General features: G+C 64.3%; 206 protein-coding genes, 5 tRNA genes and 1 other RNA gene (2 of these 212 cut by a window edge). 84 read left to right on the top strand and 128 right to left on the bottom strand.

Annotated features, from left to right (window positions below):
• Positions 1-173, top strand: partial view of a Grx4 family monothiol glutaredoxin gene (gene grxD, locus E5222_RS02960; RefSeq protein ID WP_136692219.1) — the 3' portion only. It extends 157 nt beyond the left edge of the window; 173 of the gene's 330 nt are visible here — the last part of the coding sequence; its start codon lies off the left edge, out of view; the stop codon is at positions 171-173.
• 600 nt (positions 174-773) lie between these two features.
• On the opposite strand, the gene E5222_RS02955 is transcribed toward grxD, so the two are convergent.
• A complete protein-coding gene (locus tag E5222_RS02955; RefSeq protein ID WP_136692218.1) occupies positions 774-1,319 on the bottom strand; it encodes a gamma carbonic anhydrase family protein in 546 nt (181 codons plus the stop codon).
• 204 nt (positions 1,320-1,523) lie between these two features.
• Here E5222_RS02955 and E5222_RS02950 point away from each other — a divergent pair, with 204 nt between their 5' ends.
• The 7 genes from E5222_RS02950 to kce all read left to right on the top strand — a co-directional run bounded on the left by E5222_RS02950 (position 1,524) and on the right by kce (position 8,734).
• Complete coding sequence (locus E5222_RS02950; RefSeq protein WP_136692217.1) at positions 1,524-2,678, top strand: iron-containing alcohol dehydrogenase; 1,155 nt, start codon at positions 1,524-1,526, stop codon at positions 2,676-2,678.
• 2 nt (positions 2,679-2,680) lie between these two features.
• Complete coding sequence (locus tag E5222_RS02945) at positions 2,681-3,982, top strand: MFS transporter (protein WP_246021521.1); 1,302 nt, start codon at positions 2,681-2,683, stop codon at positions 3,980-3,982.
• Entirely contained in the window at positions 3,979-4,716 is a 738-nt protein-coding gene (locus E5222_RS02940) for an SDR family NAD(P)-dependent oxidoreductase (RefSeq protein WP_246021520.1), read from the top strand. Before E5222_RS02945 ends, E5222_RS02940 begins: the two co-directional genes overlap by 4 nt.
• Positions 4,717-4,812: 96 nt before the next feature.
• Positions 4,813-5,763: a helix-turn-helix domain-containing protein gene (locus tag E5222_RS02935; RefSeq protein ID WP_136692216.1), complete on the top strand. Its 951-nt coding sequence runs from the start codon at positions 4,813-4,815 to the stop codon at positions 5,761-5,763.
• A gap of 104 nt (positions 5,764-5,867) precedes the next feature.
• Positions 5,868-6,332, top strand: a complete 465-nt coding sequence (locus E5222_RS02930; RefSeq protein ID WP_136692215.1) for a Cif family virulence factor — start codon at positions 5,868-5,870, stop codon at positions 6,330-6,332.
• Entirely contained in the window at positions 6,325-7,788 is a 1,464-nt protein-coding gene (locus E5222_RS02925) for an NAD-dependent succinate-semialdehyde dehydrogenase (RefSeq protein ID WP_281276733.1), read from the top strand. The genes E5222_RS02930 and E5222_RS02925 overlap by 8 nt, the downstream gene beginning before the upstream one ends.
• Positions 7,789-7,798: 10 nt before the next feature.
• Positions 7,799-8,734: a 3,5-dioxohexanoate:acetyl-CoA acetone transferase gene (kce, locus tag E5222_RS02920; protein WP_136692214.1), complete on the top strand. Its 936-nt coding sequence runs from the start codon at positions 7,799-7,801 to the stop codon at positions 8,732-8,734.
• 94 nt (positions 8,735-8,828) lie between these two features.
• On the opposite strand, the gene E5222_RS02915 is transcribed toward kce, so the two are convergent.
• The 6 genes from E5222_RS02915 to E5222_RS02890 form a co-directional block, all read right to left on the bottom strand.
• Entirely contained in the window at positions 8,829-11,843 is a 3,015-nt protein-coding gene (locus tag E5222_RS02915; protein ID WP_246021519.1) for a TonB-dependent receptor plug domain-containing protein, read from the bottom strand.
• Positions 11,844-11,990: 147 nt separating this feature from the next.
• Entirely contained in the window at positions 11,991-12,851 is an 861-nt protein-coding gene (locus tag E5222_RS02910) for an amidohydrolase family protein (RefSeq protein ID WP_136692213.1), read from the bottom strand.
• 21 nt (positions 12,852-12,872) lie between these two features.
• Positions 12,873-13,775, bottom strand: coding sequence for a cupin domain-containing protein (locus E5222_RS02905; RefSeq protein ID WP_136692212.1), 903 nt, complete (start codon positions 13,773-13,775; stop codon positions 12,873-12,875).
• A 4-nt stretch (positions 13,776-13,779) separates the two neighbouring features.
• Entirely contained in the window at positions 13,780-15,690 is a 1,911-nt protein-coding gene (locus E5222_RS02900; protein ID WP_136692211.1) for a nuclear transport factor 2 family protein, read from the bottom strand.
• A complete protein-coding gene (locus E5222_RS02895) occupies positions 15,687-16,694 on the bottom strand; it encodes an ABC transporter substrate-binding protein (RefSeq protein ID WP_136692210.1) in 1,008 nt (335 codons plus the stop codon). Before E5222_RS02895 ends, E5222_RS02900 begins: the two co-directional genes overlap by 4 nt.
• A gap of 225 nt (positions 16,695-16,919) precedes the next feature.
• Positions 16,920-16,996 (bottom strand) — tRNA-Arg (locus tag E5222_RS02890).
• Positions 16,997-17,054: 58 nt separating this feature from the next.
• Between E5222_RS02890 and E5222_RS02885 the strand changes: the two genes are divergently transcribed.
• Positions 17,055-17,801, top strand: a complete 747-nt coding sequence (locus tag E5222_RS02885) for a queuosine precursor transporter (RefSeq protein WP_136692209.1) — start codon at positions 17,055-17,057, stop codon at positions 17,799-17,801.
• Between the two features lie 33 nt (positions 17,802-17,834).
• Here E5222_RS02885 and E5222_RS02880 read toward each other — a convergent pair whose 3' ends face one another.
• On the bottom strand, positions 17,835-18,047 hold the full coding sequence (locus tag E5222_RS02880; RefSeq protein WP_136692208.1) for a PspC domain-containing protein: 213 nt from the start codon (positions 18,045-18,047) through the stop codon (positions 17,835-17,837).
• Positions 18,044-18,169, bottom strand: coding sequence for a hypothetical protein (locus E5222_RS16805; RefSeq protein WP_281276732.1), 126 nt, complete (start codon positions 18,167-18,169; stop codon positions 18,044-18,046). The genes E5222_RS02880 and E5222_RS16805 overlap by 4 nt, the downstream gene beginning before the upstream one ends.
• 228 nt (positions 18,170-18,397) lie before the next feature.
• Between E5222_RS16805 and recF the strand changes: the two genes are divergently transcribed.
• Positions 18,398-19,483 (top strand): DNA replication/repair protein RecF, encoded by a 1,086-nt coding sequence (gene recF, locus E5222_RS02875; protein WP_136692207.1) that lies wholly within the window; start codon positions 18,398-18,400, stop codon positions 19,481-19,483.
• A 134-nt stretch (positions 19,484-19,617) separates the two neighbouring features.
• Here the strand turns inward: recF and E5222_RS02870 are convergent, their stop codons facing one another.
• Positions 19,618-20,295 (bottom strand): arylesterase, encoded by a 678-nt coding sequence (locus tag E5222_RS02870; RefSeq protein ID WP_246021518.1) that lies wholly within the window; start codon positions 20,293-20,295, stop codon positions 19,618-19,620.
• Between the two features lie 80 nt (positions 20,296-20,375).
• Between E5222_RS02870 and E5222_RS02865 the strand changes: the two genes are divergently transcribed.
• Positions 20,376-21,077, top strand: a complete 702-nt coding sequence (locus tag E5222_RS02865) for an ABC transporter ATP-binding protein (protein WP_136692205.1) — start codon at positions 20,376-20,378, stop codon at positions 21,075-21,077.
• Complete coding sequence (locus E5222_RS02860) at positions 21,074-23,593, top strand: ABC transporter permease (protein WP_136692204.1); 2,520 nt, start codon at positions 21,074-21,076, stop codon at positions 23,591-23,593. The genes E5222_RS02865 and E5222_RS02860 overlap by 4 nt, the downstream gene beginning before the upstream one ends.
• Position 23,594: 1 nt before the next feature.
• Here the strand turns inward: E5222_RS02860 and E5222_RS02855 are convergent, their stop codons facing one another.
• From E5222_RS02855 to E5222_RS02845, 3 genes are all read right to left on the bottom strand, one after another.
• Positions 23,595-24,437 (bottom strand): hypothetical protein, encoded by an 843-nt coding sequence (locus E5222_RS02855; protein ID WP_136692203.1) that lies wholly within the window; start codon positions 24,435-24,437, stop codon positions 23,595-23,597.
• Between the two features lie 72 nt (positions 24,438-24,509).
• A complete protein-coding gene (locus tag E5222_RS02850) occupies positions 24,510-24,908 on the bottom strand; it encodes a DUF805 domain-containing protein (protein ID WP_136692202.1) in 399 nt (132 codons plus the stop codon).
• Between the two features lie 115 nt (positions 24,909-25,023).
• On the bottom strand, positions 25,024-27,738 hold the full coding sequence (locus E5222_RS02845; protein ID WP_136692201.1) for a TonB-dependent receptor: 2,715 nt from the start codon (positions 27,736-27,738) through the stop codon (positions 25,024-25,026).
• 315 nt (positions 27,739-28,053) lie between these two features.
• Between E5222_RS02845 and typA the strand changes: the two genes are divergently transcribed.
• Positions 28,054-29,877 (top strand): translational GTPase TypA, encoded by a 1,824-nt coding sequence (gene typA / locus E5222_RS02840; protein WP_136692200.1) that lies wholly within the window; start codon positions 28,054-28,056, stop codon positions 29,875-29,877.
• Between the two features lie 225 nt (positions 29,878-30,102).
• Here typA and E5222_RS02835 read toward each other — a convergent pair whose 3' ends face one another.
• A complete protein-coding gene (locus E5222_RS02835; RefSeq protein ID WP_136692199.1) occupies positions 30,103-30,762 on the bottom strand; it encodes an SdpI family protein in 660 nt (219 codons plus the stop codon).
• Complete coding sequence (locus E5222_RS02830) at positions 30,759-31,061, bottom strand: metalloregulator ArsR/SmtB family transcription factor (protein WP_136692198.1); 303 nt, start codon at positions 31,059-31,061, stop codon at positions 30,759-30,761. The genes E5222_RS02835 and E5222_RS02830 overlap by 4 nt, the downstream gene beginning before the upstream one ends.
• A 76-nt stretch (positions 31,062-31,137) precedes the next feature.
• Here E5222_RS02830 and E5222_RS02825 point away from each other — a divergent pair, with 76 nt between their 5' ends.
• A complete protein-coding gene (locus tag E5222_RS02825; protein WP_136692197.1) occupies positions 31,138-32,298 on the top strand; it encodes a glycosyltransferase family 4 protein in 1,161 nt (386 codons plus the stop codon).
• Here E5222_RS02825 and E5222_RS02820 read toward each other — a convergent pair.
• Positions 32,290-32,739 (bottom strand): hypothetical protein, encoded by a 450-nt coding sequence (locus tag E5222_RS02820; protein WP_136692196.1) that lies wholly within the window; start codon positions 32,737-32,739, stop codon positions 32,290-32,292. The two genes, E5222_RS02825 and E5222_RS02820, sit on opposite strands and share 9 nt — an antisense overlap.
• Before the next feature lie 102 nt (positions 32,740-32,841).
• On the opposite strand from E5222_RS02820, the gene E5222_RS02815 reads away from it, so the two are divergent.
• From E5222_RS02815 to E5222_RS02795, 5 genes are all read left to right on the top strand, one after another.
• Positions 32,842-34,161 (top strand): replication-associated recombination protein A, encoded by a 1,320-nt coding sequence (locus tag E5222_RS02815; RefSeq protein WP_136692195.1) that lies wholly within the window; start codon positions 32,842-32,844, stop codon positions 34,159-34,161.
• Positions 34,154-35,023, top strand: coding sequence for a hypothetical protein (locus tag E5222_RS02810; protein ID WP_136692900.1), 870 nt, complete (start codon positions 34,154-34,156; stop codon positions 35,021-35,023). Before E5222_RS02815 ends, E5222_RS02810 begins: the two co-directional genes overlap by 8 nt.
• A 57-nt stretch (positions 35,024-35,080) precedes the next feature.
• Positions 35,081-35,156 (top strand) — tRNA-Thr (locus E5222_RS02805).
• Positions 35,157-35,316: 160 nt separating this feature from the next.
• Positions 35,317-36,711 (top strand): M20/M25/M40 family metallo-hydrolase, encoded by a 1,395-nt coding sequence (locus E5222_RS02800; RefSeq protein ID WP_136692899.1) that lies wholly within the window; start codon positions 35,317-35,319, stop codon positions 36,709-36,711.
• The gene (locus E5222_RS02795; RefSeq protein ID WP_136692194.1) at positions 36,708-37,979 is read left to right on the top strand and encodes a metal-dependent hydrolase family protein; all 1,272 of its coding nucleotides are present in this window, start codon (positions 36,708-36,710) and stop codon (positions 37,977-37,979) included. The genes E5222_RS02800 and E5222_RS02795 overlap by 4 nt, the downstream gene beginning before the upstream one ends.
• 76 nt (positions 37,980-38,055) lie before the next feature.
• On the opposite strand, the gene E5222_RS02790 is transcribed toward E5222_RS02795, so the two are convergent.
• The 3 genes from E5222_RS02790 to E5222_RS02780 all read right to left on the bottom strand — a co-directional run bounded on the left by E5222_RS02790 (position 38,056) and on the right by E5222_RS02780 (position 41,409).
• Positions 38,056-38,517 (bottom strand): GNAT family N-acetyltransferase, encoded by a 462-nt coding sequence (locus E5222_RS02790; RefSeq protein ID WP_136692193.1) that lies wholly within the window; start codon positions 38,515-38,517, stop codon positions 38,056-38,058.
• A 109-nt stretch (positions 38,518-38,626) separates the two neighbouring features.
• Positions 38,627-40,234, bottom strand: a complete 1,608-nt coding sequence (locus tag E5222_RS02785) for a phytoene desaturase family protein (protein WP_136692192.1) — start codon at positions 40,232-40,234, stop codon at positions 38,627-38,629.
• A complete protein-coding gene (locus tag E5222_RS02780; protein ID WP_136692191.1) occupies positions 40,231-41,409 on the bottom strand; it encodes an aromatic ring-hydroxylating oxygenase subunit alpha in 1,179 nt (392 codons plus the stop codon). The genes E5222_RS02785 and E5222_RS02780 overlap by 4 nt, the downstream gene beginning before the upstream one ends.
• 36 nt (positions 41,410-41,445) lie before the next feature.
• On the opposite strand from E5222_RS02780, the gene E5222_RS02775 reads away from it, so the two are divergent.
• Entirely contained in the window at positions 41,446-42,045 is a 600-nt protein-coding gene (locus E5222_RS02775; RefSeq protein WP_136692190.1) for a TetR family transcriptional regulator C-terminal domain-containing protein, read from the top strand.
• On the opposite strand, the gene E5222_RS02770 is transcribed toward E5222_RS02775, so the two are convergent.
• From E5222_RS02770 to E5222_RS02750, 5 genes are all read right to left on the bottom strand, one after another.
• Positions 42,025-43,332 (bottom strand): amino acid permease, encoded by a 1,308-nt coding sequence (locus tag E5222_RS02770; protein WP_281276731.1) that lies wholly within the window; start codon positions 43,330-43,332, stop codon positions 42,025-42,027. The genes E5222_RS02775 and E5222_RS02770 overlap by 21 nt on opposite strands.
• 3 nt (positions 43,333-43,335) lie before the next feature.
• Entirely contained in the window at positions 43,336-45,729 is a 2,394-nt protein-coding gene (locus E5222_RS02765; RefSeq protein WP_136692189.1) for a TonB-dependent receptor, read from the bottom strand.
• A gap of 138 nt (positions 45,730-45,867) precedes the next feature.
• Complete coding sequence (locus tag E5222_RS02760; protein ID WP_136692188.1) at positions 45,868-47,667, bottom strand: tetratricopeptide repeat-containing sulfotransferase family protein; 1,800 nt, start codon at positions 47,665-47,667, stop codon at positions 45,868-45,870.
• 151 nt (positions 47,668-47,818) lie between these two features.
• A complete protein-coding gene (locus E5222_RS02755; protein ID WP_246021517.1) occupies positions 47,819-49,366 on the bottom strand; it encodes an alkaline phosphatase D family protein in 1,548 nt (515 codons plus the stop codon).
• Between the two features lie 89 nt (positions 49,367-49,455).
• Positions 49,456-50,118 carry a queuosine precursor transporter gene (locus E5222_RS02750; RefSeq protein ID WP_136692186.1) on the bottom strand — a complete coding sequence of 221 codons (663 nt, stop codon included), beginning with the start codon at positions 50,116-50,118 and terminating at the stop codon, positions 49,456-49,458.
• 119 nt (positions 50,119-50,237) lie between these two features.
• On the opposite strand from E5222_RS02750, the gene E5222_RS02745 reads away from it, so the two are divergent.
• Positions 50,238-51,566, top strand: coding sequence for a NupC/NupG family nucleoside CNT transporter (locus E5222_RS02745; protein ID WP_136692185.1), 1,329 nt, complete (start codon positions 50,238-50,240; stop codon positions 51,564-51,566).
• 3 nt (positions 51,567-51,569) lie between these two features.
• Here E5222_RS02745 and E5222_RS02740 read toward each other — a convergent pair whose 3' ends face one another.
• Both E5222_RS02740 and queF read right to left on the bottom strand, forming a co-directional pair.
• The gene (locus E5222_RS02740) at positions 51,570-52,871 is read right to left on the bottom strand and encodes a UDP-glucose dehydrogenase family protein (RefSeq protein ID WP_136692184.1); all 1,302 of its coding nucleotides are present in this window, start codon (positions 52,869-52,871) and stop codon (positions 51,570-51,572) included.
• 133 nt (positions 52,872-53,004) lie between these two features.
• Positions 53,005-53,466, bottom strand: coding sequence for a preQ(1) synthase (gene queF / locus E5222_RS02735; protein WP_136692183.1), 462 nt, complete (start codon positions 53,464-53,466; stop codon positions 53,005-53,007).
• Between the two features lie 79 nt (positions 53,467-53,545).
• Here queF and E5222_RS02730 point away from each other — a divergent pair, with 79 nt between their 5' ends.
• The 8 genes from E5222_RS02730 to E5222_RS02695 all read left to right on the top strand — a co-directional run bounded on the left by E5222_RS02730 (position 53,546) and on the right by E5222_RS02695 (position 60,713).
• Positions 53,546-54,406, top strand: a complete 861-nt coding sequence (locus tag E5222_RS02730; protein ID WP_136692182.1) for a sulfurtransferase — start codon at positions 53,546-53,548, stop codon at positions 54,404-54,406.
• The gene (gene metC / locus E5222_RS02725) at positions 54,343-55,611 is read left to right on the top strand and encodes a cystathionine beta-lyase (RefSeq protein WP_136692181.1); all 1,269 of its coding nucleotides are present in this window, start codon (positions 54,343-54,345) and stop codon (positions 55,609-55,611) included. The genes E5222_RS02730 and metC overlap by 64 nt, the downstream gene beginning before the upstream one ends.
• Positions 55,611-56,702, top strand: a complete 1,092-nt coding sequence (locus tag E5222_RS02720) for a mechanosensitive ion channel family protein (protein ID WP_136692180.1) — start codon at positions 55,611-55,613, stop codon at positions 56,700-56,702. Before metC ends, E5222_RS02720 begins: the two co-directional genes overlap by 1 nt.
• 79 nt (positions 56,703-56,781) lie before the next feature.
• Positions 56,782-57,540, top strand: a complete 759-nt coding sequence (gene cobA, locus E5222_RS02715) for a uroporphyrinogen-III C-methyltransferase (RefSeq protein ID WP_136692179.1) — start codon at positions 56,782-56,784, stop codon at positions 57,538-57,540.
• Positions 57,537-57,836, top strand: coding sequence for a DUF2849 domain-containing protein (locus tag E5222_RS02710; RefSeq protein WP_136692178.1), 300 nt, complete (start codon positions 57,537-57,539; stop codon positions 57,834-57,836). Before cobA ends, E5222_RS02710 begins: the two co-directional genes overlap by 4 nt.
• Position 57,837: 1 nt before the next feature.
• Positions 57,838-59,472, top strand: a complete 1,635-nt coding sequence (locus E5222_RS02705) for a nitrite/sulfite reductase (RefSeq protein ID WP_136692177.1) — start codon at positions 57,838-57,840, stop codon at positions 59,470-59,472.
• Positions 59,465-59,932 carry a DUF934 domain-containing protein gene (locus E5222_RS02700; RefSeq protein WP_136692176.1) on the top strand — a complete coding sequence of 156 codons (468 nt, stop codon included), beginning with the start codon at positions 59,465-59,467 and terminating at the stop codon, positions 59,930-59,932. Before E5222_RS02705 ends, E5222_RS02700 begins: the two co-directional genes overlap by 8 nt.
• On the top strand, positions 59,925-60,713 hold the full coding sequence (locus tag E5222_RS02695) for a phosphoadenylyl-sulfate reductase (RefSeq protein WP_136692175.1): 789 nt from the start codon (positions 59,925-59,927) through the stop codon (positions 60,711-60,713). The genes E5222_RS02700 and E5222_RS02695 overlap by 8 nt, the downstream gene beginning before the upstream one ends.
• Before the next feature lie 309 nt (positions 60,714-61,022).
• Here the strand turns inward: E5222_RS02695 and E5222_RS02690 are convergent, their stop codons facing one another.
• The 31 genes from E5222_RS02690 to E5222_RS02540 all read right to left on the bottom strand — a co-directional run bounded on the left by E5222_RS02690 (position 61,023) and on the right by E5222_RS02540 (position 93,436).
• Positions 61,023-62,207 (bottom strand): cupin domain-containing protein, encoded by a 1,185-nt coding sequence (locus E5222_RS02690; protein ID WP_136692174.1) that lies wholly within the window; start codon positions 62,205-62,207, stop codon positions 61,023-61,025.
• 45 nt (positions 62,208-62,252) lie between these two features.
• A complete protein-coding gene (locus E5222_RS02685; protein ID WP_211196075.1) occupies positions 62,253-62,738 on the bottom strand; it encodes a hypothetical protein in 486 nt (161 codons plus the stop codon).
• Positions 62,739-62,953: 215 nt separating this feature from the next.
• Positions 62,954-63,865 (bottom strand): NAD-dependent epimerase/dehydratase family protein, encoded by a 912-nt coding sequence (locus tag E5222_RS02680; protein WP_136692172.1) that lies wholly within the window; start codon positions 63,863-63,865, stop codon positions 62,954-62,956.
• Positions 63,862-64,995 (bottom strand): glutamate 5-kinase, encoded by a 1,134-nt coding sequence (proB, locus tag E5222_RS02675; protein ID WP_136692171.1) that lies wholly within the window; start codon positions 64,993-64,995, stop codon positions 63,862-63,864. Before proB ends, E5222_RS02680 begins: the two co-directional genes overlap by 4 nt.
• 49 nt (positions 64,996-65,044) lie before the next feature.
• Positions 65,045-66,112: a GTPase ObgE gene (gene obgE / locus E5222_RS02670; RefSeq protein WP_136692170.1), complete on the bottom strand. Its 1,068-nt coding sequence runs from the start codon at positions 66,110-66,112 to the stop codon at positions 65,045-65,047.
• A gap of 289 nt (positions 66,113-66,401) precedes the next feature.
• Positions 66,402-66,477, bottom strand: a tRNA-Ala gene (locus E5222_RS02665).
• Between the two features lie 85 nt (positions 66,478-66,562).
• Positions 66,563-67,339, bottom strand: coding sequence for a hypothetical protein (locus E5222_RS02660; RefSeq protein ID WP_136692169.1), 777 nt, complete (start codon positions 67,337-67,339; stop codon positions 66,563-66,565).
• A 283-nt stretch (positions 67,340-67,622) separates the two neighbouring features.
• Positions 67,623-68,405, bottom strand: coding sequence for a Bax inhibitor-1/YccA family protein (locus E5222_RS02655; RefSeq protein ID WP_136692168.1), 783 nt, complete (start codon positions 68,403-68,405; stop codon positions 67,623-67,625).
• A gap of 130 nt (positions 68,406-68,535) precedes the next feature.
• Positions 68,536-69,381, bottom strand: a complete 846-nt coding sequence (locus E5222_RS02650; RefSeq protein ID WP_246021565.1) for a pyrroline-5-carboxylate reductase family protein — start codon at positions 69,379-69,381, stop codon at positions 68,536-68,538.
• Positions 69,347-69,853 carry a type III secretion system chaperone family protein gene (locus tag E5222_RS02645; RefSeq protein ID WP_136692167.1) on the bottom strand — a complete coding sequence of 169 codons (507 nt, stop codon included), beginning with the start codon at positions 69,851-69,853 and terminating at the stop codon, positions 69,347-69,349. Before E5222_RS02645 ends, E5222_RS02650 begins: the two co-directional genes overlap by 35 nt.
• Before the next feature lie 215 nt (positions 69,854-70,068).
• On the bottom strand, positions 70,069-71,529 hold the full coding sequence (locus E5222_RS02640; RefSeq protein WP_136692166.1) for a tetratricopeptide repeat protein: 1,461 nt from the start codon (positions 71,527-71,529) through the stop codon (positions 70,069-70,071).
• A gap of 57 nt (positions 71,530-71,586) precedes the next feature.
• Complete coding sequence (gene ftsZ, locus E5222_RS02635) at positions 71,587-73,323, bottom strand: cell division protein FtsZ (RefSeq protein ID WP_136692165.1); 1,737 nt, start codon at positions 73,321-73,323, stop codon at positions 71,587-71,589.
• A 121-nt stretch (positions 73,324-73,444) separates the two neighbouring features.
• Positions 73,445-74,734: a cell division protein FtsA gene (gene ftsA, locus E5222_RS02630; protein ID WP_136692164.1), complete on the bottom strand. Its 1,290-nt coding sequence runs from the start codon at positions 74,732-74,734 to the stop codon at positions 73,445-73,447.
• Positions 74,734-75,675: a cell division protein FtsQ/DivIB gene (locus E5222_RS02625; protein ID WP_136692163.1), complete on the bottom strand. Its 942-nt coding sequence runs from the start codon at positions 75,673-75,675 to the stop codon at positions 74,734-74,736. Before E5222_RS02625 ends, ftsA begins: the two co-directional genes overlap by 1 nt.
• Entirely contained in the window at positions 75,675-76,682 is a 1,008-nt protein-coding gene (locus E5222_RS02620) for a D-alanine--D-alanine ligase (RefSeq protein WP_136692162.1), read from the bottom strand. Before E5222_RS02620 ends, E5222_RS02625 begins: the two co-directional genes overlap by 1 nt.
• Entirely contained in the window at positions 76,652-77,617 is a 966-nt protein-coding gene (murB, locus tag E5222_RS02615) for a UDP-N-acetylmuramate dehydrogenase (RefSeq protein ID WP_246021516.1), read from the bottom strand. Before murB ends, E5222_RS02620 begins: the two co-directional genes overlap by 31 nt.
• Positions 77,614-79,029: a UDP-N-acetylmuramate--L-alanine ligase gene (gene murC / locus E5222_RS02610; protein WP_136692161.1), complete on the bottom strand. Its 1,416-nt coding sequence runs from the start codon at positions 79,027-79,029 to the stop codon at positions 77,614-77,616. Before murC ends, murB begins: the two co-directional genes overlap by 4 nt.
• On the bottom strand, positions 79,026-80,210 hold the full coding sequence (gene murG / locus E5222_RS02605; protein ID WP_136692160.1) for an undecaprenyldiphospho-muramoylpentapeptide beta-N-acetylglucosaminyltransferase: 1,185 nt from the start codon (positions 80,208-80,210) through the stop codon (positions 79,026-79,028). The genes murC and murG overlap by 4 nt, the downstream gene beginning before the upstream one ends.
• Positions 80,207-81,454, bottom strand: a complete 1,248-nt coding sequence (locus E5222_RS02600) for an FtsW/RodA/SpoVE family cell cycle protein (protein ID WP_136692159.1) — start codon at positions 81,452-81,454, stop codon at positions 80,207-80,209. The genes murG and E5222_RS02600 overlap by 4 nt, the downstream gene beginning before the upstream one ends.
• Positions 81,451-82,809 carry a UDP-N-acetylmuramoyl-L-alanine--D-glutamate ligase gene (gene murD / locus E5222_RS02595; RefSeq protein WP_136692158.1) on the bottom strand — a complete coding sequence of 453 codons (1,359 nt, stop codon included), beginning with the start codon at positions 82,807-82,809 and terminating at the stop codon, positions 81,451-81,453. Before murD ends, E5222_RS02600 begins: the two co-directional genes overlap by 4 nt.
• Complete coding sequence (gene mraY / locus E5222_RS02590) at positions 82,806-83,876, bottom strand: phospho-N-acetylmuramoyl-pentapeptide-transferase (protein WP_136692157.1); 1,071 nt, start codon at positions 83,874-83,876, stop codon at positions 82,806-82,808. Before mraY ends, murD begins: the two co-directional genes overlap by 4 nt.
• Positions 83,877-83,888: 12 nt before the next feature.
• Positions 83,889-85,346 carry a UDP-N-acetylmuramoyl-tripeptide--D-alanyl-D-alanine ligase gene (locus tag E5222_RS02585; RefSeq protein WP_136692156.1) on the bottom strand — a complete coding sequence of 486 codons (1,458 nt, stop codon included), beginning with the start codon at positions 85,344-85,346 and terminating at the stop codon, positions 83,889-83,891.
• 3 nt (positions 85,347-85,349) lie between these two features.
• Entirely contained in the window at positions 85,350-86,816 is a 1,467-nt protein-coding gene (locus E5222_RS02580; RefSeq protein ID WP_136692155.1) for a UDP-N-acetylmuramoyl-L-alanyl-D-glutamate--2,6-diaminopimelate ligase, read from the bottom strand.
• Positions 86,816-88,573, bottom strand: coding sequence for a peptidoglycan D,D-transpeptidase FtsI family protein (locus tag E5222_RS02575; RefSeq protein ID WP_425456228.1), 1,758 nt, complete (start codon positions 88,571-88,573; stop codon positions 86,816-86,818). Before E5222_RS02575 ends, E5222_RS02580 begins: the two co-directional genes overlap by 1 nt.
• On the bottom strand, positions 88,570-89,130 hold the full coding sequence (locus E5222_RS02570) for a hypothetical protein (RefSeq protein WP_136692154.1): 561 nt from the start codon (positions 89,128-89,130) through the stop codon (positions 88,570-88,572). The genes E5222_RS02575 and E5222_RS02570 overlap by 4 nt, the downstream gene beginning before the upstream one ends.
• Positions 89,127-90,086 carry a 16S rRNA (cytosine(1402)-N(4))-methyltransferase RsmH gene (gene rsmH / locus E5222_RS02565; protein ID WP_136692153.1) on the bottom strand — a complete coding sequence of 320 codons (960 nt, stop codon included), beginning with the start codon at positions 90,084-90,086 and terminating at the stop codon, positions 89,127-89,129. The genes E5222_RS02570 and rsmH overlap by 4 nt, the downstream gene beginning before the upstream one ends.
• Positions 90,083-90,583 (bottom strand): division/cell wall cluster transcriptional repressor MraZ, encoded by a 501-nt coding sequence (locus tag E5222_RS02560; RefSeq protein WP_136692152.1) that lies wholly within the window; start codon positions 90,581-90,583, stop codon positions 90,083-90,085. The genes rsmH and E5222_RS02560 overlap by 4 nt, the downstream gene beginning before the upstream one ends.
• Positions 90,584-90,799: 216 nt before the next feature.
• Positions 90,800-91,660 carry a motility-associated ABC transporter substrate-binding family protein gene (locus tag E5222_RS02555; RefSeq protein ID WP_136692151.1) on the bottom strand — a complete coding sequence of 287 codons (861 nt, stop codon included), beginning with the start codon at positions 91,658-91,660 and terminating at the stop codon, positions 90,800-90,802.
• Positions 91,653-92,024 (bottom strand): hypothetical protein, encoded by a 372-nt coding sequence (locus E5222_RS02550; protein WP_136692150.1) that lies wholly within the window; start codon positions 92,022-92,024, stop codon positions 91,653-91,655. Before E5222_RS02550 ends, E5222_RS02555 begins: the two co-directional genes overlap by 8 nt.
• A 24-nt stretch (positions 92,025-92,048) precedes the next feature.
• Entirely contained in the window at positions 92,049-93,056 is a 1,008-nt protein-coding gene (locus E5222_RS02545) for a cysteine synthase A (protein WP_136692149.1), read from the bottom strand.
• A 62-nt stretch (positions 93,057-93,118) separates the two neighbouring features.
• A complete protein-coding gene (locus E5222_RS02540) occupies positions 93,119-93,436 on the bottom strand; it encodes a 2Fe-2S iron-sulfur cluster-binding protein (protein WP_136692148.1) in 318 nt (105 codons plus the stop codon).
• Positions 93,437-93,522: 86 nt separating this feature from the next.
• Between E5222_RS02540 and E5222_RS02535 the strand changes: the two genes are divergently transcribed.
• Positions 93,523-94,140, top strand: a complete 618-nt coding sequence (locus E5222_RS02535; RefSeq protein ID WP_136692147.1) for a DNA-3-methyladenine glycosylase family protein — start codon at positions 93,523-93,525, stop codon at positions 94,138-94,140.
• A gap of 165 nt (positions 94,141-94,305) precedes the next feature.
• Positions 94,306-96,270, top strand: a complete 1,965-nt coding sequence (locus tag E5222_RS02530; RefSeq protein WP_136692146.1) for a S9 family peptidase — start codon at positions 94,306-94,308, stop codon at positions 96,268-96,270.
• On the opposite strand, the gene E5222_RS02525 is transcribed toward E5222_RS02530, so the two are convergent.
• Positions 96,267-96,557 (bottom strand): 4a-hydroxytetrahydrobiopterin dehydratase, encoded by a 291-nt coding sequence (locus tag E5222_RS02525; protein WP_136692145.1) that lies wholly within the window; start codon positions 96,555-96,557, stop codon positions 96,267-96,269. The two genes, E5222_RS02530 and E5222_RS02525, sit on opposite strands and share 4 nt — an antisense overlap.
• Before the next feature lie 51 nt (positions 96,558-96,608).
• Between E5222_RS02525 and ccmA the strand changes: the two genes are divergently transcribed.
• From ccmA to E5222_RS02510, 3 genes are read left to right on the top strand one after another with little or no spacing between them, the layout of a single operon-like run.
• Positions 96,609-97,184, top strand: coding sequence for a heme ABC exporter ATP-binding protein CcmA (gene ccmA / locus E5222_RS02520; RefSeq protein WP_136692144.1), 576 nt, complete (start codon positions 96,609-96,611; stop codon positions 97,182-97,184).
• On the top strand, positions 97,181-97,843 hold the full coding sequence (locus E5222_RS02515) for a heme exporter protein CcmB (protein ID WP_136692143.1): 663 nt from the start codon (positions 97,181-97,183) through the stop codon (positions 97,841-97,843). Before ccmA ends, E5222_RS02515 begins: the two co-directional genes overlap by 4 nt.
• Positions 97,840-98,232: a GIY-YIG nuclease family protein gene (locus E5222_RS02510; protein WP_136692142.1), complete on the top strand. Its 393-nt coding sequence runs from the start codon at positions 97,840-97,842 to the stop codon at positions 98,230-98,232. Before E5222_RS02515 ends, E5222_RS02510 begins: the two co-directional genes overlap by 4 nt.
• Here E5222_RS02510 and E5222_RS02505 read toward each other — a convergent pair.
• The 4 genes from E5222_RS02505 to E5222_RS02490 all read right to left on the bottom strand — a co-directional run bounded on the left by E5222_RS02505 (position 98,225) and on the right by E5222_RS02490 (position 100,756).
• On the bottom strand, positions 98,225-98,596 hold the full coding sequence (locus E5222_RS02505; protein WP_136692141.1) for a c-type cytochrome: 372 nt from the start codon (positions 98,594-98,596) through the stop codon (positions 98,225-98,227). The genes E5222_RS02510 and E5222_RS02505 overlap by 8 nt on opposite strands.
• Entirely contained in the window at positions 98,590-99,033 is a 444-nt protein-coding gene (locus E5222_RS02500; protein ID WP_169053455.1) for a YybH family protein, read from the bottom strand. The genes E5222_RS02505 and E5222_RS02500 overlap by 7 nt, the downstream gene beginning before the upstream one ends.
• 69 nt (positions 99,034-99,102) lie before the next feature.
• Complete coding sequence (gene map / locus E5222_RS02495) at positions 99,103-99,927, bottom strand: type I methionyl aminopeptidase (protein ID WP_136692139.1); 825 nt, start codon at positions 99,925-99,927, stop codon at positions 99,103-99,105.
• A 25-nt stretch (positions 99,928-99,952) separates the two neighbouring features.
• Positions 99,953-100,756 (bottom strand): DUF4163 domain-containing protein, encoded by an 804-nt coding sequence (locus E5222_RS02490; RefSeq protein WP_169053454.1) that lies wholly within the window; start codon positions 100,754-100,756, stop codon positions 99,953-99,955.
• Positions 100,757-100,805: 49 nt separating this feature from the next.
• On the opposite strand from E5222_RS02490, the gene E5222_RS02485 reads away from it, so the two are divergent.
• From E5222_RS02485 to glnA, 5 genes are all read left to right on the top strand, one after another.
• Positions 100,806-102,188 carry a leucyl aminopeptidase family protein gene (locus tag E5222_RS02485; RefSeq protein WP_136692137.1) on the top strand — a complete coding sequence of 461 codons (1,383 nt, stop codon included), beginning with the start codon at positions 100,806-100,808 and terminating at the stop codon, positions 102,186-102,188.
• Positions 102,189-102,256: 68 nt separating this feature from the next.
• On the top strand, positions 102,257-102,634 hold the full coding sequence (locus E5222_RS02480) for an SH3 domain-containing protein (RefSeq protein WP_246021515.1): 378 nt from the start codon (positions 102,257-102,259) through the stop codon (positions 102,632-102,634).
• Complete coding sequence (gene argC, locus E5222_RS02475; RefSeq protein WP_136692136.1) at positions 102,634-103,560, top strand: N-acetyl-gamma-glutamyl-phosphate reductase; 927 nt, start codon at positions 102,634-102,636, stop codon at positions 103,558-103,560. The genes E5222_RS02480 and argC overlap by 1 nt, the downstream gene beginning before the upstream one ends.
• Before the next feature lie 276 nt (positions 103,561-103,836).
• Positions 103,837-104,175 (top strand): P-II family nitrogen regulator, encoded by a 339-nt coding sequence (locus E5222_RS02470; protein WP_136692135.1) that lies wholly within the window; start codon positions 103,837-103,839, stop codon positions 104,173-104,175.
• 83 nt (positions 104,176-104,258) lie between these two features.
• Positions 104,259-105,668, top strand: a complete 1,410-nt coding sequence (gene glnA / locus E5222_RS02465) for a type I glutamate--ammonia ligase (protein WP_136692134.1) — start codon at positions 104,259-104,261, stop codon at positions 105,666-105,668.
• Between the two features lie 80 nt (positions 105,669-105,748).
• Here the strand turns inward: glnA and E5222_RS02460 are convergent, their stop codons facing one another.
• Positions 105,749-107,221 (bottom strand): class I adenylate-forming enzyme family protein, encoded by a 1,473-nt coding sequence (locus tag E5222_RS02460; RefSeq protein ID WP_169053453.1) that lies wholly within the window; start codon positions 107,219-107,221, stop codon positions 105,749-105,751.
• Positions 107,222-107,352: 131 nt separating this feature from the next.
• On the opposite strand from E5222_RS02460, the gene E5222_RS02455 reads away from it, so the two are divergent.
• The gene (locus tag E5222_RS02455; RefSeq protein ID WP_136692132.1) at positions 107,353-107,955 is read left to right on the top strand and encodes a lysozyme; all 603 of its coding nucleotides are present in this window, start codon (positions 107,353-107,355) and stop codon (positions 107,953-107,955) included.
• 9 nt (positions 107,956-107,964) lie between these two features.
• Here E5222_RS02455 and E5222_RS02450 read toward each other — a convergent pair whose 3' ends face one another.
• From E5222_RS02450 to E5222_RS02435, 4 genes are all read right to left on the bottom strand, one after another.
• Positions 107,965-112,161 carry a translocation/assembly module TamB domain-containing protein gene (locus E5222_RS02450; RefSeq protein ID WP_136692131.1) on the bottom strand — a complete coding sequence of 1,399 codons (4,197 nt, stop codon included), beginning with the start codon at positions 112,159-112,161 and terminating at the stop codon, positions 107,965-107,967.
• Positions 112,161-114,290: an autotransporter assembly complex protein TamA gene (locus E5222_RS02445; RefSeq protein WP_136692130.1), complete on the bottom strand. Its 2,130-nt coding sequence runs from the start codon at positions 114,288-114,290 to the stop codon at positions 112,161-112,163. The genes E5222_RS02450 and E5222_RS02445 overlap by 1 nt, the downstream gene beginning before the upstream one ends.
• Positions 114,291-114,315: 25 nt before the next feature.
• A complete protein-coding gene (locus tag E5222_RS02440) occupies positions 114,316-115,158 on the bottom strand; it encodes an arginyltransferase (protein ID WP_136692129.1) in 843 nt (280 codons plus the stop codon).
• A gap of 176 nt (positions 115,159-115,334) precedes the next feature.
• Positions 115,335-116,582: a threonine ammonia-lyase gene (locus E5222_RS02435; protein WP_136692128.1), complete on the bottom strand. Its 1,248-nt coding sequence runs from the start codon at positions 116,580-116,582 to the stop codon at positions 115,335-115,337.
• Positions 116,583-116,683: 101 nt separating this feature from the next.
• On the opposite strand from E5222_RS02435, the gene E5222_RS02430 reads away from it, so the two are divergent.
• Complete coding sequence (locus tag E5222_RS02430) at positions 116,684-117,583, top strand: NAD(P)-dependent oxidoreductase (RefSeq protein ID WP_136692127.1); 900 nt, start codon at positions 116,684-116,686, stop codon at positions 117,581-117,583.
• Between the two features lie 101 nt (positions 117,584-117,684).
• Positions 117,685-119,328 (top strand): amidohydrolase, encoded by a 1,644-nt coding sequence (locus tag E5222_RS02425; protein WP_136692126.1) that lies wholly within the window; start codon positions 117,685-117,687, stop codon positions 119,326-119,328.
• Between the two features lie 3 nt (positions 119,329-119,331).
• Here E5222_RS02425 and tatC read toward each other — a convergent pair whose 3' ends face one another.
• From tatC to E5222_RS02380, 9 genes are all read right to left on the bottom strand, one after another.
• On the bottom strand, positions 119,332-120,165 hold the full coding sequence (gene tatC / locus E5222_RS02420; protein ID WP_136692125.1) for a twin-arginine translocase subunit TatC: 834 nt from the start codon (positions 120,163-120,165) through the stop codon (positions 119,332-119,334).
• A gap of 133 nt (positions 120,166-120,298) precedes the next feature.
• Positions 120,299-120,712: a Sec-independent protein translocase protein TatB gene (gene tatB, locus E5222_RS02415; protein ID WP_136692124.1), complete on the bottom strand. Its 414-nt coding sequence runs from the start codon at positions 120,710-120,712 to the stop codon at positions 120,299-120,301.
• Positions 120,713-120,735: 23 nt separating this feature from the next.
• Positions 120,736-120,969 (bottom strand): twin-arginine translocase TatA/TatE family subunit, encoded by a 234-nt coding sequence (gene tatA / locus E5222_RS02410; protein WP_136692123.1) that lies wholly within the window; start codon positions 120,967-120,969, stop codon positions 120,736-120,738.
• Positions 120,970-121,011: 42 nt separating this feature from the next.
• Positions 121,012-121,674 carry an SMC-Scp complex subunit ScpB gene (scpB, locus tag E5222_RS02405; RefSeq protein WP_136692122.1) on the bottom strand — a complete coding sequence of 221 codons (663 nt, stop codon included), beginning with the start codon at positions 121,672-121,674 and terminating at the stop codon, positions 121,012-121,014.
• Complete coding sequence (locus E5222_RS02400) at positions 121,671-122,483, bottom strand: segregation and condensation protein A (RefSeq protein ID WP_136692121.1); 813 nt, start codon at positions 122,481-122,483, stop codon at positions 121,671-121,673. The genes scpB and E5222_RS02400 overlap by 4 nt, the downstream gene beginning before the upstream one ends.
• Positions 122,480-123,490 (bottom strand): beta-N-acetylhexosaminidase, encoded by a 1,011-nt coding sequence (gene nagZ / locus E5222_RS02395; protein ID WP_136692120.1) that lies wholly within the window; start codon positions 123,488-123,490, stop codon positions 122,480-122,482. Before nagZ ends, E5222_RS02400 begins: the two co-directional genes overlap by 4 nt.
• Positions 123,491-123,605: 115 nt before the next feature.
• Positions 123,606-124,349: an SPOR domain-containing protein gene (locus E5222_RS02390; RefSeq protein WP_136692119.1), complete on the bottom strand. Its 744-nt coding sequence runs from the start codon at positions 124,347-124,349 to the stop codon at positions 123,606-123,608.
• A gap of 3 nt (positions 124,350-124,352) precedes the next feature.
• The gene (argS, locus tag E5222_RS02385; RefSeq protein ID WP_136692118.1) at positions 124,353-126,098 is read right to left on the bottom strand and encodes an arginine--tRNA ligase; all 1,746 of its coding nucleotides are present in this window, start codon (positions 126,096-126,098) and stop codon (positions 124,353-124,355) included.
• Positions 126,099-126,154: 56 nt separating this feature from the next.
• Complete coding sequence (locus E5222_RS02380) at positions 126,155-126,805, bottom strand: hypothetical protein (protein WP_136692117.1); 651 nt, start codon at positions 126,803-126,805, stop codon at positions 126,155-126,157.
• Positions 126,806-126,882: 77 nt separating this feature from the next.
• On the opposite strand from E5222_RS02380, the gene ispH reads away from it, so the two are divergent.
• The 3 genes from ispH to rnhA are packed head-to-tail and all read left to right on the top strand — an operon-like array spanning position 126,883 to position 129,300.
• Positions 126,883-127,857 carry a 4-hydroxy-3-methylbut-2-enyl diphosphate reductase gene (gene ispH, locus E5222_RS02375; protein WP_136692116.1) on the top strand — a complete coding sequence of 325 codons (975 nt, stop codon included), beginning with the start codon at positions 126,883-126,885 and terminating at the stop codon, positions 127,855-127,857.
• A gap of 7 nt (positions 127,858-127,864) precedes the next feature.
• Complete coding sequence (locus E5222_RS02370; protein WP_136692115.1) at positions 127,865-128,863, top strand: homoserine kinase; 999 nt, start codon at positions 127,865-127,867, stop codon at positions 128,861-128,863.
• Positions 128,860-129,300: a ribonuclease HI gene (gene rnhA, locus E5222_RS02365; protein ID WP_136692114.1), complete on the top strand. Its 441-nt coding sequence runs from the start codon at positions 128,860-128,862 to the stop codon at positions 129,298-129,300. Before E5222_RS02370 ends, rnhA begins: the two co-directional genes overlap by 4 nt.
• A gap of 39 nt (positions 129,301-129,339) precedes the next feature.
• Here the strand turns inward: rnhA and E5222_RS02360 are convergent, their stop codons facing one another.
• Genes E5222_RS02360 through E5222_RS02350 form a run of 3 tightly spaced genes read right to left on the bottom strand, consistent with a single transcriptional unit; the run spans position 129,340 to position 131,643 of the window.
• Complete coding sequence (locus E5222_RS02360; protein ID WP_136692113.1) at positions 129,340-129,522, bottom strand: YegP family protein; 183 nt, start codon at positions 129,520-129,522, stop codon at positions 129,340-129,342.
• 58 nt (positions 129,523-129,580) lie between these two features.
• Entirely contained in the window at positions 129,581-130,678 is a 1,098-nt protein-coding gene (locus E5222_RS02355) for an NAD(P)/FAD-dependent oxidoreductase (protein ID WP_136692112.1), read from the bottom strand.
• Positions 130,675-131,643, bottom strand: a complete 969-nt coding sequence (locus E5222_RS02350; RefSeq protein WP_136692111.1) for an alpha/beta fold hydrolase — start codon at positions 131,641-131,643, stop codon at positions 130,675-130,677. Before E5222_RS02350 ends, E5222_RS02355 begins: the two co-directional genes overlap by 4 nt.
• A 101-nt stretch (positions 131,644-131,744) precedes the next feature.
• Between E5222_RS02350 and E5222_RS02345 the strand changes: the two genes are divergently transcribed.
• The 7 genes from E5222_RS02345 (at position 131,745) to E5222_RS02315 (ending at position 139,079) form a co-directional block, all read left to right on the top strand.
• Positions 131,745-132,236, top strand: a complete 492-nt coding sequence (locus E5222_RS02345; protein WP_136692110.1) for an A24 family peptidase — start codon at positions 131,745-131,747, stop codon at positions 132,234-132,236.
• Positions 132,237-132,315: 79 nt separating this feature from the next.
• Positions 132,316-133,398: a Flp pilus assembly protein CpaB gene (gene cpaB, locus E5222_RS02340; protein ID WP_136692109.1), complete on the top strand. Its 1,083-nt coding sequence runs from the start codon at positions 132,316-132,318 to the stop codon at positions 133,396-133,398.
• A 74-nt stretch (positions 133,399-133,472) separates the two neighbouring features.
• Entirely contained in the window at positions 133,473-135,038 is a 1,566-nt protein-coding gene (locus tag E5222_RS02335; RefSeq protein ID WP_136692108.1) for a type II and III secretion system protein family protein, read from the top strand.
• A gap of 14 nt (positions 135,039-135,052) precedes the next feature.
• Complete coding sequence (locus tag E5222_RS02330; RefSeq protein WP_136692107.1) at positions 135,053-135,700, top strand: CpaD family pilus assembly protein; 648 nt, start codon at positions 135,053-135,055, stop codon at positions 135,698-135,700.
• Between the two features lie 15 nt (positions 135,701-135,715).
• On the top strand, positions 135,716-137,005 hold the full coding sequence (locus E5222_RS02325) for a pilus assembly protein CpaE (RefSeq protein ID WP_136692106.1): 1,290 nt from the start codon (positions 135,716-135,718) through the stop codon (positions 137,003-137,005).
• 77 nt (positions 137,006-137,082) lie between these two features.
• Positions 137,083-138,054 carry a type II secretion system F family protein gene (locus tag E5222_RS02320; RefSeq protein ID WP_136692105.1) on the top strand — a complete coding sequence of 324 codons (972 nt, stop codon included), beginning with the start codon at positions 137,083-137,085 and terminating at the stop codon, positions 138,052-138,054.
• Between the two features lie 20 nt (positions 138,055-138,074).
• Complete coding sequence (locus E5222_RS02315; protein ID WP_136692104.1) at positions 138,075-139,079, top strand: type II secretion system F family protein; 1,005 nt, start codon at positions 138,075-138,077, stop codon at positions 139,077-139,079.
• Between the two features lie 147 nt (positions 139,080-139,226).
• Here E5222_RS02315 and E5222_RS02310 read toward each other — a convergent pair whose 3' ends face one another.
• From E5222_RS02310 to E5222_RS02300, 3 genes are all read right to left on the bottom strand, one after another.
• Positions 139,227-139,706 carry a MarR family winged helix-turn-helix transcriptional regulator gene (locus E5222_RS02310; RefSeq protein WP_136692103.1) on the bottom strand — a complete coding sequence of 160 codons (480 nt, stop codon included), beginning with the start codon at positions 139,704-139,706 and terminating at the stop codon, positions 139,227-139,229.
• A gap of 46 nt (positions 139,707-139,752) precedes the next feature.
• Complete coding sequence (gene mtnP, locus E5222_RS02305) at positions 139,753-140,640, bottom strand: S-methyl-5'-thioadenosine phosphorylase (RefSeq protein WP_136692102.1); 888 nt, start codon at positions 140,638-140,640, stop codon at positions 139,753-139,755.
• 72 nt (positions 140,641-140,712) lie between these two features.
• Positions 140,713-141,495 (bottom strand): SDR family NAD(P)-dependent oxidoreductase, encoded by a 783-nt coding sequence (locus tag E5222_RS02300; protein WP_136692101.1) that lies wholly within the window; start codon positions 141,493-141,495, stop codon positions 140,713-140,715.
• A gap of 354 nt (positions 141,496-141,849) precedes the next feature.
• Here E5222_RS02300 and E5222_RS02295 point away from each other — a divergent pair, with 354 nt between their 5' ends.
• Both E5222_RS02295 and E5222_RS02290 read left to right on the top strand, forming a co-directional pair.
• The gene (locus E5222_RS02295) at positions 141,850-145,062 is read left to right on the top strand and encodes a TonB-dependent receptor domain-containing protein (RefSeq protein ID WP_211196074.1); all 3,213 of its coding nucleotides are present in this window, start codon (positions 141,850-141,852) and stop codon (positions 145,060-145,062) included.
• A 101-nt stretch (positions 145,063-145,163) separates the two neighbouring features.
• Positions 145,164-145,964: a hypothetical protein gene (locus E5222_RS02290; protein ID WP_136692099.1), complete on the top strand. Its 801-nt coding sequence runs from the start codon at positions 145,164-145,166 to the stop codon at positions 145,962-145,964.
• Between the two features lie 48 nt (positions 145,965-146,012).
• On the opposite strand, the gene clpB is transcribed toward E5222_RS02290, so the two are convergent.
• Positions 146,013-148,592 (bottom strand): ATP-dependent chaperone ClpB, encoded by a 2,580-nt coding sequence (clpB, locus tag E5222_RS02285; protein ID WP_136692098.1) that lies wholly within the window; start codon positions 148,590-148,592, stop codon positions 146,013-146,015.
• Between the two features lie 296 nt (positions 148,593-148,888).
• On the opposite strand from clpB, the gene E5222_RS02280 reads away from it, so the two are divergent.
• On the top strand, positions 148,889-151,756 hold the full coding sequence (locus E5222_RS02280) for a M16 family metallopeptidase (protein WP_136692097.1): 2,868 nt from the start codon (positions 148,889-148,891) through the stop codon (positions 151,754-151,756).
• 4 nt (positions 151,757-151,760) lie between these two features.
• Complete coding sequence (locus tag E5222_RS02275) at positions 151,761-152,309, top strand: pseudouridine synthase (protein WP_136692096.1); 549 nt, start codon at positions 151,761-151,763, stop codon at positions 152,307-152,309.
• Here E5222_RS02275 and E5222_RS02270 read toward each other — a convergent pair.
• Complete coding sequence (locus tag E5222_RS02270; RefSeq protein WP_136692095.1) at positions 152,299-152,769, bottom strand: tRNA (cytidine(34)-2'-O)-methyltransferase; 471 nt, start codon at positions 152,767-152,769, stop codon at positions 152,299-152,301. The two genes, E5222_RS02275 and E5222_RS02270, sit on opposite strands and share 11 nt — an antisense overlap.
• Positions 152,770-152,974: 205 nt before the next feature.
• On the opposite strand from E5222_RS02270, the gene E5222_RS02265 reads away from it, so the two are divergent.
• Together E5222_RS02265 and E5222_RS02260 are read left to right on the top strand one after the other, a co-directional pair.
• Complete coding sequence (locus E5222_RS02265) at positions 152,975-153,640, top strand: hypothetical protein (RefSeq protein ID WP_136692093.1); 666 nt, start codon at positions 152,975-152,977, stop codon at positions 153,638-153,640.
• A 62-nt stretch (positions 153,641-153,702) separates the two neighbouring features.
• Positions 153,703-154,737, top strand: a complete 1,035-nt coding sequence (locus tag E5222_RS02260) for a hypothetical protein (protein WP_136692091.1) — start codon at positions 153,703-153,705, stop codon at positions 154,735-154,737.
• A gap of 38 nt (positions 154,738-154,775) precedes the next feature.
• Here the strand turns inward: E5222_RS02260 and gatB are convergent, their stop codons facing one another.
• From gatB to rpsU, 7 genes are all read right to left on the bottom strand, one after another.
• Entirely contained in the window at positions 154,776-156,275 is a 1,500-nt protein-coding gene (gatB, locus tag E5222_RS02255; RefSeq protein WP_136692089.1) for an Asp-tRNA(Asn)/Glu-tRNA(Gln) amidotransferase subunit GatB, read from the bottom strand.
• A complete protein-coding gene (locus E5222_RS02250; RefSeq protein WP_136692087.1) occupies positions 156,272-156,718 on the bottom strand; it encodes a hypothetical protein in 447 nt (148 codons plus the stop codon). Before E5222_RS02250 ends, gatB begins: the two co-directional genes overlap by 4 nt.
• A gap of 14 nt (positions 156,719-156,732) precedes the next feature.
• On the bottom strand, positions 156,733-158,217 hold the full coding sequence (gene gatA, locus E5222_RS02245) for an Asp-tRNA(Asn)/Glu-tRNA(Gln) amidotransferase subunit GatA (protein WP_136692085.1): 1,485 nt from the start codon (positions 158,215-158,217) through the stop codon (positions 156,733-156,735).
• A gap of 118 nt (positions 158,218-158,335) precedes the next feature.
• Entirely contained in the window at positions 158,336-158,638 is a 303-nt protein-coding gene (gene gatC, locus E5222_RS02240) for an Asp-tRNA(Asn)/Glu-tRNA(Gln) amidotransferase subunit GatC (protein ID WP_136692083.1), read from the bottom strand.
• A 37-nt stretch (positions 158,639-158,675) separates the two neighbouring features.
• The gene (locus tag E5222_RS02235) at positions 158,676-160,400 is read right to left on the bottom strand and encodes a DUF4153 domain-containing protein (RefSeq protein WP_136692082.1); all 1,725 of its coding nucleotides are present in this window, start codon (positions 160,398-160,400) and stop codon (positions 158,676-158,678) included.
• A gap of 19 nt (positions 160,401-160,419) precedes the next feature.
• Positions 160,420-160,983, bottom strand: a complete 564-nt coding sequence (locus tag E5222_RS02230; protein ID WP_136692080.1) for an FKBP-type peptidyl-prolyl cis-trans isomerase — start codon at positions 160,981-160,983, stop codon at positions 160,420-160,422.
• A gap of 114 nt (positions 160,984-161,097) precedes the next feature.
• Positions 161,098-161,304: a 30S ribosomal protein S21 gene (gene rpsU / locus E5222_RS02225; protein WP_136692078.1), complete on the bottom strand. Its 207-nt coding sequence runs from the start codon at positions 161,302-161,304 to the stop codon at positions 161,098-161,100.
• 238 nt (positions 161,305-161,542) lie between these two features.
• On the opposite strand from rpsU, the gene crcB reads away from it, so the two are divergent.
• The 5 genes from crcB to E5222_RS02200 are packed head-to-tail and all read left to right on the top strand — an operon-like array spanning position 161,543 to position 164,720.
• Positions 161,543-161,950 (top strand): fluoride efflux transporter CrcB, encoded by a 408-nt coding sequence (gene crcB, locus E5222_RS02220; protein ID WP_136692076.1) that lies wholly within the window; start codon positions 161,543-161,545, stop codon positions 161,948-161,950.
• Positions 161,947-163,131 carry an RluA family pseudouridine synthase gene (locus E5222_RS02215; RefSeq protein ID WP_136692074.1) on the top strand — a complete coding sequence of 395 codons (1,185 nt, stop codon included), beginning with the start codon at positions 161,947-161,949 and terminating at the stop codon, positions 163,129-163,131. Before crcB ends, E5222_RS02215 begins: the two co-directional genes overlap by 4 nt.
• Positions 163,128-163,787 (top strand): HAD-IA family hydrolase, encoded by a 660-nt coding sequence (locus E5222_RS02210; protein WP_136692072.1) that lies wholly within the window; start codon positions 163,128-163,130, stop codon positions 163,785-163,787. Before E5222_RS02215 ends, E5222_RS02210 begins: the two co-directional genes overlap by 4 nt.
• Positions 163,777-164,028, top strand: coding sequence for a hypothetical protein (locus E5222_RS02205; protein ID WP_136692070.1), 252 nt, complete (start codon positions 163,777-163,779; stop codon positions 164,026-164,028). Before E5222_RS02210 ends, E5222_RS02205 begins: the two co-directional genes overlap by 11 nt.
• The gene (locus tag E5222_RS02200; RefSeq protein WP_136692068.1) at positions 164,025-164,720 is read left to right on the top strand and encodes an ATP12 family chaperone protein; all 696 of its coding nucleotides are present in this window, start codon (positions 164,025-164,027) and stop codon (positions 164,718-164,720) included. Before E5222_RS02205 ends, E5222_RS02200 begins: the two co-directional genes overlap by 4 nt.
• Before the next feature lie 118 nt (positions 164,721-164,838).
• Here E5222_RS02200 and E5222_RS02195 read toward each other — a convergent pair whose 3' ends face one another.
• Genes E5222_RS02195 through E5222_RS02180 form a run of 4 tightly spaced genes read right to left on the bottom strand, consistent with a single transcriptional unit; the run spans position 164,839 to position 168,371 of the window.
• Positions 164,839-165,462, bottom strand: coding sequence for an ABC-type transport auxiliary lipoprotein family protein (locus E5222_RS02195; protein ID WP_246021514.1), 624 nt, complete (start codon positions 165,460-165,462; stop codon positions 164,839-164,841).
• Positions 165,459-166,406, bottom strand: coding sequence for an MlaD family protein (locus E5222_RS02190; RefSeq protein ID WP_136692066.1), 948 nt, complete (start codon positions 166,404-166,406; stop codon positions 165,459-165,461). The genes E5222_RS02195 and E5222_RS02190 overlap by 4 nt, the downstream gene beginning before the upstream one ends.
• A 13-nt stretch (positions 166,407-166,419) precedes the next feature.
• Positions 166,420-167,265 carry an ABC transporter ATP-binding protein gene (locus E5222_RS02185; RefSeq protein WP_136692064.1) on the bottom strand — a complete coding sequence of 282 codons (846 nt, stop codon included), beginning with the start codon at positions 167,263-167,265 and terminating at the stop codon, positions 166,420-166,422.
• A complete protein-coding gene (locus tag E5222_RS02180) occupies positions 167,262-168,371 on the bottom strand; it encodes an MlaE family ABC transporter permease (RefSeq protein ID WP_136692062.1) in 1,110 nt (369 codons plus the stop codon). Before E5222_RS02180 ends, E5222_RS02185 begins: the two co-directional genes overlap by 4 nt.
• Positions 168,372-168,461: 90 nt before the next feature.
• Between E5222_RS02180 and E5222_RS02175 the strand changes: the two genes are divergently transcribed.
• Both E5222_RS02175 and E5222_RS02170 read left to right on the top strand, forming a co-directional pair.
• On the top strand, positions 168,462-171,266 hold the full coding sequence (locus E5222_RS02175) for a valine--tRNA ligase (RefSeq protein ID WP_136692060.1): 2,805 nt from the start codon (positions 168,462-168,464) through the stop codon (positions 171,264-171,266).
• Between the two features lie 195 nt (positions 171,267-171,461).
• The gene (locus E5222_RS02170) at positions 171,462-172,196 is read left to right on the top strand and encodes a 7-carboxy-7-deazaguanine synthase QueE (protein WP_136692058.1); all 735 of its coding nucleotides are present in this window, start codon (positions 171,462-171,464) and stop codon (positions 172,194-172,196) included.
• A gap of 138 nt (positions 172,197-172,334) precedes the next feature.
• Here the strand turns inward: E5222_RS02170 and E5222_RS02165 are convergent, their stop codons facing one another.
• The 5 genes from E5222_RS02165 to E5222_RS02145 all read right to left on the bottom strand — a co-directional run bounded on the left by E5222_RS02165 (position 172,335) and on the right by E5222_RS02145 (position 178,666).
• A complete protein-coding gene (locus E5222_RS02165; RefSeq protein ID WP_425456227.1) occupies positions 172,335-174,173 on the bottom strand; it encodes an ATP-binding protein in 1,839 nt (612 codons plus the stop codon).
• Between the two features lie 103 nt (positions 174,174-174,276).
• A complete protein-coding gene (locus E5222_RS02160) occupies positions 174,277-175,020 on the bottom strand; it encodes a TIGR02186 family protein (protein WP_246021513.1) in 744 nt (247 codons plus the stop codon).
• A 29-nt stretch (positions 175,021-175,049) separates the two neighbouring features.
• Positions 175,050-175,961 (bottom strand): sulfite exporter TauE/SafE family protein, encoded by a 912-nt coding sequence (locus E5222_RS02155; RefSeq protein WP_136692057.1) that lies wholly within the window; start codon positions 175,959-175,961, stop codon positions 175,050-175,052.
• Between the two features lie 54 nt (positions 175,962-176,015).
• Complete coding sequence (locus tag E5222_RS02150) at positions 176,016-177,245, bottom strand: hypothetical protein (protein ID WP_136692055.1); 1,230 nt, start codon at positions 177,243-177,245, stop codon at positions 176,016-176,018.
• The gene (locus E5222_RS02145) at positions 177,242-178,666 is read right to left on the bottom strand and encodes a glycosyl transferase family protein (protein ID WP_136692053.1); all 1,425 of its coding nucleotides are present in this window, start codon (positions 178,664-178,666) and stop codon (positions 177,242-177,244) included. The genes E5222_RS02150 and E5222_RS02145 overlap by 4 nt, the downstream gene beginning before the upstream one ends.
• Before the next feature lie 125 nt (positions 178,667-178,791).
• Between E5222_RS02145 and nhaA the strand changes: the two genes are divergently transcribed.
• Positions 178,792-180,006 carry a Na+/H+ antiporter NhaA gene (gene nhaA, locus E5222_RS02140; protein ID WP_136692051.1) on the top strand — a complete coding sequence of 405 codons (1,215 nt, stop codon included), beginning with the start codon at positions 178,792-178,794 and terminating at the stop codon, positions 180,004-180,006.
• A gap of 6 nt (positions 180,007-180,012) precedes the next feature.
• Here nhaA and E5222_RS02135 read toward each other — a convergent pair whose 3' ends face one another.
• The 3 genes from E5222_RS02135 to E5222_RS02125 all read right to left on the bottom strand — a co-directional run bounded on the left by E5222_RS02135 (position 180,013) and on the right by E5222_RS02125 (position 181,186).
• Positions 180,013-180,477 carry an SRPBCC domain-containing protein gene (locus tag E5222_RS02135; RefSeq protein ID WP_136692049.1) on the bottom strand — a complete coding sequence of 155 codons (465 nt, stop codon included), beginning with the start codon at positions 180,475-180,477 and terminating at the stop codon, positions 180,013-180,015.
• Positions 180,474-180,815, bottom strand: a complete 342-nt coding sequence (locus tag E5222_RS02130) for an ArsR/SmtB family transcription factor (RefSeq protein WP_136692047.1) — start codon at positions 180,813-180,815, stop codon at positions 180,474-180,476. Before E5222_RS02130 ends, E5222_RS02135 begins: the two co-directional genes overlap by 4 nt.
• Positions 180,816-180,904: 89 nt before the next feature.
• The gene (locus tag E5222_RS02125) at positions 180,905-181,186 is read right to left on the bottom strand and encodes a DUF3297 family protein (RefSeq protein WP_136692045.1); all 282 of its coding nucleotides are present in this window, start codon (positions 181,184-181,186) and stop codon (positions 180,905-180,907) included.
• 164 nt (positions 181,187-181,350) lie between these two features.
• Here E5222_RS02125 and E5222_RS02120 point away from each other — a divergent pair.
• Together E5222_RS02120 and tig are read left to right on the top strand one after the other, a co-directional pair.
• A tRNA-Leu gene (locus tag E5222_RS02120) sits at positions 181,351-181,435 on the top strand.
• Positions 181,436-181,485: 50 nt separating this feature from the next.
• Complete coding sequence (gene tig / locus E5222_RS02115) at positions 181,486-183,054, top strand: trigger factor (protein WP_136692043.1); 1,569 nt, start codon at positions 181,486-181,488, stop codon at positions 183,052-183,054.
• Between the two features lie 89 nt (positions 183,055-183,143).
• On the opposite strand, the gene E5222_RS02110 is transcribed toward tig, so the two are convergent.
• Both E5222_RS02110 and E5222_RS02105 read right to left on the bottom strand, forming a co-directional pair.
• Positions 183,144-185,252 (bottom strand): TonB-dependent receptor plug domain-containing protein, encoded by a 2,109-nt coding sequence (locus tag E5222_RS02110; protein ID WP_136692041.1) that lies wholly within the window; start codon positions 185,250-185,252, stop codon positions 183,144-183,146.
• 129 nt (positions 185,253-185,381) lie between these two features.
• Complete coding sequence (locus E5222_RS02105) at positions 185,382-186,902, bottom strand: amidase (protein WP_136692039.1); 1,521 nt, start codon at positions 186,900-186,902, stop codon at positions 185,382-185,384.
• A gap of 173 nt (positions 186,903-187,075) precedes the next feature.
• Between E5222_RS02105 and E5222_RS02100 the strand changes: the two genes are divergently transcribed.
• Positions 187,076-187,759 (top strand): ATP-dependent Clp protease proteolytic subunit, encoded by a 684-nt coding sequence (locus tag E5222_RS02100; protein WP_136692037.1) that lies wholly within the window; start codon positions 187,076-187,078, stop codon positions 187,757-187,759.
• 206 nt (positions 187,760-187,965) lie between these two features.
• Entirely contained in the window at positions 187,966-189,234 is a 1,269-nt protein-coding gene (gene clpX / locus E5222_RS02095; protein ID WP_136692035.1) for an ATP-dependent Clp protease ATP-binding subunit ClpX, read from the top strand.
• On the opposite strand, the gene E5222_RS02090 is transcribed toward clpX, so the two are convergent.
• Positions 189,231-189,728 (bottom strand): GFA family protein, encoded by a 498-nt coding sequence (locus E5222_RS02090; protein ID WP_136692033.1) that lies wholly within the window; start codon positions 189,726-189,728, stop codon positions 189,231-189,233. The genes clpX and E5222_RS02090 overlap by 4 nt on opposite strands.
• Before the next feature lie 125 nt (positions 189,729-189,853).
• Here E5222_RS02090 and E5222_RS02085 point away from each other — a divergent pair, with 125 nt between their 5' ends.
• A complete protein-coding gene (locus E5222_RS02085; RefSeq protein WP_136692031.1) occupies positions 189,854-190,669 on the top strand; it encodes an alpha/beta fold hydrolase in 816 nt (271 codons plus the stop codon).
• An 8-nt stretch (positions 190,670-190,677) separates the two neighbouring features.
• Here E5222_RS02085 and E5222_RS02080 read toward each other — a convergent pair whose 3' ends face one another.
• The 4 genes from E5222_RS02080 to E5222_RS02065 all read right to left on the bottom strand — a co-directional run bounded on the left by E5222_RS02080 (position 190,678) and on the right by E5222_RS02065 (position 194,397).
• Positions 190,678-191,598 (bottom strand): cation diffusion facilitator family transporter, encoded by a 921-nt coding sequence (locus E5222_RS02080; protein WP_136692029.1) that lies wholly within the window; start codon positions 191,596-191,598, stop codon positions 190,678-190,680.
• A gap of 6 nt (positions 191,599-191,604) precedes the next feature.
• On the bottom strand, positions 191,605-192,276 hold the full coding sequence (gene mtgA, locus E5222_RS02075) for a monofunctional biosynthetic peptidoglycan transglycosylase (RefSeq protein WP_136692027.1): 672 nt from the start codon (positions 192,274-192,276) through the stop codon (positions 191,605-191,607).
• Positions 192,277-192,418: 142 nt separating this feature from the next.
• Positions 192,419-193,321 carry an RNA polymerase sigma factor RpoH gene (rpoH, locus tag E5222_RS02070; RefSeq protein ID WP_136692025.1) on the bottom strand — a complete coding sequence of 301 codons (903 nt, stop codon included), beginning with the start codon at positions 193,319-193,321 and terminating at the stop codon, positions 192,419-192,421.
• 122 nt (positions 193,322-193,443) lie between these two features.
• The gene (locus tag E5222_RS02065) at positions 193,444-194,397 is read right to left on the bottom strand and encodes an RluA family pseudouridine synthase (protein WP_136692024.1); all 954 of its coding nucleotides are present in this window, start codon (positions 194,395-194,397) and stop codon (positions 193,444-193,446) included.
• 58 nt (positions 194,398-194,455) lie between these two features.
• Here E5222_RS02065 and E5222_RS02060 point away from each other — a divergent pair, with 58 nt between their 5' ends.
• The 4 genes from E5222_RS02060 to rnpB all read left to right on the top strand — a co-directional run bounded on the left by E5222_RS02060 (position 194,456) and on the right by rnpB (position 197,128).
• Complete coding sequence (locus E5222_RS02060; protein ID WP_136692022.1) at positions 194,456-195,157, top strand: Mov34/MPN/PAD-1 family protein; 702 nt, start codon at positions 194,456-194,458, stop codon at positions 195,155-195,157.
• Positions 195,158-195,303: 146 nt separating this feature from the next.
• Positions 195,304-195,960 (top strand): histidine phosphotransferase family protein, encoded by a 657-nt coding sequence (locus E5222_RS02055; protein WP_136692890.1) that lies wholly within the window; start codon positions 195,304-195,306, stop codon positions 195,958-195,960.
• 15 nt (positions 195,961-195,975) lie between these two features.
• Complete coding sequence (locus E5222_RS02050; RefSeq protein WP_136692020.1) at positions 195,976-196,683, top strand: N-acetylmuramoyl-L-alanine amidase; 708 nt, start codon at positions 195,976-195,978, stop codon at positions 196,681-196,683.
• Positions 196,684-196,690: 7 nt separating this feature from the next.
• An RNA gene (gene rnpB / locus E5222_RS02045) (RNase P RNA component class A) lies at positions 196,691-197,128 on the top strand.
• Positions 197,129-197,163: 35 nt separating this feature from the next.
• On the opposite strand, the gene E5222_RS02040 is transcribed toward rnpB, so the two are convergent.
• Positions 197,164-197,970 carry a metallophosphoesterase family protein gene (locus tag E5222_RS02040; protein ID WP_136692018.1) on the bottom strand — a complete coding sequence of 269 codons (807 nt, stop codon included), beginning with the start codon at positions 197,968-197,970 and terminating at the stop codon, positions 197,164-197,166.
• Between the two features lie 304 nt (positions 197,971-198,274).
• On the opposite strand from E5222_RS02040, the gene E5222_RS02035 reads away from it, so the two are divergent.
• The 4 genes from E5222_RS02035 (at position 198,275) to E5222_RS02020 (ending at position 201,684) form a co-directional block, all read left to right on the top strand.
• Positions 198,275-199,009 (top strand): TorF family putative porin, encoded by a 735-nt coding sequence (locus E5222_RS02035; RefSeq protein WP_136692016.1) that lies wholly within the window; start codon positions 198,275-198,277, stop codon positions 199,007-199,009.
• Between the two features lie 148 nt (positions 199,010-199,157).
• Complete coding sequence (locus E5222_RS02030) at positions 199,158-199,595, top strand: VOC family protein (RefSeq protein ID WP_136692014.1); 438 nt, start codon at positions 199,158-199,160, stop codon at positions 199,593-199,595.
• A 331-nt stretch (positions 199,596-199,926) separates the two neighbouring features.
• The gene (gene der, locus E5222_RS02025; RefSeq protein WP_136692012.1) at positions 199,927-201,384 is read left to right on the top strand and encodes a ribosome biogenesis GTPase Der; all 1,458 of its coding nucleotides are present in this window, start codon (positions 199,927-199,929) and stop codon (positions 201,382-201,384) included.
• 90 nt (positions 201,385-201,474) lie between these two features.
• Positions 201,475-201,684 carry a hypothetical protein gene (locus tag E5222_RS02020; RefSeq protein WP_136692010.1) on the top strand — a complete coding sequence of 70 codons (210 nt, stop codon included), beginning with the start codon at positions 201,475-201,477 and terminating at the stop codon, positions 201,682-201,684.
• A 15-nt stretch (positions 201,685-201,699) separates the two neighbouring features.
• On the opposite strand, the gene bfr is transcribed toward E5222_RS02020, so the two are convergent.
• The 4 genes from bfr to E5222_RS02000 all read right to left on the bottom strand — a co-directional run bounded on the left by bfr (position 201,700) and on the right by E5222_RS02000 (position 205,054).
• The gene (gene bfr / locus E5222_RS02015) at positions 201,700-202,185 is read right to left on the bottom strand and encodes a bacterioferritin (RefSeq protein WP_136692008.1); all 486 of its coding nucleotides are present in this window, start codon (positions 202,183-202,185) and stop codon (positions 201,700-201,702) included.
• Between the two features lie 134 nt (positions 202,186-202,319).
• Positions 202,320-202,511, bottom strand: coding sequence for a (2Fe-2S)-binding protein (locus E5222_RS02010; RefSeq protein WP_136692006.1), 192 nt, complete (start codon positions 202,509-202,511; stop codon positions 202,320-202,322).
• A 77-nt stretch (positions 202,512-202,588) separates the two neighbouring features.
• Positions 202,589-203,875 (bottom strand): DUF418 domain-containing protein, encoded by a 1,287-nt coding sequence (locus tag E5222_RS02005; protein ID WP_136692004.1) that lies wholly within the window; start codon positions 203,873-203,875, stop codon positions 202,589-202,591.
• Between the two features lie 36 nt (positions 203,876-203,911).
• The gene (locus tag E5222_RS02000; RefSeq protein ID WP_246021512.1) at positions 203,912-205,054 is read right to left on the bottom strand and encodes an SPOR domain-containing protein; all 1,143 of its coding nucleotides are present in this window, start codon (positions 205,052-205,054) and stop codon (positions 203,912-203,914) included.
• Between the two features lie 245 nt (positions 205,055-205,299).
• Between E5222_RS02000 and E5222_RS01995 the strand changes: the two genes are divergently transcribed.
• From E5222_RS01995 to E5222_RS01985, 3 genes are read left to right on the top strand one after another with little or no spacing between them, the layout of a single operon-like run.
• A complete protein-coding gene (locus tag E5222_RS01995; RefSeq protein ID WP_136692002.1) occupies positions 205,300-206,019 on the top strand; it encodes a ParA family protein in 720 nt (239 codons plus the stop codon).
• Between the two features lie 16 nt (positions 206,020-206,035).
• Positions 206,036-206,596, top strand: coding sequence for a hypothetical protein (locus E5222_RS01990; protein ID WP_136692000.1), 561 nt, complete (start codon positions 206,036-206,038; stop codon positions 206,594-206,596).
• Positions 206,597-206,612: 16 nt separating this feature from the next.
• Positions 206,613-208,049, top strand: a complete 1,437-nt coding sequence (locus E5222_RS01985; protein WP_136691998.1) for an SPOR domain-containing protein — start codon at positions 206,613-206,615, stop codon at positions 208,047-208,049.
• A 73-nt stretch (positions 208,050-208,122) separates the two neighbouring features.
• On the opposite strand, the gene E5222_RS01980 is transcribed toward E5222_RS01985, so the two are convergent.
• Both E5222_RS01980 and E5222_RS01975 read right to left on the bottom strand, forming a co-directional pair.
• Complete coding sequence (locus tag E5222_RS01980) at positions 208,123-209,352, bottom strand: dihydroorotase (RefSeq protein ID WP_136691996.1); 1,230 nt, start codon at positions 209,350-209,352, stop codon at positions 208,123-208,125.
• The gene (locus E5222_RS01975; protein WP_136691994.1) at positions 209,349-210,386 is read right to left on the bottom strand and encodes an aspartate carbamoyltransferase catalytic subunit; all 1,038 of its coding nucleotides are present in this window, start codon (positions 210,384-210,386) and stop codon (positions 209,349-209,351) included. Before E5222_RS01975 ends, E5222_RS01980 begins: the two co-directional genes overlap by 4 nt.
• A 110-nt stretch (positions 210,387-210,496) precedes the next feature.
• On the opposite strand from E5222_RS01975, the gene sppA reads away from it, so the two are divergent.
• Complete coding sequence (gene sppA, locus E5222_RS01970) at positions 210,497-212,416, top strand: signal peptide peptidase SppA (RefSeq protein ID WP_136691992.1); 1,920 nt, start codon at positions 210,497-210,499, stop codon at positions 212,414-212,416.
• A 61-nt stretch (positions 212,417-212,477) separates the two neighbouring features.
• Positions 212,478-212,552 (top strand) — tRNA-Val (locus tag E5222_RS01965).
• A 109-nt stretch (positions 212,553-212,661) separates the two neighbouring features.
• Here the strand turns inward: E5222_RS01965 and E5222_RS01960 are convergent.
• From E5222_RS01960 to E5222_RS16865, 11 genes are all read right to left on the bottom strand, one after another.
• Positions 212,662-213,831: a hypothetical protein gene (locus E5222_RS01960; protein ID WP_136691990.1), complete on the bottom strand. Its 1,170-nt coding sequence runs from the start codon at positions 213,829-213,831 to the stop codon at positions 212,662-212,664.
• The gene (locus tag E5222_RS01955) at positions 213,828-218,795 is read right to left on the bottom strand and encodes a hypothetical protein (protein WP_246021511.1); all 4,968 of its coding nucleotides are present in this window, start codon (positions 218,793-218,795) and stop codon (positions 213,828-213,830) included. The genes E5222_RS01960 and E5222_RS01955 overlap by 4 nt, the downstream gene beginning before the upstream one ends.
• A gap of 112 nt (positions 218,796-218,907) precedes the next feature.
• On the bottom strand, positions 218,908-219,972 hold the full coding sequence (locus E5222_RS01950; RefSeq protein ID WP_136691988.1) for a DUF11 domain-containing protein: 1,065 nt from the start codon (positions 219,970-219,972) through the stop codon (positions 218,908-218,910).
• A gap of 62 nt (positions 219,973-220,034) precedes the next feature.
• A complete protein-coding gene (locus E5222_RS01945) occupies positions 220,035-220,508 on the bottom strand; it encodes a hypothetical protein (protein WP_169053452.1) in 474 nt (157 codons plus the stop codon).
• Positions 220,509-220,518: 10 nt separating this feature from the next.
• The gene (locus E5222_RS01940; RefSeq protein WP_136691984.1) at positions 220,519-221,496 is read right to left on the bottom strand and encodes a DUF11 domain-containing protein; all 978 of its coding nucleotides are present in this window, start codon (positions 221,494-221,496) and stop codon (positions 220,519-220,521) included.
• A gap of 303 nt (positions 221,497-221,799) precedes the next feature.
• The gene (locus E5222_RS01935; protein ID WP_169053451.1) at positions 221,800-223,032 is read right to left on the bottom strand and encodes an outer membrane beta-barrel protein; all 1,233 of its coding nucleotides are present in this window, start codon (positions 223,030-223,032) and stop codon (positions 221,800-221,802) included.
• 64 nt (positions 223,033-223,096) lie between these two features.
• Positions 223,097-225,265 (bottom strand): GumC family protein, encoded by a 2,169-nt coding sequence (locus E5222_RS01930; RefSeq protein WP_136691981.1) that lies wholly within the window; start codon positions 225,263-225,265, stop codon positions 223,097-223,099.
• Positions 225,266-225,588: 323 nt separating this feature from the next.
• Positions 225,589-226,860 (bottom strand): glycosyltransferase family 4 protein, encoded by a 1,272-nt coding sequence (locus E5222_RS01925; RefSeq protein WP_136691979.1) that lies wholly within the window; start codon positions 226,858-226,860, stop codon positions 225,589-225,591.
• A gap of 53 nt (positions 226,861-226,913) precedes the next feature.
• Positions 226,914-228,212 carry a polysaccharide pyruvyl transferase family protein gene (locus tag E5222_RS01920; protein WP_136691977.1) on the bottom strand — a complete coding sequence of 433 codons (1,299 nt, stop codon included), beginning with the start codon at positions 228,210-228,212 and terminating at the stop codon, positions 226,914-226,916.
• A 30-nt stretch (positions 228,213-228,242) separates the two neighbouring features.
• Positions 228,243-229,241, bottom strand: a complete 999-nt coding sequence (locus E5222_RS01915) for a glycosyltransferase family 2 protein (RefSeq protein WP_136691975.1) — start codon at positions 229,239-229,241, stop codon at positions 228,243-228,245.
• 238 nt (positions 229,242-229,479) lie between these two features.
• Positions 229,480-229,908, bottom strand: the 3' portion of a protein-coding gene (locus tag E5222_RS16865) for a cell wall hydrolase (protein ID WP_342773159.1). The gene runs 561 nt beyond the window's last position; the window shows 429 of its 990 coding nt (coding positions 562-990); its start codon lies beyond the right edge, outside the window; it ends in the stop codon at positions 229,480-229,482.

The raw sequence follows: 229,908 nt of genomic DNA, 5'->3' as shown, positions 1-229,908 counted from the left end.
TGCAGGACATGGAAGTGCGCCAGGGGATCAAAAGCTTCTCCGACTGGCCGACCATCCCCCAGCTTTACGTCAAGGGCGAGTTCCTGGGCGGCAGCGACATCATGATGGAAATGTACGAGGCCGGCGAGCTGCAGCAGCTGCTCGAGGAAAAGCAGGTCGCCAAGGCGTCTTGATTGTTTCGAAGGCGCATCCGCGCCTTCGTCCTCGCTAGACGGGCAGCAAAGCTGCCCCGCTGCGGGCGGCCGTTTGGCCTATGGCTTCGCATTCTGTCGGTTACGCCAGCCCATCCGGGCTGGCATCCCCGGCGCTATTCCCTTCGCTTCGCTGCGGGGCGCCGAAGTTTATCCTGAGCGGCTGCTGCAAGCAGCCAGCAGAAGGGGGCGGCCGGTCGGCCTTTGGCTGCCGCGACCGAGAACCGGCCCTCAATTCTCCGCCAAGCCCTGTGACGGGCTGCAGGTTCGCTAGCGCGAACGCGCGTCCGCAGCGAACCGCCCTGGAGCGGCCGCCGCTGATCATCGTCGCGATTTTCGGGGAAAGGTTCTTCGGGGAGGCGGAGCCTGGAGACTTCGGGGATCTAGACTTCAATCTAGGGGTAGGCCCCGCCTCGTTCGAAGAACTTCTTACGCCAATTACATTGCATGCCCCGTGCCAGTTTTGCGCAATCGCGGATTTGTGCGGGAGACGATGGTTGGCGAAACGTTAACTGCTCCCGCTAGTGTAAAATCTCCCGACATTTCGCCCCTCCCGCCTGCGACTTCCGGCGGATCAAGTGCCTATGAGTGCGATTCCGCCAATTCGAGGTAATGCGCGACCTGCTCGCGCATGCCGGCCAGCTCGCCATCGCGTAGCATGCGGGCAAGTTTCGCCGGCCGTCCCGTCCACAGCTCCTTTTCCGAAATGGTCCTGTGCGGCGGGAGCAATGCACCGGCGGCGAGCATGGCCTCACGGCCGACCTGCGCCCCATCCATCACGATGGAGCCCATACCCACAAAGCCGCGATCGGCCACCGTGCAGCCATGCAGCAAGGCCATGTGCCCGACCAGCGCATCCTCCCCGATAATGGTCGGCAGGCGGGTTCCCGATTGCCCCTCGCGCGGCCCCTCGACATGGATCACCGTACCGTCCTGGATATTGCTGCGCGCGCCGATGACGATCGGGGCGAGATCGGCGCGCAACACGCAATTGTACCAGATGCTGGCATGCGCACCGATGGTCACGTCCCCGATAAGGCAGGCGCCCGGCGCGATGAAGGCGGTCGGATGGATGTTCGGCGCCTTGCCGCGATGCTCGCGCATGACACTGCCGGGGAAATCTCGCATCGCTGCAATCTGACCGAAATGGCCGGGTTGTGAAGGCCGCGAGCAGGCCAATGCCTTTCCAGCAGCGAGTTGGTGCCGCCTCGGTCAAGTGGGGCCCACCGGTACGTCTGGTATGTTGCCGCACCAAGATGGATAAGGGTTGCTGCGCCGCTGCCTTGTTGCAGCGGTGACAAGACCGAAAAGGCTCTGGGGGAGGGTTGGACATTGACGGATCGCGAGCGGGTCGACCTGTACCAGGTCGGCTGTGTCAGGATCGGTGCAGGAACCCTCGCCAATTGCGCGGATGATTGCGCGCAGCATGGTGCCGCGAGCGCCATGATCGCAACCTCGGCCCCCATTCTCCCTTTTGCCGAGGAACTGGCGGGTCACTTGCGCCGCCACGGTATCGAGCCGCATATCTGGACCGGCCCGGACGGTGAACCCACGCGCGCCGACCTGCGTAAAGCGATCGATGCGGCCAATGCTTCCGGTGTCGACTTCGTGGTCGGCCTCGGCGGTGGCAGTGCGATGGACGTGGCCAAGCTGGTGGCGGCCTTGCTGGGAGCCGATCAGTCTTTCGACGAGGTCGTCGGCACAGACCTGCTCAACGGCCGCAACCTGCCGCTCGCCTGCATCCCGACCACTGCCGGGACTGGCAGCGAAGTGACGCCGATCGCCATCCTCGAAGATGAACAAGCGCAGTTGAAGAAGGGCGTTGTCAGCCGTCACCTCGTTCCCGACTATGCTTATCTCGATGCGCGGCTGACGGTGACCATGCCGCGGCACGTCACTGCCGCCACCGGGCTGGACGCGCTGACGCATTGTATCGAGGCCTATGCCAACAAGGCGGCCTATCCAGTCGTCGATGCCTGGGCCCTCGAAGGCATTCGCCTGATCGTGCGCAATCTCGAACGAGCATGCGACGAGCCTGACGACCTTGCGGCGCGCGAGGCGATGCTGATCGCCAGCCATCTGGGCGGTATGTGCCTGGGCCCGGTCAACACCGCCGCTGTCCATGCCCTCGCCTATCCGCTCGGCGGCGAATTCCACGTGCCGCACGGCGTCGCCAATTCGCTGCTGCTGCCGCATGTCATCCGCTTCAACGCAGGCGAGGAACCGCGCCGATATGCGGAGATTGCGCGCGCCATGGGACTTGAGCCGGCGGGGAGCGATGCAGGTGATGCCGAGGCTTGCATCGCCGAGATCGAACGCCTGTCTTCGGCAGTCGGCATCGACCGGCGCCTGTCCGACCTCGGCATAAGCTCGAATGCGATACCCAAGATGGCGGCGGCCGCGATGACGGTCCAGCGCCTGCTGAAAAACAACCCGCGCGAAGTGACCGAGACGGACGCGCTGCGCATTTACGAGGCGGCGCTGTAGGTATGGCAAGCGAGGCAAAAGACCGCAGCCTGTTCGGCTGGTATCGCGAGGCGGACCGCAAGACCCGCCGCGTCTTCTGGACCTGCGGCGCAGGCTGGGTGATGGATGCGGCGGACGCGCAGGTCTACCAATACCTCATCCCGCTGCTGATCACCTCGCTCGGCATCACGCTGACCGAAGCGGGCTCGATTGCCAGCGCCAGCTATTTCGCGGCGGCAATCGGAGGCTGGCTGGGTGGCTGGCTGTGCGACCGCTTCGGCCGGGCGCGCATCCTCCAGCTGACCATCCTGTGGTTCTCGGTCTTCTCTTTCCTGTCCGGCTTTGCGGAAACCTATGAGCAGATGCTCGTGATCCGCATACTCCACGGCATTGGTTTTGGCGCGGAATGGGCGGTCGGTGCCGTTCTGCTGGGTGAGATGATCAACCCGAAGCATCGCGGCAAGGCGCTGGGTGCCGTTCAGGCGGGCGCGCCGATCGGATCGGGCATTGCAGCCCTGCTGGCGGGGCCCGTCGCCGCATCCTTCGATCCCGACATTGGCTGGCGCGTGGCCTTCTGGGTCGGCCTTGCCCCGGCGCTGCTGATCTTCTTCATTCGCCGCGGTTCGGACGATTCGCCAATCTATAAAGAGGCGCGGGACCGGCAGAAGGCGGAGAACACCTCCACCGGGTTGATGGCGATTTTCACTCCCAAAATGCTCGGGATCACACTGCTGGCCTCGCTACTGTCGCTGGGAGTTCAGGGCGCGGCCTATTCGGTGGCCAACTACCTCACCACCTTCATGACGGCGGAACGCGGGCTGGCGCAGTCGGTTGCCGGATACCTGGTGCTGATCAATTCCATCGGGGGCTTCTTCGGCTGCATCGTCAATTCCTACATTTCCGACATTCTCGGCCGGCGGACCGTCTTTCGCCTGTTCGGGCTGGGCTTCCTGATCATGGCGTCGGTCTACCTGTTCGGGCCATGGGGCGCGAACCTGTGGTTCCTCGTGCCCATCGGGATGATCTACGGTTTCTTCCAGTTCGGCATGTATGCGAGCTTCGGGCCCTATTTCACCGAGCTGTTTCCCACAGAGATGCGTGGGTCGGGGCAGGCCTTCGCCTATAATTCGGGGCGCGCGGGCGCAGCGCTGTTCATCCTTGGCGTGCCGCTGGTGGCAACGGTCATGCCGCTTAGCGCGGCCATGGCAACGCTCGGGATCGTTGGTATCGCCTGCGCCCTTTTGCCGACATTGCTATTGCCCGAAACCGCCGGGCGCGCTCTACAATCCGCAAGCGAGCTGGATCGGGGGAGCGCTTCGACTTGAGCGACAAGGGAGTCATGATCGTTGTCGGCGCCAGCCGCGGTATCGGCGCGGCGACGGCCCGCATGGCCGCCCAGCGCGGCTATCACACGGTCATCACCTATGTCAGCGGCAGTGAAAGCGCAGAGACACTGGCACGAGAGATCGAGGCTGCCGGAGGACAGGCCACCGCCTTGCCATGCGATGTGACAAGCGAAGAGCAGGTCGTGGACCTTTTCGAGCGCGCCTCCCGCCTCGGCACGCTGGCTGCCGTCGTTTATTCCAGCGGCATCACCGGAGACGCATCGAAGCTGGCCGATGCCGATATCGCCACGATCCGCTCCGTGATGGAGGTCAACCTGATCGGTGCTATGACCTGCGCGCGCGAAGCGGTTCGCCGCATGTCGACCGAGCGCGGCGGCAAGGGCGGGTCGATCACCTTCGTCTCGTCGCGCGCGTCAGATCGCGGATCGGCCGGTGAGTATCTGTGGTACGCGGCGTCCAAGGGCGGAGTGAACAGCCTGGCGACGGGATTGTCGCGCGAGGTCGCCAGCGAAGGCATCCGCGTCAATTGCGTCTCGCCCGGCCCGGTCGCCACCGAAATGCTCAGCCCCGAACGCCAGCGCAAGGGCGCTGCGGCGGTCGCCATGGGGCGTGTCGGCCAGCCGGACGAAGTGGCCTCCGCCATCCTTTACCTCTCCTCGGAAGAGGCATCCTACATCACCGGGGCCAACCTGGCCGTTGCCGGCGGCGCCTAGGACCAAGGAATTTGCCATCACGCGGGAAGTCGTGGAATATCGGACAATAACGGCGACATAGCTCGATCAAGAAGCAGCGCCGGGGAGAGAACGCAGATGCAGTCCTACAGCACCGAAATGCTGCCGGCGGAAACCAGGACTTCGGCCTGGAACGCCTTGTATTCAAAGCAGATGAACGATGTGGAGTTCACGCCGGCGAGCAGCAGCGATTTCGCTGCAAGGCTGAGCCTGGGGCGGCTCGGGCCGATCCAGTTTGCCCGCATGTCCAGCAACCGGACCAACATCCTGCGTACGCGCCGCCACATCCTGCCAAGCGCGCCGAGGCTCTATTCCTTCCTGCTCCAGGCACGCGGCAGCAGCACCTTGTCGCATTGCGGGCACGAGGCACAGCTGACCGCCGGCGACTTCGCCCTGTGCGACAGTTCCGCACCGCACAGTTTCACCGTCGAGGACAACAGCATGGTCATCATGCTGCGCACCGATGCGGCAACCCTGAAGAAGCATTTGCCCACACCGGAAAAGTTCTGCGGCCTGCACCTGAGGAACGATGTCGGGCTGACCGGGACGATGTCGACCACGGTCGAACGGCTCAACGGGCAGCTGGAGACAGGCTTTACCTCGATTTACGACGAGCGCTTCGCCCGCAACCTGCTGGAGATGCTGTCCATGGCCTATGCGCTGGGCTTCGAGACCGATCCCGAGGTTTCGGCCGTTTTGGGCGGGCGCCATGCCGAGGTGGTGCGCTATATCGAGGATCACTTGCGCGATCCGCAGCTCTCGCCGGCGTTGATCGCAAAAGGGCTGCGCATATCGCCGCGCTATCTGCGCACGATCTTTGCCAGCACTGGCGAGAAAGTGTCCGCCTATATCATCCGCCGTCGGCTGGAAGAGTGCGCCGGGCAGATCCGCGACCCGCGATGGGCGGGACACACGCTGACCGAAATCGCCTTTGCGTGGGGCTTCAACAGCGCGGCGCATTTCACCCGCACCTTCCACGAACAATACGGCATGCCGCCGCGCGAATACCGCCGCCAAATGCTCTCTTGACCGCCTCCCGCGAGCGGCTCTGCCGCCTCGGGCAAGCAGCATCGCCCTGCGAGGCAAGCACGATGGACCCGATCTTGCCAGCAGCAATGCGGCAGGAGAATTGAATGACCCAAGCGGATGTGTTGCAGCTCAACAGCGAGTTGGCCCTACGGCTCGCCGATTACTGGCACGAAATCGATTTCAACGGAGGGGCTGGCGCGTCCGCCTATTACACCGAGGACGCCGAATTCCACGGCCAGTTCGCCTCTTACATTGGCCGCGACAAGATCCAGCAATTCTATGACTGGCGCCGCGAACGCGGGGAGCGGTTGTCGGTCCATGCCTTCACCAATTTCCGCGCCTGGTTCACCGGGCCGGACAGTGCAGAGGCGACCAATTTCCTGTTCCTCTACGCCAGAGACGGCGTCCGCCCGCAACCGAGCCATGTGCCGGTGACGATATCGCTGGCGACCGACCGCTTTGTCCGGGGCGGCAATGGCGAGTGGCTGTGCACCTATCGCCGTTTCGAGCACCTCTTCGAAAGCGATACGCCCATCACCAACCCCAATCTCGATAACGCCAATGGCTAAGGTCATGCATCGCGGCAGGCTCGATGAAGCGGACCTGCTGGAAACGCGCAACCTCATTAACGGGGATTGGGTCGGAGGCACAGCTGCGCCCATCGCCGTCGACGATCCCTTCACGCTGGAGGTGATCGCAGAGATCGCCTCGGTCGGCGAGCGCGAGGCGCAGGCGGCGGTCGATGCGGCAGAGGCTGCCTTTCCCGCCTGGGCCGCGCGCACAGCGAAGGAACGCGGCAGCATCCTGCGCCGCTGGTTCGAGCTGCTGGTGCAACACCGGGAAGATATCGCCCGCCTGATCACGCGTGAAAACGGCAAGCATATCCGCGAAGCGCGGGGCGAGGTCGATTACGGCAATCAATTCATGGAATTCTATGCCGATGAGGCCACGCGCGTCTTCGGCGAGATCATACCTGCGCCGCTACACGGGCGGCGGCTGTCGGCGGAGCCCGAGCCGCTGGGCGTAGCCGCCGCGATCACGCCATGGAACTTCCCGCTCGCCATGCTGACCCGCAAGGTCGCGCCTGCCCTCGCCGCAGGCTGCACCATGGTGGCGAAACCGGCTGCGTTGACGCCATTGACGGCTTTGGCCTTCGCCAAGCTGGGGCAGGAAGCGGGCGTTCCGGCGGGCGTGTTCAATATCGTCACCGGCCCTTCCGGCGCGATCGGCAAGGTGCTGACGGGCAGTTCCGCCGTGCGCAAGTTCAGCTTCACCGGATCGACCGAGATCGGCGTGATGCTGGCGCAGCAATGCGCCGCCACGATGAAGCGCGTGAGCATGGAGCTGGGTGGCAATGCGCCGCTGCTGATCTTCGACGATGCCGATCTCGAAACGGCAGTCGAAACGGCGATGGTCGCGAAGTTCCGCAATGGCGGGCAGAGCTGCATCGCCGCCAACCGCATCTATGTGCAGACCGGAATCCGCGACCGCTTCCTCTCCGCATTCGCCGCGAAGGTGAAGGCCATGAAAGCAGGCGACGGTTTCGACGATGACAAGGACATCGGCCCGATGATCGACGAGGCTGCCGTGGCGAAGGTGGACGAGCACCGCGAAGACGCCTTGTCGCGCGGCGGCGAATTGCTGGCCGGCGGTGCCTCGCCCGGCGGCCGGCTTGCGCTACCGACGCTGGTATCAGGCGTTCCCGCCGATGCACGCCTGGCGCAGGAAGAGACCTTCGGGCCGCTGGCCGGAACCATCACATTCGACACGGTCGAGGGCGGCATCGACATGGCAAACAACACGCCTTTCGGTCTCGCCGCCTATCTCTGCTCTTCCGATCCGGCGACGATCGCCCATGTCTCCCGCCAGCTGCAGTCAGGCATGGTCGGCATCAATACCGGGCTGATCTCGACTGCGCATGCCCCGTTCGGCGGCGTGAAGATGTCGGGCATAGGCAAGGAAGGCTCGCATGCGGGCATCGAGGAATATCTCACCCGCAAATATGTCTGCCACGCCGGACTGTAAGGAACCGACCATGCGCAAGACCAAGAAAGTCATCATCACCTGCGCGCCCACCGGCTCCATCCACACGCCCAGCATGAGCCCTCACCTGCCGCTAACGGGTGACGAGATCGCCACTGCCGCGATCGAAGCTGCAGAGGCAGGGGCCTCGATCCTCCATCTGCACGCACGCAATGAGGCAGACGGTTCCCCCTCCCCCCGCGCGGAAGACTTCATGCGCTTCCTGCCGCGCATCAAGCAGGGCACCGACGCGGTGATCAACATCTCAACCGGCGGCAGCGCCACCATGTCGCTGGACGACCGGCTGGAAGGCGCGAAAGCGGCCCAGCCCGAAGTCTGCTCGCTCAATATGGGACCGCTGATCTTCGACTTCTCGGCGGCGGCAAACCGGGTGGAGAGCTGGCAGCATGGCTGGGAACGCGACTATGTCGAAACCAGCCGCGGCCGGATCATGTATAATGATAACGTCTATATCGAGCGGATCATGCTCGAGGTTGGGCGCGAGTTCGGCACCAAGTTCGAATTCGAATGCTACGACATCGGCCATCTCTACACGCTGGCGCATTTCGCCGATCGCGGGCTGATCGACCCGCCCTTCATGATCCAGGGCATCTTCGGCATCCTCGGCGGCGTCGGCGCGGATGTGCGCAACATGGCGCATATGGTCAGCATGGCGGACAGCCTGTTCGGAGACGACTACATCTTCTCCGCTTTCGCCGCCGGACGGCACCAGATGGACTTCTGCACGCAATCGGTGCTGCTTGGCGGCCACGCGCGTGTCGGGCTGGAGGACAGCCTGTTCATCGGCCGCGGCGAGCTGGCACAAAGCAATGCGCAGCAGGTCCGCAAGCTTCGCGGCATCGTCGAGGCGCTGGGCCGGGAGGTCGCCACGCCGGCAGAAGCTCGCGCAATGCTCGGCCTCAAGGGCGGCGACCAGGTCGCTTTCTAGAAGACAACATCCGATCCTGATGAAGAAATGGCCGGCTCCCCTTTCGGGGAACCGGCCAGTGATCGCTTAGGGGGAGGACCCTTTCGCGGTGTTGTTAGAACCGAACCCTGGCGCCGGCGCGGAAGCGCGATCCGAAGGTGTCGAAATGGACCGGATTGGTCGGATAGTTCGAGCCGCCCAGCCCGCCACCGCCCGGCGCTACCGGAGGCTTCGTGTCGAACAGGTTCTCGATCGATCCGAACAGCTCCACATACTGGTCGCCGCCGGAACCCAGCGCGATTTCGTAGGACATCGCCAGGTTCACGTAGGTGGCACTGTCGACCCTGTTGTCGTTGATGCTGTCGGGCAGCGACGGATCATATCCGGCATCTTGCGGGCCGATCTTCTCCACATCGTAAACCCCGCTGGTCACGTGCCGCGCACTGACCGTGACATTGAAGGGGCCATTGTCGTAGGCGAGGAAACCGACGAACAGCCAGTCCGGTGAGGGATTGAAGTCCCCGCCCAGCCGCACCGGTCCGGTCTGCCCGGCATAGTCGATCACCGGCGTGGTGGGGTCCGCCTGCACCTTGAAATCATACTGGTTGTTGGCCAGCAGCCGCAGGCTCACATCGCCGCCCCAACCCTGCTTCAACTCGTATAGGGGCAGGTTGTAGGCCAGCTCGAAGTCGAAACCGCGAACCTTGAGGCTGCCGAGATTGACCTGTCTCGCGTCGACGAAGGTGATATCCGTGGGCGAGGCGAAGGTGATCCGGTCACAGAACAGGTCGAACTCGCCACAGAAATCGACAATCCGCTGCCCCGGAAGCGTGGTCACCGTGTCGCTGACCTCGATCTGGTACCAGTCGGCGGACAAGCGCAGGCCGGGCGCGAAAGCCGGGCTGAAGACCACGCCCAGTGTCGTGGTGTCCGCACTTTCGGGAGCCAGCGCGAAGCTGCCGCCATTGAGGATCGGCGTCGGATCATCGCCCAGGCCGGGCGATCCCGGGATGTTGAAGTTGTCGACGATGCCCTGCGAGCTGCCCTCCTCGGTCGGGACCTGCTGGTTGAACAGCTCCCGGAAACCCGCGGCACGGATATCGCGCGAGCGGGAGCCGCGCACGCGAACGCCGTCCACCGGCTCCCAGATGCCGGAGAACTTGTAGCTGACCTTGTCGGTCGTCTTCTCCTCACCGGTACTGGCGTTGCGCGCCTTGTTCTGCGTCCAGCGTACTGCGCCGTTTACTTCGAGCAATTCGGCAATCGGCGAATCTGCCAGCAGCGGCACATTGAGCTCGCCGAAGGCTTCGATGACGTCGATCGTGCCACCGTAATCGGTGCCAAAGGTGAAGGCGTAGTCATTGTAATTGGGAATGTTCCCGTGGGTCACTTCGCCTTCTTCGGCGCGGTACTCAGCACCCACGGCGGCGCCAACCGGACCCGCACCGATGCCGTCGAACAGATTGCCACTGATCGATACGGCGATCACCTGCTGCGTATAGTCGAAATCCTGCACGACCGGGCGATAGGCGTAGTCGATGGCCGCCTGGGTCAGGTTGTCGAGGCCGAACAGGTTGAGCGGCGCGCACCCTTGCGAGCGCGGATCGGGATCGGCCATCAGCGTTTCGCGGCAGACGATGTTGCCATTGGGCGCACCGCCGAGGAATTCACCTTCGTCCACCGCATCCAGCGCGTACTGGAACTCGGTGTTAACACGGGAATAGCGGCCGTCGCGGTGCTTCTTATTGCTGCCGTACTGGTAATAAACGTCCCAGTCCCAATTGTCGCCCAGTCCGCCTTGCAGGCCCACGACCGCCCGCCACACATCGGCTTCGGCCGAGTTCAGCGCGGGAATTTGGTTGTCGACATCCTTGCCCAGGCTGAACTGCGTCCCGTCGAGAAGGGCCACCAAATCGTCAGGCAGGAAGGCGTTGTCGGGATTGACGAAGAAGGTCGAGCGCGGACCGGCGGTCACCCCGCTATTGGAATTTTCGGTATGCGCATAGGTCACTTCGGTGAAGGCGATCAGCGCATCGGTCAGCTCGTACTCGCCGTAGAGATAGCCGACATAGCGTTCGCTGGGCGTCTGCAGGTCGGAATCCGCATAGGTCGATTCCCCGTCGCCACCGCTGCGCGGTCCGAAGGTGTTGGAGTTCACATAAATACCCGGATCGAAATCGAGCACTGCCGTGCCGTCATCGTTGAAACGCATATTGCGCGCATCCGGATTGGCGGGGTTGCGATTGCGGACCACGCCATGGGAATCGTTGAAGGCCTGCTTGGAATCGGGCGCGATTACGTAGTTCGGCTGGCCGAAGGTGGGCGAGCTGGGGATGTTGTATCCGGTCAGGCTCCCGTCGGGCAGGATATCGTTGTCGTTGGTGAAGACGTCCCAGCCCTCGGCGCACCATAGGCGCACGCCGGAGCAATCGCCGATACCGTCCTTCTTCTGGTATTCGCCGCCCACGACCACATGGCCGCGACCACCACCGAAGGCAGTGCCGTAGACGAGCGAGGCGTGGAAATCCTCGCCGTCACCACGGAAGGTCTGGCCGTAATCGACCTGCGCGCGAAAGCCTTCGAGGTCGGTGTCGAGGATGATGTTGACCACGCCCGCGATCGCATCCGACCCGTAGGCGGCGGAAGCACCTCCGGTAACGGTCTCGACACGCTCGATCATGGCGGTGGGGATCAGGTTGAGATCAACTGCGCCGCCATCCGACGTCGGGACGAAACGCCTCGTATTGACGAGCGTCAGCGTGCGCGTTCCGGCGCTGGGATTGAGGCCGCGAAGATTGGCGAAGCTGGCGCCCACATCGGCACCGGCCGTGATCCCCGCCGTCGCGTCCGACTGGAAGGAGCTGTTTTGCGGTATCAGCTCGACGATGTCCCCGGCGTTCACGATGCCCAGGTCCTGCGTGACTTGCGCATCGAATACGGTCGCAGGCGTCGGCTCGTTAAAGCCGTCGCGCTTGATGCGCGTGCCGGTGACAAGGATGGTGTCGCGGGCCTCCTCTGCCTGCTGGTCATCCTGCGCCGCTACCGGCGCGCTGGACAACACCGCGGCAGAAAGTGCGAACATGGCCGAACTAGCCAGGAAACGGTTCTTCGTCCGGTTGCAGAACAGCATCAATTCCTCCCATTTTATGTTTTCGGGCGCGAGGCCTGGAGAGCCTCCGCCGTGAGGGTGGAATTGGCACGAAGGGGGGCAAGGTTCTTCTCCCGAAAGGTATAGCTTCATGCCCCATGCGGCACTGTTTGCCTGTCGGGCCGATGCTCAGGAGAAGTAGAAACGCATGCCCGTGGCGCAGATTTCCGCGCGCATGGCCGGGTCGGGCACCCACTTGCGATAATCGGCCACGACCTTGTCATAGCTCACGCGATCCTCATAGCCGACGAAGGGCGCATCGCTGCCCCACAACAACCGCTCGGTTCCGACCTTTTCGAGCAAGGTTGAGGCCACTTGCGAGGCTATGCCATCAAGGTCGCCATCGGGATCGTCGCGCCATGCGGTGGTGCCTGCCAGCCGGAAGCCCCCGGACAGCTTGACCCAGCACCGGCCCGTATCGACCGCTGCCAGCATCGCCTGGAACCCGGCGCATCCGAGCGGATCGGCCGGATCGGGATGCCCGAAATGGTCGATCACGATATCCACCTCTGCCGCCTGCAGTGCGGGAAGCACCTCGGGTAGCGAAGTTCCCTCGATCGCAAGCTGCACATGCCAGCCGAGATCACGTACGCGCCGCCATAGGACGCGGTAATCGAAGCTGTCGAGATCCGGCAGGCTTTCGCATCGCGCCAGTTGCAGCCGGATGCCGACAATCCCGTCCTCGCGCATCCGTTCCAGCGTATAGAGATCGGCCGGAGGATCGACGATCGCTGTTCCGCGCAATCGCCGGTCCTGCCGCAAGGCGCGGATCATGTAGTCGTTGTAGCCGCCTGATATCGACAGGCCGGAGAGCACTGCATGCTCGATCCCGTGCCGGTCCATATGGCGGGACAGGTCCTCGGGCGTGAAGGCATATTCCGGTACCGTCCACGCATCGGGACTGGCCGGCATGCGCGTATCGAAGACGTGGGCGTGGCAATCGACCCTGGGGCCCGCCGCCGCTGTCTCCCCTTCCGCTGTGCTTGGCATTTACAGTCCCCTGCCGCCGCCTCACTTGCGCGGATAATCGTCCGCGTTGAGCACCCAGCCTTGCATGTCCGAAAAGTCCTCCCGCGGCGGGGAGAAGATATCGACCAGCACATTGGCTTGGGGGTCCGACGGTGCCGAGGTGTGGATCACGCGCGGCGGGATCACGCAGACGGATGGCGCGGCACACTTCTCGTGCTCGTCTTCCTGCCAGTCATGCAGGTTCGCCGTCCACGGCCAGCGCAAATGGTGCATGTACCAGCCGCGCAAGGCCAGCGAGCATTGCTCGAAATCGTCGTGATGATGCGGCGACAGCTTGGACAGGTCGCGCGCGCCCTGTTCGGGGAAGACATTGACCATGAAGGTGGTGCAGCGGAAGATTTTGCCGAAGCGCCCTTCCTCGTCCGGCACGTCGAGGCTGTAGCTGCGGATGCGATAGCCGTCCGCTGGCATCGGCCAGGCTTCGAAAGCAGGCACATGCGGGTGGTCGCCGGGATATTTGTCCGGGTTGGAAACCTTGCCGGCGATATCCTCATTGGCGGTGGTAATCAGCCTGACCACCACGCCGCTGCCATGCATAGTCACCTTGCTGTCCCCGGGCGGGATCATGGTGATGGAATAGCCGGAAACCTCCTTGCTCTCGCCACCGGCCTCCACGGTCGCCGACAGGTTGGGATCGTGGATCAGCAGCACATATTCGTCCACCTGCCCCTTCCGCTCGAACACGGCGCCGTCCTCGACTTCCGAGTAACAGACCACGAAGTTCTGCCCGCGTGTGTACCAGCTCTTTGCCCTGTCGGCAGATTCCTGCGGTTCCTCCGCATAATAGCGGGCATAGGTGCTCTGGCCGAAGGCGCCATGGCTTGCCGGACCGGCATTGGCAGAGGCGGACGACAGGGCGGAACGGGGATCGTCGGCTTCGTACATGGCATTATTCTCCTGCCGAATGCCGGTTGCCGTCCGACCATTCGAGTTTCACGTCGGGCGCGCGCCCGCTGACGGGATTGAGGAAGTGGAAGCCCATCGGGGCAATGCGGGGAAAGGGTGCAAAGGTCTCGCCGCGCAGGGGAGCATCGGGTGCGAAGGCGCGGATCGCTGCCTCGTCGGGACCAAAGCGCGAGCTGGCTTCCGGATCGATGCCCGTCCAGCCAGAGGCGTAGTCGCCCAGCCAGACGTAATCGAGATCCATGCCGTGGATCCGCCAGATGCCGTCTTCCTTGACCACTTGGTTTTCGTAAATCCCGCCGATCCAGCTGCCACCCGGCTCGGCGGAGGAATTGAACTGCCACAACCGCGTGCGAACCTGCGCGCGCTGTCCGTCCTCAGACACGGTGACGTAGGGCTGGGTCTTCTGGTGGATCGCCTGGAAGGCATCGTTCGGCCCGCCCTCGCCATAGCGCTGGATCAGACTGCCGAGCACGCGATCCTGGCCGATGAAGGTGCCGATATAGGAAAGCTCCTTCCAGCCGTCGCGCGAGAAGACTTCCGCCGTGTTCCGCCAGCTGAACTGGTCGATGTAGTAGCCATAGGCGTTGGAGACATTCTCCGCCCCGTCAAAGGCCTCCGCCTGCTGGAGCGAGCCGTAGGGGGGAATGCGGATCGCAATGGACGCACCCATTTCCGAGTTAAAAACATCGAAGCCCAGCGGCGGAACAGCATAGCCATGTTCGCGGAAATCGACGCTTCCCAGCCGTGTTTCGCCAGTAGCCTCACCGCCGGGCCCCGCAGGTAACATTGCCGGCAGCGGGTTGGCCCATCCGTCCTCATAATCGGCGCGCATGATCGGGCTGCGGTGCATCAGGTGGATGCGCCAGCGGTTCTCCTCATCAGGGCGCAACAGGAATGTCTGCATCGAGACCTGCCATTGACCCTCGCCGCCATGCTGCCCGGTCATCCCCACTTCGACATTGCGGATCAGAGCCATCGAGCCGTCCCAGGCGACATTGGCCATGGGCATCAGCTGCAACCGATCGTTCAACTCGCCGTGGTCGAGACCAGCTTCACCGAAGCGGGTGAGGAAGGCGCGCACACCGTCATGGCCACTCCAGCTGCCGGCGCCACCCATCTCGATCACCGCATCATCGGCAAACAGGTCGACGATATCCTCGTAGAGACCCCGGTCGAGATAGTAGCCATAGGCATTGACCGTATTCTGCGCATGGCTCTGCGCCAGCAAGCCCTGCACCCGGACACCAAAACCATAGCCGTGCCGGGGGTCCTCCCAGGCAGCCTGACGGCGATCAGGCAGGATTTGCCCCGCCTCGTCCGGAGTATAGTGGTAGGGAGCACGCTCCAGCGTGGCTGGGTCATGGCTCCAGCCCCCGGCATAGCTTCCGCTGAAATGCTCGTAGGGCCGGATGCGCGCGATGCGCCAGCCCTCGTCGGTCTTGGCGTAGTCGATGATATGGGTGAGGTCCTGCCACCCGGCCTCTCCGCCAACTTCGGCGGTCATGACCACTTCGTGCCAGCGGCCGGTGGCGCTCTGACCGTCATCGGCGAGCGTCACCACGGGGCTGACGAACAGGCGGATATTCATGCGACCGGCGGGCATGCCATCCTCGCCATGGCCCTGCGTGCTCCGCAACCACTGCTCCACGCCAGCGCGCCGGGAAATCACGCCGCCGCGCGTCACCAGTTCCGCATCGGGCGTCACCATCTGCGCCATGCCGTGCCAGTCGCCGGACATGGCCATATGGCCCCAGCGCGCCTGCATATGCTTGATCTGCCGCAGCGAGGTGAGGTCGTCGATCCGCGCCTGGATGACCTCCGGCTCCTCCTGCGCGGAGGCAGGAGGCGGGGCCAGCACCACGAGGGCGAGCGAGAGGACGATGCGGCGGATCATTCGCTCGCCCCCAAAGCCACCGCCTCGTCATAGACACTCGTATCGATCAGCGTGGCGAGCTCTTCGCGACTACGCGGCTCACGCTCATCGCGGGCCGCCAGCCATTGCTCCTGCACCACCAAGACATCGAGAAGGTCATCGGGCACGGCGGCCAGCCAGCCGTGATGCTCCCAGCTATCGACCACGTCGTCCGCATCGAATTCGCCGGAGATACGCACCATTTCCTGCGCCCGCGCAGGGTCGCTGCGCACTTCCTCGCTCGCATCGAGGATCGCGCGGATGAACTGCACGATCTTGCCGCGCGTTTCCGGATCGGCGAGCTTTTCCGCCGTGGTGTTGAGGTTGAACAGCTCACGATAGACGCCCTCACCGCTGAACACGACGATGTCATCGCCCAGCACCTGCGCGGCATTCTCGCTCTCCGGCTCCCAGATCACCACCGCATCGACTTCGCCATTGGCCAGCGCCTCGGTCATGCCCGCCAGCGGCACGATCGAAACCGCCTCGATATCGTCATAGGAGAGCCCCTCGCGCTCCAGCATCAGCTTGAAGAAATAGCCGGCGCTGGTCTGCGGGATGGTGGCGACGCGCTTGCCTTTCATGTCCGCCATGCTTTCGATCCCGGCGGAGCGGCGCGCAACGACGCGATAGAGCCCTTCGGTCACCGTCATCACGATGCGCAGGTTCGGATTCTCCACCGAATAGCGCAAAGCCTGCGTTTCGGCATTGGTGGCGACATCGGCCTCGCCCTCTTCTCCGAAGCCCGGCACCGGAGGGGCACCCACGAGATTGGCGATCGAGCCCATGCGCACCGTTGCCTCGCCCGGATAATAATGCTCGGCTGCCAGCAGCACGGGCGCGATCTCGAATGTCTGGACATTGCCATAGACGGCGATCGGCCCGGGATCGGCAGGGGCTGTCGCTTCAGGCTGCGCGGCACAGGCGGCCAGCATGGCGCATGCCGCGGTGACCAGGCCAGTCAGGCTGAATCTCTTGAGTTTCATAACGCCGTTTCTCCCCCCGCTGGCATGCTGCGCCGCCTTCTGCTGGCGGCGTCCGATCGGCTTTTGGCCTACCCCTGACCTTTGGGACTGGCAAACCCTTCGGACGCAAGGTGCCGCCATGGTCATGAATCGCTTCCGACACGGGCAATTCCGGGGTTTTTGGGCCAAAGACCGATTCCGCAAGCGTGGCCTTCGCTGCGCTCGAAATCCAAGGACAAAGGGGAATGGCGCGCCCTGCAGGAGTCGAACCTGCGACCTCAGGATTAGAAGTCCCGTGCTCTATCCAGCTGAGCTAAGGGCGCGTCGCATGTGCCAATAGCGGCCTTTGCGATGATCGCAAATCAAGATAGGCATTGGCGCATGGATAGCGAGCCGGAACGTATCGGGGGACAGGCAGGCGGGCGCCGCCATTTCCGCTATTTCGACCTGGTGATGGCGGCCTTCGTCACCATCCTGCTGCTGTCCAACGTGATCGGCGCGGCCAAGGTCTCCTTCGTGGAGCTTCCTGCCATCGGCGTGTGGGAATTCGGCGCAGGGATCCTGTTCTTCCCCGTCTCCTATGTGATCGGAGACATCCTCACCGAAGTTTACGGCTATGCCCATGCGCGCCGCTGCATCTGGACCGGGTTTGCCGCGCTGATCTTCATGGCCTTCATGGCATGGGTGGTCGTCGCACTGCCCCCGGCGGCGAATTGGGGCGGGCAGGACGCCTATGAACAGGTTTTCGGGCAGGTACCGCGCATCGTCATGGCCTCGATCATCGCCTTCTGGGCGGGCGAATTCGCCAATTCCTATGTCATGGCGCGGATGAAAGTCTGGACCAGGGGCAAGGCGCTGTGGAGCCGCACGATCGGATCGACGGTGGTGGGCCAAGGCGTGGACAGCGCGCTGTTCTACCCGCTCGCCTTCTGGGGCGCAGCGGGGTGGACAAGCGATCTGGTGGTGACGGTGGCGCTCACGCAATGGGCGCTCAAGACGGGGTGGGAAGCGCTCCTCACGCCCGTCACCTACAAGGTCGTGGGCTTCCTGAAGGCCAGCGAGGGTGTCGAGGTGTTCGACACCGATACCGACTTTTCGCCCTTCGCCCGGGCGCGCGGCGCCGATTGACCGCGTGGAAGAGCGTGCTGGACGCCGGGCGGATCAGTCCGCCAGCGCCCAGATCGCCAGATAGATCAGGATGAAACTGCCGAAGCCGGCAATCGCACCCACCGCAAAGACCAGCCGAACGATCAGCGGGTCGATCCCGAAGTAGCGGGCCAGTCCCGCACAGACGCCGGCAATCTTGCCGCGCTGCCTGTCCAGCCCGAACTTCTTGGGCGAAAGGCCGTTACGACGATTGTCGATCTGGCTCATGCCAGCAGCCCTGCGGTAGCCTGCACCTGCGGAGTGGCGAAGTAGCTCACCAGGATCGCGGTGGTCACGGCGATGGAAGCAATAGCGGCCATCGCACGGTGGAAGAGAGTGTTCGTTTGCATTTCTAAATCCCCTTATCTCGTATCTATCGAGCGACCATTCGCCCGATGCCAGAGACTTTGCAGGAGGTGTGCCAGTTTTGAAAAATGGCAGAATTCTGCCATTTCCGTTCAGGAAGCAGAAAGGTTGTGCGCACAACCAAACTGATAGTTGGGAAATTTCACCAACTTTTGGAATTGCGCTTTTTCGTGGCCTCGACACCGCCGCTCGCCTAGTCCGCTTCAACCACCATGGCGCTCGACCGGATCACCCTTTCCAGCTTTCGCAATCATGCCGGAACCCGGCTTGACGGGACCGCGCGATTCAACCTGCTGGTTGGCGAGAACGGCGCGGGGAAGACCAATGTGCTGGAGGCCCTATCCCTCTTCGCGCCCGGGCGCGGCCTGCGCCGCGCCGCGCTGGCGGAGATGGCGGGACAGGGCGGCGCGGGCAATTTCGCCGTCAGCGCCGCGCTCGATGCAGGGGATGGCGGCGATCCGGTCATGCTGGGCACCGGCACCACGCCCGAAAGGCCCGGGCGGCGGCTGGTGCAGGTCAATGGCGCGGAAGCGAGCGCCATCGGGCTGGGCGAATGGCTGGCGATAAGCTGGCTGACCCCGGCGATGGACCGGCTGTTCACCGACAGCACCTCTGCCCGCCGCCGCTATCTCGACCGGCTGGCCGTGGCGCTCGACCCGGGCCACGCGCGCCATGCCTCACGTTATGAGGCCGCGCTGCGAGAGCGCAACCGGCTGCTGGGGGAGGATTTCGAACCCGATCCCGCATGGTTCGATTCAATCGAAGCACAGATGGCGCTGGCCGGCGCGGCGCTGGCGCAGGGGCGCGCCGCGCTGGTGACGAAGCTATCGGCCCGGCTGGACGAGCTGCCGCCGCAGCCCTTCGCCCGCCCCACCCTCACCTACCGCCCAGGCGGCCCTGTCGAGGAACAAGCGCTGCGTCAGGAACTCGCCCGACAACGCCGCCGCGATCGCGCTGCCGGCCGAACGCTGACCGGCCCGCATCGTGACGAGCTGGAAGTGGTGATGGCGGGCAAGGAAGTCCCTGCCGCGCAATGTTCGACCGGCGAGCAAAAGGCGATGCTGATCGCGATCACGCTCGCCCATGCCGAGCTGGCAGCGGGCGGCAGGCCCGGTCTGCTATTGCTCGACGAAGTTGCCGCCCATCTCGATCCCGTCCGCCGCGCCGCGCTGTTCGTACGGCTGCGTGAAGGCGGGTCGCAAGTTTGGCTGACGGGAACGGAGCGCGCGCCCTTCGCCGAAATCGAAGGTCAGGCCGCGATCTGGCGCGTTGACGGCGGCAGCGTGGAGCGGCTCTAGGCTGCCGGCATTGCGAGCGCAGCGGTAGCGCAGCTGGCCTTGGCCAACCAATCCAGGGCGCTGGGGTGGAACCGCTCTGGATTGCCGCGTCGCCCCGAAATAAGTTCGGGCCTCCTCGCAAAGACGAAGGAAACCTAGTCGCCCTCCGGCAGCGCCGCCACCACCTGATCGACTGTCGCCGCGACGATTTCCTCGATCCCTTCGGCGGTCGGATGGATCCGGTCGGGCAGAATCAGCTCAGGCTTGTCGAATACGGGTTCGAGGAAGAAGGGCACCAGCGCCGTATCGAACTCCTCGGCCAGTATCGGATAGAGGCCGTCGAATTCCTCCTGGTATTGCACGCCCATATTGGGCGGCGCGCGCATGCCCATCAGCAGCACCGGGATATCGCGTTCGGCGAGAGCAGTGAGGATGGCGGCGAGGTTTTCGCGTGTCTGGTCTGGCGTGATGCCGCGCAGCAAATCGTTACCGCCCAGCTCCACCATTGCGAGGTCCGGCGTTTCTTCCAGATTGTCGAGCACGAAGCTGATCCGCTGTAGCCCGGCTGCGGTGGTATTGCCGGAAACGGCAGCGTCGATCACCCTCGCATTGATGCCGCGCACGCGCAAAACGGCCTGCAGGCGCTCGGGATAGCCCTCGTCCTCCGCCAGGTCGTATCCGGCGAACAGGCTGTCCCCGAAGGCGAGGATGGTGCGCTGCTCGCCGATAACCGGCAGCTCTTCGTCGATGGGTGCGGGCTCGCTGGCTTCCGCCTCCGCTACCGGAGCTTCTGCCCCGCAGGCGGCGAGAGCCAGCGCGAGCGATACCGCCAATGATCCACGTAGAGCACTTCGATACATTTGGTTACTACCCTGACCTTTCCTTACTCCCATAGCTATGCCATCCCGAAATTGTGACAACCCCTCCTGAAAATAGACCCGCGATCGAAGCGCGCGACCTCCGGCTGACGCTGGGCGAAGGCCCCGCCGCCGTGGAGATCCTGCGCGGTATCAACCTGACCGTTCGTGCCGGCGAGACGCTAGCCCTGCTCGGCCCCTCCGGATCGGGCAAGAGCTCGCTGATGAGCGTGCTGACCGGCCTCGAACGCGCCACATCTGGCGCGCTCAGCGTGGCAGGCGCCGATTTTGCGCAGATGAACGAGGATGCACTCGCCCTCGCCCGCCGTGGCCGCATCGGCATCGTGCTGCAGGCCTTCCACCTGTTGCCGACCATGACGGCGCAGGAAAACGTCGCCACCCCGCTGGAACTGGCGGGAGAGGACAATGCCTGGGACCGCGCGGCGGCGGAGCTGGAGGCGGTCGGCCTTGGCCATCGCCTCACCCACTACCCCGCGCAGCTTTCGGGCGGCGAGCAGCAGCGCGTGGCCATTGCCCGCGCCATCGTGGCACGCCCGCCGCTGCTCTTTGCCGATGAGCCGACAGGCAATCTCGATGCTTCGACCGGCACCAGCATCGTCGACGTGCTGTTCGACCGCCGCAAGGAAACCGGCGCGACGCTGATAATCATCACCCATGACAAGTCGCTCGCCGATATGTGCGACCGGGTGGTGACCTTGGCCGACGGCCTGATCGCATCGGATACGGCCAAGCCATGAACACGCTGGGCTGGTCTCAGGCATGGGCCATCGCCCGCCGCGACCTGCACCGGCAGTTCCGGGGCCTGCGCCTGCTGCTGGTCTGCCTGTTCCTCGGCGTCGGCGCGCTGGCCGCGATCGGATCGCTGACGGGTGCCATTCGCGGCGAGCTCGACGCGCAGGGTCAGGTGCTGCTCGGCGGCGATTTCGAAGTCGAAGTCTACCAGCGCCCGCTGACCGAGGAGGAGAACGCCTTCCTCGAGCAATATGGCGAGCTGTCACAGGGCCTGCGAATGCAGGCCATGGCGACCACGGAGGAAAGCGCTGCCCCGGTCGAGCTGAAGGCCGTTCAGGACAACTGGCCGCTCTACGGCGCGTTGGCTCTCACCGATGGCCGCAGCACCGGCGCGCCGGCTGCTGGCGAGGCCTGGGTGGCGCAAGGCGTCGCCGACCGGCTCTCCCTTGCCACGGGTGACAGTTTCACGCTGGGCACGCTGCCGCTGACCGTTGGTGGGATCATTGCCGAGGAGCCCGACCGCTTGTCCGAAGGCTTCTCGCTGGGCCAGACCGTGATCGTCCCGCTCGACGTGCCCGGTGAGGCGGGCCTGACGCAGCCGGGCGCGATGTATGAGACGAAGACGCGGCTGCGCTTTGACGGGAATTACGATCCGGAGAATGTCGAAGAGGCGGTGGAGGATGCCTTCCCCGAAGCCGGCCTCGACATCCGCACACGCGACCGTGCCTCCCCCGGGGCGGAGCGTTTTGTCAGCCGCATGGGCGAATTCCTGACGCTGGTGGGCCTTGCCGCACTGGTGATCGCGGGGATCGGCATTGGCGGCGGCGTCTCCTCCTATCTCGAGGCGCGACGAGCAGGCATTGCCACGCTCAAGATCCTCGGTGCGACCTCCAGCGACATCGCCCGCATTTACGCGCTGCAGATCGGTGCGGCTGCGCTGATCGGATCGGCCGCGGGGCTGGTGGCAGGCGTGGCGGTGACACCGCTGCTTGCCTCTGCGCTTGGCTCGCTGCTGCCGGTCGACAATGCGCTGGTGATCGATCCCGGCGCCCTGCTGCGTGCCGCCGCTTTCGGCCTGCTGGTCGCGCTGGTTTTCGCCGCGCCGCCGATCATGCGTGCGCGCGAGTTTCCCGCCATGGCACTGATGCGCTCTCGCGTCTCGCCATTGGGTCAGGGCTGGAAGGGCGCAGCGCTGCCCGTCGCTCTCGGCCTTGCCGGTATTGCCGCGCTCGCGCTTGTCGGCTCGCCTACACCATCGCTCAGCGCGCTATTCCTGCTCGGCGCCCTCGCAATGCTCGGCCTGCTGGCGCTGCTGGGCAAGGCGATCCGCGAGGCTGCGCGCAAGTGGCCGCGCCCGTCCGATCCGATCGTGCGGGCGGCGCTGGCGAACCTCTACCGCCCCGGCTCCGCCACCGGGGCGCTAGTGACCGCACTCGGCTTCGGCCTTGCCGCCTTCGTGCTGCTGGCGAGTGTGCAGACCAGTCTCAACGGCAATATCGAACGCTCGGTCCCCGCCATCGCGCCCGACTATTTCGTCCTCGACCTGCCGGTGGACCGCCTCGACGAATTCAACACCATGGTCGAGGAGCGCGTGCCCGGCGCGCAGATCAATTCCACACCCACATTGCGCGGCCAGGTGATCGCCTATGGGCCGGAGGACAATCCCGCCATCGTCTCCGAGATGGAGGAGCTGCCCGAAGGCGCATGGGGCCTGCGCGGCGAGCGCGGGTTGACCTATGCCACCAATGTCCCGCAGGGCAATGTGCTGACCGAGGGCGAATGGTGGCCGGAAATCTATCGCGGCGAGCCGCTCGTCTCGGTCGACGAGGACCTGGCCACCGCCGCCGGCCTGCAGTTGGGCGACATCATCACGGTCAGCGTTCTCGGCGTCGAGAAGACCGCGCGCATCTCCAGTTTCCGCCGGCTCGACTGGGAGAGCATGGGCTTCAACTACGTCTTCGTCTTCTCGCCCAATGCGCTGGCCGATGCGCCGCACAATGTCGCCGCGACCGTAGCCTTTCCCGACGGGGCGGAGACGGGCACCTTGTTGCGCGATCTTGCGCGCACCTTCCCCTCCTCCTCTGTGATCGAGGTGGGGCCGATCCTGACCGAGGCGCGCAATATCCTCGACCAGGTGGCACTCGCCATCCTCGCCGCCGCGTCCGTGGCGGTGCTGGCGGGCATCGCCGTGCTGCTGGGGGCGATTGCCGCCGCCCGCGCCGCGCGGATCTACGACACGGTAATCCTGCGCGTCCTGGGCGCGAGCCGGGGCCAGTTGCTGGGGCTGCAATTCGCCGAGTTCGGACTGCTGGCGGCAATCCTTGCCGGCGTGGCTTTGGCGCTGGGCACAGGGCTGGCCTGGCTGATCATCACGCAGCTGTTCGAATTCGACTGGCTGCCCGACTGGCCGCGCATCCTGATGGTGCTGGCCGCGGGCCTGGTGCTGGTGCTGGTCTTCGCCTTCGCCGCATCGCTGCCGGTGCTGCGCGCCAAGCCCGCGCAGACATTGCGCAACCTCTAGCTCAGGCGAAAGTCTCGCCGAGCTTCGCGTCCGCCGTCCCGGTGATCTCACCGTGGATCGTCGCGATAAACGCGGCCTGCGCGATCGATGACAGGGCAGCAAAACCAGCAAAGCCGAAAATGAGGTAGAATATAAAGACGATGGCGGTCGTCTCGCTCGGCCCGCCTTCGAACAGCCAGACCGGCACGAACAGCATAAGGCCGAGCAGGAGTTGCAGGACAGCAAAGCCGATGGCCGCCACGAAGATGGCATTCCAGTGCGCGCGCGTCAGCCGCCACGAACGGGCCATGATCTTGAACGGGTTGCGTCCACCCTCGATCGCCGCGATCGGCACCACCAGTGATAGACGCGACCACAGGTAGATCGCCGGGACCAGCACAACGGCCAGTCCGCCCAATCCCGCCAACTCGTCACTCAACCCGCTTATTCGCGCTATAACGGCGCTGATTAGCAGGGCGAGAATACCGAGAGCGCCCAGCAGGACTGTAACCACAAACAAGGTCAGGCAGCTGCGCACCCCTGCCGAAACCGCCTCACCGAAAGCGATGTCCTGCACTGGAGAAGCCTTGGCTGTCATCGAGCCGAGTTGCGCGAGCCACAGGAGGATCCAGCCGAGATAAAACAGCACCATGCCGAGCAAGATGCTGTCGGCGAAGCCGTAGAGGCTCGCCGTATTGCCTATTTCGGAACTGCTATAGGCAGACATCCCGATGACAAGCGCGAACAGCAGGGAAGCGGCGAGATAGATCGCGAAATAGAGCAGCCACATCCCCATCAGGGCGGGGAAGCACCGCGCGACCACGCCCCATGTGCCGGACAGGATCCGGCCTGCGCTCAAAGCCATCAGCTACTCCCCGATCCGCCCAAAGGGGTCAGGTTACGCATAACTTCATGCCCGGCAAGCCGGTGCGGTCGATCAGGAGAAGACGTCACCCATTCGCCCGCCCCTGCCCTTCGGATCGGGACCATACCGGTTTTCACCAGGCGTGCCGTCGAGGCACATGAGGACGAGCAGGATAATTCCCCCGATATAGGGGATGAAGCCAACCAGAACGAGCCAGCCGGACCTGTCCTGGTCATGCAAGCGGCGCACCTGCACGGCCAGACCCGGTATGATCAAGCCGAGCCCCACAATAACCGAAAGAACTATGAACAAGGTCGATCCGCTACCGTCAAACGCACCGAACAAACCGGCGACCATAAACAGTCCGGCAAACAGCAGGATCTGGAACAGCACGAACATCCAGTATTCCATCCGACGCGACCGGCCGCTGAAGTCGGCATAGCGCTGCAGTGGCAGCAACATGTAATCCATCGCCTGATCCCCCATTATTGGCGTAGCCCCGAATCGCTACACACAAACCCCTAACAGACAAAGAAAAAGGGGCCGTGAAGCCCCTTTTTCCATTAACCTTGTTGGCAGTGTCCGGTCAGAAGCCGATCCGCACCGTTGCGCCGTAAGTACGCGGCTGGTTGGGATAGCCGGAGATCGAGCCGGGCTGCGCCGGGCTGTCGAACAGCGACAGCAGGTAGCGGTCGTTGAGCAGGTTGCGGCCCCAGATCGAAAACTCCACGCCCTCGTCCTCCAGCACATAGGTGACCGATGCGGAAAGCTCGTCCACCTGGCGGGTGAAGGGAACCGCGGCTGCCACGGCCTGTGCCTGACCGCCATCGGGCAGCGTCGGGTCGAGGAAGCCGGGCAGGCCGTCGACGACCTGCGTCTCGGATTCGTATGCATAGGTCGAACGCAGGTAGAGCGTGTCGCCATTGCCCAGCGGCTGTTCCCACTGGCCGCCGATCACCACGGTCCATTCGGGGATACCGGCGGGCGTCGCGCCCGAGATATCGCCGAAGGGCGAAAGCGGGAAGCTCTCATAGCTCGGGTCGAGCCAGGTGACCGCAAGGTTCAGCGTCAGCGGATCGATCGGGTTCGCCATGCTTTCGAATTCCACACCATAGGTGCGCTGCTTACCCGCATTGGCGAGGAAGAAGCCGGTGCCGGTGAAGACGTTCGACTGGAAGCCGTCAATATCCTGGCGGAAGCCCGTCAGGTTCATCGAGTAGTCGCCCCAATTGCCCTTCAGGCCCAGCTCGATGACTTCCGATTCCTCCGGCCCGGCAAAGCGGCTGCCGAAGGTCTGGTTGTTGAACAGCAGGCCCGCACTGGCTAGCGCCGCCGCATCGCCCGGAGCCGGACGGCTGTCACGGCTGAGCGCGAAGGAGCTCGCCTTGAAGCCCGTCGCATAGCTCGCATAGACGTTGAGGTCGGGCGAGATATCGTAGGCCAGGCGCACCGTGTAGGAGAAGTCGTTATCCGACGTCTCGCCGCTTTCCACCGAGTTCGGGATGTTCACGAAGCGCGGGAAGTTCTGCAGCGCCTGCGCGATCAGCAGCGAGTTGACCGCCGGGTTGGTGTCGTTCGCATCGGCATAAGCCTGCACCTGTGCAATCGCACCCGCCTGGATCAGCGGGAAGGCTGCTGCACCAGCGGCACCCGCCGGGCTGGTACCTGCGGCAAGGGCTGCGATTTCAGCCGGTGTGGCCACGGTCCCGGCACAAGCGACGGGCACCTGCTGGCAAACGCCGATGGCGATGGCTTGCGGCGCTCCCTGCGCCACGATGGCGGTGTTGCCCAGTGCGACAAGGTCGAGGTTCGAGAAGACGCCGGTCGACTGGTAGTTCGTCGCCCCCGTCTTGTCGTCCATCGTGTAGTTGCCGCCCAGCGTCAGCGTCAGCCCGTCGGTGATCTCGAAATCGACCTGCGCGAAGATGGACAGCGCCTCGTTGTCCAGCGAGAAGCGGCCGGTTTCGACATTGCCCGGTACGAAGAAGGTGCCGATATACTGCGTCGGATCGCCGGCGAGCGCGCCCAGCGTACCTTCGGCTTCGGTCAGAGTCTGGCCGAGCAGCGTGGTGGTCAGCACATTGGCAAAGGGACGGAAGTCCGCGCCATAGGCAACCTGCTGGTCCTCGCGCACCGATTCATCGAAGAAGAACACACCGGCCAGCGCCGTCACCCTGTCGAAGTCGGCGGTGATGCGGAGTTCCTGCGTGAAGGTCTCCAGCTTTTGCTGGTTGTAACGCTGCAGCAGGTCGGCGGAGGTGAAGTCAACGTCCTGCTCGAAATCGCCCTTCGTCTCGCGATAGGCGGTGATCGAGGTCAGAGTCAGAGCATCGTTCAGGTCATAGTCGAGCTGGCCCGAAAAGCCGTAATTCTTCACGTCGTTGGACGACGGGAAGTTGTTGTAGACGACATCGCCGAAAGCATCAGCCGGCGCGTTGACCTGGCCGCCCACTGCCTGCAGCGCCTGGGTGAAGCTGGAAGGCTGGAGGTTGACGACGCCGCAGCAATTCTCGTCGATCCGGTCGAAGTCTGCAATAAAGCGGGCGCTGAAATTGTCGCCATTGTCATAGAGCAGCTGGCCGCGCATGAACCAGCGACTACGTTCGTTGGTGCGCGTGCCCGATGCCGGGTCGTCATTGTAGCCATCGCGGCGGGCATAACCGGCAGCAAAGCTGGCAGCGACGCTGTCCGACAGCGGGCCGGTGACATAGCCCTTGGCAACGATCGCATCGTAATTGCCGTAGGACAGTTCGGCATTGCCTTCAGTGGTGAAGGAAGGTTCGCCCGTCACGATCGAGATGATGCCGGCAGAAGCGTTCTTGCCGAACAGCGTGGACTGCGGGCCGCGCAGCACTTCGATGCGGCTGACATTGGGCAAGTCGCTGATCTGCGCGGCGGAACGGCTGCGATAGACGCCGTCAACGAAGACGCCGACCGATGGTTCGATACCGGCATTGTTGGCGCCGTTGCCGAAACCGCGGATGATGAAGTTGGTGTTGGCCGAGCTCTGCAGCTGGGTGACGCGCAGCGAAGGCACGACGGTCTGCAGGTCCTTCAGGTCGCGGATTTCCTCGCGCTGGAGCGTTTCGCCGGTGGTCACACTGACCGCCACAGGGGTTTCCTGCAGCGTGGCTTCGCGCTTGGTGGCGGTAATGATGATCTGATTGCCGGAGGCATCGTCGGCCTCCTCTGCACCCGCGTCCTGGGCCTGTGCCGCGAACGGCATGGCAAGAGCGAGAGTTGCGACCCCGCAGAGAAAGCTGCGAGCAAGACCGGCTGAGCCGGAATTCCGGATTGTCATGTGTTTCTCCATTCTCCCACGCGATCCGTCGCGGCTTTTCAAATGCTTCTCGCGGATCTCACGGATATAAATAGTCGCGGCCCGATAGTTTACGCAATGGTTAAGCGCTACTCGGACCTGCACGCGGTTGCAGATGAAACTGCACCTGTAACCAAAACGCCACATTATTTGCCCTGATGTAAGTACTTGGCGCCGCCACCTGTCGATGGCGCTTCGACCTTGCGATTGGGCGACACCTCCGCTAGAGGGCGCGGGATTTTCGCAGGCGCAGCACGAACAGTGCCCCTGCCCACACTTAATCCCAAGGTTGTTCCTATGTCCTCGCCCTTGCGCAATGTGGCGATCATCGCCCACGTCGATCACGGTAAGACCACGCTTGTCGACCAGCTGTTCCGCCAGTCCGGCACCTTCCGCGAAAACCAGCGCGTGGAAGAACGCGCCATGGATAGCGGCGACCTGGAGAAAGAGCGCGGCATCACCATTCTGGCCAAGTGTACCTCGGTCGAGTGGAACGGCACGCGCATCAATATCGTCGACACGCCCGGACACGCCGACTTCGGCGCCGAGGTGGAGCGTATCCTGTCCATGGTTGACGGCGTGATCCTGCTGGTGGACAGCGCCGAGGGCGCCATGCCGCAGACCAAGTTCGTGACCGGCAAGGCGCTGTCACTGGGCCTCAAGCCCATCGTCGTCGTCAACAAGATCGACCGCCCCGATGGCCGTCCGCAGGAAGTGCTGGATGAGGTATTCGACCTGTTCGTGTCGCTCGATGCGAATGACGAGCAGCTCGACTTCCCCGTACTCTACGCCTCGGGCCGCGACGGCTATGCGAGCGATGACCAGGAAGCGCGCGAGGGCAATCTGGAACCGCTGTTCCAGAAGATCGTCGACCATGTGCCCGAACCGGGCCTCGATCCCTCGGGCAAGTTCACCTTCCTCGCCACGCTGCTCGACCGCGACAACTTCATGGGCCGCATCCTGACCGGCCGTGTCCAGTCGGGCACGCTCTCGGTCAACGATCCGATCCACGCGCTGGATGCGGACGGCAAGGTCATCGAAGCGGGCCGCGCCACCAAGGTGCTCGCCTTCCGCGGGCTGGAGCGTGTTCCGGTCGAAAGCGCGCAGGCGGGCGACATCATCGCGCTCGCCGGCCTCGAAAAGGCGACCGTGTCCAACACCATCGCCGATCCGGCCGTGAGCGAGCCGATCGCCGCACAGCCGATCGACCCGCCGACGCTCGCCATGCGCTTTTCGGTCAATGACAGCCCGCTGGCGGGCCGCGAAGGCGACAAGGTGACCAGCCGCATGATCCGCGACCGCCTGATGCGCGAGTCCGAATCGAACGTCGCCATCCGCGTCACCGAAAGCGACGAGAAGGACAGCTTCGAAGTCGCCGGCCGCGGCGAATTGCAGCTGGGCGTGCTGATCGAGACGATGCGCCGCGAAGGCTTCGAACTGGGCATTTCACGCCCGCGCGTGCTGTTCCGCGAAGAAGGCGGCCAGCGTACCGAGCCTTATGAGACCGTGGTGATCGACGTCGATGACGAATTCTCCGGCACGGTCGTGGAGAAGATGCAGCGCCGCAAGGCCGAGCTGACCGAGATGCGCCCGTCCGGCCAGGGGAAGACCCGCATCACCTTCTCCGCCCCCTCGCGCGGCCTGATCGGCTATCACGGCGAATTCCTGTCCGACACGCGCGGCACGGGCATCATGAACCGCCTGTTCGAGAAATACGGCCCGCACAAGGGCCCGATCGAAGGGCGCCAGAACGGCGTGCTGATCTCGATGGAAAATGGCGAAGCGGTTGCCTATGCGCTCAATGCGCTGGAAGAACGCGGCGAGCTGTTCATCAAGCCGCAGACCAAGCTCTATCAGGGCATGATCATCGGCGAGAACGCCAAGCCGGACGATCTGGAAGTGAACCCGCTGAAGTCCAAGCAGCTGACCAACTTCCGCGCCAGCGGCAAGGACGAAGGCATCCGCCTGACCCCGCCGCGTGTGATGACGCTGGAACAGGCCATCGCCTATATCGACGATGACGAGATGGTGGAGGTCACCCCCCAGTCCATCCGCCTGCGCAAGGCCCATCTCGACCCGCATGAGCGCAAGCGCGCCAAGCGGGCATCGCAGGCGGCGTAAGGCCCAAACGGCCTAAGCCACAACTTTCCTACAGCGTGCCGGTCGTGCCTCTTTGCGGGCATGACCAGTCACGCATCCTGTTCCAACGCGGCGTTTTCCTTTTCGCGACGTGTCAACTTCGCATTTTTATATGCAAGTGCACGGAATAATTGGTGTTTTTCCGCGAAAGCCAGGGTGACATACTGTCAACTTCGTCAATTTCGCCACACCGCGCGGAGTGACGGCTCAGGCCGCACCCTGCTTCTGTCGCCACAGCCACCAGCTATAGGCGATCGGGATACCCGCCGCGACGAATACCGCGGTAAGCATCACGATGGCGGTCGCCTCGGGAGAGATCGGCAGCAGCGCCGCCACCACGATGGCTGCGCCAGCCAACATCATGAGCTTGCCGCCCAGCCGATGCGTCGCCACCCAGATATCGGTGTCGGTGATCGTCCATGGTGTGCGGATGCCGACGAAGAAGCCGGGACGGCTCTTGGGCAGGGCATTGCCGACCAGTATCAGCAAGGCGCCACTGCCGAGCATGATGGCATTGACCGGCAGGGTGATGCCGAAGGCGGGCAGGCCGATCACCGCCTCGATCAGCACCATCAGTCCGATCAAGCCGATCCAGCTGACGCGCAGTACCGGGGCGGAGCCTTCCAGCTTCTCCTGCAGCGGCTCCATGAAGGGGATGGCGGCAAAGAGCAGCGCGATCAGCACCAGCAGGCCCGCCGGGAACAGCAGCGCCTGTAGCGCGGGGGCGAACTGGTCGGGCTGGCCCGCCGCATTCCAGTGGATGGGAAGCTGCGCGCCATCGGCCATGCGCGCCTCCGCCACGAAAGCGAATACCACCATACCCGCTGCCACCAGCAGCGAGACAACCAGCAAATCCCTGACCTTCATGCCACTTCTCCTTCGGAAACATCATCGCCCTGCGCCTCGCCGGAAATCCCCATGCGCCCCATGAAGCCCATCACCGCCTCTTCCAGTGTGGACATGTTCAATGTGTAGACGATCGTCCCGCCCCGGTTTTCGCCCAGGATCAGCCCGGCGGATTTCAGCTTGGCGAAATGGCCCGACATGGTCGGCTTGGAGACCAGGAAATTGTCCGCCAGCTCGCCCGCAGTCTTGCCGCCGCTCTTCAGCAGCTCCAGCACCTGGCGGCGGATCGGATGGGACAAGGCATCGAAAACATCATGCATAGCTATTTAGCTAATACGCTAAATAGCCAAAAGCAAGCTCTTTCACATCCGTGTCAGCTGCCCTAAGGGGTCGCTAATGGAAATGGACGAGCTTCGCGTCGCCCTGTTCAGCGGGAACTACAACTACGTTCGCGATGGTGCGAACCAGGCACTGAACAGGCTGGTTGACTATCTGCTGCGGCAAGGCGCGCGCGTGCGCGTATATTCGCCGAAGGTGGAGGAACCCGCCTTCGAATGCGCGGGCGAGCTGATCGGCCTGCCCAATTTGCCGATTCCCGGCCGCGGCGAATATCGCCTGCCGCTGGCGCTCTCTGCAGAGGTGAAGCAGGACCTGGCAAAATTCGTGCCGAATATCGTGCATGTCGCCTCCCCCGATATCGCCGGCCATCGCGCGGTGACCTGGGCGAAGGAACGCGAGGTGCCGATCCTCGCCTCCGTCCATACGCGGTTCGAGACTTATCCCCGCTACTACGGCATGGCCTTCCTCGAGCCCGTGGCGGTCGCGCTACTGCGCCGCTTCTACCAGCGCTGCGACGCGCTTGTCGCCCCGTCGGAGAGCATGGCGGCCGTGCTGCGCGAGCAGGGGATGAATGACGATATCTCCATCTGGTCGCGCGGCGTGGACCGCGAGATCTTCGATCCCTCGCGCCGCGACCTTGCATGGCGGCGCGAGCTGGGGATTGCCGATGACGAGGTGGCGGTGGGCTTCCTCGGAAGGCTGGTGATGGAAAAGGGGCTGGACGTCTTTTCGGAGACGATCGCCGAACTGCGCAAGCGCGACGTCAAACACAAGGTGCTGGTGGTGGGCGAAGGCCCCGCGCATGAGTTCTTCTCCCAGAACGTGCCCGATGCCGTTTTCGCCGGGTTCCAGCGCGGGGCGGATTTGGGCCGCGCCGTCGCTTGCATGGACATGCTGCTCAACCCCTCGGTTACCGAGACGTTCGGCAATGTTACTCTCGAAGCCATGGCCTGCGGCATCCCGGTCGTCGCCGCGCGCGCCACGGGCAGCACCAGCCTTGTGGCCGATGGCGAGACCGGACGGCTGGTCGAACCCGGCCGGATCGGCGACTTTGCCGATGTGGTGGAGGCCTATTGCCGCAACGACGCCCTGCGCAAGGAACATGGCGCGGCGGGCGAATTGCGCAGCCGCGATTACTCATGGGATGCGATCAATTCGGCGGTGGCAGAGGCCTATATCCGCCTCGTCACCGCCAATGAGGAAGCCGTTTCAGCGTAGCACGCCGCGGCGGACCATCGCGCGGGCATAGAGCGTCAGCGAGATCATGATTGCCACCACGACGGCCACTGCCACGGTGGTTGCGGTAGTGTCGGTCATCCCCGGAACCGGGTTCGACATAGCCCACGCGTTGGAGACCGCCATGCCCGCCAGCGACACGACGAAAACCGGATAGGCGAAGCGGTTGCGCAGCAGGATCAGCACCGACCCCGCGACAGCTAACCACACACCGATGGCCCAAGCGACATCGACCCAGACCGGGAAGCTGGAGAAATAGGCAACGGCAACTTCGGCAGGAATGCCATAGGGTTCCACTGCGGCTTCCATATAGGCCAGATTGCCCGTCTGCGACATGATGTAGTCATAGGCCCCGAAGGCCGTGAACAGCAGCGCCAGCACGCCGACCACCCAGATATGCCATGGTGCCTTGTCCGTCCTCATCCCCTCATTCATCGCCAAAACTCCCCTTATGACCCGCCAAGAAGAATGCGCCTTCGCTCTGCGCTTGGCAATCCACGCCCTTCCCCCCTATCTGCTGGGGCGATGAGCGACCTTTTTGCCGATGATCCCGCGCAGCCCGCTGCAAGCGATGAACCAGCCGCCGATGCACCGCTGGCCGACCGGCTGCGTCCGCGCTCGCTGGAGGAGGTGATCGGGCAGGACCATGTGACCGGACCCGAAGGCGCGATCGGGCGGATGGTGGCGGCCGGAAAGCTCTCCAGCATGGTGCTGTGGGGGCCGCCGGGAACGGGCAAGACCAGCATCGCCCGGCTGCTCGCCGCCGCCGTGGGCATGCGTTACGAGGCAGTGAGCGCGGTGTTCTCGGGCGTTGCCGACCTCAAGAAAGCGTTCGCCGCCGCCGAGACGGCGCGCAAGGCGGGCCAGCGCACCTTGCTGTTCGTGGACGAGATCCACCGCTTCAACCGCGCACAGCAGGACAGCTTCCTGCCCTTCGTCGAGAGCGGCGCGGTGACGCTGGTCGGCGCGACGACCGAGAATCCGAGTTTCGAATTGAACGCCGCCCTGCTCAGCCGCGCACAGGTGCTGATCCTGCACCGGCTCGATGCCGAAGCGCTGGGGCAATTGCTCGACCGGGCGGAGGAGCTGGAAGGTCCCCTCCCCCTCACGCCGGAGGCGAAGGATGCGCTGATCGCGTCGGCCGACGGCGACGGTCGCTTCCTCCTCAACCAGTCCGAAACGCTCTACGCAGCGAACATCCCCGAGCCGCTCGATCCCGCCGCGCTCGGCCAGTTCCTCCAGCGCCGCGTCGCCGTTTACGACAAGGATCGCGAGGGGCATTACAATCTCATTTCGGCCCTGCACAAGGCCGTACGCGGGTCGGACCCGCAGGCGGCGCTCTACTACTTCGCGCGCATGCTGGTGGCGGGAGAGGAGCCGCTCTTCCTCGCCCGGCGGCTGATCCGCATGGCAGTGGAGGATATCGGCATGGCCGATCCGCAAGCGTTGCCGCAATGCGTGGCGGCGAAGGATGCCTACCAGTTCCTCGGCAGCCCTGAGGGCGAGCTGGCGCTGGTGCAGGCCTGCATCTACCTCGCCACCGCGCCCAAATCGAACGCCGCCTACAAGGCGCAGAAGGCCGCGTGGAAGTCAGCCCGGGACACGGGCAGCCTGATGCCGCCGATGAATATCGTCAACGCGCCGACCAAGCTGATGAAGGATGTCGGCTACGGCGCGGGCTACACTTACGACCACGACGCCGAGGAAGGCTTTTCGGGCGACAATTACTGGCCCGAGGAGATGGAACCGCAGAGCTTCTACGACCCCGTCGAGCGCGGCTTCGAGCGAGAGGTGAGGAAGCGGCTTGAATATTGGGACAAGCTTCGCGGCGAACGCATTGGCTGACCATTTCGAGCATTTCGTGGCGATAGACTGGTCGGGCGCAAAAGGCGCGCGGCACAAGAGCATCGCCATCGCCGTGGCGCATCGCGAAGGCGGCGCGCCGGTGCTGGCCCGCATGCCCGGCGGCTGGTCTCGCCCCGAAGTGCTGGCGCTGCTGACGGAGGAACTGCCTGCGAACAGCCTCGTCGGCCTCGACCTCGGCATATCGCTGCCCTTTGCCGACCAGGGCGCCTTCTTTCCCGGCTGGGAGGAGAGCCCGCCCGACGCCCGCTCGCTCTGGGCCATGATCGATACTTTGTGCGAGCAGGATGAGTACCTTGGCGCTGGCAGCTTCGTCGACCATCGCATCGCCTCACGCTACTTCCGGCGGCATGGCGGGCGCGAGGGGGAGCACTTCGGGGGCGGCCGCGGGCGCTTTCGCGTCACCGAATTCGCGCAGCAGGAACAGGGCTGCAAACCCTATTCGAACTTCAACCTCGTCGGCGCGGCGCAGGTCGGCAAGTCGAGCCTGACGGGCATGCGTGTTCTGCATGGGCTGGAAGGCCGCGTCCCCGTATGGCCGATCGATCCCCTGCCCGCCGGCGGATCGGTGATCGTCGAGATATACACGGCGCTTGCTGCCATCGCCGCCGGACGCAGCGCCTCGCGCGCCAAGATTCGCAGCGGCGAGGAGCTGGACACCGCCCTCACCCATCTCGGCAGCGCGCCGACGGGCCTTTCCGGTCCGATGGACGACCATTCCGCCGATGCGCTGGTGACCGCCGCCTGGCTGCGCGCCAACGCGCACCGGCCGGAGCTGTGGACACCGCAAGGCATGACGAGCGAAATTGCCCGAACAGAGGGCTGGACCTTCGGCGTGGTTTGAGCCAAAGGGCCATTCCCTCCTGCCCGCAAGCAGCAGCGGCAGGGCAAGACATGGTACGCCGGCTTAGCTCAGTTGGTAGAGCAGTTGATTTGTAATCATCAGGTCGCGGGTTCGACTCCTGCAGCCGGCACCATTTCCCGCTTTTGAAACAGCCGGTGCCGCATGCTGCGAACCGACGGGCCGCTTGGCCCCCGCGCGTTCGCCTTTCCACAGTGGTTTCGATTGTCTCCTGCGAATGACTGGCATAGCCTGCGACGCAAACCGACAGACAAGGGGGTCAGCACTTGCGTTCAATGATTTGCCTGGCAGGGCTGCTGGCAACGGTATCCGCATCTCCCGCCATTGCCCAAGCGCGCGATTTCACTTCGCAGGAACAGCGTGTCGTAGACCTCACCAGCGCGGCGATCTCCTTGCGCTCGGTCCGCGGCGAGGGGAACGAGACCGGCAAGGTCGCCGAACTGTTCCGCGATGCGCTGCTCTATGCAGGCTGGAGCGCGGACGAGATCGAGATCGTCCCGGTCGACGACACCGCCTATTTCATCGCCACCTGGCAGGGCCGCGACGCGTCGCTCGGCCCGATCGTGCTCTCTGCGCATATGGACGTGGTGGAAGCCAAGCCCGAGGATTGGGAGCGCGATCCCTTCACGCCCGTGCTGGCGGATGGCTACCTCTTCGGGCGCGGCGCGAGCGATACCAAGTTCGATGCCGTGCAGGCCATGGTCGCCGTGATGGAGCTGCGCCAAGCGAACTTCGTGCCGGAACGCAGCATCGTGCTGGCTTTCTCGGGCGACGAGGAGACCACGATGATCACCTCCGCCATGATCGCAGAGCGGCTGCGCGATGCGCAGTTGGTGCTGAACGTCGACGGAGCATCGGGCACGCTGGATGAAGAAACGGGCGAACCCAGCTACTGGAGCTGGCAGGGTGCCGAAAAGACCTATGCCGATTTCGAGCTGGAAGTGACCAATCCCGGCGGCCACAGCTCCGCCCCGCGCGACGACAATGCCATCGTCCAGCTCTCCGCCGCACTCGCCCGCATCGGCGCCCATCGCTTCACGCCCGAGCTGAACGACATCACGCGCGACTATTTCACCAAAGCAGCGCAGTTCGAATCCGACCCGCTGCTGGCCGCCGCCATGCGCGCCTTCGCCGCCGATCCCGCCGACAAGGCGGCCGTCGCCGTGCTGCGCGGCAATCCTGCCTATATCGGCCGGATCGGGACCACCTGCGTGCCGACACAGGTCGAGGCGGGCCATGCGCTCAACGCGCTGCCGCAGCGCGCGACCGCCTATGTCAATTGCCGCATCTTCCCCGGCCACCCGAAGGAAGAGATCATGGCCGAGCTTTCCCGCGTGGCGGACGAGCCGGCGATGACCATACGCGAGATCAATCCCGAATATGTCGTCGCCGCCCCCGCCTCGCCCTATGATGCGGAATTTGTCGGCGCGGTGACGCGGGCGATCCACGCCGCCTTCGGCGAGGTGCCTGTTCTCGCCTCCCAGTCATCGGGCGCATCGGATTCGATGTGGTACCGCGCGCTGGGCGTGCCGAGCTACGGGGCGAGCGGAACATTCATGCGCGAGAGCGACGAATATGCGCACGGCCTCAACGAACGTGTGCCGCTCGCCAATATCGGCCGCAGCCTCGAATATTACCGCGTGCTCCTGACCGAGCTGGCTTCGCAGTGAGGACAGTCTTTGCCGCCACCGCCCTGCTGGCGCTGTCCGTGCCGGCGCAGGGGCAATCGCTCTATGTCGAAGCGGGACAGCTGCTCGATGTGACAAGCGGGGAGATGCTTTCCGGCCAGTGCATCCTGACAGAGGGCGAGCGCATCGCATCTGTCGGTCCGTGCGGGGATGTGCCGGAAGGCGCGCAGCAGCTGGACTGGTCGGCCTATACCGTGCTGCCCGGGCTGATCGACCTGCACACGCATTTGTCCGACACGGGCAGCAGCGCTGACTTGTCCGACCCGCTTACCACCTCGCCGGTCGATACCGTACTGATCGGCGCGCGCAATGCGCGGGTCACGCTGGAGGCGGGCTTCACCACCGTGCGCGACGTCGGCACCTATCGCGGGTTGACCGACGTGGCGCTGCGCAATGCGATCGACCGCGGGCTGGTGCCGGGACCGCGCATGTTCGTGGCCGGCGCCTATCTCACCCATCCGGGCGGCGGTGGCGAGCTGAATGGCGTGGTGCCGAATGACGAGCTTCCCGCCGACATGCGCCTGGGCGTGCTGACCAGTCCGGAAGAGGCGGCGGAGAAGGCCGGGTACCTGTTCGATCACGGCGTCGATTTCCTCAAGCTGATCGGCACCGGCGCGGTCCTTGCGATCGGCACCGAACCGGGCGAACCCGAACTGACCGAGGGTGAAATGCGCGCAGCGGTGGAAGTGGCGGAGGCGCACGGCTCCTACGCCACCGCCCATGCCCATGGGGCGCAAGGCATCAAGAACGCCATCCGTGCGGGCGTGCGCAGCATCGAACACGCCAGCCTGATCGACGAAGAAGGCCTGCTGATGGCCCGTGACAATGGCGTGTGGCTGGTGATGGACGTCTTCAACGGCGACTATATCGACGAGGTCGGCACGGCGGAGGGCTGGCCCGAGGAGTATCTGCGCAAGAACCGCGAGACCACGCAGGTCCAGCGCGACAATTTCCGCCGCGCGGTGGAACTGGGCGTGCCGCTCGCTTTCGGCAGCGATGCGGGCGTGTTTCCCCATGGCATCAATGCGCGCCAGTTCGGCTACATGATCGCGAACGGCATGACCCCGCTACAGGCGATCCGTGCGGCGACGGTGAATGCGGCTGAGGTGATCGGGCATGGCGAGGAGCTGGGCGCGATTGCACCCGGCTACTTCGCGGACATGATCGCGGTGGCGGGTGATCCGCTGGTAGACGTGACGGTGCTGGAGAGCGTCGCCGGTGTTGTGAAGAGTGGTTCGGAGATTCGCTAAGGCGCTTTAGTCCGCACAAGGGTGGTTTTGCGACAGTCCGCTTTTGGCCGCGCTGACCGGTCAACTGCCAAACGGGCTAAAGGCGGAGACCGAGAAAGGAAGCTCCAGGAACTGGATTGAAAGATACCGGCTCGGCTTCGGTAAAGTTGAAGGCACTGTAGAGTTTCCGGGCGGTGACGGATTTGGCCTGCACGTCGAGCCGCATTTCTTGGTAGCCCATGGATCGTGCCTCAGCGATCAATCGTTGGACAAGTTTACGACCTAGTTCATTGCCACGCGCATTGGGGCGAACATAGAGCCGCTTCATCTCGCAGATATCCGCCGTGACCTTTCTCAATGCAACGCAGCCATCAACGTCACCGCCTCGTTCCGCCAATAACACGCATCCATCGGGCGGCGCATACTTGACCGGCAGATTCTCGAACTCGGCATCATTGCCCTGATAGTCCAAGTTGACCGGCGAATTGGCGATAAACTCGCGCCAGATTTCCAGCACCGAAGCCGTGTCGTGCGGGAAGACTGCCTGCCTGATCGCCATCGCGGCATTCTACCCAAATCGTCAGCCTGGGTGAAGTTTCGGATGTCGGCTTTCAGGAAGTCTCCAAAGGCGAGGCTAGGTCGGCCCCCGGATCGAAAGCGGACGCCCGCTAAACCCCGATAAACCGCCCCCACTTCCCCCCATCCGCAATCACCTCGCGTGCGCAATTGTGCCCCGGTGCGCCGGTCACGCCGCCGCCGGGATGCGTACCTGCGCCGCACATATAGAGGCCCTTCACCGGCCCGCGATAGGCGCCGTTACCGAGGACGGGGCGCGCCGACCAGAGCTGGTCCAGGCTCATATGGCCATGCATGATGTCACCGCCGACGAGGCCGAATTTGTCGAACAGGCCCTTGGGGCTGAGCACCTGCCGCCCAAGGATCGAGGCGCGGAAGCCAGGGGCGTGTTTCTCCACCGTGTCGATGATCGTGTCGGCCGCCGCGTCTTCCTCATCATCCCAATTGCGGCCGTCCGGCAGTTCGGGAGCGAATTGCTGGCAGAACAGGCTGGCGACGTGCTGGCCTTGCGGAGCGAGGCTGTCATCCACCGTGCTGGGGATCAGCATCTCGACGATCGGCGCCTTGGACCAGCCATGCGCCTTCGCATCGAGGAAGGCCTTGTCCATGTAATCGAGCGTGGGGGCGATGATGATGCCGCTCTGGTGGTGTTCGCCCGGTTCGGGGAGCGCGGTGAAGCGCGGCAGTTCGGACAGCGCGACATTCATGCGGAACGTGCCGCCGCCCGCCTTGAAACCACGCATGCGGCGGCGGAAATCCTCTGGCTGGTGCGTTTCGTCGAGCATCTTGCCGTAGAGCAGCTTGGGCCCGACATTGGCGATCACGCGTTTGGCGGCAATCTCCTCGCCGCTTTCGAGTTTCACGCCGGCCACCGTGTCGCCATCGACCAGCACTTGCGAAACCGGACTTTCGAGGCTGATTTCGACGCCCGCCTCCTGGCAGACCCTGGCCATGATCTGGGTGATCGTGCCCATGCCGCCCACACTGTGGCCCCAGGCGCCCTTCTTGCCGTTCACCTCACCAAAGACGTGGTGCAGCAGGACGTAGGCGCTGCCCGGCGTATCGGGCGATGCGTAATTGCCGACCACCGCGTCAAAGCCGAATGCGGCTTTGACCGCCTCGCTTTCGAACCAGCTGCCAAGGAAGCTGGTGGCGGATTTGGTGAAGAGGTCGAGGATGTCGCGCTTGGCTTCGAGGCCGAGCCTGGCCATGCCCCAGCCCTGCGCCGCGCCAGCGATCAGCGTCCGCAACCCCTCGCCGACATTGGGCGGGGATTTGAGCGCGAGGTCGCGCAGAACTTCGGCCACGCCTTCCAGCGCATCGTAATAGGCGGGCAGCACTTCGGCATCGCGGATGGAGAACTTGCGGAATTCGACCTGCGTGCGCTCCAGCCCGCCGCCGAGCTTGAGGTAGCCCCCATCCTCCTGCGGCAGGAAGTTGGAGATCGGCCGCTCGATCACGCGGTAGCCGTGATCGTGCAGTTTCATGTCGGCGATAACCTTGGGCTGCAGCAGGCTGACAGTGTAGCTCGCCACCGAATTGCGGAAGCCGGGATGGAACTCTTCGGTCACCGCCGCCCCGCCGACCACGTCGCGCCGCTCGACGATGCGCACTTTCAGCCCGGCGCGTGCGAGATAGAAGGCGCAGGTGAGGCCGTTATGGCCCGCCCCGATGATGACGGCGTCGTATTTGCTGCTCATGCGCGGCTCCATCCGGCGGCGGGTTGGTTCTCAAGGCGGGCTGCGGGGATCAGATCCCGCATCCGCTGGCAGAAATGCTTCAGGCACACTTCCTTGTCGGACAGCGGCCCCATGGAGAAGCTGCGGCTCTCCATGCCTTGCTGCACACGGTTGATGAGGGCGGTATCCTCCGCATTGACCTGCCGGTTGATGCGCCAGTTGAGATAGCGCGCAGCGCGCATTTCCCGACGCCATTTGTAGTCAGGGGCATCGGGCAGGACATAGCTGATCTCGCGGATCAGGCATTCGGTCGGGCTGACCGGCAGCCACTGCATGAAATCGACCTGGTCGGGATAAATGTCGAAGGCGACATTGGGCCACAGCTTGAAATAGAGCCAGAAGCGCTGGCGCTCCTCGGGCAGGTGCGGCACCGGGGGAAGCAGGCGCTGGTAGAGCCGTTCGGACCAGTTGTCCGACGGCCGGTCCACCAGCGCGCCCCACATGCGATCGACATTCTCCTCCGCCTCCACGCCATAGCCCTTGCCGAACAGGCGGGTGAGGCCGGGATGGGCAACGGGGATGTGCAGCCCGTCGGAATAATTGTCGCCCACATTCTTCCAGTTGACCGCGCGCGGGCGCAGCGTGACGCGGCCCAGCGCCTTAAGGTCCTCGAAGCGATAGGGGGCGACCATCGCTTCATAAGGCGCCATCATCTCGGCGACCGTGGGGCCTTCGCCCGTCAGCCGCACGAAGACGAAGCCGCGCCAGACCTCCATCGCCACCGGGGCGAGGCCGGATTTCTCCTTGTCGAGCGTCGGGTAGCTGGCGCTGTCGGGAACGCCGGTCAGCCTCCCATCCAGCTCGTAAGTCCAGGCGTGATAGGGGCAGACCAGTTTGCGCGCGCAGCCACTCGCCCCGTCGACGATGCGCGATCCGCGGTGGCGGCAGACATTGGTGAAGGCGCGCAGCACGTCCTCGCGCCCCCGCACCACGATCACGCTTTCGCCGATATAGTCGAGCGTATGCCAGTCGCCGGCATTGGGGATATCGCTGACATGGCAGACCACCTGCCAGCTGGGAGCGAAGACGCGCTCCTTCTCCAGCGCGAAGAATTCCGCATCGCGATAGGTCCACGCGGGCAGGCTCCATCCGTCAAGCGGGTCCCGGTCGTGCAGCTGATGGGGCTGTGTTGCCATGAGTCGATCCTTGCTGTACGTTCGTATAACAAGACCATGACAGCCCGGCAAGCCAGCTTCACCCGCGCCGATCCCGACGAACGGCGCCAGAGCCTGATCGCAGCGACCGCCCGCGTGCTGGCGGAACGGGGCGCGGCGGGCGTCTCCGTGCGCACGATTTGCGCCGAGGCAGGCGTCTCGCCCGGCCTGCTGCGACACTATTTCTCCGGCGTGTCCGAAGCGATCGCGGAAACCTATCGCTGGATTGGCGCGACTATCGGCGCAGCGCTGGATGATGCGGTGGAGGCGGCGGGCGATGATCCGCGCGCGCGGCTGCTCGCCTATCTCACCGCCAGTTTCCGCCCGCCCATCGCCTCGCCGGACCTCTTGGCGAGCTATGTCGCCTTCTGGAGCCTCACGCGCAGCGACCCCGCCGTCGCCGGGGTGCGGGCCGATGTCTATGGCGATTTCCGCGCCGGGCTGGAGGAGCGCATCCGTGCGCTGCGCCCGGACATGTCGGATGTGCGCCTGCCCGCCGTCGCGCTCACCGCGCTGATCGACGGGCTGTGGCTGGAGCTCTCGCTCGGCAATGCACCTTTTACGCCGGAAGAGGCGGAAGGACTGGCGGAAAGCTGGCTAGACGCCCTGCTCGGTTGAGCGCGCCTCGCGCCGAACGAGCCACCACAACGGCAGGCCGGCTACCATCAGCGCCAGACTCCATCCGCTCGCTTCCAGGCCTGCGCCCCACAGGGTCCAGATCGCATAGGCCGCGCCCACTATGGCATAGACGCGCGCCACCTTCATCCGCCAAGCCGCCAGCGCACAGGCGAGATAGAGCCACAGCGCCGCCGAGGTGGAGAGCAGCAGCATGAACTCATAGATGCCCTGCATGCTGCGGCTGGCATTGAGCAGCAGGCACACGGTCGCCACCACGCTCGAAGCGATGAGCGCGTTGCGCGGCGTCCCGGCTTCGTCGGTGCGGCCCCACCATGCGGGCAGCATGCGGCGATCGGCCATGTTGCGCGGCATTTCGCCCTGCATCAGCACCCAGCCGTTGATCGCGCCCACGCAGCTGACGATGGCGAAGAGCGATACCAGCGCGGCCGCTCCCGCATTCCAATAGGTTTCCACGAAGGTCGCCAGCGGGGCGGGGGATGCGGCCACCAGCGCCTCGGGCAGCATCAGCGCAACGAAGCTGCACACCAGCAGGTAGATTAGGCCGGTCAGCGCCGTGCCCCACATGGTTGCGCGCGGCACATTGACCTCGGGGTTCTCGACCTTGGCGGCGGCAAGGCTGGCGCATTCGAAGCCGAGCAGGGCAAACAGCGTCAGCGCCGCCGCCCCGCGCAGGTCTACGCCGTTGATCTCGCGCATCTCGAAAGGCCGGATTTCGCCTTCGCCCGTCCCGAGCACCAGCGCCGCGATCACGATGATGGCGATCAGCGGGAGGACTTTCAGCAGCACCGTCACCACCTGGAAATTGCCCGCTGCATGCACGCCGCGCAGGTTGATGAGCGTCATCGCCCATACCAGCGCGATGGCGGAAAGCGCGGGCGCCATGGGCACTTGCCCGATGGCAGGAATGAACATGGATAGATAGCTGACCCCGGCAACGGCGATACTGGCGACGGCGGTCCACACCGACACCCAGTATATCCACGAGACGAGGAAGGCAGGCAATTCGCCAAAGGCCTCCGTCACGAAACCCGCCGGATCACCCGCCAGAGGCCTCGCCTTCGTCAGTGCGGCAAGCACCCAGGCCAGCACCAGCGTCCCGGCGGTGGTCACGAACCAGCCGAGCACGGCGTTCCAGCCGAATGGCGCGAGGCTGGCGGGCAGCAGGAACACGCCCGATCCGATCATGTTGCCCATGACCAGCGCGATGGCAGCAAAAAGGCCGAGCTTGCGGCCCGGCCCTTTCACTTGTGTTGCCACGTCAGGCACGGATCAGAAGTCGAACCCGGCCTTGATCCCGATGACGCGCGGCCGGATCACGTAATCGTAGAACACGCCGCCGGTTCCGCTCAGCCCATCCGGGTCGCCGCAGGTGGTTTCGAGGCACTGCACGCCCGAATTCACCACGCCGCGTTCGTCGAACAAGTTGGTGGCGAAGAGCTCGAACCGCATGCCCTCGTTGCGCACCCCAAGACTGAAGTCTGCCGTGGTATAGGGATCGAAGAAGCCCTTGATCGAATTCTCGTAAGTGCGCACGTCGCTGCGACGCTTGCCGATATGCGCCAGCGCGCCCTGCACATGCGCATCCCAGTCGCCGACCGGGAATTCGTAGCGAGCCACGGCGTTCCCCTTGAACTTGGCGGTGACCGGCAGCTGCGTTCCCGACGGGGCGAGCAGCGCGTTGGTGCGGCCATCGCCCGGATCGAAGGTGCAGTCGAAATCGGGATTGGCGATGCGGCAGAAATCGCGCCGGATTTCCGCATCGTTGTAGCTTCCCGAAAGCGACAGGGTCAGCCCGCCTTCACTGTAGATGAAGTCCGCCTCGATCCCGCGGATGCGGGCGATGCCGGCGTTGCGGATTTCGGTCAGGCCGTTTTCGCCGAGGAAGGACAGCTGGATCTCGTTCCAGTCTTCCTGGTAGATCGCGCCGTTGAAGCGCACCGGACCGAACTGCGTCTTCCAGCCAATCTCGTAATTGTCGAGCGTATCGGAGCCGTAAGGCGGCAAGGTGCCGCGGCGGTTGATGCCGCCCGGACGGAAGCCTTGCGACCAGGTGGCGTAGACCAGCACGTCCGGATTGATCTCATAGGTCGCGTTGAGCTTGAAGATCGCATCGGTGTCCGACGTCGTCTTGTCGAGATTGGTACACGGCGTCCCGTCGACAACGGCCGGACCGAAGCAGGCTGCCTCGCCCGTACGGCTGGAGAAGTTCGCGCTATAGCCGAAGAAGCCCACCAGCGAGTTCTTGTAGTGGTAGAGCCGCGCGCCGCCGGTCAGCGTCAGCTGGTCGGTCAGGTCGTAGCTGATCTCGCCGAAAGCGGCATAGTCGCGGTCGGTGCGATCCTGCCGGGTCAGCCAGACATTGCTGTCGGTCCCGGTGACCACGAACATGTCGGTCAGGCCGTCGATGATATAATGCTGCTCGATCTCATGCCGCTGGCGCTGGGCGAAGACGCCAGCGATCACCCGCAGCGGGTTGTCCTGCGGGCTGCTGATGCGCAGCTCGCCGAACATGCGGCGATAGCGGTCGCCGCCCTCGATATACTGGTTGGGGCTAATCAGGTCGTAATTGTTGTCGTAGAAATAGGCGCCGTAGCCAGCGAGCGCGTCATAGAAATAGGCGTAGTCCGAATAGTCGGAGGCGACCTCATCCTCGCGCCACAGCCCGCCGCCGGTGGCGACCAGGTCCCAATTGCCGATCCGCCCCTCGATGGTCAGTGCGGCCTGCAACCATTTGTCTTCGCTGTATTCAGGATTGTACTGCACCGTCTGCAGGTCGTCATTGACGGCGGTGGAGCGTTCCTGCGCGAAGCTGCCGTCGGTCTTCTGCACCTGGCCCATCACCGTGGGGCGGATGGTCCAGTTGTCATCCAGCTCGATACCCAGCGCAACGCGCGCGCCATAGGTATCGACGTCGTTGTAATCCTCTTCGACGAGGGCGGCATTGTCCTGCTCGATACCCGAAGTCGGATAGGTGCGGCTGCCGGCGATATTGTCGATATAGCCCGCATCGTGGCGATACCAGCCGACCACGCGCAACGCGGCATTCTCGGCCAGCGGCAGGTTGACGAAGCCTTCGGCGGTGCCGCCGATATCGCCATGCGCGACCGAGTTCAGCTCAAGGTCAACCGCGCCATAGGTGGAGCCGTAATCGGGCTGGTTGGTGACCAGCTTGATGGTGCCCGCCATGGAGCTTGCCCCGTAGAGCGTGCCCTGCGGCCCGGCCAGCGCCTCGACCCGGGCGAGGTCATAGGCATGGATGTCGAGCGCGCCCTGGATCGTGGTGATCGGCATTTCATCGAGATAGGTGCCGACCGTGGGCAGCGAGGCCGAGTGGTTCGCATTCTCGCCCGAGGCGACGCCGCGGAAATAGACCTGCGCGAAACCGGGCGCGAAAGACTGGATGGTGACGGAAGGCAGGAACTTCACGACGTCCTGCAGCTCGTTCACCTGCAGCTCGTCGAGCTGTTCAGTGCCGAGCGCGGTGATCGCAATCGGCACATCCTGCAGGTTCTGCGCACGCTTTTGCGCGGTCACGATGATGACCCCATCATCGGATTCCGAGCTGGCTTCCTGGGCCAGAGCCGGATTGGCGACCGAAAGGGCGGTAGTGGCGAGCAAGGCTGCGCCAAGGCGGCAAGTTGCCGGGATATGGGTATTTTTCATGCGTTCCCTCCGGGTTGAAGGTGTCCCTGAGGGATAATCGCCACATTTCAATCTAACTGACAATAGTGTGAGGCCGCCATCACGCGGCGATTGCCATCCGATATGACATTTCTGCCACTTTCCGCGGCCCTCCCCACCCTATGGGGCGCGGCGGGCGTAGGTTTCGGGCAGGTCGCCCAAGGCGGCTTTCAGCGGCCCGAGCCATTCCTCATAGGGCAGCCACTGGTCAACGCCCGAACGGTTGATCGGCTGGCGCACCTGTTCGCTGGAAGCGGTGCGCACCGCGCGGGTGTTGCGGTGGAACTGCAAGCACTCCTCCTCGAAAGGCAGGTCCAGTGCGTCGAGCAGGCGGCGCACCTCCGCTTCGGGCTCGGCCAGCAAATCCTCGTGGATCACGCGATGGATCCGGCCCGGCAGGACACGGTCGTAATGGTCCATCGCCCGCACATAGTCGGCATAATAGCGGCCGATGTCGTCCAACCCGTAAGAGAAGCCCTGCCCCTTGGCGAAGTGCTGGCGGAAATTGGAGAAGCAGCAATCCATCGGGTGGCGGCGGGCATCCACGATCCGCGCATTAGGAAGGATCAGGTGGATGAAGCCGGCATAGCTCCAATTATTGGGCAGCTTGTCGATATAGAAGGGCTTGTCCGTCTTGCGCTGTACCCGCGTGCGATCGAGATATTCTGCACCCAGCTCTGCCAGCCGATGCGGCTCCATCGCCGCTATCGCTGCGGGCCAGTCGCGAAAGTCGCTGCCTGCAGCCCGTGCCTCGCGCATGGCCATGGCGGGAATGTCGGGCAGTTCCATCGTCCCTTCGACCTGCGAATGGCTGGAGAGGATCTGTTCGAGCAGCGTCGACCCGGCGCGCGGCAGGCCGAGGATGAAAACGGGATCGGGGGAGCGATCGCCCTGCCCCTCGCGCTCGGCGAGGAAGGCCGGGGTAAGTATTTCGACCACGCGGTCCACCTGCGCGGCGATGCCGTCCGGATCGTATGCCACCTGCTCGCGGCGAATGGCATTGCCGCTGGCGTAGTGGCGGAAGCTCGGCTCCGCCTGCTTGCGGTCGCCATAGGCCTTGCCGAGCGCAAAGTGCAGGTGCAGCGCATCGTCGGGCGAGACATCGGCCGCGAGCGCGGCTTCCATCGCCGCGATGTCGGTATCGTCGAACTTCACCGTCTTGAGATTGGCCAGGCTCCACCACACTTCGCCAAGATGCGGTTCCACCGTCAGCGCGCGGCGGTAGGCGGCAACGCTCTGCTCAAGCTGCCCGACAGTCTTGAGCATATGGCCATAGCTCATCAGCAGCTTGGCGTGCTCCGGGAAGGATTCCGTCAGTTCGCCATAAAGCCGCAGCGCCTCGTCATAATCGCCGATCCGCCCCAGCGTCGCTGCCATCAGATTGCGGTTTCCGGGATTGACGGGATCGCGCGCCAGCACCTCGTCGAGCACTTCGGCCGCCTCACCATAGCGGTTCTGCTTGTAGAGCACGGTGGCCAGGTTGGCGCGGGCGGCAAGGAAGCCCGGCGCGAGTTCGAGCGCGCGGCGCAGCAAGGTTTCGGAATCCTTCAGGCGGCCGATCCGGGCTGCCAGTTCGGCCATCAGCCTGATCGCTGCAACATCCGTGGGCTGGCCGGACAGTCGACCGCGCAAGCGCTGCTCGGCGGCTGGCAGATCCCCCGCTACCATCGCTGCGGCGATCGTCACCATCTCCGGATCGCGCACCGTAGCGCGAATGGCCGCCATTTCGGCTGCCTCCGCCTCTTCATCCCGGCCCAGCTCGCGCAGCGCTCGTCCGAGCAGGCGATGGGCCCCGGCATTATGGGGATCGCGTGCCGTTGCCGCGCGCAGCTCCGTGACAGCAGCGCGGGGATCGCTCCTGACCAGATCGACGATGCGCGGCGTCCCGGCGGCTGGCGGCGTATCCTCCTTCGTCGTCATGCGGCCCGGCGTAACACGCACTATGGTTTCTGGGTAGTGGGGTGGAAAACAGGCTGGCCAGGTTGGGCACAACCCAAAGACCGCATCAGCGGCAAACCTCAGAATCCCAGTCTTTCCCGCCTACTCTTGGCTTCCTGCAGCCGAATTCCGCCTAGCCCGCCGGCAAGCGCGCGTTCCCCGGTTCCAGCTCGAAGCGGCGTGCCAGCGACGAGGTACCGCCGCGCCTGGTGACGTAATCCATCACCATGAAGTCGGTCGTCCAGCTGCGATGCGTCACATCGCACAGGGCAAAGCCGCGCTGCGCATTGTGCCAGCGCAGTTGCGGGTTTTCCGCCGCAATCGCTTCGGTATCCGACCTGCTGGGCTCGCCATCGCCGCCCGAAGTGATCGAGGTGACGACGAATTCCGCTGCGATGGGCTCATCACCAGTGCTCAGCTCACCTGCGAAGTTCTGGTGCTCGTCCCCGGTCAGCACCACGGTGCGGCCTGCCACATGGCGTTCGATGCCCTCCAGCAGGCGCCGTCGCGGCGCGCCATAGCCGGCCCAGCTGTCGAGGTTCTCGGCCCTGCCCTCACCCGGCAGGCGGTCGAGGTCCATGACCATCACCTGCTGCGCGATCGCCTGCCAGGTGGCGCCACCTTCCGCCAGGCGCGCTTCCAGCCAGTCCTCCTGTGCCGTGCCGAGCATCTGCGCGTCGGCGCGGTTCACACTGTCGCAGGGCACGCCCCACCGATCATCGCAAGACTGGTCGCTGCGATATTGCCGCGTGTCGAGCAGGTTCAGCGCCAGCAGGTCGCCATAGCGCGCCTGCCGGTACATCTGCATGGAAGGGCCCGTCGGCAGCGAGGATGCGCGCAGCGGCATGTGCTCGTAATAGGCCTGCATCGCCATTTGCCGGCGCAGGGCGAAGAATGCGGGCGGGGTACCGTCCTGATCGAACATATCCGCCCAGTTATTGTCGATCTCATGGTCGTCGAAAGTGACGAACCACGGCGCGGCGGCGTGGGCCGCCTGCAGGTCCGGGTCCATCTTGTGCTGTGCATAGCGGCGGCGATAATCGTCAAGCGAGTAGAGCTCATCACCGAAATGCTCGCGCACGCGCTCGACCGGGCCATCCCAGGTCTGGCGCAGCCGCTCGCCGCGATATTCGTAGATGTAGTCGCCATAGCAGAAGACGAAATCGGGCTCTGTCCGGGCCATTTCGCGCCATGCGGTGTAGTAGCCATCCTCGTAACGCTGGCAGCCGCCTACCGCGAAACGCGCCCGGTCAAGGGGCTGGCCGGCGACGGGCGTGGTCATCGCCCTGCCCCTGCCGCTCCGCTCGCTGCCGCAGCTGAACTGGTACCAATAGGGCCGCGCCGGTTCGAGCCCGCCGACTTCGACATGTACCGCATGGCCCAGCTCAGGACGGGCGAGGCTGCTGCCGCTCGCCACCACCTGCCGCATCCCCGGATCGGTGGCAACCTGCCAATCGACCGGCACGGCGGCGGCGGGCATGCCGTGGCCCATTTCCAGCGGATCGGGCGCCAGCCGCGTCCAGATCACGAAGCCATCGGCAGCTGGCTCACCCGAGGCAATGCCCAGCTGGAAGGGATAGCTGGTGAAGAACGGCTGCGCGATCACCGGACGCGCGAGCGAGAGGCCCATCAGCGTCACCGCGCCTGCGCCGAAGCGGCGCAGCAGCTGCCTCCGGCTCAAATCCAGGCGAGCGTTTCTCAGTCTGTCCGACATGCCTTACCTCCATTGCGGCGCACTCGACCCGCAATTTGCCGAGCGAGGTGACGCGTTCAAGACAGTGACGTAACCTCCGGCGCGGGCGCCATCCGCTTGGCCAGCATCACGAAACCCTTGATCAGCAGCGGCACCAGCAGGATCGACAGCACGATCTTGGCAAGCGACTGGCCCAGCAGCAGCTCTGCAATCGGCCGCACGCCGTAAAAGGCGACGGTGATGAAGATGATCGTATCGACCACCTGGCTGATGATCGAGGCGATCGCCCCGCGCAGCGCCACGAAAGGCAGGCCCGCACGCGCCAGGCGGGAGAAGAGGTAGACGTTGAGCGTCATCGACACGCCATAGGCGAGGATGCCCGCCGCCATCAGCCGCCAGCTTTGCGACAGGACGATCGGGAAGGCCTCCTTGGCAGGTTCATACATACCCTCGTCAGTCGGCAGCGCCAGCACGATCCAGGTGAGGCCGATCGCGGTCAGCAGCGGTACGAAACCGAAGCGCACCAGGCGATTGGCGATCGGCTTGCCATAAAGCTCCGCCACCGTGCTCGAGAGCGCGACGAGCATCAGGAAGGGGAAGATACCGGCCTCCACCGCCAGCGGACCGAGGGCCACCTGCTTGGAGCCGAGCACGCCGGCGATGCAGGTCATGCCGCCATAGAGCAGCGAATAGAGGAAGAGAGGGGCGGGGATTGCGGGGGTGGGACTATCGCTTGTCATGCAATCCACTGCTATTGCAGCACGAACGGAAAGGAAAGCGCGCCGGGCATGTTCTGCCCGGCCCCTGTCCAGACCGCGCACGCGACAGTCCGACCGAACGCTTTCACGTGGGAGTTCACTTGCCGCCTTTCCTGATCAATATCGCCGGCATTTTCGTCATCCTTGCCATCGCGTTCCTGCTCTCGACCGGCAAGCGGCGCATCAGCCTGCGCGTGGTCGGCGCGGCTTTCGCGCTTCAGGCGGTGCTGGCGCTGGTCGTCCTGCGCACGCCCTGGGGACGCTCGGGCATCCAGTTCCTGGCCGACGGGGTGAGCGCCCTGCTGTCTTATGCGGATGAGGGGACGCAATTCCTCTTCGGCGCGCCGGAGAACAACCCGCTCTCCGGCACTTTCGCGCTGGGCGCGCTGCCGGTGATCGTCTTCTTCGCCGCGCTGATCTCGGTCTTCTATCACCTCGGCATCATGCAGAAGCTGATCCGCTGGCTGGGCGGCGCGATCGGCTGGGTGACCGGGATCAGCCGGGTCGAGGCTCTGGCCGCGGCGGCGAATATCTTCGTCGGACAGTCCGAAAGCCCGCTGGTCGTGCGCCCCTATCTGGCCAGCCTGCCGCCCTCGCGCCTGTTCACGCTGATGAGCGTGGGCATGGCCGGCGTCGCGGGCACGATCCTGGCCGCCTATGCCGCGCTACTGGGGAACGAGTACCTGCCCTACCTTCTTGCCGCCGCATTCATGTCCGCACCGGGAGGCATCCTGATGGCCAAGATCATCATGCCTGACGACGCCGAGCCTGCCGCGGTGGACGACAATGGCGATCCTATCGCCCTGCCCAAGGTCCGCATTAGCGGCGAAGGTCCCGCTGCGATAACCGAAGCTGGCAGCAAGCCGCATGAAGTGGAAGTGGCAGAAGGGTTCGAAGGCGAAGGCCGCGCCGCCAATGTCATCGAGGCTGCTGCGCAGGGCGCACAGACCGGGCTCAAGCTGGCGGTCTCGGTCGGCGCGATGCTACTCGCCTTCGTGGCGCTGGTCGCGCTGGCCAACGGGCTCCTGGGCTGGGTTGGCGGATGGTTCGGCAATCCGGACCTTTCCTTCCAGCAGGTTCTGGGCCTGATCCTCGCACCGGTCATGCTGCTGCTCGGCATGCCTTGGCAGGAGGCGCAGGTGGCCGGCGGGCTGTTCGGCACCAAGGTGGTACTGAATGAATTCGTCGCTTTCCTCGACCTTCAGGGCCTGGCCGACGGCGCGCTGAGTGAGCGCAGCCGAGCGATCGCGATCTTCACCCTGTGCGGCTTTGCAAACTTCTCGTCCATCGCCATCCAGATGGCGGTGACCGGCGGGCTTGCCCCGAACCAGCGGCCGGTGATCGCGAGACTGGGCCTGCGCGCCCTCGCTGCGGGAACGCTCGCCAATCTGATGAGTGCGGCGCTGGCCGGGCTATTCCTGCCCTACTAGCAATTAACGCCCGACAGCGACGTATTCGAAGCCCTGCTTCTCCACGTCTGTGCGGCTGTAGAGATTGCGCAGATCGACCAGCAGCGGGCGGTTGAGCAGTTCCTTGGCCTTGCCCAGGTCCAGCGCGCGGAAGGCGTCCCATTCGGTAACGATCACCGCCGCATCGGCACCCGTCATCGCGTCATAGGAATCGTCGCAATAGACGAGGTTGGAGATCACGGCCTTGGAGGTTTCCATCCCTTCGGGATCATAAGCGCGCACGGTAATGCCCGCATCCTGCAGCGCCTGGGCGATCTCGATCGCCGGGGAATCGCGCATGTCGTCGGTATTCGCCTTGAAGGTCAGGCCCAGCAGCGCCACCGTCTTGCCCGCGACGTCGCCGCCCAGCGCCTCGATCACCTTGGCGCCCATGGCCGACTTGCGCTGGTCGTTCACCGCCACCACTGCCTCGACGATCTTGAGCGGCGAGCCGTAGTTCTGGCCCGTCTTCAGCAGGGCCAGCGTATCCTTCGGGAAACACGATCCGCCATAACCGGGACCCGGCTGCAGGAAGCGCGAACCGATGCGGCTGTCCGTGCCGATACCCCGTGCCACATCGCGCACATCCGCCCCTACCTCTTCGCACAGGTCGGCGATCTCGTTGATGAAGCTGATCTTCGTCGCCAGGAAAGCATTGGCTGCATATTTGGTCAGCTCGGCCGCGCGGCGGCTCATCGTCAGGATCGGCGAATCATTGCGGGTAAGCGGACGGTAGATTTCCTGCAGTACCTCTTCCGCATGCGCGTCATTTACGCCGATGACGACGCGGTCGGGACGCTTGAAGTCGTCGATCGCCGCGCCTTCGCGCAGGAATTCGGGATTGGAGGCGACGGAGAATTTCAGCTCCGGGCAGACCTTGCGGATAATCGTCTCGACCTCGTCTCCTGTGCCGACGGGAACGGTGGACTTGTCGACGACCACAGCTCCTTCACGCAGCAATGGAGCCATCTCTTCAGCCGCGGCATAAACATAGGAGAGGTCGGCATGGCCATCGCCGCGCCGGGAGGGTGTGCCGACTGCGATGAACACGGCATCGGCCTCAGGCAGGACCGAGGCGAGGTCGAGCGTGAAGTTGAGCCGCCCGGCCGCGACATTGCTTTCCACCAGTGCATCGAGACCCGGCTCGAAGATCGGAATGCGCCCGTTAAGCAACGCATCGATCTTGCTTTCATCCTTGTCCACGCATGTGACATGATGGCCGAAATCGGCAAAGCAGGCGCCTGAAACCAGGCCGACATAGCCCGTGCCGATCATCACGATTTGCATGCGTATTCCCTCCAGTGGTGTGGCAAGGCCCGGGAAACCGGGCACCCCCTGTGCATTCGCCTCCTAATCGAAGGAAACGACGATAGGCAAGCAATCACCTCGCAGGTGCAGCAATCCGGGGCAATCACGCCGGTCAGCCGCGCCCGCGATAGGGCGCCACGCCCTGGTCGGGCAGCCAGAGTCCCTCGGGCGGAGGACCGCTTTGCCAGAATACGTCGATCGGAATGCCGCCGCGCGGATACCAGTACCCGCCGATGCGCAGCCAGCGCGGCTCCATCTCGCGAAACAGCCTCTCACCGATCCCGACGGTCACATCCTCGTGAAAGCCGTTATGGTTGCGGAACGATCCGAGGAAGAGCTTGAGGCTCTTCGATTCCACGATCGTCTCGCCGGGGGCGTAATCAATCACCAGATGCGCGAAATCGGGCGCGCCGGTTACCGGGCACAGCGAGGTGAATTCGGGCGCGGCAAAGCGCACGAGGTAGAGCGATCCCGGTCGCGGATTGGGCACATAGTCGAGCACCGCCTCGTCCGGAGAGGCAGGCAGCGCGCTCTGCTGGCCAAGGTGGAGCGGCTGGGGCGTATCGTCGGTCATGCGCGCCTGATGCCGCCTTGGCGCGGGCGTGGCAAGCGGCGCATTGTCCTGCCGCTGCCCTTCGCCTATCCCTCAGGCCATGGACTCACTCGTTTCAACTGACTGGCTGGCCCGCGAGATCGGCGCTCCCGACCTCGTAGTGCTCGATGCCTCAGCCCATTTGCCCGATGCCGGGCGCGACCCCGCAGCCGAGTTCGCCGAGGCGCATATTCCCGGCGCGCGCTATCTCGACCTGCCGAGCTTTTTCGATCCCGGCAGCGATGTGCCCGGTGCCGTCCCTACCGCGCAACAATTTGCCGAGCGGATGGGGAAGCTGGGCATCGGCAATGGCACGCGCGTGGTGATCTATGACGATTCCTATGTGAAGACGGCGGCGCGCGCCTGGTTCATCCTCCGCATGCATGGGGTGAAGGACGTTGCAATCCTCGACGGAGGCCTCGGCAAATGGCGCGATGAGGGGCGGCCGCTCGAAAGCGGCGCACCAGCGATCGCGCCAGCCAGTCACGTAGCCGGCACCGGCCCCGCCCCGCTGCGCTACAAGGCCGACATGTTCGTCAATCTCGAAAGCGAGGCGGAGCAGGTGGTCGATGCGCGCGGCGCGGACCGCTTTACCGGTGAAGTGCCCGATTTCCGGTCCGAGGTCGCGGACGGCCACATTCCCGGATCGCATAATGTGGTGTTCGACCAGGTCCTCAACGCAGACGGAACCTACAAGGACAAGGAAGGCGTCGAGCAGGCCTTCCGCGCCCAGGGCGTCGATCTGGCCAGGCCGGTCGTCACGACCTGCGGCGGCGGCGTGACGGCAGCCGTACTGCTTTTCGCGCTCGAACGCGCGGGCAAGACCGACGTGGCGCTCTATGACGGCAGCTGGAGCGAATGGGGCTGCGACCCCGGCCTGCCCAAGGAAATCGGCCCCGGGAAGACTGGCGAAACCAGTTGAGCGATTCCGATCAACATACGCCGCGCAAGCCCTCCACGCGCGTGGTCGAGGCAGGCCGCCGTCCCGAATGGACCGGCGCGGCGGTCAATCCGCCCGTCTGGCGCGCCTCCACCCACCTTTATACCGATGCGAAGGACCTTGCCGGCGGACGCCCCAATGCGGACGGGCATTTCTATTACGGCCGCCGTGGCGCGCCCACGCAATGGGCACTGGCAGAGGCGCTGACCGAGCTGGAGCCGGGCGCGGCGGGCACGGTGCTCTATCCCAGCGGCGTGGCGGCGATCGCCAATGTCCTTCTGGCGGTGCTGAAGCCGGGCGACGTGCTGCTGGTGACCGACAATGCCTATGAGCCGACGCGCAACATCGCACTCGGCATGCTGAAGCAATACGATATCGAAGCGCGGCCCTTCGATCCGCTCGACCTCACCAGCTTCGAGAACGCCTTTTGCGAGCGCACCCGCGCGGTGATGCTGGAAAGCCCCGGCAGCCTGACGATGGAAGTCTGCGATATCCCGCAACTGGCCGCGATCGCCCGCGAGAAGGGGGCTGTGAGCATTCTCGACAATACCTGGGCCTCATCGCTCGGCTTCCCGGCGCTAGAGCGCGGCTGCGACATTTCGATCATGAGCCTGACCAAGCATGTCGGCGGCCATTCGGACCTGATGATGGGCAGCGCCAGCGCGGGGGAGGAGTGGTATACGAAGCTGCGCCTCGCCTCGCAATATATGGGCCAGGTCGTCTCGCCGGACGATGCCGCGCTCGCGTTGCGGGGCCTCAGGACCATGGCGCTGCGGCTGGAACATTCAACGCAGGCCGCGCTGGAGATCGCCCGCTGGCTGCAAGGCCGGCCCGAGGTCGCCCATGTGCTGTGCCCGATGCTGGACGGCGCGCCCGGTAACGCGCTGTGGCAGCGCGATTTCACCGGCGGCTGCGGGCTGTTCAGCATCGTCCTGAAGGGCCGCAGCGTCAGCCAGCGCGCGCGTTTCCTCGATGCGTTGGAATTGTTCGGCCTCGGCTACAGCTGGGGCGGGTTCGAAAGCCTCGCCATTCCCTTCGATCCCGCACGCACGCGCAGCGAGATGGCCTGGCCACCCGCAAGCTGGGACGCCGAGGACCGGCTCGGCGTGCGTTTTTCCATTGGACTTGAGGATGTTGCCGACTTGCTGTCTGATATCGGGCAAGCCTTGGACGCAATGGAAGATTGATGACCGCACCAGTACCCGAAATCCTGCAGGACCCCGCCGCAGAGGGTGAAACGCCAGACGTCGCGGGTGAAACGCCGACCGTCGAGGCCGATCCAATTCCCGTGGCGCCCGATATGCCGCAACCCGAAGACGGCATGGCCGGCGCGGACGCCTTGCGCGAGGCGGTATCCGAACAGAGCATGACGATCGCCAACATTGTCGAAAAGCTGGATTCCTTCGGCTTCTCCATCGATGAAACGCGCATCTCCGCCTGGAGCATCCTGGTCGTCATCATGGTGATCCTTGGCGTGATCGCCTTCGCCCGCGTCTTCAGCAGGCTGGCTCACAAACTGCTGGCCAAGCTGACCGCCTTCGACGCTTCGCAGCGGCTGCTGGGCGAGAAATTGCTGACCATCGCGGTCTGGGCCTTCGCCATCCTTATCGGCATCGACATGCTGGGGATCGACCTTACCGCCCTCGCCGTCTTCTCCGGCGCATTCGGCCTCGCCATCGGTTTCGGCCTGCAGAAGACCTTCGGCAACCTGCTGGCAGGCATCATCCTGTTGATGGACAAGTCGATCAAGCCGGGGGACGTCATCTCGGTCACCGATGCGGCAGGGAATGAGGGGTTTGGCCAGATCCGCAAGATCGGCATCCGCGCCATTTCCGTGGTCACGCGCGACAAGACCGAATATCTGATTCCAAACGAGAATTTGATGATCAACCAGGTGGTCAACTGGTCCTACAGCTCGCGCGAAGTACGCGTGAAGGCCCCGGTCGGCGTATCCTATGGCAGCGATATCGAGCTGGTGACGGAGCTGCTTTACCAGGCGGTGAGGGAAACGCCGCGCGTGCTGGAAAGCCCGCCGCCACGCGTCAACCTGATGGGCTTCGGCGACAGTTCGGTGGACTTCGATATCCGCTTCTGGATCCTCGATCCGGAAGAGGGGCTGTCCAATATCCGCTCCGACGTCCTCATGCGCGTATGGCACCTGTTCAAGGAACACGACGTCGAAATTCCCTTCCCGCAGCGCGACCTCAACCTGCGCGACAATGCGCAGTTCCAGCAGCTGGTGGAGGCGATCGCGCAGAGGGTCGACAAGTCGGCCTAGGCACCCCCTAAAGCTGATCTAGGCCGCGCCAAACCCATTCTCGCTGGCGCTAGGCCGCCCTCGCGCGCATCTGGGCGGCATGGAAAATGGCACGATCTATCTTGTCGGCGCGGGACCGGGCTCGGTCGACTTGCTGACCCTGCGCGCCGCGCGGCTGATCGGCCGTGCGAAGCTGATCGTGCATGACGGGCTCGTCGATCCGGAGATCTTCTCCCTCGCCCGCCCCGATGCCAAGCTCGTCAGCGTCGCCAAGCGTCGCGCGCGCCACACGCTGCCGCAGGAGGATATCAACGCCCTCCTCGTTCGCGAGGCGTTGAAGGGACATGACGTGGTGCGCCTGAAGGGCGGCGATCCTTTCATCTTCGGCCGTGGTGGCGAGGAGATGGAGGAGGCGCGCGCCGCAGGCGTCCGCGTCGAGGTCGTCCCCGGCATCACCGCCGCCAATGGCGCGGCGGCAGCAGCACAAATCCCGCTGACGCATCGCGACCATGCCAGCATCGTCAGCTTCGTCGCCGGTCAGTGCAAGGGGCTGACCGAACAGGATTGGGCCGGGCTTGCCGGCAAGGGCCGCACGCTGGTGATCTATATGGGCGTGAAGACCGCGCCACAGATCGCCGAAAAGCTGATGGCGGACGGGCTCGCCCCCGACATGCCGCTGGCCGTCATCGAAAACGGCGCGCGCCCGGAAATGCGCGTGCTACGCGGCCCGCTGGCCGCCCTTCCCGAACTGGTCGAAGCCGAAAGGGTGAAGAGCCCGGCGCTGATCGTGATCGGGGAAGTCACCGCAGATATCGTCGCGCAAGGCGCGAAACTCGCAATCGGAGTGGAGGAACAGTGAAGATCCTGACCGGAAATGACCTGAAGACAGGTGCGGTCGTATGGTGGACCGGCCAGGACTGGTCGCCGCACGTGGACGACGCCGTGGACGTCGGTGAGCAGGCGGAAGAGATCATGGGCCGCGAGGAATCCGCGCGCCGGGTCAACGTTCCCTACGCCATCGATGCCGAGAAGGACGGGAACGGCGGTGTCCGCCCCGCCCATATCAAGGACCGCGTCCGCGCGCTGGGCCCCACCGTGCGCCCGGACCTGACGCTCAAGCCGACCGAACCCGAAGCCCTCAACTGGGTGATCTGACATGTACAAGTACGACCAATACGACCAGGCCATGGTCGATGCCCGCGTGGAGGAATTCCGCGACCAGACGCGCCGCCGCCTCGAAGGCTCGCTGCCGGAGGAACAGTTCCGCCCGCTGCGTCTGATGAACGGCCTCTACCTCCAGCTGCACGCCTATATGCTGCGCGTGGCGGTACCCTATGGCACGCTCAATTCCGCGCAGATGCATGTGCTGGCGGACATCGCCGACAAGTATGACCGCGGCTATGGCCATTTCACCACGCGGCAGAACATCCAGTACAACTGGATCAAGCTGGAAGACGCGCCGGACCTGCTGGCCGATCTCGCCAAGGTGGAAATGCACGCGATCCAGACCAGCGGCAATTGCATCCGCAACATCAGCTCCGACCATTTCGCCGGTGCTGCTGCGGACGAGCTGGTCGATCCGCGTCCCTATGCCGAAATCCTGCGCCAGTGGTCGAGCTTCCACCCGGAATTCAGCTACTTGCCGCGCAAGTTCAAGATCGCGGTGATCGCTTCGGATACCGACCGCGCGGCCATGCGCCTGCACGATATCGGCATCCAGATCGTCAAGAATGACGCTGGTGAGCTGGGCGCGGCCTTCTATGTCGGTGGCGGCATGGGCCGTACGCCGATGATCGCGCCGTGCATCCGCGACTTCGTGCCGCTGGACCAGCTGGTCACTTATTCGGAGGCCTGCCTGCGCGTCTACAACCGCTATGGCCGCCGCGACAACAAGTACAAGGCGCGCATCAAGATCCTCGTCCACGAGCTGGGCAAGGACGAATATACGCGCCAGGTCGAGGAAGAATTCGCCCATATGCTGGATCAGGGCGTTGAGCCCCCGCTGGCAGAGCTGGAGCGGATCAAGACCTATTTCGCCGATCCGGAATTCAAGACCGGCGGCGCGACCGAGGCCGACCGTTCGGACCCCGAATTCGCGCTGTGGATGGATCGCAACACCCATCCGCACAAGGAGGCGGGCTATGTCAGCGCCGTCATCAGCCTGAAGCCCGTCGGTGGCATTCCAGGCGATGCGTCGACCGAACAGATGCACCTGATGGCGGATCTGGCGAAGGAATACAGCTTCGACGAATGCCGCGTGATGCACACGCAGAACATCGTCCTGCCGCATGTCGAGATCGCTCGCCTGCATGAGCTGTGGACCAAGCTGGAAGCAGCGGGGCTCGGCACGCCGAATCTCGACCAGATCGACGATATCATCGCCTGCCCCGGCCTCGATTATTGCAGCCTCGCCAATGCGCGTTCGATCCCGGTCGCGCAGAAGATTTCGCAGCGCTTTGCCGAAACCGGCAAGGGTGACGAGCTGGGCCAGCTGAAGCTGAAGATTTCCGGCTGCATCAATGCCTGCGGGCATCACCACGCCGGCCATATCGGCATCCTGGGCGTCGATCGCAAAGGTATCGAAAACTACCAGCTGCTGCTCGGCGGCAGCGAGGCGGAGGACACGTCGCTCGGCAAGATCACCGGCCCAGGTTTCGACGAGGACGGGATCGTGGACGCGGTGGAAAAGGCCACCGACGTCTATCTCGCCAACCGCAATGCGGGAGAGCGCTTCCTCGATACCTATCGCCGCATCGGCATGGATCCGTTCAAGGAGGCGCTTTATGGCTGAAGATCTCGGCACCAGCCCCGACCAGGTGCAATTCCGCTTCCGTGATGACGAGATGGTCGATCACGGCATGGTCACCGTCGATGCCTTCCTGGAGCAGACCAATGCCAGCGCCGTCCGCATCGAACCGGGCGACGATGCGCGCGACCTGCTGCCGCATCTCGAACGCCTGGCGCTGGTGGAAGTGAACTTCCCCGTCTTCGGCGATGGCCGCGGCTATTCGGCCGCCCGCATCCTGCGCGAGGCGGGCTTTACCGGCGAATTGCGCGCGGTGGGCGAAGTGCTGGTGGACCAGATCGCCTATATGCGCCGTTGCGGCTTCGATGCCTTCGCGCCCGAAAAGAAGCTGAACGAGGCGGATGTGAAAGCCGCCCTCACCCGCTTCCCGGAAGTCTACCAGAAGACCGTGGACGCTCGCCAGCCGATCTGGGCCCTTCGTCATGGTGATGGGCGGCATGGCTGAACCCGCCCGCCAGCGTGACGTGATCGAGACCGCACCCGCCTTCACCCAGGCGGATGCGGATCGGCTGAACGCGCGCTTCGAAGGCGTGGATGCGGGGCCCATGCTGGCAGAGCTGTTTGCCGAAGGATCGCTGGGCCGCGTCGCCGTGGTTTCCAGCTTCGGCACCGAAAGCGCGGTGCTGCTGCACCTTGTGGCCAAGGCCGATCCTTCCGTCCCGGTCGTCTTCGTCGATACGATGAAGATGTTCGACGAGACGCTGGAATATCGCGACACGCTGATCGATGCGTTGGGCCTCGAAAACCCCTCCGTCGTGCAGCCCGATCCCGATGTTCTGGCCGCAAAGGACGACAACGGTCTGCGCTGGAGCTGGGACCCCGATGGCTGCTGCGAGATCCGCAAGGTGGAACCGCTCGCGCGCGCCAAGCAGGGCCTCGATGCATGGATTTCGGGCCGCAAGGCCTTCCAGTCGGTCACCCGCCAGAACCTGCCGCGCTTCGAGATCGAGGATGGCCGGCTGAAAATCAATCCGCTGGGCGATTGGGACAAGCAGCGCCTCGAAACCTATTTCGAGGAGCACGACCTGCCCCGCCATCCGCTGGAGGAGCAAGGCTACCTCTCCGTCGGCTGCGCGCCCTGCACCAGCAAGGTCAAGCCGGGCGAGGACCCGCGCGCCGGTCGCTGGCGCGGCTGGGACAAGACCGAGTGCGGCATCCATTCGCCCAACAACCCGCAAAATGGCGATGAAGGCGATTTGCCGCCCGGCTACGAGCCTGCTTTCTGAGCGCAAAACCGCGTAATTGCGTGGCTTTTTGGGTTTAGTTGCATAGAATGCAATAGCTGGTGCAGTAATCGCGTTTGAGTGAATCGGGAGCCATCCGCATAAGGAACGGGCCTTTCAGGCATCCTCTCCCAAAACTTTCCAGCCCGGTCGGCTTGTCCGACCGGGCTTTTTCTTTGGGTGGTTTGGGTTACGCCCGCCCATCCGGGCGGGCATCCTCGGTGCTATTCCCTTCCCCCGGATCAAGTCCGGGGTGCGGGGCACCTGCGGGCGGGCAGTCGCCCTATGACTGCCGTGACCAAGAGAAAGGTGTCAGGCCCGTTCTAGCAGGCCGTAAGCAACCAGCGTTTCCACCGTGTCGCGCAGGTCCTGCCGGTCGGTCACCGTGAAATCGGACATGGACAGATCGCCCGCCGCCAGCCGCTCGCGCAATTGCGGCGCGAGATCGGCGGCAAGGTCGATCATCGAACCGGCAATCGCCAGTTGCGGCCCGCCCTCGCCCTCCTCGATCGTGTAGAGGATGCTGTCGCGCACGCGCAGCCGGTCATCCTCGCCAATCCCTTCCACAAGGGCATTCAGCGCACCACGAATGCGCGGGCCCTGTCCCTGCACGAAATTGCTGCCAAAGGCCGCCAGCGTGGCATCGAAGCTGGCCTCCCTGCCCAACTGCGCCATCAGATCGGCGAACATCGCCGCATGCTCACTACGCTTGCCCTCGTCGAAATAGAGCGAGCGCGGCAGCGACTGGCGCATTTGGGGGATGCGTAAACTCGCCTCCGCCACCGCTTCCAGCATGAATTCGGCCCATGTCTGGACGAGGATGCCCACGGTAATGTGCAGACTCGCCTCGTCCCCCTCGGTCAGCGCGCGATGCGCAAGGCCGCGCGGGACATAGAGGCACTGGCCGGGCTCGAGCACGAATGTCTCGCGCAATTCGCCCGGATCGTCGCGGTGTTTGCTGAACTTCTCGCCGCGGAAGGGCAGCCCGTCACGCTGGCCGTAGATCTCCCACTTCTTGCGGCCGGAGACCTGCAGCACGAAGACGTCATGCCCGTCATAATGGACGCCGAAACCATGCGCATTGCTGGGGGTGAGGTAGATATTGGTCTGGATGCGCGCGCCGAATTCCCGCTCCAGCGCCAGGCAGAAGGCATAGAGCTTGCCATCGGCATAATGCAGCTGCGGCAGCACGATGGTCGCGCCGTCACGGAAATTGTCGAGTACCGCGCCGCGATCGATCACGCCATTGGCATGGGTATATTCCGAAAGCGGCAGGCTGGCACCGGACTTCGCCATGGTGAGCGAGGTCGGCGGGAGCTCGGAATCGGACAGTATCTCGTCGATCCGGTCGATGCTGAGCAGATCGCCCACCTCCGCCACGGGTTGGGGCGTACAGAACCAGTCCTTCTCGTAATAGCGCGCGAAGAACTCCTCAGCCGATAGCGGTGCGATCAGGCTGGCGAGCGGGCTGGGCTTGGCATTGGCGGCAGCAGTCATGAGAGAATGACCTATCCGCCTGCCAGCTCGAGGAAAACCCCTGCCTTAGCTGCCGCGGCCGCGACCTACCGCGTCCGCATTGGCACCGGTGTCGGAATCCGTCATCCCGGTACCGCCACCGCGACCATTTCCGAAGGAGTCGTCCGGATCGGAATCGGTCACGCCGGAACGAGTGCCGCGGCCATTGTTATAGGCATCGCTGGAATCGGAGTCCGTGACGCCGGAGCCGCGACCGCGTCCGGACGGGTCGGCATTGGCACCGCTGTCGCTGTCGGAAATGCCCGAACCGCTCCCGCGGCCATTCCCGACAGCATCGTCCGGATCGGAATCGGTCTCACCCGAGCTGCCTCCACTGCCACGGCCGTAATCAGCGCGGTCGCTGGCGTCGGAGTCGGTCATATTGCTGCGGCCATGACCCGCACTGTCATTGGGATCGGAATCGGTAAAGCCGGTGCGCCCATACCCCACGCTGTCATCCGGGTCGGAGTCACTCCGCCCGGTGCGCTGCGCCTTGGCGGGCGATGCGATCATCGTGGTTGCTGCTGCGCCCGTCACCAGCGCAACGAAAGAGCGCCGCGATACCCGGCTCGTTTTCCTAGACATGGTTGCCCCCATATTTCCACTTCGCGCAACTCGGTCCGAATGGCGCTTGCGATCCGATTTCGCGGGCTAGCACACTAGCCCCCCGTCGCGAAATTTGTATGAAATTTCCGGAGAGATTCGCCCTTGGGCGCGCAGCTGTTGCCCTAAAGCCAGCCTTGCTCTGCATACCAGCGCGCCGTTTCGCGCAGGCCCTCGCGCGTGTCGATGCGCGCGGACCACAGCGCTTCAGGCACGGCCTTTTCCGGATCGCTGACCCAGTCGGGATGAACCATGTAGCTGGCCCGGTCGGGCGTCAGCTTGGCCTTTTCTCCGCGCAGCATGCGGTCCAGCTGCGCCGCCGCCTTCAGCAGCCCGGCGGGGACGGCCGGGGCAAACACGTTGCGCCCCATCGCCTCACCGATGGCGCGGGCAAGCTCGGAATGCGCCCAGCCGCCTTTGCGCGCATCATCCACCTCGAAGATGCGCTGCGACCAGTCGCGGCCCGTGCCCAGCGCGCTGTCGAGCAGCAGGCGGGCCAGATCATCGACATGGATCAGAGAGGCGCGGCCTTCGGGCGGCATCGGCACCACACCCCATTTGGCGGCGCGGAAGAGTTCGAGGATTTCGGTATCGCGCGGGCCATAGATCGCCGGGGGGCGGATGATCGTCCAGTCGAGCCCGCTCACCTCCACCTTCTCCTCGGCCATGCGTTTGGATAGGCCGTAATCGGACAGTCCCGGCTCGCGTGCGGAGAGCGAGGAGACGCAGACAAAACGCTCGGTCTCGGCCGTGCGCGCGGCGGAGACGACATTGGCGGTGCCGGTCACATTGCCGTGCTCGAAACCCGCTCTGTCCGGCGCATTGACCACGCCGGCGATGTGCAGCAGCGCCTTGGAACCGGAAGCGAGCGTGGAGAGCGCGGTGCTATCATGCAGGTCGCCGGAGACCCACTCCACCCCCTCGCGCGCCTTCTGTTCGCGACGGGTCAGGGCCTTGACTTCAAGCCCCCTGCGCCCCGCCTCGTCCAGCACCGCCTGGCCGACGAAGCCCGTGGCTCCGGTAATGGCGATTGTCACAGCAGCACCAGCTGGTCCCGATGGACCACGGCGGAGCGCGGTGCATAGCCGAGCAGCGGCTCCAGCTCCTCGCTGCGGTGGCCCTGGATGCGGGTGACTTCGGCGGAGTCATATTCGACCAGCCCCTGCGCCAGCGGGCGCCCGGAAGCATCGCGTATGCCCACCGGATCGCCCCGGCGGAACTCGCCCTCGATAGCGGTGATGCCCGTCGCCAGCAGGCTGCCGCCCTTTGCCAAGGCTTTGGCGCAACCGGCATCGACCACGATCACGCCCGCCATGCGCTGCCGTCCGCCCAGCCAGGACTTCAGCGCCCCGTCATTGCGGCGCGGCAGGAACAGCGTTCCCGTGTCATGCTCCAGCGCGCGGGCGATGGGCCGCTCATGTGTGCCATTGATGATGGCAAGCGTGATCCCCGCACGTTCGGCAATCTCCGCCGCCTGCAATTTCGAGGTCATGCCGCCAGAGCCAAGGCCCGAGGAGGAGGAACCGCTGGCCATTTCGTGGATTTCCGCCGTCACGCCTTCCACCCTGGGCAGCATGCGCGCCTCGGGATCGGCGGGATCGCGATCGTAGAGACCATCGACATCGGAGAGCAGCGCGATGGCATCGGCGCGCGCGGCCTGCGCGGCGCGGGCGGCCAGCCGGTCATTATCGCCAAAGCGGATTTCCTCCGTGGCGACTGAGTCGTTCTCATTAATCACCGGCACCGCGCCCGATTTCAGCAAGCGGCCGATCGTGGCGGAGGCGTTGAGATAGCGGCGGCGGTCGTCGAGGTCTTCCAGCGTCACCAGCAATTGCGCGGCGGTAAGGCCCTGCTGTTCCAGCAGCTCGGACCACAATCCGGCCAGCGCGATCTGGCCCACAGCGGCAGCGGCCTGCGCATCGGCCAGGCTCCCGCGCCCGCCTTTCGCAAGCCCCAGCTTCGCCGCGCCCAGTGCGATAGCGCCCGAACTCACAACCACGACCTGCTGCCCGCGCTTGCGCGCTTCGGCAATCTCGCCGCACAGGGAGGTGAGCCATTCGCGCCGCGGCTTGCCATCCTTCCCCACGAGCAGGGCGGAGCCCACCTTCACCACAAGGCGAGGCGTTGTCAGGGGATCGGCCAGATCGGCAAGTCGCGCGATAGTCATGCCAGACCGCTTAGCGAAAGCCGCGCGCCGCGCAAATAATAGCTTGTTCTCAGGCGAGCGGATCCCAGCTCTGGTCGGCCTCTTCCTCGCCATCCTCATCGGGCACGCGGCCCGGCGATTCCGTGCTGGTCTGCGTGGGAAGATAGCCGATCACGGCATCGAGCAGTTCCTCGATCCCTGCACCGGTGGCCCCGGAAATTGGGAAGACCTGGTCCGCGCCTGCTTCCTTCAGTTCGGCTGCAAAACCTTCCACCAGTTCGGCATCCGCAAGGTCCACCTTGTTGAGCGCTACCAGCCGCGGCTTGTGCTCCAGTGCAGCCTCGTAGGCTTCCAGCTCGCCTTCGACGATGCGCATGGCTTCGACCGGATCCGCGCCCGAAATATCGATCAGGTGGATCAGCACGCGGCAGCGCTCGATATGGCCAAGGAAGCGGTCGCCGATCCCGGCACCCTCGGCCGCACCTTCGATCAGGCCGGGAATGTCGGCGATCACGAATTCGCGGCCCTTGTGCGTCACCACGCCGAGCTTGGGGACCAGCGTGGTGAAAGCATAGGCGCCCACTTTGGCGCGGGCATTGGAAACGGCGTTGATGAAGGTCGATTTGCCCGCATTGGGCAAGCCGACAAGGCCCGCATCGGCGAGCAGCTTCAGCCGCAGCCAGACCGACATTTCCTGCGCCGGCTCGCCCGGCTGGTGCTGGCGCGGGGCGCGGTTGGTGCTGGTCTTGTAACTGGCATTGCCGCGCCCGCCCATGCCGCCTTCCAGCAGCACGAAGCGCTGGCCCTGCTCGGTCATGTCGGCGAGCACTTCTTCCCTGTCTTCCGACAGGATTTGCGTACCGACGGGCACTTCGATCACCAGGTCCTCCGCACCCTTGCCGGTGCGATCCCTGCCCATGCCGTGTCCACCACGCTTGGCCTTGAAGTGCTGGGTATAGCGGAAGTCGATCAGCGTATTGAGGCCGGGCACGGCCAGGAACACCACGTCCCCGCCCTTGCCGCCATTGCCGCCATCGGGGCCGCCGAACTCGATGTATTTCTCACGCCGGAAGCTGACCGCACCGGGACCGCCCGCGCCGGACTTCACGTGAATCTTGGCCTGATCGAGAAAGTGCATTTTTGTTTAGTCCCTCAGACGCCGGGCGCGGCCCATCCGGGCCGCTTGGCTTCCGGCCTGACCGGCCGACGCGCATTCGCGCTTGCAGGCTGTTAGCACAGCCCGTCTCCGGCGCCCATTTTCAGCTCAGCTCGATAGATCGGACCCGCAGGGTCCGCAAGGGCGACCGCCCGCCCGCAGCGGCCCCGCAGTGCCGGCGAAGCCGGAACGGAGGGAATAGCCGCGAGGACGCTCGCCCGGATGGGCGAGCGGAACGAAGGGGAAACCAGATTTCACCGAAGGTGAAAACTGGTGGAGCCGAGCGGGATCGAACCGCTGACCTCGTCATTGCGAACGACGCGCTCTCCCAACTGAGCTACGGCCCCGTTCCAGTTATTTTGCAGGCAGGCCAAGGCCCGCCGCGAAGAGCGCGCCTATTAGCGAACAGCACCCGGCCATGCAAAGCAGAAATTACTGGGCGACGGATGTGCCCTGGACTGGCTCGTTGGACAGCGGCTGGACGACCGGTGTCGACACCGTGTTGCCGTCATCCACGGGAATCACGGGGATGGCCGCGCCGGTATCGACGTCGATCACGGCACCAGCAGGCTCTTGCTGGCTCGCCAGCGTCGATCCAACCGTAGTGAGGCCATTGCCATAGATGGCCACGTAACCCGGCTGGGACTGGCCATAGCGGGTGCCATACTGGCTGTCCCAATCGGCTGAGAGCCGCTCATATTCCTCATATTCTTCGAAAAAGCGCAGGAACGCATTTTCGAGCAATGGGAGGTTGGCCGCGGCGAATTCCTTCACATTGTCGCCTTCGTAGTTGGCGAACTGGCCCGCGACGACGCGCGCGGCAGCGCAGAAGTCCGCCCGGGCGCCGGGCATGGCGAAGTAATTATAGACTTGCGTCGCATGTTCCTCGCGCGCGAGCAGCGCTTCGCGGCTGGAGGAGTAGTCTTCGCGGAACTTGCGATCTATCGCCTGATTGGCCGAGCGCAAGCCGTTGGGGAAGCCGCGCAGGAATTCGCCATAGGCGCTGGTGATGATCTCGTCTCCCGGGGCCAGGCAGTTGAGCGCGGCGACATTCCAGCCGGAGCGGAAGTGCCAGACGGTTTCGGATTCGTCGATCGCGGTGTTGACCGTCAGCCGCTGGCCGAAAGCGTCAACCGGCGGGACTTCCATCTGGTAGGCAGCACCGCGCGGCGGGATCGGACGGTAGGGAATGGGCTCCGGCGCAGCCACGGGAGGGGGCGGAGGCGGAGGCGGAGGTGGGGGAGGAGGAGGCGGCGGCGTACAAGCCGCCAGGGCGGCGACACCCGCAGCCACGGCCAGCGTTTTCAAACAAATATCGGGCATTCCCATCAAAGTCCTCTCACCGCGCATTTGCGTATTATTTTACACAATGCGTCTGAACACGATCTTGCTGACTGATTAGCGCCATGATTCACCAAAAGAAATGCCCGGGATGCAGCTTATGCACCCCGGGCACGATGAAGCGAATCGCAGCTGCGACCGGCTGATTCCGCTATTCGCGGCTGCCGAACATCTGCAGCAGGAAAATGAACATGTTGATGAAGTCGAGATAGAGGTTCAGCGCGCCGTAGATAACCGCCTTGGCTGCCCATTCGGTGCCGCGAACCACGAAATACTCGTTCTTCAGCCGCTGCGTGTCATAGGCGGTGAGGCCGGCGAAGATCAGCACACCGATCGCCGAGATCGCCAGCTGGAACATGCCCGACTGGAAGATGAACATGTTCAGCACCATCGCCACCAGCAGGCCGACCACACCCATGATCAGGAAGCTGCCCCAGCCGGACAGGTCCTTCTGCGTGGTATAGCCGAACAGGCTCAAGCCGGCGAAAGCCGCCGCCGTGCTGAAGAAGGCCATCGCCACCGACTGTCCGGTATAGATGACGAAGATGGTCGACAGCGACAGGCCGAAGCTGACGCAGAAGCCCCAGAACATCGCTTGCAACATCGTCTTGTTGGCGTTCTTGGCTCCAAACCACCAGAACAGCATGAAGGCGAGCGGCGAAAGCTTGATGATCCAGCCAAGGCCGGTCGCCTGCAGCGACATGCCATAAGGCGTCTGGATCACGTTGAAGGCCGCCGAAAACAGCGGCGAATTCACGAACAGCAGCGAGACGATGCCGGTCAGCAGCACGCCCGATGCCATATAGTTGTAGATCGACAGCATGTGCTTGCGCAGGCCGGCGTCGAAAGTCGTGCGGCCAGCGATATCACCCGCCTGGCTCGGCGACACCCCGAAACCCTGACGGGTCTGCTGGTCGTCGTTCCAATTTGCCATGAGATCCAATTCTCCTCTGCCCGGCCTCACAAAATGGGCCGGATTGACCTGAATATCGGGATTCCGTCCCCGAAATTCAAGCAAAACCGGTAGGTGCAGGGTTAACGCGCGTTGAAGGCAGCCCTGCCCCCTATTTGCGCGCTTCGCGGGCCATCTCCGCGCTGCGATCACGCGCCGCGCGCAGCGTTTCGGTGACAAGGCGGCCGAGTGCCTCTCCATCGTCCAGCACGTCGAGCCCGGCGCGGGTCACCCCGCCCTTGCTGGCGACCATGTCCGCCAGCTTCCCCGGATCATGTTCCGACTGCGCAGCCAGCGCCGAGGCGCCTTCCACCATCGCCAGCGCCAGCCGCCGCGCCTGCTCTTCGGGCAAGCCCAGCCGGATCGATGCGGCGCCCAATGCATCGATGAAGCGATAGACGAAAGCGGGGCCGCTACCGGCGAGCGCGGTGACGAGGTCGAAGCGATCCTCCCCGATCCATTCGGGCGTGCCGAGCGGCGCCAGCAGGTCGGTGACCGCACCACGGGCCGCGTCATCCAGCCCCTGCGCTGCGAGCGCGATGGGCGCCTTGCCCAGCGACACGGCAAGATTGGGCATCACCCGCACATGACCTGCGGCGGCGGGGAAATGCTCCTTGAGAACCTCCAGTTCCACACCGGCGAGCAGGGAAAGCACCAGCGCCCCCTCTCCCGCCAAGGGCGCAACCTGCGGTCCAACCTCGGCAAGGTTCTGCGGCTTAACGCCCAGCAGGATCGCATCGAAGCGGCCAGCCTGCGGAAGCTCGCGAAGCACCGGAATGCCGCCGGGCGCATCCTCGCGCACCGGATCGACAACGGCGAAACGGGACGCTGGAACACCGGCAGCCAGCCAGCCGTCCAGCATGGCACCGGCCATATTGCCGCAACCGACAAGGAGCATGGATTCGATCATCGCAAAGCCGATATCAGGCTTCGCCCACAGCATCCACCAAAGCTGCATCCAGCGCATCGCGCGGGTTCTTGTCGCCCCACAGCACGAACTGGAATGCAGGATAGAAACGGTCGCATTCGGCCACCGCGCTTTCGACCGCCATTTGCGCGGCGGACAGGCTCAGCATCCCATCATCGCCGACCATCAGCCCGTGACGGTAGAGCAGCACGCCGCCCTGCGACCAGATATCGAAATGGCCCAGCCACAGCTGCTCGTTGATCAGCGCCAGCAGTTCATAGGCCGCGCGCTTCTTCCCATCGGGAACGCGCACTTCGGGCAGGCAGAGCAGTTGCAGCACGCGGTCCTCGCGCCGCCAGATTCCGCGCAACTGGTAGGTGGTCCAGCTGCCGGGGACTTCGCCGCAAACCTCGTCATCATTGACGAATTCGCAGGGCCAGCCATGGGCTTCGAACAGCGCCGCCAGCATTTCCACCGGTGCCGCCCCCTCAGCATCCTCAATCGGCTCGCGCCCGATGTCCATCACTCGTTCGACCCCAATTGCGCTCTCCGCCTTACCCGATACGGGCGCCTTCGTGCTGCGTCATCAATGCGCTGGCGATGGGTTAATACGCAATCCACCATGCCGCGATGGCCGGGGAGAAGTGCCACAAGCCTGTTGGCAATATGTGCACAAATAGCTGGGGAATTATGCGCAGAAACTGGGGAAAACCGGGGGATAGCGCCCCTCCGCCCCCGTCAGTCGAGCGCGGTGACTTCCTCGCCCTCATCGCTGGTGAAGCGGAAGGCATTGATGCCGGTGGCCGCCAGCTCGGTGACAAGTTCCTGCGCTTCCTGCGCCGTTTCGAAGGGACCGGTCAGCAGACGGCTGGTCTGATTCCAGCGTGCGCGATAGGGCTCCGCATCGTCGAGCAGCCCATCGGCATTGCGCACGATCCGGCGCCAGTCGAAACGGAAGGCGGACGTATCCTGCCCGGTCGCGACCTGCACCCAATGCCGGCTGGGATGAGCGGGCGGCGGGGGCGGTTCGGGTTCGCGTTCCTCACGCGGGATATCGATGCTGGTGATGTCCACCGCGCCGGACATGGATGCTGGGGCGGAATCCTCGAGCGAGAAGTCCGCGAAGGCGTCGGTCAGGCTGAGGCCCGGTTCTTCGACTGGTTCTGGCGAAAGATCCACCGTGGGCTGGGGTTCGGAGAGCGAGAAGGACGGACCGGGCGCTTCTTCCTGCGGCACGACCCCGGAAGCCGGAGGCGCCGTTTCCACCTCGACTTCGGCGAGGGCGGGCAATTCGGTGCTCCCGCTTACTGGACCAAGCGGCTCACCGCCCGGAATCAGGCGCTCGTCCGCACCGCCTGTGGGCGCCGGATTGGCGGGCAATTGCATGCGCCGAGCCAGCTGCGGGTCGTCGCGCCCGATTTCCGCACGCTCCGGGAAACGGCCAAGATTGGCTGCCGCAGCCTGCTGTGCAGGAGTGAGTTCGGGCATGAACCGAAGATATGGCCCGATGCGCCGCGCCAGCCGCGCGGGCAGCATAGCCTCGGCAATCGAGACCGCCTCCTCCTCGCGTCCGAGGATGGCAAGCGCAAAAGCGCGCGTGCGGTAGGCGGCAAGGTCACGGCGCTGGAGAAGCGGCAGCAGGGTCGCCTCCGATGCCGCCTGGTCCCCGCTAATCGCCTGGCTCAGCGCGAGGCGGCGGAGCACCTCGTCATTCCGGCTGCGCGACAGGGCTTGCGAATAGAGCTGCTGCGCACGTGCATTGTCACCCACAAGGTCGAATGCGAGGCCGTGATCGGCGGCATATCCGGCGAGATCCTCGCCCGCTGCGCCCGCCCGCTCGAACAATTGCAGCGCGGATACCGGGTCGTACTGGCGCAGCGCCACCAGTGCCTTACCTGCCAGCACCGCCCCGTTTCCGCCATCGACAGCCTGCGCGCGGGCGAAAAAGCCCTCGGCCGCGTCCATATCGTTCAGTTCCAGCGAGGCGCGCCCGGCAGTGATCAGCGCGGGCAGCGATTCCGGGTTGCGTGACAGGCGGCGCAACGCATCGGCCAGCCGCTCCGCTGCCGGGTTGGCGGTGGGCTGCACCACCTCTTGCGCCTGCAGGGCAAGAGGCAGCGTCGCAAGGCTTGTGGCAGCGATTGCACCCGCAGCAAGCGAGGCGCCAAAACGCCGTGCAATTCCGGAACTTGATGTCATTCCGGCCTACTTAGGCCAGCCCATGTGAACCGCAAGACAACACCGCCGGCAATGCGACTACTGGTTGTTCTGACGCCCCAGGAAGCGCGGAATGCGCATCGCGGGCGCATCGTCGCCATCCTCGCCTTCGCCTTCAGCCTCGCCTTCCTCGCCATGACGGGAGAGATTGGCCATGCGTTCGAACAGCGTACTGCCGCCTGCAGCTGAGGCAGGCTGTGGCGCTTCCGCCGGGACTTCCTCGGCGTCGTCCGATCCGCCACCGAAGAACCGGCGCTTGCGGGGCGCGCTTTCGGCAGCTTCCGGTTCACCGTCTCCGGCAAGGCGGCTAGCATCGAGCAGCAGCTCTTCCTCCTCCTCGGCATCCGCAGTATCAGACCCTTCCGCGACTTCCTCGGTCAGCTCGAACATTTCGCCCGAAGTATGCCCATCATCCTGAGGTTTGGCGGCCGCACGTCCCATGCTGGACAGCGAGGCAAAGCCCTCTTCCTTGCCGGGGCCGAATTCATCATCCTCTGCCGGCGCGGGAGTCGGCGCATCGCTCGACGGGCGCGAGAAATCGACTTCAGGTGCTTCGGCCGCGATCTCGGGATGCCCCAGATCCAGCGGCTCTTCTTCCTCTTCCACAGCCTTGGGGGCAGAAAACGGGCGCGAGAATTCGGTATTTACCCGATTTGCATTCACGTCCGGGCCACCAAGCGTAGTCGCTTCGTCCAGCGCGTCCTCCGCCGCATCATCCTCTTCCAGCGACTGCATCGGCAGTACCGGCTTCTTCGGGCCGCGCGAGGCACCCAGGTTGAGCGGCTGGCTGGCGGAATGCGCCTGCTCGGCACTCTGTTCGATGCCGGTGGCGACCACGGAAACGCGAATGCGCCCGTCGAGATCGGGATTGAAGGCCGAACCCCAGATAATGTTCGCTTCGGGATCGACCAGTTCGCGAATATGGTTCGCAGCCTCGTCCACCTCGAGCAGCTTCATGTCCTCGCCGCCAATGATGGAGATGATTACGCCCTTGGCGCCCTGCATCGACACGCCGTCGAGCAGCGGGTTGGCGATGGCGCGTTCGGCCGCTTCCAGCGCGCGATTTTCGCCCTCGCCTTCGCCTGTGCCCATCATCGCCTTGCCCATCTCGTTCATCACCGAACGGATATCGGCGAAGTCGAGATTGATGAGGCCCGGCATCACCATCAGGTCGGTGATCGAGCGGACGCCCTGCTGCAGCACTTCGTCAGCAAGCTGGAAAGCTTCCTTGAAGGTGGTTTCGGCCTTGGCCACCAGGAACAGGTTCTGGTTGGGAATGACGATCAGCGTATCGACATGCTTCTGCAACTCATCGATGCCCGCTTCGGCGGCGCGCATGCGGCGCGTGCCTTCGAACAGGAAGGGCTTGGTCACCACACCCACGGTGAGGATGCCCTTCTTGCGCGCAGTCTCGGCAATCACCGGCGCGGCACCCGTACCCGTGCCACCACCCATACCGGCAGCGATGAAGACCATGTTCACGCCTTCAAGCGCGCGTTCAATATCCTCCACCGTCTCCTCGGCAGCGGCGCGGCCCACTTCGGGGCGCGAACCGGCACCCAGGCCCTGCGTGATATCGGGGCCCAGCTGGATGCGATGCTCGGCCACGGCGTTGTTCAGCGCCTGCGCGTCGGTGTTGGCCACGATGAAATCGACGCCTTCGATCTCGCTTTGGATCATGTTGGCGATGGCGTTGCCGCCAGCACCGCCCACGCCGATCACGGTGATGCGGGGACGCAGTTCTTCAACGGAAGGCGGGCCGATATTGATGCTCATGTCAGTGCTCTCCTGCGGAGCGGTCTAGTAAACGGGTTGGTAACGCTTGTGCCACAAAGCGATTCCGCCGCGTAAGTGGTATTTTCATGTATCCACAGTCCTGCGCGTCGCTTTTCGCAGGTCAGAAATACTCTTTCATCGCGCTCCAGACGTGGCGGATCATGGCGAGGCCGCCGATCCGCGTCGTCTCGGTAAAGCGCGAGCCCACACTGCGTATATCGACCGGATCCTCTGCCGCATAGAGGATCAGTCCGGCCAGCGTGGCAAAACCGGGCACGCTGTGCGCTTCGGGCAGGCCGCGCAAAGCAGGCGGACGGCCGATGCGCACGGGCATGCCCAGCACGCTTTGGGCATAATCCGCAAGACCCGCCAGCTCGGCCCCGCCGCCGGTCAGCACGACTTGCCGCGCACTCGCCTGGCTTCCCGAGAAACCCATTTTTTCCAAAGCCCTGCCGACATCACGCATCAACCCGTCGAGCTCTCCGGTGATGACCGAGATAAGCTCCGCACGCGGGATATGGCCGCGATCATCCGCCCCGTTGGCGACGGTGGCGGAGCTCTCGTCATCGGGCCCGGCGACCGCGATCATCTCGCGATGGTCATGCGGGCTGGCGATGGCGGAACCGTTCACGCATTTGAGCCGCTCGGCCATGAAGCGCTTGATCCCGAAGGCGGAGGCGACCGCATCGGTGATATCGGCAGAGCCGCGCGGGATGGTGGCGAGGCCCACCAGCATGCCGCCGGCATATACCGCAACATTGGTCACCTGCCCGCCAAATTCGACTAGGGCGACACCCAAGTCGCGCTCCTCGGGCGTCAGGCAGGCATAACCGCAGGCGAGCGGCGAGGCGACGATACCCTCGACTTCCAGATGCGCGTTCTGCACCGCTTCGGTGACATTGCGCATGGGCGCGCCATCGGCAAGCATCACATGCACGTCCACGCCCAGCCGCTCTGCATGCAGGCCCTTGGGATTGGCGACGCCATCCGCGCCATCGAGGAAATAGCAGGCGGGCTGCGCATGCAGCACCATCCGGCCATCGGGCTCGATCCCTTCGCGCGCGGAAACGAGCAGGTGCTCGATATCCTCTTCCTCGATCCGGCGCCCGCCAATATCGATCTCGACCGGGTTGATCGTGCTGGCGAGGCCCGCGCCCGAACAGCCGATCCACACGCTGGTCACCTGCGTCCCGGCGAGCTTTTCGGCCTTCTCGATCGCATCGCGCACGGCATAGGTCGCGGCGGCCATATCGGTGACATAGCCGCGCTTGATGCCATTTGCGGCGCGGTGGCCGCTGCCCAGCACATGCATCTCGCCATTCTCGGTCACGCCCGCGATCATCGCGGAAATGCGGAAGGAGCCGATATTGACGGCAGCGATGACATTGGTGATGCGCGGCTGGCTAGCCATCAATTGTCCTCTTCTTCCTGTGCCGCAGCCTGCTCCGCGGCTTGTTCCATGGCGAGCTCGCGGTCAGCCCTTCCGGGCACCTGCATATACATGCGCGGCGGGTTGCGCATGTCGAAGCGCACGACTTCGCCGCCAATCAGGCGGTGCACACCATCGGCGCGGGCGAAGCTGATCAGCGCAGCGGCAGCGCGCTCCGCGCCTTCGGGCAGCGACAGGCTCTGGTCGGTAGCGAAAGTGAGGTCCCAGCGGCGATTGCCGATCCATTCGGCAGCTTTGACCTGCGGCTGCAGCGCAGGCGCGGCGTCGAGCAGGTCGGTCAGCGCCTCCACCTGCGACTGCGCGCCTTCGCCGGAAATGACGAGATATTCCGAAGCGGCGGAGCGCGAAATCGGCTCCAGCTCCGCGCCCGTCGGATCAATAAGCAGCAAGCGCTCGCCCCGGCGCAGAACGGCATGCGGCTCACGCTCGACAATATCGATCACCAGCGTATCTGGTAGCAGGCGGGAGACACGCGCATCAGCCACCCAGTTGAGCGCCAGCAGCTCGGTGCGCAGCTCTTCGAGGTCCACCAGCGGCATCGACAGGTCTTCGCGCCCAAGAGCGCGCTCATAAACGCGCGCCTCGTTCAGCCGGTCCGTCCCGCGCACCTGCACATTGCCGACCTTGTACCCGGCATTGGCGGCGGCCTTGGCGAATTCGGTTTCTGCAACGGTGGTGAGGCCGGAAACGCGCGCCACCACTATCGCAATGGCGAGCAGCACGGCGAGGATCAGCACGGTGAAGAAGGCGTGCCACTGGTCCTCGGTAAAGGGCAGCGCATCCATCATCCTGTCGAACAGCGAATTGGTCTTTGCGCGCGCCTTGCGCACCTGCCCCGCGCGGCCCTGGCTCTTGGCCTGGCGGCGGACCCCGGTGGCCTTGCGGCGGATCGTCTGCGCCATCAGTCGGTCCCGGCCTCACCGGCTGGCAGCTTGCCGAAATGCCGCAGCGCGTCAGCCACGATCATTTCACACAATTGCGGATATTCGATGCCGCAATAGCGGGCCTGCTCCGGCACCAGGCTGAGCGGGGTCATGCCCGGCTGGGTGTTGGTCTCCAGTACGAACAGACCATCTTCCCCGCGCTCATCGTCCCAGCGGAAATCGGTGCGGCTGGTTCCGCGGCAGCCGAGGACCTTATGCGCCCGCGCGGCATAGCGCAGGCACAGGGCGGCGATATTGTCCGGGATATCGGCGGGGAAGACGTGGGTCGTCTTTCCGTCCGTATATTTGTTCTCGAAATCGTAGAAGCCGCTTGCAACGATCAGCTCGGTAACGCCGAGGGCCTTCGCGCCCTCGCCCGTGTCGATGACCGCCGTCGTCAGCTCGCGGCCGCGAATATAGGGCTCCGCCAGCAAGGTTTCGAACTGCTGCCACGGACCCTTGGCGTCACGCGCGATCGGGTTGCCGCAATTGCTCTCATCCGTGATGATGGCGACGCCGACGGACGATCCCTCATTCACCGGCTTCAGCACATAGGGCCGCGCGATCGGATCGCCATCGAACAGCTCGGTGCTGGGCACAACCCGCCCGCCGGGCATGGGGATACCGTGCGGGACCAGCGCCTGCTTGGTCAGTTCCTTGTCGATGGCGACAACCGAGGTGGCCAGGCCCGAATGCGTATAGGGTACGCCCATCAGGTCCAGCATGCCCTGCACCGTGCCGTCTTCCCCCGGCGCGCCGTGCAGCGCGTTGAAAACGATATCGGGTTTCACTTCGGCAATGCGGGCCGCAACGTCGCGGTCCATGTCGATCCGCGTCACGCGGTGGCCCAGGCTTTCCAGCGCATCCGCCACGCCTTTGCCAGACATGAGCGATACTTCGCGCTCATTGGCCCAGCCGCCCATCAGGACGGCGATATGGAGTTTCGGCAGTCGGCTCACGGTCGTCCCACTCGCTTGATTTCCCATTCCAGCGCCACGCCGGTCTTTTCCGACACGCGGCGGCGTACTTCTTCCCCAAGCCCCTCGATATCGCTGCTGGTCGCATCGCCGGTGTTGATGAGGAAGTTGGCGTGCTTCTCGCTCACCTGCGCGCCGCCCATCTTGAGGCCGCGGCAGCCCGCTTCATCGACCAGCTGCCACGCCTTCTTCCCGTCCGGGTTCTTGAAGGTGGAGCCGCCCGTCTTGGTCCGCAAAGGCTGCGATGCCTCGCGCTCGGCGGCGATGCGGTCCATTTCTCTGCCAATCTCCTCGGGATCGCCGGGATCGCCCTGGAAGCGCGCGGCGACCACGATGGCACCTTCGGGCAGGCGCGAATGGCGATAGGTATAATCGAGGTCTTCCGCCGGGATGTTCACGCAATCGCCATTGGGGAAGACCACGTCGCAATCGACGAGGATATCGGCCACTTCACGACCATAGGCCCCGCCATTCATGCGCACGAAACCGCCCACTGTGCCGGGAATGCCGCGCAGGAATTCCATCCCCGCAATCCCCGCATCGCGCGCGGTGGAGGAGACGAGGATACCCGGCGCGCCGCCGCCGCATTCGAGGATATTGTCGCGCCGCACCTCGACCGAGGCAAAGGGCTTGCCGAGGCGCACGACCACGCCGGGTACGCCGCCATCGCGGATGATGAGGTTTGACCCGAGGCCGATCGCCATCACTGGCGTGCCTTCCTCCAGCCCCTGCAGGAAGCTGGTGAGGTCTTCGAGGTCGGCCGGTTCGAACAGCCAGTCCGCCGGACCGCCGCTCTTGAACCAGACCAGCTTGTCGAGCGGGGCGTCCTTGGTCAGCTTGCCGCGCACGGGAGAGGGTGTCACGTCGGCTGCCCCCTTCTCCTCGCCCGCACCGGGGGCGTTCTGGCCCTTGGGCTCCTCGCCATATTGCATGTGCCGTGTCATGCCGCTTCCGCCCTCGCCCGTTCGATCGAGGACGCGAGACCCGCAGCCCATTTGGTGATGTCGCCCGCGCCGAGGCAGACGACCATGTCGCCCGGCTCGACCAATCCGGCCAGCTCCTGCGCCAGCGCATCCGGCCCGGCGATTTCCGCCGCCTGCCGGTGCCCGCGCGCCTTGATCCCGGCGACCAGCGCCGCGCTGTCGATGCCCGCAATCGGCTGCTCGCCCGCCGGATAGACCGGCGCGGCATAGACGATGTCCGCATCGGCGAAGCAGGACTGGAATTCCTCCATCAGGTCGCGCAACCGCGTGTAGCGATGCGGCTGCGCCACCGCGATGACACGGCCTTTCGCGGCCTCGCGCGCTGCGGAGAGCACCGCGCGGATTTCCACCGGGTGATGCGCATAATCGTCGATCACCCGCACACCATCGACCTCGCCCGCCAGCGTAAAGCGACGGCGTACCCCGCCGAAGCGGGCGAAACCGGCGCGGATCGTGTCGGCGGTGCAGCCCATTTCCAGCGCCACGGCCGTTGCGGCGAGCGCATTCTGGACATTGTGGCGACCGGGCATGGGCAGGACGATGTTCTCTATGCGGCTTTCCCGCCCGTCGCGGTCGCGGCTGACGGCATCGAAGCGGGTTGATCCGCCTTCGCTGGAGATATTCTCCGCCCGCACGTCGGCATGGGGCGAGAAGCCATAGGTGATCACGCGCCGGTCGCGCACACGGGCGATCACGTTCTGCACTTCGTCATGATCGATGCACAGCACTGCAGCGCCATAGAAGGGCACGTTCTCGATGAATTGCAGGAAGGCATCCTTCACCGCATCGAAACTGCCGTAATGGTCGAGATGTTCGGGATCGATATTAGTCACGACCGCGATCGTGCCATCGAGCCGCAGGAAGCTGCCGTCGCTCTCATCCGCCTCGACCACCATCCACTCGCTGTCACCCAGCCGCGCGTTGGAGCCGTAACTTTCGATGATCCCGCCATTGATCACGGTCGGATCCACCCCGCCCGCATCGAGCAGCGTGGCGACCATGCTGGTCGTCGTCGTCTTGCCGTGCGTGCCGGCGACGGCGACGGTGCTTTTCAGCCGCATCAGCTCTGCCAGCATTTCCGCGCGGCGAACCACAGGGATGCGGTTCTCGATAGCTGCAGCGACTTCGGGATTGTCGCGCTTTACCGCGGTGGAGGTGACGACAACGGACGCATCGCCGAGGTTTGCCGCGTCATGCCCGATGGAAACGGGAATGCCGCGCGCACGCAGCCGCTCCACGCTCGCGCTCTCGGCAATGTCGGAGCCCTGCACGCTATAGCCGAGATTCTTCATCACCTCGGCAATGCCGGACATGCCGATACCGCCAATGCCGACGAAATGGATCGTGCCGATATCCGTGGGGACGCCCTTCATACGCTGTCCCTCGTCGCGGCAGCCGGTGCGCCCTCGGCGTTCCTGCGCTCGCTTGCGCCCACGCGGATCACATCCTGGATCGGTGCGCCGCCGAAGCTTTCGACAAGGTCGGCCAGGTCGCGCGCAGCCTTGGGGCGTCCGCAATTCCAGCTGGCATGGGCCGCATTGGCGAGCGTTTCGGGATGCTGGGCCATGGCCTGGATCTGCTTGGCGAGCTCGCTGGCGGTAAACTTGTGCTGGCGGATCGAGCGTGCGCCGCCCGCCTTCACCACTTCGCGCACATTGGCAGCCTGGTGGTCATCGGTGGCGATGGGCAGCGGGACGAGGATCGCGGGGCGGCCCACGGCGGTCAACTCGGCAATGGTGGAGGCGCCGGCACGTCCAATAAAGAGATGCGCATCGGCCAGCCGCGCCTGCATGTCTTCGAAATAGGTGCCGAGTTCGGCGGGAATCTCGTGGCTGGCATAACGCGCCCGCACCGCGTCGAGATCCTCCGGGCGGCATTGCTGCGTCACCTGCAACCGGCTGCGCAAGGCGGGCGGGAGCATGGCAAGGCCATCGGGCACGACTTCAGACAGGACACGCGCGCCCTGGCTGCCGCCGGTCACCAGCACGCGGAACAGTCCGTCGGCGGTAAAGGCGGGGAATTCCTCGTCGCGCAGGCTGAGCACTTCGGGCCGCACGGGATTGCCGACGAGGTGCGTCTTCGCCCGGTGATCCGCCTTAAGCCGCTCGACATCGGGATAGGCGGTGGCGATGGCATCGACCCTTCCCGCCAGCAGGCGATTGACGCGGCCCAGCACGGCGTTCTGTTCGTGGATCACGGTGGCGATATCATCCGCCTGCGCGCCGAGCAGGGCGGGCAGCGCGGGATAGCCGCCAAAGCCGATAACGGCGCTGGGCTGGAAGGTCTCGTAAACGCGGCGCGCCATGGCGCGGCCCTGCATGACGGCACGGATACCGCCCAGCCAGCGCATCGGGTTCTTCCCGAAACGGCCGGCGGGCAGGACATGGGCAGTCAGGAAATCAGGCTTGCCGGGGATCGCCGCGCCGCGATCATCGGTGATCAGGGCGACATGATGGCCGCGCCGCTCCAGCTCGGAAGCAAGCGCAAAGGCGGGCGTCAGATGCCCGCCGGTTCCGCCTGCCGCCAGCACGTAATGTCGTGCAACAGAAGTCATCGCCGCTTGCCTTTCTGCGCCCCTGCTTTCCGCGCCTTTGCGGCCCCGCCGCCGAAATCGAAAGCCTCACGGCTCAGAAACGGATTGCGCCGGGTAATCGCCAGCAGCAACCCGATGGAGAAGCACTGCGCAATGGTAGACGATCCGCCGTAACTCACCAAAGGCAGCGTCATGCCTTTGGAGGGGAAAAGCTGCAGGTTCATGAGAATGTTGATGAAAGCCTGTCCACCGAACAGCGCTATAAGACCGCTGGCTGCAAGGATGATGAACAGCCGGTCCTCATCCACCAGCCGCACCAGCACGCGCAGGATGATGGCGAGGTAGAGCACCACGATCACTCCGCAGGCGAGCAGGCCGAATTCCTCCCCGATCACCGAGAAGATGTAGTCGGTATGCGCTTCGGGCAGGCGCATCTTGTTGTTGCCGAGATTGAGGCCGGTGCCCGTCCACCCGCCGCCCAGCAGCGTGCGGCTGGCAAGGTCCACCTGGTCATAGGCGGTACCGCCGCCAAGGAAGGCGTCGATGCGGTTGCGGGCATTGTCATAGAATACATAGGCAAGGACCAGCCCGCCCAGTCCGACGCCGCACAGTGTCAGTATCCGCTTTATCGGCAAGCCCGCCAGCATCACCACCACGAACCAGCAACCGACGAACAGGATAGCCTCGCCGAAATTGGGTTGCGCCATCAGCATAATGACGATGAAGCCCAGCAATCCGCCCGATACGCCGATCACAGGCAGGCCGGGATCACGCACTTTCCAGGAAAGAATCCAGGCCAGGATCACCGCGAAGGCCGGCTTGAGGAATTCGGACGGCTGGAATTGCAGGCCGAGGTTGAGCCAGCGGGTGGCGCCATTGCGCTCGACACCGATCAGCGGGACCAGCACCAATGCAACCAGCATGGCCGCACCCAGCAGGATCGCCCCGCGCCGCGCGAGTTCATGCGGGACCAGCGAGGTCGCGATCAGCACGCAGAGGCCGAGAAACTGCCAGCGGATGTGCAGCCAGAAGAAATGCAGGTCGGATAGCGTCACATCCGATGTCGACAGGCGATTGGCGCTGGCAGGCGATGCGGCCATGACCGCGATCGTCCCCAGTGACATCAGCAGCAGGATCAGGCCCAGCAGCACACGGTCGATTTCGCGCCACCAGACCAGCAATTGGCGCCTGCGGTCCTGCGGAAAGGCGGCCGTCGGCGCGCTGCGGCGGCCCGGCTGGGGGATATAGGGACGCGCGGCGCTCATGCGGCAGACCTTCCGGTGGAGCCGCTGGTGGGCTGATCGCTGCTCGTCAGCCCGCCCACGATTTCGCGGAATGTGTCGCCGCGTATCTCGTAATCGCGAAACTGGTCGAAGCTGGCGCAAGCGGGGCTGAGAAGCACCACATCGCCGGGCTGGGCTGCCTTGAGCGCGCGCGAAGTCGCCTCGCACAGCATCTCGCAATCCTCGACCGGCATGTGTCCCGTCAGCAGCTTGGCAAACATCGGACCGGCCTCGCCTATCGTGTAGGCGGATGCGACATGGCCGAACCACGGAGCGCAGTCGTCGAGGTTATCGGCTTTGGCGAGACCGCCGCAGATCCAGTGAACACGCGGCCTGCCATCATGCGGGGGCCAGGCGGCGAGCGCCGGGGCGGTGGAGGCGGGATTAGTCGCCTTGGAATCGTTGATCACCAGCACGCCATCGAACGTGCCGAGCACTTCCATCCTGTGCGGCAGGCCGCGGAACGTGGCGAGGCCGGTAAGCACCTGTTCGCGGGAGAGGCCCAGCTCCTCGACCAGAGCGGCGGCGATGGCCGCGTTCTGGAGGTTGTGCGGACCCTGCAGGCTGGGCCATTCACCCTGCCTGCCCGCCAATTCGTCCACCAGCACGCAGGTCGCTCGACCGGGAGCGCGGCGCGCTGCCTCATGCGCCTGCACCTGGCTGGTTTCCGCATCCTCGCAACCGAAGGCCGCGAAATGCCCAGCCTCCTGCATCGCCAGCAGCCGCGCCTTGGAGGCTGCATAGGCGGCAAAGCCGTCATAGCGGTCCAGGTGATCGGGCGTGATATTGATCAGCGCCGCCACCTCGCAATCGAGCGAGAAGGTGAGGTCGATCTGGTAGCTTGAGAGTTCGAGCACATAGACACCGCCTTCGGGCAAAGGCTCCTGCCCCAGGATCGGCAGGCCGATATTGCCGCCCATGCGGGTCGGTACGCCCGCCTGCTCCAGCAGATGGTGGACCAGCGCGGTGGTGGTCGACTTGCCATTGGTGCCGGTAATGCCGACCACCTTGTGCGGGGGCAGATCGGCGCGGGCTTGCGCGAAAAGCTCGATATCGCCGATCACCGGCACGCCCGCTTCGCGCGCCTTGGCCGCCAGCGGATGGGTGTTGAGCGGCACGCCGGGGGAGACGACGATGCCGTCGAACCCGGAAAGATCGATCTCCATCGGATCGGCAATGGTGCAGCGACCCTCCAGCTTGCGGCGCGGCGTTTCCTGCCGGTCCCAGGCCGTTACTTCCGCGCCGCTCGCCAGCAGGCATTCGACCACCGCCATGCCCGATCGGGCGAGGCCGAGGACGGCGTACTTCCTGCCTGCGAAGACGCGTGCCGTGATCACCTGACCTTCAACGTAGCCAAGCCGATGACCGCAAGGACGATGGCGATGATCCAGAAGCGGATCACCACGGTCGACTCCTTCCAGCCCAGCTGTTCGAAATGATGGTGGATCGGCGCCATGCGGAAGACCCGCCTGCCCGTGCGCTTGAACCAGAATACCTGGATGATGACCGATGCGGTCTCCATCACGAACAGGCCGCCGATGATCAGCAGCACGACTTCGTGATGGCTCGCCACGGCCACAGCGCCCAGCGCCCCGCCCAAGGCAAGGCTGCCCGTGTCACCCATGAAGACGGCGGCTGGCGGCGCGTTGAACCACAGGAAGGCGAGGCCCGACCCCATGATTGCCGCGCAGAACAGCGCCAGCTCACCCGCCAGCGGCACGTGCGGGATGCCGAGATATTCCGAATAGTCGACGCGGCCGACAAGGTAGCAGATGATCATGAAGGCGCCCGCCGCGATCACCACCGGCATGGTGGCAAGTCCGTCCAGCCCGTCAGTCAAATTCACCGCATTGCCCATGCCGACGATCACCGTTGCAGCGAAGAGGTAGTAGAACGGACCCAGCGGGATCGACCGGTCGCTGAGGAAGGGGACGTAGAGATTGGTGTTGATCTCACCGACAATCAGCCACGAAGCGATGCCCGCCACGATGAATTCGGCCAGCAGGCGCACCTTGCCCGACACGCCCTTGTGACTGGCCTTGGAAACCTTGTCGTAATCGTCGAGGAAGCCGATCACGCCGAAGCCGAGGCATACGGCAAGGCAGGCCCAGACAAACGGGCTGGACAGGTCCATCCATAGCAGCATGGAAATCACCAGCGAGGTGAGGATCATCAGCCCGCCCATGGTCGGCGTGCCGACCTTGGCCTGGTGCGTCTGCGGCCCGTCCTCGCGGATCGGCTGGCCCTTGCCCTGCCGCACGCGCAACATGGCGATGAAGCGGGGGCCGATGATCAGGCCGATCACCAGCGCCGTCATCATGGCCGCGCCGGACCGGAAGGTCTGGTAACGGACTAGGTTCAGGATACCTTCGAATTCAAGCAGTTGGGCAATAAAATAGAACATCGTTCAACGTCGTCAGCCTTCCCTGGCGCCAAAATGCGCCACCAGGCGCGACAGCCCGACGGAGTTGGACCCCTTGACCAGCACCGCATCCCCTCCGGCGAGGCCAAATTCCTCCAGCGCGGCGATCGCTTCACCCGCATTCTCGCAATGGGCAAAGTGCAAGGGCTTGCCAAGCGTATTGGCAAGGCCTTTCCCCAATTCACGCGCGAGCGGGGTCATCTCGTCGCCCACCAGCACCGCATAATCGACATTGGCATCGAACAGCGGCTCTGACAGCTGCGCGTGGAAAGACGGCGCGAAATCGCCCAGTTCCTTCATCGCGCCCAGCACGGCGATGCGGCGGGTGGCAGGCGTCTGCCCCAGCTGCGCCAGCGTGGCGCGCATGGAAGCGGGATTGGCGTTGTAGCTCTCGTCGACCATCAACGCGTGGCCGCCCGGCACAGTGAGGCGCAGCCGCGCGCCGCGACCCTTGAGGCCGCCCATGCCGGCGAGAGCGAGCCCTGCGGCACCAAGATCTCCGCCCGCGGCATGGACAGCGGCCATGACGCAAAGCGAATTGCTCACCCAGTGATCACCCGGCTCGGCGACGGTGTAGCACAGGCGGTGGCCGCCCATGGCAGCCGTCACCAGCGAACCGCCATGCGCATCGGGCAGCGCATCGAGCAGGCGCATATCGGCATGGTCGGCGCGGCCGAAGGAAATGACCTTTGCGCCCACGGCCTGCGCCGCGTCGCGCAATTGTTCGAAATGCTCGCTATCCGCCGGGATCACCGCCGTGCCGCCTTTTTCCAGGCCGGCGAAGATTTCCGCCTTGGCCGCCGCGATCGCCTCCATGCTGCCCAGGTTCTCGATATGGGCGGGCGCGATGGTTGTGATGACGGCAACATGCGGACGCACCTGCGCGGTCAGCCCGGCAATCTCTCCGGCATGGTTCATGCCCATCTCGAACACGCCATACTGGCTGCGCGGAGCCATGCGCGAGAGGCTGAGCGGAACGCCGACATGGTTGTTGTAGGAGCGGATGGAGCGGTGCGACGTTCCCCGGCTGGTGCGCTCAAGGCTTGCGAAGATCGCTTCCTTGACGCCCGTCTTCCCGACCGAACCGGTCACGCCGATGATGCGTGCCGAGGCCCGGTTCCGTGCCGTCCTGGCAAGAAGTTCAAGCGCCCTTGAGGTGTCTTCCACCAGCACATGCGGCCCGTCCACCGGACGATCGACCAACGCCGCGACGGCGCCATTGGCAAAGGCCTTGTCGACGAACTTGTGCCCGTCCATCGCCTCGCCCTTCAGCGCAACGAACAGGTCCCCCGAACGCACGTCGCGGGAGTCCATTTCGACGCCGCTAACCTGAAATTCACCATAAGCAGTCCCGCCTGTCGCAAGTGCGATCTCGGCAGAAGTCCACAGCGCCAGGCGCAGGCGGTCGGCCTCTTCGACGGGCCAACGAAGGACTTGGGCAACAGCATTCATCGCTCAACCTGCTCCTGAAATCTCGGCGGCGCATTCGCGCGCTACCGTCACGTCATCAAATGGCAGCACGCGCTTGGCGTCACCGCTGCCGACAATCTGTCCCTGTTCGTGCCCCTTGCCGGCGACGAGGACGATGTCGTCCCTGCCCGCTTCGGCAATGGCGGCGCGGATCGCTTCGCGCCGGTCGCCCACTTCGCGCGCGCCCTTGGCGCCCTGCATCACGGCAGCGCGAATGGCGGCGGGGTCTTCCCCGCGCGGATTATCATCGGTCACGAAGACCACATCCGATCCTTCGACAGCGACCCGGCCCATAGGCTCTCTTTTGCCCGTATCACGATCGCCGCCTGCACCGAAGACGGAAATCAGGCGGCCCGTGACATGCGGGCGCAATGCAGCAATTGCCGCGGCCAATGCATCAGGCGTATGCGCGTAATCCACATATACCGGCGCGCCGCTCTTCGCGATCACCGCACGCTCCAGCCGCCCGCGCACGGGTTGCAGGCGGGCGAGCGCATCGAAGACGGCGGCGGGCGCATCGCCGCTCGCCAGTGCCAGCCCGGCGGATACCAGCGCATTGGCGACCTGATATGCACCGATCAGCGGCAGGCGGATGGCATAGGCCTTGCCCTCGCACACGAACTTCAATTCCTGGCCCAAGGCACCGGGTTTGCGGGAAATGAGCTGGATGCCCTTGCCCTTCTCACCCACGGTCAGCAGCTTGAGGCCGCGCGCCTTGGCCACTTCGGCGGCGCGTGCGGACCATTCGTCATCGGCCCAGATCACCGCCGTCCCGCCATCATCCACCACTTCGGTGAACAGGCGCATCTTGGCGGCGAAATAGTCCTCCATGTCAGCATGGTAATCGAGGTGGTCACGCGAAAGATTGGTGAAGGCCCCCGCCATCACCGGCAGTCCCTCGTTGCGGAATTGCGAGAGGCCGTGACTGGAGGCTTCATAGGCGACATGCGTCACGCCCTCGCGCGCAAGGCCGGTCATGTTGGAAAGGAAAGTGACGATATCGGGCGTGGTGAGGCCGGTGGAGACGCTCTCATCCGGCGTGGTGACACCCAGCGTGCCGATGGAAGCAGCCGAATGACCGCACATGCGCCAGATCTGCCGCGTCATCTCGACCGTGGAAGTCTTGCCGTTGGTGCCGGTCACCGCGACCACGTGATCGGGCACGGGGGTGAAGAACTTCGCGGCGATCTCGGCAAAGGCACGGCGTGGTTCGGCAGAGGCGAGATGCAGCGCGCCTTCGACCTTGGCTTCGGGACGCGCCACCACGGCGACAGCACCCGATGCGATGGCGGCGGGAATGAAGTCCTCCCCATTCACCACCGCGCCCTGGAACGCGCCGAAGATATTACCGGGCGCGACCTTGCGATGATCGATGGCAAAGCCGGTGACATGCTCTTCCGCAGCAGCGCCCGCATCCTGCCCGATTGCCTGTGCCAGCGCCCCCAGTTTCATCAATGCACTCCGCTGCCGACGAGGTACTGGAGCTCGGTCAGGTCGATATCGCGTCCCTCGTCGGGCAGCACACCCAGCTGCGGGCCGATGCGCGGGATCAGCCGGCCAACGACCGGCGCCGCGTTCCACGCGGCGGTGCGCTGGTAGGAGCTGGCAACGGTGCCCTGCGGCTCATCCAGCATGGCGATCACGACATAGCGCGGCCGATCCATGGGGAAGGCCGCGGCAAAGGTGGAGACCAGCGTGGTGCGCGAATAGGAGCCGTTCTTGGGCTTTTCGGCCGAGCCCGTCTTGCCGCCCACGCGGAAGCCCGGCGCATTGGCGTTACGGCCGGTGCCATAGACAGCGATCATGCGCAGCAGCTGGTTCATGCGCGCGCTGGTGCTGGCCTTGAACACGCGGCGGCCGCGCGGGGCATTGCCCGGCTCGATCCGCCGCATCGTGGCCGGACGCCACATGCCGCCATTGACCATCGCGGCATAGGCGCTGGCAAGGTGGAGCGGGGTTACCGAAATGCCGTGGCCGAAGCCCACCGTCATGCCCTTCAGCCGCGACCACTCACCGCCGAAGCTGAGCGGTGCGCCGCGACCCGGAAGCTCGATATAGGGCGCCTCGCCCATGCCGAGATCGGTCATGTATTTCTTCAGCACGTCGGAGCCAAGTTCGTCGGCGATCTGGCCGGTGACGATGTTTGAGGAATGGATCAGCGATTGCGGCGCGTTCAGCGTGTCGCCGATCACGTGGCTGTCATTGATCGTCTGCTTGCCGATGCGCAGCGGGCGGTTGGCCTGGTAGCGGCGCGCAAGGTTGGTGATCGACCCGGCATCGATCGCGGCCGCCACGGTCAGCGGCTTGAAGATCGAGCCGAGCTCGTAAACCTGGTTGGTCACGCGGTTGAAGGCTGGCGGCATGATCCCGCGATCGACCATTTCCTGCGTGCGGATCAGGTCTTCGGTGGTGACATTGTTGGGGTCGAATTCGGGGAAGGAGGCCATGGCCAGCACCTCGCCAGTATCGACGTCGAGCACGATGCCTGCCGCACCGATCGCATTGACCGACAGCATGCCGCGCTTCAGCTCATCCTCCAGCGCGCCCTGCACGCGGATATCGATGGAAAGCGCCGCCGGCTCGCCACGGAAAGCCGGATCGACAAGGCGATCCTGCAGCACCTGCTCCATGCCGATATGGCCCTGCCCGTCCTGGACATAGCCCAGCACATGTGCGGCCAGCGATCCTTGCGGATAGTGGCGATCGGCCTCGCGCGGCATTTCCAGCGCCAGCTCACCGATTTCCATCACGCGGTTGGCATCTTCCGGCAGCACGCGGCGGCGCAAATAGGCGCCGCGACCGGCGCGCAGTTTCTCCGCCGTGTCCACCACGTCGAGATCAGGGAAAATCGCGTGGAGTTCACGCGCCACTTCTTCAGGCGAACTTACCAGCGGGGGTCCGCCATCGTCCATCGCGTGCGGATTGAACCACAGCGCATAGGCGGGAAAGGCGCGTGCGAGAGGCACGCCATTGCGGTCAGTGATCTCCCCGCGCGGCGGCAGCAGGGCATCGGCCATGGTGGTCTGCGCGGCGGCGGGCTGGATCACTCCCAGCCAGGCAATGCGTGAGACGGCGGTGAGCGCGAGGAAGAGGAAGGCCAGCGCGATGATCAGCACGCGAAAGCGCGCCATCAACAGCGAGCGGCGGCGGTAATCGACGAGGCGGATGCGCCCGGTGGCCAGCGGCCGCGGGGCGACGAGCGAATTCACTTCCCGCCGCCTCCCAAAGCGATGCGCACGGCGGCGCCGGTTGTCGGGGCCGATGCGGCAGCGCTGAGCGGCACGCGCGCGCTGCGTTCGGCAATTGCGGCGATCAGCGTCGTTCCCTCGCCATCGTCATCGCGCCGGGGGCGCACCAATTCCGGATCGAGGCGCTCGCCGGTGATCGGCGAGACCAGCTCGGCAAAGCTCATATTGTCTTCTTCCAGCGCCTGGCTGGCAAGCAGCACCGGCTCCACCGCATCGGCCGGACGCGCGCTCGCGAAGCGGGAGAGCTGGCGTTCATTCTCGATGAACTGGTCTGCCGCAGGGGCGCTGTAGCCGAAATCGACGCGGTTCCACGCCGCCAGCTGCATCTGGCTGGAACGGGTCAGAAATTCGGTCTCCAGCAGCAGGTTCTGTTCTTCCAGCGCCACGATCCGGCGCTCGGCGCGGGTGACTTCGCTCTGCACCGACCAGACCTGGAAATGCAGCACGCCATAAAGCGCGGTGCAGATTGCCAGCAGGGCCAGCCAGCCGATGCGACGGATGCGAGCCTGGGGGGTCATGCGGCGTGCTCCTTCTGCGATTGGGCGGGGGCGGCTGTGCGAGTGGCCGCGCGCAGGGTGGAGGACCGGGCACGCGGATTGCGGGCGATTTCCGCCGCCGAGGGGCGGATCGCCTTGGACAATTCCCCGAAGCGCGGTGGAGAGACAGGGTGCGCTTCGGGGAGGTGACGTGAGCCGCGCGGGTTAGCGTTGGCGGCATCACGCAGGAACTGTTTGACTATGCGATCTTCCAGGCTGTGGAAGCTGACCACGGCAAGGCGGCCGCCTTCCCTCAGCAGCTGCTCGGCACCGGAGAGGCCCTGCTCCAGCTCGTCCAGCTCCGCATTCACATGGATGCGGATGGCCTGGAAGCTGCGCGTGGCAGGATCCTTGGGCGCACCGGCATGATAGCCGAGCGCCTTGCGCACCACGGCAGCGAGCTCCCCGGTGGTGGTCAGCGGGCGTGCAGCAACGATGGCGCGGGCGACGCGGCGCGACTGGCGCTCCTCGCCATATTTGTAGAGCACGTCGGCAATCGTCTTCTCATCCGCCTCATTGACGAAATCGGCGGCATTGGGACGCTGGCGATCCATGCGCATGTCGAGCGGGCCGTCGGCGGAGAACGCAAAGCCGCGCTCGGCCTGGTCGAGCTGCATGGAGGAGACGCCGATATCCATGGCGATCCCGTCCACCTGCGCGACGCCAGCCTCGGTCATTGCCTCGACCATCTCGGAAAAGCGGCGCGGATGGAGGACGAGGCGCGGCGGGTCCTCCTGCGTTTCGGGCCACTGGCGGCCAGCAGCGATCGCATCGGGATCGCGGTCGAAGGCGTGGACGGTCGCGCCCGCCTCAAGAAAGGCACGCGTATAGCCGCCGGCGCCGAAAGTGGCGTCGATCACCACGTCGCCGGGCTGGATGCGCAGCTCGCGCACCACTTCGTCCAGCAGGACGGGAATATGCGGGGAAGCGGCGGTCACTTGCCCTTCCCCTTGGCATTGGCCGCAGCCATTTCCTGCCGGCAATAGGCCTGCATCTGCGCGAATTCGGGGCCCTGCGCCAGCAGCACTTCGGGATTCCAGATGGTGATAATCTGGCCGATGCCGTGGAAATAGAGCGCATCGCCGATGTCCCCCAGCTCGAACAGCGTGGAACTGAGGTTGAAGCGCCCGCTGGCGTCGAAATTGGTCGGGGTGAAGGTGTAGAGCGCGGCAGACTTCAGCTCGCGATCGAAAGCCATGTCGCCGCGCGCGATGGCCTTGTCCTCCAGCTCGTCCAGCAAATCCTCGAACGTGTCGACGCGGTCCTTGCCGAAGCCGGTCAGGCAGGGCCAGCGATCATGCTTGGAAACGCAGAGCGTGCGTTCGCCGCTTGCTTCGGCCAGAGGATTGCGGAGTTTGGCAGGCAGGACGAAGCGATCCTTTTCGCCGCGAAGCGAAAAGCCCTGACCGCTATATACCGTCGCCTTCTGCGCCACTTCCCCCAGTCCCTGATCGATGGGTCCACACCAAATCGGGCAAAGCGCCAGCGTCCGCGCCGCGCAGCTGCGCGGCCCGTCCATCCATCACAGAATCAGGATGCAACGCGGGCGGCCTTCCGATTAACCCTGTGTAACGCGGGTCAATGCGGGAGGAAAGGGGAAATCACGGGAATTATGGGGAAATGCTGATAATTTCCTGTTTTTACGCCAGTTTTAAGGCGGACTCCGCACTCCCCTGTGTTCGTGCCTATGCGCAGAATCGCGCGAATTCCCGCCTTGTTGCAGCGTATGGGTGGCTTCGTGGGCACCGTGTCCCGCATTTTCCCGCAAAGGGCCGAAGATGTGGGAATAGAGGTGCGCCAGCCCCGCTTCCGCCCCGGGCCAGGGGCCTGCGACGTCAAGCATGGCGGCATCGGCCACCAGCATCACCTCGCCCGTTTCGATGGCGCAATGGGCAATCAACCCGCCTGCCGAAACGACGCATTCGAAGCGGTCCTCATGCGGCACGAAGCGTCCGGGCAGGTTCACCGGCAGCTGCGCCTCGCCATGGGCGATTGTGGTGAGGCCGAGGGACTGGCCCTCCGCGAAAGTCAGTTCCAGCCCCCAGCGCGCGAGGATGGGGGAAAGCAGCGCGACATCCTGCGCCCTTCGGCGATCACCGATGGAGAAGCGCGATTCCCCGGTCATCATCGGATCCGCGAAGAGCAGCAGCTTGCCGCCATCGCGCACCCATCGATCGACCGCGACATTCTCCTCCGCCGCCAGCGCGCGCGGCTGCGCCATCAGCAGGTATTTGTGCGACGAGAGCGCTTCCGCGGTCAGGAAATCGAGCGGGGCGAGCTGGAAATCCTGCTCAAGGAAGGCACGCGCCCAATGCTTCGGCGCATCGCCATTGATGACTTCGGAAAGCCCGTCCGCCTCGCCCCAATAGATCGGCACCGTCCCCATCAGCGCCAGCACCGGCCGCTGCGCAGGCGCGGCCAGCACGGCGCGCTCTGGCGCTTCCTCTGCGGACAGGGGCGTCGGACCCGCCAGCACGGCAATAGCGGCCAGTCCGGCGAAAGGCCTAATCATCGCTGGCAGGCGGAGGCGGTACGTCGCCCGTATCCGGCGGTGCGAGAACCGGACTTGCGGTTGCCTCCGGCTCGGCAGGCAAATTAGGCACCACGCCCGCATCGGCCAGCGGATCGCGCGAGGGCGGCGGGGGCACATCCTGTGTCGTCACCGGCGGCAGGTCTTCGGGGACTGCCACCTGGTTCTGCTGCGCGCTTGAAATGATGATATCGGCCAGTCCGACCATCAAGACCATGACGGTCAGCCCGGCAATGCCCACCTGCAGGCGCTGGATACGCTGTGCGCGCGTACCCGACAGCGGTGCAGGCGCAGTGTCTATGCCCTCTCGCGAGCCTCTGAGGATTTCTCTGGGGTCGAGTGCCATGCGCCCTACCCTAACGATCCAACATTAACGCAGCCAGTCGAAAACCGGCAGCTTCTTCGATTGCAGCCACTCGGCATTGTAGAGGCTGGAAAGATAACGGAAGCCCGTATCGCACAGGATCGTGACGACGCGCTTGCCCCCACCACCGTTCTGGCCGAGCTCTTTACCCAGCGCCACCGCGCCCGCGACATTGATGCCGCTGGACAGGCCCAGGCACAGCCCTTCCTCGCGCAGCAGGCGGGCGACCCATTCCATGCCTTCCTCGTCCGAGATGCGGAACTGCGTATCGATCGGCGCGCCTTCCAGGTTGGCGGTAATGCGGCCCTGCCCGATCCCCTCTGCGACCGAGGAGCCCTCGGCCTTCAACTCGCCATTAGCATAGTAATTATAGAGCGCCGCGCCATGCGGATCGGTCAGCGCGATCTGGATCTTCTCGTCGAAAGCCTTGAGGCCCATGCCGGTGCCCGCCAGCGTGCCGCCAGTGCCTACAGCGCAGGTGAAGCCGTCCACGCGGCCTTCCAGCTGCTCCCAGATTTCAGGCGCCGTGCCTTCGATATGCGCGCGGCGGTTGGCGACATTGTCGAACTGGTTGGCCCAGACGGCGCCCTCGGTCTCCTCCGCCAGCCGGCGCGAGGTGTGCACGAAATGGTTGGGATCCGCGAACTTGGTCGGCGGGACGAGGACCAGCTCCGCGCCCAGAGCGCGCAGCGTGTCCATCTTCTCCTTCGACTGGTTGTCGGGCATGACGATGATCGTCTTGTAGCCCTTGGCATTGGCGACCAGCGCGATGCCGATGCCGGTGTTACCGGCCGTGCCTTCGACAACGGTGCCGCCCGGCCCCAGCTCGCCACGTGCCTCCGCATCATTGACGATCCACAGCGCCGCGCGATCCTTCACGCTGGCGCCCGGATTGGCGAATTCGCACTTGCCCCAGATCTCGCAGCCAGCCGCCTCGCTCGGTCCCTTGAGCAGGACGAGGGGCGTATTGCCGATCAGATCGAGTGTCTTTTCGCGGGGCGGAAGCTGGTTCATGGCTGGGAGGTAAGACGTGGAGCCGCGTGACGCAACCGGACTTGCGCTTGGCCCCCGTGAAGTCAGTCTTCCTCGGCGATGCGCACCTTCAGCCCGTCGAGATCGTCGGTGAAGGGAATCTGGCAGGACAGGCGCGAATTCTCGTCCCGGTCGTCGCTGGAATCGAGCAGGTCGTTCTCGTCCTCGCTCATCGCGGGCAGCTTGTCCTTGAAGGCCGGGTCGACATGGACATGGCAGGTCGCGCAGGAGCAGCAGCCGCCGCACAGCGCCAGCAATTCGTCGAAGCCGTTGTCGCGAATGGCTTCCATCACGGTCAGGCCGCTGGCGGCATCGACGGTGGATTCCTCACCCGCACGGTTCACGACGATCAGCTTTGGCATGGCGATAATTGTCCCTATCTCTTGTCTGCGCGGCTGCTAGGCAATCGCGGCAATATTGGCAAGCAAGCGGTTTTGGCGGAGCGGATATGGGATTGCAGGCGGACCAGATCAAACAGGGGCTGGAGCATGTGGCGTCGGTAGAACCTGCCGTGGCGCGCGCGCTGGATCTGGCCGGCCTTCCCGAACCGCGCATCCGCGAGCGCGGCTATCGCACGCTCCTGCGCACCATTGTCGGCCAGCAGGTCTCGGTCGCGGCGGCAAGCAGTGTGTGGCGCAAGCTGGAAGCCGAGCTGGGCGAGGCGATGGACCCGCACGAGCTTCTCGGGCGCGATTTCGACACATTGCGCGCTTGCGGGTTGTCGCGACAGAAGCAGGGCTATGCCCGCAGTCTGTGCGAGCTGGTCGGCGCGGGCGAACTCGACCTCGAGAACCTGCCTACGGATGACGAGGAGGCGATTGCCGACCTCACCCGCATCAAGGGCATCGGCCGCTGGTCGGCGGAAATCTACCTGCTGTTTGCGGAAGGGCGCCCCGATATCTGGCCCGCCGGGGACCTCGCGGTGATGGCCGGTATCGGCAAGATCCTCGGCCTGGAAGAGCGCCCCGACGAAAAGGCCACGCGCGCCATGTCCGAACCCTGGCGCCCACATCGCGGCGCGCTCGCGATCTTCACCTGGCATTGCTACGACAATCCGGCGCTCTAACGCACTCCACAATCGTCATTGCGAGGAGCCGCAAGGCGACGCGGCAATCCAGGGTTTCCTGGTGCCGCCCTGGATCGCCGCGAGGCTCCGCCCCTCGCGATGACGAATTGTAATTCTGGCGCATGGCCCTAACTGGGGCCGGGACGTCCAATACCGGGAGAGAGCATGACCACCCCCACGACCGCCGCAGACCGTGTCGCCGATATCGACCTCATTTCGCGCGATGCGCTGTTCGGCAATCCCGTCCGTTCGGGCGGCAAGCTCAGCCCCGATGGCAAGTTCCTCAGCTGGATGGCCCCGCACGAAGGGGTGATGAATGTCTGGTGCGCGCCTTTTGACGATCCCGACAATGCAAGGCTGATGACACATGCGAAGGATCGCCCGATCCCGCAATATTTCTGGTCCCCGGACAGCTCCGCCCTGCTCTATGTGCAGGACAAGGAGGGGGACGAGAATTACCTGCTCTACAAGGTCGATGTGGCCAGCGGCGAGGAAAGCTGCCTGACCCCGTTCGAGAATACCCGCATCCAGATCGTCGGCGCGTCGGAGACGATCAAGGACCGCATCCTGGTCGGCCTCAACAATCGCGACCCGCGCTTCCATGACGTCCACATACTCAACCTCACCACCGGCGCGCTGGAGCTGGTGTTCGAGAACAATGAGTGGGCCGGTTTCACCGCCGATGACAGCCTGACCCTGCGCTGGGCGGAGCGGCAGAATGCCGCAGGCGGGCTGGACCTGCACATGATTACCGACGGGGACATCTCGGCCGAGCCGGACGAGGTGATCCCGATGGACGATTCCCTCACCTCGGGCATGGGCGGCTACACCACCGACGGCAAGACGCTCTACTGGCGTGACAGCCGCGGGCGGAATACCGGCGCGCTCTTCGCGCAGGATACCGAGACGGGCGAGCGCACACTGATTGCAGAGGATGATCGCGCCGATATCGGCGGTAGCCTGAGCCATCCGGTGACGGGCGAGTTGCAGGCCTATGCGGTCACTTACCTGCGCACCGAGTGGCATTGCATCGACAAGGGCATCAAGTCCTCGCTCGACTGGCTGCGTGAGCAGCTGGACGGCGATTTCGGCGTGCAGAGCCGTACCGATGACGACACGAAGTGGCTCGTCTGGAACGACCCGCTGACCGCTCCCATCCGCAGCTACATCTATGACCGCGCGGCAGACAGGCTGACGCCTTTCTATGTCACCAAGCCGGAACTGGAAGGCACGCCGCTGCAGCCGATGCATCCGCGCGAGATCCCCGCGCGCGACGGGCTGACCCTGCCCTCCTACCTCACCCTGCCGGCCGCGAGCGACGACAATGGCGACGGCGTGCCCGACGCCCCGTTGCCCATGGTGCTGCTGGTGCATGGCGGCCCGTGGGCGCGCGACGGTTACGGCTTCAACCGCACGCATCAATGGCTCGCCAATCGCGGCTATGCGGTGCTGTCGGTCAATTTCCGCGGCTCGACCGGTTTCGGCAAGGACTTCATCAATGCGGCCAATCTGCAATGGTCGAAGACCATGCATGACGATTTGGTCGACGCGGTAAACTGGGCGGTCCATGCCGGGATTGCCGACAAGGACAAGGTCGCCATCATGGGCGGCTCCTATGGCGGCTACGCCACGCTGGTCGGCCTCACCTACACGCCCGAGGTCTTTGCCTGCGGCGTCGATATCGTCGGACCGTCCAACCTGGAGACATTGCTGGAGACCATCCCGCCCTATTGGGAACCGATGGTGAAGCAGTTCCATGAACGGATGGGCAATCCGACCACCGAGGAAGGCAAGCAGCTGCTGAAGGATTGCAGCCCGCTTTACCGCGCAAAGGATATCGTGAAGCCGCTGTTGATCGGCCAGGGCGCCAACGATCCGCGCGTGAAGATTTCCGAAAGCGACCAGATCGTGGGCGCGATGGAAGGGCACGGCATTCCCGTCACCTATGTCGTCTTCCCGGACGAGGGCCACGGTTTCCACCGCCCGGAAAACAACATCGCCTTCAATGCGATCGTCGAGGGATTCCTTGCCACCTGCCTTGGCGGGCGCGCGGAGAAGATCGGCGATGTGCTGGGCAAGTCCACCGCCGATATCCGCACCGGCGAGGAATTGGTGAAGGGGCTGGGCTAGGCCAGAGCGTCGATCGCCTTGGCCATGGCCACATCCCTTAGCGAAAGCCCGCCGGCCTCATGCGTGGTGAGCGTGATCTCCACCCGGTTGTAGACATTCGACCATTCGGGGTGGTGGTCATGCGTCTCCGCCAGCAGCGCGACGCGGCTCATGAAGCCCCAAGCGGCGTTGAAATCGCGGAACTTGAAGGCACGGATGATCGCAAGTCCATCCTCGCGCAAGGTCCACTCCGGCAGCGCGGCCAGCGCCTTTTCGCGTTCGTCTGCGGTTAGCTGTTCAACTGCCATGTGGTCCACCTTGCTTGTCGCCGCCGGGACTCTGCCCTAACGCTGCCCCGCATGGAAGCGTGCCGCCTTACAGCGACGGATATTGCCTGCCGCCGGGGCGACCGCATTCTGTTTGCGGGACTCTCGCTCGCGCTCGAAAGCGGCCAGGCGCTGCAGGTGGCGGGCGCCAATGGCATGGGCAAGTCCAGCCTGATCCGCATCCTTGCCGGACTGCTGCGGCCCTTTTCGGGAGAGGTGGAGCGGCAAGGCAGTATCGGCCTGCTGGACGAGAAGCCCGCGCTCGACGAACACCAGCCGCTGGGCGAGGCGCTGGCCTTCTGGTCGGCGCTAGACACCGGCAGCGCGCCGCTCGACCGCCTCGGCCTCGCGCCGCTGCTCGACGTGCCGGTGCGTTATCTCTCCACCGGCCAGCGCAAACGCGCGGCGATCGCACGGCTGATGGGGCAGGAGGCACAGGTCTGGCTGCTTGATGAGCCGCTCAATGGTCTCGACACCGACGCTGTGGCGCTGACCGAGAAGCTGGTCGAAGATCACTGCGCGGCGGGCGGCATTGCGCTGATCGCCAGCCACCAGCGTTTCGAGCTCAAGGGAATGGCGCGGCTGGAACTGGCGGAGTTCGCGACGTGAGTGCGCTCGCCACCCTGCTGAAGCGCGACCTCGCCCGCTTCCTGCCCGGCACGGCGAGCGGGGGCACATTACTGCCGCTGCTTTTCTTCATGGCCGTCGCCATGCTCTATCCCTTTGCCATCGGCCCCAATCCCACGCTGCTGGCGCAGACCGGCGGCGGGGTGATCTGGGTTGCCGCCCTGCTCGCCGCGATCCTGCCGCTCGACCGCCTGCTGGCGAGCGATGTGGAGGCAGGCTTCTTCGACCAATGGGCCCTGCGCGGCATTGCCGAGGAAATGGTGGTGGCGATCCGCCTGCTCGCCCATTGGCTCAGCTTCGGCCCCTTTCTGATGCTCGCGGCGATCCCTGCTTCCGCGCTCGTGGGCATTGATGGCGAGACCTTGCGGATCGTCGAGATCGGCCTGCTGGCGGGCACGCCCGGCCTTGCCGCAATCGGCGTCATCATCGCGTCGGTGACCGTGGGTCTCAGGAGCGGCGGCGCGGCATTGTCCGGCCTGCTGGTGATCCCGCTCGCCGTGCCGCTGCTGATCTTCGGCGCGGGTTCGCTCTCGACCGGAGGAGAAGGCGGACTGGCGCTGACGGCGGCGATCAGCCTGGCGTTGGTCGCCATTGCCCCGTTCGCTGGCGGCGCTGCCATCAGGGCTGCGCGCGAAGGATGATCGCCTCGCTGCTTTCCGACGCGGCACCGGTTTCGTCCGCCAAGGGCGCCTATGTCCTCCTGCTATATCTTGAAGGCGAGACCAGCGGCCGTTTCGGCAGGAGAGACTTCACCCTGCCCGCTGGCCGCTATGCCTATTGCGGCAGCGCCAATGGGCCGGGCGGGATCGCCGCCCGCGTGGGCCGGCATATGCGGCACGACAAGTCGGCGCATTGGCATGTCGACCAGCTGACCGTGGCGGCGAGCGACATCACCGCCCTCGCCTTTCCCGGCGGCAGCGAATGCGCGCTGGTCGAACGCCTGCTGGCAGCGGGCGCCCATCTCCCGCTGCCAGGCTTCGGCAGTTCGGATTGCAGGCGGTGCGAAGCGCACCTGCTCCACCTCAGATAGGCGGCTGGTAGTCCTCGTCTTCCAGCGTGAGGATGTAATTCGCCAGCGCGGCCACCTCATCGTCATCGAGGTAGAAGTCCATTTCCTCGGGATAATTATGCGCATCGCGCAGCCAGTTGGTGAGCGTGGCAATGGTCAGGCCCGGCCGGTTGGCGATGGTGGGAAATTCGGGCGCCTCCGGATTGGCGGAGAGGCCGAACCGCTCGATCGAATGGCACCCGCCGCAGGCCGCCTGCGCCAGAGCATGGGTATCACCGCCGACAGGTTTGGCCGGGGTCGCCTGCACAGCGTCCTCCCCGCCATAAGTCTGGCAGGCCGCCAGCAGGAGCGCAGCCGCCCCTGCCGCAGCCGCCATCCTTACCATTGCAGGTCCACCCACACGTCCCGATCCAGTTCCCATCCGTCTTCCTCCAGCACCCAGATATGCGCGAAGCGACCGCCGCCCAGAGGGACGCCGGTATTGCGATCGAGCACCTGATAGTTGCCGTGTACCAGCATCATCTCGTTGTCGACAACGCTATCGGTGACGTTGAGAACGGTAATGGGATTGGCGCGGTCCATGTCCGCAGCCCAGTAATCGCCGATCGACGCCCGGCCGATAAAGCGCCCCTCGCGATGGATGTAGAGTTCCGCATCGTCGGAATAGAGATCCGACAGGGCGGGAACGTCCACGCTGTTATAGGCGGCGGTCCAGCGGTTGGCGAGTTCCTGCACCTCGGCAGGCGATTGCTGCGCGGCGGCGGGTAATGCCATTGCGGCAGTGGCAAGGGCGATGGCGGCGGTGACGAAGCGACGTGTCATGCTGATCCTCCTTTTTGATCCTGACAAACGCAGGATTGAAGGATCGGCGATTTGCCGCATTGATGCCGATCAATAAGGCGGCTGGTGCTGTCCCTTGGGGCTTGCAGTGAAGATCTCGCAGCCATCCTCGGTAATGCCGATCGAGTGCTCGAACTGGGCGGACAGGCTGCGGTCACGGGTCACCGCGGTCCAGCCGTCGCTCAGCATCTTGGCATGCGGGCGGCCCGAATTGATCATCGGTTCGATAGTCATGAACATGCCCGGCTTCAGCTCCGGCCCCGTCCCTGCGCGCGCGGCGTGGACCACTTCGGGCGCATCGTGGAACAGGCGGCCAAGGCCGTGGCCGCAGAATTCGCGCACCACGCCATAGCGATGCTGTTCGGCATGGCTCTGGATCGCCGCGCCGATATCGCCCAGCCGCGCGCCGGGCTTCGCCTTCTCGATCCCGATCATCAGGCACTCATAGGTGATATCGACCAGGCGGCGCGCCTTGATGGAGACATCGCCGACCAGGAACATGCGGCTGGTATCGCCGTGCCAGCCGTCGAGCAGCGGGGTCACGTCGATATTGATGATATCGCCCGATTTCAGCACCTTGTCGCCCGGAATGCCGTGGCAGATCACATGGTTGATCGAGGTGCAGCAGCTATGCGTGAAGCCGCGATAGCCCAGCGTCGCGGGCACCGCGCCGCCATCCAGCATCATGCCGCGCACGAAATCGTCGAGTTCACCCGTGGTTACGCCGGGCACGACCTTATCGGCCAGCGCATCGAGAATCTCGGCCGCCAGCTTGCCGGCCTTGCGCATGCCTTCGAAGCCTTCCGGCCCGTGCAGCTTGATAGTTCCGTCGCGATAGACGGAGGTGTCTGCAGTTACGTTCTGATATTCGACCATGCGGCCCATGTAGCGATTGTGCGCGCTAATTGCGAGGGGCGAAGGCGCTGCGATAGTCTTCCTTGACCGTATCCATCACCGCGCGCGTTACCGGCAGGGTGAATTCATACGCACTCTCGGCATAAGGCCCGGCGACATAGGGGCCCATCTGCACGCCGATCCGGTTGAAGGCGCGGCCATTGGTGGAGCCTAGCAGGATGGTCGTGTCGGACAGCGGCACGCACTGGTCGAACATGTCGTCGCTGCCCGGCTCTATTGGCTCGCCACGACGCGTTGCCCGCTCCACATTCAGCATGTCGCACAGGTCTTCGCCCAGCACCTCTTCCAGAGCGGCGAGGCTGGTGAACATGGCGACCGGCTCCAGCGCTGCATCGGCCTCCCGGTCCCAGACCAGCGAATCGAAGCCGTAATTGCCATGCGCACCGCCAGAATAGGAGCTGAGCGATGCGGAAAGACTCAGGAAGCGCGGCGTATCGGCGACCACCTGCCATTCCACTCCGGTGGAGTATTTGTTGAACGGAAAGCCGTCATCGCCTGCATCCTCGCGCGCCTCTGCACTCTGGCGCGCCAGCGATGTGCGCTCGCGCTCCAGCCGCGCGTCGAGCATGGCGGCGAGCGCGGGAATGCGGCCCGCTTCGACCGGGTAGGAATATTCGAACAGGAAATCATCCGTTTCCTCCCGCACGTCGCGCGCGCCACTGACGATGGCGGGCGTTTCGGGCGGGACAGGCGTGGCGGCGGCACTTTCGCTGGGCAGGGGCTCTGGTGCCTCCTCGCGGCAGGACATGAGCAGCAGGCCCGATGCCAGCGCCCAATAAACTTTCCCCATGCGAATCCTCATGCTTCCCAAAATCGCCCGGTGCGGGCAGAGAGCGCTTATGAGCGTAAAAACCGATTTGATCCAGCCGGATCGCGGGCAGGATGCCGTCGCGATCCACCTCGTCAACAAGGACGGGTTCGACAGCTTCGCCAAGGAGCTGAGCGGCCCCCAGCGCGCGGCGCTGGCGGCGCAGAAGTTTACCGGTGGCGGAAACCAGGTCGGCATCGTGCCCGATGGCGAGGGCTGGTTCGCCGTGGGCGGCGTCGCCAATCCGGACCAGCTTTCGAGCTGGTGCCTCGCCCAGCTCGCCGAAAGGCTGCCCGCCGGAACCTATCGCCTCGCCAAGGGCGAACCGGGCGCTGCCATGTTCGGCTGGCAAAGCGGGCAATATGTCTTCGACCGTTATATGAAGGACGAGGACGCCGAAGGGCCGCGCGTATTGCTGACCGGCGAAGTCGGGAAGATCGACAGCATCGCGGCCGAAGTGCAGGCGACCGCGCTGGTGCAGGACATGGTCAATACCCCGGCCGAAGACATGGGCCCCGAAGCGATCGAGGCCGAGGCCAAGGCGATCGCCGATGCCCATGGCGCGCGTTTCAACGTCGTTCGCGGCGATGCCCTGGCGACAGGTTTCCCCATGGTCCATGCGGTAGGCCGCGCCGCCGCGCGCGAGCATGCGCCGCGACTGATCGAACTTAACTGGGGCGATGATGCCCATCCGCGTATCGCCATCGTCGGCAAGGGCGTGGCCTTCGATTCGGGCGGGCTCGACATCAAGTCGGCCGCCGGAATGCTGCTGATGAAGAAGGATATGGGCGGTGCGGCGCATGCGCTGGCGTTGGCCAAACTGGTCATGCAGGCCGGCCTGAAGGTCCGGTTGCACTGCCTGGTCCCGGCGGTGGAGAATGCCATTGCGGGCAATTCCTTCCGCCCTGGTGACGTGCTCTCCAGCCGCAAGGGCCTCACTGTGGAGATCGGCAATACCGATGCCGAGGGACGGCTGATCCTGGGCGATGCGCTGACCTATGCCAGCGAGAGCGATCCGGAGCTTGTGATCGATTTCGCCACCCTGACGGGTGCAGCGCGCGTGGCGGTGGGGCCGGACCTCCCCGCCCTGTTTACCCGCCGCGACGAGACCGCAGACGAATTGCTCGCGGCAGGCCGCGCGCATGATGATGCGCCCTGGCGGCTGCCGCTGCACGACGCTTACGCCGAGTGGCTGAAATCCGACATTGCCGACACCAACAACACGCACAAGAACGGCTTTGCGGGTGCGAGCGTTGCAGCCAGCTTCCTCGACAAGTTCGTCGGCGAAGGGATCGAATGGGCGCATTTCGACACATTCGCCTGGCGGCCCGTCGCCAAGCCCGGCAGGCCCAAGGGCGGTGCAGCATTGGGCCTGCGCGCGGCCTTTCATGTGTTGAAGCAGCGCTACGGCTGAGAACATCATTAACAGCCCCGGGGCCAGCGAACTTGCCGCGACGCGCGCGCGCGTCTAATCGCCGCCGGATGAATTTGGACGTAGATACGGTGACACAGGGCGCAGACAGCCAGAAACCGACGCATGCGCAGGGCCCTTTCGTGCTCAACGGGCCGGTTGTGCGGCCCGATCCCTCACGCCTGCCGCTGCGCGGGGACCTTGCGCATATCGGCCTCGCCGGAAAATATTTCGTGCCACATTACGCCGTGCCCCAGCCGCGCACCGTGATGCCCGGCGGCGCGCCGCTGCTGGGCGCCCCGCAGGAAGATGCGAAGGAACTTTGTACGCTGATGGAAGGCGACAGTTTCGAACTGCTCGATATTACCGGCCAATGGGCCTGGGGCTGCCTCTCGCTTGAAGGGCCGGTGGGTTATGTCCATGTCGACCGGCTGGAACCGGTCAGCTGATGGCCTTCAACGTCTTCATAGACGGCGGTGCGGGCACCACCGGGCTGGAGATCGCCGACCGGCTGGCAGGGCGGCCCGAATTCGACCTCGTCAAGCTGAGCAACGATGAGCGCAAGGATGCCGAATGCCGGCGTCAGGCGCTGAACTTCGCCGATTTCGCCATCCTTTGCCTGCCCGACGATGCCGCGCGCGAAGCGGTGGCGATGATCGATGAGGGCAGCAAGACCCGGGTAATCGACGCCAGCACCGCGCATCGTACCGCCTCGGGCTGGATCTACGGCTTTCCCGAGATCGTCGGCCGCCCGGTGGTCGCAGGTGCCGACCGGGTGAGCAATCCGGGTTGCTATTCCACTGGCTTCATCGCCCTGATGACCCCGCTGATCCGCGAACGGTTGCTGCCGCGCGAATGGGCCTATTCGGTCCATGCGGTCTCCGGCTATTCAGGCGGCGGAAAGTCGCTGATCGAACGGTTTGAGGAGGATCGCGACATCGCCTTTCGCAGCTATGCGCTGACGCTGGGCCACAAGCATATTCCGGAAATGCAGCAGCGGGTGGGCCTCGCCCATCCGCCGGTCTTCTCGCCCGCCGTGATCCCTGCCCATCGCGGCATGGTGGTGGAAGTGCCGGTGGCGCTCGAAGCCATGCGCGCGGCCGCCAAGCCCTCGCAGCTGCATGAAACGCTGAAGGCATATTATGCCGACAGCCCGGTGGTCGAAGTGGCGGAGGAGAACCCGTCCGAACTGCTGCTGCGGCAATCCGCCGAACCCAGCGACAAGCTGACGCTCTATGTCTTTTCCGACGAGGCGGGCGACCAGGCACGGCTGGTGGCCGTACTCGACAATCTCGGCAAGGGTGCGAGTGGCGCGGCAGTGCAATCGCTCAACTTGATGGCGGGCTGCGAGGAAACTGCAGGATTGCGGCTCTAAAGTTGGTTGTTGCCTAAATATTGGGCAGGTCTCTGCCAAAATTTTGGGCAACTTTCAGCTAGTCGTGCCGTAGTTTTGTTTCGGCACATTTGCAAAAATGATTCCATTCTTGCGAATCCGCCCTTTCGGAACGCTGCGCGATTGTCTACCCCCTTGCGCCGGACCTTGGCATGATTCTTGAAACCCTCTTTTCATGAATTGGCCCGGGTAGACATTGATCGGGCCGGTGGCCGGACATGGCCAGGGGCATATTCGGGACCGAAAGACGGGACAGACGTGAAAAAGATCGAAGCGATTATCAAGCCGTTCAAACTGGATGAGGTGAAGGACGCGCTGCACGAAGTGGGCGTATCCGGCATCACTGTTACCGAAGCGAAGGGCTTCGGCCGCCAGAAGGGCCATACCGAACTCTATCGCGGCGCCGAATATGTCGTCGACTTCCTGCCCAAGGTGAAGCTCGAAGTCGTGGTGCCGGACGCCATGGCCGAAAACGTGGTGGAAGCCATCGCCGGCGCCGCCAAGACCGGCCGCATCGGCGACGGCAAGATCTTCGTCTCCGACATCGCCACCGCCCTGCGCATCCGTACCGGCGAGCAGGACGACGCTGCGATCTAGACCGCAACATTACCAGATCGAGCCGGGACCAGCCGGCCGCAATACCAACCGACACAGATCAAGTGATCAAGGAAGGAAAAGTCATGTCGAGTGCATCCAAGATCGTTAAGCGGATCAAGGACGAGGAGATCGAATGGGTCGATGTCCGCTTCACCGATCCCAAGGGCAAGTGGCAGCACCTGTCGATGTGCGCCAGCGTGGTGGACGAGGACATGCTGGAAGAAGGCATGATGTTCGACGGCTCCTCGATCGAGGGCTGGAAAGCCATCAACGAGTCCGACATGATCCTGAAGCCGGACCTCGATGCCGTGTGGATCGACCCCTTCAGCGCCACGCCGATGATGGTCATCAACTGCGACATCGTGGAACCGTCCAACGGCGAATTCTACGCGCGTGACCCGCGTTCGACCGCCAAGCGCGCCGAAGCTTACCTGAAGTCCACCGGCATCGGCGACACCGTCTATGTCGGCCCGGAACCCGAATTCTTCATGTTCGACGATGTCCGCTTCGAGGACGGCTATGCCGGCTCGGGCTTCGCCATCGACGATATCGAGCTGCCGACCAATACCGGCAAGGAATACGAAGCCGGCAACCTGGCTCACCGCCCGCGCGCCAAGGGTGGCTATTTCCCCGTCGCTCCGGTCGACAGCTGCATGGATATCCGCGCGGAAATGGTCTCCACGATGGCCGAAATGGGCCTGCCCATGGACAAGCATCACCACGAAGTGGCCGCCGCGCAGCATGAGCTGGGCATCACTTTCGGCACGCTGGTGCAGACTGCCGACCACGTGCAGATCTACAAGTATGTCGTGCAGCAGGTCGCGCAGGCCTATGGCAAGACGGCGACTTTCATGCCCAAGCCGATCCGCATGGACAACGGCTCCGGCATGCACACCCACATGTCGATCTGGAAGGACGGCAAGCCCACCTTCGCAGGCAATGGCTATGCTGGCCTGTCAGAAACCTGCCTCCATTACATCGGCGGCGTGGTGAAGCACGCCAAGGCGATCAACGCCTTCACCAACCCGACCACCAATAGCTACAAGCGCCTGGTGCCGGGCTTCGAGGCTCCCGTGCTGCTGGCCTATTCGGCCCGCAACCGCTCCGCTTCCTGCCGTATTCCCTACGGTTCGGGTGAGAAGGCCAAGCGCGTCGAATTCCGCTTCCCCGATCCGCTGGCGAACCCCTACCTCGCCTTCTCGGCCCTGCTGATGGCCGGCATCGACGGGATCGAGAACAAGATCCACCCGGGCGAGGCGATGGACAAGAACCTCTACGACCTGCCGCCGGAAGAGCTGGCCGAAGTGCCGACCGTCTGCGGCTCGCTGCGCGAGGCCCTGGAATCGCTGGAAGCCGACAACGAGTTCCTGCTGAAGGGCGACGTGTTCACCAAGGACCAGATCGAAGCCTATATCGAACTGAAGTGGGAAGACGTCTATCGCTTCGAGCAGACGCCGAGCCCGGTCGAATACGACATGTATTACAGCAGCTGATCCCAGCGGTCAGTTCGCCAACGAAAAGGGGCGTCCGGGAAACCGGGCGCCCCTTTTTCGTGTGCAACACAGAGTTGCGCTCAGGCGGTCTGCCCAGCCTTCCGAAAAGCCTCCAGCTCCCGCTTCAGCATATCGCGCAGTGCCCCGCGCGTAACCTTGCCCATGGAGCTGCGCGGTATCTGCGGCAGCTGCACGAACCACACGCGCTGTTCGGCGGGAAAGAAGCGGGCGAGCGATGCGCGCAGCTCGGTCTCGTCCAGCGAGGCCTTGGCCTCCACGCCCACCACCAATATGTCCTCGGCAGCGGAATTGATCGTCACCGCGCCTACGCCCGCAACTCCCGGCACGCTGGCGACAGCCTCCTCGATCTGCGGCAGGTGGATGGTGAGGCCGCCAAGATTGGCCGTTTCCGCACTGCGGCCCGTAACCGCGACCATGCCATCTTCGAACAGGATCGCGCGATCGCCGGGATAGAACCAGCCGTCACGCCAGCCGGGGCCCTCGGCAGCATCCGCGCTGCGCAACTCCGTCTCGATCATGCCGGGCGAGCGGACACGGACATCGCCTTCCTCGCCAATGGGCAGCGGCAATCCCGCCGCGTCCACCACCTCGAATTCCACGCCGTCGACCAGGAAGCCGGTAGCCCCCGGATGCCGCGCCAGCACGGCGCTGCGACCCTGTGCGATCAGCCCGGTCTCGGTCGTGCCGTAGCCGACCAGCACCCGCCCGGCGATCTGCCCCAGCAGCCGGTTTCGCAAGTCGATCGGCGTGCGCCCGCCGACCAGCTGGATGGTCCTGCGCTCCCGCCCGGGCAAGGTGCCCGGCAGCGCCTGCGCCAGCTGGTTCATGAGGAAAGGCGAAGTCGCAATGAAACTCGCCGCCGCGATAGAGGGCCCCGGTGATGCCGCTTCGCGCGCGAGGGCCCTCAGCACAACCACACCGCCCGCCTGCCACGCTGCCAGGGGGTAGCGAAAGCCGGCCGTGACCAGCAGCCGGAAGGCCGCATGCATGCAGACATCGGCACCAAAATAACCGCTGCGCCAGACCTGCTCTACGCGGTAGTGCAGCACGTCCCGCCCCAGCCGCACCAACTTGGGCAGCCCGGTCGATCCGGAGGTCTGGAAGATCCGCTGGGCGCGCTCCTCCAGATCATCGGGAAGGACCGCATCGGGGATGTCCAGCTGTTCGTCGAGTGGCGCAGACCCTTGTGGCGCGAACACCAGCTGCTGCTCCCCGGGATCGGCATTGGCAAAGTCTCCCTCCCAGCCCAGCACCGCCTTGCGATCCTGAGCCGCGCGCGCTCCCAGCTCGATCGAGCTGGCCAGCCCAGCCCGCAGGCAGCCCAGCTGCATGATCCATTCCCAATAGGTGGTGACATGCTTGCGGTAGTGGTTGAGGCCGACATGGTCGCCCTGCTCCAGCCCGTGCAAGCGCAGCCAGCGCGCCATCGCATCGATATCGCGGGTCAGGCGACCGTAATCGAAGACATCGTCCGCAACCCGGACAGCCGGACGATCCTGTGGGTGCCGGTAGAGCGGTGAAAGCAGTTTCATCGGCGGCAGGCTTGCCACAACGGGCAAGGCATTGCCAAGCTCTGGCACCATCCTTTGCGATTCCGCTTTCCTACAGCGCGGGGCTATACCTAGCGCAGCCGGCTTATACCAATTGCCGGAGACTGAATGACATGAACCGCAAGCCCCTGTTCGATACGGTCCGCACAATGCTTGGCCGCGGCTTTCGCCAGAGCGAGGTCGATGCCATCGATCACGCGGTGGACGATTTACGCGAGGACAGTGTGCCATCTGTTCCATCGTCCTCCCCTGCCCCGCGCGTAGTCGGGCCGGACGGGATTGCGCTGATCCGCCAGTTCGAAGGCTGTGCGAAGCGCCGCCAGGACGGGATGGTGGAAGCCTATCCCGATCCCGGCACAGGCGGCGATCCCTGGACGATCGGCTGGGGCGCGACGGGCAAGGGTATTGGACCCGGCACAATGTGGACCCAGGCGCAATGCGACGCGCGGTTGGAGGCAGACCTTGCCCGCTATGCGGGCGACGTCGTGCGCGCGATCGGCGATGCGCCGACGTCGCAGGCGCAATTCGATGCCATGGTCAGCTTCCACTACAATACCGGTGCGATCGGCAAGGCGACGCTGACACGGAAACATGTGGCGGGCGACCATGCGGGCGCCGCGCGCGAGTTCGATCGTTGGGTCAATGCCGGCGGGCGGGTGATGAAGGGGCTGGTGCGCCGGCGCGTGGCCGAGGCGGCGCTCTACCGCAAAGGCTAGCCTTCGCGCCTAGTAGTCCCGGCTGATCTCGACCGCAGCCTCGCCCCGGCCCAGCGTGCTGATCGATCCGAGCAGCGAGAGCCAGCCGGTCACGCGGAACTCCAGCTCGGTGGCGTTGTAGCCCTGCCCGTCAGTGACCAGTTCGGCATAAAGGCGGCGGGTGATGTTCTTGCCAAGGGCAACCGATGTACCGCGATTGAGCGCCGGATCGGCCGGCATGATGCGCAGCCGGTCGAGCCCGATAGCGCTGCGCAGCCGGTTGATCGGATCTACCCCGCCACCGCCGCGCAGGCTGGCCAGCGCCGCGCCCAGCTGCAGTGCATCGGTGGCGGACAGGTCGGTAACCGAGCCGCCGAACAGCATGCGGGCGAGCAGCTCCTCCTCTGGCAAGGCGGGGACGGAGGAGAAGGCGATCTCCGGCTGGCTGGCGCTGCCGCGCACGGTGACATCGACGTCGATGCCGTTGACGCCCGATTCCGCCAGCAGGTCCAGCCGAGGATCGGGCGGCGCTGCCTCGTCGAAGTCGATCCGCCCACGTGTGATCTCGAAGCGCGTCCCGGCAAAGCTGTAGAAGCCCTGGCGCGGGACGATCCGCACCTCGCCACCGATGCGCGGATCGGCGGTTGTGCCGCGCAGGCGGATGTCGCCGCTCCATTCGCTGTCGAGGCCCATCCCGTCCACCTTGATCCCGCGCGTGGCGCGCGCATCGATCAGATAGTGCCAGGGCTGTCCGGCGCGGCCGGGCGGCGCGATATCGACGGGCGTGTTGATCTCGGTAATCGCAATATCGGGCAGCTCCACCGCCTCATCCGCGCTCGCCAGCCGCCACTCGGCCTCGCGCACGGTCAGGCGCCCGGCGATGGTGCCGCCCACCCCGCTGGACACGATGCGCATTGGCCCGGTCACCGTCGCGCCCATGCCGGGCAATTGCAGGATGCGGGCATTGCTGGCGGCAAGGCGAATGTCGATCTGCGGCCCACGCTCGCGCGTCATGTTGGAAAGGTCGACAAAGCCGCTGCCGCTCACGCGTCCGCCATTGGGCGCCTCGCCGGAGAAAGAGGTGAGCTGCAGCCGCGATCCGTCGAAACGGCCGCGCGCGGATACGCCGGAGATGTCGGTGCCGGTCAGCGCGCTCTGCAGATGGAGGTTGTCGCCCTGCAGCGATCCGCGCACCTGCGGATTGGCGAGCGTGCCGCGCGCATTGGCCGCGACTTCGAGAGGACCAGTCACATCAAGCAGGTCGATCGCGGCGAGCCGCCACAGCGCCTCTGCCGGCCCGTCATAGCGCAGCTGCGCGAGCAGGTCCCCGCCATAGAGCCGCGCCATCAGCCCGCCCTCGCGCGGCAGGTTCGAGATGCGGGCGTTCACGCGGCCGTCGATACCGCTGCCATTTTCCATCACCGCGCGCGCCTGCAGCAGGTCGGCGGAGAGATCGGCGACCAGCGCGAGGTCGATGGGCCGCGAGGTCAGGAGCAGGCCCGAGCGGGTGAAGTCGTTGACCACCACCCGCGCCTCGCCAATCGGCATGCCATCCTCATCGGCGGCCAGTTCGACGACGCCCGAAAGCGTACCGCCGAGGCCGAGATCGCCCGCCACCACATCGGCTAGCGCCACCGGCATGTCGAGCAGGTTGAGACGGCCTTCAGGAGGCGCTTCCCCGCCGAAGCGGCCTTCGACGACGGCATAGCCATCGCCATAGCCCAGCTGGGTGCGCTGCAGCTGCCAGCCGCCATCATCGGTCCGCAGCAGCACCGCGCGGCGCGGCATGGTGATGTCCACCCCGGCATAGGAACCGTCGGCGGCAAGGGCGATCCGCTCGCCAGTCGCCTGGCCATTCAGAAGCAGCTCGAACCGGCTGCCACGACGGCCGGCCAGCGCCGCATCGAAAGTGCCGACCCCGTTGGTGAGCTGCGCATCGACAGCCATACGGCCGAGGAAGAAATTGCCCCAGCTGATACCCTGCGCGGTCATCTCGCCTTCCAGCGTCGTCGCCTCCCCGCCGATGAAGCCGCGCATGTCCATATCCGCCCGCGCCAGCGTGAGCGGCCTGTCCGCCGTGCCGAAGCGCGCATTTCGTGCGGTCAGCTCGACATCGAAGGCCTGCCCGCCGGGACGTGCGGCAAGGCCGATCACGCCATCCACGCCGCCGCGTGTGAGCGCGAGCCGACCGGCCACCCCGCCTTCGACGAGGCGGAGGTTGCCGCTGACCCGCGTTTCCGCCACGTCGAGGCGCCGCACGCCGATCTGCGCTTCGCCCGCTTCGGGCAGGACAAGATCGATCAGCCCGTCGAAGGGGCCCAGCAGCGAATTGCCGGAGGTTTCGATCGCAAAGCCGTCCTCGCTCGGCGCCAGCGCCACGCGGACATTGCTGAGATCGGCGGCGGGCAGCGGGCTGTCGAAGACGAGGTCGGCATAGGGCCCATCGCCGGCCAGCCGCGCCTCGCCTGCGAAGGTGCCGTAATCGGCATGGGTGCCGGAGACGGTCATCAGCGTCTCGCCGCCTTCCAGCCGCCCATCGACCAGCGCGTCGAGCTTGCTGCCCTCGATCCGCATGTCGGAGAAGGTGAGCGGCCGCGTCTCGCTGACCGCCAGCGCGCCCGCGAAACGGATATTCTCGCCCGCGATCGTCTCGATCGTGCTGTTGTCAACGCGCGGCATGCGGCCCTGCACCGTCGCATCGAGCGTCCATGGCACGCCGCCGCCGATGGCGAAGTCGATCCGCGAGGCGGCATCGACCAGCCCCATGTCGAAAAAGGCAAGGTCGTCCGCCGTCACCGGGCCGGAGAAGCGGAATGACCCATTGTCGAAATTGCCCCGCATGCCCAGCCGCGCATCCATGCCGGGGAAGCTGATCGAAAGGTCATCGGAATTGAGCGTGCTGCCAGCATAGGCAAGCGTGCCGGAGATATTGCCGCCGACGAGGCGCGGATCGAACAGATCGATCCCGCTGGTGACCCGCCCCACCTGCATGTCGAGCGGCAGGATCATGCGCTCACCCTCGAAGCTGATCGTGCCTTCCTGCACGATATCGGCAAAGACGATCGTACCGGCGGTGATCGTCCCGATGCGCAGTTCATGCGGCACTTCCAGTTCGCTGAAGGCGCCATTGAGGTCCGCGCGCATTGTTGCATCGTCCAGCACGACGCCGTCGAGCAGCTCGGGATCGAGCAGGGCAGCTTCGAGCGTCATGTCCTCGAACCGATTATCCGCCAGGTCGATGCCGCCGCTGCCGTCGAGGTCGATGCCCTTGCCGCGCAGGGCAAAGCTGCCGTCCAGCGTGCTGTCCTCCAGCGTGCCCGATGCGGTGAAGGCCACTTCGCTGCCCAGCGCCCTGGCCGGAAGGCCGGAGACGTAATCGCCAGGGAAAGCCTGGCCGACGAGGCGGTACTGGCCCGTCTCATTGTAAATATCGAAATCGAGCAGGTCGTCGCCGCCCTGCACCGCCAGCAGGTCCCCCTTCCACGATGTCCAGCTGCCATCCCCCTTGATGCTGACGACAAGCTCTTCCTCCGCCCCGACCATGGTGGCGAGGAACCCGCCCACGGGTGCACGCCAGTCGAGATCGAGATCGAAGACGTCCCCATCGGGTTCCGCCTCCACCAGGAAGCCGAAGACGTCGCCACCGCCGAATTCGCCATCGGCATCGAGGAAGACACGGCCACTGCGAATGTCCGCCTCGGTGCGGAACTGGATCACCCGCTCCTCACCCAGCAAGCCCTCGGCCACGGTGAGATCCTCGATCACCAGCCGGTCCACGCGAATATCGAAATCGGGCAGGAGCGGCGCGTCGGGATCGCCGGGGATCAGTTCGGGCGCAGCGTAAAGCGTGCCGTCGCTGAGGACGAGGTGGCGGACATCGAGCCCGGTGAAGAACCACTTCCACGGCCGCCAGTTGAGATCGACGCGCGGCACTTCGAGAAACAGCGTGTCATTGGCATCGCGCAGCTTCACATCGTTGAAAGTCGCGCTCCACAAAACCGATCCCTCGATCGATTCCACCTCAACCGACAGGCCCGATGCAGGCGAAACCTTGGCGATCTGGTCGACAATCAACTGGCGCCCCGGCGGCGTGTGGAGGAAGGCGATGAGGGCCAGCAGCAGCAGGAAGATGCCGAGCGAGCCGTAGCCCAGCCAGCGCAACGGACGCGGCCAGCGGGAGGCCCGGCGCTCCACGCTTTCATCCTCGATAACCGGCTGGTCCGCCATCAGAAGGCCTGCCCCAGCGCGACATAGACCGCGACCGCCGCGTCATTGGGGCCGGGATTGAGCGGGAAGGCGACGTCGAGCCGGATCGGCCCGAAACCCGAATGATAGCGCAGGCCAATGCCCGCACCGAACTTGATGCTGCGGAAGTCGGGCAAGGCATCGTCACCCACGCTGCCCGCATCGACGAAAGGCACCACGCCCAGCGTACCGTCCAGCATGCCGGTGCGGATGCGCGCTTCCAATGAGAATTCGACTGCGGACAGGCCACCCGTCGGATCGCCCTCGCTATTGCGCGGACCGATCTCGCGATAGCCATAGCCACGCACCGATCCGCCGCCGCCGGCATAGATGCGGCGGGAAGGGGCGATATCCTCGACCGATGCGCCGGGGATGGACGAGAACCGCGCGCGCCCGGCCAGCACCAAGCTGTCGCTCATCTGCTGGTAATAGGAGAAGTCCGCCTGGTTGCGGACATAGACGGTCTCGCTGCTGTCGCTGCGCGAAATCTCCGGCGAGACCCGGCCCGAAACGCGGAAGCCCCTGGTGGGATCGAGCAGATCGTCGCTGGTGTCGATCTGCGCGTAAAGCGGCAGGGCGGCGATGAGATAGGTCTGGCGCGGGCCGAACACGCCATCGGCATCGGCTTCACGTTCTCCCGTCGCCACCAGCTCAAGGCCTACCGACCAGCTCAACGGCTTCTGGAACAGCAGCGTGCTGACGCGCTCATAAGTGCCGACAAGCGATGCGGTGCGCGCGTCGTAAGCCTCGTAATCGAGCGTGCTGGCAAAGGCATCCAGCGTCAGGATCCGGTCGCGGCCGCGGAAATTGTTCTTGCGGAAAGTCGCGCCCAGCAGCTGCTCGCGCGTGCCCGCAATGCCGCGCACGCGGAACAGGCCCTCTGGCGGGAAGAGGTTGCGATGCTCCCAGCTGCCAGCAATGCGAATGCCTTCTTCCGTACCGTAACCGATCGAGCCGGCAACGGTGCGCAGGGGCGCCTTGGTCATCTCGACTTCCATGTCCACCGTGCCCGGCTGGCCTTCGCTGGGTGCTTCGACCTCGACCGGGGTTAGCGAGACCGAGCCGACGAGGCCGGTGGCAAGGATCGCGCGGCGCAAATCCATCTCGTCACTGCGCTTATAGGTGTCGCCCGGATCGAAGCGGGCGATCCGCGCCAGGTGGCGGCCGGAGAGGAAATCATCGAGATTGCTGGTGACATTGCCGAAAACATATTTGCCGCCCGGCGTCACCGGCATGGTCACATCGCCTTCGGCCCGCGCATGGTCGACCAGCAGTTCGGGATCGTCGATGGCGGCGAAGGGATAGCCGCTTTCGCCCAGCGCCGTGTCGAGATCATAGCGTTCATCGGTTATCGCATCGAGCGAGAGGGGATCGCCGGGGAAGACCTCATAGGCGGCGCGCAAATCGTCGTAATCCGTGCCCGTCTGCGAGAGGTTGCCGAGATCCACGGTGCCGATGGTGAAGCGGTTGCCGGGAATGATGTCGAAGCGGGCGATGGAGCTTTCATAATCGGCGTCGGGGCGATCCTCGGGAGAGACGACGCTGCGGATCACCTGGCCATCGAAATAGCCATAGGTGCGCAACATGCGCTGCAACAGCTCCTCGTCAGCACGCGCCTGCGCGGAGAGGCGGGCCTGGCTACCGTCATCATCGAGGCCCTCGATGGTGGAAAGCGCCTTGAACCGGTCGAGGAATTCGTCGCGCTCGGGGAAAAGCGAGCGTTCGGTCGGGAAGACCAGCACCAGTTCGTCCGAAATCCTCTCCCCGCTGCCTTCAGGAAGCGGCGGGATGACGTCCTCAAAAGTGGCGAATTCGACCGGCTCGTCCGCTTCGACCGGGTCGGGATCGGGCAGCTGGAGGTCTTCGGGCGCTTCGATCGTCAGGAGCGGCATGGCCTCCATCGGCGAATCCGCTTCCAGCTCAGGCACGGGGCCATCGTCGGGGGAAGGGAGGTCCGGCTGGTCGCCCTGCTGCGCCCAGCCTTCGGGGTCCTCCACCGCGGAATCGGGGATAAGCTCTTCGAGTGAGGCGGGAGCAGACATGTCCTGCGCCGCCAGCTGCTGAGAAAGCAGGCCAAGGCACAGGGCAAGCGCGGTTGCGCAGCGGGTCATGGAAATAGTGGCGGCGCTGTCTCGCTCAGGCGAGCTTGTACTGCTTCTGCTCCCCGGGAGCGCCATCTTTCGAACCGCCTTCGGGAGGCTTGCCGCCTTTTTCGCCGAGCGAGGAGATAAGGCCGGACTGCTCGTCCTGCGACATGCGGCGCCAGCCATCGGGGCCGAGTTGCTCGAGCGGCCGATAACGCACCTTGTACTGCATGCGCGGCGATCCCTCGACCCAGTATCCGAGATAGACATAGGGCAGCCCCGCCTCTGCCGCGCGGCGGATGTGGTCAAGGATGACAAAATTTCCAAGCCCGCTGCGTCCCTCGATATCCGGATCGTAAAAGCTGTAGATCATTGACAGCCCGTCCCCCTGCCGGTCGGTCAGGCAGGCCGCGATCAGTCGACCGGGCCGGCCATCGGCAGAAGGCTCCCTGTATTCAATGATAAAGCTGGAAACCGAAGTGTGTTCCACCATGTCGGCATAATCCACCTCGTCCATGGCGGCCATGCCGCCGCCGGGATGGCGGCTGCCGAGGTACTTCTGCAGCAGCTGGTATTGCTCGGACGTCGCCCAGGGGCGGCACTCGGTGACGACCAGGTCTTCGTTACGGCGCAGCGTCTTGCGCTGGCTGGCCGAGGGCTGGAATTCTTCCGCCACCACGCGGACCGAAACACAGGCGCGGCAATCGACGCAGGAGGGCCGATAGGCGACCGTCTGGCTGCGGCGGAAGCCGATGCGGCTCAGCGCATCATGCAGCTGTTCGGCATGACCGCCCTTCAGCTCGGTAAATACCTTCCGCTCCGTCTTGCCCGGCAGATATGGGCACGGCGCAGGGCTCGTCACGAAGAAGCGGGGAAATCGAACTGGAGCCGTCACGGGTCTTGGCGGTCCTTGCTGCCTGCGGTCTGATCCAAACGAGCGAAGTGGTGCTATGTTGTACACCGGATTCGCTGGTTGAAATCACATTAACCATAAAAAGCAGCAAATGCAGGGTTAATTTCAACAGGCAGCCACGCGAACAGCACGATGCGCCCCGAATCGGGTCAATTTTGTCAGTTCAGTTCAACGTGGCTGACCGAGTATCCTTGTCCGCGAAGGTCGGAAATCAGCGCTTCCAGCTGCTCGCGGTCGCGCGCCTCGCACTCGATATCGGTGACAAGGCCCTTGGCCGGCAGGTTGGTGAAAATGCGCTGGTGGTAGATTTCCAGGATGTTCACATTGTGCACGTCGAACAGGCGCATCACCTTGAACAGCGCGCCGGGCCGGTCCTGCAAGGTGATCTGCAAGCGCGCGAGGCGGCCCGAACGGGCAAGGTCGCGCAGCAGCACATTGGCGAGCAGGCGCGTATCGATATTGCCTCCACACAGGACGAGCCCGACCTTCTTGCCGGCAAACCGCTCCTTATGTGCCAGCACCGCGGCAAGCCCCGCCGCGCCCGCGCCTTCGACCACGGTCTTTTCGATCTGCAGCAGCAGCGAGACCGCCTCTTCCAGATGCGGCTCTTCCACCAGCACGATATCGTCGACGACATTGCGGATGATCTGGCGCGTATAAGTGCCCGGCTCCTTCACCGCGATACCCTCGGCCAGAGTGTCGCCGCCACAGGGCAGGTCCTCGCCCTTTATGTGGCCATACATGGAGGGGTATAGGCGCGCCTGAACGCCGATCACCTCGATCGGATGGCCCAGCTCTTCGGCCATGGCCTTCGCCACCGTGCCCATGCCGGAGATGAGGCCGCCGCCGCCGATGGGCACCACCAGCGTCTCGATCTCGGGCGCGTCTTCCAGCAATTCGAGCGCGACCGTGCCCTGCCCCGCCGCGACATCGGGATCGTCGAAGGGATGGACGAAGGTCAGCCCCAGCTCGCCTTCCAGCTTGCGCGCATGGGCATATGCCTCGTCGAAATTCTCGCCTTCCAGCACCACCTTGCCGCCGACGGCCTGCGTCTGCATCACCTTAACCGTGGGCGTGGTGCGCGGCATGACGATGGTGACCGGAACGCCCAGACGCCTGCCGTGATAGGAAAGGCCTTGCGAGTGGTTGCCGGCCGAGGCGGCGATCACGCCCTTCTTGCGCTGCTCCTCGGTCAGCAGCAGCAAGGCATTCAGAGCACCGCGTTCCTTATAGGCCGCGGTGAACTGCAAATTCTCGAACTTCAGCCAGATTTCGGCGCCGGTAATTTTCGACAGCGTCCTGCTGTACAGCGTCGGCGTACGCACGACGGCATCGCCGATCCGATCCGCAGCGGCGCGGATATCGGCAATATCGAGCCTGGCTTCCAGTGTCGTACTCGTGTCCATGGCAGCGGCCTATCGCAGATTTTCGCGCAAGGGAAACCCTGCTGGTGTCTTTCCGTCAGCAAAGATTGCCTTGCTGGCGTCAAGCAGGCAGAGCGTCACCCATGAACGCACGAACAAATGTCGCATTTCTGGGGCTTGGCGTGATGGGCGGCCCCATGGCGCGCCACCTCGCCGCCGCCGGGCTCAAGGTCACCGGATGGAACCGCACTGCAAGCCGGGGCGAGGCTTGGCTGGCGGGCTGCAAGGCGCAGGGTTTGGAAGTGACGCTGGCCGCTTCCGCAAGCGAGGCCGTGCGAGATGCGGATATGGTGCTCGCCTGCCTCGGCAATGACGACGATCTCGCCTCGGTCATGCTGGGAGACAGCGGCGCGCTGGCGGCAATGAAACCGGGCGCTTTGTTCGTCGATCACACGACCGTCAGCCCCGCCATCGCGCGGCGCATCGCGGCAGAGGCGGAGCGGCTGGGCCTGATGACGGTCGATGCGCCCGTTTCCGGCGGACAGGCGGGTGCGGAGAACGGCAAGCTTTCCATCATGTGCGGCGGATCGGACGCTGCCATGGCCAAGGCGCAGCCGGTCATGCAGGCCTATGCCGCGCGCATCGTCCATATCGGCGCAGCGGGCGCGGGACAGGGTGCGAAGGCGGTGAACCAGGTCTGCATCGCCGGACTGCTGGCGGGCCTTTCCGAAGGCGTGCGGCTGGCACAGGCGAGCGGGCTCGACATGGGCAAGGTGTTCGAAGCGATCAGCGGCGGCGCGGCGCAGAGCTGGCAGATGGACAATCGCTGGGACACGATGGCGAAGGGCGAATTCGACTTCGGCTTTGCGGTCGACTGGATGCGCAAGGACCTCGCCATCGTCTTGGCAGAGGCGAAGGATACTGGCCTCTCGCTCCCCGTCACCGCCTTGGTCGACCAGTTCTATGCGCAGGTGCAGGCCATGGGCGGCAGTCGTCAGGATACCTCCGCCCTGATCCGTCACCTTCCGGAGGCCGCGGCATGATTGGCTTCAGGACCGTCATTGCGAGGGGCCAACGGCCCCGCGGCAATCCAGAGCGGCAGCGCGCAACGGCCCTGGATTGCCGCGTCGCTTCGCTCCTCGCAATGACGGCGATTGCTTTGTTCGCCCTTCCCACCCCCGCGCTCGCCGACACGCATTTCGACAATGTCGAGGGCATCTCCATCCACCGCGACGGCAGCGTGGATCGTTTCGCCGGCATGGTGGTCGATGAAGAGGGGCGGATCGTCCAGCTGCTCGATTTCGGCGACCGGCCCGAAGGCGAGGTCGACTATTACGAGGACATGCAGGGCCGCGTGGTCATTCCCGGCCTGATCGACAGCCACGCGCATGTGATGTCGCTGGGCCTGTCCAAGCTGACGCTCGATTTGAGCCAGACAAAGAGCCTGGAAGAGGCGCAGGCGCTGGTGGCCGAATATTCCGCCCGTTTCCCCAACCGGCCCTGGCTGGTCGGGCGCGGCTGGAACCAGGAGATCTGGGGCTTGGGGCGCTTTCCCACCGCCGCCGAGCTCGACGCGGTGACGGACCGGCCCATCGTGCTCGAACGGGTGGACGGCCATGCGGTATGGGCCAACTCCGCCGCCCTGCGCGCCGCCGGGATCACCGCGCGGACGCCAGATCCCGAAGGCGGCCGGATCGTGCGGCTGGCCGGATCGCGCGAACCCTCCGGCGTGCTGGTCGACAATGCGATGGCGCTGGTCAACGCGCAGGTGCCCCCTCCCCGCCCCGAGGATCGCGACCTCGCCTTCCACGAGGCGCAGCAGGAATTCTTTTCCCACGGCGTGACCGCGGTCGCCGATATGGGCACCGCTATCGAGGACTGGATGACCTTCCGCCGCGCGGGCGATACCGGGCGGCTGCAATTGCGCGTCATGTCCTATGCCGCCAGCGTTCCGGAGATGCTGCTGATCGGCGGCACCGGCCCGACGACGTGGCTTTATGAGGACCGGCTGCGCCTGAACGGCGTGAAGCTGTGGCTCGACGGCGCGCTGGGATCGCGCGGGGCGGTGCTCAAAGAGGATTACCACGACGATGTGGGCAATCGCGGGCTGCAGGTCATCAACGGCACGCAGCTGCGCAATTTGATGAGCCGCGCTGCGATGGACGGCTTCCAGGTGGCGATCCACGCGATCGGCGATGGTGCCAATGCGGAGGCTCTCGCCGCGATCGACCAACTCTCCGCCGATTTCACCGGCGACCGGCGCTGGCGCATCGAGCATGCGCAGATCGTCGATCCCGTGGACATCCCGCTGTTCTCGCAACACGGCATCATCGCCAGCATGCAACCCGTCCATCAGACCTCCGACCGGCTGATGGCGGAGGCGCGGCTGGGGCCGGACCGGCTGGCGGGCGCCTATGCATGGCGCTCAATCGCAGCGACGGGCGCGCCGCTCGCTTTCGGATCGGATGCGCCGGTCGAGGCAGCCGATGCGCTGGAGGGACTGGCGGTCGCGATCAGCCGCACCGATGCGAATGGCGAGCCGCTGGGCGGCTGGCGTCCGGAAGAGGCGGTAAGCCGCGAGACGGCGCTCGCCGCCTATACGGCAGGCGGGGCCTATGCGGGTTTTGCCGAGGGGCGTTTCGGATCGCTGGCCGTGGGCGAAAGGGCCGATTTCCTGGTGCTCGATGACGATCCGCTGATCCTCAATGCGGACATGCTGCGTGATGTGAACATCCTGCAGACCTGGATCGCCGGGCGCCGTGTGTGGCAGGCGGAGGAAGCGGAGTAGGCCTTAGCCTTCCTTCGGTGCCTCGATCGCCTCGGCTTCGTTCTCGCTCTCGTCGTCGGCGTCCTCGTCCCCGGCCATCTCCGCGTCCTTCTTCTCGCTGAAATACATCACCAGCAGCGAGCCTTCGAACAGCAGGTAGAGCGGCGCGGCCAGGATCAGCAGGCTGACCGCATCGGGCGGGGTGATGATGGCGGAGATGATCAGGATCGCCACCAGCACATAGCGGCGCGCGCCCGCCAGCTGCGCGCGGCTGACAATGCCCGCGCGGTTCAACAGCAGCAGCAGCACCGGCAGCAGGAAGCTTGCCCCGAAGGCGAGGATGAAGCGCATCACCAGGTCGAGATATTCGCCCATGGTCGGCAGCGCTTCGCTCTCCAGCCCGCCGGCCTCGCCCTGGAAGCCGAGGAACCAGGTGAAGGCGGTGGGCATGACCACGAAATAGGCAAGGCTCGCGCCCATGGCGAACAGCACCGGCGTGGCCAGCAGGAAAGGCAGGAAAGCCTTCTTCTCGCGCGCATAGAGACCAGGCGCGATAAAGGCCCAGAGCTGGTTGGCGATGATCGGGAAACTGAGGAAGAAAGCGGCGAACAGCGCCACCTTGATCTCGACGAAAAAGGCTTCGTAGAGGCGGGTGAAGATCAGCCGCCCCTCGCCCGCGGGAAAGGCCTGGACCAGCGGGCGCACGAGGATGCCGAAGATGTCGTCGGCGAAATAGAGGCAGACGGCAAAGGCAACGGCGAGTGCCATCACGGCGCGCACCAGCCGCTTCCTCAGCTCGATCAGATGGTCGAGCAGCGGGGCCTGCGTTTCGTCGAGATCCTTGAGCTTCATGGCCATGGATTAGCCTCAGCTGCTTCGTCATTGCGAGGAGCCGCAAGGCGACGTGGCAATCCAGTTACAGACGTCGCGAGAAAGAATATCGCTTGGGACTGGATTGCTTCGCTTCGCTCGCAATGACGGACCGGGATGCTCATGCCTTGGGCGATCCTTCATCGACATCAGGCGCAGGTTCGACTTGTGCCGCGCTTTCCGCGCTGGCGCCTGCCGCTGGGTCGGGCTCTGCGTCCGGCTTGGGCGCCTCAGGCTGGGCGTCGCCCTTCTTAGGGGGCGGATAGGCCCCCGTCTGCTCCATCTCGGCCGGGCCGCCATTGGGGTGCTGGCGCATGATCTTCTCGTTCTGCGCCTTCCACTTCTTTTCCATCTCCTCCATCTCCGCCTCGCGAATCATGGAATCGAGGCCGGTGCGGAAATGCGCCGACATGCGCCGCATCTTGCCGATCCAGCGGCCCGCGACGCGCAATGCAGCAGGCATATCCTTCGGGCCGATGACGAGAATCGCCACGACCACGATCAGCAGGATTTCCTGTGCGCCGATATCAAACATGTCAGGCGGCGCCCGTCAGAAGCTTAGTTCGAGGTCTTGTCCGCCGGAGCGCTCTCGACCGTTTCGGAAGCGGGCTTCGCGTCGTGCACGATCTTGGCCGCTTCAGCCTTGCCCGCTTCATCCTCCTCCGAGAGGCCCTTGCGGAAGCTTTTCACGCCCTTGCCGAAATCGCCCATCATCTCCGAAATCCGGCCGCGGCCGAACAGGATGAGGATCACCAGCGCGATGATCAGGATCTGGACTGGTCCGATATTCACTAGAAACTCTCCGAAATCGTCAGAAGCCAGAGTCTAGGCGCTTTATTCGGGGTTTTCCAGCGTCTCTGTATCGTCGACGAAATCGGGCGTTTCGTCGCTCTGGCCGCTGTCATCATCCGCTTCGGGCGCTTCGGTTTCCGCGGCTTGCTGCTCCATCATGTCATCAAAGGCGTCGTCGACCGGGTCGAGCAGGCCGGCAGCCTTCAGCTCATCGATTCCCGGCAGGTCACGGCGCGTCTTGAGCCCGAAATGTGACAGAAATTCAGGGGTCGTCGCATAAATTACCGGCCGTCCGGGTACTTCGCGCCGTCCTGCCGCGCGCACCCAGCCTGCCTCCATCAGCACATCGAGCGTGCCGGAGGAGGTCTGCACGCCGCGAATCGCCTCGATCTCCGCGCGGCTGACCGGTTCGTGATAGGCGACGATGGCAAGCACTTCGGTGGCCGCGCGCGAAAGGCGGCGGAGCTGTTCCTTCTCGCGCCGCAGCAGGTGGGCGAGGTCGGACGCGGTCTGGAATTGCCAGCGCCGCCCACGCTCGACCAGCGCAATGCCGCGGCCCTCGTAATGTTCGGCCAGTTCGCGCAGGACCTCGCGCACGTCGGCACCTTCGAGATGGGCGGAAATCTGGTCCGCCGACATCGGCTCTTCCGCCGCGAACAAGGTCGCTTCCACCGCGCGGGCGAGATCGGAGGGTGTATCGCTCATGCCTTCACGCGCCTCAGATGCAGCGGTCCGAAAATCTCCTCCTGGCGAAGTTCCGCCTTGCCCATCTTCGCCAGCTCCAGCGCGGCGACGAAGCTGGAAGCAAGCGCGGATTTCTTCAGCCGAGGCTCTGCATCACCGGGCAGGAAGCTGCGCAATTCCATCCAGTCCAGCGTTACGCCGAGCATGGCGGAGACGCGGTCGATCGCCGAATCGAGCGTCATCACCGGGCGGTTGGCGACCATGTGCACCACCGGCTCCGTCCGCAGCTTGACCTGCCCATAGGCACGCACGAGCTGATACCAATCGCACTGCCACTGGTTCTTCCTCAGGACCTTCAGCCCCTCCGGCGCACCGCGAACGAAGACGTCACGGCCCACGCGGTCGCGCGCCATCAGCCGGGCGGCGGCATCGCGCATCGCGCCGAGGCGTTCCAGCCGCAATTGCAGGCGCAGGGCCAGTTCTTCGGGAGAGGGATCCTCCTGCTCCTCCTTCGGGAGCAGCATCGAGCTCTTGAGGTAAGCGAGCCAGGCCGCCATCACCAGGTAATCGGCGGCAATCTCCAGCTTCAGCGCCTCGGCCCGCTCGATATAGACGATATACTGATCCACCAGCGCGAGGATAGAAATCGACTTCAGGTCGACCTTCTGCCGCCGTGCGAGGTCGAGCAGCAGGTCCAGCGGCCCTTCCCAGCCATCGAGTTCGAGATAGAGCGCAGCGGTGTTTTCCGTGGGCGCGGCGGGGCCGCCCCACTCATCGGCGCCCTCGGCCTCCGCCTCTTCGGCGCCGAACATCAGGCCGTCCTCGTTCATGCCGCGCTCGCAATCTTGAGCAGGCCGTCGCGGGTGGCGAGCAGTTCCGCACGGTCGGCCGGTTGCGGCTTCGGGTAAGCAAGCGCCGCTTCGAGGCGCTTAGCAACCTCGACGCCCATCGCGGGCAGGCGCTCGGCAATGCCGACCTGGTCGTCCATCTTGGCCCAGCAATTGAGCACCACGTCGCAGCCCGCCGCAATCGCCGCCTCGGCGCGTTCGGGGATGGTCCCGTCGAGCGCTTCCATGTCGATATCGTCGGTCAGCAGCAGGCCGGAAAAGCCGATTTCGCCGCGGATGATATCCTTGACGATGCGCTTGGACAGCGTGGCCGGATTGTCCTTGTCCCAGGCCTTGAAGAGGATATGCGCACTCATCGCGATGGGTGCATCGTTCAGCGTGCGGAAGGGGGCGATATCGCGCTCCAGCTCCTCCGCGCTGGCGCTGACGACGGGCAGCTCCTTGTGGCTATCGGCCGAGGCGCGGCCATGGCCCGGCATGTGCTTGATGCAGCCGGTGACGCCTGCGCGGGAAAGACCATCCAACACGGCGCGGCCCAGCGCCGCCACCTGCTTCGGCTCGTCACCCAGGGCGCGGTCGCCGATCACGTCATGCGCGCCTGCCTCGCGCACATCGAGCAGGGGGGTGTAATCGACCGAGATGCCCACTTCGGCAAGGTCCATGCCGAGCAATTGCGAATTAGCCCGCACCGCCTCGATCGCGCTGGCGGGGGCTTGCTGCCACAATTCGGCAAAGGCCCAGCCGGGCGGATAGGCATCCCAGACAGGCGGCTTCATCCGCGCCACGCGGCCGCCTTCCTGGTCGATCGAGATAAGCAGGCGCTCGCGCCCGTGGATGCTGCGCAATTCATCGGTCAGCGCGCGCAGCTGCTCGCGGTTTTCGACGTTCCGGCCGAACAATATGTAGCCCGCCGGGTCCGCCTCCTTGAAGAAGGCGCGTTCCTCCTCGCTCAGCGAGAGACCGGCGATACCGAAAATGGCAGGCGTCATGCAGGTGAAATTCGCAGGAAAGACGCACCCCCGCAAGCGCTTAACCACCAGATGATGTGGACAGGGGGCGCAAGATCGCCCCCGACACCACAATATTGTGGATTGCAGCCCCGTGTCAGCGCTTGACCTGGCAATCGCCACCCGCATTGCGGATCGAACGGCACAAGGCATCCGCCGCATCGGCATTGGCCGTGACGGCCTGCAGGCGATAGATCACACCGCTATCGGCCCGCCCTTCGATGATGCGGTGATTGTGGCCCTGCAGTACGGAATAGCGGTTGCTCAGCTGGCTCCAGCCGCTTTCGGCGGACTGGCGGGTGGAAAAGGCGCCCACCTGCACGCCCACACCGCTCAGCGCAGCCTGCGTCGGGGACGGGCTCGGCGCGGGAGCGGGAGCAGGCGTTTCATCGCCGCTGCGCTGCTGGTCCACATCGATAGACGGGCTCGGCACTTCGCCCGCGGCCAGTTGGCCCACGGTTTCCTGGCCCTCACCAACCTGGAAGCTGACGTCGCCGGTGCCCGCCACCTCGGTGCCACCGGGATCTTCCGGGCGCATCTTGTAGGGTTCGTCCGGCGCCTCGATCGTGCTGCCATCGGCGACGATCTCGCCCTGCGTCGCACTACTGCCAAGGAACTGGCTCACACCGAACAGGATGCCGGCCAGCATCAGCACAGCGACCGCGCCGAAGATCAGGATGCGGTAATCGCCGCCCTCTTCCTCGTAATCCTCATCCGATTCGAGCCATGGAAGAGCATCGTCGTCATCGCTGAGCGCAAGCTGCTCATCAGCCTCATAGGTGCTATCCGCCCCGAGATCGGCGGCATCGTCCTTGCCCTCATCCCCGTTCGGCCAGCTCATCCACTACAGCTCCTCGACAGCGTCCACGCCCAAAAGGGCGAGCCCATTGCGCAATACTTGCCCGATCTGGACGGAGAGGAAAAGCCTTGCCGCAGAAAGCGCCGGGTCCTGTGCCAGGATGATCCGCTTCTGCGCATCGTCATTGCCCAGATTGTAGTAGCTGTGAAAAGCGGAGGCCAAATCATAGAGATAGAAGGCGATGCGGTGCGGTTCGCGCGCCTTGGCGGCGGCCTCAACCTCACGCGGGAATTGCGCAGCCTGCGCGATCAGGGCCATCTCGTCCGCACCAAGGCCCGACAGGTCCGCATCGGAGGGTTCCAGCCCCTCCGCCGCACCCTTGCGCAGGGTCGAACAGATCCGCGCATGGGCATACTGGACATAGAAAACAGGATTGTCCTTCGACGTCTCCACCACCTTGGCGAAGTCGAAATCCATCTGCGCGTCGGGCTTGCGGGTCAGCATGGTGAAACGCACCACGTCCTTGCCCACTTCCTCCACCATGTCGGCAATGGTGACGAAATTGCCGGAGCGCTTGGACATCTTGGCCGGCTCGCCATTCCTCAGCAGCTGGACCATCTGCACCAGCTTCACGTCGAAGGGGATGGGCTTGCCCTGTCCCTCGGACAGAGCGGCGACGGCGGCCTTGATCCGCTTCACCGTGCCCGCATGGTCGGCGCCCCAGATATCGATCAGCTCGTCCGCACCCTCAGCCTTCTGCATGTGATAGGCGAGGTCGGCGCCGAAATAGGTCCATTTGCCGTCCGACTTCCTGATCGGCCGGTCCTGGTCATCCCCGAACCTGGTCGAGCGGAACAGCGGCAGCTCCACTGGCTCCCAATCGTCCAGCACCTTGCCCTTGGGCTGCTCCAGAACGCCATCATAGACAAGGTCGTGTTCGCGCAGCCATTTCTCCGCCTGCTCCGGCTTGCCCGCCATTTGCAGCGCGGCTTCGGAGGAGAAGACGTTATGCTTGATGCCCAGCAGGGCGAGGTCGGCGCGGATCTGCTCCATCATCGCCGTCACCGCCTGCGCGCGGAAGATGGGCAGCCATTCGTCTTCGGGCTCGTCCACGAAGCGGTCGCCCAGCTCCTTGGCCAGCGCCTCGCCAACAGGCTTGAGGTAATCGCCGGGATAGAGGCCCTCCGGGATTGCCCCGATATCGTGGCCCAGCGCTTCCTTGTACCGCAGGAAGGCGGAGCGGGCGAGCACGTCCACCTGCCCGCCGGCATCGTTGACGTAATATTCGCGGATCACATCGTGCCCGGCATATTCGAGCAGGCTCGCCAGCGCATCGCCCACCACCGCGCCGCGGCAATGGCCCATATGCATGGGTCCGGTCGGGTTGGCGGAGACATACTCCACGTTCACCCGCTTGCCCGCGCCGATGGTGGAGCGGCCATATTCCGCGCCCAGCTTGGCGATGGCGGCGAGTTCCTCCAGCCAGGCCGTGTCGGCAAGGCGCAGGTTGATGAAGCCCGGCCCGGCGATCTCCGCGCTTTCGATCAGCGGGTCACGCGTCAGGTGCTCGACGATCTTTTCGGCCAGCGCGCGCGGATTGGTCTTGGCCTGCTTGGCCAGCACCATCGCAGCGTTGGTCGCGAGGTCGCCATGCGAGGGATCGCGCGGCGGTTCCACGCTGACATTCTGGCGCGGGCAATCAGGCGGCAGCACGGCCTCCGCCTCAAGCGCGGAAAGCACGGCGTCGATCTTGGCCGCAAAGGCGGCGTAAAGGGTCTTGGTATCGGACATAGGCGCCGCCGTTAGCCTGTTTGGCAGGCTGGCGAAAGCGCCTTGGCTCCCCCGACTTAGCGCGTGGCGTTATAGGCCAGCTGGTCCTCGCTCAGCTGGAAACCCACCAGCAGCTCGAAACTCGCACGGGCAAGCGCGGCGCGTACCTCCGGACGGGTCAGCGGATCGATCGCCGCATCCGTATCGCCGGCACGGCGCGTGCGGGTGATGATCTCGCGGATATCGGCGGGCAGCGTTGCCTCCGTCCGGTCGATCACCGCGCCGGCCGTGCCCATGGCGCTGGCCCGCGCCTCGCCATCGGCAAAACTGAGCGTCACGGTCCCGAGGCGCTTGGCAACCACCGAACTGCCGCCGCGCATCACGGTGCTGAAATAGGGAATTTCGACTGTGCGCGTACCGCTCACATCGCGGCGCTGCGCCTGCACATCGAAGGTCGCGGTGGAATAGACCTCGGCACCCGATTCATCGCAATTGGCGCGGACATTGGTGATCACCGCCGTCACGTCGATCGCATCGGCGGTGGTTGCGCTGGCGGGAGAGAACAGGGTGATGTCGCCGGTATGGTCGGGAATGCCCACGGCGGGGCAGACGGACCGCAGCGCGGTGATGCCCACCCCTTGCTGCACGACGATATCGCCTTCGCTCTTGCATCCGGCGAGCGCCATGGCGGCACCAGCGGCGACAATCACTGCACTTCGAAGCTTCATTCCCGGTCCTTAGTCCTTATCTTGGGCGAAGGCCCTACCCCTTTCACTCGCGGGCGACAACAGCTAGGAGCGCGGATATGAACGCCCCCTTTCCCGAAACCGTCAGCGAGACCGAAAAGCTGCCGCTGACCGTGCTGATCGCTGCCCCGCGCGGCTTTTGCGCTGGCGTGGACCGCGCAATCGAAATCGTCGAGCGCGCGCTCGAACGCTATGGCGCACCGGTCTATGTCCGGCATGAAATCGTCCACAACCGCTATGTGGTGGACGGGCTGCGCGCCAAGGGCGCGGTCTTCGTCGAGGAGCTGAGCGAAGTGCCCGAAGGCGTGCCGGTGGTCTTTTCCGCCCACGGCGTTCCCAAAAGCGTTCCGGCAGAGGCCGAACGGCGCGAGATGATCTATGTCGATGCCACCTGCCCGCTGGTGTCCAAGGTCCACCGCCAGGCCGAACGCCAGATCGAGGCGGGGCGGCATATCCTGTTCATCGGCCACAAGGGGCACCCGGAAGTCATCGGTACGTTCGGTCAGGTCGCCGAGGGTGACATGACGCTGGTGGAAACGGTGGAAGATGTCGCGGAGCTGCAAGTGCCCGCAGGCAAGCAGCTGTCCTTCCTCACGCAGACCACGCTTTCGGTGGACGACACGGCGGAAATCATCGCTGCGCTTACCGAACGCTATCCCGATATCGTCGCGCCCAAGGCGGAGGATATCTGCTACGCCACCTCCAATCGTCAGGCGGCGGTGAAGGAAATCGCGCCCAAGGCGGACCTGGTGCTGGTGATCGGCGCGCCCAATTCCTCCAACTCGCTGCGCCTTGTCGAAGTGTCCGAACGCTGCGGCACGCCGGCCAAGCTGATCCAGCGCGGATCGGAGATCGAGGCGGGCTGGCTGAAAGGCGTGGAAACGCTCGGCCTCACCGCCGGGGCTTCCGCACCCGAAGCGCTGGTGCGCGAGGTTATCGACCGACTGGCCGAATTGCGGCAGGTGGAGGAGCGGCCAGTCGTTACCGCCGAAGAGAAGATGGTCTTCAAGCTGCCGCGCCAGCTGACGGAGTAGCACCCAGGTGGCAGTCTATACGCAGCTTTCGGCGGAGGATCTTGCCGAGCTCATTTCCCATTACGACGTCGGCGAACTCGTCAGCGCCAAGGGCATTGCCGAGGGCGTGTCCAATTCCAACTGGCTGCTGGAGACGACCGGCAAGGATGGTGGCGGCGCGCGCTACATCCTGACCATGTATGAATTCCGTATCGAGCTCACCGACCTGCCCTTCTTCCTCGGCCTGCTCGACCTGCTGGCGGAAAAGGGCTGCCCGGTGCCCGCGACGATCCATGACAGGTCGGGGGCGACGCATCGCATGATCCCCGATCCCGCCGATCCCGACGGCCCGCAAAAGGCGGTGGCACTGATCGAGTTCCTGCCCGGCGTATCGATTGACCGGCCCGAGCCTGCGCAAGCCCATGCCGTAGGCGCGGCGCTGGCGGGCATCCATCTTGCGGCGCAGGATTATAGTGAGCGCTCCAACGCGATGGGCCTCGCCGCGTGGCAGGAGCTGATCGACGAGTGCGGGCAGGAAGGCCTCGCCACGATCGATCCGGCGCTGCCCGATATCGTCTACGATGCGCTTTCCGGCTTTGCCGGGGACTGGCCCGGCGGCTTGCCGCAGGGCGTGTGCCATGCGGATCTGTTTCCCGACAATGTGCTGATGCTGGGCGAAAAGGTATCCGGCCTGATCGACTTCTACTTCGCCTGCACCGATTTCTTCGCCTACGACCTCGCCGTGACCCATGCAGCCTGGTGCTTTGCCGATCACGGGCGCAAATTCCGCCCGGAAATCTCGCAGGCATTGCTGGCCGGGTACGAAAGCGTGCGCAAACTGACCCCTGCCGAGCACGCGGCGCTGCCCGTGCTGGCGCGCGGCGCGGCCATGCGCTTTGTCGCCACCCGCGCCTATGACTGGCTCAACACTCCGGCGGACGCGCTAGTCACCAAAAAGGATCCGATGGATTTTGTCCGCCGGATGCAGTTCTATGAAGCTGAGGGAAAGGCTATCTTCGCATCATGAAGAAGGTCGATGTGTTCACCGATGGCGCCTGCAAGGGCAATCCCGGCCCAGGCGGCTGGGGTGTGCTGCTGCGCATGGGGCGGCATGAGAAGGAACTGTCCGGCGCAGAGCCCGATACGACCAATAACCGCATGGAAATGACCGCGGTGATCAAGGCGCTCAATGCGCTGATCGAACCGTGTGAAGTCACCATCCATTCCGACAGCAAATATGTCATCGACGGGATGACCAAGTGGGTTTCCGGCTGGAAGAAGCGCGGCTGGGTCAATGCCAGCAAGAAGCCGGTCAAGAATGCCGATCTGTGGCACGACCTGATCGAGGCGGTGGGCCGTCATCAGGTCGAATGGGTCTGGGTCAAGGGCCACAACGGCCACATCGAAAATGAAAGGGTCGACCGCCTGGCCAGCGATGCTGCTGACGAGGTTGGCCGACCCTGATCCTTCTTGTCCCCTTCCGGGGTGAGAAGCTGGCAGCGCCTATTCGGCGGACTTGTCCACCACTTCGGCTTTCGGGCCATTCTTCAGGATGGATTCGATGGCGTTCTTCGCGCTGGCCTTGGAGCTGTAGCCCTCGGTCCAGAAGATCGTTTCGCTGTTGTAGCAGAAATAGGAAACGAACTCGCCCTTCTTGTTCTTACGGATCTCGAAACGGTGCGCCATGAAACCTCCCATGGGTTGTTGTTGGGGGCAGGACGGTGATGGCCTGCTAACCCCTTGGCTAGCCAAAGCGTGCGGGCGAGTAAACACCAGTGTCGATAGTGGCCGTCATGTGATCGCGTGACAGGCCGAGCAGAAGCTGGCTGGCCAGGCGCGCGGCGGCAGGTGCGGTCTGGATCCCGAAGCCGCCTTGCCCGGCAAACCAGAACAGGCCCTCGCTGGCCGGATCGTGGCCGTAGACGGGCATTCGGTCGGGCGCGAAGCTGCGCAGGCCGGCCCATTTGCGTTCCACCGCTTCGATCTTCCAGTCGACCACTTTCTCGAACCGGTCGATGGCGATGGCGACGTCCAGCTCTTCAGCGGCAACGTCTGCGGCGGGGCTTGGCGTTTCGTCATGCGGGCTCAGCCACACGCGCGCGCCATCGGGCTTGAAGTAGAAGGAGCCATCGATGCCGAGCACCAGCGGCAGGTCCGGATCGGGCGCTGGTGCGGTGCGCAATTGCACCACCGTCCGGCGATAGGGCGTGATGCCGAGCGGCTGGGCGCCCGCCATCCGCGCGACCTCGTCCACCCAGGCGCCCGCGGCATTGGCCAGCACGCCGCAGCTAACCTGCTCGCCATTCTCGAAGGTGAGCAACCAGCCGCCGCCCTGCCATTCTGCACTTTGGAGGCGAAAGCCGGTGCGCAGTTCCACCCCCGCCCGCTTGCCGCTGGCGAGGTAATGCTGGTGAACGCCTCCGACATCGATATCGGCGCATTCGGTTTCCTCGATCGCTTCCACCCAGCCGTCGCGCAGGCCCGGAATGCGATGGTCAATGCCGGCCCGGTCGAGCCGGTTCATGGACACGCCGGTGCCGGAAAACTCCTGCTCGAAACTGTCGAGCTGCCCAAGCTGGTCGGCGGTAGCGAGATGCACCGCGCCGCGCGGACTGAGGAAGCCATGCTCTTTCAGCCAGGGTCCGGAAGCCAGGGTCAGCGGCACCACTCCCGGCCCGCCATAGCATTCGTCCCAGAAGGCGGCAGAGCGGCCGGTGGAGTGATAGCCGGGCATGCGCTCCGCCTCTGCCAGCAGCACGCTGGCATGCGGCGCGAGCTCGGCCGCAAGGCTCGCCCCGGCGATCCCCGCGCCGATCACCACGATATCGAAAGTGTCGTTCAACGTGCGGCGATCCCGTCCAGGAAATTGTCAATGGCGCCCAGCGCCCGGTCGCGCACCGGATCTGCCTCGCGCAGGATTTCATGCGCGGACTCCTCGCCGAACTCCAGGAAGGTGACATCTCCGATCCGCCGTGCCGCGGCACGGCTGGCATTGTGGGAGACGAGCTTGTCCGCCGATGTCGAGGTGATGAAGACGGGCATCGCCAGCCTTTCCAGCACGCCGGGTTCGCGCAACCGCCGCATCGACCGCGTCGCCGCCGCGACCCAGCCCCAGCTGCCTGGCCCCATGGCCAGTTCGGGCCGCGCCTCCCGCCAGTACTCCTCGTCGGAGTAGCGCGCTGCATCATGTGTGAGCAGCTTGACACGCGAAGCCGGAAACTCGCCAGGCTTCTCGCTCCATTTCCACGCCGGGCGCTGCGGCTCCCCGATCGTGTTCATCGCGCCAGCGACAAGCTGTTGTACGCTCAGGGGTAGCCATTCGGGATGCACGCCCAGCATAGGGGCGGACAGCACCAGCGCATTGGGTGCGGGGCTAAGCACGCCATCCGCCGCCGCGCGCAGGACCAGGTGCCCGCCCATGGAATGACCGGCCAGCACCAGCGGCCCTTGCCGCCCTTCTGCCCATTGCTTCCAGAAGGCGGCGATGTCGGCGATCCACATGGCGAAGTCATCGATATGACCGGTCACGCTGTCGCTGCCCAGCCGCCCCGACCCGGCCTGGCCGCGCCAGTCCGCCGCGGTGACCTGCCAGCCCTGGCGGCGCCAGTGCTCGAATGTCTCGAGATACTTCTCATAGGCATCGCCGCGTCCCGGCATGAACAGGATCGATCCGCGTAGTCCTGCCTCGCCCCCTTCGGGCGCCGGCCACTCGATATGGCGGATGGCATGCCCGTCGCCCGCCAGCCAGGTGTCCTCGACCGCATTTGCGGGAATGGCCCGGCGATCGAACGCCTGCGCCCCGGTCACTGGCGTCTGATGCTGAATCTGTTCCCTCCTGCCGTGGTTACTATTTAGTAAGTGATGATCGCTAGCACTCACTCCCCAAGGGATTTCCTCGGGGACTTTTGATGCTGGACGATCCAATCAAGTACGGTCTGCTTGCCGCATTGGCAATTGCGTTGCTTACCGCCGCATTTACCGATTTGAAGAGCCGCCGGATCGCCAACTGGCTGAACGGGGCGATCGCCTTGGCCGCACCTGTCTTCTGGTGGGCCAGCGACATGGCACTGTGGCCGGACATTGCCATCCAGCTGGGCCTTGCCGTGGCCACTTTCTTCGGCCTGTCGATCCTCTTCGCGCTGAAGATGATGGGCGGCGGCGACATCAAGCTGCTGACGGCGCTCGCTCTTTGGATCGCACCCGAACACTTCCTTAAATTGCTGGTCATGATGGCGCTGCTCGGCGGCGTCCTGACTCTCGTCTTCGGAGGCTGGCACATCATGCGCCGCCAGCGCGACAGAATCGCGATTCCCTATGGAGTTGCAATCGCCGCGGCGGGCCTGTGGGTCATCGCTTCCTTCTACATCCCCGCGAGCGCGATTACCGGGACCGCAGGGTAAGAAAACCTCATTTTAACCAATTCCAGCCTATCCGGTGAAAATCATTCCGCGAAGGATCTTTAAGGGGGCTTGACGCACCATGGACAAGAAGAAGCTCATTTTGCTTGTAGCGGCACTGATCGTTGCGATCGGTACGGCACTTGCTGCCCGGAGCATGTTTGCGGGCGCCAGCGCGCCGGAGGCAGAAGCCGCCGCCGTCGAGCCCGAAGGACCCAAAGTCCTGGTGGCCAAGCGTGGCCTGCCCGTGGGCACGATCATCACTGCCGATGCCATTGGCTACCAGCTGTGGCCGCAGGAACTCGTGCAGGATGCCTATTTCATTGACGGTGAGGCCAATATGGACGCGCTGCTGGGCACCGTTGTGCGCTTTCCGGTGACGGCAGGCGAACCGGTTACCCAGGGCTCGCTCGTCGCGCCCGGCGATCGTGGCTTCCTGGCTGCGGCGCTTGGCCCGGGCATGCGCGCCATCACCGTGCCGGTTTCGGCCCGCACGGGTGTCGGCGGCTTCGTCTTCCCGGGTGACCGCGTCGACCTGATGCTGGCGCAGACCGTGGCTGGCGACGATGGCGGCCTGCGTGCTGCAGAGACCATCCTCACCAACCTGCGTATCCTGGCGACCGACCAGTCGACCGAAACGACCACCACCGAAGACGGCCGCACCGTGGTGCGCGCCATCCGCACGGTGACGCTGGAAGTGACGCCGCGCATCGCGGAGAAGATCACGGTTGCCCAGACGATCGGCACGCTCAGCCTCTCGCTACGCTCGATCGCCGACAACCAGGCCGAGCTGGAACGCGCGATTGCCGCAGGCGATATCGATGTTCCCTCCGATGCCACGCCGGAAGAAGAAGAGCGCATCCTGCGCCAGGCAGTTGCCCGTCCCACCGAAGGTCCCACGACTTTCGTGACCGGCGGCGACGTGTCGCGCTTCCAGCGCCGCAACCTGGCGCCGACCAATGCCGCCCCGGCTGGCAACGGACAGCCCATGCCGAGCTTCGTCGGCCCGGTCCAGCCGTCCGGCCCGACCGTCCGGGTGACCCGTGGCAAGAACACCTCGGTCGAGAATGTCGATCGCGGTGCGGGCGCCATCCTCGATCGCCAGGCTGCGGCGACCGGCCGCGCTGCCGGCACCGTGCCCGTCGGCCTTTCGACGCTGCGGTGACCGACATGGAAAGACACGCAAACACGCACTCGAAATCCGCCAATTTCAACGGATCCAATTCTAGGGGCAAGAAAATGCAAAGCCGCATTCTCAAGACCGTGCTGACCGCCGCATGTGCGATCGCACCGCTGGCCGCCGTGCCGACCGGCGTGGCCCAGGCCCAGTCCTCCATCGTCAGACCGGCGCAGGATATCGTCCTGTCGATCGGCCGCGGCGAGCTGGTCACCGTGCCGGGCAACATGGCCGACATCTTCGTCGCCAATGATAACGTTGCCGACGTCCAGGTGAAGTCGCAGCGCCAGCTGTATGTATTCGGCCTGTCCGGCGGTGAGACCACGATCTACGCCAGCAATGCTGCCGGCGACATCATCTGGTCCGCCAATATCCGCGTCGGCTCCAACATCGACAGCATCGACCAGATGCTGGCGCTGGCGATGCCCGAAGCACAGATCAGCGTTGCCACCATGGGCACCAACACCGTGCTGCTGACCGGCACCGTGGCCGCGCCCGAGGATGCCGCCGAAGCGGAACGCCTGGTCTCGGCCTTTGTCGGCGATGACACCAATGTGATCTCCCGCCTGCGCATGGCGACGCCGCTGCAGGTCAACCTGCGCGTCCGTTTTGCCGAAGTCAGCCGCTCGCTGGTCCGCTCGCTGGGTGTGAACCTGACCACGATCGATACGACGGGCGGCTTCCAGTTCGGTCTGGGCCAGGGCCGCGACCCCTTCACGACTTTCGCGCCGGGCACGATCACCTGTTCCAGTGCCAATTGTACTGCCACCCTTTCCGATGGCAGCACGACTTCCGGTTCGGGTTTCTCGGCGATTTCTCCCGGCACCACGCTGGGCGGCGTCGGAAGCCTGCTGGGCCTCGACATTGGTGCGGCGCTTGACCTTGCCGAACGCGAAGGCCTGGTGACCACTCTGTCCGAGCCCAACCTCACCGCGCTTTCGGGCGAAACCGCCGAGTTCCTTGCCGGCGGCGAATTCCCGATCCCGCTGAGCCAGGGCCTTGGCACCACCACGGTCGAATACAAGAATTACGGTGTCGGCCTGTCCTACACGCCCACCGTGCTCAGCAACGGCCGTATCTCGATGCGCGTCGCCCCGGAAGTCTCCGAACTTTCGAGCCAGGGCGCGGTGACGCTGAACGGCTTCCAGATCCCGGCGCTGACTATCCGCCGTGCGGAAACGACGATCGAGCTCGGCTCCGGCCAGAGCTTCATGATCGCCGGCCTGTTGTCAAACAACGCCAACAACACGATCGACAAGGCCCCTGGCGTGGGCGACCTGCCGATCCTGGGCAATCTGTTCCGCTCGACCGAGTTCCGTCGCGGCGAAACCGAGCTGGTGATCGTGGTGACGCCTTACCTGGTCGAACCGGTGAGCGATCGCGAAATCCGCCTGCCGACCGATGGGCTCCACGCGCCGACTGCGGCCGAGCAGTTCCTGCTCAACCGCCAGCACAACGGCGTGAGTGGCGAGGTACGTCCGATGCCGCGTGCGGCCGAGGAAGCTCCGGCCAACCCGGCGGTCAGCCTGAACGGCCAGAGCGGCGAAGCCCTTGCCGATGGCGAAACGCCGCGCGGTTCCGACAAACGCACTGCCGAGGCCGCAACGCCCGGCTTCAATCTGAACTGAGAGAGGTGACAGCCATGACTCTTCGTATCAAACGCGCAGCCGCAACGGCGCTCGCTCTCTCGCTGGCAGCAGGCCTGGGTGCCTGCACCACACCCGCCCCGGCCAATTCCTCGCTCTACAGCGTGAACCAGCCGGTGGTCGAACGCAGCAACTTCACGCTGGACCTGCGGGCCGGCGCCAGCGGCCTGACCGTGCCCGAACAGGCGCGACTGGCCGACTGGTTCGAAACGCTCGACGTCGGCTATGGCGACCGCATTTCGCTCGACGATCCGATGGCCAGTGCCGCGGTGAAGGACGATGTCGCGGCCGTTGCCAGCCGCTTCAGCCTGTTGCTGGAAGAAGCCGCCCCGGTGACCGTGGGCTATATCGATCCCGGCAATATCCGCGTGGTGGTCACGCGCTCTACGGCGCATGTCCCTGATTGCCCCAACTGGTCCGGCAACGCCAATTCCAACCTGGGCAACAACACGTCAGCCAACTTCGGTTGTGCGATCAACAGCAACCTTGCTGCCATGGTCGCCGATCCCGAACACCTTCTCGAAGGTGCCGCCGGTACCGGTGACACGGTCGTGATGAGCTCCACCAAGGCGATCGAATCCTATCGCGAAGCAGCACCCACCGGTGGCGGTGGTACCGCGGTGTCCGCCGTGGCTACAAACTAAGAGGGGATCCTGACAATGAGTTCACCGTTCAAGACCGGCTCGGTCGGCAGCCGAGATCCCTTCTCCGCCTTCATCTGCGACGATGCAGCGCTCGATGTGCTGCGCCCGGTCGCGGTCGAGATGGGCTGGCAGCCCGAAAAGTGCAACAAGGGTGGCCTGCGCAACGCCGTGCAGGCCCTGTCGATTTCCGCCAGCCCGGCCATTCTGATGGTCGACCTGTCGGAAAGCGGCGACCCGCTGAACGACATCAACGCTCTGGCGGAAGTCTGCGAGCCGGGCACGGTGGTTATCGCCATCGGCCAGGTGAACGATGTGCGCCTTTATCGCGACCTGGTGGCCAGCGGCATCCACGACTACCTGCTCAAGCCGCTTTCGGCCGGGCAGCTGCGTGATGCACTGACCAATGCGCAGGCGGTCTTCTCCGCCCCGCGCAATCAGGATGGCGATGGCGAGCGCCAGCACGTGTCGACCGCAGTGGTCGGTACGCGCGGCGGCGTTGGTGCCTCCACCATCGCCACGTCGCTGGCATGGCTGTTCGCCGGCGAGCATGCGCGGTCCACCGCCTTGCTCGACCTCGACGTCCATTTCGGCACCGGCGCGCTCTCGCTCGACCTCGAGCCGGGCCGCGGCCTGACGGACGCGATCGAGAACCCCAGCCGTATCGACGGCCTGTTCATCGAACGCGCCATGATCCGGGCCAATGACCGTCTCGCGCTGATGAGTGCGGAAGCGCCGATCAATGCGCCGCTGATGACCGATGGCACTGCCTTCGTGCAGCTGGAGGAGGAATTCCGCCAAGCCTTCGACATGACGGTGATCGACCTGCCACGCAACATGCTGATCAACTTCCCGCACCTGCTGCAGGACGTGAATGTCGTGACGCTGGTGTGCGAGCTGACGCTCGCCTCCGCGCGCGACACGATCCGCCTGCTCTCCTGGCTGAAGACGCATGCCCCCGGCGCCTCCCCGCTGGTGGTGTGCAACAAGGTGCAGGCGGGTGCCAGCGAGATCAGCAAGGCCGATTTCGAAGCCTCGATCGAGCGCGGCGTCAACTACATGATCCCGTACGACCAGAAGGCTGCCGTGAACGCTGCAAAGCTGGGCCAGACCTTCGTCGAGGCTAACAGGAGCGCCAAGTCCACCAGCGTGATCAAGGACATCGCCAATGCGATCGTCGGCGTGAGCGAGGACGAAGGCAGCCTGCAAGATGCCGGCAAGTCCGGTTCGCTGATGGGCAAGTTCGATATCAAATCGCTGCTCTCGTCCAAGAAGGACAAGGCCGGCGCACACGAACCGGCTGAATAACGACGCGTGGATGGCCGGCCCGTCAGGGGCCGGCCCCACCGGTGCAGACTGACAGACGCAAACGACAAGGGCGAGACATGAACATCATCCAGGTTCTGCTAGTAGCCGGTGGCATGATGGGTCTGATGATCCTGGGCTACATGCTGGTCACCAGCCCTTCCACGGTCAAGGATACGCAGCGCCGCCTGCAGGCCGTCCGCTACCGGCACTCCGATAGCACCAAGGACAAGGTCGAGTCGCAGCTGAAGAAGGCGATCGCCGCGCGCAAGCCGAAGCAGTTCAGCCGCGCGGGTGCGGATTCGCGCCTTAAGGCACTCGAGCTGCGTCTGGAACGGACCGGCAGGAACTGGACCGTGATGCAGTATTTCTACGCATCGGGCGGCATTGCCCTCGCCTTGGCCGCCATTCTCTATTTACAGACCGGCGCCGCCCTGCTGGCGCTGGGTGTCGGCCTGCTGTTCGGCGCGGGCCTGCCCCACATGGTGGTGGGCTTCCTGGTCAAGCGGCGCACCAACGCCTTCAACGCCAAGTTCCCCGACGGTATCGAACTGCTTGTCCGCGGCCTGCGCTCCGGCCTTCCGGTTACCGAAACCCTTGGCGTGGTCGCCGCCGAAGTGCCCGGCCCCGTGGGCGAGGAATTCCGCGCGGTGGTCGAACGCATCAAGATCGGCCGCACGATGGAAGAATCGCTGCAGGTCACGGCCGACAAGCTGGGCACTGCCGAATTCCAGTTCTTCGTCATCACGCTGGCAATCCAGCGCGAGACGGGTGGTAACCTGGCGGAAACGCTGTCGAACCTGGCCGACGTATTGCGCAAGCGCGCGCAGATGAAGCTCAAGATCAGGGCGATGAGCTCCGAATCCAAGGCCTCGGCCTATATCGTCGGCGCGCTGCCGTTCATCGTGTTCATCATGATCTACTGGGTGAACCCCAGCTACATCAGCGGCTTCTTCGAAGACGAACGCCTGATCGTCACCGGTCTTGGCGGTCTCGTCTGGATGTCCATCGGCGGCTTCATCATGGCCAAGATGGTCAGCTTCGAAATCTGATCCTGGAAGGGTAGAATATCATGATCACTCCCTCCTCCGGACCCACGCTCCTCGGCGTCGACGTTGTCCTGGTCGGTACGGTCCTGTCCGGCCTGGCCGCCTTCGCCGTGATCCTGGCGATCTATGCCGCGGTGACCGTGAAGGACCCGATGGCCAAGCGCGTGAAGTCGCTCAACGACCGGCGTGCCGAGTTGAAGACCGGCATGCTCACGGCCAATTCCAAGAAGCGGCAAAGTCTCGTTCGCAAGAACGAGAACGTCAACAAGATGAAGGAAACCATGGAGGGCATGAAGGTCCTCCAGGAGAGCCAGGTCAAGATGATCCAGCAGAAGCTGGCGCAGGCCGGTTTCCGCAACAAGGAACTGGCGATCGTCGTGCTCTTCTCGCGCATGGTGCTGCCGGTGGTGCTGGGCCTGATCGGCGTGGTCATCTTCTACTGGACCGAGATGTTCCCCGACTGGGGCAGCACGAAGCGCTTCATGGGCTTCGCCGCCCTGGTGGTCCTGGGATACAAGGGCCCCGAACTCTACCTGCAGAACGTATCGAGCAAGCGTACGCTGGCCATCCAGAAGGGCCTTCCCGACGCGCTGGACCTGCTGGTGATCTGCGCCGAGGCCGGCCTGACGGTCGATGCTGCCTTCAACCGCGTGGCCAAGGAACTGGGACGCGCCTATCCGGAACTGGGTGAGGAATTCGCCCTGACCGCGATCGAGCTATCCTTCCTGACCGAGCGTCGCCAGGCGTTCGAGAACCTCGCCTATCGCGTGGATCTCGATGCGGTGCGCGGCGTGGTGACCACGATGATCCAGACCGAACGCTACGGTACGCCGCTGGCTTCCGCCCTGCGCGTGCTGTCGGCCGAATTCCGCAACGAGCGCATGATGCGTGCGGAAGAAAAGGCCGCGCGCCTGCCCGCCATCATGACGGTGCCGCTGATCCTGTTCATCCTGCCGGTGCTGTTCATCGTCATCCTTGGCCCGGCAGCCTGTTCGATCGCCGACGCCTTCGCCAGCGACGATTTCTGATGCTGGCAGAATAAGGCCCGGTCCACCAAGCGACCGGTACCCATTGAAAAGGCCCCGCCCGGCAATTGCCCGGCGGGGCCTTTTTCAATGCGGCATCATCAAGGGTGAGACGCCGCCAGACTGGCAGGTCCAGACCGTCAGCCAGCGTCAGCCGACGCCGAAATTGCCCGAATCGATGGCGTCGCTGTCCAAATCGTCCACCTGGCCGCGCACCCGTTCCAGCAGGCCGCGGAACTGGTCCATCTCTTCAGGCGAAAGGCCGGCAAAGACGCGACGTTCCATTTCCACCGCCAGCGGCATGATATCGCCATGCATGGCGCGGCCGGCATCGGTCAGCTCAAGATGGTGCGAGCGACCGTCCTGCACATTGGGCGTGCGCTCGGCCAAACCGCGTTCTTCCAATACCTTGCAGGCGCGGTTTACCGCCACCTTGTCCATCAGCGTGCGCTGCGTCAGTTCGCGCTGGGTCAGCCCACCAGAATCGCCCAGCACGGCCATCACGCGCCATTCCGGCACGCTGAGGCCGAAACGCTGGCGATATTCCTGAGCGATGCGGCCGCTGACCGCATTGGAAGTGATGGACAGCTGGTATGGAAGGAACTTGGCGAGAGGTGTTGTCGGTTGCATGGCCAGCAACATTGTTCAGCCGAGCCCGCTTTGCAAGCTCTTCGCGTCAGCCGCCCTGTTGCGGCACAGCTTTGACGAGCCGCCCCGCTACTGCGTCGAGCCGTGTGGTGGCTTCCGCAGCCCAGTGTTCGGGAGGCGTGACGATCGCCGTTTCGAGAACCGTATCGATGGGGCTGGCCTTGCGCGTCTTTGGCAAGACCGATGCGAGCTCCTGCAAGGTGTTGCGCGCGATGTCGGCATTGGCCTGCATGACCGCCAGGATATCGGCCACATCGACGTCGGCTACCGCATCGCGCCAGCAATCATAGTCGGTCACCATGCCGAGCAAGGCATAGGGCAGCTCCGCTTCGCGCGCCAGGCGCGCTTCGGGCATGGCGGTCATGCCAATGACATGCGCACCCCAGCTCCGGTACATCAGGCTTTCGGCGCGGGTCGAGAACTGCGGCCCCTCGATCGCGACATAGGTGCCCGTTTCATGGACGGTCGCTTCCGTCTTCTTGGCCGCCTTGATGGCATAGCCGGACAGGCGCGGGCAGATGGGATCGGCCATCGGCACATGCGCCACGATCCCGTCGCCAAAGAAGGACCGCTCGCGGCCCGTCGTACGGTCGATCAGCTGGTCGACGGCGACGAATTGGCCCGGCTCCATCTCCTCCGCCAGCGAGCCGATAGCCGAGATCGCCAGAATATCGGTGACCCCGCACCGTTTGAGGGCATCGATATTGGCGCGGTAATTCACATATGAGGGAGACAGGGCGTGTCCTGGCCCGTGCCGGGCGATGAAGGTGAAGCGCACGCCAGCAATGCGGCCCGTGGTGACCGGACCGGACGGCTTTCCGAAGGCGCTGCCGACCGGGATCTCCTGTGCATCATCGAGCGCGCCGGGCTGGTAGAGACCGGATCCGCCGATTACGCCGATATGCCATTCGGCCATTGGCCTACCCTTCCCTCGCCTTGCCGAGCCTTGCCCTGCCGTTCCTAGCCAGATGCGACCGCATGACGCCCGTCAGCGCGGCGGCATGCGAATGGCGCCGTCCAGCCGCACAGTCTCGCCGTTGAAATAGCCGTTCTCGACCATGGTCAGGACGAGATTGGCATATTCCTCCGGCTTGCCCAAACGCTTGGGGAACGGCACCGATGCTGCCAGCACATCCTGCACGTTCTGCGGCAGGCCCGCCAGCAGCGGCGTGTTGAAAATGCCCGGCAGGATAGTGTTGATGCGAATGCCTTCGGACATGAAATCGCGCGCGATCGGCAGCGTCATGCCCACCACGCCGCCCTTGGAGGCGGAATAGGCGACCTGGCCGATCTGCCCGTCCACCGCCGCCACGCTGGCGGTACAGACCATCGCGCCGCGCTCACCATCTTCCAGCCCGTCCAGCGTCATCATCCCTGCTGCAGCCTTGGCCACGCACTGGAAGGTGCCGACAAGGTTCACTTTCAGCGTCTTGGCGAAGAGTTCCACCGGCATGTGACTGATCGCGCCCGTTTCCTTGTCGCGGCGCACGGTCTTGCCGATGGTGCCGATACCGGCGCAGCATACCAGCACGCGTTCCTGCCCATGCGCGGCTCGCGCGGCGGCGAAGCCGGCATCCACCGATGCTTCGTCGGACACATCCACCTGGCAGAAAGTGCCGCCGATCTCTGACGCAACCTGCTGCCCGCGCTCCACATTCAGGTCGAACAGCGCGACTTTCGCCCCTTTGGCGGCGAGCGCCCGCGCGCTTGCCTCACCCAGACCGGATGCGCCGCCGGTCACCACCGCGCTAATCGAGGAATCGACCTTCATGTCCTGCAATCTCCCTTGTCCGGCCCCCGCAGCGGGCCCTGCCGCCAACGGTCCTAGAGGGCTTGCAGGGAGGGTCAAGCGCCACCGTTTACGCGAGCGAAACCTATCTGTGGTCAAACTGCAACATGACTGAAGCAATTCCGTCAGGAAGTATAATTGGAATTGAAACCAGTTTAACCTTCAAGCACGTCAGCAAGCAGCATCTTGCTAAACCCTTGCCTGGTCGCCCGGGGTCAACTTGCGATCAGTTAGGTACCACCAAATCCTGGCCGGACGATCCGGCCGCATAATGGGGACTGACCTGTGAAAATCAGAACCGCTCTTAGGGGCGCCACCGCGCCAATTGCTCTTTCCGTGGCGCTGGCCGCAAATCCCGTCCTGGCTCAGGACGCAGAAGATGTGATGATCACATCTCAGGACGACGATGGCGAGGACGCCCCGGTTTCGGCCGACGGTTCCAGCGGTGATACCATCTTCGTCACCGGTTCGCGCATCCGGCGCGACGAGTTCTCGGCACCGGCTCCGCTCACGGTCATCGATCCCCAGATCGCTGCGCGCCAGGGTCTGAACAGCACCGCCAATATGGTGCAGGGTTCCCCGATCGCCGCGGGTTCCGACCAGATCACTTCCGCGCTGTCTTCGGCCTTCCTTACCAACGGCGGCACCGGCGCAGAAACGGTTTCGCTGCGCGGCCTGGGTGCCGAACGCACGCTGGTCCTACTGAACGGCCGCCGCGCAGGCCCGTCCGGCACGCGAGGCGGTGTGTCCTCCTTCGATCTCAACGTCCTGCCGCAGTCCATTGTGGAGCAGGTGGACATCCTGAAGGACGGTGCATCCTCGATTTACGGTTCGGACGCGGTTGCCGGCGTGGTCAACCTGATCACCAAGCGCGACACTGACGGCATCGAATTCGACTTCTTCGGCTCGGTTCCCTTCGAAAGCGGCGGCGAGCAGTGGTCGGCCACGGCGACCTGGGGCAAGACCTTCGACCGCGGCCACATCTTGATTGCGGGCAGCTATTCGCGCCGCAACGAACTGGCACGCGGCGACCGCGACTACCTCGGTTGCGGCGAGAACTACGTCTTCACCGACGAAACCTACAGCACCCGCGCCGACCTGATTGACCCGCGCACCGGCGAGTATGCCTGCGAAGGTTCGGATTCCGGCAATACCTGGGGCCACGTCTGGACCTACGACTACACCTATATGGACTTCGACGGTGACGGCCTTGCCGATTTCGGTACGCCGGGCGGTTCGAACATCCCGGGCAGCGATGGCACCGGCGCTTCCTCGCTGTTCCAGTACAGCTACGGCGACGACAATCTCGGCAACTACATTCCGGCTGCGGGTCCGCGCACCCAGGTCGGTCAGATTGCCCTTCCCGAAGGCTGGTTCCCGGTCGGCTATGATGCCGCGTCGGCTGCGGTTACCAACCGCTACCACCCGCTGATGGACAACGATACGGTCTCTCCCGAGACCAACCTGTACACCATCTATATCGATGCCGCTTACGAGCTGGCCGATGGCATCGAGTTCTACACTGAACTGATGTACAACAAGCGCGACAACTTCGTGAACGCATCGGGCCAGATCTACCAGTTCGGCCTGGGCGAGATTTACGACTACTACTACGACTACAATGGCGACGGTCTGCAGACCAGCGACCCTTCCGACGGCTTTGCTTTTGACCCGTATGCAGAGGGTTTCGTGGGTGCCGCGCTGTTCAGCCCGACCCCGTTCAACCCACATGTCGATAGCTCGGTCGATGTCGATTATTATCGCGCCGTCGCCGGTTTCCGCGGTGATATCACGTCGAACTGGTCCTATGACCTTTACGGCCAGTATTCGCGCTCGGAAGGCACCTATCGCAACCAGACCGCTCTGAAGGACGCCATTGCTACGGCGAACTTCCGCAGCGGCACCAACGGCGTGCGTAACTCCGCCTGCCCGGATGGCCGGACGCCGGTCAGCAACCGCGAGTGCATCTTCGTTGACTGGTTCAGCCCGGAATTCAACTACGGCCTGTATTCGCCTGAGGAATTCGCGTTCCTGTTCGACTGGGACGAAGGTAACACCCTGTATACCCAGAAGTATGTGGAAGGCCTGGTTTCCGGCGACCTGATCGAACTCCCGTGGAGCGGAACGGTCGGCATCGCTCTGGGTGGCGCCGTTCGCGAAGACGAGATCAATGACGTGCCCGGCCCGATCCGCCAGGCCGACAACGGTTTCAACTTCGGTGGCGCCGGCATCACCGCCGGCAAGTCGGTGACGAAGGAAGCCTTCGCCGAAATCAACATCCCGCTGCTGCAGGACCTGCCTCTCATCCAGAGCCTGGATTTCACCGGTGCAGCGCGCGTCACCAATGTGAGCGCAACGCGTGCGTCCGACGGCCTGGAGGACACCTCCAACGGCAACTGGACCTACAAGCTGGCCGGCAACTGGGAAGTGACCGACTGGCTGCGCCTGCGCGCCACCTACGGCACCTCCTATCGCGCCCCGGCACTGTTCGAACAGTTCCTGGCCGACCAGACCGGTTCTCTGGGCCAGCGTGCTGTTGACCCCTGTATCCAGTACGATCTGCCCTCGAAGATGGTCCCGCAAAACATTCAGGATGCCTGTGCGGCTGACGGCGTGGATCCAAGCCACACCGGTGCCGGCGTGTCGCTGGCGGTGATTACCGGTGGTGGTATCGGCGTTCTCGAACCCGAGACCTCCAACGCCTTTACGGCCTCCGCTATCCTGACGCCGTCGTTCGCCTTCCTGCCGAACACGGACATCAGCATCGCAGTCGACTACTTCAACATCGAGGTGAATGGCGAGATCGCACAGCTGGGTAGCGGGGGCATTCTGTCGTCGTGCTACTCATCCGACTTCTACCCGGATGACCCGCTCTGCAATCAGTTCTACCGGTTCAGCGATTTCGACAACGGCACTGCGCCCGCCGAGATTGCTGCCCAGTATGATATCCCGGGTGGTGATCGCAGCAACATCGCAGTGGTGTTCGATCAGTTCTTCAACATCAATAGCCAGAAGAACGAAGGCGTCGACGTGACCACGCGGATCGTCCACGACTTTGCGGGCGACACGACCCTCACGCTGCAGGGCCAGATGACCTGGCAGACGAAGGACGACGTCGCGCTGTTCGATGGCTTCAATGAAGACAATAACGGCGAAGCCGGTGATCCCGTCTGGGTTGGCGACTTCTTCGCGCAGCTGGACACCGGTCCGTGGTCGCTCTTCTATGGCCTGGATGTGATCGGTGGCACTGACGACACCGAGGATTTCATCCAAGCCGAAGGCTCGCTCTGCCCGAACTATGTCACGCTTGGCACTGTGTGCGTGAAGCTGACGACTGCCGCGCAGTTCTATCACAGCTTCTCGGTGACGCGTGAGATTAACGAGCATTTCCGCGTCACTGCGGGCATGTCGAACATCACGGATAACAAGCCGCCGCGTACCACCCAGATCGGTGGCGATGGTACGCGCTCGACCGGTCAGGGCCTGCTGTATTCGCAGTATGACCTGCTCGGCCGCCGCGCCTTCGTGAACATCAACGTCCGCTACTGATAACTTCAGTATCGGCCAAAATCCGGGGCGGCGGGTGACAAACCCGCCGCCCTTGGTTTATTCGCATTCCGCAATTCGAAGCCGCGCACGAAAGAGAACACATGTCTCAGAAACGCACCCCGATCAGGCTGAAGGCCGATACGCTCGACAAGGAAGTTGGCAAGTTCAGCCAGCGCCGCCTGCGACAGTCCGTGTTCCTCAACTCCATCCCCAAATCGGGATCACACCTGGTAAAGAATGTCATGCGCATGTTCGTCCCCCTGGAGGACGTATACGGCAAGCATTTCATCCAGTGGGGCAATCTGCGCGAGCATCTGCGCGCTTTCGATCCGCGCAAGCCGCAGCTGAGCTGGGGGCACCTGATGTTCTCCGATGCGTCGGCAGCGCATACGGCGCATGCACGCAAGATCATCCTTGTCCGCGACCCCTATAGCTGGGTTCTGGCACGCGCACGTTTCTATGTGTCTGACCAGTTTGGCGACAATTCCTCGGTGATCAAGCAATCGGGCATGTCCGCCGACCACCTGATCAACCTGATGATCTTCGGCATCCATCAGCAGGCCCTGCCCATGCGCGAGATGTACAACATGACCGCCATCGCCTGGCGCGGCCCCAACGCCACGTGGATACGTTATGAAGACCTCGTCCACGCGGTGAAGAACGTCGACACTCCGGCCGGCGAAGCCTTCTTCAGCAAGCTCATCGAGCTTGCCGGCATCGGGCCGCTTCCGGACGACTGGCGCGAGCGGGTGAAGATCGGCTCCGACCGCGAACAGAGTGGCACGGCGCGCGAGAACCTGCGCGACATCAAGATCGAGATACCCGACAAGCTCAGTGACGAGCACAAGGAAATGATAGACTACGCCGCGCCGGGGCTGCGCAAGATCCTCGGCTACAAATGATACAAAAAGGGCCGGGATCGAAACCCCGGCCCTTTTTGGTTTGCAGCCTTAGCTCACCGTCATCGACAAGGCGCCATCGCCTTCGTCGATCTTGAGCGTCGAGCCATCGGGCACTTCGCCCGCCAGGATCATCTCGGCCAGCGGGTCCTGCAGATAGCGTTGCACCGCCCGCTTGAGCGGCCTTGCGCCATAGACCGGATCGTATCCGACGCGGCCGAGCCAGGCGAGCGCGCCTTCGGTCAGGTCGAGCGTGATCTTGCGATCCTTCAGCAGCTTCTGCACCCGGCCCACCTGGATTTTCACGATCGGCGCCATGTGCTCTGCCGCCAGGCGGTGGAACAGGATAATCTCGTCCAGTCGGTTGAGGAATTCGGGGCGGAAATGGCCGCGCACTACATCCATCACCTGGTCCTCGACATCGGCCACCTTCTGGTCGTCGCCAAGGTTGGAGAGGAACTGGCTGCCGAGGTTCGAGGTCAGGATGATCAGCGTGTTCGAGAAGTCGACCACCCTGCCCTGCCCGTCTGTCAGGCGACCATCGTCGAGCACCTGCAGCAGCACGTTGAAGACGTCGCTGTGCGCCTTCTCCACCTCGTCGAACAGCACCACCTGGTAGGGACGGCGACGGACGGCTTCGGTCAGCACGCCGCCCTCGTCATAGCCGACATAGCCCGGAGGCGCGCCGATCAGGCGGGCGACGGAGTGCTTCTCCATGAATTCGCTCATGTCGATGCGGACCATGGCGTTGTCGTCATCGAACAGGAAGGAAGCCAGCGCCTTGGTCAGCTCGGTCTTGCCGACACCCGTGGGACCGAGGAACAGGAAGCTGCCCAACGGACGGTTCGGGTCCTGCAGGCCCGCACGCGCACGGCGCACGGCCTTGGACACGGCCTTCACCGCATCCTCCTGCCCGATCACGCGCTTGCCAAGCACCTCTTCCATCTTGAGCAGCTTTTCGCGCTCGCCTTCCATCATCTTGTCGATGGGAATGCCGGTCCAGCGGGAAACGACGGAGGCGATATCGTCCTCGGTCACTTCTTCCTTGAGGAGCGCATTTTCGGTGTGACCTTCGGCTTCGGCGAGCTGCTTTTCGAGCTGAGGGATCTTGCCATACTGCAGCTCACCCGCCTTGGCGAGGTCGCCACCGCGCTGCGCCTGTTCCAGCTCGATGCGGGCGGCATCGAGATCTTCCTTGATCCGCGCCTCGGCATGGATCTTGTCACGCTCATTCTGCCAGCGCGTGGTGAGTTCGGAGCTCTGCTGTTCGAGGTTGGCCAGCTCCTCGCGCAATGCGTCGAGGCGATCCTTCGATGCCTGGTCGTTTTCCTTGGCGAGCGCGCTCTCTTCGATCTTGAGCTGGATGATCCGGCGGTCGAGCGCCTCGATCTCCTCGGGCTTGCTTTCCACTTCCATGCGGATGCGGCTGGCAGCCTCGTCCATCAGGTCGATCGCCTTGTCGGGCAGGAAACGGTCGGAGATATAGCGTTCGGACAGCTGCGCCGCCGCCACGATGGCGCTGTCGGTGATGCGCACGCCGTGGTGCAGCTCGTACTTCTCCTTGATGCCGCGCAGGATGGAGATGGTGTCCTCCACGCTGGGCTCGTCGACGAAGACGGGCTGGAAGCGGCGCTGCAGGGCGGCGTCCTTCTCGACATATTTCTGGTATTCATCCAGCGTGGTCGCACCGATGCAATGCAACTCGCCGCGAGCCAGCGCGGGCTTCAACAGGTTGGAGGCATCCATGCTGCCTTCGGACGCGCCCGCGCCGATCAGCGTGTGCATCTCGTCGATGAACAGGATGATCTGGCCGTCGGCGCCCTTCACCTCGTCGAGCACGGACTTGAGCCGCTCCTCGAACTCGCCGCGATATTTCGCGCCGGCGATCAGCGAGCCCATGTCGAGGCTCATCAGCGTCCGGTCCTTCAGGCTGTCGGGCACGTCGCCATTGGCGATGCGCAGCGCGAGGCCTTCGGCAATCGCGGTCTTGCCGGTGCCGGGTTCGCCAATCAGGACGGGATTGTTCTTGGTCCGGCGGGCGAGGATCTGCACCGTGCGGCGGATTTCCTCGTCGCGGCCGATCACGGGATCAAGCTTGCCGTCGCGCGCGGCCTCGGTCAGGTCGCGGGCATATTTCTTCATCGCATCATAGGCGTTTTCGGCGCTGGCGGTGTCCGCCTTGCGCCCGCCACGCAGCTCTTCGATGGCGCTGTTGAGCCCCTGCGCGGTTACGCCTGCGGCTTCCAGCGCCTTGCCCGCATTGGTCGTCTTGGCGAGCACGAGCGCCAGCAGCAGGCGTTCGACGGTGACGTAGCTGTCGCCTGCCTTTTCGGCGACCTGCTCCGCCTGATCGAGCACGCGCACCGCGTCATTGTCGAGGCCCGGCGTCGCTTGCGCGCCCGAACCGGTGACAGCGGGGATCTTGTCGAGCGCGAGGTCCACCGCCTGCACGGCAGCGGCGGCATTACCCCCGGCGCGCTGGATCAGCCCGGCGGCCATGCCCTCGTCATCCTCAAGCAGAGCCTTGAGCAGGTGATCGGGCGAAATGCGCTGGTGATTGTTGCGAATGGCGACGGTCTGCGCGCTTTGCAGGAAGCCCTTGGCGCGGTCGGTAAATTTTTCGAGATTCATGCGTGGTCCCTCAAGTCCTTTCCGCTCCGAGATAGTGTTGCATTTAAGCAACACAACCCCTTCTCATCCAGCCCACTGTATTATCCCATTACATCGGCAGGCTTTTGGCGGTTGCAAGTCCCAATCTCCAACCGCCCGCCTGCCCAAGTCACTGACAGACCAATCATGGCGCTTCGTCGATGGCGCCACCATGACACGGGTCAATTTGCGAAGGTGAGCGTGGGACTGTCTGCCACATTTCCCGATCCTTCACCTGCGGTGCTTCGCAGCGCCGCCTCCTGTGCTAGTGAGCGCATATGAAACCGACCTGCCTTCTTTCCGCCTTGCTCCCCGCCGCGCTGCTGGCGGGTTGCGCCACCACCGCCGACTATGCCGCGCCCGTTGCGGTCGAAACGCAGGCGAGTACGCAAGCGAACGACCTGCAGGCGCTCGTCGCGCAGGTCGATATTCCCTACGAGACTTTCACGCTCGATAACGGGCTGACGGTGATCGTGCATACCGATCGCAAGGCGCCGCTGGTGGGCGTCACGACCTATTACCGCGTTGGATCGAAGCATGAGCCGCGCGGGCGCACCGGCTTTGCGCACCTGTTCGAACACATCATGTTCAACGGCAGCGAGAACGTCGACAATTTCGATGTGCCGCTAGAGGGCGCAGGCTCCACGCCCACCAATGGATCGACCTGGTTCGATCGCACCAATTACGTGGAGACCGTGCCCACCGGCGCGATCGACCGCGCGCTGATGATGGAGGCGGACCGGATGGGCTACCTCCTCGGCGCGGTGACGCAGGAGGATCTCGATCGCCAGCGCGGCGTGGTGCAGAACGAAAAGCGTCAGGGCGACAACCAGCCCTATGGCCTCGCCGATTACCGCGTGCCCGAAGTGCTGCTGCCCGTCGGTCATCCCTATCGCCATTCCACCATCGGCTCGATGGCGGACCTGTCCGCCGCCTCGCTGGAGGATGTGAGGAGCTGGTTCCGCGACCATTACGGGCCGAACAATGTCGTGCTTGCGCTGGCTGGCGATATAGATGCGGTCACCGCGCGCGAGAAGGTGCAGCGCTGGTTCGGCGATATCCCGCGCGGGCCGGACGTGCCGAGCGTCTCAACAGAGCCGGTGACGCTGGCCGCGCCAGTGAGCGAGGAAATGGCCGACCAGGTCAGCCAGGTGCGCGTGACCCGCAACTGGACAGGACCGGGCCTCAACCACCCCGATGCCGAACCGCTGGAAGTGGGCATGTCGATCCTCGGCGGCCTCTATTCCTCGCGCCTCGACAATGCGATGGTTTATGGCGAGGAAGTGGCGACGCGGGTCTCCGCCCAGGCACAGACTTTCGAGCAGATGGGCTTCCTCTCCGCCGAATTCGACCTCATCCCCGATGGCGACCGCGCGGCGGCCGAAGTGCTGTTCCTTGCCGAGATCGACCGGCTGGTGAGTGAAGGCCCGAGCGAGGACGAAGTGCGCCGCGCGGCAACCCAGGTCATTTCCGGCCAGATCCGCTCGCTCGAACGCGTGGGCGGTTTCGGCGGCAAGGGCATGGAGCTGGCCGAGGGGCTGCTCTTCGCTGGCGATCCTGAATATTACCGCAAGCGGCTGGAGCGTATCGCCAGCCTGACGCCCGCCGATGTGCAGGCGGCGATGCAGCGCTGGCTGACGCGTCCCGCCTATACGCTCGCCATCGTACCCGGCGAACGTACGCTGGACGGCGCGGCGATGGGCGGCTGGGGTGACGAGGCGACCAACCCTCCCCCCGCGCCCGATGCAGGCGGCGGCGTGACGGCCGACCGCACAGGGCCGGAACGCGCCATTCCCGAAGTCGGCGCGATACCGCCGCTCGACTTCCCCACGGCCGAGCGCGCCATGCTCTCCAACGGCATCCCCGTCACGCTGGTCCAGCGCGACACGGTGCCCGCAGTGATGATCGCGCTCACCCTCGATGCCGGTTCCACCGCCGACAGCCCGGACGAAGCAGGGCGGCACCAGTTGATGATGGACATGCTCTCCGAAGGCACGACAAGCCGCGGCCAGCTCGAGATCGTGATCGAGCAGGAGGAGCTGGGCGCGGATATTTCCGCCATCAGCAGCGTGGATTTTAGCAGGGTCTTCCTGTCATCACTCACCAGCAACCTGCCGCAAGCGCTGGACCTCATGGCCGACATCGCGCTCAATCCCGCTTTCGAGGGTGACGCGTTCGACCGCATGCAGGCGCAGCGGCTGGCGGAAATCGCCGACGGGCTGACCTCGCCCGGAACGCTGGCTGGCCGCGCCATGGGCCGCCTGCTGTTCGGACCCGAGAACCCCTATGCCATGGCATCGACCAACGGCGATGCGGAGGTGATCGACGCGCTCACCGCAGCGGACATGCGCGCAGAGCATGACGAATGGTTCCGTCCCGATCTCGCCAGCTTCACCGTTGTGGGCGATATCGACATGGCGAGCCTGCTGCCGCTGCTGGAGGAAGCCTATGGCAGCTGGCAGGCGCCCGCCACGCCGCCGAGCCACAAGGCGATCGACGCTCCGGTTCCCGCGCCCGCTACGCGGCTGGTGGTGGTCGACCGGCCCAATTCGCCGCAATCGGTGCTGGTGCTCGGCCGCCTGCTGCCCCTGACCGGCATGGACCAGGGCAAGGAACCGCTGGAGCTGGCGAACGAAGTGATCGGCAACGGTTTCCTCTCGCGGCTCAACAACGATTTGCGCGAGACGCGCGGCTGGACCTATGGCGTCGGCTCCTCGCTGCCCGGCCGCGTGGGACAGCAGGCGCTTGTCGTATCGACCGCGGTTCAGGCGGACCGGACGGCGGATTCGATCACCGTGATCCTCGACCAGATGGCCGCCTTCCCCTTCGATCGTCCGGTGACCGACGAGGAATTGCAGCGCGTAACGCTCGGCAATATTCGCGGGCTTCCCAACAGGTTCGAGACCAATGGCCAGCTGCTGGGCGCTTTGTTGGGCAACCAGCTGTTCGAGCGGCCCGACGATTACCAAGAGCGGCTGCCGGAGATTTACAGCTCCATCACCGCCGACGCGATCAACGATGCGGCGGCACGCTATCTCCAGCCGGATGACCTCGCCATCGTTGTCGTGGGGGACAGGGCGGTGATCGACGAGCAACTGGAAGGCCTCGGCCTCGCCATCGAATATTGGGAAGCAGAAGAGCTGTGAGGCGATGACCCGGCTGATCGGCTTCAACAAGCCCATGGGCGTGCTGTCGCAATTCACCGATGCGAAATCGCCCACCAGCCGCCCCACCCTCTCCGCCTATATCGACGTGCCGCGCGTCTATCCGGCAGGCAGGCTCGACCGCGACAGCGAGGGCCTGTTGCTGCTGACCGACGACGGGCAGCTGCAGGCACGCATCGCCGATCCGAAGTTCAAGCTGCCCAAGACCTATCTGGTGCAGGTGGAAGGCATTCCCGATGCTGCCGCGCTCGATGCACTGCGCAAGGGCGTGGTGCTGAAGGACGGTCCCACGCGCCCCGCCGAAGTCGAAGCCATCGACCCGCCGGACTTGTGGGAGCGCGACCCGCCCGTGCGCTATCGCAAGAGTGTGCCCGACAGCTGGCTCAAGCTCACGATCCGCGAAGGCCGCAACCGCCAGGTCCGCCGCATGACTGCCGCCGTGGGTTTCCCCACGCTTCGGCTGGTGCGCTGGAGTATTGGCGACTGGTCGCTGGACGGGATTGCACCGGGAGAATGGCGGGATTTCAACGCGTGAAACGGCCCCGCAAGGCCTGATACGCCACCGCCGTCACCGTGTTCGACAGGTTGAGCGAGCGCACCTTGTCCGACACCATCGGCAAGTGGAACACCCGCTCACGATGCGCCTCGACAATGGCTTGCGGGAGTCCCTTCGTCTCCGACCCGAAAACGAGATAGGCATCGTCCGGATAATCCGGCGCGTAGAAACTCGCCTCGCCGAACTCCTCGAACAGGAATAGCCGGTCGCTACGCGGAGCACGCTCGGCAAGGAAATCCTCCCAGCTGGCATATTCCGCCAGCCGCACATGCTCCCAGTAATCGAGCCCCGCGCGCTTCAGCTGCTTGTCCGACAGGGTAAAGCCATAAGGCCGGATCAGCACCAGCTCCATGTCCAGCGCCACGCAAGTGCGCCCCACCGCCCCGGTATTGTGCGGGATTTCAGGGTGGACGAGGACGATGGACGCGCAAGCAGACATTGGTCATGTGCTAGCGCCTTCCGACCCTAGCGAACAGCGGCAGATTCGCTCGGCAGGAAACGGGCATCACTGTGCAAGACGCCGAGCAATATTGTTGATTTGTTAAATTTGCGCGGCATAACAATTACCAGAGCAAAACTTGGCGCAGGGGGGAGTGCCGGGCGGTTTCCGTGTGAGTTCCCCTCGCCGCATTAGGGGGACTTTCATGGCATCGAAGGGTCGTTTTTTCGCGATGGGCATTGCCCTGTCCGTATCATATTCGGGAGCTGTGCTGGCACAGGATGACGCAGCACCGGCACCGGCCGCTGAAGCTTGCGAACTGCATGTCTTCCCGACGATTGAAGGCCAAGCGCAAAACATCGGTTTCCTCTCGGCTGCCGGCGGTGTCATCGGAGCTGCTGTAGAAGCCGCCAACAACGAGGACCGGAATATTTCCGAGGCGGAATATCTGCGCGATGCCTTGGGCCCGCGCTTCCAGGTTGAATCCTTCCAGACAATTGACTTGCCTGAAGCACTTGCCCTCGCTGAAGGCACGCAGGTAATTTACGAAACGCCGATTGCCGACCGCAACATCACCACGCGAGTGAAGACGCGCCTCACCGAATCCACGGCTCCCTGTTATGTCGAACTGATCGTCACTCAGAACCTTTACCAGAAGAAGGTGATCTACGGTCGTTCGCTGAACAACCGTTTCATCTTCAAGGACTTCCGCAATGGTGAAGAAGAAGCGCGACTGGTGAAGGGACGTGGCGGCAATGGTCTCACTCATTTCCCGCCGGAAACCGTTGAAGAGCGAGAAGCTGCCGACGCCGATTTGCGGCAAGCCTTCCTCGCCAACTTTATGGAATACGCTGCGCGCTTCGTAGACTAGGCGACGCATCGATCAGGCGGAGCACGGCCACCTGGCCACTTCACAGGGCTGTTTGGAGCACCATGAAGAAAACACTGCTTACCGCAGCGGCGCTGGCCGTTGCTCCGCTCTCTCCCGCATTTGGCGCCTCTGACACAGACGCGATTGAGGCCGATGAACGCACCATTGAGACCAGCCGCCCGGTCGCGGTAATCCTGCCGCAGGACCGGATCGAAACGCTGATCGAACTGGGCCGCATCGCCCCGCTCTTTGCTGATGGTTTCTTGACCGCGCTGGTCGTCAATTCGATGGATGATCGCCAGGAGCGGCTTACCGAAAACGCGCAGACCGAGGCTGAAGAAACTGCCGCGCCTCTGTTTGCCGCGCTCGAAGGTTTCGATGTTGCGGGGTTGGCGCTGCAAACCACCGATGTCGCCCTCGCGTCGCCCGACTGGTTCAAGGCAGCCCCCGCCAGCCTGTTCCCGATGACAGAGACCTCAACCATCGCTGACTTCGCAGCGGCCAATCCGGCAGAAGAGCTTGCGCTGGCAACCTATCAGTACCAGCTCTCGCCCGACTGTACGCAATTGCGCGTGGTGGCGGACCTGAAACTGGTCGACCGTGAAGGACTGAGCGCGCTTTACAACCAGCAGATCGTCAGCCTCGTTCGGCTTGATCGACCAAGCTATGTTTGCGACGAAAACGTCGCGCAATGGGCTGATAATGGTGGTGCGCTTGCCAAGGCAGCGCTGGGAGATGCCTTCTCGCGGCTCGAAGCGGTCATTCCCCAAGTGCTCGCGCTCGATGACGCCGCTTTCGAGGAAGCCACCGATAAGGACCGCGAGAGCGCTTTTGGCGGCGGCTTCTACGGACCGCTTCTATTTCGTGACGAGCGTGGCCCGGTGATCTGGCAGAGAAAGACCGGCTTTATCGCAATCCAGGTCGCGCAGTTGCCCGAGCCGGCGGCAGAACCGGAGCCGGTGGCAAAGCCACAGCCTTTGGCAGCCAGCGGTGATGCCGCACGCGGTGAAGAAGAGCCTCTCGAAGAAGTTCCTGACACTGCAGAAACAACCGCCGAAGAGGCCGCCGAGGAAGACGCAACGCGCGACGCGCCATAAGGGAGCGCGCCGGTATCACGTCGAAAAGGCGGCGCGTCCTACCCCAGCTTTTCCTTCAGCAGCTGGTTGACCACCGCCGGGTTGGCCTTGCCCTGCATCGCTTTCATCGTCTGGCCGACGAAGAAGCCGAACAGCTTGTCCTTGCCGCCGCGATATTCTTCGACCTTGTCGGCATTGTTGGCGATGATGGTGTCGATCGCTTCCTCGATCGCGCCGGTGTCGCTGACCTGCTTCAGGCCTTCGGTATCGGCGATTTCCGCCGGGTCGCGGCCCTCTTTCAGGACGATTTCGAAGATCTCCTTGGCCTGGCCGCCGGAAATCTCGCCCTTGGCCTGCATGTCGAGGATGCTTGCCTGCCGCTCCGCTGTGGCGTGCGCAATGTCTGCCTCGTCACCCAGCGCCTTGATCACCCCGGGCGCGACCGAGAGGGACCAGTTGGCGACCTGCGTCGCCACGTCCTTCTCCGGCTTGCCGATACCCTTGGCGGTCGCCGCCAGCAGCGTTTCGAAGCGGGCGAAGGTCTCTACCTCGGCGGTCAGTTCGCGGGCGTTGTAGTCGCTGAGGCCCAGCTCGCCGGTATAGCGCGCGCGCTTGGCGTCGGGCAGCTCGGGCAGGGACGCGCGGCAATCCTCGAGGAAAGCGTCGTCCAGCTCCAGCGGCAGCAGGTCCGGATCGGGGAAGTAGCGATAGTCATGCGCATCTTCCTTGCTGCGCATGGACCGCGTGGTGCCGGTATTCGGGTCGAACAGGCGTGTTTCCTGCACGATTGTGCCGCCATCCTCGATCACGTCGACCTGGCGCTGCGCCTCATGCTCGATCGCCTGCATAACGAAGCGCACGGAGTTCACATTCTTCGTCTCCGTCCGCGTGCCCAGTTCGGTATCGCCGACCTTGCGGACGGACACGTTGACGTCCGCACGCATGGAACCTTCCTCCATATTGCCATCGCATGAGCCCACATAGCGCAGGATCGAACGCAGCTTGCGGACATACGCGCCCGCCTCTGCCGGAGAGGTCATGTCGGGGCGGCTGACGATTTCCATCAGCGCCACGCCGGTGCGGTTCAAGTCGACATAGGACATGGTCGGATGCTGGTCATGCATCAGCTTGCCCGCATCCTGTTCCACATGGATGCGTTCGATGCGGATCACCTTGTCTTCGGGGATGCCGACCTTCTCATCCGCGTCGATGGTCAGCGCGCCCTCACCCACCAGCGGATGGTAGAGCTGGCTGATCTGGTAGCCCTGCGGCAAGTCGGCATAGAAGTAGTTCTTGCGGTCGAAGCGCGACCACTTGTTGATCTGAGCCTCGATCGCCATGCCGGTGCGCACCGCCTGGCGGATGCATTCGCGGTTCGGGACCGGGAGCATGCCGGGCATAGCCGCGTCGATCAGGCTGACCTGCGCATTCGGCTCCGCCCCGAATTCGGTGGAGGCGCTGGAGAACAGCTTTGCCTTGCTGGTGACCTGGGCATGGACTTCGAGGCCGATCACGACCTCCCATTCGCCCGTTGCACCCTGAATGCGGTAGTTACTCATTTTACCTCGACAACCCTCACATATCGAGCACTGGCAAGCCTAAACTGACGATCTTCAGTTACGTCTGAACCAACGAAGCCGGCAGGCATGTCGACCACTTGCCAACGGCCTGGCTCGAGCCAGCTATTGTATGTCCAAGACTGCTCATTGGCATCAATCAACTCGAATTGCGTCACGACGTAGTCGCTAGTGTTGGATATCTGAACTGCCATTTCCATCTGAGGCTCGGCGTCACCGCCACCAACTTCAAATGAATCGGGCCACGCCTCGCGTTGGACATATTGTATGTCGAGTGATCCGTTTCGCTCGACTTCATGCTTCCTCCGGCAGGCAGCCTCTACGAAATCAATCGCATCTTCGCTGCTTGAGGAGCCGACTGCGTCAAGAACACAATCGTCATAACCACCACCAGAGCAGCCGATGAGCAAAGGCAGGACGGCCAACGTAACGGCCTCCCTCACCACCACTTCTCCGGCTTGGCCGTGAACCCGGCGCGCTGTTCGATGGCGAGGCCCGCGTTGAGCACGGCCTGTTCGTCGAAGGCAGGGCCGACGATCTGCAGGCCCAGCGGCAAGCCGTCCTTGTTGAGGCCCGCAGGCACACTCATCGCGGGCAGGCCGGCGAGGCTGGCTGGGACCGAGAACACGTCGTTCAGATACATCGCCAGCGGATCGTCCAGCTTGTCGCCCAGCGGGAAGGCAGCGGTCGGCGTGGTCGGGGCGAGTACGAAGTCGCACTTCTCCCAAGCCGCCTCGAAGTCGCGCTGGATCAGCGTGCGGACCTTCATCGCCTGCGTGTAATAGGCGTCATAGAAACCGGCGCTCAGCACATAGGTGCCGATCAGGATGCGGCGCTTCACCTCGTCACCGAAACCGGCGGCGCGAGTGGCAGCATACATGTCCTGCAGGCCCGCCTTCTCGGGCAGGTCGCGCAGGCCGTAGCGCACGCCGTCATAGCGTGCGAGGTTGGACGAAGCTTCTGCCGGGGCGACGATGTAATAGGCGGGCAGCGCATATTTCGTGTGCGGCAGGCTGATATCGACCACCTCGGCGCCTGCGTCCTTCAGCCAGGCGATGCCATCGTCCCAGCTCTTGAGGATTTCCTCGTCCGTGCCGTCCATGCGGTATTCCCTGGGAATGCCGACGCGCTTGCCCTTGAGGTCCGCATTGAGGCTTTCCGCCCATGCGGGAACATCCAGCTCAAGGCTGGTGGAATCCTTCGGGTCGAAGCCCGCCATCGCCTCCAGCATGATCGCGCAATCTTCCACGCTGCGCGCCATCGGCCCGGCCTGGTCGAGCGAGCTTGCGAAGGCAACGATGCCCCAGCGCGAACAACGGCCATAGGTCGGCTTGATGCCCGAAATGCCGGTAAAGGCGGCGGGCTGGCGGATCGATCCGCCCGTGTCCGTGCCGGTGGCGGCAGGCGCGATGCGTGCGGCAACCGCGGCGGAGGAACCGCCCGAGGAACCGCCCGGTGCCAGCTTGGCATTGCCGCCATCATTGCGCCGCCACGGATTGGCGACATCGCCGAAATAGGAAGTCTCGTTGGAGGAACCCATCGCGAACTGGTCAAGGTTCAGCTTGCCCAGCATGCCCGCGCCCGCATCCCACAGCTTCTGGGAAACGGTGGACTCATACTCAGGCTTGAAGCCTTCGAGGATGTGGCTCGCCGCTGTCGTCTGCACGTGCTTCGTCGCGAAGAGGTCCTTCATGCCGATCGGCACGCCGGCCATCTTGCCCAGTTCCTTGCCCGCCGCACGATCCGCATCGACCTTCTTTGCCGCTTCCAGCGCATGGTCGGGCGTGGTGACGATGAAGGCGTTGAGCTGTGCTGCAGCGGCGACTGCGGCATTGAACGCCTCCGCCACTTCGACAGCCGAGAAGGCTCCATTGGCCACGCCATCGCGGATTTCGCGAACGCCAAGAGATGTAAGGTCAGTCACACAAAACTCCGCTCGTGCTGAGCTTGTCGAAGCACCGCACTTCTTTCAGCGACGGCGCAAAAAACGAAAGACGGCCCTTCGACAAGCTCAGGGCGAACGGGGAAACAAGATTCCCCATTTACTCAATCACCTTCGGGACGCCGAAAAAGCCGTGTTCGGCCACGGGCGCATTGGCCAGGATCGCATCGCGCTTGCCGCCGCCGGTCAGCGGGTCGGCATCCACGACATCGTCGCGCAGGCGCAGCTTCTGCTCGATCACCGCCGTCATCGGTTCGACCGAGGAGGTATCGACCTCTCCCAGCTGCTCGACCCAGGCGAGGATATTGTTGAATTCGGGCACCATGTGGTCGAGGTCCTTCTCGTCCACATTGATGCGCGCCAGACTGGCGATCTTCGCCACTTCTTCTCGGGTAACGGACATGGCGGGAGCACTAGCCGCGCTGGCGCAGCGCTTCAAGCTATTCGGAAGTTGTTGCGGTGATGTGGGGGATATCGGGCTCTCCCTCGTCGATCGGCTGGCCCTGCGGTTTGCCATCGATGAAGACGTAGCACTTCGTCACCTCGCGAATTTCGACTTCGGAATCGGCGTCCATATTTGGTGCGGCTTCCGCCACCTCCACGGCTGGCTCCACCTCAACCTTCAGGCCATCGCCATCGGGCACCAGCGAAAGGCGCTGCGACGCGTAAGACTGCACGACCAGCACATCGCGCGCGCCCTCGGGTTCGTCCTCCAATTCAAGCACCACGCAATAGTCGTTGCAGAACCAGGGCGTCGCGCGAAGATATTCGCGGATCGCCGGCTCCACGGCTGGATCTTCCGAATCCACGCGCAGGACAATGTCGAGGTTCCTTCCCCGACGTTCCCACGGTGATGGGCGCAAGTCCTCGTCGCGCGCTTCGGCGGCAAGCTGCGCAACCTCGCCCTCGCCACTTGCCAGCCGGTCCAGCACCGCGCGCCCGCTATCGCCGAAATCCCAGCGCAGAGCGGCGAAGTCGAAATCATCCGGCAAAATCTTCCCCGCCTCCAGCCGCGCGACCTGGTTGCGCGCGGACACCGCGCCGAAATCGTGCCAGGGCAGCGCCAGCAGCAGGGCCAGTCCGCAGGTGGCCACAGCGAGATGCAGGTTGGCGCGGCGCAATTCGGCCGCCCAGCCTTGCATGCGCCCGCGGATCAGGCCCACCCACCACGCAAGGCCATAGGCCGTTGCGATCGCAATGCAGATCAGCGCCCAGATCCGCTCCGGCGACAGGCCGCGCTGGTCCACGCGGATGCCCATGGAAATCGCCGCGAACACCGCCAGCGGGAAGATGCCGGCGGCAAGCACCATAGCGGCGATCCGCTGCACCCTGTTGCCCGACATGGCCGCATCGTCCTCACGCATCACGGCGCAGGTGAGGACGAAACTGCCCACCGCACAGGAAAGCAGGATCGGCGTTGCCGCATCGGTCGCGTCCCACAAGGCCTGTCCACCAGAAGAGAGCAATGCGACGAGGAAGACGATGAGGCCCAGCGCCAGCGGCACCGCCAGCAGGCTGAGCACCAGCAGCACGACATTCTGCAGGCTGCCAATGATCTTGAGGTTGTTCCTCAGCACCCCGAGGCCGGCCCCGAAAGCCGCCCCGCTGAACATCCAGGCGAACCACTCCTCGTCCATCAGGTCCTCGATCACGTCGATGCCGACGAGATCGAACAAGCCGTTGAGCAGGACGAGCAGCAGCCAGCTGAGCCCGGTGAAGGCCATGGCGCCTGCGGCGCTCACCACATCGGTCCAGACGTGGAAATGGGTCAGTTGGTAACTGGTCGCCAGTTTCGTGTGATGGAAGCCCGCCTGGAACAGCGGCAGAGCCAATCCCGTCGCGAAGACCCCGGCGGCAAAGGCGAAATGCCCGCCCGCCGATGTCTCCTGCACACGCAGCCAGTGCCATGAGAGGCCGCCCATGACGAGGCCGATACCGAGCGCGAAGAGCGCAGGCTCCTTCAGCCGTTGCGGGCCGATGGTGAAGGCGGCGGCAATCGATCCGAAGAAGATGAAGGCAGCCGCGCCGCCCGCCAGTGGCTCGGGCTCATGATACTCGACCAGGAAGTAGATCACGAGGCCGGCCGCCGCCAGCAGTCCCGCCAGTATGGCGGGACGCAGCGGCCAGTCCTCTATCGGTTTTGTCGCCTCGGTCGCGTCTGCCATTTCCCCTCCCGGTACTGGCTTATTCGGGGGCTTGGAGACCCTCTGCCGCCATCACTTCGGCCATGACCGCATTGATCTGGTCGGCGCGCGCCTGCAGCTGCTCCTGCGTCATGAATTCATGCAGGGTGACTTCGAAGGTCAGGTCCGCATTGGCCGGGATCGGCGATCCGGGAGGCGGGTTGGGGCCATAGGCCATCTCGGACGGAATCTCGACCCGGTAGGTGCCGCCCTTCTGCATCTGCAACAGCCCCTCGCGGAAGCCGGGGACCACGCCGTCCAGCTCCATATAGGAGCCCTGCGGGATCAGGTCGCGAATCTGCTCGGGAATCTCACCCATGGGCGGCGAGCGGTCGAATTCGGTGCCGTCTTCCAGCGTCCCGACATAATCGACGAAGACCGCATCGCCTTCCTGCGGGGTCGGGCCTTCACCGGCGGTCAGCGTGGTAACGGAGACCGTGTCCGGCCGCGTGACGAACCAGGCCACCGCCCCTGCCAGCAGCGCGCCGACAAGCACGCCGAGCCAGAATTTCATCAGGGAGCCCTTGGCGATGGGCTGCAAGGGAACGCGGGTAACTTCGGCCATGAAATGGGTGATCCTGCAATGAAGAGCAAAGAAAAGGGGCGTCGAGAGTTTCCCCTCCACGCCCCGTTTGGCTTAGCCAGGCAAAAGGTGCAAGTTCTGCACCCCTTCTATTGATTAACGAACGCCGTCGCGTTCCATGCGCTTGCGCTCCAGCTTGCGGGCGCGGCGCACGGCAGCGGCCTTTTCGCGGGCGCGCTTTTCGCTGGGCTTTTCATAGTGGCGGCGCAGCTTCATCTCGCGATACACCCCCTCACGCTGAAGCTTCTTCTTGAGCGCGCGGAGAGCCTGTTCGACGTTGTTATCGCGGACGATGATCTGCATAAACCTAAGCCACCTTTTCTAATCTCGAAATGGTCAGAGCCCGCGAGCGATCGGCGCGGGGTGCACCATATGTCAAACCAATGAAAAACGCGCCGAATCCCTTGCGGACCGGCAATACGAGGCGCGCCCTAGGCGAAATGCGGGCGAAAGGCAAGTGCTGGCGCAACATGGCAAAGCGGCCAAATTGACCTGCCCAAATGGCTTTCGCTACCGCGCGCCCTCGTCTAATGGACGGGCCATGTCCATCACATCCCCCGCACTCGCATCGCTTTATGTCGCCGTTGGCGGTGGCACCGGCGCGCTCGCCCGCTACCAGATGGGCCGCGCGATGACCGCATGGCTGGGCCCGCAGCCCATGGCCATCTTCCCCTGGGCAACGCTGGCCGTGAACACGATCGGCAGCCTTGCCATGGGTATCCTGGCCGGCTTGCTGCTGCGCATCGGCGGGGAGACCGATATGTGGCGCCTGCTGATCGGCGTCGGCCTGTTGGGAGGTTTCACCACCTTTTCCGCCTTCAGCCTGGAGATGGCCATGCTGATCCAGCGCGGGCAGATCGGCCTTGCAGGAATCTATGCACTGCTGTCACTCGGCCTTGGGGTCACCGGCCTGATCTTCGGCCTTACCGTCAGCCGGATCGGCGCGTGAGCAAGGCGTCGAAGGGCTCCGATGAAGTCCGCCAGTTCACTGTCGCGCCCGATGATGACGGCATAAGGCTGGACCGCTGGTTCAAGCGCCACATTCCGCAAGTCGGCTTCGGCACCGTGTCGCGCTGGGCGCGCACCGGGCAGGTGCGCGTGGACGGCAAGCGCGCGAAGGTGGAGGACCGGCTGGAGGCAGGGCAGGTCCTGCGCGTCCCTCCCGGCGGAGAGGATAGCGGCAAGAAGCCGCGCAAGCGCCGCGAGCTGACGGCGGAGGAAGAAGCGCAGGCCGAGGCCATGCTTATCCGACGCACCAAGACCGCGCTGGTACTCAACAAGCCGCCGGGCCTCGCCACGCAAGGCGGTACCAAGACCACCAGGCATGTCGACGGATTGCTCGATGCCTATGCCGACGAGGACGAACCGCGCCCGCGCCTCGTCCACCGGCTCGACAAGGATACGTCCGGCGTCCTGCTCGTCGCGCGCACGCCGGGCAGCGCCGCTTCCTATTCCAAGCGCTTTTCCGGGCGCAGCGCCAAGAAGATCTACTGGGCGCTGGTGGTCGGCGTGCCCGATATCAAGGAAGGCTCTATCGATGCCCCGCTCGCCAAGCAGCCGGGCTCGGGCGGCGAGAAGATGCATGTCGATATCGAGGGCGGACAGCCGTCGAAGACGCTTTACCGCGTAGTCGATCGCGCGGGCGACCGTGCCGCATGGGTCGAGCTGCAGCCGCTGACGGGCCGTACGCACCAGCTGCGCGTGCATATGGCGGCGATCGGCCATCCGATCGTCGGCGACGGGAAATATGGCGGGCCGGATGCTTTCCTCACTGGCACGATCAGCCGCAAGATGCACCTCCATGCCCGCCGCCTGATCATCGACGAACCCGGTGGCGGCAAGCTCGACGAGACCGCCGAACTGCCAGAACACTTCGCCGCCAGCATGGAAAGCCTCGGCTTCGATGAAAGCCTGAGCGCGGCCGAACCCGACAAGGGCCCGCCGGAAAAGACCCGCGCCGAAAAGAAGCAGGACGCGCGCCAGCACGCCAAGCAATACCGCAAGGCGCGGCGCGGTGAGCGCAAGGGCCGCGCACAGGGCGGCGCGCGCAGCGGCAAACCGCCCAGGGCCGATGACAAGCGTGGTCCCAAGGGGAAGAAGGGTCCGGGCAAGCCCAAGGGCCGCAAGTGAGCATCCGTCTCGCGATCTTCGATTGCGACGGCACGCTGTCCGATGGGCAGGCCGCCGTCTGCCGATCCATGGAAACGGCCTTTGCCGCGGTCGACCTGCCCGCCCCCAATCCGGGCGCGGTGCGCCGCATTGTCGGCCTCAGCCTGCCCAATGCGATCCGCCAGCTCGCCCCCGATGCGAGGGAGGCGCAGCACATGGAGGCAGTCGCCGCCTACAAGCAGGCCTTCTTCGCCATGCGGCAGGACGGGAGTTTGCGCGAACCGCTCTATCCCGGGATGGAAGAACTCGTGCGCAACCTTCATGCGCGCGGCTGGGCGCTGGGCGTCGCCACGGGCAAGAGCGACCGGGGCCTGAAAGCCACGCTGATGGCGAATGGCCTCCTCGACATCTTCACCACCCTGCAGACGGCGGACCGCCATCCGTCCAAGCCCCACCCCTCCATGCTGCTCACCGCGATGGAGGACACTTTCGCGCCGCCCGCGCAGACGGTGATGGTGGGCGATACCGTGTTCGACATGGAAGCGGCCAAGGCGGCCAATGTGGATGCGATCGGCGTCGGCTGGGGCTATCACGAGGCGGATGAGCTGCTGGCGGCAGGCGCGCGCGCAGTGGCGCAGACGGCAGCGGAACTGGAGGAACTGATCGATGGCGCATGACCCGACACGCCCGCCTGGCGAGAAAGACCCGGCCAAGGCACGCTTCATGCTCATCAGCCTGATCCGGCTGGGCGGCATTGCCATGATCCTCGCCGCCGTGGCCGTGGCGCAGGGCGTGCTGCCCCTGCCCGGCTGGACCGCGTGGCTGCTGGGCGCGCTTGGCGTCGTGGAAGCCTTCATCGTCCCGCAATTGCTCGCCCGTATCTGGAGCACCAACGACCGGATGCCGCCGAACCAATGAAGCGCTTCTACAAGGATGTTTCCGTCTCGCCCGTCGATGGCGGCTGGCATGTCACGCTGGACGGGCGCGGGATCAAGACGCCCGGTCGCGCTTCGCAAATAGTGCCGAGCGAGGCGCTGGCCGGGTTGCTGGCAGAGGAATGGCGTGCGCAAGGCGAGAAGATCGACCCCAGGAGCTTCGTCTATCGCGACATGGCCGACTATGCGATCGACGTGGTGCGCAAGGACCGCGCGGATGCGGTCGGCAACCTGCTCAACTACTCGCAGACCGATACGCTCTGCTATCGCGGCGATCCGGAGGATCCGCTGTTCCAGCGGCAGGAGGAGCTGTGGGAGCCGCTTCTCAAAACCTGCGAAGCGCGCCACGGCATCACCTTCTCGCGCGTGAGCGGCATCATGTTCGACCAGCAGCCCGAGGCAACGCAGCAACGCCTGCGCGAAGTTCTGGACGCGATGGATGATTTCACCCTCGCCGGGCTGCAGACGATGACCTCGATCGCCGCATCGCTGGTGGTGGGGTTGGAGGCGCTGGAAGACGGCGCCGATCCGGAACAACTGTTCGCCACCGCCAATGCCGAAGAGGACTGGCAGGCCGAGCTATGGGGCTGGGATTTCGAGGCGGAGGATCGCCGCAAGCTGCGGCTCGAAGCCTTTACCCTTGCGCATGAATTTGTGAAGGCGGCGCGGGGCTGAGGTCAATCGCCATTGCGAGCGGCGAAGCCGCGCGGCAGTCCAGGGTACCGCGCGGAACGGCTCTGGATTGCCGCGTCGCTACGCTCCTCGCAATGACGGAAATGTCAGGTCCGGGTGTTTACCCCACCCACTCCGCAACTTGCGCCGCGACGTCGTTCGCCGCGCGGTTCAATGCCGGGCCGACCGAAAGCGCATCGGGTGCAACGCCGCTCTGCTCGCTTTCGAAACGCTGCGTGCGCACCTCGCCATCGGGCAGGCGGAGTACCGCATCATAGCGTACGACCACGCTGCCGGTGGAGGCATCGTAGCCCATCGCCACCAGTTCGCCGCCCAGCTGCGTGCGTGCGGCATATTCGAGGTCACCGCCGCCGACGACCAGCCTCTCGCTATTCGCGCGGATGGTTTCCGCCAGCACGCGCTGGAACAGGCGCGCGGGCTTTTCGACCCAGAAGGCGTCCTGGAGGTAGGCGATCGAGCTGTCGTTCACGCGCACCGGGATGCGCACCACGTCGAGCGAATGCGGCACCGCCGGTTCGGAGACAGCAAGCGCGCTGGACATATCGCCCGTGGCCGAGGCGCCGGCCGGCGCGATGGCGGTGGGCGTCAGGGTCAGCAGCTGGTCGGGCGCTTCGCCCCCGCCGCCGATGCTCACGCAACCGGACAGTAGGGCCAGCGCGCCCGCCGCGCCCAGCAGGTTGCGCATATTCGCGGTGGTCATCGCCAGCTGTCCTTTCGCGCTCATGGTTCGTACTCCGGCAGCGGGCGGCTACCCAGCAGTGAGCCGGCACCTTCGCTTTCGATCGTTTCGGTAAGGTTGCGCAATGTCTCGCTGGTGCGGCGCAGGTCCTGCATCGTCGCTTGTGCCGCGGGCAGCGTCTGCTCGTTCAGCTGGCGGGTCATCGGCTCCACATTCTTGAGCGTGGTTTCCAGCGAATCCGCCGCCGCACGTGCCGATTGCAGCGTGTTGCGCAGGTCCTGCGAGATGGCCGCGCCATCGTTTTCAAGCAGCGCATCGGCGCTTTGCAGCGTGTCCTCGAAAGCGGCCAGCGTGGCGGTCGACTGTTCCAGCGTGCCCTGCAATTGCTGCATGGTGGCGCGAATTTCGGGAGAGGCGCTGGCGAGTTCCGCACTGATCCTGTCCGTGTTGCGCAGGATGCCGGCAATCGATTCCTGGTTGTCGTCATCCAGCACACGGGTCAGCCGGTCGGTCAGCGTGGCAAGGCGTTCCAGCAGCAGCGGGGCGCTGGACAGGATCTCGTCGATCGCGCCGCCCGCGGTCGGGATGATCGGCACGCCTTCGGGGCAATCCGTGGTCTCGCAAGTGATTTCCGGAGCGCCGCGGCGGGCACCGTCGAGATTGAGGGTGGAAACGCCGGTGAAACTGAAGCTGATCGAGGCGGTGGTGCCGATCAGGATCGGCACATCATCCTCTACCCGGATGCGCACGCGGACATATTCGGGATCGCGCGGCCACAGCTCGATTTCGGAGACCTGGCCCACAGGCACACCGGCAAAGGCGACGCTGGAGCCATTGGCCAGCCCGCCGACCGATTGCTGGAAGAAGATGTCATATTCCTTGCGGTCGGCATTGCCCAGGCGGGCGAGCCAGACGAAGAACACCGCCAGTCCTGCCAGGAGCAGCAGGGTGACGATCCCGACCCAGACGTGGTTTGCGCGTGTTTCCATAACCCTGTCCGCCCTATGCCTTGTCGCCCGCGGGCTTGTCCATGCTCTTGGCCCGCCTGTCCGCATTGCTCTTCGCGGTCAGCGCGGCGCGGGCGCGCGGGCCGTTGAAATATTCCTGGATCCACGGATGGTCGCTTTCGAGCAATTCGGGGATCGAGCCGACCGCGATGACCTTCTTGTCCGCCAGCACCGCCACCCGGTCACAAATCGCATAAAGCGTATCGAGGTCGTGGGTGATCAGGAATACGGTCAGGCCCAGCGTATCGGTCAGCTCGCGCAGCAATTCGTCGAACTTGGCGGCGCCGATCGGGTCGAGGCCGGCCGTGGGCTCGTCAAGGAACAGCAGTTCGGGATCGAGCGCGAGGGCGCGGGCGAGGCCGGCGCGCTTCCTCATGCCGCCCGAAAGCTCAGACGGGTACTTGCTCGCCGCATCGGCGGGCAGGCCGGTCATCACCACCTTGTAGCGCGAAATCTCGTCGAGCAGCTCATGCTGCAGCTCGGGATAGAACTGCTTCAGAGGCACCTGCACGTTTTCGGCCACGGTGAGGGTGGAGAACAGCGCGCCGCCCTGGAACAACACGCCCCAGCGGTTACGCACGCCGATCACCTCGTCAGGCTCGGCATCGGTGATGCGTTGGCCGAAAACCTCGATACTGCCTTCGCGCGGAATCTGCAGGCCGATGATCGCGCGCATCAGCACGCTCTTGCCGGTGCCCGATCCGCCGACCACGCCGAGGATTTCGCCCCGCCGCACCTTCAGGTCCAGCTGGTCATGCACCACGAAATCGCCAAAGGCATTGGTCAGGCCTTCGATGACGATCGGGAACTCGCCCTCGTAATGGAGATCGCCGTTGCTCATCCCCAGCCAATCTCCGTGAAGAACACCGCGAAGAACGCATCGAGCACGATGACCATGAAGATCGCCTGCACCACCGCGCGTGTGGTGCGCAGGCCCACTTCCTCCGCATTACCCCTCACCTGCATGCCCTGGTAGCAGCCCGACAGCGCGATGATCAGGCCGAAGACCGGCGCCTTGACCAACCCCACCCACAGGTCGGTCACCGGCACCACTTCCTGGATGCGGCTGAGGAAGGTGAGGAAGGGAATGCCCAACTGCACCTGCGAAATCACCGCGCCGCCAATGATCGCCGTCACAGCGGCATAGAAGCCGAGAAGCGGCATCATCAGCATCGCCGCCAGCACGCGCGGGATCACCAGCGCTTCCACCGGGGCGACGCCGATCGTGCGCATGGCGTCGATCTCCTCGGTCAGCTGCATCGTGCCGATCTGCGCCGCGAAGGCAGAGCCGGAGCGGCCAGCGACCATGATCGCGGTCATCAAAATCCCCAGCTCGCGCAAGGAGATGCGGCCGGTCAGGTTGATCGTGTAGATCTCCGCCCCGAACTCGCGCAGCTGGATCGCGCCCTGCTGGGCGATCACGATGCCGACGAGGAAGCTCATCAACCCGATGATCGGGAGCGAGGTAACGCCCACCAGCTCCATCTGCCGCACCAGCGCGCGGACGCGAAAGCGGCCGGGATGGCGGAACAGCATCAGCAGCGCGGCGATGATCGCACCCATGAAGCCGAGATTGCGCCTCATGCTGCGCCCCAGCTCGAACACCATCGCGCCCACTTCTGCGGGCACGCGCTGCCAGAACCAGCCGCGACGCGGGGCGACATCGGCCGTGCTGGCGCTTTCCTCCACCGCCTCCAGCAGCACTTCGGCCTGCTCGCTGGCGCCCAGCACCTCGGCATTGTGCTCGGCAGCGAAGCGATAGATCACCCAGGCACCGACCGTATCGATGGGAGAAGCGGCGGAAATATCGACGAACTGCACCGGGCCTTCGAGGTCGCGCAAATCGTCATCGAGATAGGCGATGGTCGATACGAGAAGCGGCCCGGTGACCACAACCGTGGTCCGACCCCCTGCCTCCTCGACACTGAAATCCGCCCATTCGTGCATAAGTTGAAGGCTATGCGGGCAAATCAAATCCGCCGCAAGGCAAAGCACCCATTGCCCTTGGGATAGAGCGCTGGCAAAGGCCGCTGCGTTATGACGCGCGAGCTAGACAAGACTTTCGATCCCGCCTCCATCGAGGCGAAGTGGTATGATCATTGGGAAAAGGGCAATCTGTTCCGTCCGGAACGCCCGGATGCCGAACCCTTCACGATCGTCAACCCGCCGCCCAACGTCACCGGCTCGCTCCATATCGGCCACGCGCTCGACAACACGCTGCAAGACATCGTGATCCGTTACGAGCGGATGCGGGGCAAGGATGCGCTGTGGGTGGTCGGCACCGACCATGCCGGCATCGCCACGCAGATGGTGGTCGAACGCCAGATGGAGGAGCGGCAGGACAAGCGCACCAACTACTCGCGCGAGGAATTCGTCGACAAGGTTTGGGAGTGGAAGGAAGAAAGCGGCGGCACGATCACCCGCCAGCTGCGCCGCCTCGGCTGTTCGATGGACTGGTCCCGCGAACAGTTCACCATGGACGAGCATTTCACCCGCGCCGTGCTCAAGGTCTTCGTCGATCTCTTTAACGAGGGCCTGATCTACCGCGACAAGCGGCTGGTGAACTGGGACCCGAAGCTGCGCACCGCGATCTCCGACCTCGAGGTGGAGACGCAGAACGTTGCGGGCGGCTTCTGGCATTTCAAATATCCGCTGGCCGATGGCGTGAAGCTCGACAACGGACAGGACTATATCGAGGTCGCCACCACGCGTCCCGAGACGATGCTGGCCGATATGGCCGTGGCCGTTCACCCTACGGATGATCGCTACAAGAGCGTGGTCGGCAAGGAAGTGGTCCTGCCGATCACCGGCCGCCGAGTGAAGATTGTTCCGGATGAGCATGCCGATCCCGAACTCGGTTCGGGCGCGGTGAAGATCACGCCGGGACATGACTTCAACGACTTCGAAGTGGGCAAGCGCGCCGGGATTGCGGCGTCCGACATGCTCAACATGCTCGATGCCGATGCGAATGTTTGCCAGACCTCGGACGGGCTGGTGCCGGAGGAATATCTCGGCCTGCACCGCTTCAAGCGTGATGGCACGGATGGCGCGCGCGAGCTGGTGGTCCAGCGCCTAAAGGAACAGGGCCTCCTCATCCCCCATATCGCCAAGACGAAGAAGGGCGAGGAAGTCGAGCACGACGCCGAACCGCGCACCATCGCGACGCCCTTTGGCGACCGCGGCGGCGTGGTGATCGAGCCGTGGCTGACCGACCAGTGGTATGTGAATGCCGAGGAACTCGCCAAGGCACCGATCGAGGCGGTGAAGAATGGCGATATCGAGATCGTCCCCAAGACCTGGGAAAAGACGTTCTTCAACTGGATGGAGAATATCCAGCCATGGTGCGTGAGCCGCCAGCTGTGGTGGGGGCATCGGATCCCGGCTTGGTATGACGCGGACGGCCAAGTCTTCGTCGCCGAGACGGAGGAAGAGGCCTACGCCCTTGCCCGTCATTCCCGCGCAGGCGGGAATCCAGAGCCGCAAAGCTCGGACCCCGCCGCACTGGATCCCCGCCTGCGCGGGGATGACGAGATCAAGCTGGAGCGCGACCCCGACGTCCTCGACACTTGGTTCTCCTCCGCCCTGTGGCCCTTCGCCACGCTCGGCTGGCCGGAAGAGACCGAGTTGCTGAAGAAACACTACCCGAACGACCTGCTCGTCTCCGGCTTCGATATCCTGTTCTTCTGGGATGCGCGCATGATGATGCAGGGCATGAAGATGACGGGGCAGGTGCCGTGGCCGCGCCTCTATCTGCACGGCCTCGTGCGCGCGGCGGATGGCTCGAAGATGTCCAAGTCAAAGGGCAATGTGGTCGATCCGCTGATCCTGATCGACCAGTATGGCGCGGACGCGCTGCGCTTCTTCATGGCGGCAATGGAAAGCCAGGGCCGCGATATCAAGATGGATGAGAAGCGCGTCGAGGGCTACCGCAACTTCGCGACAAAGCTCTGGAATGCCACGCGTTTCTGTGCCTCCAACGGTATCGGCGGGTCCAGCACCATCGCCGCGCCCGCTGCCAAGCTGGCCGTGAACCAGTGGATCATCGGCGAAGTCCAGCAGACGGTCGAGACGCTGGACAAGGCGATGGCCGACCTGCGCTTCGATGCCGCCGCCAACACGATCTACCACTTCACCTGGGACAGGTTCTGCGACTGGTACCTCGAGCTGATCAAGCCCGTGCTTCAGGGCGAGGAGGACAGCGAAGCCGCTGCCGAAACGCGCGAAGTGGCCGGCTGGGCGCTCGACCAGATCCTCGTCATGCTGCACCCCTTCATGCCCTTCGTCACCGAGGAGCTGTGGAACGCCCAAGGTGAACGCCAGTATGAGCTGATCCTCGCCAAGTGGCCGGAGCCGAAAGGCAGCGTCAGCAAGCAGGCGACCGACGCCATCGACTGGGTCATCGCCCTTACCACGGCCACGCGCGGTGCACGCAACGAGCTGGGCATTTCACCGGGTGAAAAGCTGCCCGCCTATTGCCCTGCTCCGTCCGACCTTGCGAAACGCGTGGTCGAGCGCAGCGCGGCGGCTATCGAACGCCTCGCACGCCTGACCCCGGTCGAATTCGCCGAGGCTCCCGCGGGCGCGGCCATGCAGGTCGTCGCGGGCGAGGATGTGTTCATCATCCCACTCGAAGGCGTGATCGATATCGCCGCCGAAAAGGCCCGCCTCGAAAAGGCTCTCGCCGCGTCCGAGAAGGAAGCAAAGTCGCTCGAAGGACGCCTCGGCAATCCGAACTTCGTCGAACGCGCCAAGCCCGAAGCGGTCGAGAAGGCCCGCGAGGACCATGCGCACCACACGGCAGAAATCGAGCGGTTGAAGGCGGCACTGGCGCGGCTGGGGTGATACGCGCTGCGATTTCCTACAGGTCCGGTTTGTGCCATGCTGCAAGCATGATCCGGTCCAACAGGAAATCGCATTTGCATCCGCCAGACTGTCAACTTCGCTTGCCGTCATGATTGCACTGAATTTCAGTGACTTGGGCGGTTCTCGCAGGGGCGACACACTGTCAACTTCGTCAATTTCGCCCTGGGTGACGGCGTGCCGCTGACACTCGCCACCCAAGCGCCGGGGGAGCCGGAAATCTTCGCCTCCGTACAGGGCGAAGGGCCGAGCGTCGGGCGGCCGGTCGCCTTCCTGCGCCTGTCGCGCTGCAACCTTGCCTGCGTCTGGTGCGACACCGCCTACACCTGGCACTTCGAAGGCGACAATCGCCCGCATCGCGATGGCGAGACCTACGAGCGCAAGGCCAACCAGCTGACCATGGAAGTGGAGGATGTGGCCGCGCGCATCGCCGCGCTGGGGCAGGATCGCCTCGTCATCACCGGCGGCGAGCCGCTGCTGCAGGCGGGCAAGCTGGCCGACATGCTGGCGCACCTGCCGGATGTCAGCGTCGAGATCGAGACGAACGGCACGGTGAAGCCGCCCGCCCGGCTGGACGTGCTGGTGGACCAGTACAATGTCAGCCCCAAGCTCGCGCATAGCGGCAATCCGCCCGAACTGGCGCTGATCCCCGAAATGCTTGACCATTGGGCGAGCGAGCCGCGCGCCTTCCTCAAATTCGTGATCGCCGAGCCGGGTGATGTGGACGAAGTGCTGGCACTGCGCGAGAGGCACCACATCCCCTCCTCGCGCATCTACCTGATGCCTGAGGGTACCGACAGCGAAACGCTGCGGACACGCGAGGCATGGCTCGCCCCCCTATGCATGGAGCACGGCCTGCGCCTCAGCGACCGCCTGCACATCCACCTGTTCGGGGATACCAGAGGAACGTGACGGGAGGCGCCTCGCGGCAACGGCTTGCGCCCAGCAAGCCGCAAGGCCGACCGGCCGCCCGCAGGGGCCCCGCAGCGGAGCGGAGGGAACACCCCCGAGGACGCAGGCGCGGATGCGCCTGCGCGACCACAAAAGGCCTTAGCTGCCTTGGGTACGCCAGCGCTGGACGACGCGTTCGACCTGCTCCTCTTCGCCGCCTTCCTCGCTCCACAAATCCACGAAGCTCGGGTCTTCGGAGGCCGGGCGCTTGGACTCTTCGAGGTTGTCGAAGTTGACGCGGATGGGGATCGATACACCCTCGCCGCAGATGATGCATTCGCGGTTGCGCAGGGCCGGGATGGAATCGAGGAAGCCGCGCGCACCTTCGGGCATCGCCGCTCGCACGAAGTCCTGATCGCGGTCGTTGTTGAGACGCATGGAGATGATCGTGCCGCATTGCGACAGCACGCCCTCGGCCAAGTCGGACGGGCGCTGCGTGATCAGGCCCAGCGAGATACCGTATTTACGGCCCTCCTTCGCGATACGGCTGAGGATGCGGCCGACGGAGGAGCCGTCGGCGTTCTTCTCGTTCGGCACGTAACGGTGCGCCTCTTCGCAGACCAGCAGGATCGGGCGTGTCTTCTCCTGACGCCCCCAGATGGCGAAGTCGAAGACCATGCGGCTGAGCACGGCGACCACGGTGCTGGTGATGTCGGACGGCACGCCCGACACGTCGATGATCGAGATCGGACGGCCGCCGCCGGGCATGCGGAAGACCTTGCCGATGAAGTCCGCCATCGTATCGCCCACCAGCATGCCGGAGAACATGAACTGGTAGCGCGGATCGGCCTTCAGTTCATCGATCTTGGTCTTGATGCGCATATAGGGCGCGGTGGTGGTCGCCTTGTCCAGCTTGCCCATCTCGTCCTGCAGCATGTTGGTCAGGTCGGACAGGAGATAGGGGATCGGCGAATCGACAGTGATCTTGCCCATCTTTTCCGCCAGCCGGTTCTTGCCGCGCGCATAGAGCAGGCACTTGGCGAGGATGTCCTTGTCTTCCTGCAAGTCGTTACCGGAAGAGCGCAGCAGCACCTCGCAATGCTCCTCGAAATTGAGCAGCCAATAGGGCATCTGCAGGTTGGAGACGTCGAAAATCTGGCCCGTCTGGCGGAAGGCAGCAGAGTACTCGCCGTGAGGGTCGATCATCACGATATGGCCCTGCGGTGCCGCCTGGCATATGCGGTGAAGGATCAGCGAGGCGCTGGTCGACTTACCGGTACCGGTGGAGCCCAGCAGCGCGAAGTGCTTGCCCAGCATGGCATCGATATAGATACCCGCGCGGATGTCGCTGGTGGGATAGACGGTGCCGATCTGGATCGCGCTGCGGCCATCGCTGGCGTAGATCTGGCGAAGATCGTCAGTGGTCGCGGGGAAGATCAGCGAGCCGGGAATCGGATAACGCGTCACACCGCGGCGGAAACCGTGGATCTTGCCGGTCAGCTTCTCTTCCACGCCCTCGCCCATGAAGTCGACATTGGCGATAACGGACTTGCCGTCGCCGCGGCGGTCCTGGCGCTGGTTGCGCACGCTGGCGAGCAGCCAGCCGTCACGGGTACGAATCTTGACCTGGCTGCCGACCTGTCCGGCCAACGCGATCGAGGGATCCTGATCGTCGGAGCATTCGTTGAGGCGCTGCATGTCGAGCGCGACCTGCGAGCCAGAGCCGGCGATCTCGATCACCATGCCGATCGGCTGCATGGCATTGTCCGACACCTCGCTCACCGTAGCGGCGGGACGGTCGAGTGTCTGAGCCCCTGCTGGCGGCTGTGCTGCCGGGCGAGCGGGAGCCGGTGCCGGATTCAGGGCCTGTCCCTGCGGCGCGAGGGGAGCTTGTCCCGGCGCAGCGCCCTGCGCTTGCGGCCGCTGCGGCGATGCAGGCGCACCGCCAGCTGCAAGCGGCTTGGATTCGGGGAACGGCGGCCTCGACATATCGGTCATGAATGTGCTCGCAATATTGGCAGTTATCCTGCCCTTGCGAATAGGCAAACGGGGTTAAGATCGCGTCAATCGCGTGCGCAAACCATCGATTATCCCGGCAAGGTCAGACGAGCGCGAAAAGCCGTCCTGCCGCCCAGCCCATGAATACCGAGAGGGCGACCGCGAGCAGGCCATAGGCGAAGGCATTGCGCTGGCTTTGTTCGGCCACCACGCGGTCAAACCCCTCCTTGCGGACCTGCACCTCGGAGCTGGCGGAAGCGATCACCCGGCCATCGCGAATGGCAAAGGTTTCCGCCACATAGCGGCCGACCACGACGTTGGACGGCAAATCGATCCGCGCCTGGTAGAGCACGTCCTCGGTAATGCTCACCCCGCCTTCATTCTGCTGGAACAGGCCCATGCGCTGGCGCAGGTCGACAAGGCCCAGCGTGAAGCGGTCATACTGCTCCTGGTCGATCGATCCGGTGGGCGAGAGCTGCAGGTAATCGAGCCCGAATTCGTAAATCGCTGCCGTCCGCTGGTCGACCATGCTCCGAACCGGCGCGGAACTGGCGAGCGCATAGAAGGAAGGGACCGAGCGGAAGCTGGTATTCTCAGCATTGATCCAGATGCCTGCGAAACGCTGCTTCTCGCGGATCTGGATCGCCTCTGTCGGGCCGCGCAGGATCACGACGATGTCGTAATCGCCGTCCGAACGGCGGCTCGCCGGATCGATGATCGCTCCGTAGAGCAGTAATTGCGTGCCGGTGAAGCCTTGCCGCACCAGCACCTCGTGCTGGCTGACTTCGCCCACCAGGATCGCGTCGCGCCCCTGTGCCTGCACCGGCTGCGCCAATGCTGCGATCATGGCCGCCACGGCAAGGCACAACACACGCATCATAGCGGCGCCACCGTGTACACTTCCTCCGGAACGACACCCAGCCGCCAGAGCATGACCAGCGCCACTGCCAGCACGATCGCGGACAGCATCAGGCGGAGGTATTCGGGCTTCACCGTGGTGGCGATGCGCGTGCCGATCTGCGCGCCGGAGACCGATCCGATCAGCAGCAGGCCCGCCAGCACGATGTCCACCGCCTGCGTGGTCAGCGCATGGACCATGGTGGTCATCATCGTCACGAAGAGGATGTTGAACAGCGACGTACCGACCACGACATTCGCGCTCATGCCCAAAATGTAGAGCATGGCAGGCACCATGATGAAGCCGCCGCCCACGCCCATCAGCATGGTCAGGATGCCAACGACCATGCCCAGCAGCAGCGGTGCGAGCGGGGAGATGTAGAGGCCCGAGCGATAGAAGCGCCAGCGCATCGGCAGGCTAGCCACCATCGGGTGGTGACGGCGCTTGGCCGCGCGACGCTTTTCCTGCGGCTTGCGATAGAGCGCCTGGATGCTCTCCAGCCCCATCATGCCGCCGATCACGCCCAGCAGCACGACGTAGAGGATGTTGATGAAGACATCGATCTGGCCAAGCGCTTCGAGCAGGTTGAAGATTAGCGCACCCAGGATCGCGCCCAGCAGCCCGCCGGCAACCGTAACGCCGCCCATCTGGTAATCCACGCCATTGCGCTTGCCCTGCGCGATCACCCCGGAAACGCTGGCGCCGGTGACCTGCGTGGCCGCCGAAGCGGCAGCGACCGTGGGCGGGATGCCGTAGAAGATCAGGAGCGGCGTGGTCAGAAACCCGCCGCCGACGCCGAAAATGCCCGACAAAATCCCCGTGGCACCGCCAAGCAGGACGATCACCAGACCGTTCACTGCCAGATTGGCGATGGGGAGATAGACATCCATGGTTCCCCGCTAAACCATGGAGCGCCCTGATAGAAGGTGAATGGTGGGCTGTGCCTAAAATCCGGCGGATAGTGTGAGCGCAGGGCCACTAGCCGGCTCTGCATTGCCGGCCACGCGGAAGCGGTAATCGGCCGCCACGCGCCCGCGCGTGCCGCCCAGGCGGAAGGTGACCGAGGCACTGGGCCCGACATCGAGCCGCTCGCCATCCTCCTGTGCCCCGCCCCAGACGGCGCCGCCGGCGCGCAGGTCGAAGTCATCGGTGGAGGCGAAGCTGCGATCCACACGCGCCTGCCCGTCGGCAAAGGGCGTGGCGTAATCGCCGCCGACATAGCCTGCCTGGGCATAAGCCTCTCCGCGCAGGCCCAGCGGCAGATTCACCGGCGGCAATTCGGTCACCGTGTAGGCGGCAGGGCGCACTTCGCGGCTTTCGGGACGATCGCTCAGCCGGGCTTCGGCGGCTACGCGGATCGGGATGCGCGCCAGCGGGCGGGCGGAGAGGCCGGCAGCCACTTCGCGCTCGCTCGCCCCGTTGAGCGCTGCCGAACCGCGAACATAGGCTTGCGGGCGGCGGCCATTGGACGGCGCCAGCTCGTATCGGACCACCGCGCCCAGCTGGCTACGGCCATAGGACGGGCGGCCGGAGGTGAAGGGCGTCGTCGTATCCTCGCGCCACAAGAGCCAGCCATCGGCGGACCAACGGCTGCGGCGATTGGCGGATGGCGTGGGAAGCGCGACGCCATAGGGTGCCGCATCGGGCACGCTGGCAGCGGCAAGCAGCGGATTGGCCTCGGCCTCGGCAAGCTGCTGGCGCCGCAATTCGGCCTCGCGATAGAGGGCGGCGATTTGCGGCGGTACTTCCATCTGCGACAAGCCCGCCGCCATCAGCAGCGCATGGCCTGCTGCCATGCGCGGCGATGCCGGAAGGCTGGCTTCGGAAACCTGTCGGCCTGCGAGGCTCGAATCACCTCTATCGCTGTGGCCGGGGGGCATTTGCGTCAGCGCCGGATCGCTCCAGCTCGGCGCGACGGGAGAGAAGAGGTCGAACGGCACCTCGGGCGCTTCAGTTGTAGCTACAGGCGGCGACGGCGAGCGGCGCTGGCTTTCCCGAGCAGCTTCCTCCTCGACGGCTACCAGCATTCCGGCCATGCGCCCGTAGCTGCCATCCGCGGGTAGGGGCGAGGCCCAGGTGGCCGCGCGCAGGCTTGCCCAGCCCAGCACGAGGAGCACCAGCATCAGCACCGGCTGTCCGCGTCGCGCGGCCCTGCTCTGCGGGTCCCGGCTCATGCCCGCTGCGCCGTAACGGGCTGGCTGCTTTCTGCCAGCAGGGTGACGACGCCGGCGGGATGCCGGTCATGCACGGTCTTCTCCCACTTCGGCGCAGCGCCGCGCAGGGTGCGCAGATAGGCCATCAGCGCGCGGCGGCCGGACATGATCGCGATGACATTGGCGACCGGTATGCGCAGCACAGCCAGCAGCCCTTCGGCGATGCCATATTCGCGGGCGGTGAAGCCGAAGCGCATCAATGCGCGCCAGGCGAAGCTGGCAAGGTTTGCGCCGATGATCCAGGCAAGCAGCGGATCGGCTTTCCACGGCCGGTCGATACCAAGCTCGCCCAGCAGGTAAAACGCGCCCGCCAGCAGGAAGAAGGCGTATCCGCAGGCCAGCACCAGAGCCGCCAGCGGCCCGCGACGGTCGCGCAGGCGCATCCAGCGTTCGGCGAGCCCCCCTTCCCAGCCCAGCCTTTCCCAACCCTGGAGGCCGATACCGTGGACCCAGCGCGCCTTCTGCCGCACTGCCTCGCCCAGTTCGGAAGGGAAATAGGCGCGCGTGGCGACGAGCGTCCCGTCCTCGTCACGCACGCGCAGGAAGCGGCTGCGGCCGCCGACCGCCTTGACCCGCATGCCCAGCTCGTAATCCTCGGTCAGCGACTGGATGGAGAATGGCAGGCCATCACCATGCATCTTGGCCATTTTGGCCAGCATCTCGCGATTGAGCGCGCAGCCCACACCCGCCGCTGGCAGGCAGGTATCGAGCCAGTTGCGCACGACCATGGACTTGGCATGCGCCTCGGCAAATTCCTCGCAATAATGGCTGCCGATCCAACGCGATTCGCGCTGCGGCAGGGGCAGGACGGGAATCTGCACGAATTCGGCATGCTCGATCGCCTTGTCCATCAGGCCCAGCTCCGCCGGATCGACCAGGTCCTCCGCATCGTGCAGCAGCACCATGCGATAGCGTTCGCCCATGCGCAGCTCGTCGGTTGCCATCGCCCGGTAGAGCCGGTTGAGGCAGTCCGCCTTGGTCGAAGGGCCGTTGCAGTCATGCACCACCAGCCGCACCCGGCGATCCGCGCCGGCTGCCTTCATCGCCGCTTCCAGCGTGCACATGTCGTTCCGGTAACAGCCGACATAGAGCACGAACTGGCGATGCGCCCAGGCGTCGAGCGCATGGGCGATGGTGTGGCCGATCACCTTGTCTTCCTGCCAGGCCGGGATGAAGACGGCAGCCATGCCCGACAATTCGCGCACGCGCATATCCGCGCGCCGCAAATTCTGGCGCGGTTTCCTGTCGGCCAGTTTCATCCAGCCCCACAATCCATCCATCAAGAATTCGTCGATCGCACCGATCAAAAAGAAGATGCCGGCGAAAAGAAGTAGTTCACGCTCAATCAGCGCCAACCACTCAAGGACGCTCCAACCAGCCATTTTGCCCCCATTGCAGACCCGGGTGTTAGGTATTTTGACTTAGCCCTATCGTGCTGGTGGAAAAACGCAACGTCGCTTGCGGAACACTTGCATGTTTGCCGCATTTGCGAAAAGGGATGCGCAACATGGCCAGCACACCGATCATCAAAACCGTTCGCCGCCAGTTCAAGGCCCTCTTCGTCAGCGATGCCTTTGAAGGCATCCTGCTCATCGCGGTCGCCGCCACGGCCATGTTCGTGGCCAATTCCGCGGTTTCGGAAAGCTACCATCATCTCTTCCACGGGGAACTGTTTCCCAGCGAAACCTTCAAGCTCAACACGCTGCATCTGTGGATCAACGATGCGCTGATGGTGATATTCTTCTTCGTGGTCGGGCTGGAAGTGAAGCGAGAGCTGATTGCCGGCAATTTGTCCGACCCCAAGCAGCGCACACTGCCCGTGCTCGCCGCGATCGCCGGCATGGCCGCGCCTGCGCTGGTCTATATCACCATTGCCGGGGACGCACCCAACCTGGAGCGTGGCTGGGCGATTCCCGCCGCGACCGACATCGCCTTTGCCATGGGCGTGGTGGGCCTGCTCGGCTCACGCGTACCCGCGGCGCTGCGGCTGTTCCTGCTGACCGTCGCCATCGTCGACGATATCGGCGCGGTGATGATCATCGCGATTTTTTACACCGCGAATCTCAAGCTGGCCTGGCTGGTCGGATCGCTGGTGGTGCTGGGCGTGATGATCGCGATGAACCGCATGGGCGTGAACCGGGTCTTCCCCTTCATCCTCGCCGCCATCGCGCTGTGGTTCTGCGTGCTCAATTCCGGCGTACATGCGACGATTGCCGGCGTCCTTGCCGCACTGACCATTCCCATGCGCACGCAGGACGACAACTCCATGCTGGAGAATCTCGAACACGGCCTCGTCGGCTGGAACGCCTATCTGGTCGTGCCGATCTTCGGATTCGCCAATGCCGGCGTCGATATTTCCGACCTCGGGCTGGAGGCGCTGATCGACCCGCTGCCGCTGGCCGTGGCCGCGGGTCTGGTTATCGGCAAGCAGGTGGGCATCTTCAGCTGCGTGTTCCTAGCCGACAAGCTGGGCATCGCGAAGAAACCGGCCAGCTGTTCCTGGCCCGAAGTATGGGGCGTGACGATCCTGTGCGGAATCGGCTTCACCATGTCGCTGTTTATCGGCGAGCTGGCCTTCCCCGGCTATCGCCTGCTGATCGACGAGGCGAAGATCGGCATCCTCACCGGCTCGCTGATTTCGGCAGTGCTGGGCTATGTGGTGCTGCGCCTGACGACGACGCATCCGGAAGAAAAGGACGATCCGACAAGCCCGGTGGTGTGATACTGGTCAGCGGGTAAGGACAAAAGCCTCAAGCTTGCCGAGCGTCTGCTGGCCGAGCTCTTCGGCGCCGATGTCCTTCGCTTTACGCAATTCATCGGGCGTCACGAAGATCATGCCCAGCGTGACGGTCGTTGCGCCGTCCAGTTCCTCGAAGGCAGCCCAGGCATCGGCGTGCTTCGGCCCGTTCTCGCCCCATAGGAGCGTGTATTCGATCCGCTCCTCGGGTTGAACCAGCGTATAGCGATGATGGTTCGGGAAGACCGTGCCGTCGGGCGCGATCATGTCGAACACCCATTCGCCGCCGGTCCTCAAATCGATCCGCTTCGTGCGGCAGGAAAAGCCGTCCGGACCCCACCATTGCGGCAAGGTTTCTTCATTCACCCATGCGCCCCACACGGCCGAACGCGGCGCGCTGATAACGCGGCGCAGGACCATCGTGCGGTCTGCGTCATCCGGATATTCCTGCGTCATTTCCCGCTTTCCTTCATTCTATCCATGACAAAGGCGTCCAGCCGGCCAAGACGGTCCTCCCAGATGACCCGCTGCTGGTCGAGCCACAGGCGAGCGGGATCGAGCGCTTCCGGGACGATCGCGCAGGTGCGGACCCGTCCTTCCTTGGAACTGGTGATGAGACCCGCTTCCTCGAGCACCGAGAGGTGGCGCATCACCGTCGGTAACCGCAATCCGGTGGGCCCGGCCAGGTCGGAGACAGGCGCGGGCTCCCGCGCGAGGCGGGTCAAGGTCACGCGGCGCGTATCGTCGGCGAGCGCATGGAAGAGCAATGAGAGGTTCGGATCATAGTTAGTCATATTGCTAACTATTCATGTCCGAGCGCCCTTGGCAAGGAAAAACTTTGCCATATTACTAAGTTTTCAGGTTGCGGGATGAAGCGCCGGCTTCAGGCTTTCGCTACCGGCGGGTTCTCGCCAAGATCCTCGTACCATGCCTCAACCGGCCCATTGAGCTTCAGCGTCAGCGGGCGGCCCTTGCGGTCCACCGTCTTGCCAGCCTGCACGCGCACCCAGCCTTCGGAAATGCAATATTCCTCGATATCGGTGCGCACCCGGTCCTTGAACTTGATGCCCACGCCGCGCTGCAGCTTGTCGGCATCGAAATACTCGCTGCGCGGGTTGATGGCGAGGCGATCGGGCGGAGTGTCGTTTGCGGGCTTATCAGTCATGGCCCGGCGCTTAGCCACGGCTTGGCGGCAAAATCAATCGCACAATTGCCAGCGACTGCCGATTTTACGCCCGTGGAGAGCAGGTCCCGCTTGCCCTTTTCGCCACGGCCTTTTAAGGGCGCATCCCTGTTTGTCAGGCGCATGCCTGAAGAATTCGTCGCACCGCGGGCGTGGCGGAACTGGTAGACGCGCTGGATTTAGGTTCCAGTATCGAAAGATGTGGGGGTTCGAGTCCCTTCGCCCGCACCAGTTCCTGGCGTACTGGGGCACGCAGGACTGTTTGAAAGAAGGCACGTTAAATGCAGATCGTCGAAACCACCAATGAAGGGCTCAAGCGCGCCTATTCCGTGACCATTCCGGCCAAGGACATCGAAGCGCGCATCGATTCGGAGGTGAAGAAGATCGCGCCGCAGGTGCGCATGCCCGGCTTCCGCCCTGGCAAGGTTCCCGCCAACCTGATTCGCAAGATGCATGGCGACGCGCTGCATTCCGATGCGCTGAACGCCACCTTGCGCGAATCGGTCCAGGGCCTGATCACCGACAAGAAGCTGCGCCCCGCGCTGCAGCCCAAGGTCGACATGGTCGAGGGTTATGAGCAGGGCAAGGATGCCGAACTGACGGTGGAAGTCGAAGTCCTGCCGGAAATCGACGTCCCCTCGATCGAAGGGCTGGAGCTGGAAAAGCTCAACGTTCCCGTGTCGGACAAGGCCCTCGACGAAGCGCTCTCCCGCATTGCCGAGAACCAGAAGAGCTACAAGGACGCGCCCAAGACGAAAAAGGCCGGTGACGGCGACCAGCTGATCATCGATTTCGTCGGCCGCGTGGATGGCGAGGAATTCGAAGGCGGCAAGGCAGAGGATACGCCGCTGACCCTCGGCTCAGGCCAGTTCATCCCCGGCTTCGAAGACCAGCTGACCGGCGTGAAGACCGGCGATAGCAAGACCATCAAGGTCACTTTCCCGGCCGACTATCCTGCCGAGCACCTGAAGGGCAAGGATGCCGAATTCGACGTCACCGTGAAGCAGGTGAAGGTCGAGAGCGAGACCAAGATCGACGAGGATTTCGCCAAGCAGCTGGGCCTCGAAAGCCTCGACAAGCTGAAGGAGCTGGTCAAGGGCCAGCTGGAGCAGGAAACTGCCGGCCTCACCCGCACGCAGATGAAGCGCCAGCTGCTCGACAAGCTGGCTGCCGACCATGATTTCGCCGTTCCGCCGACCATGGTGGAAGCCGAATTCGAGCAGATCTGGAACCAGCTGCAGGCCGAAGCCCAGCGTGAGGAAGATCCCGAAGCCGCGCTGAAGGAAATCGAGGCCGAGAAGGACGACTACCGCAAGATCGCCGAGCGCCGCGTGCGCCTGGGCCTGCTGCTGTCCGAAATCGGCCAGGCCAATGGCGTGGAAGTGTCCAGCCAGGAAATGTCCATGCTGATCCAGCAGGCCGCGCAGCAGTACCGCGCCGAGGATCGCCAGCGCTTCATCGACTATGTCCGCAACGAACCGATGGCGCAGGCGCAGATTCGCGCGCCTCTCTATGAGGACAAGGTGGTCGACTTCCTGTTCGACAAGGCCGAAGTGACCGAACGCGACGTGACGCGTGAGGAACTGGAAGCCGCGATCGAGGCCGAGGAGGCCCCGGCCGAGAGCAAGAAGAAGGCACCGGCCAAGAAGAAGGCCGCCGCCAAGAAGCCGGCGGCGAAGAAGGAAGCCGCCAAGGAAGCTCCTGCCAAGAAGGCCGCCGAAAAGAAGCCTGCCGAGAAGAAGCCCGCCGCCAAGAAGGCTGCGGCGAAGAAGCCGGCAGAGAAGAAGCCTGCTGCCAAGAAAGCCGCTGCCAAGAAGCCCGCTGCGAAGAAGGCAGCTGCCAAGAAGTAAGCGCAGCTCTTACGCGCAACGAAAAGGGCGGCCCGGCATATGCCCGGCCGCCCTTTTTCATGCCCGCCGACGGGTAAGCGCGCGCGCCGTCAGAAGCTGCCCTTGACCGTGAAGCTGAGCACACGCCCGACCTCGCGCCTGCGGTTTTCGCGGAACAGCAGCGGCGATGATCCGCGCGGCCCGGCGAAGATCTGGCGGTCGAGCACGATCTCCCTTTCCAGGAGATTGCCGACGCGCGCTTGTACCGACAGGCCGAACACATCCTTGTGCTCGACAAACAGGGTCACGTTACGGTCGATGGAATAATCGAAACCGAATTCGGCGACGCGGTAATAGGGATTCTGGCCCGTGTCGCGAAAGCCCCCGCCAAAGGCCCAGTTGCTGCCCGGCACGTCGTAACGGAAGTCGATCTCCAGGTCGTGCGGCCGGGCGAATTCCACCGGCACGAAGCCGCCCTCCACCGGATCCGGATAGCGCGAATCGCGCAACCGTCCCCTGACGTCGAACTTGGCGCCCGCCAGCCCCATCGGGGCGAGCTGCCAGGTGGCGTTGAGCTCGACACCCATGATCCGCGCGAAATCGACATTGCCGCGCGCCTCACCGCCGGTGGGCGTGGGGACGATGGTGACGTAGTCCTCGAAAAGGCGGAAGAAGGTACGCAAAGATGCGCTGCCCCATGCGCCGAAATCCTTGGTCGCCTCGATCTCGCCGCCCCAGCTCTGGTCAGGCCGCAGCTCGTTATTGGCGGCATTCTGGTTGTTGTCGTTGAGGTTCACGGCCGCGAGGAAATCGCTGAAGTTAAGCTGGCCCACGCGCCGGTCGACGCGCATCGAGACGCTCAACCCGTCCTCAGGCGTCCAGCCCAGGCTGAGCGAGCCCTTCGGACGCAGGAAAGTGCGCGAATTGGGATTACTGCCGGTCTGCCGGATGGAGGAATACTCCCCGCCCAGGATCAGCTGCATGTTGAGATTGCCCGCCAGCTGGTGGCTGAAGGACAGCAGCGATTCATAGCGGTCCTCGCGCACGCCACCCGTCGCCCCGGCGAATTGCACCTGCTCGAAGTCTCCGCCCGGATCGAGCAGGAACAGCTCGCCCTGCTGGTCAAGGCTGTTGAAAGCCGCCTCGAATGACCATTGCCAGTCCGAATTGAGCATTTCCCAGCTATATTCGCTGCGCCCGATACGCTCCCCCGTCTGGCGCAACTGAATGAAGCGGCTGCCGGTCGCCGGATCGCCGGTGCCGGGGTCCACCACCGACTGGGTATTGAAATTGAGCGACTGCGCGGCGTCCAGCCCGATCAGCTTGAGCCGCCCCGGTCCGAGCGCGAAATCGACATCGCCGCCAAATTCGCGGTCATGCCCGCGATTGCGCTGGTCGAAGCGTTCAACCACGGGCGGCGCGCTGGCCGGGGCGATGACGTTCTCATCCTCGAAGCTGCGGAAGCGGCGATGGAGGTACGAACTGTTCAAATTGGCGATCGTGCCGCCAGCCGTCTCGTAACGTACCGAGCCGGAGAAACGCTTGTCGTCACCATTGGCCTTGGTGAGGCTGAAACGCTCCTGCACCGTGCCATCGCCGAAGGTGAAGATGTTGGGGCCACCATTACCGTTGCGGACCGGACGCCCCTCCGCCGCCACGGTGAAACTCAACCGGCCGAAAGTGCCGCTGAGCGAAACAATGCCTTCAAGCCAGCGATTTTCCGAATATCGGGCAGCAAGCTGCGGGCGCCATTCGAATTGGCCCTGCAACCCGTCGGCAGATGAAGCAACGACATTGGCCACGCGTCCCGAAAGGCCGGGAATATTCAGCGTCGAGCCTTCGACCAGCTCGATCCGGATCACGCTGTCGGCACCGATGCGGGCCAGCTCGTCCGTGATGGAACCGGATTTCACGACGATCCGCTCGCCATTCAGCAGGACGTTGGTGTTGGCCTGCCCAAGTCCACGGTTCTGGCCGCCGCCACCACCGGTATCGATGTTGAAGCCGGGCAGTTGTTCGACCATGTCGAGCGCGGAACGCGGACTGTAGGCGGCGAAATCGGCGGGGTAGTAGACCGTGGGCGCCTCGTTCAGCGGGAAATCGCTGCCATCCTGCTGCACGGTTCCGGGCGCGGCCAGCTCCTCAGCGGGATGTTCCTGTTCGCCATCTTCCGCCCAAGCGGGAGCGGCCGTGCCCAGCAAAGCTGTGGCCAGCGCCAATCGCCCCGACCGGGTCAGGCAAGCACGCAAACAGTTTCCCCATCCTGTTGATTTTGTCCGGCCCAGCTAGACCAGATCAACTTAAGGAACAACGAAGCAAATGTAATAAACTGTGTTCGCCAACCGGAGCTATTCTTCGCCCCACCGGTTGAAATCGGCGGTCGGAATGTCGGTACTGCGGGCACGCTCATAGGCCGTGCCAGCCTGCAAGATGGCATGATCAGACCACTTCGTACCGATGAAGCTGAGGCCTACGGGCAAGTCCTCGATCCCGCCCATCGGCACGGTGAGGTGCGGATAGCCGGCAATCGCGGCGAGGCTGCCAATGCCTATACCGGAAATGAAATGATCGCCCAGCACAAGGTCGATGGGCCATGCAGGTCCTTCTGTCGGTGCGACGAGGAATTCGACCTCGTTCTCTGCCAGCAGGCGGTCGATCCCCTCGGGTCCCGCCAGGCGGTAGGAATTGGCACGCGCCTCGCGGTAGGTGCTCTCGTCGGTTGCCAGTGCCGCGGCCTCGAAGATATCCTGCCCGAACCAGCGCAGCTCTGCCTCCGCATTGACGGCGTTGAAGGCGATCACATCGGCCAGCGAACGCACGGGAATCTCGGCCGGCGAGCCTTGCAGATAGGCGTCGAGGCCGGTGCGTAATTCGTAGAGGAGGACCTTGTACTCATCCTCCCACATGCTCTCGTCGGGCGTGTAGTCGATATCGACGAGGATCGCCCCTGCGGCGCGCATATCCACCAGCGCACGCTCGAACACAGCCTCCAGCTGCGCATTTCCGCCGGCCTTGTTGCGCATCACGCCGATACGCCGCCCGAGCAGCGAAGCGGAGCCGAGCCCTCGCGTGAAATTGATCCGGTGCGCATCCGCCTCCGAAGTGGCGGAATCGAGCGGATCGGACCCGGCAATGGCGGATAGCAGCAGCGCCGCATCATAGACGCTGGCGGCCATCGGCCCGGCCGTATCCTGGCTTACGCTGATAGGAACGATATGCGTGCGGCTCACCAGTCCAACCGTGGGCTTGAAGCCGACCACGCCATTGACGCTGGCGGGACAGGTGATCGAACCGTCGGTCTCCGTCCCGATCGCCGCCCAGGCAAGGCCCGCCGCCACCGCCGCTCCGCTGCCAGAGGAGGAACCGCAGGCGTTGCGGTCGATGGCATGGGGATTGCGCGTCTGCCCGCCCACCGCGCTCCAGCCGCTGGAGCTGTCGGAAGAGCGGATATTGGCCCATTCGGACAGGTTGGTCTTGCCCAGCACCACCCCGCCCGCCGCGCCCAGCCGCGCAATCAGCGGCGCATCGCGGTCGGTCATGTTCTCCTCCAAGGCAAGCGATCCGGCGGTGGTGGGCCATTCGCGCGTTTCTATATTATCCTTCACCAGCACCGTGCGGCCGTCGAGGAGTGTGTCGGCTATCCGTCCTTCCGCAGCCTGTTCCAGCGCATCGGGATTGGTGCGGATCACCGCATTGAGCATCGGCCCTGCATCGTCGAGTGCGGCGATCCGATCGAGATATTCTGCCGCCTCCATCGCGGCCTCCTCCGCGCCGATCTCGCCATTGACCGCCGCCTCCTGCGCCAGCACGGGCTGGACAGCGAGCGACGCAAGCGCCAGCGGGGCGAGGAAGCGGAGAGCGCGTTTCATGAGCCTGTTGTGCGCTGCAACGCGGCCCTGCGCAACACTCCGGGTGGACGCATCCAAGCCACTGCGAAAACGAATTCGTGTGGATGGCGAGAGGTGCAATCGCGCTCCCCCCTTGAACATCGGCCAGCCACACGCGACATAGGCCCACGCATTTGACCAAAGAAGGAATGTCCATGTTCGACCTGTTCGGCGACAGCAAAGACCAGTTCACCACCGATCCGATGACCGGCGCACTGGTGCCCGTGGTGGTGGAATCGACCAGCCGCGGTGAACGCAGCTTCGATATTTTCAGCCGCCTGCTGCGCGAACGCATTGTCTTCGTCACCGGCCAGGTGGAAGACAATATGGCTTCGCTGATCGTCGCCCAGCTGTTGTTCCTCGAAAGCGAGAACAGCCAGGACATCTCCATGTATATCAACTCGCCTGGCGGGGTGGTGACGGCCGGCATGGCGATCCATGACACGATGGCCTACATCAAGCCCAAGGTGCGCACCGTGTGCATCGGCCAGGCCGCCTCCATGGGCAGCTTCCTGCTGGCCGCGGGTGAGCCGGGCATGCGCGTGGCGCTGCCCAATGCGCGCATCATGATCCACCAGCCTTCGGGCGGCGCGCGCGGGATGGCTTCCGATATCGAGATCCAGGCGAAGGAAATCCTGCGCATCAAGGCGCGGATGAACGACCTTTACGTGAAATATACCGGCCAGAGCCTCGAGGATATCGAGAAGGCAATGGACCGCGACACCTTCCTCGAAGCCGACGAAGCGAAGAAATTCGGCCTCGTCGACGCCGTTTTCGCCCATCGTCCGAAGGGTGAAGAGGCTGCCGGCGAAGAAGGATCGGGTGGCGCGCCTGAGTAATTCTACCCAAGGTCACGGCCTTGCTTTCCCGGTAAGTTCCGGGTGAAAAAATGTAGCATTTTGGCAACCCCGCGTCGCTAGGCTAGAACAAGCCGGTGGATTCGGGATGCATGCGATTGATTATACGGCCGTCGTCTTTACATTAGGCAGGCTGATTCCCGCGCCCGCGGAATTTCCCGCTGGATGTGGCGCGACAGGCAAGGACTATGACGAAGTTGAGCGGATCCGATAGCAAGAGCACCCTGTATTGCAGCTTCTGCGGCAAGAGCCAGCATGAGGTGCGCAAGCTGATTGCCGGCCCCACCGTCTTCATCTGCGATGAATGCGTGGAGCTGTGCAACGACATCATCCGGGAAGAGGCGAAGGCCGGCATCGCGGGCAAGAAGGATGGCGAAATCGCCACTCCGCACGAAATCTGCGAAACGCTGAACGATTACGTCATCGGGCAGGAACGCGCCAAGCGCGTGCTCTCGGTCGCGGTGCACAATCACTACAAGCGGCTGAAGCATTCCGCCAAGTCCGGCGATGTGGAACTGGCGAAGTCGAACATCCTGCTGGTCGGCCCGACCGGTTCGGGCAAGACGCTGCTGGCGCAGACGCTGGCGCGCACTTTCGACGTGCCTTTCACCATGGCCGACGCCACCACGCTGACCGAAGCCGGTTACGTGGGCGAGGATGTGGAGAACATCATCCTCAAGCTGCTGCAGTCCTCCGACTACAATGTCGAAAAGGCGCAGCACGGCATCGTCTATATCGACGAGATCGACAAGATCACCCGCAAGGCAGAAAACCCCTCCATCACGCGCGACGTGTCGGGCGAAGGCGTACAGCAGGCGCTGCTCAAGCTTATGGAAGGCACCACCGCCTCCGTTCCGCCGCAGGGCGGCCGCAAGCATCCGCAGCAGGAATTCCTGCAGGTGGACACGACGAACATCCTGTTCATCTGCGGCGGCGCATTCGCGGGCCTCGAAAAGGTCATCGGCGACCGCCTGCAGAAGCGCTCGATCGGTTTCGGTGCCAATGTCTCCGACCCGAGCAAGGCCAAGATCGGCGAAATGCTCGAAAAGTGCGAGCCCGAGGATCTGCTGAAGTTCGGCCTGATCCCCGAATTCGTCGGCCGCCTGCCGGTGATCGCCACGCTGCACGACCTCGATGAGGAAGCGCTGGTGACGATCCTGAAGGAGCCGAAGAACGCGCTGGTGAAGCAGTACGCCAAGCTGTTCGAGCTGGAGGATGTGGAACTCACCTTCACCGACGAGGCGCTGGTCGAGATCGCCAAGAAAGCCATCATTCGCAAGACCGGCGCGCGCGGCCTGCGCTCGATCGTGGAAGGCATTTTGCTCGACACGATGTTCGACCTGCCGAGCATGGAAGGCGTCACCGAAGTCGTCGTCGATGCCGATGTGGTGCAAGGCCGCAAGGAGCCTGTGCGCGTGATGGACGGCAAGAAGGGCAAGAAGGAAGAGGCGGCTTAACCTTCGCCCACTTTCCTGCGTTCTGTCAGCTTCCTGAGGCGATCCATGCTTGCTGCAGGGAGCGTTTTGGCTGGGTCGTAATATTCGCCAAAAGCCGGGATGCCTTCGGGCAAGGTCACCCAGGGCATCCTGAAATCGGTGAAGATGGCGACATCGGGCGTCACGCTCGACGCATCGTCCAGAGTTCCGGCGCGAAAGCCCGTCATGAGTGATCCGAAGCGCGGATAGTGGCTCCACATAGCGGTGCCGCAGGTCTTGCAGCGGAAAATCGTATGCGGGTTGCCGCTCCCTCCCGGAACGGTGTGGCTCACCAATTCACCGGAGAGCGGTTCGACATTCTCGCTTTCCGTGAAAACATTCACCACGCTGGTGGAGCCGGTCTGCTGCTGGCACAATTTGCAATGGCAATTATGCACCATGATCGGCTCGCCCGTCACACGGTAGCGCACCTGCCCGCAGGCGCAGCCGCCTTCCCGAATTGTATCGTCAACCATGCAAGCTTCCCTTCCAGATATCGGCAACGCCAGCGCCGGGCGCTGCCTGATGCAGCGTTTTGCCGGATCGGCGTGGATATGGTAAATTAAAAGTCCAGCGCCTTTCTCAACCAAGGGAGAAGGAGATGGATCGTCGGAAATTTGTCGGCCTGGCAGCCTTTGCCACTGCAACAGGGCTCAGTTCTACAGCATTGGCGCATGAGACAGAAGGCACGCCTGCTGAAGATCGCAAGACCTTCGTCCTCGTTCATGGCGCAATGTGCGGTGGCTTCTTTTGGCGGGCCGTCACCAATCGGCTCCGCTCCAGAGGTCATCGGGTCTACGCGCCGACATTGACCGGGATGGCGGACCGTTCGCACCTGCTGCGACCGGACATCTCGCCGCAGGATCACGCGAATGATGTTGCCAATCTCATCAAGTGGGAATTGCTCAAGGATGTGGTCCTGGTGGGTCACTCGCTTGGCGGATCGGTCATCTCCATCGTGCCCGACCTGCTGCCGGAAGACACGATTTCGTCGATCGTCTATCTTGATGCGTTCTACCTGGAGAGCGGCAAGGCCGTGGTGGACGATGCGCCCGAATTGGCGGCATTGATCGGCGAGGACGGGTATATGTCCGGCCTGCCGATAGAACTTCAGGCGGGAGCGGCATTGACGGATGAGGAGCGTGAGTTCCTGCTGCCCGATGTGACCGAAAGACTATCCACACCGCAGCCGGGCGGGACCCTGACCACACCGATCCCCCTGCAGGGCGGACGCGAGAAAATCGCCCGCAAGACATTCGTCTGGGCGGAAAACAGCGGCATTCCGGTCTTCGGCCAATATTACGAGCGGTTGAAGGACAACCCGGATTGGGAGGTGACAAGCATGCCACTGCAGCATGATGTCATGTGGGCCGATCCCGATGCGACGACATCCGTCCTGCTGCACGCAGCGAGGTAGGGTCCAGCTTAACAGCACCCCCCATTGGCCGCCTGCTCCACCTGCAAGGTAGCGTGGCCGATGCCATGATGGTGGTCGAGCTCATGCGCAACCTCACGCAGGAAGGCGTCGCCCGGGTGGCCTGCGGGCATGACGAGGTGGGCGGTAAGCGCGGTCTCGGTCGTGCTCATCGGCCAGATGTGCAGGTCGTGCACCACCTCCACGCCATCCAGACCCGACAGGTAGCCGCGCACGGCGGCCTCATCGACATTCTCGGGCACGGCGAGGAGGCCCATCTTTATGCTGTCCTTGAGCAGGCCCCATGTGCCCCAGGCGATCACCGCCACGATGACGAGGCTGACCAGCGGGTCGATCAGCACAGCACCCGTCAGCAGGATCGCCGCGCCTGCGATAACCACGCCGACGCTCACCAGCGCGTCGGCGGCCATGTGCAGGAAAGCGCCTCGGATGTTGATGTCATGCTTGCGGCCACCCATGAACAGCAGGGCGGTGGCGGTGTTGATGACGATGCCGACGCCGGCGACCCAGATCATCGTCCAGCCCTCTGGCTCGATGGGATCGATCAGCCGGTGCACCGTCTCGAACAGGATCGCACCGATGGCGATCAGCAGCAGCATGGCATTGGCGAGCGCTGCCAGGATGGTCGAACTCTTGAGGCCATAGGTGAAGCGCGCCGAAGGCGGCTTCTTCGCCGCAATACTCGCGCCCCAGGCGATCACCAGCGCCAGCACGTCCGAGAGATTGTGCCCCGCATCGGCAACCAGCGCCATCGATCCCGACAGCACGCCGAACACCGCCTCGACAATGACGAAGGCTGTGTTGAGCACGATACCGATGGCAAAGGCACGCCCGAAATCGGCCGGTGCATGGCTGTGCCCGTGGCCGTGTCCATGGGCGTGGTCATACCCGTGTGAATGTCCGATCCCCATCAGGCCTTACTCGTAGACGCAGGAATCGAGTCCGTCACGCCTGACGACGCCGATCCTCGCCTCGATCGTATTGCCATAGCGGGCGGTGAAGCCGGTGGGGTTGACCACTTCGCGCTTCTTGGGGCTCGGCAGCGCGGCGGCGATCCGGCTCGCCTCGTCGCGAGAGAGACGCGCGGCCGAATGGTTGAAATAGCGCATGGAGCCGGCCTCCACGCCGTAGGTCCCGATGCCCGTCTCTGCGACATTGAGATAGACTTCCATGATCCTTCGCTTGTCCCACAGCGTCTCGATCAGGAAGGTGAACCAGGCCTCCAGCCCTTTGCGGAACCAGCCGCCACCCTGCCACAGGAAGACGTTCTTGGCCGTCTGCTGGCTGATGGTGGAGGCGCCGCGCTGGCGGCCACCCTCGGCCGCTTCCTCCAGCGCATCCTCGATAGCTTCGACATCGAAGCCGTTGTGGCTGCAGAATTTGCCGTCCTCCGCCGCGATCACGGCGGAGACCATGTTGCGATCGATGCGGGACAGCGGCTCCCAGTCGCGGGTGACCGAATTCTCATCCAGCAGCATGGTCGCGGTGTAGGTCACCGGAACGAAGCGGAACAGCACCACCAGCACGATGCTGAGGCTGACGAAGACCAGTGCGGCTTTTGCGATCCAGAATGCTATGCGAAGACCCATCGAGCGAGCTTTAGACAATGCCGAAGCACGGGGGAAGCGGGCACAACCACCGAATTGGCGCAAAAAACCCAATCGGCTGAAACAACAGGGGGCCGGACGTTTCCGCCCGGCCCCTCGTGTTTCGTTTAGCGATCAGCCGCGATCAGGCAGCAGCGGGCATCAGCCTTTCGCCGGCGATACGCTGCATCGCCTTCTGCAGCTTTTCGAAAGCGCGCACCTCGATCTGGCGGATGCGTTCGCGGCTGACATCGTAGACCTGCGACAGCTCTTCCAGCGTCTGCGGGTTTTCCGTCAGGCGGCGTTCGGTCAGGATGTGCTTCTCGCGGTCGTTCAGCGCATCCATCGCCTCGATCAGCATTTCACGGCGCACCTCCGCCTCCTCGGCGTCAGCCACGACCACGTCCTGCAGAGGACGGTCATCGGTCAGCCAGTCCTGCCATTCGCCCGAGCCTTCCTCGCCATTGCGCATCGGCACGTTGAGCGAACCGTCACCGCCCATCATCATCCGGCGGTTCATGTTGACCACTTCCTGCTCCGGCACGCCCAGATCGGTGGCGATCTTGGTCACGTCTTCCGGCGACAGGTCGGTGTCTTCATAGGCTTCGAGCTGCTTCTTCATCCGGCGCAGGTTGAAGAACAGCTTCTTCTGAGCGGCGGTGGTGCCCATTTTCACGAGCGACCAGCTGCGCAGGATGAATTCCTGGATGGAGGCCTTGATCCACCACATCGCATAGGTGGCGAGGCGGAAGCCGCGTTCCGGCTCGAACTTCTTCACGCCCTGCATCAGGCCTACATTGCCTTCGGAAATCAGGTCCGAAACGGGCAGGCCGTAGCCGCGATAGCCCATGGCGATCTTGGCCACCAGGCGCAGGTGGCTGGTCACCAGCTGCGCGGCGGCATCGGGATCTTCATGTTCGCGGTAGCGCACGGCGAGCATATATTCCTGCTCGGGCGTCAGAACCGGGAATTTCTTGATCTCGGCCAGGTAGCGGTTGAGGCCTTGCTCACCGCCAAGGGCCGGGACTGTCGGTCGATTGTTGCTCACTAGTTCCCTTACCTTTCTTGCGTCGACCGCAGCTTGCGGGCCCCTGCTGGGCACCCATCCGTTCGCGGCCACATATTGGTCCCACTATTTATAGCAGAACATTCGGTCAGATAGGACGTATTTCATCGATTGGAATGACCCATTTCGTCGATCAGTTCCCGCATATCAGCAGGCAATTCGCTGCTGAAACGCACAAAGTTACCGATGATGGGGTGGTCAAAGCCGAGAATCGCTGCGTGGAGGGCTTGCCGTTCGAAACCCAAGCGCTTGAGAAGCGGGCGAATCTGCGCATTTGCACGTCCATAGACTGGATCTCCCAATAGCGCATGACCGATTGACGCAAGGTGAACACGTACCTGATGTGTTCTCCCTGTTTCCAGGCGGCATTCGATTAACGAACAATGGTCGAAACGTTGCAGAACCTTGTAATGCGTCACCGCGTGTTTTCCACGCGAGGAATCCTTGGGCAGCACCGCCATTTTCTTTCTGTTGGCGTCCGAACGGCCAATTCTTTCGTCGATCGTTCCCGCAGCGGGGTGCGGATGGCCGTTGCACAGGGCGAGATAGGCCCGCTCGATCGAATGGTCGGCAAATTGCCGCGCTAGCCCCTCATGCGCCTTGTCGCTCTTGGCGACGACCAGCAGGCCGGAGGTATCCTTGTCGATCCTGTGGACGATACCCGGCCGCGCCACGCCGCCAATGCCCGACAGCTGGCCCCGGCAATGATGCAGCAGGGCGTTGACCAGCGTGCCATCGGGATTGCCCGCGGCCGGGTGGACGACCATCCCTGCAGGCTTGTCGACCACGATCAGATACTCGTCCTCATAGACGACCGTGATGGGGATATCCTGTGGGATAGCCTGTGGATCGTCTGGGGGCGGAATGTGGATGGAAAAGCGCGATCCGGCTTGCGCCTTGGCGGAGGCGCTGGTGGCAGGCTGGCCGTCCAGCTCCACCTTTCCCTCGCCGATCAGCGCCTTGATGCGTTCGCGGGACAGCTCCGTCTGCTCGGCCAGAGCCTTGTCCAGGCGGCCCGGGCTGGCGATGGTGCCGGTGATGGTTTGTGCTTCGGACAAGTCATTCCCCGTTCGCCCTGAGCTTGTCGAAGGGCCGCCCTTCTCTTAGCTCCAGATCATGCCGTTCTGGACCTACCTCCTCCACTGCCGTGGCGGCGTGTTCTACACGGGTCAAACTGATGACCTCGATCATCGCATTGCCCAGCACAAGAGCGGCCTCGTCCCCGGCTTTACCAGCAAATACCTGCCCGTCGAGCTTGTGTGGTCGCAGGAGTTTCCAACGCGCGAGGAGGCTCTGGCGGCAGAGCGGCGGATCAAGGGGTGGTCGCGCGCGAAGAAGCTCGCGCTAATCCGGGGCGATTGGGACAGGATATCGCAGCTGGCTAGAGGGAAAAGCGGTCCTTCAACAAGCTCACGACGAACGGGGATCGAGGTTGCGCCTGCCGTGCTTGCGCAGCTCATCGCCAGAGCCACCGCTGCTCACCCCGACGAATGCTGTGGCATCCTGCTGGGCGAAGGCGCAAACATCACCGCCATCGTGCCCACGCGCAACGTCCACTCCACCCCGAGCACGCATTTCGAGATTGCCCCCCAGCCCCTGATCGACGCGCATCGCGCTGCTCGCGCAGGCGGGCCGCAGGTGATCGGCTATTACCACTCGCACCCGGAAGGCCCTGCCCGCCCCTCCGCCACCGACCACGCAGACGCCGCGCGTGACGGGCGCATCTGGGCGATTATCGGACAATCGCGCGACGTGACGTTCTGGGAAGACGGTGAGCACGGGTTCTCCCCGCTTTCCTACCGCGTGGAAGGCGGCTAACGCGCCGCTCAATGCCCATGGTTAATTCCCTTTCTGAATCAGCGCGAAAGCTACGTGGCTGGCAGGGAGGAGCTTTTTCCAATAGGACAGTGTTCCATGTGTTCCATCGCCCCTCTTCGCGCGACTGGGACAAGCCAGAGGATGTGATGACCGCAACCACCGATATCGACCTTGCCGCCTTGCTCTGCTCGCGCCTGTGCCACGACATGCTGAGCCCCGTCGGCGCGATCAATAACGGTCTTGAACTCTACAAGACCGAGAAGGATAGCGAGATGCGCGCGCGGTGTATGGAGCTGCTGGAGCAGAGCGCGCGGGTCAGCGCGGACAAGCTGATGTTCTTCCGCCTCGCCTTCGGTGCCGCAGGCGGTTTCGGCGAAATGGTGGCGAGCGAGGAGCCGCGGAACCTGCTCAAGTCGCTGGTCGATGCGAATGAGCGGCTGGAACTGGAATGGGCCGTTGCCGAACCCAAGCTGTCGAAACCGGCTGTAAAGGTGCTGCTGAACCTCGCCGCGATCGGCCTCGATGCGCTGGTGCGCGGCGGCACGCTGGCCGTGGGGGCCGAGACCAGCAACGGGAAGACCGAGATCGCCGTGCGCGCAGCCGGGACCAAGGTCGCCTTCGACCAGACCATCGGCGATGCGCTGGAAGGCCGGCTCGACCCGGCAGAGCTTTCGGGCCGCACGGCGCCTGCGCATATGATCCACCTGCTGGTGGAGAAGGAAGGCGGGACGCTGCAATCGGCCTTCACTCCCGATGCGCTGGTGCTGGGCGCCACCCTTCCTGCGCCCGAACTGATCGGCTGACGGAGCGAGCACCCGGTGTCCGACCCGCTGGTCCATCGCGAGATCGCCTCGCCCAACTGGAATGAGCGGCAGGGCGATATCGACATGGTGGTTCTCCATTATACGGAGATGAAACCGGTCGAGACCGCGCTGGAGCGCATGTGCGACCCTGAAGCCGAAGTCAGCGCGCATTACTGCATCACCGAGGAAGGCGAGGTCATCCGCCTCGTGCCGGAAGAGAAGCGCGCCTGGCATGCGGGCCGGTCCTACTGGCGCGGGCGCAAGGACGTGAATTCGCATTCGATCGGGATCGAGCTGGACCATCCCGGCCATGCTCTGGGCTATCGCGACTTCGCCGAAGCGCAGATCGAGGCGCTGCTGCCGCTGCTCGACCGGATCGTGAAGACCTACAACATCCCGCGCGCCAATGTGGTCGGCCATTCGGACATCGCGCCCGCGCGCAAGGTCGATCCGGGCGAGCTGTTCCCCTGGGACCGGCTGGCGCGCTGCAAGCTGTGCCTGCCGCGCCCCGAAAAGCTGGAACTGGGCGATCCCTTCGACAATGACGGCTCCTTCTACCTCGCCCTCGAACGCATCGGATATGACATCACCGATGGCCACAAGGCGGTGGAAGCATTCCAGCGCCGCTGGCGGCCCGAGCGGATCGATGGGGAGATCGATGGCGAAATCCGCGCGATTGCGTTCCAACTCCTCTTGGATCGCGACCGCGGAATGACTAGATAGGGAAGTGCCAGGGGGCCGGGCAGCCGCGTTCCTTCGACAGGCTCAGGATGAGCGGGTCGGAGGTGCGAGGAAAGTCCGGGCTCCACGAAACAAGGGTGGCGGGTAACGCCCGCCGGGTGAGGCTTTCGGGCCGAAGCTCAGGGAAAGTGCCACAGAGAGTATACCGCCGATGGCCCCTAAAGGGCACAGGCAAGGGTGAAAGGGTGCGGCAAGAGCGCACCGGGGGACTGGTGACAGGACCCGCATGGCAAACCCCACCCGGAGCAAGACCAAATAGGGGTCTCGCGCTGAAAAGCAGGAGTGTTTCGCTCCGAGAGACCCGGGTTGGTTGCTAGAGCGCAGGGAGCAATCCCTCGCCCAGATGAATGGCTGCCGCCGCCGATAGGTCCTTTTCGAAGGATACCGTGGGTGGACACAGAACCCGGCTTACAGGCCCCCTGGCACCTTTTCGGTCATTGTCGAAAACGCCGCGCCGCCAGTTCAGGCCGGCATCTGGCGTGGTCCGGCTGCGATCGCGCCGTCACTGTCCTGCATCGCCTCTAAATAGCGGCGGCGCGCACCTTCCAGCACCAGCGCTGTCAGCCTGCCGGTCGAATAGGCGCCGGTATCGATCCCGATACGATTACCGCGATCTTCCGGGTCGTCACTGATCGTGTGGCCATGCACGATCACGCCTTCCAACGGATCCGCATGCGAAAGGAAGGGCTCGCGAATCCAGCGCAAGTCCTGCTTCCGCTGCGAGCAGATCGGCGTTTCGGGATCGATCCCCGCATGCACGAAGATATAGTCACCGATCCGGATCATATCCTCGAATGTCGAGATGTAGGCCCGCTCGACCGGCGGCACGGCCCTGCGCATCAGCGATTGCACATCCTCGACGGCGCTGGAGCGGAGCGAGTTTTCCGGAACGCCATAGCTTGCCACCGTCGCGCTGCCGCCATGGCGCAGGAAATGGCGCATCACACCGAGATCGTCGAAGCTATTGAGGAACATCTCCTCGTGATTGCCTGTCAGGATGCGAACGTCGCGGCGCATCTGCCACAAGCGAGCCCGGCGCACGACACCGGCCGAATCCGGCCCGCGATCGACGAGGTCGCCCAGAAGGATGATCGTGGTGGCCGCGCTTCCCGCCTCGTCGTCATCCGCCTCGATAGCCGCGATCAGGGCCTCGAACAGATCGAGCCGTCCGTGAATGTCCCCCACCGCATAAACGCGCTGGCCAGGTGGGACCTTGGGCAGGTCCTCCTCCTCAACCTCGCGAAACAAAGAGCGGATGAACTGGAACATCAGGCGGCACGGTCTTTCTTAATATTTGCCTATGATACCACCAACGCAGCAAAAAGCACTTTGGGCATCCTCTTCCTGCCTAAGTTGCATTTTCGCCTGAGCGCAAGCTGAATGTGGTGCCAAAAATCAACACTTATGTCCCGATTGGGACCTCAGTCCGCAATAAACCTTGTGCATCGCAGCACGGATGGGCAGGTAAATTGCGTGACCGCGGATATCGGCCCGCCTTGTGACAGAGGCCGGATCGCGAACACGCAGGTGGGACGAGGCATTAGTTTCAACCAAGCAATTGAGGAAATTGCCCATGCTTACGTCCGTCCGCAGCCTGATGGCTGCTACTGTTCTTGCCGGTTCCGCCATGGTTGCTGCTCCCGCAGCTGCCCAGGACATTGGGATCGAGCTTTCCGGAAACGCCGCAGTCGTCAGCGAATACCGCTTCCGCGGTGTCGACCTGTCGGGTGGCGATATCGCCATCCAGGGCGGTGTCGACGCTGCCCTGCCCGCCGGCTTCTACATCGGCACCTGGGGTTCTTCGCTGGACGAAGACACCGTCGGTTACGGCCACACCGAGCTGGACATCTATGGCGGCTGGTCGACTGACATCTCCGATACCGTTTCGTTCGACGTCGGCGTGCTCGCCTATCTGTACCCGAATGCGGGTCCGGGCGACTTCGACTACATCGAATTCTACAGCTCGGTCGGCGTTGCCGTCGGTCCGGCTGAAGTGACGCTGGGCGTTGCTTACGCACCCGACCAGGATTCGCTGGGCAGCACCGACAACTTCTACATCTACACCGATGTTGGCGTCGGCATCCCCGACACGCCGATCTCGCTCTCCGGCCACCTCGGCTACACCGACGGCTTCCTGACCTTCACGAACAACTCGAAGGCATGGGACTGGTCGATCGGTGCCGACGTTGCCCTGGGTGACGTGGTGTCCGTCGGCGTCGCCTATGTCGGTGCCGAAGGCGACATCGTCGCTCCGGCCTACGACTTCACCGACGATGCGGTGGTCGTGACGCTGGCCGCCAGCTTCTAAGCTAGCGCCACACGGCAAACAGGATTGGGCCCGCCCCGGCAACGGGGCGGGCCTTTTCCTTTGCGTGGCAGGAAAGGGGCTGGCGCCCTGCCCCTACGCTTCGCTATTGGGCTTCGTGTAACTGCCCTCACGACGGAGACCGCCCGCCATGGTCAAATATCTGCACACGATGATCCGCGTCACCGACCTCGACGCAACGCTCGATTTCTTCAAGCTGCTGGGGCTGGAGGAAGTAAAGCGCAAGGATGTGCCGCAGGGCCGCTTCACCCTCGTCTTCCTTGCCGCTCCCGGACAGGAAGATGTGGCCGAGGTGGAGCTGACCTATAACTGGCCGCCCGAAGACGGCAGCGCGCCCGAGGGCTACACCGGCGGGCGCAATTTCGGCCACCTCGCCTATCGCGTCGACGATATCTATGCGACCTGCCAGAAGCTGATGGATGCAGGCATCACCATCAACCGCCCCCCGCGCGATGGCCACATGGCCTTCGTCCGCACGCCCGACGGGATCAGCATTGAGCTGCTGCAGGACGGCCATCTGCAGCCGCAGGAACCTTGGGCAAGCATGGAGAATGTCGGCAGCTGGTAACTGAACCTCGTGCGACCGCCAAAGCCATCTCACTTACCTGAGCGACTGTTCTTCTTAGTTGGAGCTGCGGGCGCAGCTCTGATCGGTTGGGCAGCATTCTCAGTGCACCACAGCTACACTATCATCGAGACCATCCTGTTTATGGCTAGCGCAGGAATTCCATCGATAATCGCCGGATTCGGCGCGCAGGCGTGGAGGCGAAGGGGAGATCGCAAGGTCGCCGAGTACGACGACAGGATGGCACGTCTCGGTGCAAGTCTAGAGGCTGAGTGATCGCCCACCAGCGTAACTCTTCTTGCCTTCCGGCGCGCTAGTGGCCACCTGCACGCTCATGAACCAGCGCACACGCCCCCAGGTGGTCATCATCGGCCGCCCCAATGTCGGAAAGTCGACCCTGTTCAACCGCCTTGTCGGCAAGAAGCTGGCGCTGGTGGATGACCAGCCCGGCGTCACGCGCGACCGGCGTTTCGGCACGGCGGGCCTGATGGGCCTGGAATTCGAGGCGGTCGATACCGCCGGCTGGGAAGATGAGGACGCCGAGAGCCTGCCCGGCCGCATGCGCGCGCAGACCGAAGTTTCACTGCAAGGCGCCGATGCTGCGCTGTTCGTGATCGATGCACGCGCCGGCGTCACCCCGCTCGACGAAGAGATTGCCCGCTGGCTGCGCGGACAGAACGTGCCCGTGGTGCTGCTCGCCAACAAGGCGGAAGGCAGCGCAGGCGATGCCGGGATCATGGAATCCTATGCGCTGGGCTTCGGCGATCCGGTCGGCATATCTGCCGAACACGGCGAGGGCGTGGCGGAGATCTACACGGCCCTTGCCCCGCTGCTCGAAGAGAAGATCGAGAACTTCCGGCTCGATGCCGAGGCCGAAGCCGCGATCGCCGCAGACCAGCGCGCTGCCGCCATGGCCGCGGCCGAAGCAGCTGAGGAAGAGTTCGTCGAGCTCGATCCCACCGCCCCGCTCAGCCTCGCGATCGTCGGGCGGCCCAATGCGGGCAAGTCCACGCTGATCAACCGCCTGCTGGGCGAAGACCGGCTTCTGACCGGTCCCGAAGCAGGAATCACGCGCGATTCCATTGCCGTCGACTGGCAATGGACCGACCCCAAATCGGGCGAGTTGCGCGATATCAAGCTGGTCGACACCGCCGGCATGCGCAAGCGCGCCAAGGTGCAGGACAAGCTGGAAAGGCTCTCGGTCGGCGATGCCAAGCGCGCGATCGATTATGCCGAGGTCGTGGTGCTGCTGCTCGACGCCACGCGCGGGCTGGAAGTGCAGGACCTCAAGATCGCCAACCTCGCGATCGAGGAAGGCCGCGCGCTGATGATAGCGATCAACAAGTGGGACATTGCCGAAAATCCCAGCGCGCTGTTCAACGGCATCCGCGCGGCACTGGACGAAGGGCTGGCGCAGCTGAAGGGCGTGCCGGTGCTCGCCGTATCCGCGATGACCGGCAAGGGCCTCGACGCGATGCTGGGCGCCGCTTTCGAACTGCGCGAAGCGTGGAGCAAGCGTGTTCCGACATCGGCGCTCAACCGCTGGTTCGACGATGCGCTGGCCGCCAACCCGCCGCCTGCGCCCGGCGGCAGGCGGATCAAGCTGCGCTATATCACCCAGGTCGGCACGCGCCCGCCGCGCTTCGTGGTCTTCGGCACGCGCCTGCACGAATTGCCGACAAGCTATGAGCGATACTTGGTCAACGGCATCCGCAAGCATCTGGGCTTCGGCGCTGTTCCGGTGCGTTTGACGCTGAAAAGCCCCAAAAATCCGTTCGACCGCAAGGACTGACAGAATCCGTTCACATGGATGTGGCGTATTGTCTCCTCAGCCGCACCGGAGTCGTCCAAAGGCGACGTGGTGTGGCGAGGAGAGGACGCCATGCATCATGAATACCGGATCGAATATCTCTCATGCGGCAACGAACCGGGCCGGCGGATGGCGATCCCCGTGCCCGATGTCCGCACCGCGCTGATCGTCGCGGAAATCAACATGCCTGGCGGTTCGGCCGAGCTGTGGGACGGCGACCGGCAGATCGCACGCCTCCAGCGTCGACCGGGAACCCGATCGGCCTTCTGGCATGTGAGCTGATGCGGCCGGAGTGACTTACTCGCCGTCGCCCGCTGATTTGGAATTGAGCTGGACGTAATTTTCCAGACCCATGCGGGCGATCATGTCGAACTGCGTTTCGAGGAAGTCGACATGCTCCTCCTCGCTTTCGAGGATCGAGGCGAAGAGGTCGCGGCTGACATAGTCGCGCACCTTCTCGCAATATTCGATGGCATCGCGCAGCAGCGGGATCGCCTCTTCCTCCATGGCCAGGTCGGCCTTGAGGATTTCCTCCACCGTCTCGCCGACCTTCAGCTTGTGGATTGCCTGGAAGTTGGGGAGCCCGTTCAGGAACAGCACGCGTTCGGCCAGCTGGTCGGCATGCTTCATCTCGTCGATCGATTCGTGCCGCTCATATTCGGCCAGCTTGTGCACGCCCCAGTCGTCGAGGACGCGGTAGTGCAGCCAGTACTGGTTGATCGCGGTCAGCTCATTGGTGAGCGCCTTGTTGAGGAATTCGATGACTGTTGCGTCGCCCTTCATCGGGGTTCTCCTGCTGATCCAATTGTGTGCATTGTGCGTAGCAGCGCGCGCATTTGGCAAGCAAAAGGCAGGGGCGAGACACAAAAAAAGCGCGGAAAACCGGGCTTTTGCGAATGCGTTTCAGGAAGGCGAAATCAGGCGGTGACTGTTGCGGGCGCGGCGCAATTGCGCTCCTCCACGATCACATCATCGGCATCGTCAAGGCAGTGGCCGCAATTGGGGCGCTTACCCAGCGCCGCATACACGCTTTCCGCATCGCCGCCGGTGCGACGCGCTGCGTTACGCAGCTCGCATTCGCGGATGGCATTGCAGACGCAGATATACATTGGCGGGCGAATCTCCTGATTGCTCTGCCAGAGTTAATGCGAATTGCTTGCAATAGCAAGCCTCTTGCGAGCGATTATCAGTCTCGCGGCAGGCGGTTCGGAAACAGCCGCCAATAGGTGAGACAACGCCACAGCCATTCGAGCGGCCCATAGCGGAAATGCGCGAGCCAAAAGCGCGAAAAGGCGATCATCAGCGCCCAGCCCAGCAGCACGACCGGCAGCAGCTCCACCCGGTGCAACTGGCCGTAGAGTCCCCCTGCCCAGCCCTGAAATACCAGCACCATGATCAGCGATGTGCCGATGTAATTGGTGAACGCCATGCGCCCTGCCAGCGACAGCCGCTCTGCCAGCCAGCCAACATGCGGGCGCGCCGCCCACTGCGCCAGCAGGGGCATGGCACCCAGCAGAAGCGGAATGGCGAACAGGCCGGACAGGCCGAAAAAGGCCATCTGCGTCAGATAAGGGGGAAAGCCCTCTCCCATGACGTAAAGCCCCGTCACCAGGTGCAGCGCCAGCCCGGCAACCACGCCGATGACGGCCAGGCCGCGCCAATGCGGCACCCCTTCGCCCAGCGCGAAGACGCCGGCGCGATAGAGCCCCATGCCCAGCAGAACCTTCGGGATTGTCTCAAAGAAGATATAGACGGCATAGCTTGCCAGCAGCGTCATCTCGTTGCCGAGCACAAAGTGCAGCACGCCGCCATAGCTGTCACCGGAATAGACAACCTCCTGCATGCGGGAATCGGTTTCCAGCGTCGCCCAGTACTCGGCGTAATATGTGCTCGCACCATCCACCCCGGCGGAGCTGCCCGCCTCTATCAGTACCGGTGTGAGGAAATTGAGGATCGGCGCGAGCGCCCCCGCCACCGCCCAGATGGTGCCGATCGCCAGCAGCCGCATCGCATCCAGCCGGATGAAGAACAGCGCCACCAGTCCCGCCAGCGCGTAGCTGAACAATATGTCGCCCCTGAACAGCAGGATAAAATGCGCCACGCCGAACAGCGCCAACCAGCCCAGCCGCCGCATCTGGAGCGAAACGCCTTCCCGCGCCCCGCCCTTTCCATCGATAAACAGCAGCATCCCGGCCCCGAAGAGCATGGTGAAGGCACCGCGAAACTTCCCGTCGACCAGCACGAATTGCGCCAGCCAGACCAGCTCGTCCCCCTCGTTTCCGCCACCAGGCAAGGCGGGCGGCCAGAAATAGGCGAGATCGGGGTGACCGAAAGCGACCACATTGGCGAGGAGGATGCCGAGCACGGCGATCCCGCGCACAAGATCGAGCGAATGCAACCGCTCGCCGCCTGCAACAGGCTGCGGCGATCCGGCTGCATCGGCTGGTGGCAGCGGCTCTGCTTGGTGATTCATGCGACCTCTTCGTGGAAGGGAAGGTCTCTTAACGCGTCAGTCGCGCGTCACAAGGCAATCCTGCCCGCTATTTTTCAGCGAGGTGCATACCCGCTGCGCCTCCGCACGCGTGGCATAGCCGCCCGCTTGCAGCAATGTGACCCGGCCCGAGGGGATTAGCAGCCGCTCGCGCCCGGCAAACTCGCTGCGAGAGCTCATCCTGTCCCATAGCCGCTCTGCATTGCCGGGCACACTGAAAGCGCCCAGCTGGACGCGCCAGGGGCCGCTTGCCCGATCCGGCTCCGCAACCGGAGTGGCAGCAGGAGCAGCAGCTGCGACAGGTGCCCGAACCTCGGCAGGTGTATTCTCGACGAAGCTAGCCCCCGCTTCGGCCGGGCTCTGCGTGCCGTCGGCCTGCCCTGCCTCTGCAATCGCCGCTTCCGCCGAGGCGATGGAGGGCGGGACTTCCGCCGTCGCAATCGGCTGGGGGACGCGCGGACTGCCCGAAGCCATGCCCAGGTCAGCGGCAGCAAGCTCGCTGGCACTCGCCGCAGCGGCGGCCTCGCGCATTTCCTGCACCAGGTCGACCGCCTGCCGGCGTTGTTCCAGCGGGATATATTCGTCCATCTGCGCGATCGCCTGGGCCGCCTGCGGCAGGCCGGACGCATTGGCCAGGGTCAGCAAGGCATAGGCGCGCACCCAGTCGCGTTCCACCAGATCACCGTTGAAATGGGCAATCCCGAGCAGATATTGCGAGCGCGGATCGCCCCGCCGCGCCGCATCGGTGACGAGGGGCAGCGCCTCTTCGCGGCGGCCGCCCTGGAACAGCATCAGGCCATAGGTATCGGCCGCCTGCACATGCCCGGCCTCGGCCGCGCGCTGATAGAGTTGCAGGGCGCGAGCATCATCCTGCGTTACGCCGCGTCCGAGACGATAGGCCTGGGCGAGATTGTACATGGCATCGGGATCGCCGGCGGCGGCCGGTCCTTCCCATTCGGCCACAGCGGCAGCAAAATCGCCGCGGCTCCAAGCCTCCACGCCTGCGCGAACATCGGCCTGCACAGGCACGGAAAGGCCAATGCCTCCTGCCAGCCCCGCCACCATGGCGGCGCGGCGAATCCAGCACTGTGTCCGCATCATCATCGCATAACCTTTCGCGTGGAGAACCGGCGCCTGCAACGCCATCACGAAAGCCCTCATAGTAAACCAGGCTTTAGCAAAGTCTTTATGCTCTCATGCTCATATGCGGGAGAGGCACAAAGGCCGCCAAAGCCGATGCGCCCGCAAGTGTAGCATGGATCAGGGGTATCGCCGGATTGGGACAATGCCGGATGGCGAAATAGATCGTCGCATTAACCCAAAATAAACGGTGATCTGCGAATTCAGTAACAAGAAGAGCCGGAAATTCCTCTATTTCGGCTCATTTTAATGAGGGGGATTAGGCCGTGCGCGTATTGGCATTGGCATCTCAAAAGGGCGGTTCGGGCAAGACAACTCTGTCGGGCCATCTCGCCGTGCAAGCGCAGCGCGCTGGTGCAGGTCCTGTCGTACTGATCGACATCGACCCGCAGGGCTCGCTCGCTGACTGGTGGAATGAGCGCGAAGACGAATATCCGGCCTTCGCCCAGACCACTGTTGCCCGCCTGGCAAACGACCTTGCGGTCCTGCGTCAGCAGGGTTTCAAGCTTGCGGTGATCGACACCCCGCCGGCCATCACCATGGCGATCCAGTCGGTGATCCAGGTGGCCGAGCTGATGGTCGTCCCGACGCGTCCCAGCCCGCATGACCTGCGCGCCGTGGGTGCCACGGTCGACCTGTGCGAACGGGCCCGCAAGCCGCTGGTCTTCGTGGTCAACGCCGCAACCCCCAAGGCGAAGATCACGTCGGAGGCCGCCGTGGCGCTGTCGCAGCACGGTACCGTCGCCCCGATCACCATTCACCACCGCACCGATTTCGCCGCCTCGATGATCGATGGCCGCACGGTGATGGAAGTCGATCCCGAAGGTCGCAGCGCGCAGGAAGTGACCGCGCTGTGGCATTATATCGCCGATCGCCTCGAAAAGAATTTCCGCCGCACTGTCTTCGCCGCTCCGGGTGGCTCAGCTGCCCAGGGCCATGCCCCGAACCGGGCACAGGGCGGTTTCGGTCGCCGGGTGGCACAGTAAAGTGCACGGCCCGGCCATGAGCGACCCCAAGCCCATCGCATCGCTCGGCCCGCTTCTCCTGGCCCGCAAGGGCACGGCGAAGCCGGCCATGCGCGCGCAGCTGGATTCCTCTGCGCGCGGCACTTCGGCAGACGTTGTCGACCATCTGGACGAACTGTCCGCCAGCCAGGAGGACCTCGGCTGGAACGACATGGGTGACCACGACATGCAGGAACCGCATGTCGTGCAGGAACCCCACGTCATGCAGGAGCCCGAAGTGCGGCGCCAGCAGATGGGGCTGGTGCACCGCATCGCGGATTCGAACCTGGTCGCGTTCAAGGCAGCGCACAACCAGAACAATCCCGAACCGCTTCGCAGCAAGGAAAAGCCGGTCAAGCCGGTTGCCACGCAGAGCCGCCGCGCGGCCTTCACGCTGCGTCTGGACGATGAACGCCATCTCAAGCTCAAGCTCGCCAGCACCGTCAGCGGTGAAAGCGCACAGCAGCTTGTTACGCGGGCCCTCGACAATCTGCTGTCGGAAATGCCCGAAATCGAAGACCTCGCCGCCCAAGTGAAGCGCGGCGACAAGCATTCCTAAGGAGGGGAACATTCCCATGGATCAGGTTGAGCACGGTTTTCGCATGAAGGGTCTTGCCGCAAGCACTGCCATGGCCGCCGCACTTCTGTCCGGCTGCGCCAGCACCGGTGCCCCGCGCGCCGACGTATCGGCACTGGAAGCCGAAGAAGCAATGGCACAGGGCCGCCACGACCGCGCCGTTCAGCATGCCGAAGCGGCCGTTGCCGGCGATCCGCGCAACGCTTCATATCGCGCCATGCTGGGCAAGTCCTATCTCGACGCCGGGCGCTTCGCTTCGGCGGAGACCAGCTTCAACGATGCCATGGTGCTGGGCGACAACAGCCCGCGCACTGCACTCTCGCTGGCCCTGTCGATGACCGCGCAGGCGAAGTATGGCGAGGCTGCCGCACTGCTGAACGACTGGGAAGGCGAAATCGCTACTGCCGACCTCGGCCTGGCGCTGGCGCTGGCCGGCCAGCCGGAGCGCGGCATCCACCTGATGAGCAACGCCATCCGCGGCGGCCAGAACACGGTGAAGATGCGTCAGAACCTGGCCTATGCCTATGCCGTGGCCGGCCGCTGGCGCGAAGCGCGTGCCATGGCCGCGCAGGACGTTCCCGCCGACCAGCTGAGCAACCGCATTGCACAGTGGGCCGAACTGGCAAGCCCCCTGGCCTATGAACAGCGCATCGCCGGCCTCCTCGGCGTGCCTTCGGGTGTGCAGGATCGTGGCCAGCCGATGCAGCTTGCCCTGGCGAACACGCCGAGCATCGAGCAGCTCGCTTCCGAGGCCAGCGCCCTGGCGCAGGCCGATGCCCCGGCTGCCGATAGTCAGCAGCTGGCGCTGAGTGCCGAGCGCATGAGCGTGCCGGCCACCGGTGGCGAACTTCCTGCCGTGGGTCGTCCGGCCGCAGCGAGCACGCGCTACGAAGCGCCTGCCGCCGATCGCTCGGGCGATTTCGAACAGGCTTTCGCTTCCAACGCGCAGGCATCGGACGGCACGATCCGCTATGTCAACGACCCGCTGGTCCAGACCGTCCCGGCCCGTCAGGCCGCCGCGTCGGAACGGCGCGTGTCCGGCCAGTTCGCGACCCCGGCATCGCGTACGGTTGCCCGCAGCACGACGCAGGGTGCCGCCGAACGTATCGGCGATCCGCGTCCGGTCCGCGCCGACACTGACGAGCCGCACCTGGTGCAGCTGGGCAGCTTCTCCAGCGAACAGGGCGCTCGCCGCGCCTGGGGCATCTATGTCAGCCGCTATCCCGAACTGGCCGATCGCGAAATGGTGATCACCGAGGCCGTGGTTCGCGGCAAGCGCTACTTCCGCGTCTCCGCCGGTGGTTATGACAGTGCGGAAAGCCGCGCCATGTGCGCCCGTGTGGACGCCGCCAATGGCGATGGCTGCATCAGCTGGGCTGCCAGCAGCCCGCTGCCCGGCGCGATCGACAACGGCACGCGTTTCGCCCGCCGCTGATCGAAACATACAGTCTCTCTCTGAAACGGCCCGCCTGGCAGCAGGTGGGCCGTTTCTCGTTGGAGAGCAGATGTCAGAGGGAAATGGCCACCCCGCCCTTCCACAGTGCGGTAACGCGGCCCTGCACCGGCTGGCGATCGAACGGCGTATTGCCCGCCTGCGCCTCGCTGCGGCGGGCATCGACCACCCAGGGCGCCTCGGGATCGATGAGGGCGATATCGGCCTCATAGCCCTCCGCCAGCCCCCCCGCCTCCACGCCGAGCAATTGCGCGGGATTGCGCGCCACCAGATCGAAGGCACGTTCCATCGCAATCACCCCGTCGCGCACCAGCGTCAGCACCATGGCGAGCAGCGTCTCCGCCCCGGCCATGCCCGCCGCCGCATCGGCGAAAGGCAGGTTCTTTTCCTCCGGCGGGCGCGGATCGTGTCCGCTGGCGACGACATCGATCGTGCCATCGCCAATGGCGGCGATCACCGCCTGCCGGTCATCCTCGCTGCGCAAGGGCGGCGAGAGCCGGGCGAAAGTGCGGAACTCGGCGAGCGCGAGGTCGGAGAGCATGAAGTGCGCGGGCGTCACCCCTGCCGTGACAGAGACACCGCGCGCTTTTGCCGCACGCACCAGCTCCAGCGCCGCGCGCGTGGTGACCTGCCGCAAATGCAGCCGCGCCCCGGCCACTTCGGCAAGCGCGATATCGCGCGCCACCGCCAGCGCCTCTGCCTGTGCAGGAGCACTGGGCAGGCCCAGCCGTGTCGCCATCTCTCCTGCCGTGGCGGCGGCGTTCTTGGCCAGCCCGCCATCCTCGGCATGGGTGACCACCACCATGTCCAGCATGGCGGCATATTGCAGCAGTCGCATCATCACGCCGCTATCGGCGATCCAGCCCCGCCCCGTGGCGATCGCCCGCGCTCCTGCATCGCGCATCATGGCGATTTCGGCGAGGCTCTCCCCTTCGAGGGCAATGGTCGCGCCAGCCAGCGGGTGGACCCAGAAGTCAGGCTTGCCGCTCTGTGCGGCGAAGCGTACCCGCGCCGGGTAATCGAGCGGCGGGGATTGGTCGGGCATCAACGCCGCGCGGGTAATCCCGCCGAAGTGGAAGGCCGGCTTGTCGATCGCGAACACGCCCATATCGACCAGGCCGGGCGCGACCAGCTTGCCGCCGGCATCGACGATCGTATCGCCATCCTTGGGCGGGGCACCCAGCGCTGCAATCACGCCGTCTTCCAGCCTCAGCACGCCTTCAGCAATGCCGTCTGCGGTCACCAGCCTGCCGCCGGTGATGGCGATGGGGGATTGCTGCTTCATGCCCATTCCCCTTCCGCCCAGCCCGGCAGCTTGCGCGCACGCCGCGTCAGCACGTCGAGGCAGGCCATGCGGATGGCCACGCCCATTTCCACCTGCTGGGTGATGATCGAGCGCCCCTCCATGTCGGCAACATCGCTATCGATCTCCACGCCGCGGTTCATCGGGCCGGGATGCATCACGATGGCATCGGGCCGGGCGAGCGCCAGCCGTTCCCTGGTGAGGCCATAGAGGTGGCGGTATTCGCGCGGGGAGGGAATGAATTGCCCGTCCATCCGCTCATTCTGCAGGCGCAGCATCATCACCACGTCGGCCCCGTCCAGCGCGTCATCGAAGCGGTAAAAGACCTCCACGCCCATCGCCTCCACCCCGCTGGGCATCAGCGCCGGCGGTGAACACAGGCGCACTTTCGCGCCCAGCGCCTGCAGGTTGAGGATGTTGGAACGGGCAACGCGGCTGTGCAGGATATCGCCGCAAATGGTCACGGTGAGCCCGTTCATCATCCCGTCGCTGCTGGCATCGCCCCGCTCGCGCAATGTGTAGCGCAGCGCCAGCGCATCGAGCAGCGCCTGTGTGGGGTGTTCGTGCTGCCCGTCCCCGGCATTGAGCACCGGGCAATCGACCTTGCCCGCAATCAGCCCCACTGCCCCGCTGGAACCGTGACGGATCACGATGGCATCGGCGCGCATGGCGTTGAGCGTCACCGCCGTGTCGATCAGCGTCTCACCCTTCTTCACGCTCGACTGCGCGGCATGCATGTTGACCACGTCCGCGCCCAGCCGCTTGCCGGCAATCTCGAAGCTCAACAGCGTGCGCGTGGAGTTTTCGAAGAAGGCGTTGATGATCGTCAGGCCGTTCAGCGCGTCGCTGTCCTTGGACGCGTGGCGATTGAGTTCCACCCACTGTTCCGCCTCGTCGAGCAGGAACAGGATCTCGTGCGTCTGCAAGGCGCCGATGGATATAAGGTTGCGGTGCGGGAAGGCCCGTCCGCCGGCCGGATAGCGGCCTTGCGAGGAAGTATCTTGCGGCGATGTCATTAAAGCCAAGTCCCTAGTCGAGAGGTTTCGCCCACTCAAGCGGTTTCATCTGGCGCATTCGCACGCGGCACCCTAGGTTGCGCAAATCACGCATTTTCGGGGCCGATGATATGAGTTTTGCAGGCAAGGTCTGGCGTTTGCTGGTTGGGATCAAGGATGCCTTGGCGCTCCTCTTCCTGCTGCTGTTCTTCGCCCTTCTGTTCAGCGCACTGAGCGCGCGGCCCAATCCCGCGCAGGTGCGCGACGGGGCGCTACTGCTCGACCTTGGTGGCGCAGTGGTGGACGAAGCGAGCGAGATCGATCCGATCAATGCCCTGCTTTCCGGCTCCCTGCCCACGCGCGAATACCAGGCGCGCGATCTGGTGCGCGCGATCGACGAGGCGGCGCGCGACGACAGGATCAAGGCGCTGGCGCTCGACCTCACCACCTTCACCGGCGGCGGGCAGGTGAGCATGAAGGAAGTGGCAGATGCCCTCGCCCGCTTCCGCAATGCCGACAAGCCGATCATCGCCTATGCCGTCGCCTATACCGACGATGCGCTGATGCTGGCGGCACAGGCTGACGAGATCTGGATCGATCCGCTGGGCGGCGTGGCCATTCGCGGACCCGGCGGCACGGTGCTGTTCTACGCCGATGCGCTGGAGCGCTTCAACATCACCGCCCATGTCTACCAGGTCGGCGCCTACAAGGGCACCGGCGAACCCTTTGCCAACTCCGCCATGTCGCCCGAAATGCGCGAGAACCTCGAAACCTATACCAGCCAGCTGTGGGAAGAGTACCAGGCCAGCGTCGTGCAGGCGCGCTCCGGTGCCGATATCGATGCGGTGACCACCGGCCTCACCGCTATGCTGGAGGAGCATGGCGGGGACCTGGCGCAGATTGCCGTGGAAGCGGGCCTTGCAGACACGATCGGCACGCGCGACGAATGGGGCGCACGTGTGGCCGAGATTGCGGGCGAGGACCGGCTGGACGAGAAGCCGGGTGCTTTCGCACATACCGAATATGACAACTGGCTGGGCTCCCTGCCCTCCCCCGGCGGCGATGGCCTGCGCAGCTTTGGCGGCAGCGACAGCGGCACGATCGGCGTCATCACCGTGGCTGGCGAGATTTCCGATGGCGAGGCCGGGCCCGGCAGCGCCGGCGCCGCACGCATCACCGCCTTGCTGGACGATGCGCTGGACGATGACCTTGATGCGCTCGTGGTCCGCGTGGATTCCCCCGGCGGCACCGTCACCGGTTCCGAAGCGATCCGACGGGCCGTGATGCGCCATCGCGACAAGGGCACGCCCGTCGCCATCTCGATGGGCAATTACGCGGCGAGCGGCGGCTACTGGATCGCCACCGCCGGCCAGCGCATCTTCGCCCAGCCGGAAACGCTAACCGGCTCCATCGGCGTGGTCGCGGTGATCCCCAGCTTCGAGGACCTGCTGGCCGAATACGGCGTGAATGCCGAGAGGATCGAGACCACGCCGCTGTCGGGCCAGCCGGACATTCTCGGCGGTTTCAGCCCGGAGACCGAAGCGCTGCTGCGGGCCGAGACGGCTTCCATCTACGACCGTTTCGTGGGCCTGGTGGCCGATGCGCGCGGCATCAGTGTGGATCGCCTGGACGAGCTGGCGCAGGGCCGTGTCTGGACCGGCGGCAGCGCGCGCCAGCTGGGCCTTGTCGACCAGTTCGGCGATCTTGACGCCGCGATGGAATGGGCGGCCAGCGAGGCGGGGCTGGAGGAAGGCGAATGGAAGCCGCGTTTCCTCACCAGCCCGCCCGACCCCTTCGAGGCGATGCTCGCTGGCCTGCTCGGCGGCAGCGCGCAGGAAGAGCCGCAGGCGCTGGTGACCGTATCAGGCCAGTTCGCGCAGCAGGAACAGCGCACGACACTGCGCGTGATAAGCGATTTCGAACGCCTGATGTCCGCCCCCGGCGTACAGGCACTGTGCCTCGAATGCCTCGGCCACAATTCCGCCTCGGCCGGCACCGTCCCGCAGGCGGGCTGGTGGCAACGCATCGCAGGTGCGATTTTCGCGCATTGAGCGCTTGTCATCGGCGGCGGGGCATGGCAAAGGCGCGCCCCTGCCGTGAGAGCAATCCGGCGGGCGCGTAGCTCAGTGGTAGAGCACACCCTTCACACGGGTGGGGTCGCAAGTTCAATCCTTGCCGCGCCCACCATGTCTTCAACCACTTATGTTGATGCATGGACGTTTCCTTGAAAAATCCATGGAAGCTGGATTTTACAGAAAACCTCTTGGATATCCCGCCTCAGAGCCGGGAATATTTGCTAATCTATCTTGGCACGGAACCGGATCGCGATGCTTCCATTAGCAGGGAGCTGTCCGCTCGGAACCAGCCTGATTGCATCGACCTGGTTGTCGTAGCCGGCTGCCGGCGCATAGCCGAAGGATCCATTGCCGGTCTGGCTGTATGAGATGCCCGATGGAGCAAGGGACATGCCTGCCGAGCCGGTGAGCTTGAACGGCAGGCTGGTGGTCCCGTCGAACGGGCTGTTCCGGAATGCGATGTCTTCGGGAAGAAGGTCGAGCAGCACCAGCGAGTTGGAGTCGACCGGGCTGCCGCCAGTGTTGCTGACCGTGATGGTATAGATCACGTCATTGTCCGGCAGGTCGAAGGCTCCAAGCGCACCGCTCACCGGCTCCGATGTCTTGGTGATGGAAACCTGCGGCATGGGACAGAACGATAGCCTCTCGATTCCGACCGCCTGCTGCCCTGTGCTGTACTCTCCGCCAAAGAGCGGGTAATTGCCATAGGTCAGCGTCACGCTGGTGACCGGTTCGGCGAAAGTGGCGGAAATCGTCCCGGTATTGACATTGTTGTTGTCGGAGCCGGAGGTGCCGAAGGCCTGATCCGGGTTCGGGAAGCCTGAAGGGCTTCCGACCCGGATGGAGGAGCCTGACGCTGTCTGCGGCAAGATGCCATTATTGCCCGTGCCATGGGGTGTCACCATGCTCGCCGCGTAGGTGTTGGCGCCATTGGAACCGGTAATGTGCATCCAGTCCCTGAACTGGTTGTTCGTGTAGTCCACATCGTGCACTTCGATGAAGAAGTCGCGGATCGGCTGAGCGAATGTGTAGGTCACGCGCGTGACGCGCGTATTGCTCTCGATATTCGAGGTGCGGCTGGTGAAGATTCCGCCGAGAGACAGCGTCCTTGCCCCGTTTGCCCCGGTTATCAGGTTCGTGATCGCGGGCAGCGCCTGCCCGTTGACGTTCCGGTTCGCCAGTCCGTTGGCAAAGAACGATGCCGTGAACGGCATGGTCTGACCCAGGGAGTTGCTGGCGGTGTAGTTGTAGCTGCCGCTATAGCTGAGCGTCTGGTACGACTGGCTGCTGTAGGAGAAGGTATACAGGTTCGACGCCGAGCATGCCGCATGGGCCGGCATCGCCAGCACCGTACAGCCTAACGCCGCCAGCTGGAACAGGCGCCGCTTCACCGGCCCAGCCCCAGGAAGGAAAAGCTCTGCGTGTCGAACTTCATCTTGATGTTGGCGAAAAGGCCCCGTTCCGTCGATCGTGCATCGCGGAAATCGCGATCACGGAAGCCTGTGACGTTGTAGCCCACTGTAAGCAAGACGTTATCCACCGGCGCAAAGCCGATTTGCGGACCGATCGAGAAGCTCGTCGCTCCATCGGTCAGGTTGGAACGCACGGTCGCGCTGGCGCCGATTTCAACACGCTCGTCAATGCCGATGCGGACATCCGCGCCGACCAGCGCGGTGAAACCGTCGAGCGCGTATCCTTCATATTCATCGAAGCTGTAACGTCCGCCGACGAACAGTGCGAACTCGCTGCGCTGCAGGATCTCGCCAGCCGCACCGCCACCGCGCGGGGTCCAGTTGGTGGAGACACTGCCGATTAGCCGGCGCGATTTCGCATCGCCATCGACAGTGAGCGCGGTGCCGCCGACCGGGCCGGGCTCGCCGAAAACCGCGCCCCGGACGCTGTCGCTGCGGAATTCGAGCTTGCTGAGGAAAGCGAATTCCGAATCCGCCGGACGATGCGCGGCTGCAATGGCGGCATCGATGATTTCGGTCGAAGTGCCGTCAGGGGCGCTCGCATGTGTCCAGGTCAGCCCGCTGCCCACAACGCTGCCTTCGCCCAGCTGGCGAATGGCCGCGAGGCTAAGGCCCTTGCGGTCGGCAAACTCGCCATCGCGCCATTCGGCCCGGCCGGTCGCGCTCCAGCGATCCCGGCGGTAGGTCGCGCCCAGGGTCGCTGCAGTGAAGTCCTCGGTCAGTGTGGCGCCGCTCCCCACGAAACCGCCACTGGCGATCGGATGGTCGGGATTGACGATGTCGCCCGGATCGAAGCCGCCGATCGTGCGGTTTCCGTCAAGCGTAGCCTCGATCGTGATGCTGTCGGTGACGGGAAGGCTCTGAGCCAGGCCGAAAGCCGCAAATGTCCGCTGACGGTCATCGTCCAGGCCCTGGCGGCCGAGCGTGCCGATGACCTTGCTGCCATTCCAGGGCGACACTTCGAGGCCAGCGCGCAGCGTCCGCGCATCGATCGCCTCGCCCTCGGCAATCTCGTAAGTCGCCAGCGCGCGGATGTCGGAAGTGATCGCATAACGCAGACCCAGCTGGTGGCGCGTCGGCAGGTCGATCGATTCCGTGCTGTCGAGGGCAATGCTGGTCGTGCCCGTGATCTCGAGGCGGTTGTCGAACAGGCGCTGCGAAGCACCGGTCTCGAGAACGGTCGAGCTGTTGCGGTCGCCATCGGCGAGGTGGTCGTCGAACCAGGCAATGCCCACGAAGCCATCGGTCCGCTCACCACGATAATCGGTGCGCAATTCGACTGCACGCCGGCTGGCATCGTCGACCAGGCTGTTCTCGTACCAGCCGCTGGCGGTCACCGACCAGTGCTCGGTGACGGCGTAGCGGGCATCCACGCCTGCCTTCCGGCGCCCACGCTCCGCACCGTTGAGCTGACCGACGCCGAAGGACGAACCGACCTGGTGGGCGTAGGCGAGCAGGTCCATGGCGCTGCCATGGTGCTCGGCTTCGATCATCCAGGCAGTCGCGGTGTCGCCCTCGCTGCGGCTGGCGGCGACTTCGGCCCGGATCTCGGTCGCATTGCCAAGGCGCAGGCGCATATCGGCTGCCAGCAGGTCGGAGCGCTCCTCGTCACCCTTGTCGGTGATCGCGGTCGCACCGAAACGCAGCTGGCCATCATCGGTCGTCCAGTCGGCACGAAGGCCGGCATTCCATTCCCCGCCTGCCAGTTCGTCGATCTCGTAGTCGATCACGATGAATTGCGGATTGAGGCCGGAATCGCGGCTCAGCACCGGCCGGGTAAAGCTGATCGTGCCCGAAAGCAGGTCGATGTCGTAATCGATAAAGCGCGTCAGCGTCTGACGTTCGACGATGATTTCCGAGCGGAAACGGTCGCGCACTTCGATCGTCACGGTCTCGCTATTGGCAATGATCGCACGGCTCGAAAGCTGGTAGGGGCCGCTGATGCCCGCACCCTGGATTTCGTCCCGGCGATAGCGCGAGCCAATCTCGGCCGCGAAACCCTGGGCATGTACCTGTCCCAGCTGCACCTCACCCTTTACGCCTGTGGCGACACGGTTGTAGGCCGCCAGCCGGGTCTGGTCGAAGCCGGTCTCGAAATCGCCATAGAGCGCGTAGAAGGCTGCGCTTTCCACGCGGACATAGAGCTTTTCGCGGCTCGCGGCGTCGAAGCGGCGGTTCGCCCCGTCGGCATAGACCGTGTAATAGGCGGACGGATCGATGATCCCCAGCAGCTCGGTATCCTCGCGCTGCTTGGCGCTGTCATAGGCCACGGTGAGGAGCACGCTGCCGAGTACGCGACCCTTGGCGTAGAAGGCTACCCGTGCATCCTCGCCCAGGTCGGAATCGAAGCTGCCGGCCCGCTCCATCTCGTCGGCGATCGACTGCGCGCCGACCGAACCTTCGGCGAGGCCGATAATCGTCCACTCCTGGTCACCGGGCACCATCCAGCTTTCGAGCGTTTGCGTGTGGCGCGTCTCGCCGTCGAGGAAAGAGAATTCTGCACGCACGGCACCGCTCACCATGGTCGGCGCAAGCTCGATATATGCGATGCCATCGTCGCCCTCGACCAGCCAGGTAGGCGCCACCGAACCCAGCCCCCCCAGAGCACGGCTCTGGCTTACCTCGATCGCGCGCGCGCTTTCATAGGGCGAGTTGATCGTCAGCTGGCCGGTAAGGCCGGCATGAACGGGGCGTCCGTGACGGTCGGTCAGGCGAACCGCAAGTACGGGGCGGCTGCGACCGTCGGCAACGAGGTTGGATGCTTCCGGAAGCAGTTCCACCCGGGCGGGACGATTGACGAAATAGACTTCGCGTTCCAGCGTCTCGACCAGCGATCCGTCGGCCTCGCGGATCTCCGCGACCAGGCGTGTCGTCTCGCCTTCCAGCTGGACACCGCGCCAGAGGCTGACGGCGTAGTCGCGCGAAGGAGCGGTATCCGTTCCTTCGAAAGAAAGATCAGCGATGGGCTCGCCGTCAACCTTCAGCACCACGCTCTGGGTCGGCCGATGGCGAATAGCCACGCGGATCGCGGGCGAACGCGGATTGTGATCGATAGCAGGGAAAAGCCAGTCATTGGGGCCATTGCCCATGGCGATCCAGTTTGTTTCCGCACCAGCCGCGACCGGATCGGGAAGCGGTTCCGCACGAGTGCTCGCTGCATCGACCAGCAACGCACCTTCGGGGATCACCGCGTGGAAATCGGCAACGACAAGGCTACCGCCTTGGCCCGTGATGAAGCGCGAATTGGCCCTTCCCGCGCTGCGCGTCGAGGGCGCACAGTCGACGAACTCGCCGCCCTCGGGCAGGGTAGCGTTTTGCGCCTGGACCACATGCGCGCCCGGAACCAGGCCATCGAAATGGTAGCGGCCGTCGGCATCGGTGACGGCGAAGCTGCCATCTTCCAGCATGACCCGGACACCGGGAATTCCGATCGCTTCGCCGGAGGAGCCGCAGCCACCGGCGGTCACGCGGCCGATCAGCGTCATCCGCCCTGCAATCAGGTCGCGATCGATCCGCACGGTCGCACCGGCACGACTGATACCTCCGGTAATATCAATGACTTCTGCGCGATTGCCTGCCTGCCCCGGTGAAGCATCGGGACGCACGGTCATCGCATAGGTTATCCGATGGGACTGGCCCGCCGTCATCGCCCCAAGCACAATCTCGAACCGCTTGCCATCGCTTGCGATGGTTAGCGCATCGCCCGGATCCTCACCGTTCAGGCGGATGGAATCCGGCCGCAAGCGCAGCCAGGTCGACGGAAGGTCGATAAACACGACGTCCTGCCGCGAGCGGAGCTCGTCAGGATTGCGGACGGTTACGGTGTAGAAGACGACATCGCCCGGCTGTGCCCGCTCGCGCGATGCGCGCTTGTCGAGCAGCAAGGGAAGGCCGGGCAGGTCGACCGGAATATCGATCTGGACGGCGTCATTTCCGGAGAGAGCGAACGGATTGCCATAAGAGGCATCCGTGATGATAAAGCTACCGCCGCCGGGGCGTGTAAGTGTGGCAAGCTGGGACTCCGGAACGACCGAAGGCGCGGTGAACGGCTCAGGCGGTTCAACCAGGAGCCGGTAGGAGCCAGCGGGAGTCAGCGGAAAACGGAACTCTCCTGCCTCGACAGGATAGACCAATCCGGCATTGTCGACCGCGTTTGTTCCAGAAATTACCGTTGAAGGATAAGGAGTTACGCCGTCTTCAGAGAAGACCTCGGCGGGCAATCCCGTTGTGGTATCGATCAAGGTGACGCGTGCGCCATCAACCGGCGTTCCGTCCGCGCTATCGAACACCATGCCGTAAGGATCGGCCAGTCCGAGCACCTTTGCGCTGACCAGAACTTCGTCCGATCCCGGCGAGTTGACATCGATCGTGATGGTTTCCCCGCCCGCCAGGCTGAGGACGCAATCGCCCGATACAGGCGCAGGCGGGATGCGACGGGTCGGCAGCTCGCCAATAAAAATCCCGCTATCGACTTCGGTTTCGTAGATGGTGAGTGTCTCGGCGTCGCCACTCGGCGCGTTCAGTACCGCAGTCAATTGATCCCTAGCGTCAGGATCGGTGTTTGCGATCGGCGCAACCACCTCGAAGACCACGATGCGGCCAACCTTGATGGTCGTGGTGGGCGAAATGCTCCAGTTCAGTATCTGCCGGGGATCGACGCTTGCAGTGGTAATCGGCTGGTTGCCGCACCGCGACGCGACAATTTGCGTCGACCTGCCGTCTGCCACGACAGGCTGGTAGGTCGAGATTGTTGCAGCAGGCATCGCCACGTCGAACACGACACGGTTCGACGTGGTGGAATATTCCATGCCCGACACCGTCCATTCCGCATTGGCGATATTTTCGATCGTCTGCGCCCTGGAGGGCACAGCACCGAAGATCACCAGCAAGCAGAGGACGAGAGCCGCCAGTCCGTTAGAGAACCGTTGCGTTCGCATTAACCATATTTGCCCGAAGCAAACGGGGGACCACCGGCCCCCCGTCGCAAAATGAGCCTTAGCTCGGGTCGATCGTGGCTTGGAACACCAGCGTGCCGTTCGAGCCGCCGGCGATATCGCTCAGCCCACCCGAAACGGTGTTGCCGGAGAAGCTGCCGCCAGCCGAACCGGTGCCGGTGTCGCAATCGGTCGGATCGGAGCCTGCACCAGCAAGCGAGCCGTTGATCACGATCGAACCAGGCACGAAGACGAGACCGCTAGGCAGCGTATCCGAGATATTGATGCCAGATGCGGTCGCACTGCCCGAAGCATTGACCACCGCGATGCAGTATTCGACCGTCGCGCCCGGGATCATCTTCGGGTTGGTCGTTCCGTTGACGGGATCGTCGATCACACGGCTCGACTTCGTGACGGTGAGGCCGGCTGCGGAAACCACATAGGTGTCCAGAGCCGAATGCGCACCATCTCGAAGCGCATCGGTTTCACCCGCGGCATCGGCCAGCACTGTGTCCATAGCAGCGGTATTGGCATCGCCCGACGTGAGAACGCCGGTGAGCGCACCGCCCGTGGTTTCGCGAGCGGCGGCCGTCAGGATCACGTCGGCTTCTTCGGCATTCACCACAGTGCCGGGCACGGAAGCGCCCACGACGAACACGGTCACGATATCGTCGGCGACAATATCGTCCAGGTTGGTGACGGGTGCGCCGTCAGCAGCGTCGAGAGAGCCCGACACGCCTGCACTCTCATTGTCCACGTAGAAGGTGTAGCCGCCCGAGATATCGAAATCGTCACCCGATCCGTCAGTCGCGCTGAGCAGGAAGTCGAGCGTCGCGTTCGACAGGTTGGTGACCGTGAAAGTCGTCACGACCTGCGTCTCGTTCGGGTTGACCGTCGTGGTGTTGGAGCCGAGCTCCTGAACCACCAGGTCGATCTTGCGGTCGACGATGATTTCATCCGTCGCCTCAATATCGGTCTGGGCCACAGTGCCGACATTGTAGCTGACGGTCACTTCGTTCTGAATGGTTGTGCCGGCTGCAGTACCGGCAGCGAAAGCAGGCGATGCAACAAGCGCACCGGCCGTCAAGAGACTGGTAGAAACCAGAAATTTCGTATGCGTTTTCATTGGCTTATTCCCCGAGTTATCATAGCGTCAGAAGGTGCGAGGCTGTCGCCCCGGCCCACGGATCACTCTACGATTCCTGAATATTGGACCTGCCCGGCTGCGCCCGGTACCAGTTCGGCAATGGACCAGCGGACATGCGTGACGTCATCGGCACCGGCGGGCTGAACGACCCCCTCCTCGTCGGTGACGGTAAGATCGGCGAGCTTGCCCCAATTCACGCCGCCATCGACCGAGACTTCGAGCTCATTGGCCGAATCATCCGTGACGCGGATGCTGTTCGGCACGGGATTGGTGATGACGAAGTCGTTCACCGTCTCGTTGCCGACATTGTTGTAACGCGTCACGAACTGGAGACGATCGCCGGGCACGACGACTTCCGGGTCGACCAGAAGGGTCGTCCGGTTGCCGTTTTCCTCAACGATACGTTCCAGCTTCATATCGCTGTCCAGCGTCACCGGCCGCTCCGCAGCTTGCGCCATGGCAGGGGAGGTGAAGCAGGCGACAAGAAGCGCTGCCGTAAAGGTCATATTTTTCATGGGTTTACCCTCAGTTGACCTCGACGTCGAACTCGACTGTGTGGGACGCGCCGCTGGTGACGCTGCCGAGATCGACGGAAATGCCGGAACCGTTCGCTTCGCCGGCATCGGTATCTGCCGCGTCGGTCAACGATCCGCTGTCGAGCGCGAGTGAGCCGGGCACATAGGTCGTGCCTGCCGGAATCGCGTCGGAAACGGTCAGGAGATCGACCGATCCCGTTCCGCTTACCGTCGCGAGAATCGAATAGGTGACAATCGCGCCAGGGATCGGCTGCGTACCGCCGAAAGGATCGGCCACTGTCGCCGACTTGGTCAGCGCGACCAGAGGTGAGCCTCCAAGGCTGACAATCAGTGCGCCAAGATCATCGTCGTCCGCACCCGTCGCGCCGACAACGGCGTCGCCGCCGCCCGCGCCTTGACCGGCGAAGCTGGTGCCGGGCGCGCCGGTTCCCGTCGCGGCTTCCGCCGTCAGGCGAAGCTGGCTGGCATCGCTATCGGTCTGCCCACCGGGAAGGGACACGCCGACGAAAACGGTCAGCGCATCGTCCGGGTCGACAGACGGAGTGCTGACGCCGGTCGTCAGGATGAGGTCAGACCCCGGATCGTAGATACCGTTGTTGTTCGTATCCACCGCGACGAAGGTAACATTCGCGTTGAAATCGTTACCGCCGATCGATTCGAGGACCGTCAGATCGAACGCCTCGGGACCGTTGCCCTCGTTGGTAACGGAAAACGTCAACACCGCTCCGGTCCCGTCGATGGCGACGGACCCGCTGTCCAGCGTGGTGACGCTGACATTCAGGACTTCGTCCACGCGAATCGTTACCGTGTTCGAATCGACCGCCCCAGGCGAGCCGCCGATCTGATAAGTCGCGGTCGCCGTGTTCTCGATATCGGTGCCTGCAAGTACGCCCGCAGCGAGTGCGGGCGTGGCGCCAAGGCTGACCACAGCGACAGTGGCCAGCAGGTAGTGAGAGTTCTTGATCATGTTGCCCCCCAAGTTTCTCGGGGTGCTTGCTAAGGGAAAAAGGTTAACGACCTCCTAGGGGTTTCCTCTTACCATTTAACGGACAGGCTGCCCGGCCAGTCTACGCAGAGGTGCAATGGGGCGGGACGTGCAGCTTACCTCGCTCAAGATCGCCCGATGCCGGCAGGATCCGAAGGGTGCGACGGGCAAGCTGACCGCGTCCTCGATTGGTCGCTTCCATTCGTCCTTCTCCCATCGCGCCGACCATCTTTTCCGACATTTTCGATGAGATGGCCCGCCATTCGCGGGGGCCTCCCGGCTGCGTCAGAAGCGCGCCCGTAAGGTAAGGACCGCCCGGTTGGCGTCGAAGCGCAGGTTCGGATCATCCGAGCTGCGCGAGCGGTGGATGAGGCCGGCGGCGAGCGAATAGCGGCGATTGAGCAAATAGGTCACACCGGCACTCGCTTCATATTCGCGGCTGTTCTCTCCAGGGCCCACAGGTGAGATCGTGGCAAAGGTTCCGGCACCGGTGAGCACGATATTGCGGCGCAATTCGTGGCTGACGACCAGTGAATAGCTCGTCCGCAGATTGCCGGCATTCTGGACCGAGGTGTTGAGATCAACCGCACGGCTGACCGCCAGCCGCGCGCTGGTGAGCAGCGTCGGGTTCCACAGCAGGTCGGCCCCGAAGGAAAAGCCGTCAATGTCGCGCAGCTGCGGGTCGTCGTAGTTCTGGACAAGGTAGCCGGCCCGCACATTGCCATAGAGCCTGTCCCTGATTTCGACCGAGATGCCGCCTTCGAGCCGGAAACCTTCGGAATCGCGGTTGAAGTTCACTGTCGGATCGAAATCGGCGTCTTCCGGACCGAAGGGATAGCTGCGCTTCTCCACCGCGCCGCGCACGAAGGTGCGAAAGGCCGCGCCGCCACCGTAACTCACGGTCAGGTCTCCGGAGACGACATCCACATTGCGGATGTCCCCGTCGATCGGCTCTCCGTCGCGCGTCCTGTTGTCCTCGAAGTCGAGCGTGCGGACACTGGCACCCACGATCGCGTTGAAGCGCCCCAGCCGCTGCCTCGCCTGCAGGCTGGCGAGCAGGCGGCCATACTGGATCGGCGACTCGGAAGCCGATGGCGAGGCGATATCGTAGCGCTCCTCGGCCAGGCGATCGGCTTCCAGCCGGACACGGATATCCGCCGAAGAGCCTGTATCCAGCCGGCCGGAAAAGCCCACGCCATATTCATCGGTGTTCTCCGAACTGTTGTCCGCGAACCGCGTCAGCCGGTAACGGGCCGTGGCCCTGACCATATGACGCGACCAGCTCGATTGGAGCCTGACCGAGGGCTCCAGCGTCCCGATCGCATCGGACTTCCTGTCGTCCTCGGAGGCAAAGACATTATCGTCCAGCTCCACCGTGGCTTCGATCTCCGGGTAGATGAAGAAGGAGCCGACACGCCCGCCAACCGGCTGGAACTCCGGCCGGACCCTGTCGGCCACACCGACACCATCGGGTATCTCCTGCGCCAGCGCCCCGGACGGCAGGACAGCGAATGACAATGCCAGCGCCGCAAGGCTTGACTGGCGCAAGTGCCGTGCGCGGTGATCCGCCATCATGCCCGGGTCAGTTCTGGTAATAGCCGGCGAACCGCTTGTGATAGCCGTAGACATCTTCGTTGCCCGTGCTGGCATATTTGCGGATGTCCACCTGGGTAAGGGCAGCACCGGCCATCGGCACGCCTGCCTCGTCAAGGATCTCCACCGCCGCCTCTGCCGCAGAAGGCGATGTCTTGCCCCAGCGTACGACCACCAGAACGGAGTCGGCCCCGGCCGCAACGGTACGGGCATCCGCAACCCCGAGGACGGGGGCGGTATCGATCACCACCAGGTCGTATTCGCGCTTTAGCGTGGCGATCAGCTCTTCCAGCTTCTCGGCCGTCAGCGGGTCGAACGTGTCGGTATTGCCCTCTGCAGTGCCCAGAACGGCGAGCCCCGTCGGTTCATCGACAAAGACCGCTTCTTCCAGCGTTGCCTCACCTGCAATGAAGGAGCGCAATCCGTCCTTCTCGATGTCGAAGATCGCGCTGGTCCCGCGGCGGCGCAGGTCGCAATCGACCAGGATCGTCCTGGTGCCATCCATCGCTGCGGTGCGGGCAAAGCAGACCGAAGTCGTGGTCTTGCCTTCCATGGGCAGGGCCGAGGTGATCGCCACGGCCAGCTTGCTGCCGCGCCGTCGCAGTTGCACGAAGGCCCGCAAACTTCGGAACGCCTCGATGAAGGTCGAGCGGGGATGGGTCAGGATGTAATCGTGCGGCCCTTCGGAATTGCGCATATCGCCCAGCGTGGATTCGAGGTCGGGCACCGCGCCCGCGTAGCGGAGCCGGAGCTTGCGTTCGACCTGGCTCTTGGTGCGGATCCCGGACTGGAAGTACTCGGCCAGCAGCACCGAGCCCACGCCCGATGCCAAGGCAGCGAGCGGCGCGAAGATCAGCGCCAATGTGTAGTTGGGATAGTCCGGCGTGCTGGGAACGGGCGAATTGGCCGATACGCGCGCATCGGCTTGCTGCAGCCCCTCCTGCGCCGCGGTTTCCTTGGAGCGGGACAGGAAGGCCTCGTAAATCTCGCGCGCGGCGTCCGCCTTGCGCTGCAATTCCAGATAGCCGACCTGCGCGCGGCTGTTGGCGGCGAGCGCCTGTTGGGCCGCCGACTGGCTGGACTGGAGCGAAGCCAGCCTCGACTCCGCCACCGAGACCTCAGCCCTCATGCGCGAGAGGATCCGATTGATTTCCGACTGGATCTGATCGCGGGCGTCCGCCAGTTCCTTTTCCGCGTTGCGAACGTCGGGGTGGAGATTGCCGTAGCGGGCATTCAATTCGGCAAGCCGCCGGCTGGCGTCCGCTTCCCTCTGTCTCAGAGAGGTGATGGTGGTAGAGTCGAGCGCCTGCGCCACGTCGGCGCCGGCCCCGCCCCTGCGCACCTGGGCCATGGCCGCGCTCAGTCGTCCGCGCTTTTCGGCAAGGTCGGCCCTGGCGCCGGCAATCTGCTGATTGAGGGCGGATGCCTCTTCCTCCGCCATGGTCGCGCCATTGGCGCTCATCAGGCCGTTTGAGATCGTGAATTGCTGCAATTCGGCATCGGCGGCGGCAGCTTCGGAACGCAGCTGGACCATGCGTTCGTCCAGCCATTCGCGGGCATTGCGCGTGGTCGCGATCTTGCTGCGCATCTGCTCGCCGACATATTCATTGACGAAGGTGTTGGCGATATCCGCCGCGCGTTGAGCGTCAGGCGACTTTGCGATGACATCGATCACATAGGTCAGGCCGGAGCGCCTGACCGTAACCGCGCCCAGAAGGGTATTCGCCCCATTGTCGCGCTCCGTTTCCTCCGCAGGCGTCAGCGGGCGGTCATAGTCCGGAACGGGCCTGCCCGCCTCCTGCGCTTCCAGCACGTCATAGACGCGCCTCGCCAGCGCCATCGAGGTGAGCATGCGTACTTCGGTATCGACGATGTCGCTATTGACCGAAAGATCGGGCACCACCGACCGCACATTGATGACCTGCGTCGACCGCGGCTGGAGCACGATGCTGGCGGTCGCCGCATAGCTGGGCGTCAGCGTCAGCACGCGGATCGCGACGAGCAGGAGGACGGTGAGGACGACACCGATGAAGAGCCATATATGGCGTCGGAAAACCGTCCAGATGTGCATCGGGTTCGGTAGCCACTGCGAGAAGGAGAGCTTCTCCTCCCTCAGTGGCCCGGCGGACGCGGTGATCGCTTGATCCATTGACGTCATTGACTGCCTCCCAGGTTCCCCACCTGCCAAATGATCGCATGCTGGCCGGATTGCCCTTCGCGGACAGGACGGCGCACGCGCCGGAACGTCGAAACGCTCCCGAATGAGGTTTGCCGGCGATATGTGGCTTTGCTGCTCGAAGCGGATCACACATCGCCGCGAGATGATGGAATGTGGACTGCACCGTTCGGTCGGTCGGCGATCGCATCCCTGATCTCGCTATGCGAACCTCACATCATTTCTGATGAGTTAATGGAACCATAATCTTTTCGCATGTGCAACAAAGATTTCGCAAATGCAGCAATTTGGGACGGATTTGCCCTTCACGCACAAAGCCGCGCATCCGCACCTCCCGATGCGGTGCCAAGTTCGGCCATGATCGCCGCGCGGAGCTTCTCATCCGCCGCTTCGGGTGCGAAGTGATCGCGGCCGAACTCACGACCGCGCCGGGCAACAAGGCGGCGAAGTGCGGCATCGTCGGCCAGCGACAGGACCGCATCGGCGAAGTCTTTCGGCTCATCGGCGATGAGCAAGTGCTCGCCATTTTCGACCGCCAGGCCCTCGCAACCCACCGCCGTGGTGACCACGGCCTTGCCGAATGCCATCGCCTCGATGATCTTGATGCGGGTGCCCGCCCCCGACAGGATCGGCGCGATCACGGCATGGGAAGCAGCATAGAGCGGCGTGAGCGACTCGGCCGGGCTGATGACGGTGACGCCATCCATCTCCCCGAAAGCCATGATCTCGGGCGGGGCGTCATAGCCGGTGATGACCAGCTCGATCTTGCTGCCCAAAGCCTCATGCAGGCTGGGCCAGACTTCCTTCACGAACCAGTCGATCCCGGCGACATTGGGCCCATAGCTGAGCGTGCCGACAAACAGCACCCGGAAGGGCAGCGGCGCGGGCTCGCTTTCCGCTCGGTCGAACGGCACTGTGTTGGGTACTGCGATCGCTTTCGCACCATAGCGATCCCTGATTTCGCCAATATCGTGATCCGAACAGACGAGGACGCGGTCCCAGCTGTCGCACAGGCGCTGCTCGGTCTGGCGCGTGAACTTGATCCAGCGGCGCAGCATGACTTGCCAGAACAGGCTCGAGCGGAGTGCCGGGAGGTTGCGCGTCATCCCGATCGATTCGATGTCGTCGAAATCGACGATCCGCACCGCCTTGCTGTCGGAATTCGCGGGCATGAAGGAATCGAGCCAGGTGGCACTGGCGATGCGGAAGGCGAAGATGAGGTCGAAATCATCGTCGATCAGCGCCCTGCACTCTTCATGATAACGTCCGGGCGCAGCCTGGTCGATTTCCGGCCGGCGATGCAGCGCCGCCCAGGCGCGCGATATCCGCCCGCTCGCATTCTCATGCCGCTTGTTCCAGATCGCCGCATTGGTGAGATCGGGCCGGCGCACCAGCCTGTCGACCTTGAGCCGCGACATGGCATCGCCTCTCCCTTCAGCCGTGGCGGCGATGGAATCGGGGAGCACGAGGGTAACCTCGCCCAAAGTCTCCAGCGTGGCGAGATGTTGCGCAGCCCGGCGTTCCGATCCCCTGCCGTTCACATCCGGCACGGCGTGGCTGACAAACAGGATCTTCATCGCGTTTCCCCACAAACTCGCATTCGCATTACGGGTGACATCCGGCCCGCGTCCTAACTGCCCGAGACCGTGCCCTGCGGTTCCGAATATCCTTGAGTCTTCTTCTTGCGCCCATTGGCGGCGGGCATTTCACCCGGCGCGGCAAAGTCGAAATTGCGCAGCGCTTCCCGCTCGATCGCGCCAAGGCGCCCGGCGATATGGGTGGACAATTGCTCCGACTTTTTCAGCACAGCCAGTATCCTGGAGACCACCCGGTCCGGCTCGTCCCGCAGCGCGTCCAGCGTGAGGATCATCTCCGCCGGATCGAGATCGAGGTGGCGGTAAAAACCCTCGAACTTGTTGGCATAGGCGAAGGACATGGCCGGCGTATGCGCCCCGGATGCAATGATCGCCGCATGCATGCGCCCGGTCACCGCCAGGTCGGCGCGCGAGAGCAAGGCCTTGAGCTGGCCCGGCGTCTCCGCCTCGAAGCGGAAGGCGTGGCTATCCCGTCCTTCTCCCAGCAAGGCGAGGATTTCGCCGGCGATGAACTGGTCCGAGCGGGCCATGCGTGAATCGTGCGGGATCAGCAGCACCGATGCACCCACTTCGATCAGCTTGGCGGCCATGCGCGCATAGTCTTCGACCAGCGTCGGATGCCCCTTTTCGTGGAGGTTGTTGGCATTCACCGCGACGATCTTGCGGCCCTCGCCTTTCTGCCGCTCGACCCATGTGAGCACGCCATGACCCGCAAGGCGCTCTTCCGCGGCGGGAAGGAGGAAGGCCGTGTCGGCGGAAAGGCCGATATCGCGGCCGAGCGCCCGCTTCATGCGCTCGTGCGAATATTCATCGCGGGCGAAGATGCGCACGCCCGCCGGGAGGCTCCGCAGCAGCGAGACGATCTGGGGCGACGGATGATCGCTGAAACTGCTGCCGACCACCGTGGCGCGCACGCCCATGCGGGCGGCGCGGGCCAGCAGCTCCAGCCGGTGCGTCATCTTGTCCTCGTCATAGATCCCGTCGAGGATATCGGCACCGACGCAAAGCAGGTCCGAATAGCCACCCAGTTGCAGCAGGATCGCCGCAAGGTTCATCCGCGATCCGTAATCGATGAAGTCCGCCGCCGGGATCAGGCGATCCTCGCGCGCATCGAGCGGCCAATGGCAGCCCTTTTCGACCTGCAGCAGGTCGACCCGCGAATATCCGTTCTTGCGCAAGGTTGCGATGATCGAGGTAAGCATGGCGGCATCGCCGACGCTGCCCGGCCCGGCGGGAGGGATGACCAGCGCCCGCTTGCCCGATGACAGGCGCGACCGGATCGCCCCCGCCGCGGCGCAAAGGTCGACAATTGCCTTTTTCGCAGTACCCGTCATGGGATCCTCTTTCCGGCGTCAGGCCCCGTGTCAGGCATAGTTGCGCAGCCTCAGTGCCGGGACCATGCCGAGGAAGAACCCCGCGCCCCTTGCGATGTAGGAAAGCCCGTCCACCAGCGCCGCACGGCGCGGGAGCAGGCCAAGCGGCAGGAGGGCGATACCGGCGAGGACGTAGCAAAGCCCCTTCCACGCGCATCTGGCCATCGCCGCGAGTGGCGATCGCGTCGACCGTTCTAGCTGGAACCCGGTTGTGCCAAGCCTCCATGACCGTTTGATGGCCCATTTCATCGACAATCGCTCCGGTACCACGGGCTCGCGAACGATCGACTTCGGCGCCCAGCGGATCACGCCGCCGCGATTGGCGAAGCGCAGGAAGAAATCCTTGTCGCTGCCGCCGGTGCGGAAATTCTCGTCGAAGCGCAGTTCCTGCTCGCGGATGAAGGGCAACGACATGATGACATTGTTCGATGCCGCCCACCGGCAGGGCCGGTCGGGATCCTGTTCGATCGCCTTGTAGATGATCGCGCCGCGCAGGCGCTCGGGGGAATCGGGAGGGAAGACGGGCTCCTGCGGTCCGGCCACGGCGTGGGTGCCGGACACGCGCAGGACCTTCGCCGCCTCTATCAGCCAGTCCTCATCGGGCTCGGCATCGTCATCTATGAAGGCAAGGTAGTCGGCGCCCGCTGCGATGCCTTCTTCGAGGGCGCGGTTGCGGGCGATCGGGATACCCTTGCGCGGCTCGACCACGACGGTGAGCGGCATCGGCCCTTCGTCACGAAGGCGGGCGACTTCGGGCGTGACCTCATCCGTCCCGTTCTGGACGAGCATCAGTTCCAGGCGCGTGCCCTCTGCTCGCTTCAGGCGGGATATCGCTTCCACGCAATCGCGCAGCGAGCCGTCGCGGGCTCCGGTGGTGAGGACGGCGAGCAGGATATGCACAGGCCCGCCCTCCTCCGAAACGGCAGCACCGCCGGAACGCTTCTCGCCCCCGGTCACGGCTGAGTTCAGAGAGGAAGGTACAACTTGCACGCGTCTATCCCAGGGTTGTTACTGCCATTCGCGACCCGGATTTCAGCGCAATGCCCCGTGGCGACTTCTCTTTTAGATTTCAGCCCGTTCAGGGCCGATGAGTCGCCTTTCGAAGAAATCCTGTCACGATTTATGCTGCATTGCAACATTGGTTAAGGGTAGTTTTACGTTGCCGGTGGCCAGTATCGGGACAAGCGTGCAGCGCTCTTCGCATGCCGTCCGGCTCCCTGCGTATGGACTACCGCTCACCGCCTGAGGTCGCCGTCATCGGAATAACGAACCGTTCGCTTGTGCTTGGCCGCCTATCCTGCGTGCCGAGTGCGGTCGCCTCCTCCTCGCTCGCGATCGGGGCGCCGGACATTTGCGCCCCGGCAAGGTTGAGGATGGGCCGCTCTTCGGGAATGATCCGGGCGGAAAGCAGGACCCTGCCCGAAGCGTCACCCACCCCATCGGCGAAAGCGAGGCCGGCGGGGATCTGGCCTTCCGGACGGTATGCCTGGGCGAAGGAGATGCGCGTCCCTTCCCGCCCGTTCCAGCGATAGAAAATGTGCCGCCCGATCGTCGCCGTCTCGGCAAGGCTGCTCGCCCAGTAGGGTACGACGTAATCGGCATGATAATGCGTGGACAGGCCGACGCCCTCATAGACGGTGCCGGACAGCGCTTGCCG

It is taken from the genome of Alteraurantiacibacter aquimixticola, assembly GCF_004965515.1.
Lineage (GTDB): Bacteria > Pseudomonadota > Alphaproteobacteria > Sphingomonadales > Sphingomonadaceae > Alteraurantiacibacter > Alteraurantiacibacter aquimixticola.
The sequence above is the reverse complement of the archived record's forward strand: the minus strand, read 5'-3'. Positions and strand labels throughout refer to the sequence as shown.

Excerpts from the sequence above, each read along its gene's own strand:
- E5222_RS02315 (WP_136692104.1), top strand. The coding sequence starts at position 138,075 with ATGATCACTCCCTCCTCCGGACCCACGCTCCTCGGCGTCGACGTTGTC.
- E5222_RS01930 (WP_136691981.1), bottom strand. The coding sequence starts at position 225,265 with ATGACGTCAATGGATCAAGCGATCACCGCGTCCGCCGGGCCACTGAGG.
- E5222_RS02820 (WP_136692196.1), bottom strand. The coding sequence starts at position 32,739 with ATGAGGACGGACAAGGCACCATGGCATATCTGGGTGGTCGGCGTGCTG.
- E5222_RS02490 (WP_169053454.1), bottom strand. The coding sequence starts at position 100,756 with ATGGGGAAAGTTTATTGGGCGCTGGCATCGGGCCTGCTGCTCATGTCC.
- murB (WP_246021516.1), bottom strand. The coding sequence starts at position 77,617 with ATGACACGGCACATGCAATATGGCGAGGAGCCCAAGGGCCAGAACGCC.
- E5222_RS02900 (WP_136692211.1), bottom strand. The coding sequence starts at position 15,690 with ATGATCCGCCGCATCGTCCTCTCGCTCGCCCTCGTGGTGCTGGCCCCG.
- E5222_RS02460 (WP_169053453.1), bottom strand. The coding sequence starts at position 107,221 with ATGAAACTGCTTTCACCGCTCTACCGGCACCCACAGGATCGTCCGGCT.
- argC (WP_136692136.1), top strand. The coding sequence starts at position 102,634 with ATGGCCTTCAACGTCTTCATAGACGGCGGTGCGGGCACCACCGGGCTG.
- E5222_RS02105 (WP_136692039.1), bottom strand. The coding sequence starts at position 186,902 with ATGAAACGCGCTCTCCGCTTCCTCGCCCCGCTGGCGCTTGCGTCGCTC.
- E5222_RS01940 (WP_136691984.1), bottom strand. The coding sequence starts at position 221,496 with ATGATCAAGAACTCTCACTACCTGCTGGCCACTGTCGCTGTGGTCAGC.
- E5222_RS02760 (WP_136692188.1), bottom strand. The coding sequence starts at position 47,667 with ATGACGACGAAGGAGGATACGCCGCCAGCCGCCGGGACGCCGCGCATC.
- murG (WP_136692160.1), bottom strand. The coding sequence starts at position 80,210 with ATGACTTCTGTTGCACGACATTACGTGCTGGCGGCAGGCGGAACCGGC.
- E5222_RS02400 (WP_136692121.1), bottom strand. The coding sequence starts at position 122,483 with ATGAACGAGGACGGCCTGATGTTCGGCGCCGAAGAGGCGGAGGCCGAG.
- E5222_RS02815 (WP_136692195.1), top strand. The coding sequence starts at position 32,842 with ATGAGCGACCTTTTTGCCGATGATCCCGCGCAGCCCGCTGCAAGCGAT.
- E5222_RS02600 (WP_136692159.1), bottom strand. The coding sequence starts at position 81,454 with ATGAGCGCCGCGCGTCCCTATATCCCCCAGCCGGGCCGCCGCAGCGCG.
- rpsU (WP_136692078.1), bottom strand. The coding sequence starts at position 161,304 with ATGCAGATCATCGTCCGCGATAACAACGTCGAACAGGCTCTCCGCGCG.
- metC (WP_136692181.1), top strand. The coding sequence starts at position 54,343 with ATGGGGCTGCGACCCCGGCCTGCCCAAGGAAATCGGCCCCGGGAAGAC.
- E5222_RS02700 (WP_136692176.1), top strand. The coding sequence starts at position 59,465 with ATGGCTGAAGATCTCGGCACCAGCCCCGACCAGGTGCAATTCCGCTTC.
- tatC (WP_136692125.1), bottom strand. The coding sequence starts at position 120,165 with ATGGCCATGAAGCTCAAGGATCTCGACGAAACGCAGGCCCCGCTGCTC.
- E5222_RS02090 (WP_136692033.1), bottom strand. The coding sequence starts at position 189,728 with ATGGTTGACGATACAATTCGGGAAGGCGGCTGCGCCTGCGGGCAGGTG.
- E5222_RS02445 (WP_136692130.1), bottom strand. The coding sequence starts at position 114,290 with ATGACCCGCTGCGCAACCGCGCTTGCCCTGTGCCTTGGCCTGCTTTCT.
- E5222_RS02555 (WP_136692151.1), bottom strand. The coding sequence starts at position 91,660 with ATGATTAGGCCTTTCGCCGGACTGGCCGCTATTGCCGTGCTGGCGGGT.
- E5222_RS02145 (WP_136692053.1), bottom strand. The coding sequence starts at position 178,666 with ATGGCTGGTTGGAGCGTCCTTGAGTGGTTGGCGCTGATTGAGCGTGAA.
- E5222_RS02455 (WP_136692132.1), top strand. The coding sequence starts at position 107,353 with ATGAACCGCAAGCCCCTGTTCGATACGGTCCGCACAATGCTTGGCCGC.
- recF (WP_136692207.1), top strand. The coding sequence starts at position 18,398 with ATGGCGCTCGACCGGATCACCCTTTCCAGCTTTCGCAATCATGCCGGA.
- E5222_RS02720 (WP_136692180.1), top strand. The coding sequence starts at position 55,611 with ATGACCGCACCAGTACCCGAAATCCTGCAGGACCCCGCCGCAGAGGGT.
- E5222_RS02780 (WP_136692191.1), bottom strand. The coding sequence starts at position 41,409 with ATGGCAACACAGCCCCATCAGCTGCACGACCGGGACCCGCTTGACGGA.
- E5222_RS02895 (WP_136692210.1), bottom strand. The coding sequence starts at position 16,694 with ATGAAACTCAAGAGATTCAGCCTGACTGGCCTGGTCACCGCGGCATGC.
- E5222_RS01980 (WP_136691996.1), bottom strand. The coding sequence starts at position 209,352 with ATGAAGCAGCAATCCCCCATCGCCATCACCGGCGGCAGGCTGGTGACC.
- sppA (WP_136691992.1), top strand. The coding sequence starts at position 210,497 with ATGAGTTTTGCAGGCAAGGTCTGGCGTTTGCTGGTTGGGATCAAGGAT.
- E5222_RS02740 (WP_136692184.1), bottom strand. The coding sequence starts at position 52,871 with ATGCAAATCGTGATGATCGGCACGGGCTATGTCGGCCTGGTTTCAGGC.
- E5222_RS02775 (WP_136692190.1), top strand. The coding sequence starts at position 41,446 with ATGACAGCCCGGCAAGCCAGCTTCACCCGCGCCGATCCCGACGAACGG.
- E5222_RS02685 (WP_211196075.1), bottom strand. The coding sequence starts at position 62,738 with ATGATCGCATCGCCCGCCAAGGCGCAGCGCACCGGGCGGAGTGACTCC.
- E5222_RS02005 (WP_136692004.1), bottom strand. The coding sequence starts at position 203,875 with ATGAATCACCAAGCAGAGCCGCTGCCACCAGCCGATGCAGCCGGATCG.
- E5222_RS02640 (WP_136692166.1), bottom strand. The coding sequence starts at position 71,529 with ATGACATCAAGTTCCGGAATTGCACGGCGTTTTGGCGCCTCGCTTGCT.
- scpB (WP_136692122.1), bottom strand. The coding sequence starts at position 121,674 with ATGAGCGATACACCCTCCGATCTCGCCCGCGCGGTGGAAGCGACCTTG.
- murC (WP_136692161.1), bottom strand. The coding sequence starts at position 79,029 with ATGAAGGGCGTCCCCACGGATATCGGCACGATCCATTTCGTCGGCATT.
- E5222_RS02380 (WP_136692117.1), bottom strand. The coding sequence starts at position 126,805 with ATGAAGCTTCGAAGTGCAGTGATTGTCGCCGCTGGTGCCGCCATGGCG.
- E5222_RS02935 (WP_136692216.1), top strand. The coding sequence starts at position 4,813 with ATGCAGTCCTACAGCACCGAAATGCTGCCGGCGGAAACCAGGACTTCG.
- E5222_RS02825 (WP_136692197.1), top strand. The coding sequence starts at position 31,138 with ATGGAAATGGACGAGCTTCGCGTCGCCCTGTTCAGCGGGAACTACAAC.
- E5222_RS02500 (WP_169053455.1), bottom strand. The coding sequence starts at position 99,033 with ATGACACGTCGCTTCGTCACCGCCGCCATCGCCCTTGCCACTGCCGCA.
- gatB (WP_136692089.1), bottom strand. The coding sequence starts at position 156,275 with ATGAGTAACTACCGCATTCAGGGTGCAACGGGCGAATGGGAGGTCGTG.
- E5222_RS02570 (WP_136692154.1), bottom strand. The coding sequence starts at position 89,130 with ATGACCCCCCAGGCTCGCATCCGTCGCATCGGCTGGCTGGCCCTGCTG.
- E5222_RS02945 (WP_246021521.1), top strand. The coding sequence starts at position 2,681 with ATGGCAAGCGAGGCAAAAGACCGCAGCCTGTTCGGCTGGTATCGCGAG.
- E5222_RS02195 (WP_246021514.1), bottom strand. The coding sequence starts at position 165,462 with ATGAGCGCGAAAGGACAGCTGGCGATGACCACCGCGAATATGCGCAAC.
- ftsA (WP_136692164.1), bottom strand. The coding sequence starts at position 74,734 with ATGGCTAGCCAGCCGCGCATCACCAATGTCATCGCTGCCGTCAATATC.
- typA (WP_136692200.1), top strand. The coding sequence starts at position 28,054 with ATGTCCTCGCCCTTGCGCAATGTGGCGATCATCGCCCACGTCGATCAC.
- ccmA (WP_136692144.1), top strand. The coding sequence starts at position 96,609 with ATGGAAGCGTGCCGCCTTACAGCGACGGATATTGCCTGCCGCCGGGGC.
- E5222_RS02060 (WP_136692022.1), top strand. The coding sequence starts at position 194,456 with ATGCCGTTCTGGACCTACCTCCTCCACTGCCGTGGCGGCGTGTTCTAC.
- E5222_RS02000 (WP_246021512.1), bottom strand. The coding sequence starts at position 205,054 with ATGAGGGCTTTCGTGATGGCGTTGCAGGCGCCGGTTCTCCACGCGAAA.
- E5222_RS02785 (WP_136692192.1), bottom strand. The coding sequence starts at position 40,234 with ATGAGCAGCAAATACGACGCCGTCATCATCGGGGCGGGCCATAACGGC.
- E5222_RS02955 (WP_136692218.1), bottom strand. The coding sequence starts at position 1,319 with ATGCGAGATTTCCCCGGCAGTGTCATGCGCGAGCATCGCGGCAAGGCG.
- E5222_RS02320 (WP_136692105.1), top strand. The coding sequence starts at position 137,083 with ATGAACATCATCCAGGTTCTGCTAGTAGCCGGTGGCATGATGGGTCTG.
- E5222_RS01990 (WP_136692000.1), top strand. The coding sequence starts at position 206,036 with ATGAGCGACCCCAAGCCCATCGCATCGCTCGGCCCGCTTCTCCTGGCC.
- crcB (WP_136692076.1), top strand. The coding sequence starts at position 161,543 with ATGTCCATCACATCCCCCGCACTCGCATCGCTTTATGTCGCCGTTGGC.
- E5222_RS02175 (WP_136692060.1), top strand. The coding sequence starts at position 168,462 with ATGACGCGCGAGCTAGACAAGACTTTCGATCCCGCCTCCATCGAGGCG.
- E5222_RS02325 (WP_136692106.1), top strand. The coding sequence starts at position 135,716 with ATGAGTTCACCGTTCAAGACCGGCTCGGTCGGCAGCCGAGATCCCTTC.
- mtgA (WP_136692027.1), bottom strand. The coding sequence starts at position 192,276 with ATGGGTCTTCGCATAGCATTCTGGATCGCAAAAGCCGCACTGGTCTTC.
- E5222_RS02345 (WP_136692110.1), top strand. The coding sequence starts at position 131,745 with ATGCTGGACGATCCAATCAAGTACGGTCTGCTTGCCGCATTGGCAATT.
- E5222_RS02790 (WP_136692193.1), bottom strand. The coding sequence starts at position 38,517 with ATGGCGATCAGGCAGGCAGTCTTCCCGCACGACACGGCTTCGGTGCTG.
- cpaB (WP_136692109.1), top strand. The coding sequence starts at position 132,316 with ATGGACAAGAAGAAGCTCATTTTGCTTGTAGCGGCACTGATCGTTGCG.
- E5222_RS02270 (WP_136692095.1), bottom strand. The coding sequence starts at position 152,769 with ATGTCTGCTTGCGCGTCCATCGTCCTCGTCCACCCTGAAATCCCGCAC.
- tig (WP_136692043.1), top strand. The coding sequence starts at position 181,486 with ATGCAGATCGTCGAAACCACCAATGAAGGGCTCAAGCGCGCCTATTCC.
- E5222_RS02390 (WP_136692119.1), bottom strand. The coding sequence starts at position 124,349 with ATGAGCTGGCCGAACGGGGATGAGGGCAAGGACGATGCCGCCGATCTC.
- E5222_RS02135 (WP_136692049.1), bottom strand. The coding sequence starts at position 180,477 with ATGACGCAGGAATATCCGGATGACGCAGACCGCACGATGGTCCTGCGC.
- E5222_RS02730 (WP_136692182.1), top strand. The coding sequence starts at position 53,546 with ATGGACTCACTCGTTTCAACTGACTGGCTGGCCCGCGAGATCGGCGCT.
- E5222_RS02185 (WP_136692064.1), bottom strand. The coding sequence starts at position 167,265 with ATGAGCAACGGCGATCTCCATTACGAGGGCGAGTTCCCGATCGTCATC.
- E5222_RS02330 (WP_136692107.1), top strand. The coding sequence starts at position 135,053 with ATGACTCTTCGTATCAAACGCGCAGCCGCAACGGCGCTCGCTCTCTCG.
- E5222_RS02190 (WP_136692066.1), bottom strand. The coding sequence starts at position 166,406 with ATGGAAACACGCGCAAACCACGTCTGGGTCGGGATCGTCACCCTGCTG.
- E5222_RS02910 (WP_136692213.1), bottom strand. The coding sequence starts at position 12,851 with ATGCCAAGCACAGCGGAAGGGGAGACAGCGGCGGCGGGCCCCAGGGTC.
- E5222_RS02585 (WP_136692156.1), bottom strand. The coding sequence starts at position 85,346 with ATGAATGCTGTTGCCCAAGTCCTTCGTTGGCCCGTCGAAGAGGCCGAC.
- E5222_RS01985 (WP_136691998.1), top strand. The coding sequence starts at position 206,613 with ATGGATCAGGTTGAGCACGGTTTTCGCATGAAGGGTCTTGCCGCAAGC.
- E5222_RS02450 (WP_136692131.1), bottom strand. The coding sequence starts at position 112,161 with ATGGCGGACCAGCCGGTTATCGAGGATGAAAGCGTGGAGCGCCGGGCC.
- nhaA (WP_136692051.1), top strand. The coding sequence starts at position 178,792 with ATGGCCAGCACACCGATCATCAAAACCGTTCGCCGCCAGTTCAAGGCC.
- E5222_RS02200 (WP_136692068.1), top strand. The coding sequence starts at position 164,025 with ATGAAGCGCTTCTACAAGGATGTTTCCGTCTCGCCCGTCGATGGCGGC.
- E5222_RS02180 (WP_136692062.1), bottom strand. The coding sequence starts at position 168,371 with ATGCACGAATGGGCGGATTTCAGTGTCGAGGAGGCAGGGGGTCGGACC.
- E5222_RS02535 (WP_136692147.1), top strand. The coding sequence starts at position 93,523 with ATGGGATTGCAGGCGGACCAGATCAAACAGGGGCTGGAGCATGTGGCG.
- E5222_RS02480 (WP_246021515.1), top strand. The coding sequence starts at position 102,257 with ATGAATTTGGACGTAGATACGGTGACACAGGGCGCAGACAGCCAGAAA.
- E5222_RS01945 (WP_169053452.1), bottom strand. The coding sequence starts at position 220,508 with ATGAAAAATATGACCTTTACGGCAGCGCTTCTTGTCGCCTGCTTCACC.
- E5222_RS02915 (WP_246021519.1), bottom strand. The coding sequence starts at position 11,843 with ATGCTGTTCTGCAACCGGACGAAGAACCGTTTCCTGGCTAGTTCGGCC.
- E5222_RS02055 (WP_136692890.1), top strand. The coding sequence starts at position 195,304 with ATGACCGCAACCACCGATATCGACCTTGCCGCCTTGCTCTGCTCGCGC.
- E5222_RS02580 (WP_136692155.1), bottom strand. The coding sequence starts at position 86,816 with ATGAAACTGGGGGCGCTGGCACAGGCAATCGGGCAGGATGCGGGCGCT.
- E5222_RS02275 (WP_136692096.1), top strand. The coding sequence starts at position 151,761 with ATGACCCGGCTGATCGGCTTCAACAAGCCCATGGGCGTGCTGTCGCAA.
- E5222_RS01920 (WP_136691977.1), bottom strand. The coding sequence starts at position 228,212 with ATGACGGGTACTGCGAAAAAGGCAATTGTCGACCTTTGCGCCGCGGCG.
- E5222_RS02435 (WP_136692128.1), bottom strand. The coding sequence starts at position 116,582 with ATGGACACGAGTACGACACTGGAAGCCAGGCTCGATATTGCCGATATC.
- E5222_RS02695 (WP_136692175.1), top strand. The coding sequence starts at position 59,925 with ATGGCTGAACCCGCCCGCCAGCGTGACGTGATCGAGACCGCACCCGCC.
- clpX (WP_136692035.1), top strand. The coding sequence starts at position 187,966 with ATGACGAAGTTGAGCGGATCCGATAGCAAGAGCACCCTGTATTGCAGC.
- E5222_RS02690 (WP_136692174.1), bottom strand. The coding sequence starts at position 62,207 with ATGACTGCTGCCGCCAATGCCAAGCCCAGCCCGCTCGCCAGCCTGATC.
- E5222_RS01975 (WP_136691994.1), bottom strand. The coding sequence starts at position 210,386 with ATGACATCGCCGCAAGATACTTCCTCGCAAGGCCGCTATCCGGCCGGC.
- E5222_RS02750 (WP_136692186.1), bottom strand. The coding sequence starts at position 50,118 with ATGACAAGCGATAGTCCCACCCCCGCAATCCCCGCCCCTCTCTTCCTC.
- argS (WP_136692118.1), bottom strand. The coding sequence starts at position 126,098 with ATGTCCGATACCAAGACCCTTTACGCCGCCTTTGCGGCCAAGATCGAC.
- der (WP_136692012.1), top strand. The coding sequence starts at position 199,927 with ATGAACCAGCGCACACGCCCCCAGGTGGTCATCATCGGCCGCCCCAAT.
- tatB (WP_136692124.1), bottom strand. The coding sequence starts at position 120,712 with ATGTTTGATATCGGCGCACAGGAAATCCTGCTGATCGTGGTCGTGGCG.
- E5222_RS02335 (WP_136692108.1), top strand. The coding sequence starts at position 133,473 with ATGCAAAGCCGCATTCTCAAGACCGTGCTGACCGCCGCATGTGCGATC.
- E5222_RS02205 (WP_136692070.1), top strand. The coding sequence starts at position 163,777 with ATGGCGCATGACCCGACACGCCCGCCTGGCGAGAAAGACCCGGCCAAG.
- E5222_RS02540 (WP_136692148.1), bottom strand. The coding sequence starts at position 93,436 with ATGCCAAAGCTGATCGTCGTGAACCGTGCGGGTGAGGAATCCACCGTC.
- E5222_RS02020 (WP_136692010.1), top strand. The coding sequence starts at position 201,475 with ATGCATCATGAATACCGGATCGAATATCTCTCATGCGGCAACGAACCG.
- E5222_RS02035 (WP_136692016.1), top strand. The coding sequence starts at position 198,275 with ATGCTTACGTCCGTCCGCAGCCTGATGGCTGCTACTGTTCTTGCCGGT.
- E5222_RS02530 (WP_136692146.1), top strand. The coding sequence starts at position 94,306 with ATGACCACCCCCACGACCGCCGCAGACCGTGTCGCCGATATCGACCTC.
- kce (WP_136692214.1), top strand. The coding sequence starts at position 7,799 with ATGCGCAAGACCAAGAAAGTCATCATCACCTGCGCGCCCACCGGCTCC.
- E5222_RS02040 (WP_136692018.1), bottom strand. The coding sequence starts at position 197,970 with ATGTTCCAGTTCATCCGCTCTTTGTTTCGCGAGGTTGAGGAGGAGGAC.
- E5222_RS02855 (WP_136692203.1), bottom strand. The coding sequence starts at position 24,437 with ATGGCTTTGAGCGCAGGCCGGATCCTGTCCGGCACATGGGGCGTGGTC.
- E5222_RS02625 (WP_136692163.1), bottom strand. The coding sequence starts at position 75,675 with ATGGCGCAGACGATCCGCCGCAAGGCCACCGGGGTCCGCCGCCAGGCC.
- E5222_RS02885 (WP_136692209.1), top strand. The coding sequence starts at position 17,055 with ATGGATAGCGAGCCGGAACGTATCGGGGGACAGGCAGGCGGGCGCCGC.
- mraY (WP_136692157.1), bottom strand. The coding sequence starts at position 83,876 with ATGTTCTATTTTATTGCCCAACTGCTTGAATTCGAAGGTATCCTGAAC.
- E5222_RS02905 (WP_136692212.1), bottom strand. The coding sequence starts at position 13,775 with ATGTACGAAGCCGACGATCCCCGTTCCGCCCTGTCGTCCGCCTCTGCC.
- E5222_RS02650 (WP_246021565.1), bottom strand. The coding sequence starts at position 69,381 with ATGCAGCTTTGGTGGATGCTGTGGGCGAAGCCTGATATCGGCTTTGCG.
- E5222_RS02235 (WP_136692082.1), bottom strand. The coding sequence starts at position 160,400 with ATGGCAGACGCGACCGAGGCGACAAAACCGATAGAGGACTGGCCGCTG.
- E5222_RS02125 (WP_136692045.1), bottom strand. The coding sequence starts at position 181,186 with ATGACTGATAAGCCCGCAAACGACACTCCGCCCGATCGCCTCGCCATC.
- E5222_RS02160 (WP_246021513.1), bottom strand. The coding sequence starts at position 175,020 with ATGATCGCAGCATTGGCGCAGCCGGTGCAGGCACAGGGGCGCGACGCG.
- clpB (WP_136692098.1), bottom strand. The coding sequence starts at position 148,592 with ATGAATCTCGAAAAATTTACCGACCGCGCCAAGGGCTTCCTGCAAAGC.
- gatC (WP_136692083.1), bottom strand. The coding sequence starts at position 158,638 with ATGTCCGTTACCCGAGAAGAAGTGGCGAAGATCGCCAGTCTGGCGCGC.
- E5222_RS02835 (WP_136692199.1), bottom strand. The coding sequence starts at position 30,762 with ATGAAGGTCAGGGATTTGCTGGTTGTCTCGCTGCTGGTGGCAGCGGGT.
- E5222_RS02510 (WP_136692142.1), top strand. The coding sequence starts at position 97,840 with ATGATCGCCTCGCTGCTTTCCGACGCGGCACCGGTTTCGTCCGCCAAG.
- cobA (WP_136692179.1), top strand. The coding sequence starts at position 56,782 with ATGGAAAATGGCACGATCTATCTTGTCGGCGCGGGACCGGGCTCGGTC.
- E5222_RS01925 (WP_136691979.1), bottom strand. The coding sequence starts at position 226,860 with ATGAAGATCCTGTTTGTCAGCCACGCCGTGCCGGATGTGAACGGCAGG.
- E5222_RS02360 (WP_136692113.1), bottom strand. The coding sequence starts at position 129,522 with ATGGCGCACCGTTTCGAGATCCGTAAGAACAAGAAGGGCGAGTTCGTT.
- glnA (WP_136692134.1), top strand. The coding sequence starts at position 104,259 with ATGTCGAGTGCATCCAAGATCGTTAAGCGGATCAAGGACGAGGAGATC.
- E5222_RS02280 (WP_136692097.1), top strand. The coding sequence starts at position 148,889 with ATGAAACCGACCTGCCTTCTTTCCGCCTTGCTCCCCGCCGCGCTGCTG.
- E5222_RS02550 (WP_136692150.1), bottom strand. The coding sequence starts at position 92,024 with ATGGCACTCGACCCCAGAGAAATCCTCAGAGGCTCGCGAGAGGGCATA.
- E5222_RS02545 (WP_136692149.1), bottom strand. The coding sequence starts at position 93,056 with ATGAACCAGCTTCCGCCCCGCGAAAAGACACTCGATCTGATCGGCAAT.
- E5222_RS02880 (WP_136692208.1), bottom strand. The coding sequence starts at position 18,047 with ATGAGCCAGATCGACAATCGTCGTAACGGCCTTTCGCCCAAGAAGTTC.
- E5222_RS02485 (WP_136692137.1), top strand. The coding sequence starts at position 100,806 with ATGAGCGTAAAAACCGATTTGATCCAGCCGGATCGCGGGCAGGATGCC.
- proB (WP_136692171.1), bottom strand. The coding sequence starts at position 64,995 with ATGACTATCGCGCGACTTGCCGATCTGGCCGATCCCCTGACAACGCCT.
- E5222_RS02230 (WP_136692080.1), bottom strand. The coding sequence starts at position 160,983 with ATGGCCGAAGTTACCCGCGTTCCCTTGCAGCCCATCGCCAAGGGCTCC.
- E5222_RS02830 (WP_136692198.1), bottom strand. The coding sequence starts at position 31,061 with ATGCATGATGTTTTCGATGCCTTGTCCCATCCGATCCGCCGCCAGGTG.
- E5222_RS02930 (WP_136692215.1), top strand. The coding sequence starts at position 5,868 with ATGACCCAAGCGGATGTGTTGCAGCTCAACAGCGAGTTGGCCCTACGG.
- E5222_RS02300 (WP_136692101.1), bottom strand. The coding sequence starts at position 141,495 with ATGAAGGTCGATTCCTCGATTAGCGCGGTGGTGACCGGCGGCGCATCC.
- queF (WP_136692183.1), bottom strand. The coding sequence starts at position 53,466 with ATGACCGACGATACGCCCCAGCCGCTCCACCTTGGCCAGCAGAGCGCG.
- E5222_RS02850 (WP_136692202.1), bottom strand. The coding sequence starts at position 24,908 with ATGGATTACATGTTGCTGCCACTGCAGCGCTATGCCGACTTCAGCGGC.
- E5222_RS02265 (WP_136692093.1), top strand. The coding sequence starts at position 152,975 with ATGGCATCGAAGGGTCGTTTTTTCGCGATGGGCATTGCCCTGTCCGTA.
- E5222_RS02290 (WP_136692099.1), top strand. The coding sequence starts at position 145,164 with ATGTCTCAGAAACGCACCCCGATCAGGCTGAAGGCCGATACGCTCGAC.
- rnhA (WP_136692114.1), top strand. The coding sequence starts at position 128,860 with ATGAAGAAGGTCGATGTGTTCACCGATGGCGCCTGCAAGGGCAATCCC.
- E5222_RS02010 (WP_136692006.1), bottom strand. The coding sequence starts at position 202,511 with ATGTATATCTGCGTCTGCAATGCCATCCGCGAATGCGAGCTGCGTAAC.
- E5222_RS02430 (WP_136692127.1), top strand. The coding sequence starts at position 116,684 with ATGAACGCACGAACAAATGTCGCATTTCTGGGGCTTGGCGTGATGGGC.
- E5222_RS02030 (WP_136692014.1), top strand. The coding sequence starts at position 199,158 with ATGGTCAAATATCTGCACACGATGATCCGCGTCACCGACCTCGACGCA.
- E5222_RS02080 (WP_136692029.1), bottom strand. The coding sequence starts at position 191,598 with ATGGGGATCGGACATTCACACGGGTATGACCACGCCCATGGACACGGC.
- E5222_RS02165 (WP_425456227.1), bottom strand. The coding sequence starts at position 174,173 with ATGACCGATATGTCGAGGCCGCCGTTCCCCGAATCCAAGCCGCTTGCA.
- ispH (WP_136692116.1), top strand. The coding sequence starts at position 126,883 with ATGAACGCCCCCTTTCCCGAAACCGTCAGCGAGACCGAAAAGCTGCCG.
- E5222_RS02525 (WP_136692145.1), bottom strand. The coding sequence starts at position 96,557 with ATGGCAGTTGAACAGCTAACCGCAGACGAACGCGAAAAGGCGCTGGCC.
- E5222_RS02100 (WP_136692037.1), top strand. The coding sequence starts at position 187,076 with ATGTTCGACCTGTTCGGCGACAGCAAAGACCAGTTCACCACCGATCCG.
- E5222_RS02130 (WP_136692047.1), bottom strand. The coding sequence starts at position 180,815 with ATGACTAACTATGATCCGAACCTCTCATTGCTCTTCCATGCGCTCGCC.
- mtnP (WP_136692102.1), bottom strand. The coding sequence starts at position 140,640 with ATGGCCGAATGGCATATCGGCGTAATCGGCGGATCCGGTCTCTACCAG.
- bfr (WP_136692008.1), bottom strand. The coding sequence starts at position 202,185 with ATGAAGGGCGACGCAACAGTCATCGAATTCCTCAACAAGGCGCTCACC.
- ftsZ (WP_136692165.1), bottom strand. The coding sequence starts at position 73,323 with ATGAGCATCAATATCGGCCCGCCTTCCGTTGAAGAACTGCGTCCCCGC.
- E5222_RS02085 (WP_136692031.1), top strand. The coding sequence starts at position 189,854 with ATGGATCGTCGGAAATTTGTCGGCCTGGCAGCCTTTGCCACTGCAACA.
- E5222_RS02155 (WP_136692057.1), bottom strand. The coding sequence starts at position 175,961 with ATGGATGTCTATCTCCCCATCGCCAATCTGGCAGTGAACGGTCTGGTG.
- E5222_RS16805 (WP_281276732.1), bottom strand. The coding sequence starts at position 18,169 with ATGCAAACGAACACTCTCTTCCACCGTGCGATGGCCGCTATTGCTTCC.
- E5222_RS02845 (WP_136692201.1), bottom strand. The coding sequence starts at position 27,738 with ATGACAATCCGGAATTCCGGCTCAGCCGGTCTTGCTCGCAGCTTTCTC.
- E5222_RS02310 (WP_136692103.1), bottom strand. The coding sequence starts at position 139,706 with ATGCAACCGACAACACCTCTCGCCAAGTTCCTTCCATACCAGCTGTCC.
- E5222_RS02860 (WP_136692204.1), top strand. The coding sequence starts at position 21,074 with ATGAACACGCTGGGCTGGTCTCAGGCATGGGCCATCGCCCGCCGCGAC.
- obgE (WP_136692170.1), bottom strand. The coding sequence starts at position 66,112 with ATGCACTTTCTCGATCAGGCCAAGATTCACGTGAAGTCCGGCGCGGGC.
- E5222_RS02260 (WP_136692091.1), top strand. The coding sequence starts at position 153,703 with ATGAAGAAAACACTGCTTACCGCAGCGGCGCTGGCCGTTGCTCCGCTC.
- nagZ (WP_136692120.1), bottom strand. The coding sequence starts at position 123,490 with ATGACGCCTGCCATTTTCGGTATCGCCGGTCTCTCGCTGAGCGAGGAG.
- E5222_RS02765 (WP_136692189.1), bottom strand. The coding sequence starts at position 45,729 with ATGAAAAATACCCATATCCCGGCAACTTGCCGCCTTGGCGCAGCCTTG.
- E5222_RS02705 (WP_136692177.1), top strand. The coding sequence starts at position 57,838 with ATGTACAAGTACGACCAATACGACCAGGCCATGGTCGATGCCCGCGTG.
- E5222_RS02645 (WP_136692167.1), bottom strand. The coding sequence starts at position 69,853 with ATGGACATCGGGCGCGAGCCGATTGAGGATGCTGAGGGGGCGGCACCG.
- E5222_RS02655 (WP_136692168.1), bottom strand. The coding sequence starts at position 68,405 with ATGGCAAATTGGAACGACGACCAGCAGACCCGTCAGGGTTTCGGGGTG.
- E5222_RS02620 (WP_136692162.1), bottom strand. The coding sequence starts at position 76,682 with ATGGGAAATCAAGCGAGTGGGACGACCGTGAGCCGACTGCCGAAACTC.
- E5222_RS02150 (WP_136692055.1), bottom strand. The coding sequence starts at position 177,245 with ATGAGCCGGGACCCGCAGAGCAGGGCCGCGCGACGCGGACAGCCGGTG.
- E5222_RS01950 (WP_136691988.1), bottom strand. The coding sequence starts at position 219,972 with ATGAAAACGCATACGAAATTTCTGGTTTCTACCAGTCTCTTGACGGCC.
- E5222_RS02800 (WP_136692899.1), top strand. The coding sequence starts at position 35,317 with ATGATTTGCCTGGCAGGGCTGCTGGCAACGGTATCCGCATCTCCCGCC.
- E5222_RS02925 (WP_281276733.1), top strand. The coding sequence starts at position 6,325 with ATGGCTAAGGTCATGCATCGCGGCAGGCTCGATGAAGCGGACCTGCTG.
- map (WP_136692139.1), bottom strand. The coding sequence starts at position 99,927 with ATGGTCGAATATCAGAACGTAACTGCAGACACCTCCGTCTATCGCGAC.
- E5222_RS02505 (WP_136692141.1), bottom strand. The coding sequence starts at position 98,596 with ATGGTAAGGATGGCGGCTGCGGCAGGGGCGGCTGCGCTCCTGCTGGCG.
- E5222_RS02425 (WP_136692126.1), top strand. The coding sequence starts at position 117,685 with ATGACGGCGATTGCTTTGTTCGCCCTTCCCACCCCCGCGCTCGCCGAC.